Annotated in this window: 200 protein-coding genes and 1 tRNA gene (1 of these 201 only partly in view); 96 read left to right on the forward strand and 105 right to left on the reverse strand. The window is 67.7% G+C overall.

What is annotated here, in order from left to right; genetic code table 11:
• From SPHPHY_RS0111395 to SPHPHY_RS0111420, 5 genes are all read left to right on the forward strand, one after another.
• Positions 1–348, forward strand: partial view of a LytR/AlgR family response regulator transcription factor gene (locus tag SPHPHY_RS0111395; RefSeq protein WP_022686815.1) — the end only. 453 nt of this gene lie to the left of the window's left edge; only the last 348 of its 801 coding nucleotides appear in the window; its start codon lies off the left edge, out of view; it ends in the stop codon at positions 346–348.
• Positions 345–1,265, forward strand: a complete 921-nt coding sequence (locus SPHPHY_RS0111400; protein WP_022686816.1) for a rhodanese-related sulfurtransferase — start codon at positions 345–347, stop codon at positions 1,263–1,265. The genes SPHPHY_RS0111395 and SPHPHY_RS0111400 overlap by 4 nt, the downstream gene beginning before the upstream one ends.
• 233 nt (positions 1,266–1,498) lie before the next feature.
• Entirely contained in the window at positions 1,499–2,587 is a 1,089-nt protein-coding gene (locus SPHPHY_RS20015) for an AI-2E family transporter (protein WP_051148421.1), read from the forward strand.
• A 696-nt stretch (positions 2,588–3,283) separates the two neighbouring features.
• Positions 3,284–5,152, forward strand: coding sequence for a ribosomal protection-like ABC-F family protein (gene abc-f, locus SPHPHY_RS0111415; protein ID WP_022686819.1), 1,869 nt, complete (start codon positions 3,284–3,286; stop codon positions 5,150–5,152).
• On the forward strand, positions 5,149–6,213 hold the full coding sequence (locus tag SPHPHY_RS0111420) for an NAD(P)H-dependent flavin oxidoreductase (RefSeq protein WP_022686820.1): 1,065 nt from the start codon (positions 5,149–5,151) through the stop codon (positions 6,211–6,213). Before abc-f ends, SPHPHY_RS0111420 begins: the two co-directional genes overlap by 4 nt.
• Positions 6,214–6,276: 63 nt before the next feature.
• Here SPHPHY_RS0111420 and SPHPHY_RS0111425 read toward each other — a convergent pair whose 3' ends face one another.
• Positions 6,277–6,552: a DUF3297 family protein gene (locus SPHPHY_RS0111425; RefSeq protein WP_022686821.1), complete on the reverse strand. Its 276-nt coding sequence runs from the start codon at positions 6,550–6,552 to the stop codon at positions 6,277–6,279.
• Between the two features lie 77 nt (positions 6,553–6,629).
• Positions 6,630–6,998 (reverse strand): hypothetical protein, encoded by a 369-nt coding sequence (locus tag SPHPHY_RS0111430; RefSeq protein WP_231370409.1) that lies wholly within the window; start codon positions 6,996–6,998, stop codon positions 6,630–6,632.
• A gap of 158 nt (positions 6,999–7,156) precedes the next feature.
• Between SPHPHY_RS0111430 and SPHPHY_RS0111435 the strand changes: the two genes are divergently transcribed.
• Positions 7,157–7,555 carry an EVE domain-containing protein gene (locus tag SPHPHY_RS0111435; protein WP_022686823.1) on the forward strand — a complete coding sequence of 133 codons (399 nt, stop codon included), beginning with the start codon at positions 7,157–7,159 and terminating at the stop codon, positions 7,553–7,555.
• A gap of 52 nt (positions 7,556–7,607) precedes the next feature.
• Here the strand turns inward: SPHPHY_RS0111435 and SPHPHY_RS0111440 are convergent, their stop codons facing one another.
• Complete coding sequence (locus SPHPHY_RS0111440; protein ID WP_022686824.1) at positions 7,608–8,264, reverse strand: PEPxxWA-CTERM sorting domain-containing protein; 657 nt, start codon at positions 8,262–8,264, stop codon at positions 7,608–7,610.
• Positions 8,265–8,657: 393 nt separating this feature from the next.
• On the opposite strand from SPHPHY_RS0111440, the gene SPHPHY_RS0111445 reads away from it, so the two are divergent.
• Entirely contained in the window at positions 8,658–10,982 is a 2,325-nt protein-coding gene (locus SPHPHY_RS0111445; protein WP_022686825.1) for a TonB-dependent receptor, read from the forward strand.
• Positions 10,983–11,045: 63 nt separating this feature from the next.
• On the opposite strand, the gene SPHPHY_RS0111450 is transcribed toward SPHPHY_RS0111445, so the two are convergent.
• The 3 genes from SPHPHY_RS0111450 to typA all read right to left on the reverse strand — a co-directional run bounded on the left by SPHPHY_RS0111450 (position 11,046) and on the right by typA (position 14,983).
• Positions 11,046–11,741 (reverse strand): HAD family hydrolase, encoded by a 696-nt coding sequence (locus SPHPHY_RS0111450; protein ID WP_022686826.1) that lies wholly within the window; start codon positions 11,739–11,741, stop codon positions 11,046–11,048.
• A gap of 19 nt (positions 11,742–11,760) precedes the next feature.
• Positions 11,761–12,483, reverse strand: a complete 723-nt coding sequence (locus SPHPHY_RS0111455; protein WP_022686827.1) for a hypothetical protein — start codon at positions 12,481–12,483, stop codon at positions 11,761–11,763.
• Positions 12,484–13,159: 676 nt separating this feature from the next.
• Positions 13,160–14,983: a translational GTPase TypA gene (typA, locus tag SPHPHY_RS0111460; protein WP_022686828.1), complete on the reverse strand. Its 1,824-nt coding sequence runs from the start codon at positions 14,981–14,983 to the stop codon at positions 13,160–13,162.
• Between the two features lie 391 nt (positions 14,984–15,374).
• Here typA and SPHPHY_RS0111465 point away from each other — a divergent pair, with 391 nt between their 5' ends.
• The 3 genes from SPHPHY_RS0111465 (at position 15,375) to SPHPHY_RS0111475 (ending at position 17,503) form a co-directional block, all read left to right on the forward strand.
• A complete protein-coding gene (locus SPHPHY_RS0111465) occupies positions 15,375–16,580 on the forward strand; it encodes a toxic anion resistance protein (RefSeq protein WP_028056806.1) in 1,206 nt (401 codons plus the stop codon).
• Between the two features lie 2 nt (positions 16,581–16,582).
• A complete protein-coding gene (locus SPHPHY_RS0111470; protein ID WP_022686830.1) occupies positions 16,583–17,284 on the forward strand; it encodes a hypothetical protein in 702 nt (233 codons plus the stop codon).
• A gap of 143 nt (positions 17,285–17,427) precedes the next feature.
• Positions 17,428–17,503, forward strand: a tRNA-Val gene (locus SPHPHY_RS0111475).
• Positions 17,504–17,629: 126 nt separating this feature from the next.
• Here the strand turns inward: SPHPHY_RS0111475 and SPHPHY_RS20020 are convergent.
• From SPHPHY_RS20020 to SPHPHY_RS21420, 7 genes are all read right to left on the reverse strand, one after another.
• Complete coding sequence (locus tag SPHPHY_RS20020) at positions 17,630–18,556, reverse strand: winged helix DNA-binding protein (RefSeq protein ID WP_051148310.1); 927 nt, start codon at positions 18,554–18,556, stop codon at positions 17,630–17,632.
• Between the two features lie 3 nt (positions 18,557–18,559).
• Entirely contained in the window at positions 18,560–20,053 is a 1,494-nt protein-coding gene (locus SPHPHY_RS0111485; RefSeq protein WP_028056807.1) for an NAD(P)(+) transhydrogenase (Re/Si-specific) subunit beta, read from the reverse strand.
• A gap of 148 nt (positions 20,054–20,201) precedes the next feature.
• Positions 20,202–20,513, reverse strand: a complete 312-nt coding sequence (locus tag SPHPHY_RS0111490; protein WP_022686831.1) for an NAD(P) transhydrogenase subunit alpha — start codon at positions 20,511–20,513, stop codon at positions 20,202–20,204.
• Positions 20,514–20,530: 17 nt separating this feature from the next.
• Complete coding sequence (locus SPHPHY_RS0111495) at positions 20,531–20,899, reverse strand: PH domain-containing protein (RefSeq protein WP_022686832.1); 369 nt, start codon at positions 20,897–20,899, stop codon at positions 20,531–20,533.
• A 17-nt stretch (positions 20,900–20,916) separates the two neighbouring features.
• Positions 20,917–21,402 (reverse strand): hypothetical protein, encoded by a 486-nt coding sequence (locus SPHPHY_RS0111500; RefSeq protein WP_022686833.1) that lies wholly within the window; start codon positions 21,400–21,402, stop codon positions 20,917–20,919.
• Complete coding sequence (locus SPHPHY_RS0111505; RefSeq protein ID WP_022686834.1) at positions 21,399–22,520, reverse strand: NAD(P) transhydrogenase subunit alpha; 1,122 nt, start codon at positions 22,518–22,520, stop codon at positions 21,399–21,401. Before SPHPHY_RS0111505 ends, SPHPHY_RS0111500 begins: the two co-directional genes overlap by 4 nt.
• A 7-nt stretch (positions 22,521–22,527) precedes the next feature.
• Entirely contained in the window at positions 22,528–22,650 is a 123-nt protein-coding gene (locus SPHPHY_RS21420) for an aa3-type cytochrome c oxidase subunit IV (RefSeq protein ID WP_022686835.1), read from the reverse strand.
• A gap of 157 nt (positions 22,651–22,807) precedes the next feature.
• Between SPHPHY_RS21420 and SPHPHY_RS0111515 the strand changes: the two genes are divergently transcribed.
• Both SPHPHY_RS0111515 and SPHPHY_RS0111520 read left to right on the forward strand, forming a co-directional pair.
• Positions 22,808–24,217, forward strand: coding sequence for a sigma-54-dependent transcriptional regulator (locus SPHPHY_RS0111515; RefSeq protein ID WP_028056808.1), 1,410 nt, complete (start codon positions 22,808–22,810; stop codon positions 24,215–24,217).
• A 19-nt stretch (positions 24,218–24,236) separates the two neighbouring features.
• On the forward strand, positions 24,237–24,995 hold the full coding sequence (locus SPHPHY_RS0111520; protein WP_022686837.1) for an SDR family NAD(P)-dependent oxidoreductase: 759 nt from the start codon (positions 24,237–24,239) through the stop codon (positions 24,993–24,995).
• Positions 24,996–25,039: 44 nt separating this feature from the next.
• Here the strand turns inward: SPHPHY_RS0111520 and SPHPHY_RS0111525 are convergent, their stop codons facing one another.
• The 8 genes from SPHPHY_RS0111525 to SPHPHY_RS20980 all read right to left on the reverse strand — a co-directional run bounded on the left by SPHPHY_RS0111525 (position 25,040) and on the right by SPHPHY_RS20980 (position 31,952).
• On the reverse strand, positions 25,040–25,927 hold the full coding sequence (locus SPHPHY_RS0111525; RefSeq protein ID WP_022686838.1) for a bestrophin family protein: 888 nt from the start codon (positions 25,925–25,927) through the stop codon (positions 25,040–25,042).
• A gap of 51 nt (positions 25,928–25,978) precedes the next feature.
• Positions 25,979–27,031 (reverse strand): dihydropteroate synthase, encoded by a 1,053-nt coding sequence (folP, locus tag SPHPHY_RS0111530; RefSeq protein ID WP_022686839.1) that lies wholly within the window; start codon positions 27,029–27,031, stop codon positions 25,979–25,981.
• Between the two features lie 134 nt (positions 27,032–27,165).
• Complete coding sequence (locus SPHPHY_RS0111535) at positions 27,166–28,299, reverse strand: site-specific DNA-methyltransferase (protein WP_028056809.1); 1,134 nt, start codon at positions 28,297–28,299, stop codon at positions 27,166–27,168.
• A gap of 183 nt (positions 28,300–28,482) precedes the next feature.
• Positions 28,483–29,091 carry a ribonuclease HII gene (locus SPHPHY_RS0111540; RefSeq protein WP_022686841.1) on the reverse strand — a complete coding sequence of 203 codons (609 nt, stop codon included), beginning with the start codon at positions 29,089–29,091 and terminating at the stop codon, positions 28,483–28,485.
• Positions 29,079–30,257, reverse strand: coding sequence for a bifunctional hydroxymethylpyrimidine kinase/phosphomethylpyrimidine kinase (gene thiD, locus SPHPHY_RS0111545; RefSeq protein ID WP_022686842.1), 1,179 nt, complete (start codon positions 30,255–30,257; stop codon positions 29,079–29,081). The genes SPHPHY_RS0111540 and thiD overlap by 13 nt, the downstream gene beginning before the upstream one ends.
• Positions 30,254–30,478 carry a DUF1272 domain-containing protein gene (locus SPHPHY_RS0111550; RefSeq protein ID WP_022686843.1) on the reverse strand — a complete coding sequence of 75 codons (225 nt, stop codon included), beginning with the start codon at positions 30,476–30,478 and terminating at the stop codon, positions 30,254–30,256. Before SPHPHY_RS0111550 ends, thiD begins: the two co-directional genes overlap by 4 nt.
• Positions 30,479–30,586: 108 nt before the next feature.
• Positions 30,587–31,417 (reverse strand): ferredoxin--NADP reductase, encoded by an 831-nt coding sequence (locus tag SPHPHY_RS0111555; protein ID WP_022686844.1) that lies wholly within the window; start codon positions 31,415–31,417, stop codon positions 30,587–30,589.
• Between the two features lie 103 nt (positions 31,418–31,520).
• Positions 31,521–31,952 (reverse strand): hypothetical protein, encoded by a 432-nt coding sequence (locus tag SPHPHY_RS20980; protein WP_022686845.1) that lies wholly within the window; start codon positions 31,950–31,952, stop codon positions 31,521–31,523.
• Positions 31,953–32,060: 108 nt separating this feature from the next.
• Between SPHPHY_RS20980 and uvrB the strand changes: the two genes are divergently transcribed.
• Both uvrB and SPHPHY_RS0111570 read left to right on the forward strand, forming a co-directional pair.
• A complete protein-coding gene (gene uvrB, locus SPHPHY_RS0111565; RefSeq protein WP_022686846.1) occupies positions 32,061–34,244 on the forward strand; it encodes an excinuclease ABC subunit UvrB in 2,184 nt (727 codons plus the stop codon).
• A gap of 148 nt (positions 34,245–34,392) precedes the next feature.
• On the forward strand, positions 34,393–35,139 hold the full coding sequence (locus SPHPHY_RS0111570; RefSeq protein WP_028056810.1) for an energy transducer TonB: 747 nt from the start codon (positions 34,393–34,395) through the stop codon (positions 35,137–35,139).
• A 326-nt stretch (positions 35,140–35,465) separates the two neighbouring features.
• On the opposite strand, the gene SPHPHY_RS22665 is transcribed toward SPHPHY_RS0111570, so the two are convergent.
• Both SPHPHY_RS22665 and SPHPHY_RS0111580 read right to left on the reverse strand, forming a co-directional pair.
• Positions 35,466–35,597, reverse strand: coding sequence for a hypothetical protein (locus SPHPHY_RS22665; RefSeq protein ID WP_022686848.1), 132 nt, complete (start codon positions 35,595–35,597; stop codon positions 35,466–35,468).
• An 11-nt stretch (positions 35,598–35,608) separates the two neighbouring features.
• The gene (locus tag SPHPHY_RS0111580) at positions 35,609–35,977 is read right to left on the reverse strand and encodes a PRC-barrel domain-containing protein (RefSeq protein ID WP_022686849.1); all 369 of its coding nucleotides are present in this window, start codon (positions 35,975–35,977) and stop codon (positions 35,609–35,611) included.
• Positions 35,978–36,087: 110 nt separating this feature from the next.
• Here SPHPHY_RS0111580 and SPHPHY_RS0111585 point away from each other — a divergent pair, with 110 nt between their 5' ends.
• The 8 genes from SPHPHY_RS0111585 to SPHPHY_RS0111620 all read left to right on the forward strand — a co-directional run bounded on the left by SPHPHY_RS0111585 (position 36,088) and on the right by SPHPHY_RS0111620 (position 44,202).
• A complete protein-coding gene (locus SPHPHY_RS0111585) occupies positions 36,088–36,621 on the forward strand; it encodes a hypothetical protein (RefSeq protein WP_022686850.1) in 534 nt (177 codons plus the stop codon).
• A gap of 840 nt (positions 36,622–37,461) precedes the next feature.
• The gene (locus SPHPHY_RS0111590) at positions 37,462–39,615 is read left to right on the forward strand and encodes a TonB-dependent siderophore receptor (RefSeq protein ID WP_022686851.1); all 2,154 of its coding nucleotides are present in this window, start codon (positions 37,462–37,464) and stop codon (positions 39,613–39,615) included.
• Between the two features lie 56 nt (positions 39,616–39,671).
• A complete protein-coding gene (locus SPHPHY_RS0111595; RefSeq protein WP_028056812.1) occupies positions 39,672–40,661 on the forward strand; it encodes an SDR family oxidoreductase in 990 nt (329 codons plus the stop codon).
• A 176-nt stretch (positions 40,662–40,837) separates the two neighbouring features.
• Entirely contained in the window at positions 40,838–41,365 is a 528-nt protein-coding gene (locus tag SPHPHY_RS0111600) for an SRPBCC family protein (protein WP_022686853.1), read from the forward strand.
• Positions 41,362–42,540 carry a zinc-dependent alcohol dehydrogenase gene (locus SPHPHY_RS0111605; protein WP_022686854.1) on the forward strand — a complete coding sequence of 393 codons (1,179 nt, stop codon included), beginning with the start codon at positions 41,362–41,364 and terminating at the stop codon, positions 42,538–42,540. The genes SPHPHY_RS0111600 and SPHPHY_RS0111605 overlap by 4 nt, the downstream gene beginning before the upstream one ends.
• A gap of 153 nt (positions 42,541–42,693) precedes the next feature.
• Entirely contained in the window at positions 42,694–43,479 is a 786-nt protein-coding gene (locus SPHPHY_RS0111610; RefSeq protein ID WP_022686855.1) for an SDR family NAD(P)-dependent oxidoreductase, read from the forward strand.
• A 205-nt stretch (positions 43,480–43,684) separates the two neighbouring features.
• On the forward strand, positions 43,685–43,849 hold the full coding sequence (locus tag SPHPHY_RS22010; protein ID WP_156025092.1) for a hypothetical protein: 165 nt from the start codon (positions 43,685–43,687) through the stop codon (positions 43,847–43,849).
• Positions 43,850–43,962: 113 nt separating this feature from the next.
• Positions 43,963–44,202, forward strand: a complete 240-nt coding sequence (locus tag SPHPHY_RS0111620) for a hypothetical protein (RefSeq protein WP_022686857.1) — start codon at positions 43,963–43,965, stop codon at positions 44,200–44,202.
• Between the two features lie 119 nt (positions 44,203–44,321).
• Here the strand turns inward: SPHPHY_RS0111620 and mdoH are convergent, their stop codons facing one another.
• The 9 genes from mdoH to SPHPHY_RS0111665 form a co-directional block, all read right to left on the reverse strand.
• The gene (mdoH, locus tag SPHPHY_RS20030) at positions 44,322–46,124 is read right to left on the reverse strand and encodes a glucans biosynthesis glucosyltransferase MdoH (protein ID WP_022686858.1); all 1,803 of its coding nucleotides are present in this window, start codon (positions 46,122–46,124) and stop codon (positions 44,322–44,324) included.
• The gene (locus tag SPHPHY_RS0111630) at positions 46,121–47,611 is read right to left on the reverse strand and encodes a glucan biosynthesis protein (RefSeq protein WP_028056814.1); all 1,491 of its coding nucleotides are present in this window, start codon (positions 47,609–47,611) and stop codon (positions 46,121–46,123) included. The genes mdoH and SPHPHY_RS0111630 overlap by 4 nt, the downstream gene beginning before the upstream one ends.
• A 75-nt stretch (positions 47,612–47,686) precedes the next feature.
• On the reverse strand, positions 47,687–48,481 hold the full coding sequence (locus SPHPHY_RS0111635; protein WP_022686860.1) for a thymidylate synthase: 795 nt from the start codon (positions 48,479–48,481) through the stop codon (positions 47,687–47,689).
• A 268-nt stretch (positions 48,482–48,749) separates the two neighbouring features.
• Positions 48,750–49,475 carry a class I SAM-dependent methyltransferase gene (locus tag SPHPHY_RS0111640; RefSeq protein ID WP_028056815.1) on the reverse strand — a complete coding sequence of 242 codons (726 nt, stop codon included), beginning with the start codon at positions 49,473–49,475 and terminating at the stop codon, positions 48,750–48,752.
• Position 49,476: 1 nt separating this feature from the next.
• Entirely contained in the window at positions 49,477–50,604 is a 1,128-nt protein-coding gene (prfB, locus tag SPHPHY_RS0111645; RefSeq protein WP_022686862.1) for a peptide chain release factor 2, read from the reverse strand.
• 126 nt (positions 50,605–50,730) lie between these two features.
• Positions 50,731–53,223 carry a transglycosylase domain-containing protein gene (locus tag SPHPHY_RS0111650; protein ID WP_022686863.1) on the reverse strand — a complete coding sequence of 831 codons (2,493 nt, stop codon included), beginning with the start codon at positions 53,221–53,223 and terminating at the stop codon, positions 50,731–50,733.
• A 45-nt stretch (positions 53,224–53,268) separates the two neighbouring features.
• Entirely contained in the window at positions 53,269–53,589 is a 321-nt protein-coding gene (locus SPHPHY_RS0111655) for a DMT family transporter (RefSeq protein ID WP_022686864.1), read from the reverse strand.
• Between the two features lie 119 nt (positions 53,590–53,708).
• Positions 53,709–54,680 (reverse strand): N-acetylmuramoyl-L-alanine amidase, encoded by a 972-nt coding sequence (locus tag SPHPHY_RS20035; protein ID WP_081645298.1) that lies wholly within the window; start codon positions 54,678–54,680, stop codon positions 53,709–53,711.
• A 43-nt stretch (positions 54,681–54,723) separates the two neighbouring features.
• Positions 54,724–54,957, reverse strand: a complete 234-nt coding sequence (locus SPHPHY_RS0111665; RefSeq protein ID WP_156025093.1) for a hypothetical protein — start codon at positions 54,955–54,957, stop codon at positions 54,724–54,726.
• Positions 54,958–55,061: 104 nt separating this feature from the next.
• Here SPHPHY_RS0111665 and SPHPHY_RS0111670 point away from each other — a divergent pair, with 104 nt between their 5' ends.
• From SPHPHY_RS0111670 to SPHPHY_RS0111680, 3 genes are all read left to right on the forward strand, one after another.
• The gene (locus SPHPHY_RS0111670; protein ID WP_028056817.1) at positions 55,062–57,728 is read left to right on the forward strand and encodes an Rne/Rng family ribonuclease; all 2,667 of its coding nucleotides are present in this window, start codon (positions 55,062–55,064) and stop codon (positions 57,726–57,728) included.
• Between the two features lie 178 nt (positions 57,729–57,906).
• Positions 57,907–59,256 (forward strand): M48 family metalloprotease, encoded by a 1,350-nt coding sequence (locus SPHPHY_RS0111675; RefSeq protein ID WP_022686868.1) that lies wholly within the window; start codon positions 57,907–57,909, stop codon positions 59,254–59,256.
• Positions 59,253–59,963 carry a DsbA family protein gene (locus SPHPHY_RS0111680; protein WP_022686869.1) on the forward strand — a complete coding sequence of 237 codons (711 nt, stop codon included), beginning with the start codon at positions 59,253–59,255 and terminating at the stop codon, positions 59,961–59,963. Before SPHPHY_RS0111675 ends, SPHPHY_RS0111680 begins: the two co-directional genes overlap by 4 nt.
• 42 nt (positions 59,964–60,005) lie before the next feature.
• Here the strand turns inward: SPHPHY_RS0111680 and SPHPHY_RS22540 are convergent, their stop codons facing one another.
• Positions 60,006–60,779 (reverse strand): PEPxxWA-CTERM sorting domain-containing protein, encoded by a 774-nt coding sequence (locus tag SPHPHY_RS22540; protein ID WP_022686870.1) that lies wholly within the window; start codon positions 60,777–60,779, stop codon positions 60,006–60,008.
• 228 nt (positions 60,780–61,007) lie between these two features.
• On the opposite strand from SPHPHY_RS22540, the gene SPHPHY_RS0111690 reads away from it, so the two are divergent.
• On the forward strand, positions 61,008–61,937 hold the full coding sequence (locus SPHPHY_RS0111690) for an ABC transporter ATP-binding protein (protein ID WP_022686871.1): 930 nt from the start codon (positions 61,008–61,010) through the stop codon (positions 61,935–61,937).
• Complete coding sequence (locus SPHPHY_RS0111695; RefSeq protein ID WP_022686872.1) at positions 61,934–62,695, forward strand: ABC transporter permease; 762 nt, start codon at positions 61,934–61,936, stop codon at positions 62,693–62,695. The genes SPHPHY_RS0111690 and SPHPHY_RS0111695 overlap by 4 nt, the downstream gene beginning before the upstream one ends.
• A gap of 258 nt (positions 62,696–62,953) precedes the next feature.
• On the opposite strand, the gene SPHPHY_RS20040 is transcribed toward SPHPHY_RS0111695, so the two are convergent.
• From SPHPHY_RS20040 to SPHPHY_RS0111720, 5 genes are all read right to left on the reverse strand, one after another.
• Positions 62,954–63,691: a CPBP family intramembrane glutamic endopeptidase gene (locus SPHPHY_RS20040; RefSeq protein ID WP_022686873.1), complete on the reverse strand. Its 738-nt coding sequence runs from the start codon at positions 63,689–63,691 to the stop codon at positions 62,954–62,956.
• Positions 63,688–64,653: a class II fructose-bisphosphatase gene (gene glpX, locus SPHPHY_RS0111705; protein WP_022686874.1), complete on the reverse strand. Its 966-nt coding sequence runs from the start codon at positions 64,651–64,653 to the stop codon at positions 63,688–63,690. Before glpX ends, SPHPHY_RS20040 begins: the two co-directional genes overlap by 4 nt.
• Before the next feature lie 92 nt (positions 64,654–64,745).
• Positions 64,746–66,167: a carbohydrate porin gene (locus tag SPHPHY_RS0111710; RefSeq protein ID WP_028056819.1), complete on the reverse strand. Its 1,422-nt coding sequence runs from the start codon at positions 66,165–66,167 to the stop codon at positions 64,746–64,748.
• A gap of 202 nt (positions 66,168–66,369) precedes the next feature.
• Positions 66,370–67,197 (reverse strand): 2,3,4,5-tetrahydropyridine-2,6-dicarboxylate N-succinyltransferase, encoded by an 828-nt coding sequence (gene dapD, locus SPHPHY_RS0111715; RefSeq protein WP_022686876.1) that lies wholly within the window; start codon positions 67,195–67,197, stop codon positions 66,370–66,372.
• Positions 67,194–67,859 (reverse strand): pyrimidine 5'-nucleotidase, encoded by a 666-nt coding sequence (locus tag SPHPHY_RS0111720; protein WP_022686877.1) that lies wholly within the window; start codon positions 67,857–67,859, stop codon positions 67,194–67,196. The genes dapD and SPHPHY_RS0111720 overlap by 4 nt, the downstream gene beginning before the upstream one ends.
• A gap of 128 nt (positions 67,860–67,987) precedes the next feature.
• Here SPHPHY_RS0111720 and SPHPHY_RS0111725 point away from each other — a divergent pair, with 128 nt between their 5' ends.
• From SPHPHY_RS0111725 to SPHPHY_RS0111735, 3 genes are all read left to right on the forward strand, one after another.
• Positions 67,988–68,986, forward strand: coding sequence for an LLM class flavin-dependent oxidoreductase (locus tag SPHPHY_RS0111725; RefSeq protein WP_022686878.1), 999 nt, complete (start codon positions 67,988–67,990; stop codon positions 68,984–68,986).
• A gap of 199 nt (positions 68,987–69,185) precedes the next feature.
• Positions 69,186–69,662 carry a 5-(carboxyamino)imidazole ribonucleotide mutase gene (gene purE, locus SPHPHY_RS0111730; protein WP_022686879.1) on the forward strand — a complete coding sequence of 159 codons (477 nt, stop codon included), beginning with the start codon at positions 69,186–69,188 and terminating at the stop codon, positions 69,660–69,662.
• Positions 69,659–70,729: a 5-(carboxyamino)imidazole ribonucleotide synthase gene (locus SPHPHY_RS0111735; protein WP_022686880.1), complete on the forward strand. Its 1,071-nt coding sequence runs from the start codon at positions 69,659–69,661 to the stop codon at positions 70,727–70,729. The genes purE and SPHPHY_RS0111735 overlap by 4 nt, the downstream gene beginning before the upstream one ends.
• A 360-nt stretch (positions 70,730–71,089) precedes the next feature.
• Here the strand turns inward: SPHPHY_RS0111735 and SPHPHY_RS0111740 are convergent, their stop codons facing one another.
• From SPHPHY_RS0111740 to SPHPHY_RS0111755, 4 genes are all read right to left on the reverse strand, one after another.
• Positions 71,090–71,842: an SIMPL domain-containing protein gene (locus SPHPHY_RS0111740; RefSeq protein ID WP_022686881.1), complete on the reverse strand. Its 753-nt coding sequence runs from the start codon at positions 71,840–71,842 to the stop codon at positions 71,090–71,092.
• A 74-nt stretch (positions 71,843–71,916) separates the two neighbouring features.
• Positions 71,917–72,330 carry a Dabb family protein gene (locus SPHPHY_RS0111745; protein WP_231370410.1) on the reverse strand — a complete coding sequence of 138 codons (414 nt, stop codon included), beginning with the start codon at positions 72,328–72,330 and terminating at the stop codon, positions 71,917–71,919.
• Between the two features lie 125 nt (positions 72,331–72,455).
• Entirely contained in the window at positions 72,456–72,755 is a 300-nt protein-coding gene (locus SPHPHY_RS0111750) for a hypothetical protein (protein ID WP_022686883.1), read from the reverse strand.
• Between the two features lie 11 nt (positions 72,756–72,766).
• Positions 72,767–75,601 (reverse strand): M16 family metallopeptidase, encoded by a 2,835-nt coding sequence (locus tag SPHPHY_RS0111755; RefSeq protein ID WP_022686884.1) that lies wholly within the window; start codon positions 75,599–75,601, stop codon positions 72,767–72,769.
• A 144-nt stretch (positions 75,602–75,745) separates the two neighbouring features.
• Between SPHPHY_RS0111755 and SPHPHY_RS0111760 the strand changes: the two genes are divergently transcribed.
• The 7 genes from SPHPHY_RS0111760 to SPHPHY_RS0111790 all read left to right on the forward strand — a co-directional run bounded on the left by SPHPHY_RS0111760 (position 75,746) and on the right by SPHPHY_RS0111790 (position 85,268).
• A complete protein-coding gene (locus tag SPHPHY_RS0111760) occupies positions 75,746–76,207 on the forward strand; it encodes a MarR family winged helix-turn-helix transcriptional regulator (protein ID WP_022686885.1) in 462 nt (153 codons plus the stop codon).
• Positions 76,198–77,658, forward strand: coding sequence for an efflux transporter outer membrane subunit (locus SPHPHY_RS0111765; protein ID WP_081645300.1), 1,461 nt, complete (start codon positions 76,198–76,200; stop codon positions 77,656–77,658). The genes SPHPHY_RS0111760 and SPHPHY_RS0111765 overlap by 10 nt, the downstream gene beginning before the upstream one ends.
• The gene (locus SPHPHY_RS0111770; protein WP_028056824.1) at positions 77,655–78,833 is read left to right on the forward strand and encodes an efflux RND transporter periplasmic adaptor subunit; all 1,179 of its coding nucleotides are present in this window, start codon (positions 77,655–77,657) and stop codon (positions 78,831–78,833) included. The genes SPHPHY_RS0111765 and SPHPHY_RS0111770 overlap by 4 nt, the downstream gene beginning before the upstream one ends.
• 108 nt (positions 78,834–78,941) lie before the next feature.
• A complete protein-coding gene (locus tag SPHPHY_RS0111775; protein ID WP_028056825.1) occupies positions 78,942–80,486 on the forward strand; it encodes a DHA2 family efflux MFS transporter permease subunit in 1,545 nt (514 codons plus the stop codon).
• 73 nt (positions 80,487–80,559) lie between these two features.
• Positions 80,560–81,753: a kynureninase gene (kynU, locus tag SPHPHY_RS0111780; RefSeq protein WP_022686888.1), complete on the forward strand. Its 1,194-nt coding sequence runs from the start codon at positions 80,560–80,562 to the stop codon at positions 81,751–81,753.
• Entirely contained in the window at positions 81,753–82,562 is an 810-nt protein-coding gene (locus tag SPHPHY_RS0111785) for a tryptophan 2,3-dioxygenase (protein WP_022686889.1), read from the forward strand. The genes kynU and SPHPHY_RS0111785 overlap by 1 nt, the downstream gene beginning before the upstream one ends.
• A 66-nt stretch (positions 82,563–82,628) precedes the next feature.
• Complete coding sequence (locus SPHPHY_RS0111790; protein ID WP_022686890.1) at positions 82,629–85,268, forward strand: M1 family metallopeptidase; 2,640 nt, start codon at positions 82,629–82,631, stop codon at positions 85,266–85,268.
• A gap of 202 nt (positions 85,269–85,470) precedes the next feature.
• On the opposite strand, the gene SPHPHY_RS0111795 is transcribed toward SPHPHY_RS0111790, so the two are convergent.
• From SPHPHY_RS0111795 to SPHPHY_RS20985, 4 genes are all read right to left on the reverse strand, one after another.
• Complete coding sequence (locus SPHPHY_RS0111795; protein WP_022686891.1) at positions 85,471–86,892, reverse strand: sugar porter family MFS transporter; 1,422 nt, start codon at positions 86,890–86,892, stop codon at positions 85,471–85,473.
• A 78-nt stretch (positions 86,893–86,970) separates the two neighbouring features.
• Complete coding sequence (locus SPHPHY_RS0111800) at positions 86,971–87,720, reverse strand: SDR family NAD(P)-dependent oxidoreductase (protein WP_022686892.1); 750 nt, start codon at positions 87,718–87,720, stop codon at positions 86,971–86,973.
• The gene (locus SPHPHY_RS0111805; protein ID WP_028056827.1) at positions 87,717–88,850 is read right to left on the reverse strand and encodes a fumarylacetoacetate hydrolase family protein; all 1,134 of its coding nucleotides are present in this window, start codon (positions 88,848–88,850) and stop codon (positions 87,717–87,719) included. Before SPHPHY_RS0111805 ends, SPHPHY_RS0111800 begins: the two co-directional genes overlap by 4 nt.
• 161 nt (positions 88,851–89,011) lie before the next feature.
• Positions 89,012–91,069 carry a putative bifunctional diguanylate cyclase/phosphodiesterase gene (locus tag SPHPHY_RS20985; protein ID WP_051148313.1) on the reverse strand — a complete coding sequence of 686 codons (2,058 nt, stop codon included), beginning with the start codon at positions 91,067–91,069 and terminating at the stop codon, positions 89,012–89,014.
• Between the two features lie 288 nt (positions 91,070–91,357).
• On the opposite strand from SPHPHY_RS20985, the gene SPHPHY_RS0111815 reads away from it, so the two are divergent.
• Entirely contained in the window at positions 91,358–91,834 is a 477-nt protein-coding gene (locus tag SPHPHY_RS0111815) for a GAF domain-containing protein (protein ID WP_196802163.1), read from the forward strand.
• A gap of 85 nt (positions 91,835–91,919) precedes the next feature.
• Positions 91,920–92,291 carry a response regulator transcription factor gene (locus SPHPHY_RS0111820; protein ID WP_028056828.1) on the forward strand — a complete coding sequence of 124 codons (372 nt, stop codon included), beginning with the start codon at positions 91,920–91,922 and terminating at the stop codon, positions 92,289–92,291.
• Positions 92,292–92,304: 13 nt separating this feature from the next.
• On the opposite strand, the gene SPHPHY_RS20050 is transcribed toward SPHPHY_RS0111820, so the two are convergent.
• The gene (locus SPHPHY_RS20050) at positions 92,305–93,123 is read right to left on the reverse strand and encodes a D-alanyl-D-alanine carboxypeptidase family protein (protein ID WP_196802164.1); all 819 of its coding nucleotides are present in this window, start codon (positions 93,121–93,123) and stop codon (positions 92,305–92,307) included.
• Between the two features lie 96 nt (positions 93,124–93,219).
• Between SPHPHY_RS20050 and SPHPHY_RS0111830 the strand changes: the two genes are divergently transcribed.
• Positions 93,220–93,771 carry a DNA-3-methyladenine glycosylase gene (locus SPHPHY_RS0111830; RefSeq protein ID WP_022686895.1) on the forward strand — a complete coding sequence of 184 codons (552 nt, stop codon included), beginning with the start codon at positions 93,220–93,222 and terminating at the stop codon, positions 93,769–93,771.
• A gap of 42 nt (positions 93,772–93,813) precedes the next feature.
• Here the strand turns inward: SPHPHY_RS0111830 and SPHPHY_RS0111835 are convergent, their stop codons facing one another.
• The 5 genes from SPHPHY_RS0111835 to SPHPHY_RS0111855 form a co-directional block, all read right to left on the reverse strand.
• Positions 93,814–94,590 (reverse strand): 3-keto-disaccharide hydrolase, encoded by a 777-nt coding sequence (locus SPHPHY_RS0111835; protein ID WP_022686896.1) that lies wholly within the window; start codon positions 94,588–94,590, stop codon positions 93,814–93,816.
• Positions 94,587–95,960 carry a Gfo/Idh/MocA family protein gene (locus SPHPHY_RS0111840; RefSeq protein WP_022686897.1) on the reverse strand — a complete coding sequence of 458 codons (1,374 nt, stop codon included), beginning with the start codon at positions 95,958–95,960 and terminating at the stop codon, positions 94,587–94,589. The genes SPHPHY_RS0111835 and SPHPHY_RS0111840 overlap by 4 nt, the downstream gene beginning before the upstream one ends.
• A gap of 95 nt (positions 95,961–96,055) precedes the next feature.
• Positions 96,056–97,816 carry a DUF885 domain-containing protein gene (locus SPHPHY_RS0111845; RefSeq protein ID WP_022686898.1) on the reverse strand — a complete coding sequence of 587 codons (1,761 nt, stop codon included), beginning with the start codon at positions 97,814–97,816 and terminating at the stop codon, positions 96,056–96,058.
• A complete protein-coding gene (locus SPHPHY_RS0111850; protein WP_022686899.1) occupies positions 97,813–98,838 on the reverse strand; it encodes an Ldh family oxidoreductase in 1,026 nt (341 codons plus the stop codon). The genes SPHPHY_RS0111845 and SPHPHY_RS0111850 overlap by 4 nt, the downstream gene beginning before the upstream one ends.
• On the reverse strand, positions 98,835–101,201 hold the full coding sequence (locus tag SPHPHY_RS0111855; RefSeq protein ID WP_028056830.1) for a glycoside hydrolase family 127 protein: 2,367 nt from the start codon (positions 101,199–101,201) through the stop codon (positions 98,835–98,837). The genes SPHPHY_RS0111850 and SPHPHY_RS0111855 overlap by 4 nt, the downstream gene beginning before the upstream one ends.
• Before the next feature lie 82 nt (positions 101,202–101,283).
• Between SPHPHY_RS0111855 and SPHPHY_RS20055 the strand changes: the two genes are divergently transcribed.
• A complete protein-coding gene (locus SPHPHY_RS20055; RefSeq protein ID WP_196802165.1) occupies positions 101,284–103,953 on the forward strand; it encodes a DUF5695 domain-containing protein in 2,670 nt (889 codons plus the stop codon).
• Positions 103,954–104,114: 161 nt separating this feature from the next.
• Here the strand turns inward: SPHPHY_RS20055 and SPHPHY_RS0111865 are convergent, their stop codons facing one another.
• The 14 genes from SPHPHY_RS0111865 to fabD form a co-directional block, all read right to left on the reverse strand.
• Positions 104,115–106,364, reverse strand: coding sequence for a S9 family peptidase (locus tag SPHPHY_RS0111865; RefSeq protein ID WP_022686902.1), 2,250 nt, complete (start codon positions 106,362–106,364; stop codon positions 104,115–104,117).
• A complete protein-coding gene (locus SPHPHY_RS0111870) occupies positions 106,361–109,453 on the reverse strand; it encodes a glycoside hydrolase family 2 TIM barrel-domain containing protein (RefSeq protein ID WP_043130032.1) in 3,093 nt (1,030 codons plus the stop codon). The genes SPHPHY_RS0111865 and SPHPHY_RS0111870 overlap by 4 nt, the downstream gene beginning before the upstream one ends.
• A 56-nt stretch (positions 109,454–109,509) precedes the next feature.
• Positions 109,510–112,413 (reverse strand): TonB-dependent receptor domain-containing protein, encoded by a 2,904-nt coding sequence (locus tag SPHPHY_RS0111875; RefSeq protein ID WP_022686904.1) that lies wholly within the window; start codon positions 112,411–112,413, stop codon positions 109,510–109,512.
• Between the two features lie 198 nt (positions 112,414–112,611).
• On the reverse strand, positions 112,612–113,283 hold the full coding sequence (locus SPHPHY_RS0111880) for a GntR family transcriptional regulator (RefSeq protein ID WP_022686905.1): 672 nt from the start codon (positions 113,281–113,283) through the stop codon (positions 112,612–112,614).
• 76 nt (positions 113,284–113,359) lie between these two features.
• Positions 113,360–114,592: an NAD(P)/FAD-dependent oxidoreductase gene (locus tag SPHPHY_RS0111885; protein ID WP_022686906.1), complete on the reverse strand. Its 1,233-nt coding sequence runs from the start codon at positions 114,590–114,592 to the stop codon at positions 113,360–113,362.
• Positions 114,589–116,004, reverse strand: a complete 1,416-nt coding sequence (locus SPHPHY_RS0111890) for an amino acid permease (RefSeq protein ID WP_022686907.1) — start codon at positions 116,002–116,004, stop codon at positions 114,589–114,591. Before SPHPHY_RS0111890 ends, SPHPHY_RS0111885 begins: the two co-directional genes overlap by 4 nt.
• Before the next feature lie 110 nt (positions 116,005–116,114).
• Complete coding sequence (locus SPHPHY_RS0111895; RefSeq protein WP_028056832.1) at positions 116,115–117,110, reverse strand: 4-hydroxyproline epimerase; 996 nt, start codon at positions 117,108–117,110, stop codon at positions 116,115–116,117.
• Positions 117,110–118,045, reverse strand: coding sequence for a dihydrodipicolinate synthase family protein (locus SPHPHY_RS0111900; RefSeq protein ID WP_043131108.1), 936 nt, complete (start codon positions 118,043–118,045; stop codon positions 117,110–117,112). The genes SPHPHY_RS0111895 and SPHPHY_RS0111900 overlap by 1 nt, the downstream gene beginning before the upstream one ends.
• 74 nt (positions 118,046–118,119) lie before the next feature.
• Positions 118,120–119,088 (reverse strand): endolytic transglycosylase MltG, encoded by a 969-nt coding sequence (mltG, locus tag SPHPHY_RS0111905; RefSeq protein ID WP_022686910.1) that lies wholly within the window; start codon positions 119,086–119,088, stop codon positions 118,120–118,122.
• 10 nt (positions 119,089–119,098) lie between these two features.
• Positions 119,099–120,355, reverse strand: coding sequence for a beta-ketoacyl-ACP synthase II (gene fabF / locus SPHPHY_RS0111910; RefSeq protein WP_022686911.1), 1,257 nt, complete (start codon positions 120,353–120,355; stop codon positions 119,099–119,101).
• Between the two features lie 159 nt (positions 120,356–120,514).
• On the reverse strand, positions 120,515–120,751 hold the full coding sequence (locus SPHPHY_RS0111915) for an acyl carrier protein (protein ID WP_028056834.1): 237 nt from the start codon (positions 120,749–120,751) through the stop codon (positions 120,515–120,517).
• Between the two features lie 121 nt (positions 120,752–120,872).
• A complete protein-coding gene (locus SPHPHY_RS0111920; protein ID WP_022686912.1) occupies positions 120,873–121,091 on the reverse strand; it encodes a hypothetical protein in 219 nt (72 codons plus the stop codon).
• 14 nt (positions 121,092–121,105) lie between these two features.
• Positions 121,106–121,849: a 3-oxoacyl-[acyl-carrier-protein] reductase gene (fabG, locus tag SPHPHY_RS0111925; RefSeq protein ID WP_022686913.1), complete on the reverse strand. Its 744-nt coding sequence runs from the start codon at positions 121,847–121,849 to the stop codon at positions 121,106–121,108.
• A gap of 52 nt (positions 121,850–121,901) precedes the next feature.
• On the reverse strand, positions 121,902–122,861 hold the full coding sequence (gene fabD / locus SPHPHY_RS0111930) for an ACP S-malonyltransferase (RefSeq protein WP_022686914.1): 960 nt from the start codon (positions 122,859–122,861) through the stop codon (positions 121,902–121,904).
• 310 nt (positions 122,862–123,171) lie between these two features.
• Between fabD and rpsF the strand changes: the two genes are divergently transcribed.
• The 3 genes from rpsF to rplI are packed head-to-tail and all read left to right on the forward strand — an operon-like array spanning position 123,172 to position 124,448.
• The gene (gene rpsF, locus SPHPHY_RS0111935) at positions 123,172–123,618 is read left to right on the forward strand and encodes a 30S ribosomal protein S6 (protein WP_022686915.1); all 447 of its coding nucleotides are present in this window, start codon (positions 123,172–123,174) and stop codon (positions 123,616–123,618) included.
• A complete protein-coding gene (gene rpsR / locus SPHPHY_RS0111940) occupies positions 123,618–123,842 on the forward strand; it encodes a 30S ribosomal protein S18 (RefSeq protein ID WP_007403456.1) in 225 nt (74 codons plus the stop codon). The genes rpsF and rpsR overlap by 1 nt, the downstream gene beginning before the upstream one ends.
• Positions 123,843–123,854: 12 nt before the next feature.
• Entirely contained in the window at positions 123,855–124,448 is a 594-nt protein-coding gene (gene rplI / locus SPHPHY_RS0111945) for a 50S ribosomal protein L9 (protein ID WP_022686916.1), read from the forward strand.
• A gap of 126 nt (positions 124,449–124,574) precedes the next feature.
• On the opposite strand, the gene SPHPHY_RS22020 is transcribed toward rplI, so the two are convergent.
• Positions 124,575–124,817 carry a hypothetical protein gene (locus SPHPHY_RS22020; RefSeq protein ID WP_156025094.1) on the reverse strand — a complete coding sequence of 81 codons (243 nt, stop codon included), beginning with the start codon at positions 124,815–124,817 and terminating at the stop codon, positions 124,575–124,577.
• Positions 124,818–124,850: 33 nt separating this feature from the next.
• Between SPHPHY_RS22020 and SPHPHY_RS22025 the strand changes: the two genes are divergently transcribed.
• On the forward strand, positions 124,851–125,027 hold the full coding sequence (locus SPHPHY_RS22025; protein ID WP_022686917.1) for a hypothetical protein: 177 nt from the start codon (positions 124,851–124,853) through the stop codon (positions 125,025–125,027).
• 2 nt (positions 125,028–125,029) lie between these two features.
• Here SPHPHY_RS22025 and SPHPHY_RS0111960 read toward each other — a convergent pair whose 3' ends face one another.
• Positions 125,030–126,100, reverse strand: a complete 1,071-nt coding sequence (locus SPHPHY_RS0111960; protein ID WP_022686918.1) for an NAD(P)/FAD-dependent oxidoreductase — start codon at positions 126,098–126,100, stop codon at positions 125,030–125,032.
• Positions 126,097–127,041 (reverse strand): alpha/beta fold hydrolase, encoded by a 945-nt coding sequence (locus tag SPHPHY_RS0111965; protein WP_022686919.1) that lies wholly within the window; start codon positions 127,039–127,041, stop codon positions 126,097–126,099. The genes SPHPHY_RS0111960 and SPHPHY_RS0111965 overlap by 4 nt, the downstream gene beginning before the upstream one ends.
• 41 nt (positions 127,042–127,082) lie before the next feature.
• Here SPHPHY_RS0111965 and SPHPHY_RS0111970 point away from each other — a divergent pair, with 41 nt between their 5' ends.
• Genes SPHPHY_RS0111970 through SPHPHY_RS20990 form a run of 8 tightly spaced genes read left to right on the forward strand, consistent with a single transcriptional unit; the run spans position 127,083 to position 134,652 of the window.
• Positions 127,083–127,559, forward strand: coding sequence for an A24 family peptidase (locus tag SPHPHY_RS0111970; protein WP_028056836.1), 477 nt, complete (start codon positions 127,083–127,085; stop codon positions 127,557–127,559).
• Positions 127,560–127,607: 48 nt separating this feature from the next.
• On the forward strand, positions 127,608–128,615 hold the full coding sequence (cpaB, locus tag SPHPHY_RS0111975) for a Flp pilus assembly protein CpaB (RefSeq protein WP_022686921.1): 1,008 nt from the start codon (positions 127,608–127,610) through the stop codon (positions 128,613–128,615).
• Position 128,616: 1 nt separating this feature from the next.
• Positions 128,617–130,242 (forward strand): type II and III secretion system protein family protein, encoded by a 1,626-nt coding sequence (locus SPHPHY_RS0111980; RefSeq protein ID WP_022686922.1) that lies wholly within the window; start codon positions 128,617–128,619, stop codon positions 130,240–130,242.
• A gap of 11 nt (positions 130,243–130,253) precedes the next feature.
• A complete protein-coding gene (locus tag SPHPHY_RS0111985; protein ID WP_028056837.1) occupies positions 130,254–130,889 on the forward strand; it encodes a CpaD family pilus assembly lipoprotein in 636 nt (211 codons plus the stop codon).
• 1 nt (position 130,890) lies between these two features.
• The gene (locus tag SPHPHY_RS0111990; RefSeq protein WP_022686924.1) at positions 130,891–132,162 is read left to right on the forward strand and encodes an AAA family ATPase; all 1,272 of its coding nucleotides are present in this window, start codon (positions 130,891–130,893) and stop codon (positions 132,160–132,162) included.
• Between the two features lie 31 nt (positions 132,163–132,193).
• Complete coding sequence (locus SPHPHY_RS0111995) at positions 132,194–133,162, forward strand: type II secretion system F family protein (RefSeq protein ID WP_022686925.1); 969 nt, start codon at positions 132,194–132,196, stop codon at positions 133,160–133,162.
• Between the two features lies 1 nt (position 133,163).
• Positions 133,164–134,147 carry a type II secretion system F family protein gene (locus tag SPHPHY_RS0112000; RefSeq protein WP_022686926.1) on the forward strand — a complete coding sequence of 328 codons (984 nt, stop codon included), beginning with the start codon at positions 133,164–133,166 and terminating at the stop codon, positions 134,145–134,147.
• Positions 134,148–134,199: 52 nt separating this feature from the next.
• Positions 134,200–134,652 carry a hypothetical protein gene (locus tag SPHPHY_RS20990; RefSeq protein ID WP_022686927.1) on the forward strand — a complete coding sequence of 151 codons (453 nt, stop codon included), beginning with the start codon at positions 134,200–134,202 and terminating at the stop codon, positions 134,650–134,652.
• A 34-nt stretch (positions 134,653–134,686) separates the two neighbouring features.
• Here the strand turns inward: SPHPHY_RS20990 and SPHPHY_RS0112010 are convergent, their stop codons facing one another.
• The 4 genes from SPHPHY_RS0112010 to SPHPHY_RS0112025 form a co-directional block, all read right to left on the reverse strand.
• Positions 134,687–135,406, reverse strand: a complete 720-nt coding sequence (locus SPHPHY_RS0112010) for a PEPxxWA-CTERM sorting domain-containing protein (RefSeq protein ID WP_022686928.1) — start codon at positions 135,404–135,406, stop codon at positions 134,687–134,689.
• Entirely contained in the window at positions 135,403–138,072 is a 2,670-nt protein-coding gene (gene ppdK / locus SPHPHY_RS0112015; protein ID WP_022686929.1) for a pyruvate, phosphate dikinase, read from the reverse strand. The genes SPHPHY_RS0112010 and ppdK overlap by 4 nt, the downstream gene beginning before the upstream one ends.
• Positions 138,073–138,146: 74 nt before the next feature.
• A complete protein-coding gene (glyS, locus tag SPHPHY_RS0112020; protein ID WP_028056838.1) occupies positions 138,147–140,207 on the reverse strand; it encodes a glycine--tRNA ligase subunit beta in 2,061 nt (686 codons plus the stop codon).
• The gene (locus SPHPHY_RS0112025; RefSeq protein ID WP_028056839.1) at positions 140,204–141,043 is read right to left on the reverse strand and encodes a glycine--tRNA ligase subunit alpha; all 840 of its coding nucleotides are present in this window, start codon (positions 141,041–141,043) and stop codon (positions 140,204–140,206) included. The genes glyS and SPHPHY_RS0112025 overlap by 4 nt, the downstream gene beginning before the upstream one ends.
• A 137-nt stretch (positions 141,044–141,180) precedes the next feature.
• Between SPHPHY_RS0112025 and SPHPHY_RS0112030 the strand changes: the two genes are divergently transcribed.
• The 4 genes from SPHPHY_RS0112030 (at position 141,181) to SPHPHY_RS0112045 (ending at position 144,289) form a co-directional block, all read left to right on the forward strand.
• A complete protein-coding gene (locus tag SPHPHY_RS0112030) occupies positions 141,181–142,077 on the forward strand; it encodes a TraB/GumN family protein (RefSeq protein WP_043131115.1) in 897 nt (298 codons plus the stop codon).
• 165 nt (positions 142,078–142,242) lie between these two features.
• A complete protein-coding gene (locus SPHPHY_RS0112035; RefSeq protein ID WP_028056840.1) occupies positions 142,243–142,929 on the forward strand; it encodes a 50S ribosomal protein L25/general stress protein Ctc in 687 nt (228 codons plus the stop codon).
• Positions 142,930–143,024: 95 nt separating this feature from the next.
• Positions 143,025–143,591 (forward strand): aminoacyl-tRNA hydrolase, encoded by a 567-nt coding sequence (pth, locus tag SPHPHY_RS0112040; RefSeq protein ID WP_022686934.1) that lies wholly within the window; start codon positions 143,025–143,027, stop codon positions 143,589–143,591.
• A gap of 113 nt (positions 143,592–143,704) precedes the next feature.
• Entirely contained in the window at positions 143,705–144,289 is a 585-nt protein-coding gene (locus SPHPHY_RS0112045; protein ID WP_028056841.1) for a TIGR02466 family protein, read from the forward strand.
• Here the strand turns inward: SPHPHY_RS0112045 and SPHPHY_RS0112050 are convergent.
• Positions 144,273–145,133, reverse strand: coding sequence for an oxidoreductase (locus SPHPHY_RS0112050; protein ID WP_022686936.1), 861 nt, complete (start codon positions 145,131–145,133; stop codon positions 144,273–144,275). The two genes, SPHPHY_RS0112045 and SPHPHY_RS0112050, sit on opposite strands and share 17 nt — an antisense overlap.
• A 100-nt stretch (positions 145,134–145,233) precedes the next feature.
• Here SPHPHY_RS0112050 and SPHPHY_RS20065 point away from each other — a divergent pair, with 100 nt between their 5' ends.
• Positions 145,234–146,934, forward strand: coding sequence for a DEAD/DEAH box helicase (locus SPHPHY_RS20065; RefSeq protein ID WP_022686937.1), 1,701 nt, complete (start codon positions 145,234–145,236; stop codon positions 146,932–146,934).
• A gap of 929 nt (positions 146,935–147,863) precedes the next feature.
• On the opposite strand, the gene SPHPHY_RS0112065 is transcribed toward SPHPHY_RS20065, so the two are convergent.
• A complete protein-coding gene (locus SPHPHY_RS0112065; RefSeq protein WP_028056842.1) occupies positions 147,864–150,338 on the reverse strand; it encodes a PhoX family protein in 2,475 nt (824 codons plus the stop codon).
• A 407-nt stretch (positions 150,339–150,745) separates the two neighbouring features.
• Between SPHPHY_RS0112065 and rplJ the strand changes: the two genes are divergently transcribed.
• From rplJ to rpoC, 4 genes are all read left to right on the forward strand, one after another.
• On the forward strand, positions 150,746–151,261 hold the full coding sequence (gene rplJ, locus SPHPHY_RS0112070; protein ID WP_022686939.1) for a 50S ribosomal protein L10: 516 nt from the start codon (positions 150,746–150,748) through the stop codon (positions 151,259–151,261).
• A gap of 83 nt (positions 151,262–151,344) precedes the next feature.
• Positions 151,345–151,719, forward strand: coding sequence for a 50S ribosomal protein L7/L12 (rplL, locus tag SPHPHY_RS0112075; RefSeq protein WP_028056843.1), 375 nt, complete (start codon positions 151,345–151,347; stop codon positions 151,717–151,719).
• Positions 151,720–152,158: 439 nt separating this feature from the next.
• Positions 152,159–156,337, forward strand: a complete 4,179-nt coding sequence (gene rpoB, locus SPHPHY_RS0112080; RefSeq protein WP_022686941.1) for a DNA-directed RNA polymerase subunit beta — start codon at positions 152,159–152,161, stop codon at positions 156,335–156,337.
• Between the two features lie 131 nt (positions 156,338–156,468).
• Positions 156,469–160,767 carry a DNA-directed RNA polymerase subunit beta' gene (rpoC, locus tag SPHPHY_RS0112085; protein ID WP_022686942.1) on the forward strand — a complete coding sequence of 1,433 codons (4,299 nt, stop codon included), beginning with the start codon at positions 156,469–156,471 and terminating at the stop codon, positions 160,765–160,767.
• Positions 160,768–161,270: 503 nt separating this feature from the next.
• Here the strand turns inward: rpoC and SPHPHY_RS0112095 are convergent.
• Positions 161,271–161,666 (reverse strand): hypothetical protein, encoded by a 396-nt coding sequence (locus SPHPHY_RS0112095; RefSeq protein ID WP_028056844.1) that lies wholly within the window; start codon positions 161,664–161,666, stop codon positions 161,271–161,273.
• 177 nt (positions 161,667–161,843) lie between these two features.
• Between SPHPHY_RS0112095 and SPHPHY_RS0112100 the strand changes: the two genes are divergently transcribed.
• Positions 161,844–164,948, forward strand: a complete 3,105-nt coding sequence (locus SPHPHY_RS0112100) for a TRCF domain-containing protein (protein ID WP_043131121.1) — start codon at positions 161,844–161,846, stop codon at positions 164,946–164,948.
• A gap of 36 nt (positions 164,949–164,984) precedes the next feature.
• Here SPHPHY_RS0112100 and SPHPHY_RS0112105 read toward each other — a convergent pair whose 3' ends face one another.
• The 5 genes from SPHPHY_RS0112105 to SPHPHY_RS0112125 form a co-directional block, all read right to left on the reverse strand.
• Positions 164,985–166,286, reverse strand: coding sequence for an OmpP1/FadL family transporter (locus tag SPHPHY_RS0112105; protein WP_028056846.1), 1,302 nt, complete (start codon positions 166,284–166,286; stop codon positions 164,985–164,987).
• Between the two features lie 99 nt (positions 166,287–166,385).
• Complete coding sequence (locus SPHPHY_RS0112110) at positions 166,386–168,743, reverse strand: 3-hydroxyacyl-CoA dehydrogenase/enoyl-CoA hydratase family protein (protein ID WP_022686947.1); 2,358 nt, start codon at positions 168,741–168,743, stop codon at positions 166,386–166,388.
• Entirely contained in the window at positions 168,743–169,879 is a 1,137-nt protein-coding gene (locus SPHPHY_RS0112115) for a thiolase family protein (protein ID WP_022686948.1), read from the reverse strand. Before SPHPHY_RS0112115 ends, SPHPHY_RS0112110 begins: the two co-directional genes overlap by 1 nt.
• A gap of 134 nt (positions 169,880–170,013) precedes the next feature.
• Positions 170,014–170,745 carry a TorF family putative porin gene (locus SPHPHY_RS0112120; protein ID WP_022686949.1) on the reverse strand — a complete coding sequence of 244 codons (732 nt, stop codon included), beginning with the start codon at positions 170,743–170,745 and terminating at the stop codon, positions 170,014–170,016.
• Position 170,746: 1 nt separating this feature from the next.
• The gene (locus SPHPHY_RS0112125; RefSeq protein ID WP_022686950.1) at positions 170,747–171,181 is read right to left on the reverse strand and encodes a hypothetical protein; all 435 of its coding nucleotides are present in this window, start codon (positions 171,179–171,181) and stop codon (positions 170,747–170,749) included.
• Positions 171,182–171,376: 195 nt separating this feature from the next.
• Here SPHPHY_RS0112125 and SPHPHY_RS0112130 point away from each other — a divergent pair, with 195 nt between their 5' ends.
• From SPHPHY_RS0112130 to SPHPHY_RS0112140, 3 genes are read left to right on the forward strand one after another with little or no spacing between them, the layout of a single operon-like run.
• On the forward strand, positions 171,377–171,826 hold the full coding sequence (locus tag SPHPHY_RS0112130; protein WP_022686951.1) for a DUF2721 domain-containing protein: 450 nt from the start codon (positions 171,377–171,379) through the stop codon (positions 171,824–171,826).
• A gap of 37 nt (positions 171,827–171,863) precedes the next feature.
• Complete coding sequence (locus SPHPHY_RS0112135; protein ID WP_022686952.1) at positions 171,864–173,684, forward strand: copper resistance system multicopper oxidase; 1,821 nt, start codon at positions 171,864–171,866, stop codon at positions 173,682–173,684.
• Complete coding sequence (locus SPHPHY_RS0112140) at positions 173,681–174,811, forward strand: copper resistance protein B (protein WP_028056850.1); 1,131 nt, start codon at positions 173,681–173,683, stop codon at positions 174,809–174,811. Before SPHPHY_RS0112135 ends, SPHPHY_RS0112140 begins: the two co-directional genes overlap by 4 nt.
• Positions 174,812–174,827: 16 nt before the next feature.
• On the opposite strand, the gene SPHPHY_RS20995 is transcribed toward SPHPHY_RS0112140, so the two are convergent.
• A complete protein-coding gene (locus SPHPHY_RS20995; protein WP_022686955.1) occupies positions 174,828–175,025 on the reverse strand; it encodes a hypothetical protein in 198 nt (65 codons plus the stop codon).
• Between the two features lie 279 nt (positions 175,026–175,304).
• On the opposite strand from SPHPHY_RS20995, the gene moaB reads away from it, so the two are divergent.
• The gene (gene moaB / locus SPHPHY_RS0112150; RefSeq protein WP_028056851.1) at positions 175,305–175,832 is read left to right on the forward strand and encodes a molybdenum cofactor biosynthesis protein B; all 528 of its coding nucleotides are present in this window, start codon (positions 175,305–175,307) and stop codon (positions 175,830–175,832) included.
• Positions 175,833–176,291: 459 nt separating this feature from the next.
• On the opposite strand, the gene SPHPHY_RS0112155 is transcribed toward moaB, so the two are convergent.
• Positions 176,292–176,639 (reverse strand): GFA family protein, encoded by a 348-nt coding sequence (locus SPHPHY_RS0112155; RefSeq protein ID WP_022686957.1) that lies wholly within the window; start codon positions 176,637–176,639, stop codon positions 176,292–176,294.
• A 49-nt stretch (positions 176,640–176,688) separates the two neighbouring features.
• On the opposite strand from SPHPHY_RS0112155, the gene SPHPHY_RS0112160 reads away from it, so the two are divergent.
• Positions 176,689–177,771 (forward strand): PA0069 family radical SAM protein, encoded by a 1,083-nt coding sequence (locus tag SPHPHY_RS0112160; protein WP_022686958.1) that lies wholly within the window; start codon positions 176,689–176,691, stop codon positions 177,769–177,771.
• Between the two features lie 6 nt (positions 177,772–177,777).
• Here SPHPHY_RS0112160 and SPHPHY_RS0112165 read toward each other — a convergent pair whose 3' ends face one another.
• A complete protein-coding gene (locus SPHPHY_RS0112165; protein ID WP_231370411.1) occupies positions 177,778–178,209 on the reverse strand; it encodes a monooxygenase family protein in 432 nt (143 codons plus the stop codon).
• 86 nt (positions 178,210–178,295) lie between these two features.
• Between SPHPHY_RS0112165 and SPHPHY_RS20075 the strand changes: the two genes are divergently transcribed.
• Entirely contained in the window at positions 178,296–178,835 is a 540-nt protein-coding gene (locus tag SPHPHY_RS20075) for a TetR/AcrR family transcriptional regulator (RefSeq protein WP_022686960.1), read from the forward strand.
• Between the two features lie 9 nt (positions 178,836–178,844).
• Here SPHPHY_RS20075 and dnaE read toward each other — a convergent pair whose 3' ends face one another.
• Positions 178,845–182,345: a DNA polymerase III subunit alpha gene (gene dnaE / locus SPHPHY_RS0112175; protein ID WP_022686961.1), complete on the reverse strand. Its 3,501-nt coding sequence runs from the start codon at positions 182,343–182,345 to the stop codon at positions 178,845–178,847.
• Between the two features lie 105 nt (positions 182,346–182,450).
• Between dnaE and SPHPHY_RS20080 the strand changes: the two genes are divergently transcribed.
• A complete protein-coding gene (locus tag SPHPHY_RS20080) occupies positions 182,451–183,038 on the forward strand; it encodes an HdeD family acid-resistance protein (protein ID WP_022686962.1) in 588 nt (195 codons plus the stop codon).
• A 139-nt stretch (positions 183,039–183,177) separates the two neighbouring features.
• Here SPHPHY_RS20080 and SPHPHY_RS0112190 read toward each other — a convergent pair whose 3' ends face one another.
• The 5 genes from SPHPHY_RS0112190 to SPHPHY_RS20085 form a co-directional block, all read right to left on the reverse strand.
• Positions 183,178–183,657 (reverse strand): glutathione peroxidase, encoded by a 480-nt coding sequence (locus SPHPHY_RS0112190; RefSeq protein WP_022686964.1) that lies wholly within the window; start codon positions 183,655–183,657, stop codon positions 183,178–183,180.
• Positions 183,654–184,250, reverse strand: coding sequence for a GNAT family N-acetyltransferase (locus SPHPHY_RS0112195; RefSeq protein ID WP_022686965.1), 597 nt, complete (start codon positions 184,248–184,250; stop codon positions 183,654–183,656). Before SPHPHY_RS0112195 ends, SPHPHY_RS0112190 begins: the two co-directional genes overlap by 4 nt.
• Entirely contained in the window at positions 184,247–184,930 is a 684-nt protein-coding gene (locus tag SPHPHY_RS0112200) for an ABC transporter ATP-binding protein (RefSeq protein WP_022686966.1), read from the reverse strand. Before SPHPHY_RS0112200 ends, SPHPHY_RS0112195 begins: the two co-directional genes overlap by 4 nt.
• A complete protein-coding gene (locus SPHPHY_RS0112205) occupies positions 184,923–186,173 on the reverse strand; it encodes a lipoprotein-releasing ABC transporter permease subunit (RefSeq protein ID WP_022686967.1) in 1,251 nt (416 codons plus the stop codon). The genes SPHPHY_RS0112200 and SPHPHY_RS0112205 overlap by 8 nt, the downstream gene beginning before the upstream one ends.
• A 716-nt stretch (positions 186,174–186,889) precedes the next feature.
• Complete coding sequence (locus SPHPHY_RS20085) at positions 186,890–189,355, reverse strand: TonB-dependent receptor (protein ID WP_043130041.1); 2,466 nt, start codon at positions 189,353–189,355, stop codon at positions 186,890–186,892.
• A gap of 204 nt (positions 189,356–189,559) precedes the next feature.
• Here SPHPHY_RS20085 and SPHPHY_RS0112215 point away from each other — a divergent pair, with 204 nt between their 5' ends.
• Complete coding sequence (locus SPHPHY_RS0112215) at positions 189,560–190,027, forward strand: Hsp20 family protein (RefSeq protein WP_022686969.1); 468 nt, start codon at positions 189,560–189,562, stop codon at positions 190,025–190,027.
• Between the two features lie 81 nt (positions 190,028–190,108).
• Here SPHPHY_RS0112215 and SPHPHY_RS22545 read toward each other — a convergent pair whose 3' ends face one another.
• The 3 genes from SPHPHY_RS22545 to secG form a co-directional block, all read right to left on the reverse strand.
• Positions 190,109–191,098 (reverse strand): SGNH/GDSL hydrolase family protein, encoded by a 990-nt coding sequence (locus SPHPHY_RS22545; RefSeq protein WP_081645302.1) that lies wholly within the window; start codon positions 191,096–191,098, stop codon positions 190,109–190,111.
• A 79-nt stretch (positions 191,099–191,177) separates the two neighbouring features.
• The gene (locus SPHPHY_RS0112225) at positions 191,178–192,815 is read right to left on the reverse strand and encodes a CTP synthase (protein WP_022686971.1); all 1,638 of its coding nucleotides are present in this window, start codon (positions 192,813–192,815) and stop codon (positions 191,178–191,180) included.
• A gap of 85 nt (positions 192,816–192,900) precedes the next feature.
• Positions 192,901–193,287 carry a preprotein translocase subunit SecG gene (secG, locus tag SPHPHY_RS0112230; RefSeq protein WP_022686972.1) on the reverse strand — a complete coding sequence of 129 codons (387 nt, stop codon included), beginning with the start codon at positions 193,285–193,287 and terminating at the stop codon, positions 192,901–192,903.
• A 263-nt stretch (positions 193,288–193,550) separates the two neighbouring features.
• Between secG and SPHPHY_RS0112235 the strand changes: the two genes are divergently transcribed.
• From SPHPHY_RS0112235 to eda, 8 genes are all read left to right on the forward strand, one after another.
• Entirely contained in the window at positions 193,551–193,895 is a 345-nt protein-coding gene (locus tag SPHPHY_RS0112235) for a MarR family transcriptional regulator (RefSeq protein ID WP_028056853.1), read from the forward strand.
• Positions 193,896–193,923: 28 nt separating this feature from the next.
• Positions 193,924–194,202, forward strand: a complete 279-nt coding sequence (locus SPHPHY_RS20090) for an SH3 domain-containing protein (RefSeq protein WP_022686974.1) — start codon at positions 193,924–193,926, stop codon at positions 194,200–194,202.
• Entirely contained in the window at positions 194,199–195,128 is a 930-nt protein-coding gene (gene argC / locus SPHPHY_RS0112245) for an N-acetyl-gamma-glutamyl-phosphate reductase (RefSeq protein WP_022686975.1), read from the forward strand. The genes SPHPHY_RS20090 and argC overlap by 4 nt, the downstream gene beginning before the upstream one ends.
• A gap of 20 nt (positions 195,129–195,148) precedes the next feature.
• On the forward strand, positions 195,149–196,612 hold the full coding sequence (gene zwf, locus SPHPHY_RS0112250; RefSeq protein WP_022686976.1) for a glucose-6-phosphate dehydrogenase: 1,464 nt from the start codon (positions 195,149–195,151) through the stop codon (positions 196,610–196,612).
• Positions 196,613–196,774: 162 nt separating this feature from the next.
• Positions 196,775–197,482 (forward strand): 6-phosphogluconolactonase, encoded by a 708-nt coding sequence (pgl, locus tag SPHPHY_RS0112255; protein WP_022686977.1) that lies wholly within the window; start codon positions 196,775–196,777, stop codon positions 197,480–197,482.
• 155 nt (positions 197,483–197,637) lie between these two features.
• Complete coding sequence (gene edd, locus SPHPHY_RS0112260) at positions 197,638–199,467, forward strand: phosphogluconate dehydratase (RefSeq protein ID WP_022686978.1); 1,830 nt, start codon at positions 197,638–197,640, stop codon at positions 199,465–199,467.
• A 104-nt stretch (positions 199,468–199,571) separates the two neighbouring features.
• On the forward strand, positions 199,572–200,540 hold the full coding sequence (glk, locus tag SPHPHY_RS0112265; protein ID WP_022686979.1) for a glucokinase: 969 nt from the start codon (positions 199,572–199,574) through the stop codon (positions 200,538–200,540).
• Complete coding sequence (eda, locus tag SPHPHY_RS0112270) at positions 200,537–201,142, forward strand: bifunctional 4-hydroxy-2-oxoglutarate aldolase/2-dehydro-3-deoxy-phosphogluconate aldolase (RefSeq protein WP_022686980.1); 606 nt, start codon at positions 200,537–200,539, stop codon at positions 201,140–201,142. The genes glk and eda overlap by 4 nt, the downstream gene beginning before the upstream one ends.
• An 81-nt stretch (positions 201,143–201,223) precedes the next feature.
• On the opposite strand, the gene SPHPHY_RS21425 is transcribed toward eda, so the two are convergent.
• On the reverse strand, positions 201,224–201,367 hold the full coding sequence (locus SPHPHY_RS21425; RefSeq protein WP_081645428.1) for an entericidin A/B family lipoprotein: 144 nt from the start codon (positions 201,365–201,367) through the stop codon (positions 201,224–201,226).
• Positions 201,368–201,559: 192 nt separating this feature from the next.
• Between SPHPHY_RS21425 and SPHPHY_RS0112280 the strand changes: the two genes are divergently transcribed.
• Positions 201,560–202,903, forward strand: coding sequence for an amidohydrolase (locus SPHPHY_RS0112280; RefSeq protein WP_022686982.1), 1,344 nt, complete (start codon positions 201,560–201,562; stop codon positions 202,901–202,903).
• 146 nt (positions 202,904–203,049) lie between these two features.
• Here the strand turns inward: SPHPHY_RS0112280 and SPHPHY_RS20095 are convergent, their stop codons facing one another.
• Positions 203,050–203,475 (reverse strand): NIPSNAP family protein, encoded by a 426-nt coding sequence (locus SPHPHY_RS20095; protein WP_043131134.1) that lies wholly within the window; start codon positions 203,473–203,475, stop codon positions 203,050–203,052.
• Between the two features lie 605 nt (positions 203,476–204,080).
• Between SPHPHY_RS20095 and SPHPHY_RS0112290 the strand changes: the two genes are divergently transcribed.
• A complete protein-coding gene (locus tag SPHPHY_RS0112290; RefSeq protein WP_022686984.1) occupies positions 204,081–205,034 on the forward strand; it encodes a 2-hydroxyacid dehydrogenase in 954 nt (317 codons plus the stop codon).
• 42 nt (positions 205,035–205,076) lie between these two features.
• On the opposite strand, the gene SPHPHY_RS22030 is transcribed toward SPHPHY_RS0112290, so the two are convergent.
• Positions 205,077–205,697 carry a hypothetical protein gene (locus SPHPHY_RS22030; RefSeq protein ID WP_051148316.1) on the reverse strand — a complete coding sequence of 207 codons (621 nt, stop codon included), beginning with the start codon at positions 205,695–205,697 and terminating at the stop codon, positions 205,077–205,079.
• A gap of 141 nt (positions 205,698–205,838) precedes the next feature.
• Between SPHPHY_RS22030 and SPHPHY_RS0112300 the strand changes: the two genes are divergently transcribed.
• Positions 205,839–206,501, forward strand: coding sequence for a response regulator transcription factor (locus tag SPHPHY_RS0112300; RefSeq protein WP_022686986.1), 663 nt, complete (start codon positions 205,839–205,841; stop codon positions 206,499–206,501).
• A gap of 8 nt (positions 206,502–206,509) precedes the next feature.
• Positions 206,510–207,832, forward strand: coding sequence for a sensor histidine kinase (locus SPHPHY_RS0112305; protein ID WP_028056856.1), 1,323 nt, complete (start codon positions 206,510–206,512; stop codon positions 207,830–207,832).
• 56 nt (positions 207,833–207,888) lie between these two features.
• Here SPHPHY_RS0112305 and asd read toward each other — a convergent pair whose 3' ends face one another.
• Entirely contained in the window at positions 207,889–208,728 is an 840-nt protein-coding gene (gene asd, locus SPHPHY_RS0112310) for an archaetidylserine decarboxylase (RefSeq protein WP_156025095.1), read from the reverse strand.
• A 53-nt stretch (positions 208,729–208,781) separates the two neighbouring features.
• Here asd and SPHPHY_RS0112315 point away from each other — a divergent pair, with 53 nt between their 5' ends.
• Positions 208,782–210,440 carry an aminotransferase class III-fold pyridoxal phosphate-dependent enzyme gene (locus SPHPHY_RS0112315; protein ID WP_022686991.1) on the forward strand — a complete coding sequence of 553 codons (1,659 nt, stop codon included), beginning with the start codon at positions 208,782–208,784 and terminating at the stop codon, positions 210,438–210,440.
• 196 nt (positions 210,441–210,636) lie between these two features.
• On the opposite strand, the gene SPHPHY_RS0112320 is transcribed toward SPHPHY_RS0112315, so the two are convergent.
• Both SPHPHY_RS0112320 and SPHPHY_RS0112325 read right to left on the reverse strand, forming a co-directional pair.
• Positions 210,637–211,284, reverse strand: coding sequence for a hypothetical protein (locus tag SPHPHY_RS0112320; RefSeq protein WP_231370413.1), 648 nt, complete (start codon positions 211,282–211,284; stop codon positions 210,637–210,639).
• Complete coding sequence (locus SPHPHY_RS0112325) at positions 211,281–211,913, reverse strand: class I SAM-dependent methyltransferase (RefSeq protein ID WP_231370415.1); 633 nt, start codon at positions 211,911–211,913, stop codon at positions 211,281–211,283. The genes SPHPHY_RS0112320 and SPHPHY_RS0112325 overlap by 4 nt, the downstream gene beginning before the upstream one ends.
• A 261-nt stretch (positions 211,914–212,174) precedes the next feature.
• Between SPHPHY_RS0112325 and SPHPHY_RS0112330 the strand changes: the two genes are divergently transcribed.
• Positions 212,175–212,555, forward strand: a complete 381-nt coding sequence (locus tag SPHPHY_RS0112330) for a hypothetical protein (protein ID WP_028056859.1) — start codon at positions 212,175–212,177, stop codon at positions 212,553–212,555.
• Between the two features lie 130 nt (positions 212,556–212,685).
• On the opposite strand, the gene ald is transcribed toward SPHPHY_RS0112330, so the two are convergent.
• On the reverse strand, positions 212,686–213,774 hold the full coding sequence (gene ald / locus SPHPHY_RS0112335; RefSeq protein WP_022686995.1) for an alanine dehydrogenase: 1,089 nt from the start codon (positions 213,772–213,774) through the stop codon (positions 212,686–212,688).
• Positions 213,775–213,888: 114 nt separating this feature from the next.
• On the opposite strand from ald, the gene SPHPHY_RS0112340 reads away from it, so the two are divergent.
• On the forward strand, positions 213,889–214,371 hold the full coding sequence (locus SPHPHY_RS0112340; protein WP_022686996.1) for an Lrp/AsnC family transcriptional regulator: 483 nt from the start codon (positions 213,889–213,891) through the stop codon (positions 214,369–214,371).
• Between the two features lie 40 nt (positions 214,372–214,411).
• Here the strand turns inward: SPHPHY_RS0112340 and SPHPHY_RS0112345 are convergent, their stop codons facing one another.
• Positions 214,412–215,407 carry a Gfo/Idh/MocA family protein gene (locus SPHPHY_RS0112345; RefSeq protein WP_022686997.1) on the reverse strand — a complete coding sequence of 332 codons (996 nt, stop codon included), beginning with the start codon at positions 215,405–215,407 and terminating at the stop codon, positions 214,412–214,414.
• A 27-nt stretch (positions 215,408–215,434) separates the two neighbouring features.
• Positions 215,435–216,394: an MDR/zinc-dependent alcohol dehydrogenase-like family protein gene (locus tag SPHPHY_RS0112350; protein ID WP_022686998.1), complete on the reverse strand. Its 960-nt coding sequence runs from the start codon at positions 216,392–216,394 to the stop codon at positions 215,435–215,437.
• A gap of 35 nt (positions 216,395–216,429) precedes the next feature.
• On the opposite strand from SPHPHY_RS0112350, the gene SPHPHY_RS0112355 reads away from it, so the two are divergent.
• Positions 216,430–216,939: a DUF1003 domain-containing protein gene (locus SPHPHY_RS0112355; RefSeq protein ID WP_022686999.1), complete on the forward strand. Its 510-nt coding sequence runs from the start codon at positions 216,430–216,432 to the stop codon at positions 216,937–216,939.
• Here the strand turns inward: SPHPHY_RS0112355 and SPHPHY_RS0112360 are convergent.
• Positions 216,914–217,831 (reverse strand): glycosyl hydrolase, encoded by a 918-nt coding sequence (locus SPHPHY_RS0112360; protein WP_231370416.1) that lies wholly within the window; start codon positions 217,829–217,831, stop codon positions 216,914–216,916. The two genes, SPHPHY_RS0112355 and SPHPHY_RS0112360, sit on opposite strands and share 26 nt — an antisense overlap.
• A gap of 11 nt (positions 217,832–217,842) precedes the next feature.
• Positions 217,843–218,631 (reverse strand): TIGR04290 family methyltransferase, encoded by a 789-nt coding sequence (locus tag SPHPHY_RS0112365; protein ID WP_028056861.1) that lies wholly within the window; start codon positions 218,629–218,631, stop codon positions 217,843–217,845.
• 117 nt (positions 218,632–218,748) lie between these two features.
• Between SPHPHY_RS0112365 and SPHPHY_RS20105 the strand changes: the two genes are divergently transcribed.
• Both SPHPHY_RS20105 and SPHPHY_RS0112375 read left to right on the forward strand, forming a co-directional pair.
• Positions 218,749–219,660, forward strand: coding sequence for a glycosyltransferase family 9 protein (locus SPHPHY_RS20105; RefSeq protein WP_022687002.1), 912 nt, complete (start codon positions 218,749–218,751; stop codon positions 219,658–219,660).
• Entirely contained in the window at positions 219,617–220,015 is a 399-nt protein-coding gene (locus tag SPHPHY_RS0112375) for a DUF6165 family protein (protein WP_022687003.1), read from the forward strand. Before SPHPHY_RS20105 ends, SPHPHY_RS0112375 begins: the two co-directional genes overlap by 44 nt.
• A 32-nt stretch (positions 220,016–220,047) precedes the next feature.
• On the opposite strand, the gene SPHPHY_RS20110 is transcribed toward SPHPHY_RS0112375, so the two are convergent.
• Entirely contained in the window at positions 220,048–220,659 is a 612-nt protein-coding gene (locus SPHPHY_RS20110; protein WP_022687004.1) for a histidine phosphatase family protein, read from the reverse strand.
• Between the two features lie 164 nt (positions 220,660–220,823).
• Between SPHPHY_RS20110 and SPHPHY_RS0112385 the strand changes: the two genes are divergently transcribed.
• The 7 genes from SPHPHY_RS0112385 to SPHPHY_RS0112415 all read left to right on the forward strand — a co-directional run bounded on the left by SPHPHY_RS0112385 (position 220,824) and on the right by SPHPHY_RS0112415 (position 227,863).
• The gene (locus SPHPHY_RS0112385) at positions 220,824–221,936 is read left to right on the forward strand and encodes an NAD-dependent epimerase/dehydratase family protein (protein WP_022687005.1); all 1,113 of its coding nucleotides are present in this window, start codon (positions 220,824–220,826) and stop codon (positions 221,934–221,936) included.
• Complete coding sequence (locus SPHPHY_RS0112390) at positions 221,933–222,979, forward strand: SDR family NAD(P)-dependent oxidoreductase (protein WP_022687006.1); 1,047 nt, start codon at positions 221,933–221,935, stop codon at positions 222,977–222,979. Before SPHPHY_RS0112385 ends, SPHPHY_RS0112390 begins: the two co-directional genes overlap by 4 nt.
• A complete protein-coding gene (locus tag SPHPHY_RS0112395) occupies positions 222,976–224,061 on the forward strand; it encodes a glycosyltransferase family 4 protein (RefSeq protein ID WP_022687007.1) in 1,086 nt (361 codons plus the stop codon). The genes SPHPHY_RS0112390 and SPHPHY_RS0112395 overlap by 4 nt, the downstream gene beginning before the upstream one ends.
• Positions 224,058–225,167, forward strand: coding sequence for a CgeB family protein (locus SPHPHY_RS0112400; protein WP_022687008.1), 1,110 nt, complete (start codon positions 224,058–224,060; stop codon positions 225,165–225,167). The genes SPHPHY_RS0112395 and SPHPHY_RS0112400 overlap by 4 nt, the downstream gene beginning before the upstream one ends.
• Positions 225,164–226,252 (forward strand): CgeB family protein, encoded by a 1,089-nt coding sequence (locus SPHPHY_RS0112405; RefSeq protein WP_022687009.1) that lies wholly within the window; start codon positions 225,164–225,166, stop codon positions 226,250–226,252. Before SPHPHY_RS0112400 ends, SPHPHY_RS0112405 begins: the two co-directional genes overlap by 4 nt.
• On the forward strand, positions 226,252–227,346 hold the full coding sequence (locus tag SPHPHY_RS0112410) for a CgeB family protein (protein WP_022687010.1): 1,095 nt from the start codon (positions 226,252–226,254) through the stop codon (positions 227,344–227,346). The genes SPHPHY_RS0112405 and SPHPHY_RS0112410 overlap by 1 nt, the downstream gene beginning before the upstream one ends.
• A 232-nt stretch (positions 227,347–227,578) precedes the next feature.
• Complete coding sequence (locus SPHPHY_RS0112415; RefSeq protein WP_022687011.1) at positions 227,579–227,863, forward strand: CsbD family protein; 285 nt, start codon at positions 227,579–227,581, stop codon at positions 227,861–227,863.
• Positions 227,864–227,911 lie beyond the last annotated feature (48 nt).

Raw genomic sequence — 227,911 nt, forward strand, 5'->3', positions numbered from 1 at the left:
GACGCGGTGAACGCCAGTCGTTTCGAGAAGATGATCAACATCAAGGATCGTGGTCAGATCTTCCGGGTCGACGTCGACACGATCGAGCGGATCGACGCCGCCGGCGACTATATGTGCATCTACACCGGCGACAACACCCTGATCCTGCGTGAGACGATGAAGGACCTGGAGAAGCGGCTCGATCCGCGGCGATTCCAGCGCATTCACCGCTCGACGATCGTCAACCTCGACCTCGTGAAGGAAGTGAAACCGCATACCAACGGCGAATGCTTCCTGGTGCTGGGGTCGGGCGCAAACGTGAAAGTGAGCCGGAGCTATCGCGACGTGGTGGCGCGCTTCGTCCATTGATCCGCGTTTCGGCACTGTACCGGTTCGCGCGGTTCGAAGATCCGGATGCCTTTCGCGATCCGCTGCTCGCCTGCGCGCGCGCAGCGGGCGTGAAGGGGACGCTGCTGCTGGCAAGCGAAGGCATCAACGGAACGATCGCGGGTTCGCCGGCTGCGCTGGACGCGGTGATCGCGCACATCCGCGCGCTTCCGGGATGCGCGGCATTGTCGCTGAAGCACGGCTGGGCGGAGGCGATGCCGTTCCACCGGTTGAAGGTGAAGGTGAAGCGCGAGATCGTGACCATGGGGGTGACGGTCGATCCCCTGACGGACGCCGGGACCTATGTCCCGCCGCTCGAATGGAATACGCTGATCGCCGATCCCGAAACGCTGGTGATCGACACCCGCAATGATTACGAGGTGGCGGTCGGCACGTTCGCAGGCGCGGTCGATCCGAAGACCGCGGGCTTCGCGGACTTCCCGGCGTGGTTCCGCGACAATCGCGATACGTTGATGGCGGGCAAGCGGCGCGTGGCGATGTTCTGCACCGGCGGTATCCGCTGCGAGAAGTCGACCGCATTCCTCAAGGCCGAGGGCGTGGAGCAGGTTCATCACCTCGACGGCGGTATCCTGCGCTATCTGGAGGAAGTGCCCGCGGCGGAAAGCGCGTGGAAGGGCGAATGTTTTGTCTTCGATCAGCGCGTCGCGGTCGGTCACGGGCTGACCTTGGGGACGCACGTCCTGTGCTTCGCGTGCCGAATGCCGGTCAGCGCGGCGGACCGGGCATCGAACGACTATGTCGAGGGGGTGAGTTGCCCTGCCTGCATCCGTACGCGCTCCTCGACAGAGCGTGCGGGCTATGCCGAACGACATCGGCAAGAGCGGCTGGCCACAGCGCGCGGTGAGACGCATGTGGGGCGGGCGTTCGACGTCGAGTGACGATGATCCTCCTGGGATCCGATTGAACCGCCGCTTTCATTGCGCCGCACGTGATGTGGTGTCGTTATCGCCACGGATGGCAATGATAGCCGTATCCCTGATCATGTCCGGTGGATACGGCAGGGCAGATACCGCGCGCCGAGTACGGACCTAATGCACGTTGGTAGCGTTCCCCTTCCGCAACGACCCCGCACGTGGCGGCGTTGGGCGGGATCAACGCAGAGGCTTCGTTCATGACCATTCGCCGACAGCACGTCGAAAACGGCGGGCTGATCCTCTTCCTGATGCTCATCACGGTCGCGTTGCTGCTGGTGGTGTCGGGCTTCATCGGCGCGCTGTTGTGGGCGATGCTGGCAGCACTGCTGTTCCAGCCGATCTTCCAGCGGTTCGCACGACGCTGGCCGGGGCGGCGCAATATCGCAGCCGCGCTGACCCTGCTGGTCATCACCGTCGCGGTCGTGATCCCAGCGATGATCCTGGCGAGCGTGGTGGTCGATCAGGCCGCGGGCGTCTATCAGCAGATGCGCGGCGGGCAGATTGATTTCGCAACCTACTTCAAACAGATGCACGATGCGCTGCCGGGACGGTTACAACAATGGCTCGACAGTGCGGGGTTGAGCAGCCTTGAGCGGGCGCAGGCTCGCGTCACCGCAACGCTCAGCAACAGCGCGAGCACGCTCACGCGGCAGGCGCTTTCGATCGGGGCGAACGCGGCGGCGTTCCTGCTCGCGTTCGGCGTCGGGCTTTACGTCACCTTCTTCCTGTTACGTGACGGTGAGCAGATCGGAACGGCAGTGGTGCGCGCGTTGCCGCTGGAGCATTCGGTAGCGACGCGTCTGGCGGAGAAGTTCGTCGCGGTCGTGCGTGCGACGATCAAAGGGTCGGGCGTCGTGGCGCTTGTGCAGGGTGCATTGGGCGCGGTGACGTTCTGGATCGTCGGACTGCCCGCCGCACTGCTATGGGGTGTGTTGATGGCGGTCGCCGCGCTGCTGCCGGCCGTAGGACCGGCAATCATCTGGGGGCCAGTGGCGGCGTACCTGCTTGCGACGGGCGCCGTCTGGCAGGCGGCGGTGGTAATCGGGTCGGGCGTGTTCGTGATCGGACTCGCGGACAACGTACTGCGCCCAATGCTGGTCGGGCGCGACACGGGCCTGCCGGACTGGCTGGTGCTTGTGACGACACTGGGCGGGATCGACCTGTTGGGCTTGAGCGGGATCGTCGTCGGGCCCGTCGTGGGCGCACTGTTCCTGACCGGCTGGGCAATCCTCAGCGAGCAGCGCGACGAAAACCTGCTTCGATGCGACGGCGGACCTGAGGAATAGCGTGGGGCCAGCATGGTTCTCCCTGACCTAACGGGTCGAACGATCGACAACGCCGGCTAGCATAAGCGTGATGACAACAGGACCTCTCGCACTATCCCGATAGCGGCCGCGTTGATCGACGATGGTGCGGTCCACATGCTGCTGGTTAGGAAGGCTGGAACCGCATGGTTCATGCAGGCGGTCGGGAAGATCGAGCATTGAGAAAGCCCTGTCGCTGCACTGCACCGCGAATGGATCGAAGAGATCGGGCTAACGCTGCACGATGACGGGGCACGTCATTTCGGTTGCTATGTAGCGACGGTCACCAATGAGCCCAGGCAGATCGTCGAAGCCGCAATTTTCCAAGTGCGGACGTGGCATGCCCCCGCCGTACCAGCGGAGACCGCGGAGACCGTCTGTGTCGATCATCGTACCGCGGCAGCGCTGCCGTTGGCACCATTGACCCGCGAACACATTCTCCCGCTGTCGCTCACGCGTTGAAACGGTTTTCCCAGCCGCCAGATGCCGGAGTGCGGTCGTACGCTGCGCGACGGACGAGTTTGTGGTGTGCAACCGTGAGGGATTGACGCCAGTCGTCCGTTCAAGGTCGAGAGAGCAACGCGCCTTTCCAGGCTTTCGCGCCGCGTGGACGCGTGTGGAATGTATGGCCCCGCCCCTCCCTTCCCCCCTACCCCGCAATCCGCTACAGGCGCGCGCATGCTCTCTCTTAATGGCATCACCGTGCGGCTTGGCGGCCGCACGATCCTCGACCGCGCCACGGCTGCGCTGCCACCCGGTAGCCGCGTCGGGCTGATCGGGCGCAACGGCGCGGGCAAGTCGACGATGGTGCGCGTCATCGCCGGACTGCTGGAGCCGGACGAGGGCTCAGCAGACATGCCGCGCGGTGCACGGATCGGTTATATCGCCCAGGAAGCACCGGCCGGGGAGTCGACGCCGCTGGAGACGGTGCTGGCCGCCGATACCGAGCGTGCGGCGCTGCTGACCGAGGCCGAGGCGTTCGACGGCACCGGGTGCATGGACCGGCTGGGCGAGGTGCACGAGCGGCTGATCGCGATCGACGCCTATGCCGCGCCGTCGCGCGCGGCGCGGATTCTGGTTGGGCTCGGCTTCGATGAGGAAGCGCAATCGCGGCCGCTCGACAGTTTCTCGGGCGGGTGGAAGATGCGGGTGGCGCTGGCCGCGCTGCTGTTTTCGCAGCCCGACCTGCTGCTGCTCGACGAACCGAGCAACCACCTTGATCTCGAAGCAGTGATGTGGCTGGAGGACTTCCTGCAAAGCTACCGCGCGACGATCGTCGTGGTCAGCCACGAGCGCGACTTTCTGAACAATGTCGTCGACCATATCCTGCACCTGCAGGGCGGCAAGATCACGCTGTATCCAGGCGGCTATGACGCGTTCGAGCGGCAACGTGCGGAGCGCATGGCGCAGCTGGCGGCCGCGAAGGCCAACCAGGACACGCAGCGCGCCAAGTTGCAGGAATATATCGCCCGCAATTCGGCCCGCGCCTCGACCGCGAAACAGGCGCAGAGCCGCGCCAAGATGCTATCGAAGATGCAGCCGATCGCAGAGGCGGCGAACGACCCCACGCTGTCGTTCGACTTCCCGAACCCGACCGAATTGCGCCCGCCGCTGATCACGCTGGATCATGCCGCGGTCGGCTATGGCGGCACGCCGATCCTGTCACGCTTGAACCTGCGCATGGATCCGGACGATCGCATCGCGTTGCTGGGCCGCAACGGCAACGGCAAGACGACGTTTGCACGCTTGCTGGCCGCGCAATTGGCTCCGCTGGACGGCGAAATGAACGCCACCGCGAAGATGAAGGTCGGATATTTCACGCAATATCAAGTCGAGGAGCTGGAGGCTGACGACACGCCGCTGGCGCATATGACACGCGTGATGAAGGACGCTTCACCCGCCGCGGTTCGCGGGCAATTGGGGCGGTTCGGTTTCTCGGGTGACCGTGCGACGGCGCGGGTCGGCAGCATGTCCGGCGGCGAGCGCGCACGCCTTGCGTTGGCGCTGGTGACGCGCGAGGCACCGCATCTGCTGATCCTCGACGAGCCGACCAACCACCTTGACGTCGATGCGCGCGAGGCGCTGGTTCAGGCGCTGAACGCCTATACCGGCGCGGTGCTGCTGGTCAGCCACGACCGGCACATGCTTGAGCTGACTGCCGACCGGCTGGTGCTGGTAGATCACGGCACCGCCCGCGAATACGACGGCAGTCTCGACGATTATATCGCCATGATCCTGTCGGGCGACGGCAAGGGCGCGGAGAAGGCGAAAGGCGGCACCAAGCAGGAGCGCAAGGCCGCTGCCGGACGACGCGAGGCGGACAAGGCGCTGAAGAAGGAGGCCCGCGATGCCGAGGCGGAATTGGGCAAGCTGACAGCCGAGCGCGCGGCGGTGGATCGGGCGATGTTCGACCCGACGAGCGCGGACGCGACGCTTAAGGCGCTGACGATGACGGAGTTGATGAAGCGTCGCGCCGACCTGAACGAGCGGATTGAGGCCAGCGAGGCGCGCTGGATGGCGGCGAGCGAGGCGCTCGAGGCCGCGTGACGGAGTTCGCGGCACAGCTCGGGCTGTCGGTGCCGCTAATCCAGGCGCCGATGGCCGGCGTGTCGACCCCGGCGTTGGCAGCGACGGTGTGCGAGGCCGGGGCGTTGGGCTCGATCGCGCTAGGCGCCGGCGATGCCGCCGCCGGGCGTGCCATGATCGAGGCGGTGCGGGCGCAAACGGCGCGGCCGTTCAATGTCAACCTGTTCGTCCATGACGATCCGGTGCCCGATGCAGCACGCGAGGCGGGATGGTGCGATTGGCTGGCAGCAGAGTTCGCGCGGTTCAACGCGCCGCCGCCAGTCGAGCTACGGACGATCTACCGCAGCTTCGCGAACGATGCCGAAATGCTGGCGATGCTGGTCGAGGCACGACCGGCGGTGGTGAGCTTCCATTTTGGGCTGCCCCCTCCCGCCGCCATTGCTGCGCTGAAGGCGGCGGGGGTGCTATCGCTGGCAACTGCGACCAACCTCACCGAAGCACGCGCGATCGAACGCGCCGGCATCGATGCGATCGTTGCGCAAGGGATCGAGGCAGGCGGGCATCGCGGGACGTTCGATCCAGTGGCGATCGACGAGGAACTGGGAACGCTGGCCCTGACGCGGCTGCTGGTGCGGACAACCGACGTCCCGGTGGTGGCGGCGGGCGGGATCATGGATGGCGCCGGCATTGCGGCTGCGCTGACGCTTGGGGCGGCGGCGGCGCAATTGGGAACGGCGTTCATCGCATGCGAAGAGTCGGCGGCCGATGAAGGTTATCGCAGCGCGCTTGCTGCCGGCGGACGGACGCGCATGACGTCTCTGATCTCCGGTCGGCCTGCGCGTTGCCTGGTCAATCGCTTCACCGAACTGAGCGGTGCCCCAGCGTCACCGGGGTATCCGATCGCTTACGATGCAGGCAAGGCGCTACACGCCGCCGCCAAGGCGTACGGGGAGCATGGCTATGGCGCGCACTGGGCCGGACAAGGCACGCGACTGGCGCGTGCGATGTCTGCGGGCGAGCTGGTGACGGCGCTGCGGCAGGAATATGTCGCCGCCACAGCGCGGCCAGAGCGCTGCAACTGACCAACCGACCCGCGCGCCTGCACGTGCGGATCTCGCCATCCGGCAAGCGCCTTGAGGGGCCTTTTACCCGTCGGCTTCGTCCTGGTCGCCATCGCCTGCGGTGGCGTTCTCGAACCATGCCTCGACCGGGCCGGTCAGCTTGATCGTCAGCGGCCGGCCGTTGCGGTCGACCTTCTTGCCGAGCGCGACACGGATCCAGCCCTCGGACATGCTATATTCCTCGACATCACGGCGCTCGACGCCCTTGAAACGGATGCCGACGCCGCGCTGAAGGGCGGCCTGATCGAAGAACGGGCTCGACGGATCGATCGACAGATGGTCGGGAGGAGTATCGCTCATGCTGCGCCATTGCCGCAAAGCGGCGCGCCCGGCCACAAAAAAAGGCGCGGGAGCTCACTCCCGCGCCGTCCCGCACCTTACCAGCCGTAATAGCCGGGTGCGTCATAGCCGCGGTAGTAACCGCGCGGCTCGTAATAGGCGCGCGGCGGCGGCGGCGCGTAATAACGCTCGCGGTAGATCACCCGCGGCGGTGGCGCGTAATAGGAGCGGTCGTCGTAGTAACCACGATCGTAGCCGCGGTTGTAATAGCCGCGGTTGTAATAGCCGCGATCGTAATAACGGTCGCGGTTGCTGGACGCGATCGCCGCCCCCAGCCCAAGGCCGATCACGCCGCCGATCAGCGCGCCCGCTGCCGTGTCGCCGCCGCGATCGCGATAGCGCCGGTAACGCTGCGCCTCGGCCGGTGCGGCAGTGGCGAGGGCGGTGGCCACGAGGCCGGTCGCCAAGACGGTCTTCTTCCAAAACGCAGACATAGTCGGACCTCCTGTACTCGCTCGCCTGTTGGTCTCAACGCGCATTCATGCGAGCCTGTGCTGCGGCTATGCACACTCCGGCATGAACCGGTGCGGAATGCGTCATTCATCCGCGGTTTAGAGGAAGTTCCGTGGCACATTGGCTGCTGAAGACCGAACCGGGCCGCTATGGCTGGAACGACCTGCTGCGCGAGCGCGAGACCGAATGGACCGGGGTGCGCAATCGCGCCGCCGCGGCACACCTGAGCGCGATGGCGGTCGGCGACGTCGTGCTTGTCTATCACGGCGTCGCACAGAAGGCGGTAGTGGGGACGGCATACGTGGTGCGGACCGCGCAGCCCGAGGGCGTGGTGGCACCATGGGTGTCGGTCGCCATTCGCGCGGGTGATACGCTGCCGCGACCGGTGATGCTGGCGGCGATGAAGCAGAATACCGCGCTGGCCGGTATCGTGATGCTTCGACAATCGCGACTGTCGGTCAGCCCGGTGACCGACGCTGAATGGGCGGAGATGCTCGGGTCAGCCACCTGATGCAACAATGGGGGCCGGATCGCTCCGGCCCCCACATCTGGCTATTCCGCGATCAGATCGCCTGTGCGTAGCGCAGGTTCGGGCGGCGGCGCATCGCGTAGCCGACCACGCCGAAGCCGAGGATCATCATCGCCCAGGTCGCCGGCTCCGGCACCGCAGCCGTGAAGCGGACGTTGTCGAACTCGAGCGAGTTGACGGTGGAGGTGAAACGCAGCCCGGTCAGCTGCTCGTTGCCGGTCGCGTTGAAGGTGACGAGGCGGTTGGTCTGCGCCGACGTCTGGTTGCCGTTGGCGGCGGCGGGATCCGACAGCTCGCTACCGGTGTAGGTACGCAGCACGGAGCCGCCGTTGCCGAGCACCTCGATCTTGTTCCCGGCGTCGATCGAGCCGAGGTAGAGCGAGATGTTGCGGAACGCGTTGGCGACCGACGAGATCGTCGCGCTGCTGCTCGACAGCACGTACATGAACACGTTGTTGTCGGACGCGCCGAAGGGATTGGCACCCTGGTTCCAGACGTTGCCGGTCATCGTGGCGCCGCCGGTGACGCTGAAGCCGGGCGTGGCCGCCTTGTCGAAGGTGATCTGCGCACCCGCCGCGGAGCTGGCGAAGACCGCTGCCGAACCGTTCTGCGCGACGAAGGTGACCGCCGAGGCGGGAGCGGCGGCAACGAGGGCCGAAGCAACGGCGGCAGCAGCGAGAAGCTTCTTCATGGAATTGAACTCCGGTAGCGGGGTGGGTCGTGGTGTTGACGCATCCTTTCCACTGCGGCGGATCGCCTGCAACGGCGATAAGCTTGGCAAATCCGCCGCTAACCTTGTCGTGAGCGGCGAACGATTTTCCGGAAAGCGGCGAGATCGTTCACATTTCCTGGTTAATCTTGCGTGTACCATCACTGTCGCACGTACCGTTTCGGCACAGCGCCGTTGCAGAGGAACCGGTGTGGCACGTCGTGGAAATAGTTCGTAACCGTTCATGATGCCGACACAATCGCGCCCTAGCGGCGCGAAACCGGGAAGCAGCGACCATCGCGCCGGGGGACAAGCGCCGCACGAGTCGGCGCACCCTGCCGATCGCCCTTCCCCAATGTTCCATAAGGGGTTCCCATGCGTCGTTCGTCGAAATCGATCCTGCTCGCCGGCATTGCCGCCGGTGTCGCGCTGTCCGCCATTCCGGCGGTCGCACAGACCGCCACCGCACCGGCCGCCGCCCTCGGAACCGACGAGAGTGACGCCGGGCTGGGCGAGGTGGTGGTGACCGCCGAGCGTCGCAGCGAGAACTTGAAGCGCGTGCCGGTGTCCGTTGCCGTGGTGACGGGCGACGACCTGCGCACCTTCCAGGCCGGCGGCGAAGATGCGCTGGCCTTGGCGGGACGCGTGCCGGGTCTCTATGCCGAGACGACGACGGGGCGCATCTTTCCCCGCTTCTATATCCGCGGGCTCGGCAACATCGACTTCTACCTCGGTGCCTCGCAGCCGGTGTCGATCGTCCAGGACGATGTCGTACTCGAGCATGTCGTGCTGAAATCCAACCCGGTCTATGACGTCGCCAACGTCGAGGTTTTGCGCGGCCCGCAGGGCTCGCTTTTCGGGCGCAACACCACCGCGGGCATCATCAAGTTCGACACGATCCGCCCCGGGCAGGTGTGGTCGAGCCGCTTCAACGCCTCCTACGGCAGCTACAACACCGCGACGTTCGACGCTGGCGTCGGCGGGCCGATCGTGCAGGACAAGATCGCAGTTCGTCTGTCCGGGCTGGTGCAGCATCGCGACGACTGGATCGACAACACCTACACCGGTGCGAGCGCCGACGGCACGCGCGGCGGGCGTGACAAACTGGGCGGCTTCGATGAGCGCGACGCGCGGCTACAGGTGCTCCTGACGCCCACCGAGGCGCTGTCGATCAATGTCTCCGGCCACGTTCGCTCATATGAGGGCACGTCGACGGTGTTCCACCGCGGTGCGCTGATCAAGGGTCAGAACAACATCAACCTCGAGCCGCGCGACCGTATCGCGCTGGACGAGGGTGACAACAACCCGCAAGCGTACAAGACTTATGGCGGATCTGTGAATGCAGCGTGGGACTTCGGTGCGGCGACGCTGACCTCGATCACCGCCTACGAGACGACGTCGGGCTACAGCCGCGGCGACACCGATGGCGGCGCGGCCGCCGATTTCGGCAACGTCGGCTTTGGCGAGAGCATGGGACGTGTTCGCGACCTCGACCAGTGGACGCAGGAAGTGCGGCTGGCGAGCAACGGCGACGGCGCGTTCAAGTGGCAGCTCGGCGGCTTCTACTTCGACAGCCGCGACGTCACCGAATTCTATCAGCGCGGCTATTTCCTGTCGCCGGGGCAGACCGGGCGCAACCTGAACAACTGGGTACGGCTGCGCAACGTCAACACCAGCTGGGCGGTGTTCGGGCAGGCGAGCTATCGCCTTGCCGATCGCCTGACGCTGACCGGTGGCGTGCGTTATACCGAGGATGACAAAGAGACGCGCCTGGTGCGTGCGGGCCGCAATGCGGCGGGGACGGCCGACACCTTCCCCGCCGGCGCGGCGCGTCAGGTCAAGCTGAGCGGCAAGGAGCCGAGCTGGGACCTGTCGGCACTGTATGAGATCGATCCGACCGCCAGCGTCTACGCCCGCGTCGCGCGCGGTTTCCGTGGGCCGACGATCCAGGGGCGCTCGGCGGTGTTCAACACGCCGTTCAGTACTGCGATCTCGGAAACGATCATGTCGTACGAAGCGGGCGTGAAGACGCAGCCGACCAGCAAGTTGCGCCTGAACGCCACCGCCTTCGCCTACCGGGTCAACGACATCCAGCTGAACGGCAACGACGCAAATGGGAACGGCACGCTGTTCAACGCCGATCACGCCAATGCCTATGGCGTCGAGGCGGAGCTGGACTGGCGGCCGATCCGCAACATCACCTTCTCGCTGGGCGGCAGCGCGATCCACACCGAGATCAAGGATCCGCGGGTGTTTGCGCAGGTCTGCCAGCTCGGGCGATCGGTGACGTGCACCGTGCTGGACCCAACGGTGCCCGCGACGATCTTCGGCCAGCCGGCGACGCTGGCGCAGATCGACGGCAACCCCCTGCCCAACGCGCCGCGCTGGCAGGTCGATGCGGCGGTCCGTTACGACATCCCGCTGTCGGATCGCGGCAATTTCTTCGTGGCCAGCGACGTGAACATGCAGGGGTATACGAACCTCGTGCTCTACAAGACGCGCGAGTTCTTCGCGAACGACAACCTGGAACTCGGCCTGAAGGCCGGCTTCACCACCGCAGACGGCAAGTATGAGATCGCCGCCTTCGCGCGTAACATCACCAACGAGAAGAACCTGAAGGGCGTGATCGAGAATTACAACGCGGCGGTGTTCAACGAACCGCGGATCGTCGGCATCTCCCTGAGCGGCCGATTCGACTGATCCAAAGAGGGGGGCGGCTTTCGCGTCGCCTCCCGCTCGCCGCAGGCCAAGCGCGACCAACGATCAGCCGATCGTCGCTATCCAGTCCGGCAGTTCCGCCAGTCGCGCCAGCTGCAGGAAGCGCGGATGATCGACGGGTGCCGTCGCCGCCTCATGCGCCCACGCCAGCGGTTGCGGGATATAGGCGCCCCACGCGCCCGCCTCCAGCGCGGGCAGCACGTCGGAGCGCATCGAATCACCGGCCATCACCGCGCGCTCCGGCGTGCAGCCGTAACGGTCAAAGACGCGCACGAACGTGTCGGGGCGCTTGTCGCTGACGATCTCGATCCCGGTGAACAGCTGCCCCAGCCCGGAAGCGGCGAGCTTCACTTCCTGATGCAGCAGGTCGCCCTTGGTGACCAGCACCAGCCGTCCGATCCCCGCCAGCCGCTCCAGCGTGGCACCGATCCCGTCGAGCAGCTCGACCGGGTGCGCGAGCAGCTCGCGCCCGATCGCGAGGAGTCGCCGGACGCTATCGGCGGGCAGATCGTCGCCGGCCAGTTCCAGCGCGGTCTCGACCATCGACAGCGTGAAACTCTTTGCGCCATAACCGTAGTGGCGTAGGTTGCGAACCTCGATCGCCTGCATCCGCGCGCGCGCCGCGGCGTCGTCGGCATAGGGCGCCACCAAATCCGCAAACGCCTGCTCGGCGGCGGCGAAGAAGCGCATGTTGTGCCACAGCGTGTCGTCGGCATCGAGGCAGATGAGGTCGATCGGCATCGCGGCGGCTCTATCGCGATCAGAGTTCGCGTACCAGCCGCACGCCCAGCGCGGGTCGGACGCGGTGACGGCGTTCCTTTTCCGCACCGGCGGCGAGCTGCACGTTCACCTTGTCGGCGAGGCGCTGATGCCATTGCGGTGCGACGCGGACGAAGCGCTGCCGCCCGCCCGCGACGTTGACTTCCACTCCGGTGACGGTGCCAGCGCGCATGTCGTAGAAGGTCGCGTGATTGAGGAGCAGCGCGTTGCGCCCGGCACGTCGGCGCAGAGCGATATCGTCAACGCCCACCATGTTCATCATGCTCCAACGCGGCGAGAAGCGGTGCCCCGCCATATAGAGCAGCGAGTTGCTGTAACGGCCGGTATCGCGGTCGTAGATGCCGAGATACTGCACGCCGTGCGCGCTGCGCCCGTCCGCCGAAGCGCCGAAGGCGGCCTGTAGCCCGAGCTTGAGCGCCTCCAGCCGGCTGCCGTTGAACGGCAGCTCGAACTCGATCGCCTTGCCGTCAGCGAAAGCATATTCGACCTCCGGCGCCCATTCCGCCTCACGCGGACGGAACGGCGAGCTGGTGGTCGCCAGCGCATTGACCTCGGTTTCGCCTTTCTGCGCACCAAGCGGACGCATCATGTCGAAGATCATCGGCTCCGGGATCACGGGATAGGCCGTCTGCGCCGCCGCGCTGCTGGCGATTGTGGCGAGCAGGATCGGGGCGAACAGGCGTGGGGCGTCGGCGATGCGCATCGGGTGCTCCGCTGGAGGTGGAGCGGGCGCCGTAGCGGTTGCGGGCGCCCAAGGGTGTAGACGGGGCGTGATGTTGTATTGCTGTAACAATGACTTGTGCCGCGAATGTTGCGAATGTTGAGCCGCTGGCGCGTCGTGGCGCGGACGCTCGGCACCCGGTCGACAGGCCGGTGCCATGATCGCGAGTTTACGTCGTGGAGCTGCATGGGCGGTACGTAAGGCGAGATCCGCATTGTAGGACAGCCGGGGCGGCGGATAACGCGATCGAGCCCCGCCGCGCTGTACACCCGGCGTATGACACGGACGCTCGTCGTACGATCCGAAAATCCTCGTTTCATCGCCAAATGCCGCGCACGATCGCGCCGTGACGGTGATCGTGTCGGCGGCGATCGTGTCGGCGGCGATCGGGTAGCGCCGGGCGGGTAGCGCCGGGCGGGTAGCGCCGGGCGGGTAGCGCCGGGCGGGTAGCGCCGGGCGGGTAGCGATCGGGCGCCACCGCTCGCGCCTTGCGATCGGCAGAGGACCAGACGGGAACGGCCGCCCGGTTGGGCGGCCGTTTCGTTTCATCATGGCCCGCCGCGGGCCAAGTCCGCGTCGTCGGCCGGCGCTTCTCGCGCCGCCGGCCGGGCGCGGCTGGAGCTTGCGGGCAGCTTGCGCCGCCCGCCTGCGCCTCGCCTTATGCCGCCTGCTTCGAGCGGCTGGCGCGCTTGCGCTCGTTGGGGTCGAGGTGGCGCTTGCGCAGCCGGATCGACTTCGGCGTCACTTCGACCATCTCGTCGTCGTCGATATAGGCGATCGCCTGCTCCAGCGTCATCTTCTTCGGCGGGGTCAGCCGGACCTGATCGTCCTTGCCGCCCGAGGCGCGGAAGTTGGTGAGCTGCTTCGCCTTCATCGGGTTGACCTCAAGGTCATCCGTCTTGGCGTTCTCGCCGATGATCATGCCCTCGTACAGCGCCTCGCCGTGGCCGACGAACAGGATGCCGCGATCCTCGAGCGGGCCGAGCGCGTAGGATTGCGCCTCACCCGCGCCATTCGAGATCAGCACGCCGTTCTTGCGGCCCTCGATGGTGCCCTTGTGCGGACCGTACTTCTCGAACAGCCGGTTCATGATGCCGGTGCCGCGCGTGTCCGACAGGAACTCGCCGTGGTAGCCGATCATGCCGCGGCTGGGCGCGGAGAACGTGATGCGGGTCTTGCCGCCGGTCGACGGGCGCATGTCGGTCATCTCCGCCTTGCGCAGGTTCATCTTCTCGACGACCGTGCCGGAATGCTCCTCATCGACGTCGATGATGACGGTTTCGTACGGCTCGGTCTTCTTGCCGTTCTCATCCTCGGCGAACAGCACGCGCGGGCGGCTGATGCCCAGCTCGAAGCCTTCGCGGCGCATCGTCTCGATCAGCACGCCGAGCTGAAGCTCGCCGCGGCCTGCGACCTCGAAGCTGTCGCGGTCGGCGGCCTCGGTCACCTTGATCGCGACATTGGTCTCCGCTTCACGCAGCAGGCGATCGCGGATCATGCGGCTCGTCACCTTGCTGCCCTCACGCCCCGCCATCGGCGAGTCGTTGACGGCAAAACGCATCGACAGCGTCGGCGGATCGATCGGCTGCGCATGGATCGCCTGCGTCACGGTGGTGTCGCAGATCGTGTGCGCCACCGTCGCGACCGCAAGGCCGGCGAGCGAGATGATGTCGCCCGCGCGTGCTTCCTCGACGGGCACACGCTCCAGCCCACGGAAGCTCATCAGCTTCGACGCGCGTCCGGTCTCGATCACATTGCTGTCGTCATCCAGCGCATGGATCGGCTGGTTCACCTTCACTACGCCGGACTGGACGCGGCCGGTGAGAATACGGCCGAGGAAATTGTCACGGTCGAGCAGCGTCACCAGGAAGCTGAACGGCGCATCCTCGTCGAGGTTCGGCGGCGGGACGTGATCGACGATCTTCTGGAACATCGGGGTCAGCGTGCCCTCGCGGCGATCCATGTCCTCCGACGCATAACCGTTGCGACCCGAGGCGTAGAGCACGGGGAAGTCGAGCTGCTCGTCGCTGGCCTCCAGCGTGACGAACAGGTCGAACACCTCGTCCAGCACTTCCTGGATGCGCGCGTCCGAACGATCGACCTTGTTGACGACGACGATCGGGCGCAGGCCCAGCGCCAGCGCCTTGCCGGTCACGAACTTGGTCTGCGGCATCGCGCCTTCGGCCGCATCGACCAGCAGGATCACGCCGTCGACCATCGACAGGATGCGCTCCACCTCGCCACCGAAATCGGCGTGGCCCGGCGTATCGACGATGTTGATGCGCGTGCCTTCCCATTCGATCGACGTCGGCTTGGCGAGGATGGTGATCCCGCGCTCCTTTTCGAGATCATTCGAGTCCATCGCGCGCTCCTCGACGCGCTGGTTGTCGCGGAACGTGCCGGACTGACGGAACAATTGATCGACGAGGGTGGTCTTGCCATGATCGACGTGCGCGATGATGGCGATGTTGCGCAGGTTCATACGGGTTCCTGAGGGTGGCCCGCTGATACGCAGGCAGTTTCGCCGGGGCGCATAGCTGAAAGTTCCGGCGAGCGCCAGCCTTCGCCCGACGCGAACGGGCCAGCCACTCACAAGAGCGACCGGGCCGTCCTCGTCCCCGTCCTCGTCAACACGTTGGTGGCGCGTGATCAGCCGTGGCAGGCACAGCCGGCATGTCCGCACCCGTCGCCGCCGGCGTGATGCCCGACGCACGAATCGCTGCAGAAGCTGCGGCCCTCGGCCATGAAGCAGATCAAGAAAGCGGCAGGTCGCACCCCTTGTTCGTCAGCGCGCCGTGTTATATCAACAATACAGTTGAAAGTGCTGGCGCATCGCGGGACAATGCGGTGCGCAGGATAAGGATGACGTGACGATGGCGACCGCTCCGAACGACGCGACCGAGCCGACGCTGGTCCTGACCCCGCCCGATCCCGTGCCGCAGGTGCGCGCCGAAAAGGCTGCCGGGCTGGTGCCCGTCGACGACGGCAAGCGCAGCGAGCTGGAGCGGCGCGTCGACGCGTTCGTCGAGCAATTGATCGCCGAGGACGTCAACTCGCCCGAGTTCGGCAAGCGCGTCGATGCGATCACCGCCATGGGGCAGAAGGAAATCCGCGATGCGGCGGGCCAGTCCAACCGCTTCCTCGACCGCCCGGTACGCGCGATGGACCAGGAGGCCGGCGTCGGCAAGGATCTGGCCGAATTGCGCCGCGTCGTCGAGGATCTGGATCCGGGCAAGCGCGGCAAGCTGACCACACCGCAGAAGCTGTTCGGCGTGATCCCGTTCGGTAACAAGGTGCGCAATTATTTCGACGGCTACAAATCCGCGCAGACGCACATCGCCTCGATTCTGAAGAGCCTGGGCAGCGGCAAGGACGAGCTGCTGATGGACAATGCCGCGATCGATACCGAGCGCGCGAACCTGTGGACCGCGATGGGGCGGCTGGAACAGATGATCCATTTGTCGCGGACGATGGATTCGCGGCTGGAGGACAAGGCCAACGAGCTCGACCACAGCGACCCGGCCAAGGCGAAGGCGATCCGCGAGACGGCGCTGTTCTACGCCCGGCAGCGCACGCAGGACCTGCTGACGCAGATGGCGGTGACGGTGCAGGGCTATCTGGCGCTGGACCTGGTCAAGAAGAACAACGTCGAGTTGATCAAGGGCGTCGACCGCGCGAGCACCACCACGGTCGCCGCGCTGCGCACCGCCGTGACGGTGGCGCAGGCGCTGACCAACCAGAAACTGGTGCTGGAGCAGATCACGCAGCTGAACGCGACCACCGCCGGGCTGATCGATTCGACCGGCAACCTGTTGCGCCAGAACACCGCGCGCATCCACGAGCAGGCGGCGGCGTCGACCATCCCGCTGGAGACGCTGCAACGTGCGTTCCAGAACATCTACGACACGATGGACGCGATCGACACGTTCAAGCTGAAGGCGCTCGACACGATGAAGGTCACCGTCGACACGCTGGGCAACGAAGTGGAAAAGTCGCGCGGCTATATCGCGCGGGCGGAGGGCGCGACGCAGAACCGGGTCGCGGGCGGGGCCGAGCAGTTCAAGCTGGAGTCGCTCTGATCATGTCGAGCGACGTCGACGACGCGATCGCCGTCGCCCGGATCGCGCAGGAGCGGCGGCGCGGCGGCGATGTGCTCCCGCTGCAGCGCCGGTCGCGGCGCGGGCGCGGCGGGCGCAAGGCGCGCACGGTGGCGGTGGTCGCGGGGTCGGGGCTGATCCTCGCGGTCGCGATGCTGATGGGCCTGGGTGCGTTCGGGATGGTGGCGGTGGCGGCGCTGATCCTGGCGCTGACGATGCTGGTGCTGTTCGCGCCCGCGACTCCGGTGCCGACGCCGGAGCGGATCGCGAAATCGGAGCTGAAGGCGCTGCCGGCGCAGGCGGCGCGGTGGCTTGATGCGCGCCGACCGGAATTGCCCGCGCCCGCGCTCGGCGTGCTGAACCAGCTCGACACGCGGCTCTACACGCTGGGCGTGCAGATCGCGGCGCTCGATGACGACAGCCCGCTGGCCGGCGAGTTGCGGCGGCTGGTCGGCGAGCAGCTGCCGGCGTTCGTCGACGATTACGCCCGCGTTCCGCCGCCGATGCGGACGAAGGCGCGCAACGGGATGACCCCCGACCAGCAACTGGTCGAGGGGCTGGGCGTGATCGAGCGCGAGCTGGGCGAGATCAGTGCCCGGCTGGCGCAGGGCGATCTCGACGCGCTGGAGACGAAGCGACGGTATCTCGGCATCAAGTACGAGGACGAGGCGCCCCCGGTCGCCTGACCCTTCCGCCTGGCGCACCGCGTTGCCGTCGCGCGGCGCCACCGGGTGAACGAAGTCGACACGATCGCGTGCATCGCCCTCTTGATCGGACGGCGTGCGCGTGTAGAGGAACGGGACGTCGGTTTCGGGCACGTCCCGGCCGCGGGCGCTTAGCTCAGCTGGTAGAGCGGCTCGTTTACACCGAGTAGGTCGGCGGTTCGAACCCGTCAGCGCCCACCATCCTTCCCCTGTTCGGTCGACGTCCGGGCTACGAAGGACGGCAGATCCCATTTTCGCGATGGCCGATCATCCCGTCGCCACAGCTTCGCGCCGCGACGACGAGAGGCCGGCGACTGTCGATTCGGGCTAGACCAGCGGCAGTCGCGCCTCGACCAAGGCCGCGACGTAGCGGTGCATCGCGCCGGCGGCGTCGTCGGTCAGCCCGACGAAGGCGCGGCGGCGGTCGTCCGGGTCGGGCGCGCGATCGAGCAGGCGCGCGGCGGTGAGCTTGCCGATCCAGCGCAGCGCGGTGGTCGGCGCGACGGCCGCGGCGATGCACAGGCTGGACACGGAGACGCGCCCGCCTTCAAGCCGCGCGGCGAACAGGTCGAGCAGCATATCCCAGGCCGGGTCCTCGAACAGCCCCGATCCGAAAAAGCGATCACGCAGACGCCGCGCGCGCAGCACGTCGCGGACGGTGCCGGCGGTGACGTTCGCCTCCGGGGGCGGCGCCGCGAAGGTCATGCGGCGTTCCTCGGCACGCCCGCCGCCATCGCGCTCGCCAAGTTGGGCGAGCATCTCGGCGATGCGCGCGATCTCGGCATTGAGGCGCGCGAAACGTTCGCGGTCCTCGTCGCCGGCGCGCACCGCATCACCGCCGCGGGCAGAAGCGACCGCAAGCGCGCCGATCCACTCCGCCTGATCGGGCGCGCAGAGCAGTTGCACGCCATCGATCGTGTCACCAAGCGCGGCGACGACCAGGTCGATCTGCGCGACGCTCATCGCGACGATGCTGCGCCACGCCCGTGCCTGCGCCAGTGCGGCGACGCTGCCGACCACGGCGTGCGCCAGTTCGTCGTTGGCACCCTCCAGATCGAGCACGACGACCGGCGCGGGCGCGGGCGCGGGTAGCGCCGCGAACGCGTCGGCAGCTTCCTCCAGAGCGACATGCGTCGTCACCTGCCCGCCGATCAACGCGATCGCCTCCTGCGCGGCGGCGCCGCCGAGCGCATCGACCGTCGCCAGCACGAACGGCGTCGTGCGGGCGCCTGCGAACCCGAACATGCTCGCCATGGCTCAGTCGAGCGCCTTGACGATATCTTCCACCATCTTCTTGGCGTCGGCGAGGAGCATCATGGTATTGTCCCTATAGAAAACGTCGTTGTCGACGCCGGCATAGCCGACCCCGCCCATCGAGCGCTTCACGAACAGCACCGTTTTGGCCTTTTCGACGTCGAGCACGGGCATCCCGTAGATCGGCGACGTCTTGTCGGTTTTCGCCGCCGGATTGGTGACGTCGTTCGCGCCGATCACGAACGCGACGTCGGTCTGCGCGAACTCGGAATTGATGTCCTCGAGCTCGAACACCTCGTCGTAGGGAACGTTCGCCTCGGCCAGCAACACGTTCATATGCCCCGGCATCCGACCGGCGACCGGGTGGATGGCGTATTTCACGCGCACCCCCTCGGCCTTCAATTTGTCCGCCATCTCGCGCAACACGTGCTGCGCCTGCGCCACCGCCATGCCATAGCCGGGAACGATGATGACCTGCTCGGCCTGGCTCATCAGGAAGGCGGCATCCTCGGCCGAACCGCGCTTCCACGGTCGGTCCGTTTTGGTTGCACCTCCGCCGCCCGCCGACGCTTCCGCCCCGAAGCCGCCGGCAATCACGCTGAGGAAGCTGCGGTTCATCGCGCGGCACATGATGTAGCTGAGGATCGCGCCCGACGACCCGACCAGCGCGCCGGTGATGATCATGGCGCTGTTGTGGAGCGTGAAGCCCATCGCGGCGGCGGCCCACCCCGAATAGCTGTTGAGCATCGATACCACGACCGGCATGTCCGCGCCGCCGATCGGGACGATCAGCAGAAAGCCGATCGCGAACGACAGGATCGTGATCGTCCAGAACACCCACGGGCTCTGGTCGACCGTGAAATAGCCGACCAGCGCGACGATCGCGGCGAGCACCGCAAGGTTGATGACGTGCCGCGCTGGCAGCAGGATCGGCGTACCGCCCATGTTGCCGTTGAGCTTCAGGAAGGCGATGACGCTTCCCGAGAAAGTGATCGCGCCGATCGCGACGCCAAGCCCCATCTCGATGCGACTGACCGGGTTGATGAGCGCGAGCGCGCCATCGGGGGTGAGCACCGGCACCGCGATACCGAAGGCGACGGGATTGAGGAAGGCGGCGGCAGCGACCAGCACTGCGGCGAGCCCGACGAGGCTGTGGAAGGCGGCGACAAGCTGCGGCATCGCGGTCATCGCGATACGGCGCGCGGTGGTGATGCCGATCGCGGCGCCCAGCGCGATCGCGGCGACGATCTCGAACACCGCCAGCGTGTCGACGGTGGAAAGCAAGGCGGTGAAGTCAGCGCCCTCGACCAGCACTGTCGTCGTCGGCACGTGCGTGACCAGCGTGGTGACCACCGCAATCGCCATGCCGATCATGCCGAAGCGATTGCCGCGCTGGCTGGTGGTCGGGCTGGACAGGCCGCGCAGCGCGAGGATGAAGCACACGCCTGCGACGAGGTACGCGAAGGCGACCCATGGATTGACGGCGACGTGTTGCACTAGGCTCTGCTCCCCCGGGGTCGCCCCTGCGCCGGCAGGGGCCTGTCTTTGTTTCGTGCTTCGTTCGTTCGATACTTGGGCGACGCCGCTGTGTCCGGCCTCGTTCTTCGACTACGCCGACATGGGCCGCCGCCGGCGTACGGCAGCGTCAATGCTTCGCCGCCGGGCGTTCCTTCTTCTTGTACATCGCCAGCATCCGGTGCGTGACCGCGAAGCCGCCGAAGATGTTGATGCTGGCCAGCACCACCGCCAGCAATCCCAGCCACTTGCCGGCCAGGCTGCCCGCCATCCCGACACTTGGCGCCGCGCTGGCGATCAGCGCACCGACGATGATGACGCTGGAGATCGCGTTGGTCACCGCCATCAACGGCGTGTGCAGCGCGGGCGTAACCGACCAGACGACGTAATAGCCCACGAAACAGGCCATGACGAAGATCGACAGGATCGCGATGAAGTCCATGAAAGCCCCCTATTTCCTCAGCGCTGGCCCAGCACCAGCCCAGCCAGCAGACGATGGATCGCGGCCGGGTCGGCGTTGCGGCTGACCTTCAGCGTCAGCGGCCCCAGCGCGCTCGACACCCAGATACGCAACTCCGAGTCGACATCGAAGGTGCCCGCACTCTCGACCGCGAAGCGCGTGATCGAGCGGTAAGGCACGCTCTCGAACGATACCTTCGATCCGGTCAGCCCCTGCACATCGACCAGCACGAAGCGATAGTTGGTGAGAAAGGCGGTGTCCCGCAGCGAGCGAAAGGCGGCGAGCACTTCCTCGCCATCGATCAACGCATGGCCGAACCTCTCGCGGATCTCCGCGGGTTCGACCTCGTGGCTCGCAAACAATCCCATGCCCGCCCCCTCTCGGATCAGTCGCGCGGTGCCACGAGCGTACGATCGCGAATCGCGGCCATCTCCGCGAAGATACGGTCGCCCTCGGTGAAAAGCTCGGTACGATCGCGCATCTGCTCGTCGGCAACGCGGCGCGCCTCCGCACGCGCGACGCGGCGGCGCTGCGCGGCCGTCTTCACTGCGCCGGGCGGCGGCGGCGGCAACGGCGGGCGCGCGCAATCGTAGGTGGTCTTGCGATCGTGCTTCATACGGTCCGCCACCGCATCGGCATAGACGCCGGCGAGCTTCGTCCCCTGCAGCGAGCGGACGAACGCGGCATCGCGCTCGGCATTCTGCGTCCGATAGGCGTCGACCAGTTCGGGCATGCAATGCGGCACGACGAACATCTGGTAGCGGTCGACGAGATCGTAGAACGCCTTGCGGTCCGCCTTGGCGGGCGATTCCGCCGCCAGCGGCGCGGCGAACAGCAGCCCCAGCGCCGCGACCGCCGCCCGCCACGTCACGCCAGCAACCGCGGGTTGACGACCTGACCGCCGCGCGTCAGCCGGACCGCATCGCCGATCTCGTCGTCGAGCACCGGGCGCCCCTGTTCCTTGTCCCAGAAGGTCGAGAGGAAATTGTAGAGGTTGCGCGCGAACAGCGCCGAGGCGTCGGCCGGAAGCCGGCCGGCAACGTTGCGGTGGCCGACGATCTTGACGCCGTGCCGATCGACGATCTCGCCCGCGACCGCACCCTCGACGTTGCCGCCCTGCTCCACCGCGAGGTCGATCACGACGGAGCCGGGGCGCATCGACGCCAATTGCGCGTCGCTGACCAGCCGCGGTGCGGCGCGGCCGGGGATCAACGCGGTGGTGATGACGATATCCTGCCTGGCGATGTGCGCCGACACCAGTTCGGCCTGCGCCGCCTGATATTCGGGCGACATCTCGCCGGCATAGCCGCCCGCGCCCTCGCCCTCGATCCCGGCGACGTTCTCGACGAAGATCGGCTTGGCGCCGAGCGACTGGATCTGTTCCTTCGTGGCGGAGCGCACATCGGTGGCCGAGACCTGCGCGCCCAGCCGCCGAGCGGTGGCGATCGCCTGCAGCCCGGCGACTCCGACGCCCATCACGAACACGCGCGCGGCGCTGATCGTGCCTGCCGCGGTCATCATCATCGGGAAAGCGCGGCCATATTCGGCAGCGGCGTCGAGAACCGCCTTGTAGCCGGCCAGATTCGACTGCGACGACAGGATGTCCATCGACTGCGCGCGCGTGATGCGCGGCATGAACTCCATGGCCAGCGCCTCCAGCCCGGCGGCGGCATAGCCATCGACACGCGCGCGCTCACCGAACGGATTGAGCCCCGCAACCACCCATGCCCCCGGCGCGACCCCGGCGAGCGACGCCGGGTCCGGCCCCTGCACGCCCAGCACGATATCGGCACCGGCCAGCGTCGCGGCACGATCGCCGACGGTCGCGCCCGCGGCGGCGTAATCGGCATCCGCACAGGAGGCGGCGGCACCGGCTCCCGCCTCCACCGCCAGCGTCGCGCCCAGTGCGGCGAATTTCTTCACCGTTTCCGGCGTTGCCGCTACCCGGCGCTCTCCGGGAGCCTGCTCCCGCGCGACCGCGATCTTCACCGCGCGGCTACGAGATCAGCCAGATGACGAGAAAGGCGAGCAGGAAACATGCGACCGCGCCGTATTTGAGCATTCCGATCATGCTCGTATACGTGGACTCATGTGCCTTCAGATCGGCAGGTTCGGCCATGGTGATCCTCTATCCCGTTTATCGGTTCGACATGACCGTAGATAAGCCGCCCCGAACAGGCAATACGGCCGCACGCGTCGCGACGGTCGGATTTAAGTCGCCCTTTACTCCGGGGCGCTAGGCCAGCATCGGACGAAACATGGGGCCGGGCCTGAACATGACGCGCAACGGACAACGTCTGCTGATGCTGATCGACGCTGATGCGGCGCAACGCCGCACCGTCGCGACGATCGCGGCGCGTGGGGGATGGCGCACGATCACCGCCGATGACGTGGCCGCGGCCCTGACGACGCTGGCGACCGAGGACGGGATGCAGCTGGACGCGATCCTGCTGGATCACGGTGCCGAGGACGTCGAGCCCGCGCCGACGATCGCCGAGCTGCGCGCGTATCGCCCGCAACTGCCGATCCTGCTGCTGACCGCGCATGCCTCGGTCGCGAGCGCGGTGGCGGCGATGCGGTCGGGCGCGACCGATTATCTCAGCAAGCCGCTGGCGCCGGAACGGTTGCTCCACGCGCTGGAGGCCGCCGTCGGCGCGACGACCAGCGGCGAGCTGCGTCCGCTGACCGAAAAAATCCCGGCGATGCTGGTGTTCGACGAGATCGTCGGCACCGCGCCGGAATTCCGCGCGGCGATGGCGATCGCGGCCAAGGCGGCGCGTGCCCGGGTTGCGGTGCTGATCGAAGGCGAAAGCGGGGTCGGCAAGGAAGTGGTGGCGGAGGCGATCCACGCCGCCTCGCCGCGCGCCGACTTCGAGCGGGTGACGGTGAATTGCGCCGCGGTGGCGGGCAACACGATCGCCAGCGAGCTGTTCGGGCACGAACCCGGCGCGTTCGCGGGTGCGTTCGAGCGGCGGCAGGGACGATTCGTCGCGGCGCATGGCGGCACGCTGTTCCTCGATGAGGTCGATTGCCTGCCGCTGGACGCGCAGGCGATGCTGATGCGCACGCTGCACAGCGGCGAGGTGCTGCCGCTGGGCGCGCGCCATGCGCAAGCGGTGGACGTGCGCGTGATCGCGGCCACCAACAAGCGGCTGAGCGACGAGGTCGCCGCCGGACGCTTCCGCGAGGACCTGTATTTCCGGCTGAACGCGGTGACGGTGCCGATCCCGCCGCTGCGCGAACGCGCCAGCGACATCCCGGCGCTGGCGCGGCACCTGCTGGAGCGAATCGCCGGGCAACCCGGCCTGCGCCAGCTGAACATCACCGACGACGCGCTGACGCTGCTGATGCTCTACGAATGGCCGGGCAACGTCCGCCAGTTGCAGAACGCGCTGTTCCGCGCCGCGGTGCTCTGCGAGGGCGACACGCTGACGCGCGCCGACTTCCCGCAGATCGCCGCGCTCGGGAATCGCCCGGCGCCGCGCCCGCGGGACGGCGCGACGGGGGTCGCGCTGTTCGGGGCGGACGGGCATTTGCGCGCATTGGAGGAGATCGAGGCCGACATCATCCGGCTGGCGATCGCGCATTATCGTGGACGGATGACCGAGGTCGCGCGACGGCTGGGGATCGGGCGCTCGACGCTCTACCGCAAGCTGAGCGAGCTGGGCATCGACACCGCCGCCTGAGCCCGCCATCCTGCGCGGCATGACGACACCGCCGTTCGCACAGCGCGCCTTTCTGGTCACCGGGGCTGCGTCCGGCATCGGTCTCGCGGTCGCCCGCCTGCTTGCCGAGCGCGGCGCGGCGCGACTGGTGCTGGTCGATCGTGATGCGGCGGCGCTGGCGCGTGTCGACCTTGGCTGTACGCTCGATCTTCTACCGGGCGATGTCGCGGACGAGGCATTGTGGGACGAAGCCGCCGCGGTGCTGGCCGGGATCGACGGCGCGGTGATCAACGCCGGGGTCGCGGGTGCAGGCGCGATCGCCGCCTTGCCGCTGGCCGAGTGGCGGCGAATCCTGTCGGTCAACCTCGACGGCGCGTTCCTGACGATGCGGGCGGCGATGCGCGCCATGGCAGGCCGCGCCGGTACGATCGTGGCGGTGGCGTCCGCAGCCGGGATCAAGGCGGAGCCCGGGGTCGCCGCCTATGGCGCATCGAAGGCCGGACTGGTCCAGCTGGTGAAGGTGGCGGCCAGGGAGGGTGCTGCGCAGCGGCTGCGCGTCAACGCGATCGCGCCGGCCGGGGTCGAGACGCCGGTGTGGGATGCCGTACCGATGTTTGCGGACCGCGCCGCTGCGATCGGACGCGACGCGGCGTTCGCGGAACTGGCGGCGATGGCGACACCGCTGGGGCGCTATGCCAGGCCGGAGGAGATCGCGGCACAGGTGGCGTTCCTGCTGTCGGATGCCGCCGCGCTGATGACCGGCGCGGTACTGGTCAGTGACGGCGGATACACGCTCTAGCGCCTCGCCCCGCACCCGTCAGGCGCGCATCGACGAACCGCCGCTCACCACAATACGCCTGTTTTGTCCGCCACCAGCGGCTCGGGCGCCTCGTCGCCGATCGACTGAAGCAGGTCGATCTCGATCGTGCGGCACATCGCGTTCAGCGGCAGATCGTGGACGGTGTTGGCGAACGGATCGACCAGATCGTCGCCGATCGCCAGCACCGCCAGGAACATGAGCCCCGCCACCGTGGAGCCGAGCGGCGTCGCGAAACCCAGCGTCTCGACCAGCCCGATCGGCAGCAGGATGCAGAACAGGTGCGTAAAGATCGTTGGAAAAAATCGGTACTGGTTCGGCAGCGGCGTGTTCTTCAACCGCTCCATCCCGCCCTGCGCATTGGCGATGTCGATCAGCACGCTTTCCATCGACGTCTGCTGGATGGTGTCGATCCAGCCGTTGCGGCGACACAGGTCGATACGGCGACCGGTGCCATCGACGATGCCGTTGGCGGTGTTGGTGCGCGACAGCGCGAAATCGGCCTCGCCCTTCGACAGGAAGCGGAGCACGACGTCGTCGACCTTCTGCTTGCGCAACTGGCAGCGCAGCGCATTCACATAGGCGATCTGCCGCAGCACGATCGTCCGCTTCATGTCGTGCGCTTCGGGATCGGGCAGGAAGTTGCGCGCGGCGCGCGCCAGGTTCCGGCTGGCGTTGATCATCAGCCCCCACAGCGAGCGGCCCTCCCACCAGCGCTGATAGGCGGAGTTGCTGCGGAAACCGAGGAACAGCGCCAGCGCGGAGCCGAACAGCGTCAGCGGCAGTTCGGGCGCGTGGAACGGCAGCACGTAGTAAGTGACGGTAACGATCACATCCCAGACGAACAGGATCGTGAGCGGCTTCCAGACTTCGCGAACAACCTGGGTAAGGCGGGGTACGGCAGTGACGATCATGCCCGGCTAACGCACATCATGCGGATGGGTGCCCGTTTCATTTCATTGCCGTCACGACGTACCGGCCAGCGCGCGATCGCGCAATCCTCGCCACACGCGCAGCGCCTGCATGGTAGCGGCGACGTCGTGGACGCGCAGCGACTGCACCCCCGCCTGCGCCCCTGCGACGGCCAGCGCGATCGAGCCGCCGAGCCGTTCCGCAACCGGCGCCTCGTTGTCGAGCGCGCCGATCATCCGCTTGCGGCTGACCCCGAGCATGATCGGACATCCTAGACCGTGAAAGATCGGCAATCCGTTCAGCAGCGCGAGATTGTCGGACAGCGACTTGCCGAAGCCGATGCCGGGATCGACCATGATGCGCGCGCGGTCGACCCCGGCGGCGACCACCGCATCGATGCGCGCTTCCAGCCAGTCGAAAACCTCGGTGACGACATCGCGGTAGGCGGGGCGCCCGTGTCCGCCGGCCTTCGGATCGGGCGAGTGCATGAGCACGACCGGTGCGCCTGCGCGCGCGACGATCTCCATGGCGCGATCGTCCCACAGCAGCGCCGACACATCGTTGACGATGCCCGCGCCGGCGGCAAGCCCCGCCTCCATGACCGCGGCCTTGCGCGTGTCGACCGAGACGAGCGCGCCAGCACGGGCGAGGCGTTCGACGACCGGCGCCACCCGCCGCGCCTCGTCCTCTTCCCACACCAGCGTCGCGCCGGGACGGGTCGATTCGCCGCCGATGTCGATCACCGCCGCGCCGGCAGCGGCCATCGCCATCCCGGCGGCAGCCGCGCCAGCGGGATCGTCGACATGTGCACCGCCATCCGAGAAGCTGTCGGGCGTGACGTTGAGGATGCCGGCGACGTGCGGCTGGTCGAAGCGCAGCGTGCGCGCGCCGAGCACCCACGGCGCGCGCGGAGCGATGATGCGCGCGTGGAGCGTCGCGGCGCGCTCCCCCAGCCGCGCGATGTCGCTGAGGGGTACGATGCGGCGGTTGCCGGCCGCGATGACCTCATAGGCGGCGAACCATTGCAGCCCGCCCGCCAGCCGCACGACCTCGCCGTCAGGGTAGGCGAAAGGCGCGTCGATGAAATGCGTCGGACGGAGGTGCATTCTCTCTCCTCCTCTCCCTCTGCGGGAGGGGGTGGATCGCGTGCTCGCGAAACGGTGGTCGTTCGCTTGCGATCGACCCTATCACCAGGGCTTCAGCCACCCCAGCCCCTCCCTTGAAAGGGAACGGCCTGATGTCAGGGCTGCGTTGCCAGCAGGTAGGTCTGGCGCAGGGAGTCGATCGGTTGCAGGGCGCCGTTCGCCTCGTAATGCCAGAAGGTCCAGCCGTTGCACGCCGGTGCGCCCTGCACCGTCGAGCCGACCTTGTGGATCGATCCGTTCGCGCCGCACGGGCTCGCGACGGAGCCGTCGGCGCGCACCGTCGCCTGCCAGCGGCGCTTGGTGTCGACCAGCATCGTACCGGGCGCCAGATAGCCGTTTTCGACCAGCACCCCGAACGCCACCTTCGGCTGCGACTTGGGGCTCTGCATCGTCGCGAGCGCCGATTCGTCGAGCGGCAGCGCGGCGGCGATGCGCTCCTGCGCCGCCTCGATGTAATCGCCCTCGCGCTCGATGCCGATCCAGCGGCGACCGAGCCGCTTGGCGACCGCCCCGGTGGTGCCGGTGCCGAAGAACGGATCGAGCACCACGTCGCCCGGCTTCGTGCAGGCCAGCAGGATGCGGTAGATCAGCGCCTCCGGCTTCTGGGTCGGGTGCACCTTCACCCCGCCCTTCTTCAACCGCTCCGCACCGCCGCAGATCGGGAACTCCCAGTCCGAACGCATCTGGAGCTCGTCGTTCAGCGTCTTCATGCTGCGATAGTTGAAGGTGTATTTCGCCTTTTCGCCCTTGGACGCCCAGATCAGCGTCTCATGCGCGTTCGTGAAGCGCGTGCCGCGGAAGTTCGGCATCGGATTGGCCTTGCGCCAAACGATGTCGTTGAGGATCCAGTAACCCAGATCCTGCACCGCTGCGCCGACGCGGAAGATGTTGTGGTAGCTGCCGATCACCCAGATCGTGCCGTCGTCCTTCAGGATGCGGTGCGCCTCCGCCAGCCAGGCGCGGGTGAACGCGTCGTAGTGCGCGAACGTATCGAACTTGTCCCAGTCGTCGGTGACGGCGTCGACATGGCTTCCGTCGGGCCGGAACAGCTCGCCGCCGAGCTGGAGATTGTAGGGCGGGTCGGCGAAGATCATGTCGACCGACTTCGCGGGCAGCGCCCGCATCTGCGCGATGCAATCGCCGCGCAGGATCTGGTCGAGCGGCAGCACGATGGGCGTTTCCGTCGCCGTCGCACGGCGCCCGCGCGCGACCTTTTCCATGACCCCCATCAACACCAGCTCCCCGTTTACGAACCCCAAAAGGGCGGCAAACCGGGAGTCCGTCAAGCGCCCTGCGGCGAGGCGAGTCGTCGCACGACCCGTTGATGAAGCGGAACAAGATGAGTCCGTTTCCATATGTGGAGTCTCGCGGGACTCGACAGACTCAACGGGTGGTGGTGTGGCCGAAATGACTCAAAACGGCAAAACACATTGCGCGACCGGCGCGAAGCTGCGGCGGTGGAGCGGCGACGGGCCGTGTTCGCGCAAGGCGGCGAGATGCTGCGCGCTGCCATAGCCCTTGTTGGCGTGCCAGCCGTAGTGCGGATGCGATTCGGCAGCGGCAATCATGATCTGGTCGCGGGTATGCTTGGCGATGATCGAGGCGGCGGCGATCGAGCGACTGTGCGCGTCCCCCGAGACGATCGCGGTCGCGGCATAGCCCCATCGCGGCAGGCGATTGCCATCGACCAGCACATGGCCCGGCACGCAGCCCAGCATATCCACCAGGCGATCGACCGCGAGCGTCATCGCCTTCATCGTCGCCCAGTAGATGTTGAGCGTGTCAATCTCCGCCGGCTCGACGATGCCGATGCCATAAGCGGCGCAATCGACGAGCCGCGCATGAAGGCGCGCGCGCTCGACCGCCGGCAGCTTCTTCGAATCGTCGATCCCGCGCGGCACGCCCCTGGCGGGCAACACCAGCGCGCAGGCGACGACCGGGCCGGCGAGCGGCCCGCGCCCGGCCTCGTCCACCCCGGCGACCGGCGGCAGACAGGCGCGTTCGTGCTTCAGGCCGGGCATGGCAGTCGCCATGGTGGAAAGCGACGATGCTCTCCTGCGCTGTAGAGGCAGAGCGCGTTGCCCGCCGGATCAGCAAGCCGCGCTTCACGCCAGCCCCAACGCCGGGCGACCGGATCATCGACCGCGATACCCGCCGCGCGCGCTTTCGCCACCGCGCCGTCGAGATCAGCGACTTCCAGGTAGACGCGGACGCCCTCCGCTTCGTGCGCGGCCTCGATCGACAACGTCGCGCCGCCCTCGCTCTGGAACCGCGCATAGCGCCCGCCGCTGTCGACGATCGCCGTCAGCCCCAGCGCGCGATAGAATACGAGGCTGGCGGCGTGGTCGACGGCGGGTAGCGTCACCTGATTGGGCGTCGCATCGCCCGGCACATCGAGCCGCACCCGCGCGTGCCCCATCGGTCCATGCCCGTGCCCGAGGCCCGGTGCCTCGCGCAGTGCAATCCGCACGAACAGTCGCGCGCGGGCAATGGCGTCCGTCAGGACCATGCCGCGCGCGAGACCATCGGCGATCGCACTTGCCAGCGTACAGCCGGTGCCGTGGCTATGCCGGGTGTCGATCCGCGGGTCGGCCCATTCCGCGATCGTGCCGTCGGGGCCGATCAGGCGATCGACCACGATGTCGCCGGCGGCGTGGCCGCCCTTGACCAGCACCGGCGCGCCGATCGCCGCGGCATAATCGCGCGCGGCGGGTGCGACATCGGCGGCGGCGAGCGCGTCGCGCCCGGCGAGCGCCGCAAGTTCGGGGAGGTTCGGGGTCACCAGCGTGCTCATCCGCGCCAGTCGCGCGAACGCGGCAATCGTCGCGGCGTCGGCGAGGGTCGCACCGCTGGTCGCGACCATCACCGGATCGAGGACGATCGGCACGGCGTAAGCACCATTGGCGAGTTCGTCGGCGACCGCGGCGGCGATGGCCGCTCCGCCCAGCATCCCGATCTTGACCGCATCGACGCCGAGATCGGTGGCGACGCTCGCCATCTGCTGCCGGACGATCGCGGGGGACAGCGCGGCGATCCCCTGCACGCCAAGCGTGTTCTGCGCGGTGACGGCGGTGATCGCGGTCATCGCGTGGCCGCCGAGCATCGTGACGGTCTTGATATCGGCCTGGATCCCCGCCCCGCCGCCGGAATCGGAGCCGGCGACGATCAGCACGCGCGGCATCGTCATTCGCGGAAGCGCCGTTCGGTGGCCGCGGGGTGTTGTTTCAGCACCTTGCCGAGGCGTGCCGGGCGATCGAGCAACTCGCCGCCGCAATTCGGGCAGGTGTCGTCGAGCGTGTCGGCGCATTCGGCGCAGAAGGTGCATTCGAGCGAGCAGATGAAGGCCCCGGCCTCGTCGGCGGGCAGGTCCACGCCGCAGCGTTCGCAATCGGGTCGCATGTCGAGCATGGCGGGAGCTTTAGCGTGGGACTTCCGTCATAGCGAGCACTGCGGAGCAATCGAGCGCCATTCCTGACGCGCCGGATTGCTTCGCTGCGCGCTATGACGGCAGCGGGCTCAATCCACGAACGCGCGTTCGATCACGAACTGGCCGGGGTTGGCATTCGAACCCTCCGCAAATCCCTTGTGCTCGAGCATCGAGGCGATCTCGCGGATCATCGCCGTCGAACCGCACAGCATCACGCGGTCCGTTTCGGGATCGAAGTGCGGCTCGCCTTCCAGCCCCTGGAACAACCGCCCGTTCTCGATCAGCGCCGGGATGCGACCGGTGGTGTGGAAGTCCTCACGCGTGACCGCGGGGACGTAGTGGAAGCGCGTCGCGGCCTCGTCGGCGACGAGCGGGTCGTCGGCCAGGCGCGCGCCGAGCTCATCGTGGAACGCCAGATCGTCGACCCGGCGGACGCCGTGGACGATCACGACCTGCTCGAACCGCTCGTACACGTCCGGATCGCGCGCGACGCTGAGGAACGGCGCCAGCCCGGTGCCGGTCGATAACAGGAACAGTCGCTTGCCGCCGAGCAGTGCGTCGAGCACCAGCGTACCGGTCGGCTTCTTGCCGAGATAGAGCTGGTCACCCGCCTCCACCGCCTGCAAGCGCCCGGTCAGCGGACCGCCGGGCACCTTGATCGACAGGAATTCGAGCTCCTCGGCCCATGCCGGGCTGGCGATGGAATAGGCGCGCATCACCGGCTTGGCGGGTTTGTCGTCGGTCCCGCCCTCACCGGGCAGGCCGATCATCACGAACTCGCCCGAGCGGAAACGGAACGACGCCGGCCGCTCGACCGCGAAGCTGAACAGATGCTCGTTCCAGTGGCGCACCCATTTGACCGCGACGCTCAGGAAGGCGGTCGATTCAGGGATTAGCACTGGCGCACGCAGGTCGGTCATCGGCGATCCGGTCTGGAAATGAGGATTTTTTGCGAATGGTGCGCCCTATGGCGCGCGTCCGGTGGGGTCAACCATAGCTGGGCTTGGGGGCCGGCAAGCGCGCTCAGTCGCGTTGCGCAAGCGGCGCCTGCACGAAGCGCAGCGACACCCATTCGGCGGCCGACGCGAGTTGCGCGACGGCATCATGCGCGCCGCTGTCGGCCACCAACGTCGCCGCAATGCGCCGCACCGCCACCGCATCGCCGTCCAGCCCGGCGGCGAACATCGCCAGCAGCGTCGCCTCCGCCTCGGTGACGTTCGCGGCACCCGGCGTGCCGAAGCGCATCCAGCGCAGCGCATGCGCGTCGAGCAACGCCATCGCCTTCACGAAGTCGCCCAGTGCTGGCATCACGCCGCGCCACGCGAAGCCGGGCGCCAGTGCCGCACACGGACACCGCCCGGCGCGGGCCGCCGCAGTCCATTGCCGCATCGCACCGGTAAGGAAATGAAAATGCTCGTCGAGGTTCGGCGGCAGGCGGTCGACAAAGCGGTACATCGGAATACCTTGATTGCGAGTGCTTCGCAGTAGCGCAGTGAGAACGGATCGTCAACGCACGCTCTGCCTGCCCTTTCACCCGGCGACATCCGCGCCCATATTGTCGGCATGGCGATCCAGATCCGCACCAACTTGGCCGAACCCGAAACCGGCGAGAACTTCGTGCCCCATCGCCCCGCCCGCCCCGCCAAGGTCGAGGGCGGCCGCCGCTTCACGCTGGTCAGCGAGTATGAACCGTCCGGCGACCAGCCCACCGCGATCCGCGAGCTGGTCGATTCGGCGCTGGCGGGCGAGAAGGACCAGGTGCTGCTGGGTGTAACGGGATCGGGCAAGACCTTCACGATGGCGAAGGTGATCGAGGCGATGCAGCGCCCGGCGCTGATCTTGGCGCCGAACAAGATCCTCGCCGCGCAGCTTTACGGCGAGTTCAAATCGTTCTTTCCCGAAAATGCGGTCGAATATTTCGTCAGTTACTACGATTATTACCAGCCTGAAGCATACGTCCCCCGCAGCGACACCTATATCGAAAAGGAGTCGAGCATCAACGAGTCGATCGACCGGATGCGCCATTCCGCGACCCGATCGCTGCTGGAACGCGACGACGTGATCATCGTCGCCTCCGTTTCGTGCCTGTACGGCATCGGCTCGGTCGAAACCTATTCGGCGATGATCTTCGACTTGAAGAAGGGCCAGAGCGTGGATCAGCGCGAGATCGTCCGCAAGTTGGTCGCGCTGCAATACAAGCGCAACGACGCGGCTTTTCAGCGTGGCAACTTCCGCGTGAAGGGCGACAATCTCGAGATCTTTCCGTCGCACTATGAGGACAGCGCGTGGCGCGTGTCGTTCTTCGGCGACGAGATCGAGGAGATCGTCGAGTTCGATCCGCTGACCGGCAAGAAGTCGGCGAGCCTGAACTCGATCCGCATCTATGCCAACTCGCACTACGTCACCCCCGGCCCGACGATGAAGCAGGCCGCCGACGCGATCCGCCACGAACTGACCGAGCGGCTCAAGGAACTGGAGATCGAGGGCAAGCTGCTGGAGCGGCAGCGGCTGGAGCAGCGTACGAACTTCGACCTTGAGATGATCGCGGCGACCGGCAGCTGCAACGGGATCGAGAATTACAGCCGCTTCCTGACCGGCCGCCTGCCCGGCGAGCCGCCGCCGACGTTGTTCGAATATCTGCCCGAGAACGCGCTGCTGTTCGTCGACGAGAGCCATCAGACGATCGGGCAGATCAACGGCATGTCGCGCGGCGATCACCGTCGCAAGATCACGCTGGCCGAATATGGCTTCCGCCTTCCCTCGGCGATCGACAACCGCCCGCTGCGCTTCAACGAATGGGACGCGATGCGCCCGCAGACGGTGTGCGTGTCGGCGACGCCGGGCACATGGGAGATGGAGCAGGCGGGCGGCGTGTTCGCCGAGCAGGTGATCCGTCCGACCGGGCTGATCGACCCGCCAGTCGAGATCAAGCCGGTCGAGGAGCAGGTGCAGGATCTGATCGTCGAATGCGGCAAGACCACTGCGCTTGGCTATCGCACGCTCGTCACCACGCTGACCAAGCGGATGGCGGAGGACCTGACCGAGTACATGCACGAGGCGGGGATCAAGGTCCGCTACATGCACTCAGACGTCGAGACGCTGGAGCGTATCGAGCTGATCCGCGACCTGCGGCTTGGCGTGTACGACGTGCTGATCGGCATCAACCTGCTTCGCGAAGGGCTCGACATCCCCGAATGCGGGCTGGTGGCGATCCTCGACGCCGACAAGGAAGGCTTCCTGCGCTCCGAAACGTCGCTGATCCAGACGATCGGCCGCGCGGCACGCAACGTCGACGGGCGCGTGATCCTCTATGCCGACCGCATCACCGGCAGCATGGAGCGCGCGATGAACGAGACCGCGCGCCGCCGCGAAAAGCAGGAGGCGTACAACCGCGAGCACAACATCACCCCGACGACGATCCGCCGCAACATCGGCGACATCATCGCGCATGTCGCGTCGAAGGATCAGGTGACCGTCGAGATCGACGACGATCGGCCGCACATGGTGGGCCACAATCTGCGCGCCTACATCGAGGAGCTGGAGAAGAAGATGCGCAAGGCGGCGTCCGACCTCGAGTTCGAGGAAGCGGGCCGCCTGCGCGACGAGATCCGGCAGCTGGAGCAGGAAGAGCTCGGTCTGCCGGTCGAGCAGCACCGTGCGCCGGTGATGGGGCGCAGCAACGAAGGCAAGCCGGGAACGCGCAAGACACGCTTCGGGAAGGTGCAGCGGAAATTCGGCAAGCGGTAGCCGTCTGACGATTGAGCCCCGCCGCGACGTCCGATCCAGGACCGCCGCGTGCCGCTCCGTCGCCGGGCGCGTGCCGCTCCGTCGCCGGGCGCGTGCCGAAGTCGTTACGATCACTCCCGGTTCAGCCGCTCGCCCCTATATGGGCGGCATGTATGCGCAGCCCGCCCGCGACCGGATCGGCCCCGCCCTCGCCGCCGCGGCGGTGAGCGCGGCACTCGGCTGGGCGCTGTTCGTCGGGCTTGCCGGCGCGCCGCTTCGCGAACGGATCGCGGACGGGCTGGCGGTGTTCCGCATCGATCCGCCGCCACCGCCGACGGTCGAGATCGTGCCCAGGCGCATCGTCTCGTCGCGTCCGTCGGGCCGCGCCGCCCCGCCCAATATTCGCGCGCAGGCGACGCAGGTCACCGCACCCCGCCCGGTCGTTGTCGTGCGGCTGCCGCCACCGCCGATCACCGTGACGCTCAAGCCCTTCGCGGGCAACCAGTCGACGCAGGGTGCCGCCGATCGCGCCGGGCCGGGCACCGGCGCCGGCGGGATCGGCGACGGAACCGGTAGCGGTGGCTGGGGGGACGGCGACGGCGGTGGCGGTGCCGAGACTCCGCCGGTGTGGAAGCGCGGGCGGCTGAACGATGCCGACTATCCGCGCGACCTTGGCGACGCGGGCTTTCAGGGCATCGTGTCGGTCAAGTTCCTCGTGTGGAGCGACGGGCGTGTGCGCGACTGCCTGATCGAGAAAAGCAGCGGCAATGCCGGGCTGGACGCGACGACCTGCCGGCTGATCCAGCGGCGCTTCCGCTACGATCCGTCGCGCGACGCGGAAGGGCGCCCGGTACCGGCGTGGATCGTCGAAAACCACGAGTGGATCATCGTGCCGGAACCGGCGGCCGGGGGCTGATCGTCGCGCGGAGCGGGCTCGACCGCGACGGCTCGGATCGTGCGATAACCGGGTGATGGACGAAGCGCGAGCCCTGGCAGCATCATCTCACGACCCGCATCATCGATCCCTCTGCTCCGCTGCGGCGGCGTTACTGCTCTTCCCGCAACCGGATTCGGCTTGTCGACCGGGTGCCAGGCCCGGATCGACGTTCTCGGTCATTGCCGCCCCCGACCTTGATCCGGCGACCCGCTATCGACCGACACGGAGGCAATAGCGCCGGATCGATGCCGGGAGACTTGAACCGGATTATCCGGACGAACGTCAGTACCGCGCCGGCGCGAGCATCAGCGCTCGTCTTCAGGCTCTGCGTCGACGGTCTGCGGCGGCGGGCTGCTGTTACCCTCCTCCGGAGCGTCGGGATCGGTCAGCAATTCCTCGACGGCTTCCTGCACGTCGTTCTGCTTGCGCTCGGTCATCGTATCGCTCCTTACGCGACGTTGAGATTTTCGCCCTGCACCTGATAGTAACTGGCGACGCGATCGGCGTAGGCCTGGTCGAAGATCGGGGCATTGTTCGCCCAGCTCGGCCCGCCTTCCAGCAGCCGACGGTCGATCGTCACGACATAGCGGTCACGCACCGGATCGAATTGCAGGAGCGCGAACGGCAGCGGGTAGAAGCTCTTGCCCATGCCGAGGAACCCGCCGAGGCTGAGCACCGCATGAGTTGCCTTGCCCGTCGACTTGTGGACCATGAAGGCATGGACCGTGCCCAGATGATCGCCGTCGCGGGTGTCGACCTTCATGGTATCGCCCAGATTGGCCTGCACCAGGATCTGGGTCGGCGCGTCATCGGCCATGGTCGAATACTCCTATGTTAGAACGTTCGACGCGGTGAACCGTCGTCCGGGTGCGGCGGTTCCGGGGCGGACGGTTGAGCACACGCGGAGGATCGGTCATAGCGCCGGGTGTGACCCGTCTACGCTCCCTCCTCGCTGCCACCGGCCTCGCGCTCGCGATCGGCGCGTGCGTGCCGCGCGCGGTGCCGCCCGCCCCCGCGCCGGCGCCGGCGCCGCCTCCCCCCGCGCCGCCTCCGGTGCCTGCGCCGGTCGTCGCCGACTGGCAGGATCGACCGTGGACGTCAGGTGCGTGGCGTTATCGCCGCGAAGCGAACGGGAGCCGCGCGAGCTATGCGGTGGCCGGCGGCGCGTCACGTGCCGAACTGCGCTGCGACCGCACGCAACGCGCGTTGTTCCTTGTCGTCCCGGGTGGCGTCCCCGGCGCGTTCACGATCCGCACCAGTGCAATGACGCGCGCGGTGGCGACACAGGTAACGACCGGCGCCACGTCCGGGATTGCGGCGCGCTTCGCGGCTGACGACCGGCTGCTGGACGCGATGGCGTTCACGCGCGGGCGCTTCACGATCGAACAGCCCGGCGCGGCGCCGCTGGTGCTGCCACCGTGGGCCGAGGTCGGGCGCGTGATCGAGGATTGCCGCGGCTGACCTCGCGACCGGAATCTTTGTCGCATTTCGGGCATCCGCGGGCTTGCATCGCAGCCCGCCGCGTCGCACATTGTGGATGCGGCTTACGCAGTCGCAACTGTTATCAACCAGCGAAAGGAGGTGATCCGATGTCTCATGGTTCAGCAATGGGGTCGGTTCAGTTCGTTCGGGAGGCACGCTTCTAGGACCTGGATCGCCGCTACGGGAGGATGCATCCTCTCTTCAACGTAGCGAGTGATATGGTTTCTGGAGGCCCACATGGTCTCCCGGGCTGGAGCTCTCCGGCCGCTGACCATGTCAAGGGGTTGTCGGGCATCCGTTCGCGGGCGCCCGGCAACCTCTTCTCATATCTGGCGTAGATGATCGGTGCCGGGCTGGCGGGCGGCCCGCCTTCGGGTACGCGACCGATTTTTCCAGCGACCAGGGCTGATTCGCTTATTCACTGCCAGCCCGTTCGTAAGGACTGTCAGGCAATTTCGATTTGGCGAATTCTAGGGCTGCCCTCACGCGATCGTTGGGGATCATCGCCTATTGAACTTGCATCGTTGGCTTGCGCCCTTCCGGCGGCATGAGCGATGCGCCGCCTCATGACCCTACGGGTAAGCGACTTCTGCTCCGGCCTGCTCTGAGGATCAATCGGCGCCACTATGAGGCCGAGGGCACCGTCGACGCCGAGCGCGGTTTAGAAGCTCCGCAGGCGTAGCGCCCAAACCTGCATGTCGTCCCGCCTGATGGCACGCGCGCCCCCCGGATATGTTCGACACACGATCATCTATTGATACTCACTCGCAGCCGCGATAGGGCTCCCCTCATCAACCAAGGGGTTCTATGTCCAGCCGAATGTCCGCCAGCGTGTTTGCGCTCGCCACTGCCCTCACCGCAACGCCGGCGATCGCGCAGCAACGCGCCGAAACATCGTCGATCGACGATGTGATCGTCACCGGCCGGCAAGCGCCCGATCTCGCCTCGGCCGGCACCAAGTCCGCGCTGCCACTCGCCGAGACCGCCCAGTCGATCACGGTCGTCACCGCCGGTGACATTCAGGAGCTCGGGCTTCAGAACCTCAACCAGGCGCTGCGGTTCGTCGCCGGGGTCACGCCGGAAACGCGTGGCGCGAGCGCAGAGGTCTACGACCAGTTCAAGCTGCGCGGCTTCGACGCGCCGGTGTTCCTCGACGGACTGAAGCAGTTCGGTAGCACCACCGGCTATGCGATCCCGCAGGTCGACGTGTCGCGGCTCGACCGGTTCGAGGTACTGAAAGGCCCGGCCTCGACGCTCTATGGCCAGTCCGGTCCCGGCGGGCTGGTGGCGCAGACCAGCAAGCTGCCGGTCGACGTGCCGCTCTACGGCGGGGTCGCCGGCACGTACGGCGAATACGACCTCTACCGCCTTGATGCGGACATCGGCGGGCAGGCCGGCAGCGACGTGCTATGGCGCGTCTATGGCAGTGCGAACGGCGCCGACACCCAGCAGCGCTTCGCACGGCGCGAGCGGCAGACGGTGTCGGGCGCGGTGACGATCGGCAACGGATCGCGTACCACCTTCACCGTACTCGGCACCTATTCGCACGATCCCCATAATGGCGCATACGGGGTGTTCCCGGCGCTGGGCACGCTGGTCGACAATCCCAACGGGAAGCTGTCGACGCGCTTCGATGGCGGCGAGGACGGCAACCGGTATCAGCGCGAGCAGGCGGCGGGCACCTATATCTTCCGCCACGACTTCGGCGGGGGGTGGAGCTTTCGCGCGTCGGGCCGCTACCAGAACGTCACCGCGCAACTCGGCCTGGTCTATGTCCGCGGCGCACCGGTGGCGGGCAGCACGCGCCTCTACAATCGCGCCAGCTATGCGACCGACGAGGAGTTGAACAACTGGACCTATGACAATCAGCTTGCCGGGACGGTGCGGACCGGGCCGGTCACGCATCGGCTGCTGTTGGGGGTCGACCGGCAGGTGGCGCATTCCACGGAAGATGGGCAGTTCGGCGGCGGCACCCCGCTCGACGTGTACAACCCGGTCTATGGCACGATGACGGTACCGCGCACCCCGGCGCAAGTGCCCGGAGGGACTGGCGAATTCAGGCTCGACGCGCGGCTCCGCCAGCAGGGTGTCTATGTGCAGGACCAGCTAGAGTGGGATGCACTGCGCGTGACGCTGGCCGGACGCCAGGATTGGGCGCGCGGCCAGCAGAACGGCGGGACGCCCAAGCAAGACGAGAAGTTCACATGGCGCGCCGCCGCGCTCTACACGCTGCCGTTCGGGCTGGCACCGTACGTCAGCTATTCGACATCGTTCGAACAGCAGGCGGCGACGGTGCGTCGCGCCGACAACACGCTGGGCATCGCCGACCCGTCGCTGGGCAAGCAGATCGAGGCGGGCGCCAAGTTCAGCGTGCCGGGCACGCCGATCCTGCTGTCCGGCGCGTGGTTCAAGATCGACCAGACGAACGTCGTGACCTCCACCCCCGACTTCGCGATCTCGCGGCAGACCGGCGCGGTGCGCTCGACGGGGGTCGAGTTCGAGGGCAGTGCGCCGTTGGGCTATGGCTTCACCGCGCGCGCGGCGTTCAGCCGGCAGCGGGTGCGCACAATCAGCGACCCGCAGGACCCGTCGCGGGTCGGGCGCGGACTGGAGACGGTCGGGCGTGGCGGCGCGTCGCTGATCGTCGACTGGGCGCCGGAGCGCGGCACGTTCCACGGCCTGACGGTGGGCGGCGCGGTGCGGCACGTCGACGAGGTCTATGCCGGCGTCTACACCCCGCCCGAAAACCCGGCGGCGGCGGCGGCGCTCAACAGCCCGTCCTACACCGTCTACGACGCCTGGGCGCGGCTGGATCTGGAGCGCGTGAACCCGGCGTTGCGCGGGCTGACCGCATCGGTGAACGCGTCGAACCTGTTCGATCGCAGCTACATCACCTCGTGCTTCGCCAATTACGCATGGTGTTGGTACGGCAATCGCCGGATCGTGCAGGGGACGATCGGCTACCACTTCTGATCGCAACCTCTTCCGCCGCAGCCCGTTCGCGCTGATAACCTTTGGAGATCAGCAAGATGGACGATCAGGGTACGACACGCCGCACCGTGCTGGGCGGTGCAGCGGCGGTGGGGCTGACGATCGGCGCCCAGGGCGCGGCGGCACAGGACGGCGCACCCGCCGCCGCCACGCTGCGCGATCCGCGCACGGCCTATACGAAGACGCCGTTCCCAGAGCAGCGCCAGCCCTGGCCGGCGCTGCAAGGCAAGATGACGCCGCGCCCCGACAGCGGCGAGACGAGCTATCGCGGTTCCGGAAGGCTCGCGGGGCGCAAGGCGCTGGTGACCGGCGGCGACAGCGGGATCGGGCGCGCCGCGGCGATCGCCTTTGCGCGTGAAGGCGCCGACGTGGCGATCAATTACTATCCCACCGAAGAGCCCGACGCGCGCGAGGTGAAGGCGCTGATCGAGCAGGCCGGGCGAAAGGCAGTGCTGCTACCGGCCGATATCCGCACCGAAAAGGCGTGCACGAGCCTGGTCGCCGACGCCGTGCGGCAATTGGGCGGGCTGGACCTGCTGGTCAACAACGCCGCCTACCAGCAGAGCAAGGCCGACATCTCCGAGATCAGCGACGAGCAGATGGTGCGGACGTTCGAAACGAACATCTTCGCGATGTTCCGCATCTGCAAGGCGGCGATCCCGTCGATGCCGGCCGGCTCGGTCATCATCAACACCGGCTCGGTCAACAGCTACGACCCCGGCGAGGAATTGCTGGATTATGCCAGCACCAAGGGCGCGATCCTGATCTTCACCAAGGGGCTGGCGAAGCAGCTCGCGAAGAAGGGTATTCGCGTCAACATGGTCGCGCCGGGGCCGATCTGGACGCCGTTGCAGGTCGCGGGCGGGCAATTGCCGGGCAAGATGGGCGAGTTCGGGCAGGACACGCCGCTGGGCCGGGCGGGACAACCCGCAGAGCTGGCCCCGCTGTACGTCGCGCTTGCCGAAGCCGGCACCAGCTTCTCCACCGGCACCGCCGTCGGCGCGCATGGCGGCAAGGGGAGCCCGTAACGGCCTCCTGCCTTCTTTGCGGCGACGGCCAGGCCTCCGGCCCGGCCGTCGCCGCATGGGATCGAGGGCAGCTGTCAACCGGGCGCCAACATGATTGACCCAGATCAACGTACTGATTTTTCGAGGAACGGGTGACGCGGACTGGCCATTGACGGCGCGACAGCAAAGGAGCCGACATGGCCGATGACGCCCCGCTCGCCGCCGCCAAGCAAGACAAGCCAACGGCGCTTACCGCACGCGCAGTGACGATCAACCTGCCCGTCGACGAAGTCTATGCGCGCTTCCGCGACTTCGCGGCCTGGCCGGCCTTCATGGAGAATGTCGTTCGTATCGAGGTGCATGACGAACGTCGTTCGCACTGGGTCGTCAAGGCGCCGATGGGCGGGACGGTCGAGTGGGATGCTCGGATCACGCAGGAAGTGCCCGGCGCGCTGCTCGCCTGGGAAAGCGAAGATGGTGCCGAGGTGCCAAACCGGGGTCGCGTTGAATTCCGCGATGCCGGAACGCGCGGAACGGTGGTGGTTGCGACGATCGACTACGACCCGCCCGGCGGAGTGATCGGCAAGGTAATCGCCAAGATGTTCCAGCGCGAACCCGCGATTCAGGCGCGGCGTGACCTGCGTCGCTTCAAGCAGCTGCTGGAGACCGGCGAAGTCGCCACACCAGCGATGAACGCCAAGCAATTCGAGGAGATGGGGCTGTGAAAGCGATCGCCTGGCACGGCAAGCACGATGTCCGCGTCGATACCGTTGACGACCCCGGCATCGTCAACCCGCGTGACTGCATCATCAAGGTGACGTCGACTGCGATCTGCGGCTCGGACCTGCACCTTTACGACGGCTATATCCCCACGATGAAGTCCGGCGACATTCTCGGCCATGAGTTCATGGGCGAAGTGGTGGAAGTCGGCGCGAAGTCGACGCTGAAGAAAGGCCAGCGCGTGGTCGTGCCGTTCACGATCTCGTGCGGCAGCTGCTATCACTGCACCAAGCAGCAATTCTCCGCCTGCGACAACGGCCTGCCCGCCGACAACCAGGATATCGCACAGGAACTCTACGGTCAGCCGATGGCGGGGCTGTTCGGGTATAGCCACATGACCGGCGGCTATGCCGGCGGTCAGGCGGAATATGTCCGCGTGCCGTTCAGCGACGTCGGCCCGATCGTGATCCCCGATGGCGTCGAGGACGACAAGGTGCTGTTCCTGTCCGACATTCTGCCGACCGGCTGGATGGCGGCCGAGAATGCCGACATCGAGCCGGGTGACACCGTGGCGGTCTGGGGCTGCGGCCCGGTCGGGCTGTTCGCGATCCAGTCGGCGTTCCTGATGGGCGCCGAGCGCGTGATCGCAATCGATCATTTTCCGAACCGCCTCAAGCTGGCGGCGCGCTTCGGCGCCGAGACGATCAACTTCGAGGAAACCGCGGTCTACGAGGCGCTGATGGTGATGACCGGCGGGATCGGCCCGGATGCGGTGATCGACAGTGTCGGGCTGGAGGCGCACGGCTTCTTCGTCGACAACGTGCTGGACCAGATCAAGGTGTCGACCTTCACCGGCACCGACCGCGCGCATGCCAACCGGCAGGCGATCATCGCATGCCGCAAGGGCGGGCGCGTATCGATGCCCGCGGTTTATGGCGGGTTCGTCGACAAATGGCCGCTGGGCGCCTTCATGGAAAAGGGTCTGACGCTCAAGACCGGGCAGACCCACGTCCAGCGCTACCTGCCGGCGCTGCTGACCGCGATCCTAGAGGAGAAGATCGACACCACCTTCCTGATCTCGCACCGGATGCCGCTCGAAAAGGGGCCGGAGGGATACAAGATGTTCCACGACCAGCAGAACGATGTGACCAAGGTCGTGCTGAAGCCGGGAATGGTGTGACGAGCGGTTTTCGCGGCCTTTCAAAGTTGAGCAGCGGCCGAGCAGCGCCGCGGCAGCGGCTCGAACATCACTGAAGGCCGCAGCCCGACAGTGCATTTCAACGTCGGTACACACCTTCTCACCACGACCGAATTTAGGACGAGAGGAATCCACATGGCAGACAAATTTGCGATCATCACCGGCGCGTCGACCGGGATCGGCTTCGAGCTGGCCACACTCGCCGCGAAGGATGGTTACGACATCCTCGTCGTCGCCGACGAACCGTTGATCGACGCAGCCGCAGCCGACTTCAAGCAGTTTGGCACGCAGGTGCAGTCGGTGGAGGCCGATCTGTCGACGATCGACGGGGTCGACCGGCTGCTCGCCGCGGCGCAAGGCCGTCCGATCGATCTGCTCTGCGCCAATGCCGGCAAGGGGCTCGGACGTGGCTTCCTCGATCAGGATGTCGCGGATTGGCGACGTGTGGTGGACACCAACATAACGGGGACCGTCTACCTTCTACAGAAGGTGCTGCGTCAGATGACCGAGCGACACCAGGGCAAGGTCCTCGTCACCGGCTCGATCGCCGGCTTCCTGCCGGGCAGCTTCCAGGCGGTGTACAACGGGACGAAGGCGTTTGTGGATTCATTTACTGACGCGTTGCGTGACGAGTTGAAGGATCATGAGGGCATCACGCTGACGACGCTGATGCCGGGGCCGGTCGAAACCGAATTCTTCGATCGCGCCGACATGATGGACACCGACGTCGGCACGTCGGATCGCAAGTCCGATCCCGCGAAGGTGGCGCAGGACGGCTGGGATGCGCTGATGTCGGGCAAGCATTCGATCGTCTCGGGGTGGAAGAACAAGCTGCAGGCCGCGGCTGCGCACGTCCTGCCCGCAGAGGTGACCGCGCACATGCACCGCAACATGGCCGAGCCGGGAACCGCCAAGGACTAGGGCCTTACGGCACGTCGTTGCGAGCGTGGCGGAGCTATCCAGAGCGTCGTGGCTCCGGAACAGACTTGCATTGCTACGCTCGCCCCGGTGCCGCCGCCGCCCGCGCCAGCGTCTCCACCATCTCAGCACCCAGCGGACAGGTCTTCCCACGGCGCCCAGCACCGATCGGGCCGGAACGGTCGCGGCGGGATGATTATGTTGGGCCATGTCAAAGGCGTACAATGGCGTGCGAGCCGCACGAATATCGCATGCGTACGGCACCAGAGTAGTGGGGCAGCGCATCGACCACCACCGTGAGGATTACTTTGCGGGCAGCGTCACGCTGACGGCCGGGGTGCCGCACGATTTGCTGACCCAGTTTGCTGCGTGATCTCGGCCTATCTTGATCCTGCTCAAGGTGCCGTTCGCCGCATTGTAACATTAGTGTCGTTGCATGAGCCGGCGCGACATGAGAGTAGCGTTCGGCTCGAGGGAGATCTAATTATGAAGAAGTTTCTGATGGCGGCTGCAGTCGCTTCGCTCGCCACCGTTCCGGCGGTTGCGGCTCCGGTGAACTCGGCTGCCAGCCTCTCGGTCGCGAAGTCGGCCCGTGCGTCGGCGCCGACCGCCAAGAAGAACGAGCTGGTCGGTGGCGGTCTGATCGTCGCTGCCGTCGCCGCTGCTGCGGTGATCGCCGGCATCATCATCATCGCCGACGACGGTGACGATTCCGACAGCAACTGAGCTGTTCGAGGTAGTGGAAGGGGGCGGCGCATCGCGCCGCCCCCTTTTTCATGTCCGTTTCAGTTCGGATACTGACCTCGTGAGCGTCGCACCGCGTCGATCAAACCTGGCGTTTCCGCTCAACCTGCTACGGTGAGCGGCACCGCGCGCGGCTCCTCGCCCTCGGCATCGGTGACGAACACCGCGGCGCGCGCGGCGCGGCGACCCCAGCGCTCGCTGGCGGTGAGTTGGACGATCAGTGGCGACAACAGCAACCCGGCCGTCACCGGCGACAGCCACAAGGCCGCGGTCGGCATCAATGGGGACAACGCGAGCAGCACCGCGCCCGCCACCATATGCCATCGATAGCGCGGAAGGATCGCACGCATCGCCAAACTGTCGCCGCGGCGGTTCTGCGGGTGCCACTCCGCCTTGCGTTGACGCGCGATGCCCAGCAGGTCGATCGTTTGCGTTAGCGCGATCGCAGGCGCCGCGAGCGTCGACAGCGGCACGTCGAGCAGCACGGAGCGCAGGATGGCCCCGGTGCCGCCCAGCGCGCGCCGCCGCCGCGCATCGGATAGCGCGTGGACGACACCGAGCAGCTTCGGCCCGAACAGCAAGGCGAGCGTCGTGCCCAGCACCACGCCCGACGGATCGCCCGACATCAGTCCGGCCTCGCCACGCACCGCCTGCACCACGCTGACGGTGATCAGCAGCAACCACAGCGGCGACGCCAGATAGCCGGCGGCGCCCAGCAGCAACTGCAACCGATTGATCCAGTGGAAGCCGGAGGCGTGCAGCAGCCCGAGATGCTGGAGGTTGCCCTGCGCCCAGCGCCGGTCCCGCACCGCGGCATCGATCAACGTCGGTGGATATTCCTCGAACGTCTCTTCGGTCATCACCATGTGGACACGCCAGCCGCGCCGGCGCAGCAGCGCCGCCTCGACCACGTCATGGCTCATGATCGTACCCCCGAACGGCGGCGCGCCAGGCAGCACCGGCAATCCACAGCTCTCGGCGAAGGCGTGCACACGGATCAGCGCGTTATGTCCCCAAAACGTCGCCTCCGCGCCTGACCACCAGACGAGTCCCGCGGTGGCGGCAGGACCGTAGATACGGCTGGCGAACTGCATCCAGTGCTGGAACAGCGTCGACGCGCCGATCACCTGCGGGACGGTCTGGAGCAACGCGACGCCGGGACGACGATCCATGATCTGCGTCATCCCGACGATCGTCTCGCCACCCATCAGGCTGTCGGCGTCGAGCATCAGCATGTAATCGTACGCGGCGCCGTACGCGCGCAGCCACTCCGCGATGTTACCCGGTTTGCGCCCGACGTTCTCGACGCGACGACGATAATAGACCGCGCAGTCGCTACGTGCGGCAAGCGCCTGCCATGCCGCGACCTCGGCGGCTTCGTTGTCGGCCGATGAGTCGCTGAGGATGAAGAAATCGAACGACGGACAGGTGCCCGTACGCGCCAGCGCCTCCGCCATATGCGACAGCCGCCCGCAGACCTCGTCGATATCCTCGTTGTGGACCGGCATCAGGATCGCGGTGCGACCCTTCAGCGGTTCCGACCAGCGCGGCACCGGTGTGAAACCGGGGTGCAGCCCGGTCGCCAGCACGAGAAAGCCGACGACCGCATTGATGAATCCGAACGCCAGCAACGCGAACAGCGGGAAGAAAACCGTCAGCAACAGCATGTCGCTGACCGCCAGGCCGTCGGTCAGCACCGACTCCTTGAGTGCTGTCGATGCGGCAAGCGCCAGCACCAGCGTCAGCAGCACGAGGATCGCGCGCCGCGCGAACGTGTCGGCGGGCGACCCGATGCCGCCGTCGAACGGATCCGCCGCGCGTGCCGGCGGCGGCGGACCGTCGAAACGCTGCTCGGGCATGTCGATCGGCGCGGATGCCGGCAGGCGGGGATGAATGTCCGTCACGGTCGCTGGAGCGGCATCAGCAGCGTCTCGCTGAGCGCCGCAGCACCGCGTTTCAGGTAGAGGCGAACGTCGGCCGGGCCATTCCCTTCCGGCGCGATGTCGGCGGTGACACGCCAGCGATTCTTCTGCCCGACCACTGGGTAGGCCGCGCTTTCAAGCAATTTGCCGCGCGTCACCCCGATGTCGGCGCTGACGCCGCTCTGCCGCGTCAGCCCGGCGAGCCCGTCACCCACGAAATCGGCGACCAGCTTCACCGCGCCGGCGATCGCCTCACCACCCGGGCGGCCGGCACTGCCGGTCCAGGTGTCAACGACATGCGCGGCGCGATCGACGCTGGGATCGGTCGAGCCCCACGTCAGCCGATAGTCGAACGCCAGTCGCTGCCCGGCGGCGACCGGGGCGCCTGGGGTCCAGAAGCAAACGACATTGTCGGTCGTCTCGCCCGCGGTGGGGAAAGCATAGAGGATCACGCGCCCTGCCCCCCATTTGCCCCTGGGCTCGATCCACAGGTTCGGACGGCGATCGTAGAAGGCGCCATCATCCTGATAATGGTCGAAGTCGCGGTCGCGCTGGAGCAGCCCGAACCCGCGAAGGTCGTCGGCAGCGAAGCTGTCGGTGGTCGGCTGCATCGGATTGCGCAACGGGCGCCAGACATGCTCCCCGCCCGCGGTCCACATCGCCAGCCCGTCTGAATCGTGGATCTCGGGTCGCCAGTCCTTGGCGGTCGGATGGCGGCGGTCGTCGTACCAGAACATGCTGGTGGCCGGCGCAATGCCGAGCCGCGCCACCGGTCGGCGAAGGAACAGCACCGACGACACGTCCTGCACCACCGCACCGGGATGCCGCGACACGAAGCGGAACGCGCCGGTCAGGCTCTCGCCGTCGAGTAGCGCGTAGATCGTGTACCCACCTTCACCGAGCGCCTCGATCCAGAATTCGGTGAACGTCGGAAATTGTTCTTTTTCGAGGCCGGTATCGACCGCGATGCCGCGCGCCGACAGGCCGTACTGGTCCTGCGAACCCGCCGAGCGGAAGTAGGAAGCGCCCATATAGGCGAGCCAGTCGCTGTCCCGACCCGGCTCCATGACGCGGAACCCGGCGAAACCCGGGGCGGGCGTGACGCCGCGCTTCGTCTCGAACAAGGCCGGCGAATAATCGACGCGGGTGGCGCTTCCGTTCGCGACGACGTTGATCGTCACCGGAACCGGCGCGTACTTTCCGAGCGGAAACGGGCGGATGCCGCCGGCCAGCGTCTTTTCGGCCCGGTAGCGGATCCCGCCAACCGCATCATAGTCCAGCGCGGCGGCCGCCGCTGACGGCTGCGGTGCGCGATAAGGCTGGCGGGCGAGCGCCTGCGCGCGTTGCTGAAGCACGTCCCAGGAGAAAGGCGTCGCCTCACCCCCACGCCGCTGCGCCTGCGCCAGCGCCGGCCACAGCGCAGTCGCGCCCGCTGCCAGCATTGCATCTCTTCGGCTGATGTTCGTCATGGCTGCGAAACGACCTACGCAGCCCATTGTTGCAATGCAAAACGCCAGCGGCAGGACGCCGCTTACCCAGGATGGTCAGATCGAGACCGCGGCCTTGATATGCGGCTGCGCCTCGTAGCCGTGCAGCACGAAGTCCTCCGGTTCGTACGCGTCGATCACTGACGGACGCCGCGCGATCTCCAGCCGGGGCGGTGCCCCCGGTGTGCGCGCCAACTGCGTCTCGGCCTGTTCGAGATGGTTGAGGTACAGGTGGCAATCACCACCGGTCCAGATGAAGTCGCCGACCTCCAGGTCGCATTGCTGCGCCAGCATGTGCGTCAGCAGCGCGTAGCTGGCGATATTGAATGGCACGCCAAGGAAGATGTCGGCGGAACGCTGGTAGAGTTGCAGCGACAGCTTGCCGTTCGCGACATAAGTCTGGAACAGGCAATGGCACGGCGACAGTGCCATGGCGTGCAACTCGCCCGGGTTCCACGCGGTGACGATCTGGCGCCGCGACGCGGGATTGGCGCGGATCTGGTCCACGAGCCCGGCGATCTGGTCGATATGCCGCCCGTCCGCCGCCACCCAGTCGCGCCACTGCTTGCCGTAGACGGGGCCCAGCTCGCCGTCGGCATCGGCCCATTCGTCCCAGATGCTGACCTTGCGATCCTGCAGCCAGCGGACATTGGTCTCACCGCGCAGGAACCACAGCAACTCGACGATGATCGAACGCAAGTGCAGCTTCTTGGTGGTGAGTACCGGGAAGCCCTGCGCAAGGTCGAAGCGCATCTGGTGCCCGAACACGCTAAGCGTGCCCGTGCCGGTCCGGTCGTCCTGCCGCACGCCCGAATCGAGCACGTGGCGCATGAGGTCGAGATATTGCTGCACGGGCGCGGTCGTAGAAGCTGGCGACGACGACGTCGAGTGGAGCGTGGCCCCCGGGAACGATGCGTTTGTCGGGCGCAAGCCGAACTCGTTCCGTGGAAGGTCATTCCGCCGATGGATCGCTCCGGCATCCGGCGAACCCTTCCGGCGCCTCCCGAGCGGTCCACCTGCCACGCTCAGCCTTCAAGGCAGCGAGCGCAGACGTGGCGCGATACGTCGGTGTGAGGTCCGACTGCTATTCCGCAACCAATACGTCCATCGTCGGACGCAATCACTTCATCCGGCAGGCGCGAATCTCCGCAGGGTCCGGTCGGCGCCCCGCTGCACGGAACGTCGCGAGATAGCCGCCGGCGGAGCGCAGCTCGCGGAAACCGACCTGCGCATAGCCGACCGCCGCGAACTCGCAGCGGAGTAGCACCGGCGGGGTGCCGTGGTTCTGCGTCGCGCGGTCGGCGTCGACCACCACCACCAGCCCGCCGCGTCGCAACGACGGGCGCATCCGCCACAGGAACTCATACGGCTGCGCAATCTCGTGGTACATGTGCACCATGAAGATGCGGTCGAAACTGTTGGCGGGCAGCCGCGGGTCGGCGGGGAGCCCCAGGCGCACGCTGACATTGTCGAGCCGTTCGCGCGCCACGCGGTCGGCGAGCGCCTCGTGCACCGCCGGCACCACATCCTCGGCCAGCACGCGCCCTTCCTCGCCGACGCGCGCCGCCAGCCGGATCGTGTAATAGCCCTCGCCGGCACCGAGATCGGCCACGGTCATCCCGTTGCGAATGTCGGCGAACTCCATCACCCGCCCAGCCTCGCCCAGGCGGTCGCGCGCCTCCTCGGTCGACCAGCGCGGCGAGACGATGCCCGCCACCGGGCGATCGGCGGCAGGGAATGGTCCGGGTTCCTTGACCTTCTTCTTGATAAGTGGTTGCGACCCGTCGCACCCCGCCACCAGCAGGGCCGCCAGCGCCAGCAGCGCTACGGGCACGCGTGCCCTCATCTCAGTCGACGTCTTCCACGACCACTGCCTCACCGGTGACGCGCTGCGACAGTGCCGACGCCATGAAATCGTCGAGGTCGCCGTCCAGCACGTCGCCCGGCGAGGTGCTGGTCGTGCCGGTGCGCAAGTCCTTCACCAGCTGGTAGGGCTGGAGCACGTAGCTGCGGATCTGGTGCCCCCAGCCGATGTCGGTCTTGCTGGCGTTCTCGGCGTTGGCGATCGCCTCACGCTCCTGCAACTCGCGCTCGTAGAGGCGGGCGCGAAGCTGGTTATATGCCTCCGCCTTGTTCTTGTGCTGGCTGCGCTGGTTCTGGCACTGCACCACGATGCCGGTCGGCAAGTGCGTGATGCGGACCGCGGAATCGGTGGTGTTGATGTGCTGTCCGCCGGCGCCCGACGCGCGATACGTGTCGATGCGCAGTTCGCTCTCGTTGATCTCGACCTCGATATTGTCGTCGATGACCGGATAGACCCACACGCTGGAGAAGCTGGTGTGGCGGCGCGCGGCGGAGTCGTACGGGCTGATCCGCACCAACCGGTGCACGCCCGATTCGACCTTGGCATAGCCATAGGCGTTCTCGCCCTTGATCAGCAGCGTCGCGCTCTTGATCCCGGCCTGCTCGCCGGCGTGATAATCGACCAGCTCGACCTTCATGCCGCGCCGCTCGGCCCACCGCGTGTACATGCGCTGGAGCATCCCGGCCCAATCCTGGCTCTCGGTCCCGCCTGCGCCCGCGTTGATCTCGATATAGCTGTCGTTGGCGTCGGCCTCGCCGGCCAGCAACGCCTTGACCTTGTCGGCCTGCGCGCGATCGGCGAGCGTCTTGAGCGCCGCGACGCCCTCGTCCGCCATCTCGGCATCGCCCTCGGCATCCGCCATGTCGATCAACTCGGCGGTGTCCGCCAGCTCCCGCTCGATGTCGCGGGTCGCGGTGACCGCCTCGTCCAGCCGGCGACGCTCGCGCATGACCGCCTGCGCTTCCTTCGGATTGTTCCACAGCGCCTGGTCCTCGACGCGCGCGTTGAGCTCGTCCAGGCGACGCAGCGCGCGGTCCCAGTCGAGGAAGCGGCGCAGCAGCGCGAGCGCCTCGTTGATGCTGTCGACATGGGCCTGCGCTTCGGCGCGCATAGAATTACTCCAAGGTCACGTCATTCCAGCGGATATCGCTGGAATCTCGTGCGGCACTAGCGTCGCTTCGTAACCGGGAGATCCCGGCCTGCGCAGGGATGACGAAAGAAAGTTCGAACCGACGACTTAGTAGATGCCCCCCTGCCTCTGCAAGAAGTCGCTGTCGCTGGCGGTCGCGCGGGTGTCGCTGGTGGTCGCGCGTGCCGTGGGGGCGGCGGACGGCGCGGTGCGGCGGGCGCGACGCACCTCGCTCTGCGGCTTGAACGCTTCCCATATCACCGCCGGCTTGGGATCGCTGTCGGTCGGGAAGGTCCCGAACACCGGACGTCCGCTCGCACGGTCGACCCGCACCATCCGGATGCCCGGCGGCGCGCGGAACGGCAGCGCGGGCAGCCCGGCATAGGCCTGCTGCGCCCATTGCTTGAACACCGGCACCGCCACCGTCCCGCCCTGCGCATAGCCACCGAGGCTGCGCGGGCTGTCGAAGCCCATGTAGAGCCCGGCGATCATCTGCGGCGTGCCGCCGATGAACCACACGTCGGTGGGGCCGTTGTTCGTGCCGGTCTTGCCGAACATCGGGCGGTTGAGGTCGCGGAGCGCCGTGGCGGTGCCGCGCTGGATCACGCCTTCGGTGATGTGCACCATCTGGTAAGCACTCATCGCGTCGAGCACCTGCCGCCCGCCCGTCGCGGGGCGCGGCATCGCGCGGCCGTTCCATTCGGGCATGTTGCAGCCGTCGCACGCGCGCCAGTTCTCGGGCCAGATCACCTTGCCGTGCCGGTCCTGCACGACGTCGATCAACGACGGATCGTGCCAGCGGCCCCAATTGGCAAGTACGCCGTATGCGTTGACCATCTTCGTCACCGTCGTCTCGCCCGCGCCCAGCGCGTAGGAGAGATACGGCGAGTAATCGCCGACGCCCATCGCCTTGATGAGCCGCACGACGCGCCCCATGCCGGTCTGCGCGGCGGTGCGCACCGTCATCAGATTGCGCGACTGTTCGATGCCCCAGCGCATCGTGTGCGGCCCGGCGCCGCGCGAATTGCCGAAGTTGCGGAAGCATTTCTGCCCCAGCCGGGCGCCCTGGTCGACGCAGAACGGCCCGTCGACGATGATCGATGCCGGCGTCATGCCGTTTTCCAACGCGGCGGAATAGACGATCGGCTTGATCGTCGAACCGGGCTGCCGGAACGCCTGCGTCGCGCGGTTGAACGACTGAACGCTCGACTCGAACCCGCCCTGCATCGCGAGGATGCGGCCTGTCGCAGGCTCCTGCACCACGAAGCCGCCGGAGATACGCGGAACCGAGCGCAAGGCGAAGCCGCCACCCGCGGGCGCTACCGCGATGATGTCGCCCGCCACGATCGCGTTAAAGGCCGCGCCGCCCTGATTGCGCACCGGCATCTGCGCCGCGGCGCGCGCCATCGTGCCGGTCGAACCGTCCGCGAAGCCCAGCTGCCAGCCGTCCCCATCCCGCGAGATCGCGATCGCCGGGCGCCAGTCCGCGTAATCGAGCGTGATGTTGCTGCCGACCATCGCGCCGGCCCAATTGTCGCCGTTGATGTCGACATGCTTCAGCGGCCCGGACCAGCCGCGCCCGGCGTCGTAGCGCAGCAGCCCGCTCCGCAGCGCCGCCGCGGCATATTGCTGGATCCGCTTGTCCAGCGACGTGCGCACCCACAGCCCGCCGTCGTACACGCTGTGCGGACCGTCCGCCGCGCGTTCGCCGAAGCGGTCGATCAACTCGCGGCGCACGTCCTCGACGAAATACCCGCCGACGCGCTCGAACTTGGGCGTGCGCCGCGTGATCGCGCCGATCGGCTCCGCGGCGGCGGCGCGCGCCTGCGCAGCCGTCACGAAGCCGTTCTTCACCATCTCGCCCAGCACGTAGTTGCGGCGATCGAGCGCGCGCTCGGTGTCGCGGAACGGATCGTAGTTGGACGGACCCTTGGGCAGGATCGCGAGATAGGCGAGCTGCCCCAGCGAAAGCTCGTCGAGCTCCTTGTCGAAATAGGCGTGGCTCGCCGCCTCGACGCCATACGCGTTGCGACCGAGGAAAATCTGGTTGAGGTACAGCTCGATGATCTGCTGCTTGGTCAGCGTCTCCTCGATCTTGTACGCCAGCAACGCCTCACGGATCTTGCGCGTGGGCGAATATTCATTGCCGATCAGCAGGTTCTTGGCGACCTGCTGCGTGATGGTCGAGCCGCCACGCGCGCGCTGCCCGGTGCCGAACTTGCGCGCATAATCGATCACCGCACCCGCCAGCCCGGGGAAGTCGACGCCGTGATGCTCGAAGAAGGTCTTGTCCTCGGCGGCCAGGAAGGCCTTCACCATCAACGGCGGATATTCGTTGTACGCCAGCTCGACGCGGCGTTCGCGCGCATAGGAGTAGATCGGCGCACCGTCGTTGCCGCGCACGTTGGTGGGCAACGGTGGCTCATACGCCTTCAATTTGTCGACCGACGGCAGGTCGCGCGCAAACACCAGCCAGAAGACGCCGAGCGCAACCGCCAGCATCCCCACCAGGTAGACGCCCCAGCGCACCCACCAGCGCCGCCAGAGCATGCGGGGCGAGGTGCGCCGATCGGGCACGGCAGCGGTCGGATCGGAAGCCATTTCAGCTCCGGCGTGTACGGTCTTGCCCGCCAAACGGCAATCCGCTCACGTGGTCGCGAAGAACTTGGTGCCGACGACCCCTACGATGATGAGCGCGATGAACCCCATCTGCACCGTGTTCAGCTTCTCGCCGAACAGGATCACGCCGAAGATCGTGACCCCGACCGCGCCCAGCCCGGTCCACACCGCATAGGCCGTGCCCGCAGGCAGCCCGCGCATCGCCATCGCGAGCAGCCCCATGTTGACGAAGCTGAGCGCGATCGGGATCGCGGAAGCGCCCCACGACCCTTGCGTCGCTGCCCATTTCAGGCTGAGCGCCCAGACGATTTCGGTGACCACGGCGACGCCGAGGATGAGCCACGCCATTGCGAGGATCTCCTTGATTGCGGGCTCGGAAGCGAAAGCGCGGCAGCCGGAAACCCGTAAGAGGCGCGCGCGACGGGCCGGTTACGGGGTGCGACAGGCGAAGTCCAGTCCCGGCGGTGCTAGCGCTCCGCCATCCGCCGGGCGAAGAACACGTCGACGGCACGCCGCACACTCTCGGCGATCTTTTCGCGACCTTCGTCGCTGTCCAGAAACGCCGCATCCGCCGCGGTCGAGATGTAGCCGGTCTCGAACAGGATCGACGGCATGTCCGGCGCCTTGAGCACCATCAGCGAGGCGGTGCGATGGAAGTTGCTCTTGGTCGGAATCAGCGGTCGCGCCTCACGGCCCAGCAGCCGCGCGAAGCCGGCCGAGGCGTTCATCGTCTCGCGCTGCGTAAGGTCGATCAGGATCGAGGAGACGTCGGGATCGCGGTCCAAGGTCACGCCCGCGATCACGTCGGCGCGGTTCTCGCGCGCCGCCAGCCGCGCCGCCTCGCGATCCGACGCGACGTCCGACAGGGTATAAGCGGTCGCGCCGGTCGGGGTGCCGGTGCCGACGCTGTCGCAATGGACCGAGATGAACAGGTCTGCCTTCAGCCGGCGCGCGATCCCGAACCGCTCGCGCAGGATGATGAAGCGGTCGTCGTCCCGGGTCAGCGCCACGCGCACGCGTCCGCTGTCGAGCAACGCGTCGCGGATCGCGCGTGCGATCTTGAGCGTCACGTCCTTCTCGCGCAGCCCGGCGCCGGGATTCACCGCGCCCGGATCGCCACCGCCGTGCCCGGCGTCGATCACCACCAGTGGCCGGCCGGCGGCACCCTGCACCCGCGGCAGCCGCACGCCGCGCGCCAGTGGCGGCACCGGAACGGTCACCTTCCGCGGCGGTTCGCGACGCGATTTCCACGGCAGGAAGTCGAGCTGCGGCAATGGGTCACCACGCGCCGACGCCGCCGCCAGCAGCACGGCGCCAGCGGTCGCGATCGCCGTCCATCCCATCGTCGGCCTGTGTGCCGCCATCACCCTTTCCCGTCCGTCGCCGCTGCGATCCTGCGGCTGCATATCTCGCCCGCGTTCCCTTATGGTTAACGTCATTGCGCTATAAAAACGAGCCTGTTGAAGCGCGCCCGTCGCGATGCTACGTGTCGCGATGACCGGAATGTTGCGCGAAGGTCGCGCGACACAGCTCCGGTGCCACCGCCCGCCCGGCGATACGCCGGCCCCGGGTCATCAGGTTGACGCTCGCAATGCCGTATCCCGCCCGATCGCTGTTCCGCCCGGCCCGTGCCGGCGGCGGCACGATCGCGCCCGGCACGTCCCGCTCGATGGAGCGGGCGGCATTGTGCGCCACAGCACGAACCACGTTCATCATCCGCGCCGCGGGCCCCATCGGGCGGCCGGCAGCGCCTTATCGTCGCGCCCATTCCCCTTCTCCGGGCGAATGCGGCGCGTGGAGAGTTTTCAATGACCACGCGTATGCTGATCGACGCACGCCACCGGGAAGAAACCCGCGTAGCGGTCGTCAAGGGTAACCGGATCGAGGAATTCGATTTCGAGAGTGCCGAGCGCAAGCAGCTCAAGGGTAACATCTATCTCGCCAAGGTGACGCGCGTCGAGCCGTCGCTGCAGGCGGCGTTCGTCGATTACGGCGGCAATCGCCACGGCTTCCTGGCGTTCAGCGAGATCCACCCCGATTACTACCAGATCCCCAAGGAGGATCGCGACGCGCTGCTCCGCGAGGAAGCCGAGCACGCCGCCGAGGAAGCCGCGCTGCGCGCCGAGCAGGATGCGCTGGACGACGGCGACTATGACGACGACGCCGACGACCACGGTGATCACGACGAAGCCGAGCATGACACGGATCATGAGGGCGCGGACGGCGAAGCCCCGGCACCGCGCCGCGGGCGCGCCGGCACCAACGACGACCAGGTAGAGGCACTGCGTCAGCGCCGCATGAACCTGCGCCGCCGCTACAAGATCCAGGACGTCATCCACCGCCGGCAGGTGCTGCTGGTGCAGATCGTCAAGGAGGAGCGCGGCAACAAGGGCGCGGCACTCACCACCTATCTGTCGCTGGCCGGCCGTTACTGCGTGCTGATGCCCAACACCTCGCACGGCGGCGGGATCAGTCGCAAGATTTCCAACGCGGGCGACCGCAAGCGGCTGAAGACGATCATGGCCGACCTGGCGCTGCCGGCGTCGATGGGCTGCATCGTCCGCACCGCTGGGCTGCAGCGCACCAAGGCCGAGATCAAGCGCGACTTCGACTATCTTGCGCGGCTGTGGGATGAGATTCGCGAGAAGACGCTGACCTCCAGCGCACCCGCGCTGGTCTACGGCGACAGCGACCTGATGAAGCGCGCGATCCGCGACATCTACAACAAGGACATCGACGAGGTCATCGTCGAGGGTGACGACGGTTATCGCCAGGCGCGCGAATTCATGCGGCTGCTGATGCCCAGCCACGCCAAGAAGGTGAAGCATTACAGCGACCCCGTCCCGCTCTACCAGCGCGCCGGCGTCGAGGATCAGCTCGCTGCGATGTACCATCCGGTCGTGCAGCTGAAGTCGGGCGGCTATCTGGTCATCAACCCGACCGAGGCCCTGGTGTCGATCGACATCAACTCCGGCCGGTCGACCCGCGAACACAATATCGAACAGACCGCCACCGCCACCAACCTGGAAGCGGCGCAGGAAATCGCGCGCCAGCTGCGGCTGCGCGACATGGCCGGGCTGGTCGTCATCGACTTCATCGACATGGACAACGGATCGAACGTCCGGAAGGTCGAGAAGGCGATGAAGGAGGCGCTGAAGAACGATCGCGCCCGCATCCAGGTCGGCCGCATTTCCAGTTTCGGGCTGATGGAGATGAGCCGCCAGCGGCTGCGCACCGGCGTGCTGGAGGCATCCACCCGCCCCTGCCCGCATTGCGAAGGCACCGGCTTCGTGCGCACCGCGTCGTCGTCGGGGCTGTCCGCGCTGCGGCTGCTCGAGGATGAGGCGGCACGTGGCCGCGGCTCGGTGCTGACGCTACGGTGCAGCCAGGAAGCGGCGTTCTACGTCCTGAACCGCAAGCGTGCCGACATCGCCGAGATCGAGGATCGTTACGGCGTGCAGGTCGAGATCATCCCCGATGGCGAGGAGGAAGGCGCACGCATGTCGGTGGAGGCCAGCGGCCCGCCGCCGGCGCATCCGCCGAAGTTCGACCGCCCAATCGTCGAGGAGGTCGAGGACGATCTGGTCGAGGACGAGATTGACGAAGAGGAAGAACTCGAGGAGGAGGACACCGTCGAGCAGATCGCCGCGCCCGAGGGGGAAGGTGGTCGCAACGGTCGTCGCCGTCGTCGTCGTCGCGGTCGTCGTGGTCGCGACCGGGTCGAGGGTGAGGAGCGCACCGAGGCCGACGAGGCCAGCGCGGACGCCGAAGAGGACGAGGACGAGGACGAGGTCGAAGTCACCGCGGAGCCGGCCGATGTCGACGCCAGCGAGGACGCCGAGCGCGAGAACGGTCGTCGACGTCGCCGCGGCCGTCGCGGTCGTCGTCGCGAAGGCGATCGCACCGCCGAGCCGGCAGCCGAGGGCGACATCGAGGTCGTTGAGGAAGAGACCGTCGCGCCCGAGCCGATCGTTTCCGAGCCCGAGCCCGAAGTAGAGGAAGAGCCGCCGGTCGCTGCCGAAGTAGCTGCTGCCCCCAAGACCCGCCGCCGTCCGCGCGCGCGTGTCGCAGCCGAGCCGGCACCGGCACGAACCCGTGCACCGAAGGCTACCCCGGCTCCGACCCCCGCCCCGGCACCCGCCGCGGTCGAGGAACCCGCTGCCGAGGAGGCTCCCGCCAAGCCGAAGCGCACGCGTCGCAAGAAGGTCGCGGAGCCGGTGATCGAGGCCGGCGATGCCGGGCCGGTCAGCGATGGCCTGCCGGCACCCGAGCCGGTCGTCGAGGCGGAAGCACCGGCCAAGCCGAAGCGTACGCGCCGCAAGAAGGTCACCGAGGACGCGGCGCCGTCACCGGCCACGGCCGACGAGCCCGACGCCCCCACTGACGAGCCAACCGCCAAGGAACCGGCGCCGGACGCGGCGGGTGGCGATGCCGATGCTGGCGCCCAGCCGCGTCGCGGTTGGTGGCAGCGTACCTTCGGAGCGTGAGGCGATATCGGTCGGGCTTTCAGCGGCGGTTCAGCGGAACCGCCGCACAAGCCCGGCCGATGCACCCTGCCCCGTTACTTCTACGAGTGCCGTCGCGTGCGGCGCGGCGCGATCCAGTCTCCGGCAGGCGGCGCCACGGATCGCCGCCCGCCGCTCGCGATGATGTGAGAGGTACGGCATGAAGCGCCTGATCGCAGCCGTCACCATTACGATGCTGGTGCTCGCGCAGCCCGCGCAGGCGCAATCGCTGTTGCGCGATGCCGAGACCGAAGCGCTGCTCCACGACATGTCCGCGCCGCTGGTCACCGCCGCAGGGCTGCGCCCGACCGACGTTTCGTTCGCGCTGGTCAACGACGATTCGATCAACGCCTTCGTGGCAGGCGGGCAGACCGTCTACGTGCACACCGGGCTGATCCAGGCCGCCGACAGCGCCAACCAGGTACAAGGCGTGATCGCGCACGAACTGGGGCACATAGCGGACGGCCATGTGATCACCAGTTCGCAGGGGCAGAAGCCCGCGATGGGGATTTATCTGCTCTCGATGGTGCTCGGGCTCGCCGCGATGGCGGCGGGTGGTGGGGAAGCGGGCGCGGGTATCCTCGCCGCGGGGCAGCAGGCGGCGATGGGCAAGTTCCTCGCCTTCAACCGCGTGCAGGAAGCCACCGCCGATGCTTCCGCCGTTCGCTACCTCGACACCGCCGGGATCACCGGCAAGGGGATGCTGGAGTTCTTCAAGAAGCTCCAGCAGCAGGAATATCGCTTCGGCACGAAGAACATCGACCCGTTCATGCAGTCGCACCCGATGTCGGGCACGCGCGTCCAGACGTTGACCGTCGACGTGCAGGCGTCGAAATCGTGGAGCAAGCCCGCCGACGCGCAGTTGCAGGAACGCTTCCGCCGCGTGAAGGCCAAGCTGGACGGCTATCTGATGCCGCCCCCGCAAGCGCTCCAGAAATATCCCGACAGCGACCAGTCGCTCTACGCGCATTACGCGCGCGCCTATGCCTATCACCGCGCCGGCTATCCCGACAAGGCGGACGCCGAGGCGGAGGCGCTCGTCGCCAAAGCGCCGGCCGACCCGTACTTCCAGGAGATCATGGGACAGATCCTGCTGGAGGCGGGCAAGCCGCGGCTGGCGCTCGCCCCCTTGAAGCGCGCCACCGAGGGTTCGCGCTCGAACCCGCTGATCGCCACCACCTATGGCCACGCATTAATCGCGACCGAGGATGTCGCTAATTACGACGAGGCCAAGCGCGTGCTGCGCACCGCCGTGGCGCGCGATGACGAGAACCCATTCGCGTGGTTCCAGCTCGGCACCGTCTACGAACTGACCGGCGACGAGGCTCGGGCTGCGCTTGCCAGTGCGGAGCGCGCAAGCATGATGGGCGACGACCGCACCGCCGTCGACCGCGCGCGCTATGCGATGGCAGGCATTCCGAAGAACACGCCCGACTGGATCCGCGCGCAGGACATCGCGATGACCGCCCAGAACGCGGTCGACAAGAACGGAAAGAAGAAACGACGTTGAACCGTTTGATGGTGTTGGGGCTGGTTGCGATCGGCCTGTTGTTCGGCGCGGGTGGAATGTGGCTCGCCGATCGCGCGGCCCCGCCGCCCGCGATGGACGAGGCGCACATCGGCCGCGTCGTGCGCGAATATGTCCTTGCGCATCCCGAGTTGATCCCGGAAGCGATCGAGAAGCTGCAACAGCGCGACGCCACCCGCGCTGTCGCCGCCAACCGTGGCAAGATCGTGGAACCCTATGCCAGCGCATGGATCGGCAACCCGAACGCCGACGTCACGCTCGTCGAATATTACGATTACAACTGCGGTTTTTGCCGCGCCAGTCTGCCGACGATCGAGAAGCTGGTGGCCGCCGACCGCAACCTGCGGGTCGTCTTCAAGGAGCTGCCGGTACTGGCGGAGAGCAGCCGGGTTGCCGCGCGCGCCTCGCTCGCCGCGGCGGCGCAGGGCAAGTTCAAGGCCTTCCACGACGCGCTCTACGCCGCCGGTCAGGTCAGCGATGCGACGATCGCGCAGGCGGCAAAGGCAAGCCAGGTAGACCTGACGAAGATTCCGGCCGATGCCGATGCGACGCTGCGCGAGAATCTCGAGGTCGCCGCCAAGCTGGGTGTTGCCGGGACCCCGGCATGGGTGGTCGGTGACCAGTTGCTCAGCGGCGCACTGCCGTTCGATCGCCTGCAGGAAGCGATCGCGAAGGCGCGCGCGTCCTGATCGGGCGGACCGGCACGAACAATTCGCGCCGGCCCGGATGTATCAACCGAACGCCGCCGTGTGCGGCTTCCGCCGCCGGCACGCAGCGCCGACCATGCCGAACCCGAGCAGCATCATTGCCCAGGTCGCCGGCTCCGGCACCGCCGGGGTGGCCGCAAGATCGAAGTTATACGTGGTGCTGCCGGCCTTCGTGGTCAGCGTCACATTGTCGGCGAAGGTGTGATAGGCGAGCGACGTCCCGCTGCCGACCCCTACCGACACACCCAGCACGCGTGCGCCGCTGAGTTGCGAAGCCCAGCTTGCGATCGTCTGCCCCTGGTTCTCGTTGCCGCCGGTGATGTAGAATTTGTCGTTGGCGCTGCTGGTGTACCAGGTGTCGCGGGCGGTGTTGCCATAGGTGCCGTTATAGACGCCCTCCCAGATCAACTCCTTGCGGACCGATCCATCCAGGATCAGCAGTCGCAGCGCCGGCGTGTAGTCGACGTTGTACGGGTTCACCGAATCCGCCGCGATCCGCCAGTCGAACGTCAGCGCGCTGACATCCGACAGCGCACCGAGATTGGTCCGGCCGATCGTGAACTGGATGCCGAGCTGCGAGCGCGTGCGGTCGCCGCGCATCTCCAGCGACCCGTTGCCGCTGCGACCGACGGTGCCACTGACCACGGCGGTGCCGCCGTTGCTGTTCTCGCCCGGATAGGTTCCCCATGTCGTCGACCCGGGCAGACCCGCGACCGAGTTCACGATGACGGTCGCTGCCGATGCCGGCGTCGCCAGCATGACGAATGCCGCTCCTGCGAGCAGATGAAGCCGCTTCATATTTCCTCCCCCTAGCCCGAATCTTTCTTGATCCGGATCAGCTGGTTAGAGGCGTGAACGCCACGTTAACCAACGACATTCGCCACGGACCTGCCCCAAATTGGTACGTGCCGGCAACATAGGATGGCGTAATCGTTTACGCGGCACATCCGATGGCCCATCGTGCGCGCGACCGGAACGAAAGCGACGTGGCGGCGTAACGACCTCACATCGAACAAAGGGGGGCGAATGCCCGAACCTATCCTGACCGTCACTGGCGTATCCAAGACCTACCGCAACGGCCCGACCGCACTCGGCACGGTCGACCTCACCGTCAACCGCGGCGAGATTTTCGCACTGCTCGGGCCGAACGGCGCGGGCAAGACGACGTTGATCAGCATCATCTGCGGCATCGTCACGCCTTCATCGGGCAGCGTCACCGTCGCCGGCCATGACGTGGCCCGTGACTATAAAGCTGCGCGACGGGCGATCGGGCTGGTGCCGCAGGAACTGGCGACCGACCAGTTCGAGAGCGTGCTGGCGACCGTCACCTTCTCTCGCCGGTTGTTCGGGCGCTCGGGGCATTCGGACTATATCGAGCAGGTGCTGCGCGATCTGTCGCTGTGGGAAAAGCGCCATGCGAAGATCAAGGATCTGTCGGGCGGGATGAAGCGCCGGGTGCTGATCGCCAAGGCGCTGGCGCACGAACCCGACATCCTGTTCCTCGACGAGCCGACCGCAGGGGTCGACGTCGCCTTGCGCCGCGACATGTGGAAGCTGGTCCATCGCCTGCGTGAAAACGGCGCGACGATCATCCTGACCACCCATTATATCGAAGAAGCCGAGGAGATGGCCGACCGCGTCGGCGTGATCGCGGGCGGCAAGTTGCTGCTGGTCGAGGAAAAGAACGCGTTGATGGCCAAGCTGGGCAAACGCCAGATGGATCTGACGTTGGTCGCGCCGATGACGACGGTGCCGTCCGCGCTGGCGGACTGGCCGCTGACGCTGGAGGACGAAGGCCACAAATTGCGCTACATCTTCGACGCCAAGGCCGAGGACACCGGCATCCCGCGGCTGCTGGAACGGCTGGCGCAGGAGAACATCGCCTTCCGGGATCTGGAAACGCGCAAGTCGAGCCTAGAGGACATCTTCGTCGATCTGGTGGGGGAAGCGGCGTGAACCTGCACGGGATATGGGCGATATATCGCTTCGAAATGGCGCGGTTCGGGCGGACGATCTGGACCAGCCTCGCCACGCCGGTCATCACCACCACGTTGTATTTCATCGTCTTCGGTGCGGCAATCGGATCGCAGATGCGCGGCGTGGAAGGCGTGAGCTACGGTGCGTTCATCGTACCGGGGCTGATGCTGCTGACGATCTTCTCCGAAAGCATCTTCAACGCCAGCCTGGGCATCTACATGCCCAAGTTCACCGGCACGATCTACGAATTGCTGTCCGCGCCCTTGTCACCGGTCGAGACGGTGATCGGCTATGTCGGAGCCGCCGCGACCAAATCGATGGTGATCGCGATGGTGATCCTCGCCACCGCCCATCTGTTCGTCGACCTGCACATCGCGCACCCGTTGCTGATGCTGCTCTACCTGTTGCTGGTCACCGTCAGCTTCGCGCTGTTCGGATTCTGCCTCGGCATCTGGGCGAACGGCTTCGAGCAATTGCAGGTGATCCCGTTGCTGGTGGTCACGCCGCTGACCTTCCTCGGTGGCGCGTTCTACTCGCTCGACGTGCTGCCCGAGCCATGGCGGACGGTGACGCTGTTCAACCCGGTCGCCTACCTTATCAACGGTTTCCGCTGGACGTTCTTCGGCCAGAGCGACGTGTCGTTCGCGCTGTGCGTCACGGTGACGCTGGGCTTTGCGGCATTGTGCCTGACGGCTGTGGTGACGATCTTCCGAACCGGGTGGCGGCTGAAGAGCTGAGCGCTGCCATTGGCGCCGCCAACGTCGCTCCCATGCCGTCAGCGCGGGCTTGATGCTTGCCCTACACCGCCGGCATCAACCGTGCTCGACCGGGCACACGCTCACTATTGACGGCTGCAAGAGTGGGTCCAAAGCCGCAGGGATGCGCCTAATTCCGCGCCGGCATGCTTCGCTACGGCCGCGCTGTCGGTCGGCTGGGGAAACCGCAACCCGGCGTGATTGCGGGAGCGGCCCGCCCGCCCATCGCTGTCCGAACGTCTAGGAATATCCGCGGGCCATCAGGCGCAGCCGTCGCGCAAATGCGGGCCGAATGACCAGCCCGTTCAGGTCGATCGCGGCATGGACGAGCATTGCCGCCCAAAGCCGCCCGGACAGCAGATAGACCAACGTCAGCAGCAAGCCGGCGAGCATGGTGCCGGCAACCCCGCGCCACCCCTGGTAGCGGTGCGCATAGCCGAACAGCACCGCTGCCGCCGCAAACCCGAGCAGCGCCGATCCGCCGAGCGACACCACCAGCAGCGGCAGCAGCAGCCGGAAGAACAACTCCTCCGTCACCCCCGCTGTAGTCGCGAGCAGCACGCCCCAGCCAAGCTCCGCGCGCCGCGAAGGCGTCACTGCGCGCAGGTCACCAGGCGAAACGCCGCGTCCGCGCCGTTCCAGCGCCGCCGCGATGACCATTCCCGCCAGCGCCCCCCACGCCAGCGACTGCCATGCTGGCTGGCCAATCCAGGCGATTGCCAGCGCGCGCGCCGGCAGCAGTTCGGCGGGCACGTGCACGAGCGCCTGCAGCCGCCCGAGCGACGCCAGCAGCACCACCGCTACCAGCCCGAAATGCACGATCGCGCGTAGCGTCAATCGCGCGAAGTGGCGATGCCGCACCGCGCCGGGGGCGACGGCCGGCGGACGCGGCCACCAGCCGATCCGCCGCCCGTGCAACAGCAGCGCGAGGCTCGCCAGCGCGATCGCCAGCGCCGCACCTGCGCCGGCCGCCGTCACTGGTCGAGGCGGTGCTCGCCCTTCACCCAGCGCACGGTGCCCGACGAGGCGCGCATCACCACGCTCTCGGTCGTCATCTTGGTCGCGTGGCGCTTCACGCCCGCCAGCAACGAACCATCGGTCACGCCGGTCGCCGCGAAGATACAATCGCCCTTGGCCAAGTCCTTCAGATCGTATTGGCGATCGAGGTCCGTGATCCCCCATTTGCGCGCCCGCGCACGCTCGTCATCGTTGCGGAACAGCAACCGGCCCTTGAACTGCCCGCCGACGCAACGCAGCGCCGCGCACGCCAGCACACCTTCCGGTGCACCGCCCGATCCCATGTAGACGTCGATCGTTGTGTCCGGGTCGCTGGTGGCGATCACGCCTGCGACATCGCCGTCCCCGATCAGCACCACGCCGCACCCGATGCCGCGCAGTTCGGCGATCAGCGCCTCATGCCGCGGACGATCGAGCACGCAGGCGATGATATCCTTCGGCGCAACACCCTTTGCCGCCGCGATCGCCGCGACGTTTTCGGTCGGGGTGCGATCGAGATCGATGACGCCGGCCGGCAATCCGGGGCCGACCGCCAGCTTTTCCATGTAGACGTCGGGCGCGTTCAGCAGCCCGCCCGCCTCCGCGATCGCCAGCACAGCCAGGCTGTTCGGCCCGGACTTGGCGCAGATCGTGGTGCCCTCCAGCGGATCGAGCGCGATGTCGATCGCCGGGCCGTTGCCGGTGCCGACCTTCTCGCCGATGAACAGCATCGGCGCCTCGTCGCGCTCGCCTTCGCCGATCACGACCGTGCCGTCCATGTCGAGTTCGTTGAGCGCGGCGCGCATCGCCTCCACCGCGGCGGCATCCGCCGCCTTCTCGTCACCGCGCCCGGTCAGCGTCGAGGCAGCGATCGCCGCCGCCTCGGTCACGCGCACCATCTCGAGGACGAGAACGCGGTCGAGTACCTTGCTGGCGGTCGGCATGAAGGTGTCCTTTTTCTTTTCCGGTCCTCCGGATAGGCGCGCCGTGTGACGGTGTCGAGGCAATTTGTTTTACATGTTCTACAACATGGTCGTCAAAGCGTAAGCGCGGCCTTGACCCCCATCACGCCGACGTCGCGGGCTTCGCGGACACCGCCGGGCTGGTGCACCCATTGCAGGTTCGGGCGAAGTTCAAGCCACTCGATCGGATGCAGGCTATAATAGACCTCGGCCGCATATTCGGCGTCGCGTACCGGCGTCCCCGGCACCAGTTCGTCGGCACGGGCCACGCGCCCATTGACGTTGGTGCGCGCCACTGCGACACCCAGCACGTCACCGGGCAGAGCGGGCACGACCCCCTTGTAGAAGATGCCGAGCGCAATCTGATTGTCGATGACGCTGGTTTTGCGATCGAGCTGCGTGACGTTCAGGAACATGCCCAGCCCGGTCAGCGACTTGCCGTCCTTCGATGTGCCCGTAAGCTGCTGCTGCATCGAGAAATAGACGCCATAGCGACTCGAATGACGCAAAGGCTTGGTGCCGGTGACGACGATCGCGCGGCGATTGCGGTCCAGCAGCACGTCGTCGCCCGCCGCGGTGCCGATCCACCCGCCGACCTTGTACGAACCCACCTTCCCGTCGTCGCCGCCGCGGCTCGCACCCGCCTCGACCGGGATCAGCACGCCGGTCGCGCCGCGGAAACGGGCGACGAAGAAGTCGTTGTCGAGATTGCGCGGATTGATCTCGTAGACCGCACCCTGAACGTAGCGATCCTCGTCAAGCGCGACGCGCACCCGCGCGCCCCATTGGCTGATCGGCCAGCTATGCCAATAATCTCCGGCCAGGTATCCCGGCGGGCCACCGCAGAAACTCAGGTTCATGAAGTGACAGGAAAATACCGCAAAGTCCTCACCGGGACTGGTGCGCCCCAGCTTCACTTCGGTGCGCTCGCCGATCTTCTGTTCCCACCACAAATGCGTCAGCCGGACGGTCTGCCCCCTCCCGTAGACTTCCTGCGCCTGTAGCAGCAGGCCCAGCCCGGCGTCGGCAGTCAGGTTATAGCCGCGCCGCCATGTCACCGTCCCCCTCACCGCCCCGCCGGTGATCCCGGCCAGCTTCTCCATGTCGAGCAGCGCACCTACGTCGAACTGCCCGGTCTCGCGAAACAGCTTCCGCTCGCCGCCCGCGAAATTATAGCCGCTCTCGGACGCGTAGCGCGCAGACAGCCCGATCCCCCGCCTGCCCAGCCGCGTGCGGATCTCGTGCCAGTCGCCGATCAGCCCGGGCGGGGGCGAACTTTGCGTGTCGCCGATCAACGACGATGGCGACGTGTCGCGCGGCCTTCGCGCGGCGGGCGTGCGCGGTGGGCGCTGCGTGTCCCCGGAGCGGCCTGTGGCGCTGTCGCCCGGCTTGGCCACGGCGGGATCGGCGGGCGGCGACGCGCCGATATCCACCTGCTGCGCCTGTGCCGAACCCGCGATGAGCAGAGCCGCCGCGAAAAACCCCCTGCTTATCAACGCCCGCAGCCTTTTCCATTCTCATAACGGAGGCACAACGAAAAAGAAGGTGAAAAGTTCTCACAAGCTGACGCAAGTCGCAAAACCAGCGACCCGCATCATCGCAGATGCAAACTGTCATGCAAGAAAGTTTCGGGAGCGCGCGATGCTTCATCGCGCCGCACCCGAAGAACCCCTATGAGCAAGGCAATGAAAGTATTAGTTAATCGCGCAACAAGTCGTTGATACTGGTCTTGCTGCGGGTCTGTGCATCGACCCGCTTTACTATCACCGCGCAATATAGCGCCGGCTTGCCCTCGCCGCCGCCGATCGATCCGGGCACGACCACCGCATAGGGAGGCACCTCGCCACGGAACGTCTCACCGGTTTCGCGATCGATGATCTTGGTCGACGCGCCGAGATAGACGCCCATTGACAGCACCGCGCCCTCACCGACGCGGACGCCCTCCGCCACTTCGGCGCGCGCGCCGATGAATGCGCCGTCGCCGATGATGACCGGATCTGCCTGCAGCGGCTCCAGCACGCCGCCGATCCCCGCCCCGCCCGAAAGGTGGACGTTCTTGCCGATCTGCGCACAACTGCCCACCGTCGCCCAGGTGTCGACCATCGTGCCTTCGCCGACATGCGCGCCGATGTTGACGAAGCTGGGCATCAGGATCGCGCCCTTGCCGACGAACGCGCCGCGCCGCACCACGCTGCCCGGCACCGCACGGAAGCCGGCCGCGCGGAACTCCGCCTCGCTCCAGCCGGAGAACTTGCTCGGCACCTTGTCGAACCAGTGTCCCGCACCCGGACCGTTGTCGATCAGCACATTGTCGTTCAGGCGGAAGCTGAGCAGCACCGCTTTCTTCAGCCACTGGTTGACCCGCCAGCCGCCCGCGCCGTCCGGTTCCGCGACGCGCGCCTCGCCCGCATCCAGCAGCGCCAGCGCACGATCCACCGCGACGCGCACCGCGCCCCCAGTGGTCAGGCCCAGTTCGGCGCGATTTTCCCAGGCGGCATCGATCGTGGCGGAAAGCTCGGCGGTCATTGGTCCTCCAACAGTGACTGGACCCACGCGGTGACGTCCGTCACGCGGTGGTCGACATAGGATCGGTCGGCGTCGTGATCTTGCTCGGACCCGTTGTCCACCCACACGGTGGTCATCCCGATCGCCTTCGCTGGTTTCAAGTTGCGCGCCATGTCCTCGACGAACAGCGCGCGCGTCGGATCGATCGCGAACGCGGCGCACAGCCCGGCATAGGCGGCGACGGCCGGCTTCGGCACCAGATCCATCGCGACGATGTCGTGCACCGCCTCGAAACTCTGCCCCAGCCCGAGCCGCTCCAGCACCTTGAGCGCATAGGGCCGGTCACCGTTGGTGAAGACCAGCTTGCGGCCCGGCAACTGCGCCAACGCGGCGGCGAGCGGCGCATTCTCCTCCAGCGCGTCCATCTCGATATCGTGGACATAGGCGAGGAAGGCATGCGGATCGACGTCATGCTCGGCCATCAAGCCGGCCAGTGTCGTGCCGTGGCCGAGGAAATACTCCTTCTGGATACGCCGCGCCTCGACGGGGTCGACGCCAAGGAAGTCCGCGATGAACGCGGTCATCCGCCGGTCGATGTGCGCGAACAGGTCGGCACGCGCCGGGTACAGCGTGTTGTCGAGGTCGAAGATCCACGTGTCGACGTGCGCGAAGGCGGGGTGCATGGGCGCGCGCTGTAGTGGCTTTGCCGCGCGGCGTCACCCCGCCGCTACGGGCGGTGCAAACCACCGCTATCCCGTGCGAAAGCTACAATCGGCTGGCGAACTCCCGCTGGCCTCCCCACCTTCCTGTTATGACCCGCTATTCCCTTCTCGACCTCGTCCCCGTCACCGAAGGCGGCTCCGTCGCCCAATCGCTTGCCAACGCTGCCGATCTCGCCGTCCACGCCGAGGGGCTCGGCTTCAATCGCTACTGGGTGGCCGAGCATCACGGGATGACCGGCATCGCCTCCGCAGCGACGGCGGTGGTGATCGCGCATGTCGGGCAGGCGACGAAGACGATCCGCATCGGCGCCGGTGGGATCATGCTTCCCAATTCCGCGCCGTTGCAGATCGCCGAGCAGTTCGGCACGCTGGATGCGTTGTTCCCCGGCCGTATCGATCTGGGGCTTGGCCGCGCGCCTGGTTCGGATCAGCGGGTCGCGCACGCGTTGCGCCGCAACCTGAACAGCGACGCCAACGAATTCCCGCGCGACGTGGTCGAACTGCAAAGCTACTTCGCCGACGATGGCCGCACCGGCATCGTGGCCACCCCGGGTGCGGGCGCCAAGCCACAGATGTGGATCCTGGGTTCGAGCCTGTTCGGCGCGCAACTCGCCGCGATGCTGGGGCTGCCCTACGCCTTCGCGTCGCATTTCGCCCCCGATTCGCTCGACCAGGCGCTCGCAATCTACCGCCGCGATTTCCGCGCATCCGAGACGCTCGCGAAGCCCTACGCCATGGCCGGCTTCAACGTCTTTGCCGCCGACACGCGTGACGAGGCGGAACTGCTCGCCAGTTCGCAGCAGCAGCAGTTCGTCGCGCTGCGCACCGGCAATCCCGGGCGCATGAAGCCGCCGGTCCCCGGTTATCGCCAGTCGCTCCCGCCGCAGCATGCCGCGATCCTCGACCATGCGCTGTCGGCGAGCGCGATCGGCACCCGCGATGAAGTCGCGCGCGGCATTGCGGCGTTCGTGGAGCGCACCGGCGTCGATGAGGTGATGCTGACCAGCGCCGTCTACGATCACCAGGCCCGCCGCCATTCGATCGCGCTGGCGGCCGAGGCGATGCACGGCATGAAGCTGGCTGCCTGACGGGATTGCACCGCGCGCAGGCATTCCCAGCCCGCGCCTGCCGCGTGCCGCTGGCGAGAGGACGGCTCCTTTCGTTGCGGATGATCGCCGAGTGTCGGTCAGGCCCGATCCGGGGAACGTTACGTCGACGGGCGCCTGCCCGCGCAGACGCGGCGACGAAGGGCTGGACGCGACCGACTCGCGACGCTAACCGCACGCGATGGCGGATATCGGCATCATCATGGGCTCCACTTCCGACTGGGAGACGATGCGGCACGCGAGCGAGACGCTCGACGCGCTCGGTGTCGCGCATGAGACCAAGGTGGTGTCCGCGCACCGCACCCCGCAGCGGCTCTATGATTACGCGACCGGTGCCGCCGACCGCGGGCTGAAGGTGATCATCGCCGGTGCCGGCGGCGCCGCGCACCTCCCCGGCATGGCGGCGTCGATGACGCACCTCCCGGTGCTCGGCGTGCCGGTCGAGTCAAAGGCGCTGAAGGGCATGGATAGCCTGCTGTCGATCGTGCAGATGCCCGGCGGCATCCCCGTCGGCACGCTGGCGATCGGCAAGGCCGGTGCGATCAACGCCGCGTTGCTCGCCGCGTCGATCCTCGCACTATCGGATGCGGCGCTGTCGCAACGCCTTCAGGCGTGGCGCGCCAGGCAGACCGACGCGGTCGCGATCGACCCGGCATGAGCGAGATCGTCCCGCCCGGCAGCACGATCGGCATCCTCGGTGGCGGTCAGCTCGGCCGCATGATCGCCAGCGCCGCCGCCGACCTCGGCTATCGCACCCATGTCCTCGCTCCCGATCGCGAAAGCGTCGCGGCGCAGACCGCTTCGTCGCTGACGCGCGCCGATTACCACAACAAGGTGGTGCTCGCCGACTTCGCCGCGCAATGCGACGTCGTCACCTACGAGTTCGAGAACATCGCCGCCGGCCCGGTCAGGTGGCTGGCGGAGCGCGTGCCCGTCTACCCCGCGCCGCTCAGCCTCGAAGTCGCGCAGGATCGCGTCCGCGAGAAGACGTTCGTGGAGGAGGTCGGCGGTCGCCCGGCGCGCTGGCAGGCGGTGAACACGCGTGAGGAGCTCGACGACGCGCTCGCCGCGATCGGCTGCCCCGCGGTGCTCAAGACGACGCGCTTCGGCTATGACGGCAAGGGGCAGATGCGCCTCGCCTCCGCCGCCGATGCCGACACGGCCTGGGAGGCGATCGGCGGCCCCGCGATCCTCGAGGCGTTCGTCACCTTCACGCATGAATTCTCGATCGTGCTGGTGCGCGGGCGCGACGGCACGATCACCAGCTACCCGCCGCCGTGGAACGAGCATCGCGACGCGATCCTGCATCGCTCGACGCTTCCGGCTCCCGCGCCGATCGCGGCGCAATGGACCGAGGCGGCCGCGCTCACCGGGCGGATCGCCGACGCGCTCGGCCATGTCGGCGTGCTGACCTGCGAGTTCTTCGCCGGCGCCGACGGCCCGGTCTTCAACGAAATGGCGCCGCGCGTCCACAATTCCGGGCATTGGACGATCGAGGGTGCGGCGACTTCGCAATTCGCCAATCACGTCCGCGCGATCTGCGGCTTGCCGCTCGGCGACACCGCGCTGGTCGCGCGCGGCGTGGAGATGGAGAATCTCATCGGCAGCGACTGGGAACGCTGGCCCGATTACGTCGCCGCTCGCGACACCTACCTCCACCTCTACGGAAAGCGCGAGACGCGCCCGGGCCGAAAGATGGGGCACGTCACCCGGCTGGCGCGCTAGGCTGAATCGAATTGCAGCGCCTCACGGGTGCCGCACTGCTCGCCAATGAAGATCATACGACTGTTCGGGCGACCCGCGCTCCCGCGATCGGGCCAATGCGTTCCCGCCACCGGTCACTGCGAGCATGCCGAACCACTCCGGCGTTCCGCCCGACGCCGTGGATTGCGTCGCCATGCTCGTAACGACGGCGCGTGCGGCGAAGGCCGCTGAATGTCGCTCGCTCGTAGGACGGCATAGCGTCGAGGCGATCCGCCATCGAACATCCAGCGTCGTGACGCGGCCCCGGCGTAATTCGCTCCGCTCGCAACGACGAACTTGCATCAACCCGTCGCATCTCGCTCTTCGGCCTGCGATGCTGCGTTATGGCGCGATCGCGTACCGGACGAACACCTGCGCACGCGTCTCGATCGGCCGCGGCTTTGCATCCAGCTCGATCGGTGGCGGTGGGGGCGGCGGCGGTGGAGCGGGCGGGGCGTCACCGAATTGCACCCGCTCGCCCCCGCCGAAGCCGGGCTGGTCGCGTACTTCCATCAGCGGCCCCAGTGCCACGCCGGCGTTACGCGCCAGCGTCGTCGCGCGCTGGCGTGCATCCTCCATCGCCGCCAGGCCGGCGCGCGCCTGTGCTGCGTCCGGGTTCGACAGGACGAATCCTTCGAGCCGTGCATCGCTCGCCCCCAGTCGCGCGGCGAGGCCGATCGCGGTCGCGGCCCTGGCGACGTTGCGTGCCCGGACGTTGGTCTGCATCGTGGCGATATAGCCGACGATCGTGCAGTCGCCGGTGCTGACCCGCGGCTGGCTGTTATAGCCCTGTCCGTCGGCGCATGTGCCGCTCCGCGCCCCGATGACCGTGACGTTACCGGTCGTAAGCTCGCTTTCGCGTCCCAGCAGTGCGGCGAGCCCGCCGGCCACCGCCTTCTGCCGGGCGGCCAGCTGGCGCGTCGCCGAGTCCGGATCGGCACCTTCGCCGCGCAGGTAGACGACCATCATGGCGACGTCCGGCGGCGTCTGCACCACGCCGCTTCCGGTCACCTGAATGGTTCGCCCTGCCGGCTCTTGCGCCAGCGCCGGCATGGCCGCCAGCAGCGCCGCCGCCGCCGCGATCAATCCGCGCATGTCATTCCCCCACTCGTCACGATTGCTACCGTGGCGGAAAACGATGACGCGACCGTGTCACGCGACGTCGCCGCTCACACGCGCAACGTGTCGTACACCACCACCTTGCGCCACAGCTTTTCGCAATCGGCGACAAACTGCCGGTGGATCGGATGGTCCTGATACGCCTTCTGGTCGGCAACGGTGTCGAAGAACATCAGCTCCGACACCTGATAGCTGCCGTCCACGACGTCGCGCGCCTCGGTGTCGGCGGGCACCCCGACGTGCAGCGCGCGCACGACCGGGATTGCCGCCAGCGTGCGCAGCCCGGCGACCAGCCGGTCGCGATCGGCGGTCGACGCCGGATCATGCAGCCAGAAGAACACGTGGTGCAGCACCGGCGCCGGCACCACTGCGGCGGCGGCGTGCGCCTCGCCCGGTGCGCCCGCCGCGATCCCCGCTCCGCCGACTGCCATCATCGCCATCATCTCCCTGCGTCCCGTTTCCACACCGTCTCTCCCTGTGTCGGCGCCGGATTTGCCTTGCTGCGTCGTGACTTACCAGCGCGAAATACACGAACGGCGCGGCAGGATCGCTCCTGCCACGCCGCTGGTCGCATCCGGGTGCGTTCGCGTCAGGCGGTGCGCGTGCCGTTCAGCGGGAAGCTGCCGAACGCGCCTGCGCCGACGCTGCCGGTCACCGCGTCACCATCCACCGTGGCGGTGATATCGAGCGTCATCGGCATCGGCACGGTCATCTGCTGCTTCCACGCCAAGGTGTTGCCATCGACCGTCCCGTTGACGTCCGACGCGCCCATCGCGCCCGATGCCTGTCCCGTGAACGTGTCACCCGACTGCGTGACCGTCAGCGTCATCTTCTGGTCGCCCAGCGGCGACTTCACCGTGCAATCGTATGTTCCGTCCACTCCGGCCATCGTGATACTCCTTACTTGGCCACGGGCGCCGGAGGCGTTCCGGCCACCGCGGCAGCAGCCATGACCTCGACTGGCAACCCCAGCGTGTCAAGCTGCGGCTTAACCTTCGCCGCCTCGCCGACGACGACCCACACGAACTTCGCCGGATCGATCGCCGCCTTGGTCGCCGCGGTGACCTCGGGCAGCGTCAGCGCGCGATATTTCTGCGTGATCGTCGCGTAATAATCGTCGGGGCGTCCATAGAGGTCGTTGGTCTGCATCGCGGAGAGCACGTTGTCCGATGTCTCGAAGTCGCCGGACAGCGAGCGGGTGCCGGCGTTGATCGCGCGCGTGAACTCGTCCTGCGTCATCGGCTTGCCCGCCAGATACTGCGAGACGTCGCTGCGCAGCGCCGCGAGCGCGGGGCCGGTCTGGTCGGCCTGCACCGGCGCATACATCACGTACGGTGCCGCCATCGCGTTGCGGCTGAAGGCGCCGCGCACGCCGTAGGACCAGTGCTTGTCCTCGCGCAGGTCCATGTTGAGCCGACCCAGGAAACTGCCGCCCAGCGCGTCGTTGCCGACCTCGACCGGCAGCAGGTCGTCGGTGCCCTTCAGCCCGGTCTGCACGCCCGCCGCGATCATCGACTGCGGGCTGTTCGGGCGATCGATCACCACGATGCGTGGCGACACCGACTTCACCGCCGGCGGAAAGGTCTTCGTGCCCGGCGTACCGGTCGGCTTCCAGTTCCCGAAGCGCGCCTCCATCACCTGCTGGATTTCAGCAAGCGGGCGATCGGACACGACGAAGATCTTCGCCTTGTCGGGACGCAGCCACGCCTGCTGGAACGCGATAAGGTCGGCACGGGTCAGCGAGGCGACCGCCGTCGCATCGCCGGACCCCTGCGCCTTGGCATAAGGCGAACCGGGCGACACCAGCTTGGGCAGCACGCGCTGCACCAGCCCCTGCGGGCTGGTCAGTTCCTGCGCGATCCCGGTCAGCTGCTGCGTCTTGACGCGGCCCAACTCGCTTTCGGGGAAGGACGGCGCACGCGCGATGTCCGCCCACAGGTCAGCACCCGCCGCGAGGTTGGCGCTCGGCACGCGCAGCGACAGTGTCGTGCGGTCCGCGCTGCTCCCGCTGCCGATCGTCGCGCCCAGCCGCTCGCGCGCCTCCGCGATGCGGATCGAATCCAGCTTGGCCGTGCCCTCGTCCATCATGCTGAGCGTCAGCTGCTGCGTGCCCAGCTTGTCGGCGACGTCCGCCGCCACGCCGGCATCGAAGCTCAGCACCGCCTGCGTGATCGGCACGACGGCGCGGTTGGCGTAGACCAGCTCGATCCCGTTCGACAGCTTCGCGCGCTCCACCTTCGGGAACGACAGATTGGCGATTTCGCCGACCGCCGGGATCGCGCCGCGCGTGCCCTTGGCGGGCGGCTCGGGTGCCTCGACGACCTTGGCGGGCGGCACCGCCTTCGATTCGGCGTAGGCATCGCGATCGCCGTTGATGATCTCGATCTGATACGCCGGCCGCGCCAGCCATTTGCCGACCGCTGCCTTCACGGTCGCCGGTGTCTGCGCCGCGAGCGCTGCCAGCTGCTTCTTGTAGAAGCCGGGATCGTTCGAATAGAGCGCCCCCTCGGCCAGCGCCGTCGCCTTGCCGCCGAACCCGCCGACCGCTTCCAGCCCGTCGATGCGGTTCGACACCGTGCTGGTGACGTAGCGGTTGACCTCGTCTGCGGTCGGCCCGTTCTTCATGAAGTCGGCGACCAGCGCGTCCAGCCGCTTCGACACCGTTGCGGCGTCGACGCCCGGGCGGACGATCGCGATGACCTGGAACGTGCCGACCTGCGCGAACGATTCATATTCGGCCGAACTCTGCACGGCCAGCTTCTCGCCCTTGACCAGCGCATTGTCGAACCGCGAGCTGGCGAGCCCGCCCAGCACACCGGCGGCGACTTCCAGTGCCGGCGCGTCCTTGTCGTTCAGCCCCGGCACCGCCCATTCCTTCATGATCAGCGTCGCCGCGACGCGATCCTTCATCACCTCTCGCGCCGCGCCGGGAAGCGCGTTCGGCACCGGCGCGGGCGGCGCGATGCTCTTCGGCCCGGCCTGGATCGTGCCGAAATACTTTTCCACCAGCGGCTTGGCGGTCGCGACGTCGACGTCACCGGCCAGCACCAGCACCGCGTTGTTCGGGCCGTAATGGCCTTTGAACCATTCCTTCACGTCGGCGAGGCTGGCGGCGTCCAGGTCCGCCATCGATCCGATCGTGGTGTGCCCATAGGGATGCGTCGCCGGGAACAGCCCCTCGGTCGCCTTGTAGCGGAGCAGGCCGTACGGCTGGTTGTCGCCCTGCCGCTTCTCGTTCTGGACGACCCCGCGCTGCTCATCCAGGACGCCCTGCGTGATCGCGCCGGTCAGATAGCCCATGCGATCCGATTCGAGGAACAGCGCACGCGCCAGCGCCGCCGTCGGCACCGTCTCGAAATAATTGGTGCGGTCGAAATAGGTCGTGCCGTTGAAATCGGTGGCGCCGACCTGCTGCAGCGGCTCGAAGAAGTCGCCCGGCGCGTTCTCGCTACCGTTGAACATCAGGTGTTCGAACAGATGCGCGAAGCCGGTCTTGCCCTGCGGCTCGTGCTTGGAACCGACGTCGTACCAAACGCTTACCGCGACGATCGGCGCCTTCCGGTCGGTGTGGACGATAACGCGCAGGCCATTCTTCAGCGTGAACTGCTGGTAGGGAATGTCGACCGCCTTCACCAGTTGCGAAACCGGCGCTGCGGCGGGCGCGGTCTGCGCCTGCACGGGAGTCGTCAAAGCCGCCAGCGCCGTGCCGGCTGCCAGGAATGCGCGATAGGCCAAAGGTAAGCTCCCCGGGGAACAAGGTGTCTGCTGAAACCATAGCGCACCGGCTCGCCTTCGCAAGCGGCGCGGCATGAGCGCACCCCGGCAATGTTGCGAAACAAAATCGTTGACTGCCTCGGCAATGGTTGCCATGGCAACGGTATGAGCTTCTACCATCGTGATACCTACACGCCCGAACGTTCGGTGGGCTACCTGATAAAGGTCTGCAATCAACTCGGCGTCACGGTGCTCGATCGCGCCTTTGCGGCCGAAGGGCTGAACACCTCGCAATGGTCCGCGCTGATGGCGATCGAACATGGCGCGGAGCCGACCTGCGCGTCGCTGGCCCGCGACATGGCGCATGACAAGGGCGCGATGACACGGATGATGGACACGCTGGAGGCGCGCGGCTGGGTCGAACGGACGCGCAGCTTCGACGATCGCCGTGTCGTCCATCTGTCGCTGACCGACGCGGGACGCGCGGTGACGGTGCGCTGCCGCGACCTGGTGGTCGATTACTGGAATCGCTGCCTCGCCGACTGGCCCGATGCGGAGGTCGAGCAATTCCTCGCGCAGTTACAGAAATTGCGCCGCACGCTTGAGGAAATCGCGACATGCGCCTGACCCCGCCCGTCCCCGCCCCGCCCCTTCCCGGCACGTGCTCCTTCGCACGATGCCGCGCCGGGCTGGCCGCGGCGATCGCGCTGCTGTTCGCGGGCTGCGCGGTCCCGGCTTCGCACCCGGCCGTCAGTGCCGCGACGCCGACCACGCTCGCGCTCGCCGGACCGTCGGTGCAACTCGCCCCCGATTGGTGGCGCGCGATCGGCGATCCGCAGCTCGACCGGCTGGTCGCCGACGCGCTTGCCGGCAACCCCTCGCTCGATATCGCCGCCGCCCGCGTGCGACAGGCGCAGGCGGTGCTGGAGCGGCAGGATGCCGAGCGCGGCCCGGCCGCCGACCTCGACGCGCAGGTGCAGGGCTCACGCCTGTCGGGCCGCTACACGATCCCCCCGCCCTTTGCGGGCACGGTTCGTGCGCTCGGCACGGCGCAGGCCGGGCTGTCCTGGAACCTCGACCTGTTCGGGCGCCAGAAGGCCGCGATCGAGGGCGCCGCGGCGCAGGCGCGCGCCGCCGGCTACGATGCCGCCGCGGCGCGGCTGATGCTCGCCGGGTCGGTCGTGCAGAGCTATGTCGAGGTCGCGCGTGCCGAGCGCCGCGCCGCGATCGCCGCGCGCACCATTTCGGCACGCGAAGGCTCGCTGTCGCTGGTGCAGACCCGCGAGCGCAATCGGCTCGCCAGCCGCATCGACACCGCCGCCGCCGGCACCTTGCTGGCGCAGGCGCGGCTCGCACTCGTGCAGGCGCAGGCGGCGCGCGTGCTCGCCACCAACGCGCTTGCCGCACTCGCCGGGCGCGGGTCCGACTATGCCGCCGCGATCGGCACCACGCATCTCGCCCCGGACGCCGCGCTACCGGTGCCCGCCGCGATCCCCGCCGACCTGCTCGCCCGTCGCGCCGACATCGCCGCCGCACAGGCACGCATCGTCGCCGCCGGCGCTGAACGGCAGGTCGCGCGCCGCGCCTTCTATCCCAACATCAATCTCTCTGCGCTCGCCGGGCTCCAGGCGATCGGCTTCGGCAACTTCGTCGACCTCGATTCCGGAACGGCCGGCGGCGGTGCCGCAATCCACCTGCCGTTGTTCGACAACGGGCGCCGTCGTGCCGATCTTGCCGGCGCCACTGCCGCGCTCGACGTCGCGACCGCCCAATATAACGACGCGGTCGTCACCGCCGCACGACAGGTGGCGGACGCGATCGCGCAGGTCCGCACCGCAGACGCCACGCAGGCGCGCCAGCGCGAGGTGACCGCCGGCTTCGCCGAGACCAATCGCCTCAACACCGTCCGCGTCGCCAGCGGGCTCAACAGCCGGCTCGACCTGGTCGATAACGACGTGCGGCTGCTCGACGCGCAGCTTGCCGACGCCAACCTCTCGATCGACGCGCTCGCCGCGCGCGCCCAACTCGCCACCGCGCTGGGTGGCGGCTTCGATCCCGTTCAGGACGCCATACGATGACCGACACGCCCGCCAGCACTCCTGCGCCCGAAGCCGCCGCACCCGCGCCAAGCGCAAAGCCCGCCACGCGCCGGCGTGCGTTCACGATCCTGGGCGTCATCGTCCTGGTCGCCGTGATCGTCTGGGCGGTGTTCCATTTCTTCTTCAGCCCGCCCGAGCAGGAGACCGACGACGCCTATGTCGCCGGCGATGTCGTCGCGATCACCGCGCGCGATCCCGGCACGGTCACCGCGCTGCACGCCGACAACACGCAGGGGGTCACCGCCGGGCAACCGCTGATCGACCTCGACCCGACCACCGCCGACGTCAACGTCGCCGCCGCCAGCGCGGAGCTGGCGCGCGCGGTCCGTTCGACGCGCGCCGATTTCACGCGCGTCGGCCAGTCCGATGCCGGGATCGTCCAGGCGCAGGCCGAGCTGAATCGCGCGCAGGCCGATTATGCGCGCCGTCGCAGCGCCGCCGCACAGGGCGCGGTCTCGGGCGAGGAGCTCGACCACGCTGCCGACGCAGTGAAGGTCGCCTCGGCCAATCTGCGGCTCGCGCGCGAACAGCGGCGGCAGGCGCAGGCGACCGTGCAGGGCACTGAGGTCGACACAAACCCGGCGGTGCTCGCCGCCATCGCCTCCTATCGCCGCGCCGCGATCACCCGCGCGCACATGCACGTCCTCGCTCCGATCGCCGGCGTCGTCGCGCAGCGCACCGTGCAGGTCGGGCAGCAGGTCGCCGCCGGCACCCCGTTGATGGCGATCGTCCCGCTCGATCGACTGTGGGTCGACGCCAACTTCCGCGAGACGCAGCTCAAGGACGTTCGTCTCGGCCAGCCGGTGGTGCTGACGTCCGACATGTACGGCGACGACATCACCTACCACGGTCGCGTCGTCGGATTGTCTGCGGGCAGCGGCAACGCCTTCGCGCTGCTTCCGCCGCAGAACGCCAGCGGCAACTGGATCAAGATCGTGCAGCGCGTACCTGTGCGCATCGCGCTCGATGCGCGCGAGCTGCGCGCCAATCCGCTGCGCGTCGGCCTGTCGGTGAAGGCGACGATCGACACCGCCGACACCGGCGGTCCGCGCCTCGCGCAGACTGCGGCCGCCCCGTATCGCGGCGACACCACCACCGGTTCCGATCCGAAGGTGGAGGCCACGATCCGCCGCATCGTGGCGGCCAACCGGTGAGAGCCATGATGTCGGAAATGGGTCCGGCTGCCTTGGCCCACCGGTCATCGCTTCGCTCCGCTCGCAACGATGGCGCTGTTCGTCATCGCCCTTCGTCGGCACATCGGCATGGCTGACGTCCCGCCCTCCGGCCCTGCACCGATGACCGGCGTGCGGCTCGGCGTCACCGCGTTCGCGCTGGCGCTGGGCACGTTCATGATGGTGCTCGATTCCACGATCGCCAACGTCTCGTTGCCGACGATCGCGGGCAACCTCGGCGTCTCCAGCGACAATTCGACCTGGGTCGTCACCGCCTTCGCCGTCGCCAACGGCGTGGCGGTGCCGCTGACCGGCTGGCTGATGCGCCGCTTCGGCGTGGTGCGGGTGTTCTGCATCTCCGTCGCGCTGTTCACGCTCGCGTCGTTCCTGTGCGGCATCGCATGGGACCTGCCGTCGCTGATCATCTTCCGGGTCATGCAGGGCGCGGTGTCGGGGCCGATGATGCCGGGCAGCCAGGCGCTGCTGATCTCGATCTTCCCCTCCCACAAGCGCTCCACCGCGCTCGGTATCTGGTCGATGACCACGCTGGTCGCGCCGATCATGGGACCGATCCTCGGCGGCTACATCTCCGACAATTACCATTGGTCGTGGATCTTCCTCATCAACGTGCCCTTCGGCGTGCTGACCGCGTTCGTATGCTGGACGCGGCTGAAGGACCGCGAGACGCCGACCGCACGCCTGCCGATCGACACCGTCGGGCTCGGGCTGCTGGTGCTGTGGGTCGGCTCGTTGCAGGTGATGCTCGATCTCGGCAAGAACGCCGACTGGTTCAACGATCCGTTGATCGTCATCCTCACGCTCACCGCAATCGTCGGCTTCATCGCCTGGGTGATCTGGGAACTGACCGACGCCAACCCGACGGTCGACCTCACGCTGTTCGCGCGCCGCAACTTCTGGATCGGGAACCTCGCGTTTGCCCTCGGCTATGCGGTGTTCTTCGCCAACATCCTGATCCTGCCGCTGTGGCTGCAGACGCAGATGGGCTATACCGCCACCTGGGCCGGGCTGGTCGCCGCCCCCAGCGGGCTGGTCGCGGTGATCCTGACCCCGCTGGTCGCGCGCCTTTCCGGCAAGATCGATGCGCGCATCCTGGCAACGGTGGCCTTCGCGGGTTTCGCAATCAGTTACTGGATGCGCTCCGGCTTCACCACGCAGGCGACGTTCGTGGATCTCATGCTGCCGTTGCTGGTGCAGGGTGTGTCGATGGGCACGTTCTTCCTGGCGATGCTGACGATCTCGCTCGATCGCATCCCGCCCGAAAAGCTGCCGTCCGCGACCGGCATCTCCAATTTCGGGCGGATCGTCGCGGGCGGTTTCGCCGCGTCGTTGATCTCGACCGGCTGGGACCGACGCGAGGCGCTGCACCAGTCGCGCCTGTCGGAGGCGATCGGCAGCGGCATGGGCTGGCAGATGGCCGCGCAGCAGCTGGAGAAGCTCGGCATGACGACGCAGCAGGCCGCCGCCGCCGTGACGCGGCAGATGGTCGGCCAGGCCTATCTGCTCGCCTCGACCGACCTGTTCCGGCTGTCGGCGTGGCTCGCCGCGGTGCTGATCATCCCGATCTGGCTGTGCCGCCGTCCGACTCCGCAGCATGGGCCGGTCGCTGCCGATTGACGGCGGCAACCGGCGTCATGCGTGGTCAAGGAAACGCTTTCGTATCGCCGGAAACGATCCTAGTCTCGCGCCCATGACCGATTTCGCCGCGACCCGCGCCCTGTTTCACCTTCCGCCGGGCGTGATCTATCTCGACGGCAATTCGCTCGGGCCGCTGCCGATCGCAGCGGAGGCGCGCGCGGCGCAGGTGCTGCGTGCGGAATGGGGTGACCGGCTGATCCGCGCGTGGAACGACGCCGACTGGGCGACGCTGCCGGCACGCGTCGGCGACCGGATCGCGCGGCTGATCGGCGCGCCCGCCGGCACCGTCACCACCGGCGACACCTTGTCGATCAAGGTCTTCCAGGCGCTCGCCGCCGCGCTCGCGCTGCGTCCCGAACGCCGGGTCGTGCTGTCCGACAGCGGCAATTTTCCCACCGACCTCTATATCGCCGACGCGCTGACCCGCGCGCTCGGCCGCGGGCTGGAGGTGAAAGTGGTCGCACCCGAGGCGGTCGCCGACGCGATCGACGACAGCGTCGCGGTGGTGATGCTGACACAGGTCGATTACCGCACCGGCCGCCTCCACGACATGGCCGCGCTCACCGCCCGCGCGCACGCTGCCGGCGCGGTGGCGATATGGGACCTGGCGCATTCGGCCGGCGCGCTGCCGATCGACGTCACCGCGGCGAAGGCCGACTTCGCGGTCGGCTGCACCTACAAATACCTGAACGGCGGCCCGGGCGCGCCCGCCTTCATCCACGTCGCCGCGGCGCACGCCGATGTCGCCGAACCGATCCTCGCCGGCTGGTTCGGCCATGACGCGCCCTTCGCGTTCGAGCGCGACTACCGCCCCGCGCCCGGCGTCGAGCGGATGCGGGTCGGCACGCCGCCGATCGTCGCACTGTCGATCCTCGACGCCGCGCTCGACGCCTGGGACGACGTCGACATGGCCGACCTGCGCGACGCATCGATCCGCCTTTCGGAACGCTTCATCCGCGAGGTCGAGGCGCATTGCCCGCAGGTAGCGCTCGCCTCGCCGCGCGATCCGCACGCGCGCGGCAGCCAGGTCAGCGTCACTCACCCGAATGCCTATGCCGTGATGCAGGCGCTGATCGCGCGCGGCGTGATCGGCGACGTCCGCGCGCCCGACGTGCTGCGCTTCGGCTTCACCCCGCTCTACCTGGACGAGGACGAGGTGGTGGCCGCCGTCGCGATCCTTGCCGACATTCTCGCCACCGACGCCTGGGACCGTCCCGAATTCCAGGCCCGCGCCAAGGTGACCTGATGGAACATCACGATGCAGAGCTGAACTTCGCGGAGCGGATGGGCTATGCTGACTATCTAGCGCTCGACCGGGTGCTGGACGCGCAGCACCCGCTGAGCGACGCGCACGACGAACTCCTGTTCATCATCCAGCACCAGACCAGCGAATTGTGGATGAAGCTGGCCGTCCACGAACTGGAAAGCGCGCGCGACGCGATCCTCTCGGGTGCGCTGCCGCAGGCGTTCAAGCTGCTGGCGCGCGTCTCCCGCATCCTCGAACAGCTGAACGGCGCGTGGGACGTGCTGCGCACGATGACACCGTCCGACTACACCACCTTCCGCGACGCGCTCGGCCAGTCGTCGGGCTTCCAGTCGTGGCAATATCGCGCCATCGAATATCTCTGCGGCAACCGCACCGCCGCAACGCTCGGACCGCACCGCCACCGCCCGGTGACGCTCGCCCGGCTGGAGGCGATCCTTGCCGCACCCAGCATCTACGACGCGGCGCTCGTCCGGCTCCACGCCGCCGGGCTGCTCGGCGATCCGGCGCGCGACTGGCGCGACGCGCATGTCGCCGACGAGGCGGTCACCGCCGCCTGGGCGACGATCTACCGCGATCCGCCCACCTATTGGCCGCTCTACGAACTCGCCGAGAAGCTGGTCGACCTCGAGGATTATTTCCGCCGCTGGCGCTTCAACCACGTCACGACGGTGGAGCGCGTGATCGGCATGAAGCGGGGGACCGGCGGCACCGCCGGCACCTCCTACCTCCGCCGGATGCTGGAGGTCGAGCTGTTCCCCGAACTATGGGCGGTGCGCACCCGATTGTAGTCACGCGGGCGCTACCCGCGGATCGTAGCCACTGATACGGTCGCGCCGATGAAAAGGATCGCCCCGATGAAGACCGTGCTGCTCGCCTCCGCCGCGCTGCTGTTCGTGCCCCCCGCGCTTGCGGAAGCGCCCCGCGCGGCGCCCGCGCCATCCGACGTCCCGCTCGGCCGGCTTTCCGATGCAGCGCGGCCTACCGCTTATCGCATCGACCTTACCGTCGATCCGGCGCAGCCGCGCTTCACCGGCCATGTCGAGATCGATGCGCAGGTCGCCGCCGCCACCGGCTCGCTCTACCTGCACGGTAACGGCCTCACCGTCACCCGCGCCGCCGCCAGGGCCGGCACCCGCACCATCGCCGCCCGTTACACGCAGGTCGATGCCAGCGGCGTCGTTCGCCTCGACTTCGACGGCACGCTCCCCGCCGGTCGCGTCACGCTGACCTTCGACTATGACGCGCCGTTCATGAACGGCAGCGAAGGCCTGTATCGCACGAAGGTCGGGGCCGAATGGTACGCCTGGACGCAATTCGAACCGATCGATGCGCGCCGCATGTTCCCGTCGTTCGACGAACCCGGCTTCAAGACGCCGTTCACGCTCTCGATCACCGCCCCCGCCGGTGACCGCGTCTTCGCCAACACGCCCGAAACCGCGCACGGCACGGCGGGCGGCGGGCTGACCGTCCACAAGTTCGCGCCCTCGCGGCCGCTGCCAACGTACCTCGTCGCGATTGCGGTCGGTGCGTTCGACGTCGTGCCCGGCAACGCACCCGCGAATACGGTCCGCAAGGATGCGCTCCCCTATCGCGCCATCGCGACCAAGGGGCAGGCATCGCGCCTGCAACTCGCCGCGTCCGAGGGCCCGAAGATCCTCGCGTTGCACGAACAATATTTCGGCATGCCCTATCCTTACGAAAAGCTCGACCAGATCGCCTCGCCGGAGATGGGCGGCGCGATGGAGAATGCCGGGCTGGTCACCTACAACGACACGCTGCTGCTGCTCGCTCCCGATGCGCCCGCCAGCCAGCGCCGCGACTTCGGGATGGTCGTCGCGCACGAACTGGCGCACCAATGGTTCGGCGATCTCGTCACGCCGACGTGGTGGACCGATATCTGGCTGAACGAGAGCTTCGCCGAATGGGCCGGCAATCGCGTCGGCGAGTTGTGGCAGCCGGGGCTTGGCACCGAAGTCGCGCAGCTTGCCGAGGCGCTTGGCGCCATGGACACCGACAGCCAATCGGTCGGCCGGCCGATCCGGCAGGAGATCACCCGCAACGATCAGATCGCCAGCGCTTTCGACTCGATCACCTACCAGAAGGGTGGTCAGGTGCTGACGATGGTCGAACAATATCTCGGCCCCGACCGGTTCCGGGCCGGCGTGCGTTACCATCTCAACCGCTTCCGCTATGCCAATGCCAACGCCGACGACTTCTTCGCGTCGATGGCGAAAGGCTCGGGCGACGCCGGCATCGTGCCGGTGTTCCGCAGCTTCGTCGAGCAGACCGGCGTGCCGGTCGTTTCGATCCGCCAGGACGGCGCTGGCTGGCGGGTCGCGCAGGCGCGCTACCGTCCGATCGGCGTCGCCGCCGTCGCGCCGCAGACGTGGAACGTACCGGTCTGCGCACGGCAGGGTGACGTGCGGAGCTGCACGCTGCTGACCACAGCCAACGGCACGCTCGCGCTCAAGGGCAGCGGCCTCGCGATCCCGAACGCCGGCGGCGCGGGCTATTGGCGCTACAGCCTCGACGATGCGGGATGGCGGGCGCTGCTCGCCGGCGCTGCGGCGCTGCCTGCGCGTGAGGCGATGGCCGCGGCGGACAGCCTGTGGGCCGACTTCACCGCCGGCAACGCCAGCTTCGCGCGCGTCGTCGCGGGCGCGCGCGTCCTCGCCGACCATCGCGAACGCTCGGCGACGTTGCTGCTGCCCAGCGCGATCGGCGGGGTGGACCGGCTCGGGCTGTCGCCTGCCGCCGAAGCCGGGTTGCGCCGGCTCGCCGCCGACCTTTCGCTGCCGCGACTGCGCTCGCTCGGCGCGCTCGACCTGACCGCCGGCGGCTACGCAAAGGAGGAAAACGGCCAGCGCCAGCTGCGGCAATCGCTCGTCTCCTACGCTGCGTTCGTGGCCAAGGATGCCGCGATCCGGGGTCAGCTCGCCGACGCCGCCACCGCCGCGCTGGGCGATGCGCGCGCGCTCGACACCAGCTATCGCGCGCTGGCGTTGATCGTCGCGGTGCAGGACCGCGGCGTGCCGTTCATGGATCGCCTGCGCACCGCGCTCGTCGCCAGCAGCGATCCGTTGTTCCGCCAGCATGCGCTCCGCGCACTCGGCAGCGCAGACACCGCCCCCGGGGTCGCGCGCGCACTGGCGCTGGGTGACGACGATGCGCTGCAATCGAGCGAGCGCATCGCGATCATGCGTACGCTGCCGCAGTCGCCGGTCGGGCGCGACGCGCTCTTCGCACGGATGAGCAGCAATTTCGACGGCGTCGTCAATGCGATCCCCGCGTTCAGCCGCCCGCGCCTGCCGTTGCTGTTCGCCAGCTATTGCAGTGCCGACAAGGCTGCCGCGGTGGACGCACTGTTCCGTCCGAAGCTGGCGGTACTCGGCGGCGGCGAACTCGAACTCGGCCAGACGCTCGATGCGATCCGGCAGTGCGTCGCGCTGAAAACCGCCAAGGGCGCGGAAATCGAGGCTGTTCTCACGAAGTAAGCGCTGCGGCCGGATGACGGCAGGTCTAACCGGCCGCCCGTCGTTGCGAGCGAAGCGAAGCAATCCAGCATCAGAGCACGACGCCCTGGACTGCTTCGTTTCGCTCGCAGTGCCTGCGTCCTGCGAAAAAGGGCGGCCGCACCGCGCGACCGCCCCTTCATGATGGCAGCTTAGGCGGCGGGGCTCGCCCCGCCGCCGCACGTCAGCCCTGCATGTCTTCCAGTTCGCGCCCGCGCGTCTCGTGCACCATCTTGCGCACGAAGAAGAACGAGATCGCCGCGAACACCGCATAGCCGGTATAGGTCACCGCCAGCCCCGGCGACACCGCCAGCGCCGGGAAGGTGACCGAGATCGCGGCATTGGCGATCCACTGCGCGAAGCCCGCGACCGCCAGACCCGACCCGCGGATCTGGTTCGGGAACATTTCGCCCAGCATCACCCACATCACCGGGCCCCAGCTGGCATTGAAGAAGATCACGTAGAGGTTGGCCGCGACCAGCGCGATCAGGCCGTTGTTGCCCGGCAGGCTGACCGCGCCCGCCGCATCGGTCACCGCTGTCGAGAACGCCCACGCCACCGTCGCCAGCGTCACCGCCATGCCCGCCGACCCGACGAGCAGCAGCGGCTTGCGGCCGATGCGATCGACGGTGAAGATCGTGAACAGGCACGCGCCGATCGACAGTGCGCCCGACAAGATGTTGGTCTGCAACGCCTGATCCTCGGTGAAGCCCACCGCTTCCCACAGCGTCGCGCCGTAATAGAAGACGACGTTGATGCCCACCAGCTGCTGGAACACCGCCAGCCCGATGCCGGCCCACACGATCGGACGGATCTTGCCGGTGGTGCGGTCCTTCAGGTCCGACATCCGCGGGCGATGCTGGTCGCCCGACAGGCTGCGGCGGATCTCGCCGACCTTGCGGTCTGCCTCGGCGGTGCCGAACAGCCGGGTCAGCACCTTGTGCGCCTCTTCCTCGCGCTTCTGCGCGACCAGGAAGCGCGGGCTCTCCGGGATCACCAGCAGCGCGACGAGGTAGATTGCGGCCGGGATCGCCTGCAGCCAGAACATCCAACGCCACGCTTGGAACCCGAACCAGAACGTCGCGGTCGAGCCGCCGGCGTAACGCGCCAGCGCGAAGTTCGCGACGAACGCGCCGGTCAGCCCGGTGATGATCATCACCTGCTGCACGCTCGACAGTCGCCCACGGATCGCCGCAGGCGTTACCTCGGAGATATAGACGGGCGAGATCACGCTCGCCGCGCCGACGCCGAGCCCGCCGATGATGCGCGCGAAGATGAAGATGATCGAGGAGCTTGCCGCACCCGCCAGCAAGGCGCTGCCCAGGAACAGGAACGCCGCCAGCATCATCACGCCGCGACGCCCGATCCGGTCGGCCAGCCGCCCGGCCATGAACGCGCCGATCGACGAGCCGACCAGGATCGCGCCGACATTCACGCCGATCCCCAGCTTGCCGAGGTCGAATGCGGCTTCCAGGCCCTTCTGCGTGCCGTTGATGACGCCGGAATCATATCCGAACATGAATCCGCCGATCGTCGCCACGGCCACGATCGCGGCGATGAAGCCGATGTTCACCTGTGCTGCCGCCCCGGGATCACCCGGTTCCATCACTCTCGTCGCCATCCCGTCCCGCTCCTATTTTCTTGTTTGTTTGTCGTCCGTGTTCAGGCGGTTGTCACCGCCGCGTCAGCGCCACCCGGCGTCGACGAAATATTCGTGTCCCGTGCACATCCGCGCGTCGTCGGAAGCCAGGAACAGTGCCAGCGCCGCGACGTCGGCGGGCTGGATGCGCCCGCTCAGGCACTGCGCCGCCACGATCTCCGCCTCGCCCTCGGGGGTGTACCATTTCTCCTGGCGTGGGGTCTGGACGTTGCCGGGCACGATCGTGGTGACGCGGATGTTGTCGCGGCCCAGATCGCGCGCCATGCTGCGCGTCATCCCCTCGATCGCGGCCTTCGCGGTCTGGTAGAGCACCAGATCGGGCAGCCCGAGGTGCCAGCTGATCGATCCGAAATTGACGATCGCGCCGCCGCCCGCCGCTTTCAGGTGCGGCACCGCAGCCTGCGCGGCGAAGAACAGGTGCCGCAGGTTGACCGCCATCCGCTCGTCCCAATATTCCGGCGTCACTTCGGCGATCGTGTGCCGGTCGTCGTTCGCGGCGTTGTTGACGAGCACGTCGAGCCCGCCCAGTTCCTCGGCCAGGGCCGCGATCGTCCCCGGCAGTGCAGCGACGTCGGTCAGGTCGCAGCGGCGGAAGGTCACCCGCTCACCCAGCTGCGCTGCCAGCGCCTGTCCAGCTTCCTCGGCGACGTCGACGAACGCGACATGCGCCCCCTGTCGTGCAAACGCCTCGACCAGCCCGGCGCCGATCCCGCTTGCACCGCCGGTGATCAGGACGCGCTTCTTCGCCAATGACGGGTACGTCGCATCGCTCACTTGGCGGTCTCCAGCAGCCCGCGTTGAGCAAGGTTGCGGAACAGCGCACCGATGCCGTCGGTCCACGGCGCGGCGTCCTTCGACGTCACCACCCGGTTCACCAAGCGTCCCAGTCGCGCACTTTCGATCGAAACCGTGTCACCAACCTTGTGCGTGAAGCCCCGCCCGGGATCGTCGCGGTCCTGGACCGGCGCGAACAGCGTACCCAGGAACAGCACGAACCCATCGGGATATTGATGCTCGGAGAGCGTCTGCGCGACCAGATCGAGCGGATCGCGGCTGATCTCGGCCATGTTGCTGACCCCGTCCAGCTCGTAACCGTCTTCGCCGCGGATGTTCAGCCGCACCTCGGCATGACGCACGTCGTCGATGCCGAAGCTGTCGTCGAACAGCCGCACCAGCGGCCCCAGCGAGCAGGACGCGTTGTTATCCTTCGCCTTCCCAAGCAGCAGCGCCGAGCGCCCTTCGAAATCGCGCAGGTTGACATCGTTGCCCAGCGTCGCGCCGATCGCCTCGCCGCGGCTGTTCACCAGCAATGCGACTTCCGGCTCCGGATTGTTCCAGCTCGAGTCCGAACGGATGCCGATCTCGGCATCCGCGCCCACCGTCGCCAGCACCGGCGCCTTGGTGAAGACTTCGGCGTCGGGACCGATCGCGACTTCCAGATATTGCGACCAAAGTCCGTCCTCGATCAGCGCGTGCTTCAGCGCCGCCGCTTCGGGCGTACCCGGCACCACCGAGCGGATCGAACCGCCCATGCGCGCTTCCAGCCGACCGCGGATCTCCGCGGCGGCCGACCAGTCGCCGCGCGCACGTTCCTCGATCACGCGCTCGATCGCCGACACCGCGAAGGTGACGCCGCACGCCTTGACGCATTGCAGATCGACGGGGCTCAGCAATTCCAACCCGGCCTCGTCCAGCGCGCCCAGCGAACGCCCGCCCGCCCCCGACAGGTCGCCGCCTTCGACCAGCATCGACACCGTCGGCGCGACTGCCGACATGTCGAATGCCTCGCCCGCGATCACCAGCAAAGGGATCGGCCCCGCCGCCGTCGCCGCCCGCCCGACGAACCGCCCCGATCGCCAGTCCTGCGGCAGGCCCGATGCGATTGCATCGCTCAGCTGCATCATCTTCCGCTCCACCCCAATTTTTCGACTTGATAGCGCTACCAACACGGCCGCGGTACGTCTGTCAAGCTGGTGTCGCCGTTACTACGCGCCATCCCGGTGCGCCAGTCATGCCAGCAGGCCACGGTCCGCATTTTCAAGGCGTTGGTTTGCCGCTGCGATAGCTAGCGGCGGGCGGCCCACTCCGGTGCAACCTGAAGCATCAGGGGCATCGCCGCCGGGTCGGCGCAATGGATCGCATCGCTGTTCGGCCGTCCGATCAGGAAGCCCTGCACCTGCGGAATGCCCCAGTCGCGCAGCAGCGCCAGTTGCGCGATCGTCTCGACCCCCTCGGCGACGATCGGGATGTTCAGGCTCGCACCCAGCGCGGCGATGCTGCGCACGATCGAACTCGACGGCGCATGGTTCAGCATCGTCGCCACGAAGCTGCGATCCACCTTCAACTTGTCGAAGCGGAAATCGCGCAGGTTGCCGAGCGAGGAATAGCCGGTGCCGAAATCGTCCATCACGATCCGCGCGCCCTGATGCTGCAACGTCCGCAACACCGTCAGCACGGGTTGGCGACGGTGATCGAGCAGCGTCGCGCTTTCAGTCACCTCGAACTCGAGCCGCGTCGGGGAAACGCCGTGCCGTCGCGCCAGCGCCAGCAATTCGTGGCCGAGCGCCGGCTGGCGGAACTGGATCGCCGACAGGTTCAGCGCCAGCGTGATATGATCGGGCCAGCGGCTCGCCGCCGCCATCGCCTGGTCCGCGACCCACAATCCGATCGCGTCGATCCGGCCACTCGCCTCCGCCAGCGGCACGAAGCGATCGGGCGGGATCTCGCCCAGTTCAGGGTGCGCCCAGCGCAGCAGCGCTTCCTGCCCGATCACCTGCAGCGTCTCGGCATCCGCGATCGGCTGGTAGGCCAGATACAGCTCACCGCGCTCGGCCGCGCCCTCCAGGTCGCGCGACAACCGCCAGCGCAGCCGCACCTCTTCCTTGAACTGGTCGTCGAAGAAGCGTGCGGTCTGCCGCCCTTCGGCCTTGGCGCGGTACATCGCCATGTCGGCGAGATTGTAGAGTTCCTCGCCCGCCTGCTCGACGCCCGACAGCGCAACGCCGATGCTCATCTGCGTCGGCACGGTATCGCCGGCGGTCGCCTCGCAGGCGCGCAGGATGCGTTGCGCCAGCGCTTCCGCGGCGGCGGGTTGCTCGCCCGCGACCTGGATGATCGCGAATTCGTCGCCGCCCAGGCGCGCGACCATGTCGCTGGCGCGCGCGCACGCGCTCAGCAGGCGCGCGGCGCCGCGCAACGCCTCGTCACCGCCGACATGGCCGAAGCGATCGTTGATCGACTTGAAATCGTCCAGGTCGATCGCGAACACCGCGACGCGTTCCGGGGAGCGCCGCGTCCGCGCCAGTTCGCGCGCCAGCCGCTCCTCGAAGAGCAGACGGTTGGGCAATCCCGTCAACACGTCGTGGTGCGCCAGGAATTCGACCCGCCGCTCGGCCCGCCGGCGCTCCTCGACGGCGGTGCGATAATCGCCGATCCCGCGGGCCAGATCGCCGAGTTCGTCCGGTCGCGCCGCCCCCGGCACGCTCGCCCATGCATCCTCGCCGCGGCTCAGCTGACGGACGCGTTCGGCGATGGCGACGATCGGCGCGATCACGCGCCGCCGCAGCCATACCATGCACGCCAGCACCGCGACCAATACCGCGACAGCGGTGGCAAGAACCTTTTCCAGATGCTTGGAGAACTGTTGCGAATTGCTTTTCAGCGTCGCGTCGATCTGCCGGATCAGCGCACCGCGCAGCATCGAGCGCGACGTCTCCAATTGCCGGAGCGCAGCCAGGAACGCCGGCATCTGCGCACGCACCGCGCCCGGTGCCTGCCGGGCGTCATGAAGCAACCGCCAGCTCAGCATCGCGAATCGCGCTTCGGCCGCCCGGCGCTGCGCCATCAATATCCGCAGTTCGTCGGAGGGTGGCATGGCGGCCATTGCGTGCGCATTGCCGCGATGGAAGCCGGTCAACGCCGCGCCCACCTCGGACCATTCCGCGGATGGCACGGCTCGCCGCTGCTCGGCCAGGCGCGTCACTTCGCCCACGCCCAGCCGCAGTCGCCGCTGGAGCTGGTCCTGCCGGTCCTCGCTCTGCAACAAAGTGGTCAGCTGCCCGATCGTGGCGTTCTGCGCATAGATCGCATGCGCCAGCACCATCCCGCCGACGAGCAACGCCATCCCCAATGCCAGAACGGCACCGAAGGCAGCGGCAACTCGCGTCGAAATGGATGTCGGCAGCACACAACCTCCGTGGGCAGCCAGCCTAGGACATAAAGCCTTACCGCTTTATGAGCGATCGCCGCCCCGGCGCAAGAAGATGCATATAAAACAGCGTCAACGTTGCGACATGTTGCTGTACGTAACATTAACGACGTTTGCGGGCGTGCCCAGCTTGACTCGGCCGTCTCCCGCTTTGAAAAGGTAGGCCTATCAAGGGGCTACAACTCGATGTTCATCGAAGATTCGATGATGACGGCCGATGAACCCGCGCGGCAGGTTGCGCTGGACCGGCTGGATCTTCCGTCGAAGCGTTGGGATGATCGACTTCAGCAGGTGGCCGAGCGGGCTGCGGACGTCGCACGCACGCCGATCGGCGCGATCTCGATCATCGATCGGGCGCGGCAGTGGCTGATCGCAAAGCGCGGGCCGCTCGAAGACGAGATGCCGCGCGCGGTGGCGTTCTGCGCGCTGGCGATCCATCGTCCCGGTGAGGCGATGGTGGTGCCCGATGCGTCGAAGGATGTTCGTTTCGCGGACAATCCACTGGTCGCCAAATCGCCGCCGATCCGCTTTTACGTCGGCATCCCGTTGGTCGACCGTGCTGGCTACCCGCTCGGCGCACTGTGCGTGATCGATCACAAACCGCGCGAAGATCTGCCGGATCTCTATGATCTGGCCGCGCTGGCGCGCGAGGCGGAACGGATCTTCACGCAGCCGGGTTGAGCCGCCTCCCGGCACCGACGATCGCTTTCCGACTTGCGGCGACGAACGCAGCGGGGCAGGCAGATCGTCGACGGCGGGAGGACAGGTGGCGGACCGGAAGTGCATCATGCTGGTGGAAGATACCGCCAGCCATCGCAAGCTTTACGCATCGTGGTTGAAGATCGGCGGTTACGACCCGCATGTGCTGGGTGACGAACGCGTCGCGCAACGGATGGCGGAGGAATTGCGTCCGGCCGCGATCATCGTCGACATTCGCCTGCCCAACATCAGCGGCCTCGACGTGATCGAGGGACTGAAAGCGGATGAACGCACCCGCGCGATCCCGGTGATGGCGTTGACCGTACTGGACAGCGCGACCGACAAGGATGCATGTCTGGCGGCCGGCGCCGACGTTTTCGTGACGAAGCCCGATCATATCGCGACCTTCCTCGATCGCATCGCCGCACTGCTGGTCTGACGGGCGGCGATGTTCAGCGCCGCGGACGCCGCAGCCGCGGTTCGCTGAACCCCACTTCCATCAGGTTGGCGACCAGCAGGTCGCGCTCGCTACCGGACGGGGCACCCATCACCACCACGATCACCCGCCGCGCACCGCGTTTGGCCGAGGCGGCCAGATTGAAGCCGGCCTCGACGGTATAGCCGGTCTTCAGCCCGTCCATCCCCGCCACCTTGCCCAGCAGCTTGTTGTGATTTTCCCGCCGCCGACCTTCCCAGGTGATCGCGCGCGTCCCGAACAGCCGATAATGCTTCGCCTCGGCGCGGATCAGGTGGCGGGCCAGCACGGCCATGTCGCGCGCCGTCGTGCGGCCGGCGCTCGGCGCCAGACCGGTGGCGTTCCCGAAGGTGGTGGACGTCATCCCGATGCCCCTGGCACGCGCGTTCATCTGCGTAACGAACGCACGCTCGCTACCCGCGAGATGATCGCCCAGTGCGACCGCGACATCGTTGGCGGAGATGACCGCGACCGCGCGCAACGCGGCGTCCAGCCGGAGCGACCGCCCGCGCCGCAACCCCAGCCGCGACGGTTGCTGCCGCTCGCCCGCCGGGGTCATGCGGATCATCGTTCCCGGTTTCAGCGTGCCGTTATCCATCGCCTCGAAGGCGATCAGCAGCGTCATCATCTTGGCGAGCGACGCCGGTGCGCGCGCGCGATCGGCATTGTCCTCGTCCAGCACCTGCCCGGTCGTCGCGTCCAGCACGATCTCGGACACCGGCCCGCGCGGCGCGGCGGCAGCGGGAACGGAAACGGCAGCAAACAAAAGCAACCACATCGTGGCGATACGCGACACATATGACATGCCGTACGACTAGCTTGTCCGCCCGGCCGCGACAACGCCGTCCGCCCGCGGTTCACACCGGGCCGGCGCGTTGCCATATCGGACACCATGGACCGATCCTTCTTCGCGCGTGACGTCGTCGCGGTAGCGCGAGCGCTGCTCGGAGCGACGTTGCTGGTAGACGAGGTCGGCGGCACCATCGTCGAGACCGAAGCGTATGACGCCACCGATCCCGCCTCGCACAGCTTCGCCGGTCCCGGCGTGCGCAACGCCGCGATGTTCGGTCCGGCAGGCGTCGCCTACGTCTATCGCATCTACGGTTTGCACCACTGCCTGAACCTGACGTGCGGCGAAGGTGCGGCGGTGCTGATCCGCGCGCTGGCACCGACCGATGGTATAGCGACGATGCGTGAACGCCGCGCCACGACGCAGCCCGACGCGTCGCTGTGTGCGGGGCCGGGGCGGCTGTGCCGCGCGCTCGCGGTGGACTTGTCGCTGGACGGCGCCTCGCTCCAACGGCCGCCGTTCGCGCTTGCCGGGCGCACGGCCGAACCGGTGATCGTCGCGACGCCGCGGATCGGGATTTCGCGAGCCGCGGAGGTGCCGTGGCGGTTCGTCGTGGCCGGCTCGCCATCGCTCAGCCGACCGCTGCGCACGTGATCGACGACGGCCGGGCAGCGTGGCGCCGCCCGGCCGCGCCTCTCAGTCCTTCAACTCGCGGATCCAGATGTTGCGATAGCTGATCGGTGCGCTGGGATCGCCGTGGTCCTGCAACTTGATCGGCGCCTTGCCGTGCGCGATATATTTCGGCTGACCGATATACGCCGTCTGGCCGCGCAGCTGCGTGTGGTTCTGCATCAACACACCGTTGACATGGGCGGTCACGAACGCCGGCCGTGTCACCGTGCCGTCAGCGCCGAACTGCGGCGCGCTCCACGTCACGTCGACCGTCTGCCACTCGCCGGGCTTGCGGGCCGGATTGGCGAGCGGCGGGGTCTGCTTGTAGACCGCGCCCAGCTGCCCGTTGACGTAGGTGGGGTTGTTGTAGCTGTCCATGATCTGCAGCTCATAGCCGTCGTCCCCCTTGCCGGTGGACGCCAGGAACAGCCCGCTGTTGCCGCGCGCCTGACCCTCTCCGGTGATGCCGACCGGGATCCTGTATTCCAGGTGAAGCTGATAGCTGCCGAACGCCTGCTTCGTCTGGATATTGCCGGTGCCCTTCTTCACCGTGACGACGCCATCGGCGACCGTCCAGCCCGCCGCGCCGCCGGTATTGACCGCCGACCATTTGTCGAGCCCCTTGCCGTCGAACAGCACGACCGCGTCGGCCGGCGCCGCCCAGCCCGCGAACGCACCCGGCGTTACCACCGGCACCGCAGGCGACCATTGTTCGGTCGCCTTCGGATCGCCCTGCGGCGCTTGCGCGACGCCGGCCGATGATGCCAGCAACAGCCCGGTGCCCAGCATGATACCCTTCATAGCTCCCATCCCTTTCGATACTCCCGATCCAGAAAGCGGTTCGCATCCGCGACGTTCGTAACGCGTCCCGACGCGCCGTCATAGTCGATCGCCTCCCCCGCGCGCAGCGCCACGACGCCCAGCAGCATCGTCTCGGTCAGCGGCACCGCCGTCGCGAACGGGCTGGAGATCGCCTCCTCGCCGCGGATCGCCCGAACCCAGTTCATCTCGTGCCCGTTCATGCCGTCGCGAATGCGCGGCAGCGAGGTCGGGATCGCCGCCGCACGTTCGGCCACGCCGTCGCCGATCAGCACCGGTTTCTCGCCATAGGTCTCGTGCATCAACATGCCGCGATCGCCGATGTAGAGCACGCCGCCGCCCGGATCCATCCGCGCGCCCGCGGGCAGCCCGGGCGGCGTCGGCGGCATCAACCCGCCGTCGTACCAGGTCATGCGGATCGGCCCGCCCTTCGCGTTGCCGAAGTCGAAATAGCTGATCGTTCCCAGCGGGTAGCTGCCGTTCGCGGGTTCCTTGGGATTGCCCCACACGCTGTGCCGCGTCTCGACCCGTGTCGGCAGGCCCGGCTCCAGCGCCCAGACCGGGAAGTCGACCAGATGCGCGCCCATGTCGCCCAGCGCGCCGGTGCCGAACGGCGCCCAGCCGCGCCAGTTGAAGTGCGCGTACATCGGGTTGTAGCCCCAATCGACGGCTGCCGGCCCACGCCAGGCGTCCCAGTCGAGCGAAGCGGGTGCCGCGACCGCCGCGGGGCGCGCGACGCCCTGCGGCCAGATCGGGCGGTTGGTCCACACCTGCACCTCGCGCACGCGCCCGATCGCGCCGCCGCGCACGATCTCCACCGCGCGCCGTCCGTCGTCGCCGGAGTGCCCCTGGTTACCCATCTGCGTGACCAGCTTCGGATCGGCCTTCGCCAGCGCGGCGAGCACGCGGCCCTCGCGCACGGTGTAGGTCAGCGGCTTCTGGACGTAGACGTGCAGGCCGCGCTGCATCGCCATCTTCGCCGCGACTGCGTGATGATGGTCCGGCGTGGCGATCACCACCGCGTCCAGATCCTTGCGGGCGTCGAACATGCGTCGATAGTCGGCGTATTTGTCGGCCTTGTCGTACGCCGCCTTCAGTGCCGCGCGCTTCGGGTCGGCGACCGACTCTGCGACATGCGCCATGTCGACATCGGCCATGGCGACGATGTTCTGCGATACCAGCTTGCTCATGTTCGCCGCGCCCATGCCGCCTGCGCCGATCACGGCCAGGTTCACGCGGTCGCTGGGCGAGCGGCGGCGTCCACGCGGTGCGGCGGCAGCTGCGGGCACGATGCCCAGCCCCGCCGTCATCGCCGCCGCGCCGCCCAGCCATGTCCGGCGGTCGATCGTCATTCGTGCCTCTCCCGATCCTCTTTCCTGACCGGGAGGATGGGCGGATTGCCAAACGAACTCAAGCAATTGCTAAAAGAATTTGGCTTATTGGCCGCTCACGGCAGTGGGTACGGCCCCTTGCCCTTGTCCGCGATGAAGCGATCGGTGCGCTGGTCGATCATCGGCAACGGCACCGAACCCAGCGCCAGCATCGCGTCGTGAAAGGCGCGGATATCGAACTTCTCGCCCAGCGCCTTCTGCGCCTTCGCCTTGGCGTCGAGGAACGCCAGCTCGCCCATGTAATAGCTCAGCGCCTGTCCCGGCCAGGCGATATAGCGGTCGACCTCGGTGGTGATCTCGTGGTTGGACAGCGCGGTATTGTCGCGCAGGAACGCCTGCGCCTGCTCGCGCGTCCAGCCCTTGGAGTGCACGCCGGTGTCGACCACCAGCCGCGCTGCGCGCCACATCTGGTAGCTCAGCATCCCGAACGTCTCATAGGGGGTCTCGTACATCCCCATGTCCTCGCCCAGCGCCTCGCAATACAGCGCCCACCCCTCGCCGAACGCCGAGATGTATTCATCACGGCGATAGGCGGGCAGATCGGTCAATTCCATCGCGAACGGCATCTGGAATGCATGCCCCGGCGCGCTTTCGTGCAGGGTCAGCGCCGGCAACGAATAGAGCCCGCGCGACGGCAGGTCGTAGGTGTTGACCAGATAGACGCCCGGCCCGCCGCGGCCGCTGGTATAGAAGGGCGCGACATCGGGCGCGACCGGCTTGATCGCAAAGCGCATCCGCGGCAGTCGCCCGAAATAGGTCGACGCCTTGCCGTCGAAGGTCTTGGCGATCCACGCCGCGCGGTTGAGCAGGTCCTGCGGCGTCTTGGCGTAGAATTGCGGATCGGTACGCAGGTAATTGAGGAACGACGGCAGGTCGCGCTGCCACTTCACCTGCGTCATCACCGCTTGCATCCGCGCCCGGATCTTCGCCACCTCCGCCAGGCCGATCGCGTGGATCTGCTCCGGCGTCAGATCGCGCGTCACGAACTCGCGGATCTTCGACTGATAATAGGCGCGCCCGTCCGGCAGATCGTAAGCGGCGAGCTTCACCTGTGCGTTCGGGATATAGTCGTCGCGTAGGAATGCCAGCAGCTTCTGGTGCGCCGGCAGCACCGATGCCGCGATCACGCGCTTCGCCTCGGCGCGCAACGCCGCCTGCTTGGCGGCGGGGATCGTCGCCGGCAGCGTCTTGAACGGTGCGTAGAAGGGCGACGCCTCCCCCGCCCCCGCCTTCACGATTTCGGCGACGCCGGCGTCGCGCCCCTGCAAGGTGACGCGCGGCGGCGTGAACCCGCGCTTCAATCCGGCGCGCATGTTGACGATCTGCTGGTCGTAGAAGCGCGGCAGGCTGTCCAGCTGCGACAGATACCGGCGTAGCGCCGCCTCGTCGCGATAGTCGTCGCGCGCCATCCCGGCGACGTTCATCCAGAAACTGGTATCGGCGTTCAGCGGCTTCTCGTAGTCGCGGAACTGCTGCTCAGCGAGCAACGCCGCGATTTGCCCGCGGTAGACGGCGTAATCGTCGCGCGCCGCTGGCGACAGTTTCGCGGGATCGATGCGATCGAGTGCTGCCATCGTCTCGGTCCAGCGCTTCGTCATCGCCGCCTGCGCTGCGGGGCCGACGTCCGGCAGCGTCGCATTCTGGCTGGCCGGCGCATCCTCGTCGGGGCCGTTCAGCGTCTTGCGCCACGCATATTCGCTTTCGGACAGCTTCCGGAATGCCGCGTCGCGGGCCGGAACCGCCGCCGTCGCGGCCGGCGCGGCGGGGGTAGTGGCGGCACCCGCCATCAACAGCGTCAGTGCAAGCGCGATCGTCATGCCTTCTCCTTCGTCACCTCGTCGATGTCGCGCAGCAAGGCACGCGACACCAGCACCCCGTCGCGAGCGCTGACCGGGCGCAGCGCATGACGCCGCGATCCCGAAACACGCGCGCCCTGCCGCTCGATCGCCGCGAACACGCCCTCGGCACGCGCCAGCTGCTCCGCCGCCGCCGCGCCGAGGAACCCGGCCGGATCGAGCGCGATGATCAACTCGCCGCCCAACGGCGAGCCTTTGCGTCCGGCATCCCACGCGATCGATTCGGCGCTCGTCAGATCGCCGATCAGCGGACCGGCGAGCAACTCGACCATCAGCGCCAGTGCCGATCCCTTGTGCCCGCCGAACGTGCGCATCGCACCGGCCAGCACCGCGGCCGCATCGGTCGTGTCGCTGCCGTCGGGCGCATGCCCCCAATCGTCCGGCACCGGTGTACCGGCGCGGCGATGCAGCTCGATCTCGCCGCGCGCCACCGCGCTGGTCGCGAAGTCGAAGACGAACGGCGCGGCCCCGTCGCGCGGCCAGCCGAACGCGATCGGATTGGTCCCGAACACCGGCTTCGTCCCACCTGCCGGGGCGACCCATGCGTGATTGGGCGTCACCGCCAGCGCGACCAGGCCGTGCTCGACCAGCGCCTCGATCTCCGGCCACAGCGCCGCGAAATGCACGACGTTGTTGATCGCCAGCGCAGCAATGCCGTTGGCGCGTGCCGCCGCGACCAGCGCATCGCGCCCGGTCTCGAAAGCCAGCTGCGCGAAGCCGCCGTTGCCGTCGACGCGCACCACGCCCGCCGCACGTCGCTCCAGCACCGGCACCGCATCGGGAACGACCACGCCCGTCGCCACCGAATGCGCCGCCACCAGCAACCGGTACAAGCCATGCGCACCGCATCCGTCGCGTTCGCCTGCAACGATCGTCTCGGCCACCGCGTCCACGTGCGCCGGTGCCAGCCCGACCCGCGCCAGCGTGGTGCGCGCATAATCGCGCACCTCGGCCAGCGTCATGCGGACCTGCGCGTCGGTCATGCGACCGTCGCTGGCTTCGCGGTGAACATCCGTACCCCGAACACCGGTCCGGCGCTGTTCCCGTCATGCGGCACGAAACGGACCTTCACGCGCGTCTTCCCCTTCGTCAGCGCTTGCGGCACCGGATAGTCGACGTCGAAGAACGCCCCCGGCTTGTCGGCCACCAGCGTCTGCGTCGCAACGCGTTGATTGTCGATCAGGATGTCGAAGCTGCGCTTGCGCTCGTCACCCCAATAGGTCGCCTGAAGAATCAATAGCCCGGGCTTCACCGCCATCGCGAACTCGAAAAAGCCGCCAGTGCGCGCGTCGCGCCCGTTGCGGCCGCGATAGACGAGCGGATAGGAAATCTCGGAGGTCAGCGCGTGGTCACGCTCCGGCTGCATCTCGCCCAGGTGCATCACGTCGACCGAGCGCGCCGCCAGATCCTTCTGCCGCGCCTGCTCGGCCAGGAACGCCGCTTCCTGCACCTTCCACTGCGCGTCCGTGAAGCGCTTGAAATACACCGCGCTGCGCCGGTCGTACTGGCGATAGAAGGGCACGAAGGTCAGGTCGGCGGGGCGGATCAGCCCGGTCGTCGCATATTGCGCCTCTTCCGCCGCCACCGGCGAGAAAGTGGCGAGCAGGTCGTCCCCGACCATTGCCGGATCGGGCTTGTCCCATTCGCCGTCGGCACGCCCGAGATCGGCGGCGAGCACCAATGGTCCGCGCAGCACCGCTATCGTCTGCGCGTCGCCCGGCGCTGACTCGAGGCGCAGGTCGAGCGGCAGGCGGATCGTCACCGTGTCGCCCGCTTTCCAGCGCCGCGTCACGATCGCATAGCCGCCCGCCGAAGCGGCATCGGCGGGCTTGCCGTTGACCAGCACCTCGCGCCCCTTCGCCCAGCCCGGCACGCGCAGCGCGACCGGGAACGTGCCGGTCTTTCCGAGCGTCGCGAAGGTGAGCGTCGCCTCGCCCGCGAATGGATAGGCCGTCTCCAGCCCCAATGTCGCGCTCCGTTCCTTCCACGTCGCGTCGGCGGGGATGTAGAGGTTGACGATCAACGCGTCGTCACCGGTCCAGAAGATGCTCTCGCCGTGCTTGGCATGGCTCTCCATGCCGGTGCCGACGCAGCACCAGAATTCCTCGCCGTCGCGCGCCGAGAAATCGCGCTTCGTGCCGGTCATCAATGGGGTCATGTAGGTGAAGCCGCCGTTGACCGGTTCCTGCTGCGCCATGACGTGGTTCAGGTGCGCGCGCTCGTAGAAGTCGAACAACGCGCCGTCCGGCTGCCAGCCGTACAGGTGCCGCGTCAGCTTCAGCATGTTGTACGTGTTGCAATGCTCGCACGTCTGCTCGGTGATGTGCTGCGCGATCGTGTCGGGCGCGCTGAAATATTCGCGGTCGGCGTTGCCGCCGATGACGTAGCTATGATGCCGCGTCACCTGTTCCCAGAAAAAGCGCGCAGCAGTCGCCTGCTCGGGCTTGCCGGTGATCTCGTGCAGGCGGGCCAGCCCGATCAGCTTGGGCACCTGCGTGTTGGCGTGAAAGTTCGCGAGTTGATCCTGCCGCTGCGTCAGCGGATCGAGGTTGCGCTTGTCATAGATCCGCTCCGCCAGCCGCAGCCAGCGCGCATCGCCGGTGCGCGCGTGCAATTCCGCGAAACTCTCGTTCAGCCCGCCGTATTCGCAGGCCAGCATCTTCTGCACCTGCTCGTCGTTCAGCGCGGCGAACACCTTGTCGATATAGCCGCCCAGCCCGGTGGCGATCGCCATCGCCTGTTCGCTCGGCCCGATATGGTCGATGACGTCGAACAGCCCGGTGTAGAGCTTGTGCCAATTGTAATAGGGCACCCAGCAGCCGTTGAGGTCGAACCCTGCCGAACGAATGTCGCCGCGCATGATCTCGGGGAAGATCTCCTTCCCGTCCACGACCGTGCCGTCCTTGCGCTTGCGCGTGAAGCCCGCGACGTAGCCGTCGCCGTTCGCCGCCTGGCATTTCGCCAGCTCGCCGATGATATAGGCCGCGCGCGTCGCGCATTCGGCGCAGCCGGTCTGCGCGTGCGTCAGTGCCAGCGCCGAAAGATAGTGGCCCAGCGTATGCCCCGCGATCGTGTCGCTCTCCCATCCGCCGTAGACCGGCGCCTTGGGCGTGATCCCGGCGAACTTGTGGAAGTTATGGAGCAGCCGGTCGGGCGACAGCCGCATCAGGTAGGCACGGTTGACCTCCACCGCGCGCGAGAAATCCGATGGGCGCAGCCGCACGGCCGACAGCGGGAAGGGCCGCGCTTTCGCTGGCAAGCCCGCGCCGGACTGCGCAGCCGCTGGCAGCGCCAGCATCGGCACCGTCGCCGAGGACATCAGGAACGCACGACGACCGAGCAGCATTTCCATCTCCCAAGAATATTGTATACGATAGTCCCATGGAGATCGGAGTCAACCGATCACGAACCAGCAAAAGGGTGGCACGATGCGGCGCACGTCATTGTATTTCGCAGGGTTGGCAATGGGCAGCGGCGCCTTGCTCCACGCCGCGGCACCCCAAACACCGCGCCATGTGGTCGGCGAACTGGCGCTCACGCTCGATCCGGCGAGCCAGACCATGCTCCACCTTTCGCCCGTCGCCGAGCCGGCGTTCGACTTCGCGCCGGGCGATCGCGCCGCCGAACGCCGCGGCGACGGGTACGTGCAGGTCGGCGACCTTCACCTGCGGCTGCGCACCCCCGATGCGGCATGGCGCGACTTCGCCTCTTCGCGTCGCCGCGTGCCGGTCCGCGCGCTTCCCGCCGGAGGCGACGTCCTGGCGCGCGCCGACATGACCGCGACGATGGGCGCAGGCTTCCCGCTCACGGTCGAGCGCACGTGGCTGCGCGAACGCGGCGCGCCGGTCCTCCGCTTCACGCTCGCGAACCGCGGCACGACCCCGGTCGAGGTCGGCGCGCTCGGGATGCCGATGGTGTTCGACAACATCATCACCGACCGCACGCTGGAGCAGGCCCATGCCAGGGCGAGCTTCGTCGACCCTTACGTCGGCAACGATGCCGGCTACGTTCAGGTGACGCGCCTCAACGGCAAGGGGCCGGCATTGCTGGTGCTCCCCGACGGACGCACCCCGCTGGAGCAGTATCGCATCCTGCACGATGCGAAGCGCGCGCCGGCCGGCGACATCTTCACCGATCGCACGCCGCGTCAGCAGACGTTCGAGGGCTTCTACGACTGGATGGTGGCCAGCGCCGCGATGCAGGACAAGGGGCAGCCATGGAACCCCGCGACCGCCTTCACGCTCGCGCCCGGCGAGAAGCGGACGATCGGCGTGCGACTGGTCGCGGCGCCCTCGATCCGCGGCATCGAGCAGACGTTGCAGGCGGAACGCCGGCCACTCGCGGTCGGCTTGCCCGGCTACGTCGTTCCCACCGACAGCCCCGCCGACCTTTTCGTCCGCGCCGATCAGGCCATCGGCAACGTCAGCGTCACGCCTGCGAACGCCCTCACGCTGACACCCACCACCGCGCCGAAGGGCTGGAAGCGGTGGCGCGTCGCAGGCACCGGCTGGGGCCGCGCCCGCGTCGCGATCACCTATGCCGACGGCAGCGTGCAGAGCGTCCATTACTTTGTCACCAAGCCGCTGGCGGAGGTCTCCGCGGACCTCGGACGCTTCGCAACCACACGGCAGTGGTTCGATGACAAGCGCGATCCGTTCCACCGCGGGCCGTCGATCCTGGGCTACGACCGCGACACCGATCGGATCGTGACGCAGGAACAGCGCGTGTGGATCGCGGGGCTCAGCGACGAGGGCGGTGCCGGCGCATGGGTCGCGGCCGCGATGAAGCAGCTCGACCACCCGGTCCCGGCCGAAGTCGCCAAGCTGGAGCGGATGGTGGACGAAACCGTGCTCGGCACATTGCAGGTCGAGGCCGGCGGCGTGAAGAAGAGCCTGTTCTACTACGACCCGAAAGCCCTTCCCGGCTATTACGACAAGGGCACGAACTGGTCGACGTGGGCGTCGTGGGACCGCAAGCAGGCCGACGATCTCGGCCGCTCCTACAATTATCCGCACGTCGCGATCGGGCATTGGGTGCTCTACCGGCTCGCTCGCCACCACCCCGGCATGGTCACCCGCCACGACGCGGCATTCTACCTTGACCGCGCCTACCGCACCACGGTCGCGATGGTCCGTGACGCGCCGCATTACGCGCAATTCGGGCAGATGGAAGGCGAGGTCTTCCTGGAGATCCTCGCCGACCTGAAGCGCGAGGGGATGACGACGCAGGCGGCCGAGGTCGAACGGCTGATGAAGGTGCGGGCCGATCACTGGCGCACGCTCGCCTTCCCGTTCGGCAGCGAGATGGCGTGGGATTCGACCGGGCAGCCCGAAGTCTACGCGTGGATGCGGCACTTCGGCTATGCGAAGGAAGCCGCGGTCACGCGCGACGTCATCCTCGGCTACGATCCCACCGTGCCGCACTGGGGCTACAACGGCAACGCCCGCCGCTATTGGGACTTCCTGTATGGCGGCAAGGTGCAGCGCATCGAGCGCCAGATCCACCATTACGGATCGGCGTTGAACGCAGTGCCGCTGTTCGACGCCTACCGCCGCGACCCCGCCGATCTCCACCTGCTGCGGGTCGCGTACGGCGGCTTCATGGGCGGGATCACCAACATCGACCGCGACGGCTTCGCTTCCGCCGCCTTCCATTCCGAACCCGACCTGATGCGGTGGGACGCGTATAGCGGCGACTATGGCATGGGCTATTTCGGCCATGCCTATGCCGCGGCGAGCTATCTCGTGAAGGATGCGACGTTCGGCTGGCTCGGCTTCGGCGGCACCGTCAGCGAGGATGGTGACGCGGTCGAGATCGTCCCGCACGACGGCGCGCGCACCCGCTTGTTCGTCGCACCCGCGGGGCAGTGGATCACGCTGGCGGTGGGCACGATCGCCAAGGCACGCTGGCTGCCCTCGGCGCGGCGCATCGAACTGACGCTCGACCCGGCGACTGCGACGACACAGGCGGCCCACCTGATGGTCGAGGCGCCGGCGGGCGGCGCTGCCTATGCGATCGACAAGGGCAAGGCGGAGCGTGGCCTCACGACGATCGCGTTGTCGCCGGCCACAACGACAGTGACCCTGACACCGCGCTGATCGTCGTCGCGAGCGCAGCGAAGCAATCCGGGCCGGACCATGACGCCCCGGAGCGCTTCGCTACGCTCGCAATACCTGCTGGATAGACCCGACATTTGCGGGTCTTCGGCAACGATGCCGATGAAAGCCGATCGGTTTCCGCCGCCTCCCGGGATCGTACCCTAACGCGCCCCGCCCAGCGTCCGCAGGAAAAAGTCATATTCCCGCCGCTGCCCATAAGCGAGCGGCCATGTCGACCGGCCGGTCGTATGCTCGCCGTTCGGCACCATCAGCATCTCGAAATCCTTGCCTGCGCGTAGCAGCGCGTCGACCACCTGCATCGTCGAGGCTGGATCGACGTTCGAATCCTGCTCTCCGGTCACCAGCAGCAGCTTGCCCTGCAACTGGCCGGCATGGACCACGCCCGATGCGTCGAGGTAGCTCTGGTTCACCGGCCAGCCGAGCCATTGTTCGTTCCAGTCGATCTTGTCCATGCGGTTGTCGAAACATCCCGCGAACGCCACCCCGGCCTTGTAGAAGTCGGGATGGAACAGCAGCGCGTTCAGCGTACTTTGCCCGCCCGCCGACCCGCCGTAGATGCCGACCCGCGACAGATCGACCGCGGCGTCCTTCGCCGCCAGCGCCTTCATCCACGCGATGCGATCGGGAAAGCCGCTGTCGGCCAGGTTCTTCCACGCGACATCGTGGAACGCCTTCGATCGGTTCGCCGTCCCCATCCCGTCGATCATCACGACGATGAAGCCCAAGTCGGCGATCTGCTGCATCCCCATCGCCTTGTCGCCGCCGGAGAAGGCGCCGAACGGCCAATAACCCTTCGGCACGAAGCTGTCGTGCGGCCCGGCATAGATGTTCTCGACCACCGCGTAACGCTTCGCCGGATCATAGTCGCGCGGGCGCACCACCAACCCGTAGATGTCGGTCGCGCCGTCACGCCCCTTGGCCACGAACGGCTCGGGCGGCCGATAACCCGCGGCGGTCAGCGCCCGCACATCGCCGCGCTCCAGCGTCGCGATCACCGCGCCGCTCGTCGCATCGCGCAGGTCGGCGACCTCGGGCACGTCGGTGCGCGAATGCACGTCGACGAACGACCGGCCATCGGGCGAGAAGCGCGCCTCGTGCGTCTCGTCGCCGCTTGTCAGGCGGGTCAGGTTGCGTCCGTCGAAATCGACCCGAAACCAGTGCTTGTGATACGGGTCCTCGCCCGGCGTGACCCCGCCTGCCGAGAACCAGATGCGACGCTGGTCGTCGTCGACGCGTGCGATGTCGCGCACCACCCACTTGCCGCGCGTGATCTGCCGCTTCACGCGTCCGGTCGCGGCATCGACCAGATACAAATGTCGCCAGCCGTCGCGCTCCGACGCCCAGATCAGCTCGTGTCCCTCACCCTTCACGTCGTGCGCGAAGCGGCGATCGTTGAAGACGAACGTCGCGGCATCCTCGCTCACCGCCGCATGCGCCGCGCCGGTCGCGGCATCGACCGCCACCACCTTGGCGTGCTGGAAGCCGCGGCGCAGATAACCAAACGCGAAGCTGCGCCCGTCCTTGCGCCACGCGATATCGCCGAGCTGCCACGGGTTCGGGAACAAGGCGTCGTCCACCTCGGTCCGCCGCCCGGTCGCGGCGTCGAACAGCACCGGTCGCTCCTGGTCGATCGCGTCACCGGGCTTGGGATAGAGCTGCTCGGCCAGCACCGGCTGCACCTGCCCGGGTGGGGACGACACCACGCGCGTCACGATGCGGCGATAGCCCGGCCGAACCCGGTACAGCGCGACGTGGCGGCTGTCGGGCGACCAGGCGATCGTCTCCGGATCGTAGAAGTCGCCCGCGCTGCCGTCCTGGCTCCGCCACGCCTCTGCGCCGCCGCCGGCGCGCCGCACGACGAGATTGTCGTCGATCACCAGCGCCTCCCACGCACCGTCCGGCGAGCGCTGCGGCGTGTTGAGCGCCGGCACCTTCAGGTCGCGCACGACCCCGAAGCCGCGCGGGCGCTTGTGCGGTTCGTCGGCTCTGGCGCACGCAAAGTCGGCCAGCGTGCAGCGCCACGCCTCATATCCGATCGCGAAACCGATCGCGCGGCGTCCGTCCTCGAACGCGAACTCCTCGAACGGCAGGCCCAGCGGATCGACCGTCCGTCCCAGCGCCTTGCCCAATCCACGCGCCAACGCCGCAGCATCGAACGCCGCAGTCTTCTCGCGCGTCGCAGCGTCCACGTCGACGAACGCGAACCCGCCCGCCACGGTCTTTCGATAATGGAAGCGCCGACCGTCCGCGTCCCACGTCGCCGGGAAGGCGATGTCGCGCGTCAGCCACTGCCATTCGTCGCGCAGCGCGATCGACCGCGTGATCCGCGGGTCGGTCTCCGCCAGTGCCGGTGCGGCGAGCAGCGCGAGTGCCAGCAACGCCCGCCTCATCGCGCCGCACCCAGCGTGAACGTCCAGTCGATCGGCTTCAGCGGCACGCGGTATTTCATGTGCGGTCGTCCATCCAGGCTCCACCCCGTATCGCCGCCGACCCCGCTCTGCGCGGCGTCGATCAGCAACGTGCCGTCACCGTGCGGGCGGATGTCGCTGCTGTGTGCCTGCGACGCCGGCTTCTCCATCAGGTCGGCATAGGGGAACGGCAGCGCGTTGACCGCCAGCGGCCGGTCGCCCGCGACGCGCACCCCCACGCCGTCGCTGCGCATCACGTCGATCCAGCGCACGTCCTGCTTGGTCCCCGATTCCTGTGGCCGCGCATAGCCGTGATATTGGTCGGCCAGCATCCCCCGCCATTCGCCGATCAGCGCCGCGCTCTTGCGATCGGCATAGCTTTCCCACGGTCCACGACCGTACCAGTGGATGCGGTCGAGCACCGCGGGCATTCGGAACTGCACGCCGACGCGCGGCGGATCGGGCAGATCGTCGCGGAGCGGCACGAAGCGCACCGCCGCGCGCGCCTGCCCGGCTTCGTCCATGGTCCAGCGCGTGACGACCTTCACCGATCCTACGCCCATATCGTGCGTCACGACGATCGCGGCGCCGTCGACCGCCAGCGCGTCGAGCCGGCGGTTGCTGCTGAACTGCTCCCACATCTTGTGCGACTTGGTCGTGCCGGTGCCGACGTCATTGTCGGTCGGCGCCCGCCAGAAATCGGGGGCGCCGCCGGTCAGCAATGTCGCCCCGCCCCGCGCGTAGCGCCGCACCAGTCCGGTCACCTTGTCGATCTCCAGCACCGAATCACGCGCCGTCATCCGCCACACGTCGCCCGCATCGATGGGCGCGACACTGCCAGCAGCTGCCGCCGGCGTGCGCGGCGGGGTAAGCGCGAACTGCTCCCACGCGACGACATGTCCCGCCGCGACCAGCGGGATCGCGCCCTTCGTCGCGCGCGCGCGCAGCACCAGCATCAGCTCCGCTCCTGCGTCACGCGTCGCCGGCAGCGCGAGGGCGAGCGGCGCGCGTGCGCCCGGCGCAACCTGCGGCACCGTGACCGCGCCGCGCGCCACCTCGCGTCCGTCCTCCAGCACCGCATAATCGAGCGTGAAGCGCGACAGGTCGATATGATCGTGCCGGTTCACCACGACATAGCCGCCGCCGCTGCGCTCGAACGCGATCGGCGCATAGACCTTGGCCAGCTCATGATATTCCGGATCGGGCGTCCGGTCTGATCGGATCACCCCGTCGCCGACCGGACTGTCGTCGCCATCCGGCACGAAGTCGCGACCCTGCGCCCAATATTCGCGTCCCTGCGCATCCTTGCGGATGATCGTCTGATCCACCCAGTCCCATATGAACCCGCCCTGCAACTTCTTGTGCGCGTGGATGACGTCCCAGTAATCCTGAAAATTGCCCAGGCTGTTGCCCATTGCGTGCGCATATTCGCACAGGATCAGCGGCTGGGTGAATTCTGGTCGTTCGGCATAATCGACCAGTTTCTCGACGTCGTCGTACATCGGCGCGAAGATATCGACATAGGCGTTGGTCGGATGCCGCCAGCCGCTCATGCTATAGCCGAGGAAATTGACCAGTCGCGTGTCGTCGCGTGCCTTCACCCATTTCGCCGCGGCCTCGAAACTGCTGCCGACGCCGGTCTCGTTGCCCAGCGACCAGAAGATGATGGACGGATGATTCTTGTCGCGCTCGACCATTCGTTCGACACGGTCGAGGTGCGCGGCCTGCCACTCGGGCTTGTAACCAAGCAGCGTATGTCCCGGATCGCCGTTCTGTTGCGCCTTCGCCAGATAGCCGTGGCTCTCGATATTGGCCTCGTCCATCACGTAGAGTCCCATCTCATCGGCAAGATCGTACAGCCGCGGATCGTTGGGATAATGCGACGCGCGCACCGCGTTGATATTGGCCGCCTTCATCAACTCAAGATCGCGGCGCAGCGTCGCTTCCGACACGACGTGGAAGGTGCGCGGATCGTGCTCGTGCCGGTTGACCCCGCGGATCATGATCCGGCGCCCGTTCACCCGCACCTCGCCCGCGGCGATCTCGACCGTGCGGAAGCCGATCCGTCGCGCCGTCGCCTCCACCACGCGTCCCCGCGCATCGAGCAGCTCGACCAGAAGGGTGTAGAGTTCCGGTGTCTCCGCACTCCACGCGCGCACCGCCGGCAGCGTTCCCTCCAGCCGCACGTTGCGTTGCGCATCCGGCACCCCCTCGCGCGTCAGCAGCACACGCCCGCGATCGCGCACGCTCGCGCGCACCCGTGTCGCGGCGTCCTCGCCCGCCACCGCGACGGTCAGCCCCAGCGTGCCGTCGCGATAGCCGTTCGCCAGCCCGGCGCGAACGTCGACGTCGCGCAGGTGCGTGGCCGGCGCGGCGTAGAGCGTCACGCTCCGCTCGATTCCGTTGACCCGCCAGAAATCCTGGTCTTCCAGATAGCTGCCGTCGGCGTAGCGATACAGCTCGATCGCCACCGTATTGCGCCCCGCGTGGATCGCCGCGGTCACGTCGAATTCCGCGGGCAGCTTGGAATCCTCAGAATAGCCGATGCGCTGCCCGTTGACCCACAGGTAATAGGCCGCCCCCGCCGCGCCGACCGTCAGCAACAGCCGTCGTCCCGCGAAATGCGCCGGCACCACCACGTCGCGGCGATACGATCCGACCTCGTTCAGCTTGTGGTCGATCCACGGCTGGTTCATCGGAAACGGATAGCCGGCGCCGACGAACACCGGCGTCCCCTGCCCCTCCGCCTGCAGCATGCCCGGCACCGCGATCGTGACCCAGCCGCTGATGTCGTAATCGGGTCGCTCGAAACCGATCGGCCGCGCTTCCGGATCGGGCGAGTGATGGAACTGCCACTGCCCGTCCAGTGACAGGTGATAGCGCGATCGCGCCGGATCGGCATGCAACGCCGCGCGCGTCGTCTCGAAGCCGTCGAAGGTCGCGTGCATCGGCTCGGCACCGATACGGATCACCTCGGGCCGCTCCCATTCCGCGGGGCCCGGCGTCTGCGCCGTCGCATGCGCGATCGCCAGTGTGGACACCAGCACGCCCAGTGCAACGCGACCTGTCATTCTCTCGTCTCCCGTGGCGGCGGCCGGCACCGGCGCCGGCCGCCGTCGGTGCGTCCTCAGAACTCGGCGGAAAGGCCGACGAAGAAGCTCCGCCCCGCGACGTCATAGATGCCGGGGTAGGTATTGCCATTGCCGAACGACGACAGCACGCCCTGGGCGATCGCCGGCGGATCGCGGTCGAGGAGATTGTTGACGCCGACCCGCAGCGTCAGCTGCTTCATCACCGCCGCCGTCGCCGCAAGGTCGAAGTAATTGGCGACCGGCAGGCGCGAGTTGATGATGTAGGTGTCACCGGTCAGCGACGGATCGGACGTGTTGTACGACAGCTTCGTCGCGCCGATGTAACGCCAGTTGAGCGAGATCGCGCCCTTGTCGTCACTTGACGTCCAGGTGAAGCGCGCCTGATGCCGCCATTCCGGCGACGGTTGCCCGCAGGTCCCGCCGAAGAGGCCCTTGCAGTCATACGACGCCTGCCCCGGCAGCGGCTGCGTGGTCAGGTCGTTCAGCCACGTGCCGAGCATGTCGACGCTGAAGCGACCCACGCCGGTCGGCACCGAATAGCTGGCGCCGATATCCAGGCCGCTGGTGCCGAGCTGGCCGGTGTTCAGGTTCGTCGCGGTCACGTAACCCAGCGTGGTGGCGTCCGCGCCGAACAGCACGCCGTTGCGCGGGTTGCGCTGGAACAGCGAGCAGAAGAACGGATCGCCGGTCGCGAGGCACTGGCTGATCGTCAGCGGCACCGGGATCGTGCCGATGTAATCCTTCACCTTGATGTTGAAGTAGTCGACCGACAGCGTCAGCCGCGGCACGAACGTCGGGGTCAGCACCACGCCCGCGGTGTACGTGTCGGCCTCCTCGGGCTTCAGCGCCGGATTGCCGCCGAAATAGCCGTTGCATGTCTCGCTCGGGCATTCGAGGATCTTGCCGTATTGCTCCGCCTTTACACCGGTCAGCGCGCATTGTGCCAAAGTCGCGGTCGGCGCAACGCCGGCACATGGATCCTTCGCGGTGATGTTGCCGGGCGCGCGGGGATCGAACAACTCGCGGATATTGGGCGCGCGAACCGCGCGATTGTAGCCGCCGCGCAATCGCAGGTCGCGCGACGGAGCCCATGCCACTTCGCCCTTGTACGTCGATACGCCCTTGTCGTTGGTGCTGTACTTGGAATACCGATAGCCGCCGGTCAGCGAAAGTTCTTCGAAGAATGGCCGGTTCTCGACCAGCGGCACGCGCACTTCCGTAAACACTTCAGTGACGTTGAACTCGCCGTTCACCTCCTGAATACCCTTCGCCTGCGACAGCGCATCGGCACGGTAGTCGTAGCTCTCGCGGCGATGCTCGACGCCGACGACCGCGCCGATCCCGGTATCGGCCCATGGCAGTTGCACGCCGAACGCGCCGCCGTCGAAATTGATAGTCCCGGACAGCACGGTCTCCTTGCTGGTGCTGCTGGTGCTGGCCGGAGCATAAATATAGTTCAGCGCCTCGGCGGACGGCCCGCCGAACTGGAAGACGTTGAGCGGCACGCACTTCGGGTCGGTCCCATCGATCACCGACTGGCAGGTCGCCACGCCGTTCACGTTGACGACTTTCAGCGCCTTGTTGGCCTTCGCCGGATCGATATCGTTGCGATAGGTCTCGTTGAACAACACCGTCGAGAACAGCGCGTTGACATCGTAGCGGATACCCGGCGCGATCTGCCCGCGCACCCCGCCGGTCACCCGGTAATCGGTGTGCCGCAAGTCGTCGCGGCGCGGCTGAGCCGGGGCGGCGACCGGGCGGTAGCCGATGTAGGTGTCCTGCGTAGCGCTGCTGCCATAAGCGCTGCCGCACAACAGCTCGCCCTGTTGCGCGCTCATCAGCGGATTGTTGCAGTTGATCGAATAGTTATAGCCCTGGAACAAGGCGGACGGCGCGACCTGTGAATTGGTCTGGTCGTCCATGAACATGAAACTACCGTAAAGCTCGACGGCAGGGTTCACCTTGTAATGCGCCATGGCGCCCGCAGTGTACCGCGTGTCGTCACGCTGGAAATAGTTGAGCGGCGACGTATTGTAGCGGAAGCTGGGATCGTACGGCACCCATGTCTTCTGGCCGTCGCGGGTGTTGTTGTAGCCGGTCGGCGACACACCGTCGCGAAGCGGGCTGAAGAAGCCGAATTCGTTGTTCGACGAACCGCCGCAGATCAGGTCGGTGCGCCCGTCGTTCGGATCGAGCGCGCAGGCCGACACATCGCGATTGTACTGCAGGATCGGCTTGACCTCGCGATACCCGAAGTACGCCGTGACGTTGCCACGATCGTCCGCGAAATTGGCCCCCATGGCGATGTTCGCGTCGAAGCGCTGCCCGTCGACCGGCGTGTTCAGGGCCGGGCTGTAGCCAGCGCCCGTCACGCGCGAGCGATACTTGGCATTGTTGTTGTGGTGCGCGGAGAAGCCGTATTGCACGTCGGTCTTGATACCGTTCAGGTCGTCACGCAGCACGAAGTTGATGACGCCCGATACGGCATCGGAGCCGTAGACCGCCGATGCGCCACCCGTCACCACGTCGGCGCGCTTGATCATGAACGCCGGCACGAAGTTCAGGTCGGTCGCCTGCACCGGCAGGAGTCGCTGCCCGTTGAGCAGCACCAGGTTGCGGTTGCTGCCCAGGTTGCGCAGGTTCACCTGCGAAGTACCGTCCGAACCGTTCGACACGTTTTCGTTCGCGTCCGCCGTCACCTGCGGCAGGCGGTTCAGCACGCTTTCGATGTTCGTCGCACCCTGCAGGCGGATCTCGTTCGCGCCCACCGTGGTGATCGGGCTGTTGCTCATCACGCCGGGCTGCGACAGGCGCGTGCCGGTGACGGTGATCGCCTCGCCCTCCTCCGCGGGCGCCGCGGTGGCCGGACTATCGGTCGTGACCTGCGCGACCGCTGGCAGCGCGCTCCCCAGCGCCAGTGCGGTGACTGCCGCCGACATCAACAATCTGCTCGTGCGTACCATCGTCTACACCCCTCATTTTTATGAGAAGATGATACACACCCGTTCGCGTACATCAAATATATTATACGATACTATCGTATTTTTATTACAGGCTCGACGAAAGCAGCTTTCCCGCCAGTCGATTTGCCCCCCATGAAAGTTCGATTATGGCGTCGCGAACGCCGTCGGCGCAGCTCAGGAAAGCGCGCGCGCATCCTCCAACGTCACGAACTCGCGCCGCAGGTCCAGTACGGTCTGCTCGATGTGCGCATACATCCGCTCGGTTACCAGCGACAGGTCGCGCGCCAGCCAGCTATCCAGCAATTGCGCATGTTCGTCGTTGGCGCGCTGGTCGCGCCCGCGCGGCTCGAGGTGCTTGCGGACATAACGCTCGCCCAGCACGTGCAGCCGCTCCAGCATCGTCGTCGTGATCGGCTGGCGTGACGGGCGGAGCAGCGCAAGGTGGAACGCGCGATTGAACGCCCCCACTCCGACGCCGTGCGCGTTGGTCACTTCGTCTAGCTGCGCCAGCGTCTGCATCGCCACCGTGCGCTCCTCGTCGGTCGCGCGCTCCGCGGCCAGCGCCGCCACCTGCGGCTCCAGCTTCAGACGCAATGCATAGACCTCCTCGGCCTCCGCGATCGACAATTCGCGCACGAAATAGCCGCGATTGGCGCGCGACCGCACCAGTCCTTCCTGCTCCAGCCGGGTCAGCGCCTCGCGCAGCGGGATCTTGCTGACGCCCAGTTCGGCCGCGAGCGCATCCTGCCGGATCGCCCGATCGACATCGACCTGCCCGGCCAGTATCCGGTCGCGGACCAGATCGACGAGCTGTTCGGAAAGATTGCGGACGATGATACCGGTCATGTGATGTGCCCTGCCCGGCCGTGACTTACCGGAGCCGAACACTTAAACCGCTCGCGCTCGCACACGCAACTGCGCCTCACCCGAACCGCACCAGATCGAACGGCGCAAGATCGAACCCCGGCGCCTGCCCATGCAGGAGCGCCGCCAGTGCCTCGCCGCTCGTCGCCGACAGCGTAAGGCCGAGGTGCTGGTGCCCGAACGCATATGCGACCGCGCCACGCCGTCCGATCGCAGGCAGGTAATCCGGCAAGGTCGGCCGTGCTCCGATCCACGGGGCGACCGGCCCCCGCAAGGAAAGCCCCAGCGCCGCGACATGCGCACGCAACCGGGTCCACTTGCGCGGGTCGGGCGGCGTGTCCACGGCGGCGAACTCCACGATGCTCGCCGCGCGCAGCCGTCCCGTAAACCGCGTGACGATCATCGCGCGATCCTCGAACACCACCGGTGGCATGTCGGCGGGCCAGTCGCCCGGATCGCCTTCGATATGGTAACCGCGCTCCGCGATCAGCGGCGCGCGCAGTCCCAGCGGCGCGACCAATGCCGCCGACGCCGCGCCCGCCGCGACCACCGCGACCTCGGCGTCGAGCGTCGCGCCATCGTCAAGCGTCACGCGTGCGCGTTCGTCACGATCCGCGATCGCACGCACACGCCCGTGCACCATCACGCCGCCCGCCGCGACGAACCGCGCGACCAGCAGCTCGCCCAGCGCCCCCGTGTCGGCGATCTGTCCGCTGCCCTCGAACCGGATCGCCCCGGCGATCGGCACCCGCGTCAGCGCCTGCAAGCGCGCGACCTCCGTCGTGCTCGCATCGCGTACCGTCGCGGTGCCGGTGTCCGCGATATGCCACGCCGCACGACCGCGAGTAGCGCTCTCGGGCGTTTCCCACACGACGAAATGCCCATCGATGCGCAGCAACTCCGGCGCGCCGGCCTCGTCCAGCACGCGTCGCCACGCCGGGATCGCGGTCGCCAGCGCCGCGGTCAGCGCCGTCTTCCCGCGCGCGAACCGCGCCGGCAGGCTGGCGCGCAGCATTCGCAGGCTGAACGGCAGCCATGTCGCGAAGGCGCGCGGCGGCAACGCCAGCGCCCCGCCGCGCGAGAACAGCCGCCTCGGCACGCTCCGCACCGTCGCCAGCGACGCGAGCGGCTCGACCTGCTCGACCGCAAGGTGCCCGGCGTTCCCCCACGACGCCCCGCGCCACGGCGCATCGGGTGCGACGATCGTCACCTGCGTCCCGCGCCGTTGCAGCGCGATCGCGACGTTCAGCCCGACCACGCCGTTGCCGACGACGATCGCGGTCTTCGTCATGCGGTCGCCCGCGCCAGGCTGCGCGCGCGACCATAGGCGAGGTAGAACGCCACCCCCAGCACGTTCCACAGCGCGAACCGGATCAGCGTGTGCGTCGGCAAGCTGATCAGCAGGTAGACGCAGCCGAGGATCGCCAGCGTTCCCACCACGAACGGTGCCGGGCAACGGAACACGCGCGGCATCTCCGGCGCGCGTCGCCGCAGCACCATCATGCACGCCGCCACCGCGATGAACGCCAGCAGCGTGCCGGCATTGGCCAGTTCGGCGATCTCGTCGAGCCGGAAGAACCCGGCCACCGCCGCCACGAACACGCCCGTCACCATCGTCACCAGCGTCGGCGAACCGGTGCGCGCCGACACGCGACTCAGGCTGCGCGGCAGCAGCCCGTCGCGCGACATCACGAAGAAGATCCGGCTCTGCCCGTACATCATCACCAGGATCACCGACGGTAGCGCGATCAGCGCCGCCAGCCCGATCGCCCATGCCGCGAACGGATGCTGGAGCGTCCGCAGCACGTAGGCCAGCGGCTCCGCGGAATGGCCGAGGTCGACGTAGCTGACCGCCCCGATCGCGGCGACCGCCACGCCCATGTAGATCGCGGTGCACGCCGCCATCGATCCGATGATGCCGATCGTCAGGTCGCGACCGGGATTGCGGGCCTCCTCCGCAGAGGTCGCCACCGCATCGAAACCGTAGAAGGCGAAGAACACGATCGCCGCCGCGGCCATCACCCCGCGCGTCGCGCCGCCCTCGACATGACTGCCGAAGCCGTACGGCATGAACGGCTCGAAGTTATGGCCCGAGAACGCCGGCATCGCGAAGAAGACGAACACCGCCAGCGCGACCATCTTGATCGCGACAAGCACGATGTTGAACGTCGCACTCTCCTTGGTGCCCGCGACCAGCATCGCGGCGATCCCCAGCGCGACCAGCACCGCCGGAAGGTTCACGATCCCGCCACCATGCGGCCCCGACAGCAGCATTTCGGGCAGATTCACGCCCACGCTCTGCAACCAGCCGACCAGATACGCGGACCAGCCGACCGCCACGGTCGAGCAGGCCAGCGAATATTCGAGGATCAGGCTCCACCCGACCACCCACGCGACGCTCTCGCCAATGACCGAATAAGTATAGGTATAGGCGCTGCCCGCGGTCGGGATCAGCGTCGCCATCTCGGCATAGGCGAGCGCCGCACACGCGCACACCGCACCGGCGATCGCGAACGACAGGATCACCGCCGGCCCGGCGCGATCCGCGCCCACGCCCGTCAACGTGTAGATACCGGTGCCGACGATCGCGCCAATGCCCAGCGCAATCAGGTGCGGCCAGCTCAGCGTCTTGCGCAGCTTGCGCTCCGGGTCCGCGTCGCCTGCGTCGAGCGACTTCAGCGGCCCCCAAATTCCTCGTGCCACGCGCCCCTCCTTCTTCTGTTATCTCTCCGCCAGTGCGAGTGGAGCGAAGCAATCGAACGTCCAGCGCGTGACGCTCCGGGTTGCTTCGCCACGCTCGCCATGACGATGCATCACACCACCGTGAACCCGCTCCAGAACGGGTCCTCGCGATCGATCCAGATCGTGTTGAAGCCGGTCGCGATCGCCGAGCCTTCGATCGACGGCACGATCGCCGGCTGCTCGCCGATCATCGTCTCCGCCTCGACACGCCCGATGAAGCGGCTACCGATGTAGCTTTCGTGGACGAAGCGGTCGCCGACCCTCAGCCGCCCGGTCGCCGCCAGATGCGCGAGCCGCGCCGACGTTCCGGTTCCGCACGGGCTGCGATCGATCGCGCGCTCGCCATAGAATACGGCGTTGCGCCCGTCGGCGCCCTCGCCCTTCGGCTTGTCAGCCCACAGCACATGGCTGACCCCGCGGATCGTCGGCTCCGCCGGATGCACGGGTTCGTAGATGTCACGCACCATCGCGCGGATCGTGCGGCTCAGCTCCACGATCCGCGCCGCGCCAAGCTCGTCCAGCCCGGCGTATGCGCCCTGCGGTTCGATGATCGCGTAGTAATTGCCGCCATAGGCGACGTCGATCGAGAGCGGTCCGAACCCCGGAACGTCGATCCGCAACCCGCGCGTTGCGACATACGCGGGCACGTTGCGGATCTTCACCGATCGCACGCGGTCTCCGTCGGCGAGGTAATCGATCTCGATCACGCCGGCCGGCACCTCGACGCGCAGCCGGCCCGGCGTCCGTGGGGTGATCAGGCCGTTCTCCAGCCCGAACGTGATCATCCCGATCGTGCCATGCCCGCACATCGGCAGGCACCCCGACGTCTCGATGAACAGGATCGCGGCATCCGCGTCACCGCACGGCGGATACAGAAACCCGCCCGACATCATGTCGTGCCCGCGCGGCTCGAAGCACAGCCCGGTGCGGATCCAGTCGAACCGCGCCAGGAAGTCCTGCCGCCGCTCCGCCATGCTGGCGCCGCGCAGCAGCGGGGCGCCCCCGGCCACCAGGCGGACCGGATTGCCCGCCGTATGGCCATCGATGCAGAAGAACGTGTGGCGCATCAGGCGGCGAGTGCCGCCTTCAGCACAGGACGCGTCGCGGCGCACTTTTCGACCATCGCGATCACCTCGGCGCGGCGTGCGCCTTCAAGCGGCAGGCGCGGCAGACGCACCCGCTCCGAACCACGGCCCATGATCTCCTCGGCCAGCTTGATCGACTGCACCAGATCGTGCTCGGCATCGAGATGCAGCAGCGGCATGAACCACCGATAGATGCGCCGCGCCTCTTCCCAGTCGCCACGATAAACCGCCGCGATCAGCGCCACCGACTCCTGCGGGAACGCGCTGGTCAGCCCCGACACCCAGCCGCTGGCGCCCAGCAACATGCCCTCCAGCGCGACGTCGTCGAGCCCGGCCATCACGACGTAGCGGTCGCCAAAGCGATTGATCACGTCGGTGAAGCGACGCGGATCGGGCGCGCTCTCCTTGACCGCGACGATGTTCCTGACCGGCTCCAGCAGCTCGAGCGTCGCGAAATCCACGGAAACGCGGTACGCAGGCGGGTTGTTGTACAGCATGATCGGCAGGCCGGTCGCTTCCGCCACCGTACGGAAATGCGTCGCCAGTTCGTTCGGCGTCGGCACATAGACCATCGCGGGCAGCAGCATCAGCGCGTCCACGCCGATCTCCTCGACCTCCTGCGCGAACGCGGCCGCACGTCCGGTCGTGAATTCGGAAACGCCGCACACCAGCGGCACGCGTCCACCGACCGCTTCGACGCCCGCGCGCAGCACCGCATGCTTCTCGGCGACATCCAGCGAGTTGTTCTCGCCGCAGGTGCCGAGCAGGATCAGTCCGTCGACCCCGTCCTCCACCAGAGCGACCAGACCGCGCTGCGTCGCATCGATATCCACCGACCCGTCAGCCGCGAACTGCGTCGTTGCCGCGGGGTAGACGCCCGTCCACATGCTCGAACCAGAAACCACATCGTCCTCCATGACCATGAGTTTCGTATACGATATAAAATGGTGCCTGCAAAGCACTTTCGCGGGAAAATACTGCGAACCGTGCGCTACATCTCCCCGCGTGCGCGGCGGATCGCGTACCATTTCTTCACGTTAGCGTTATGCTCTGCCAACGTGTCGGCGAAGACGTGCCCGCCCGTCCCGTCGGCGACGAAATACAGCGCCTTCGACGCCGCCGGATCGAGCACCGCATCGATCGACAATTTCCCGGGATTGGCGATCGGCTCGATCGGCAGCCCGGCCTCGGCGTAGGTGTTATAGCCGTTCTTCGCGCGCAGTTCCGATTGGCGGATGCGCCGCCCCAGTGGTCGCCCCTTCGTGATCGGGTAAATGACGGTCGGATCGGCTTGCAGCGGCATACCCAGCCGCAGCCGGTTGCCATAGACCGCCGCCACCGTCCGCCGCTCGGCCGGCTTGCCGGTTTCCTTCTCGACGATCGAGGCCAGGATGATCGCCTGCGCGGGCGTCTTGACCACCGCGCCGGGCTTGCGCGCGTTCCACGCGGTAGCGAGATAGTCCTTCATCGCCGTCTGCATCCGCGCGAGCACTGCGCCGCGCGCTTCGTCGCGCTCGAACGCATAGCCGCCCGGCAACACCGATCCTTCGGCCGGCACCTTCACGTCGCCGCGCAGCGCCTGCGCCTTGATCAGCACGTCGCGGACCATCACCGACGGCAGCCCTTCCGGAATCACCACCAGCCGCTGCACCGCCTTGCCGCCCTGCAGGATCTCCAGCACCTGCGCCGCGCTGGCGTGGTCGGGAAAGGCATATTCGCCGGCCTTGATCGGCGCGCCCGACCCGAACACGCGCGCCTGCCAGCGGAAGCGGCCGGCGGAGCCGATCACGCCCGCCTTCTCCAGCGTCCGCGCCGCGGCGGCGAGGCTCGCCCCCTCCGCGATCTCGACATTGGCGGCGCGCGGCAACGGCCCGGCGCCCTTCCAGCCGTAGCCGAGCCAGAATCCCGCTGCGAGCAGCAGCAGCCCGGCAAGTATCGCGAAACAGCCGAGCCTGCGCATCGTACGTATCCTAGATCGACTTCATCACCAGCGAGGCATTGGTCCCGCCAAAGCCGAAGCTGTTGTTCAGCACCGCACGCACTTCGCGCTTGCGCGCGACATGCGGCACCAGGTCGACGCCCTCGGCGCCCTCGGAAGGATTGTCGAGGTTCAGCGTCGGCGGCACGATCTGGTCGCGCATCGCCAGGATGCAGAAGATGCTTTCCACCGCCCCCGCGCCGCCGAGCAGGTGCCCGATCGCCGACTTGGTCGAACTCATCGACAATCCGCCGATCGCGTCGCCGAACAGCCGCTTGACCGCACCCAGCTCGATCATGTCCGCCATCGTCGAGGTGCCATGCGCGTTGATGTAGTCGATGTCGGACATCGCCAGACCGGACTTGCGCATCGCCATCTCCATCGCGCGATACGCCCCCGACCCCTCCGGCTCGGGCGCCGTCACGTGGAAGGCGTCGCCCGACAGGCCGTAGCCGACGACTTCGCAATAGATCTTCGCGCCGCGCGCCTTGGCCCGCTCATATTCCTCGAGCACGACCACGCCGGCGCCTTCGCCCATCACGAAGCCGTCGCGGTCCCGGTCATAGGGCCGGCTCGCCTGTTCCGGCCGGTCGTTGAAGCTGGTGTTGAGCGCGCGCGCCGCCGCGAACCCCGCTATTCCGATCGGACACACCGTGCTTTCCGATCCGCCAGCCAGCATCACGTCGGCATCGTCCAGCGCGATCATCCGCGCGGCGTCGCCGATCGAATGCGCGCCCGTCGAACAGGCGGTGACCACCGCGTGGTTCGGCCCCATCAAACCGTATTTGATCGATACCTGACCCGAGATCAGGTTGATGAGCCGACCGTGGACGAAATGCGGGCTGACGCGCTTCGGTCCCTTTTCGGCGAGGACGAGCGATTCGCTCTCTATCCCCGGCAGCCCGCCGATGCCCGAGCCGATCGAGCAACCCGCGCGGAAGCGCTCCGCCTCGCTCATTTCGGTGAGGCCGGCATCCTCGAGTGCCTGTCCGGCGGCATCGATGCCGTACACGATGAACGGATCGACCTGCCGCTGCACCTTGTGATCGACCCGCTTGTCGGGGTCGAAGCCGTAAGGATGATCGGCCGGCTTCACCTCGCAGGCGATGGTGCATTTCTGGTCCGACGCATCGAAACGCGTGATCGGGCCTGCACCCGATTTGCCGGCGATCAGGTTCGCCCAGGCTGTTTCCACATCCGCCCCCAGCGGGGTGACCAGGCCAAGTCCGGTGATGACGACGCGACGCATAGGCTTCCCTTCTTGCCGGTACCGCGCCTCTCCTTCGCGCGGACGGCCGTAAAACGAAACGGCTCCCCACCCTTAGCCAAGGACGGGAAGCCGCTCAAATCGTTCGACTGCCAGGCATCGGCGCGGGCGCTTCGCACCCCGCCGGCCCGGCACAGGGGCTCAGCCCTTGTGCTCGTCGATATAGGTGATCGCGTCCTTGACGGTCGAGATCTTCTCGGCGGCGTCGTCCGGGATCTCGACCCCGAATTCTTCCTCGAAGGCCATCACCAGCTCAACGATGTCGAGGCTGTCCGCGCCCAGATCGTCGATGAAGCTGGCGTCCTCGGTCACCTTGTCGGCCTCGACGCCGAGATGCTCGACGACGATCTTCTTCACGCGGTCGGCGGTCTCGCTCATAACTTTCCCTCTTTCGATTTGGGGGGTAGATTTAGAATTCATGAACGCAGGTAGAGCCGGTCGGCCCGCCTGACAAGTCCGTGTGTGCGGCAAGCCGGCCGACAGGCGCGGCGACGGTCTTTTACACGCGCAGGCCGTACCGCAGCCGTGGGCATGAGCGGCCCGCACCCCACGCGTCGGCCGGCGGCAACAGCAACGGCACGCAGGTCCGCCGCATCGCTACCAGCAGCCCGATCCCCGGACGACCTTGATCCAGCGCCGCATCGTGCATCTCCCCGCCGCGTCCGATCATCACACGTCCGGCGCTCGCCGCAAAGCGCCAGGCATCCTTGATCGCCACCGCGGGTCAGCCGGTCAGACCATCGCCATCCCGCCGTTGACGTGGATGGTCTGCCCGGTGACGTACCCCGCCTCCTTCGACGCCAGATAGACGACCGCGGCGGCGATGTCCTCGCCCGTCCCCAGGTCGCCCGCCGGGATGCGTGCGGTCAGCGCGGCCTTCTGCGCGTCGGGCAACCCGTCCGTCATCGCCGAGCGGATGAAGCCCGGCGCGACGCAATTGACGGTGATGTTCCGGCTGGCCAGCTCCTGCGCCAGCGCCTTGGACATACCGACGAGGCCGGCCTTCGACGCGGCGTAGTTCGCCTGCCCCGGATTGCCGGTCTGCCCCACCACCGAGGTGATCGAGATCACGCGCCCGAACCGCTGCTTCATCATCGGCTTGGCCGCGGCGCGGATCAGCCGGAACGCCGCCTCCAGGTTGACGCGGATCACCTGATCCCATTCGTCGTCCTTCATCCGCATCGCCAGATTGTCGCGCGTGACGCCGGCATTGTTGACGAGGATGTCGATTCGCCCGCCCAGCGCCTGCACGGCCTGCGGCACCAGCGCATCCACCGCCGCGGCATCCGACAGGTCGCACGGCAAGGCGACATGCCCCTCGCCGCCCAACTCGCCCAGGAACGCCTCCAGCTTGGCGACATTCGACCCCGACACCGCCAGCCGCGCACCACGCGCCGCCAGCCCCTTCGCGATCGCCGACCCGATTCCTCCGGAAGCGCCGGTGACCAGCGCGGTCATGCCTGTAAGGTCGAACATTGATTACTCCGTTGATTGATCTTCGCGAAGGCGCACGTCGAGCGCGGGAACGTCACATCTTCTTCAGCAGGGCCTCGACATCGTCCATCGAAACCACGCTGACCGTCTCGACGTCCGGCGCGATGCGCTTGACCATCGGCGAAAGCACCTTGCCGCCGAACTCGACGAACTCGGTCACGCCGGCCTCCACCATCGCCAGCACCGATTCGCGCCATCGCACCCGCCCGGTCACCTGCTCGACCAGCAGCCGCCGGATCGCGCCCGGATCGGCCACCGCCGCGGCATCGACGTTCGCGAACACCGGCACCAGCGGCGCGCGCAGGTCGGCCTCGGCCAGTGCGCCCTCCATTACGCGCGCAGCATCCTCCATCAATGCGCAGTGGAACGGCGCCGATACCGGCAGCAGCACCGCGCGCTTGGCGCCCATATCCTTGGCCAGTGCGACTGCGCGTTCCACCGCAAGGCGATGGCCGGAAATGACGACCTGCGACGGATCGTTGTCGTTGGCGACCGTGCAGACCAACGTCTCGCCGCTCTCGTTCAGGATCGTATCGACCGCTGCACCCGCAATCGCCTGCGCCTTCTCGACATCGGCGCCCAGCAGCGCCGCCATCGCACCCTCACCGACCGGCACCGCCGCCTGCATCGCACGTCCGCGCGTTTTCAGCAGCCGCGCGGTGGTGCCGAGATCGAGCGCCTCCGCGCCGCACAGCGCGCTGTATTCGCCCAGTGAGTGCCCCGCGACATAATCGGCCTTGTCGGACAGTCGCACGCCGCCTTCGCGCGTCAGCACGCGCAACGTCGCGATCGCATTGGCCATGATCGCTGGCTGCGCATTCTCGGTCAGCGTCAGTTCGTCCTGCGGCCCCTCGGCCATCAACCGACGCAGGTTCTGCCCCAGCGCCTCGTCGACTTCGCCGAATACCTCCCGCGCCACCGCAGACGCATCGGCCAGCGCCGCCCCCATGCCGACCGCCTGGCTGCCCTGACCCGGAAAGATGAACGCGCGCATATGGTCCTCCGTTTAAGGCCGCGCTGCTAGGCCCGCCGCCCGCCGCGGGTCAACCGCGCTGGCGATTCGGCGGTGGCTGTGGCATAGGAGAACACTGGCCCGCAGGCGTTTAATCCAACGCGGGATCGTCTCAACATTCGCAACATTCGCGTCCCAACATTCGGTTGCGCGAACGGCGATTATGGGCCATAGCGCAGGGGCTTCGGGCGGAAGGGGTTCACCCTTGCCGCCCTTTGCCGTTGGAACGACAGCCGGAGGGGCGTTACGCATGGGGCGTACGTCAGCGATCGGCCAACATGAAGGTACATGCATGGCTCTGTATGAGCATGTGTTCCTTGCGCGCCAGGATCTGGCACAGGCGCAGGTGGACACGCTGGCGGAAAACGCCACGAAGATCGTCGAGGAACGCGGCGGCAAGGTCGTCAAGACCGAGACCTGGGGCCTGCGTTCGCTGGCTTACCGCATCGCGAAGAACCGCAAGGCGCATTACGTGATGCTCGAGATCGACGCGCCGGGCGACACCGTCGCCGAGCTGGAGCGTCAGACCAGCATCAACGAGGACGTGATCCGCTACATGACTGTCCGTGTGGACGAGCATGAAGCCGGCCCGACCGTGATGATGCGCAAGCAGGAGCGTGATCGCGAGCGTCGTGGCGACCGTGAGGGTGGCCGTGGCGAGCGCGGCGATCGTGGTGACCGCGGCGGCGACCGTGGTGATCGTGGCCCCCGTCGTGACCGTGAAGAGGAGGCCGCATAATGGCGCGTCCGTTTTTCCGCCGCCGCAAGTCGTGCCCGTTCAGCGCCAAGGATGCGCCCCGGATCGACTATAAGGACGTCCGGCTGCTGCAGGGCTTCGTGTCCGAGCGTGGCAAGATCGTCCCGTCGCGCATCACCTCGGTGAGCGCGAAGAAGCAGCGCGAGCTGGCGCAGGCGATCAAGCGCGCGCGTCACCTGGGCCTGCTGCCCTACGTCGTGAAGTAAGGAGAAGAGCAGATGGATATCATCCTGCTTGAGCGCGTCGAGAAGCTCGGCGGCATCGGCGACGTGGTGAAGGTAAAGGACGGCTTTGCCCGTAACTACCTGCTCCCGAACAAGAAGGCGCTGCGCGCCAACGAAGCCAACCGCAAGGTGTTCGAGGCCAACCGCGCCCGCATCGAGTCCGACAACGCCTCGCGTCGCACCGACGCCGAGAAGGAAGCCGGCTCGTTCAAGGACGCGCAGATCACGCTGATCCGTCAGTCGTCGAACACCGGCCAGCTCTACGGCTCGGTCGCGGTGCGTGATCTGATCGAAGCACTGCAGGCCGACGGTCACAAGGTGACCAAGAGCCAGGTGGTGCTGGATCGTCCGATCAAGTCGATCGGCCTGTACGACGTTCGCGTGCAGTTGCACCCGGAAGTCGTCGTGACCGTCAAGGTCAACGTCGCACGCTCGCCGGAAGAGGCCGAGATGCAGACGCAGGGCGTCGACGTCATGGCACAGGTCTTCGAGGAAGGTCGCGATCAGGGCGGTTTCACCGAGGATTACGATCCCAACGCGGAGCCCGGCGCCACCGCCGAGACGCAGCAGGACGAAGCGCAGGGCTAGGGCCCTGACGCGCCGTGCCAAGCACGCGTGCCGAATGAAGAAAGGCCCGCCCGGAGAAATCCGGGCGGGCCTTTCGGTGTTAACGCGGCCGAAGGGGGAGACGGCAGCGTCCTCGGGGAGCGTGGTTCAGTTGACGGCGACGATCGCGCTGACCACCGCGGCGAGCGGCATCAGGGCGAGCGCGAGGGGCATGAAATGCTTGAGCATGGCGACCTTCGATGCCGTTACTGACGATGGGGACACAATCGTCGCGAACCTCAAAGGTTGCGCCCCGGCAAGCGATTCCGTCGTGCCGTCTTCGGCTCGACGTGCGACGAACCGCGGCGATCCGACCGGAACATGGCCGCGATCAGACAGTTGTCCGGTCAATGCCGCATCATAATGGAAGCGGTGATCGTATAGATGCGGGATAGTGTCGTGGAGAAGGAGCGGGAGCGCCAGGAGCGGTTGGCGGCAACGGGCAGAGCATTGCGAAGCTGCGTGCGGGTCCCCACCGACACCTATATCACCGGCGACATCCCCACCCTGCTGACACGCCTGGGGCAGATGCCCGCAATCCCCGAACGCAAGCCGCGCTGAGATCAGACAAAGCGGCGCGGCGAGTAGAGCCGGGCGTCAATCCCTTCCGGTAGCGCCTCGCCCAGCAGCAATGCGGCACCGACCGCTGCTGCCGCCGGCGCGGTCTGGATGCCGAAACCGCCCTGTCCCGCAAACCAGAAAAAGCCAGGCGCGGCCATTCCGTAGACGGGCAGACGATCCGGCGCGAACGAACGTAGTCCCGCCCAACGCCGCTCGACCCGCACCACGCGCCAGTCGACCGCCTGCTCCAGCCGGTCGATCGCGATCGCCACGTCCATCTCCTCCGCGGCGACGTCGTGCGCGGCAACGGGGTGCTCGTCGTGCGGACTCAACCACAGTCGCCCGCCTGCCTCCGGCTTGAAATAGAAACCGCCGCTGATGTCGATCACGAACGGCAGGTCGGCGGGCGTGGCCGGGTCGGTCAGCAACTGCACCATCGTGCGGCGATACGGCGTGATGCCGATCGGGGCCACGCCACTGCGAACTGCTACCTCATCCGCCCAGGCGCCCGCCGCGTCGACGATCACGCGCGCCGCAAACGAACGCCCGTCCTCGCACCTGATCCGCCATATTCCGCCGGCCCGCTCCGCGTCCGCGAGTCGCGCCGCGTTTTCAAAGACCGTCCCGCCGTGCCGTGCTTGCGCCAGATAGTCGCCGTGCAGCCGCGCGACATCGATATACGAGCACGTCGGCTCGCTGACCCCCAGCGTCCACGCCGCGCGCAGACCGGGGATCAGAGGCTGCGGATCCACCCTCGTCAGCGTGACCGGCGTAGCGGCGAACTCGTCGACCAATGCCGTGATCGCCGCCTGTTCCGTCGCGCGTCCGATATGCACCGCGCCGAGCGGATCGAGATAGCCGCCTTCGTGCAGCGCCCGACCCGACGCGGTGGTGAGCGGCTGGATCGCCGGGCCTCCGTACGTCTCCGACCAGAACGCCGCCGATCGCCCCGTGGCATGATAGCCGGGGCGATCCTCGCCTTCCAGCAACAGCACCCGCGCCCGGTCCCCCACTGCGGCGGCCAGACTGGCGCCGGCGATGCCGGCCCCGATGATCGCGACGTCGAAGATCACGGCGCGTGCTGCGCCAGGAAGGCGTCGATCGCCGCCATCGCCTGCCCGCGAATCGGATCGGCCTCGCGAAGCAATTCATGCGCTGCGCCTTTGCCGAACCGCACCAGCGTGGCCGAAGGCAGACGCGCGGCGACTTGCGCAGCGGCGCGCGGATCGACCAGCCGATCGTGCTCGGCCACCAGCATCAGGACCGGCGTCGTCAGCGACGACAACTTCGGATCGCCACGCAGCCGGGCGGTTGCCGCGAACGCCTCGTCCAGCCACGCCCAGCTCGGCGGCCCGAGCCGCAGCTCGGGCCGCGTGGCCATCCACCACTCCTCGTCGGCATAGCGGGCGCTATCGGCCGTCAATAACTGCTGCCGGGCGAGGCCGCCGGGCCGCTCATGACTTTTCCATGCCGGCCGGGCGGGATCGCCGGTCCGCCGCATGGCGGCCGCGACTCGGCCGCCGATCCACGCCCCGACCGGAGAGCGTAGCCCGAGCATCGGCGCCACCAGCACGACGGCGTCGGCGGTGATGACGCCGTCGATAAGCGCACGCAGCGCTAGATATCCGCCCATCGAGTGACCGACGAGCACGTGCGGGCCGGTGCATGCGGCGGTCCGATCGCGCCAGACGCCGCCGAGATCGTCGATCCACGGCGCAAAATTGTCGGAATGCCCGACATGACGGTTGGCGCACAGGCGTCCCGACCCGCCCTGCCCACGCCAGTCGAAGGTGCTCACTGCCCAACCGCGCGTGTGCCAGTCATCGAGCGCCTCCAGATACTTCTCGAAGACATCGCCGCGGCCACCAAGGAACATCAGTGACCCGCGCCCGGTGCCGTCGCGCACGAATCGACGCAACGGCCATCCGTCCGCCGCTGCGTCGAACATGATGCGCGCATCGGCAGGCACGGTGCGGCGCACCATCACGGGATCGATCATCGGCATCGCGCGCATGGTTACGGTTTCTCAAACCAATTCGTCTAGCGCCATGCACCATGGACAGGGGATTTCTCGTTTGGTTGCTGCCCGGCCTGATGGGCGCGCTGCTGCTATCGGCGGGCGTTCAGGATGTACGCACGCGCGAGATCGCCAATTGGAAAAACGCGGCGATCGCAGTGCTGGCACCGATGTGGTGGCTGGCGATCGGGCTCGATCCGTGGCCCGGCATGGCGACACAGCTGGCGGTCGCGACACTCGTCTTCGCGCTCTTCGTCGGTGCGTTCGCGATGGGACAGATGGGTGGCGGGGATGTCAAGCTGATCGGGGCGCTATCGCTGTGGCTCGCCCCGCTCCACCTGCTCGACATGCTGCTGGCGATGGCCGTGATCGGCGGCGCGCTGACGCTGGCGATGCTGATCGAGCACCGGCTGCGGCGCAGCGATGCCGCGATCGAGGTGCCGTACGGCGTCGCGATCGCCATCGCCGGTCTTCTCGCGCTTCGCGAACCGCTCCTTAACCAGTTTACCCAATAATAGCAGCCGTTACGGACGCCGGTTGCGTCCCCGAGGACAAGGTCACTCATGGACAGTCGCAAGCTCATCATGCTGGTCGGGGCGCTCATGGTCGCGGCAATAACCGCCTTTGCCGCGCGGTCGATGCTGGCTGGGTCGCCCGCCCCGGAGGCGCAAGCCGCGACGGTGGTTGCGGTCGACGGGCCGGAGGTGCTGGTCGCCACGCGCGCTTTGCCGGTCGGCACTATCCTCGACGCCAGCGCGCTGAAGTTCCAGCCGTGGCCGAAGGAACTCGTCGAAAACGCATATTATCTGCGCCAGGGCACGGACATGTCGAAGCTGATCGGCACGGTCGTGCGTCTGCCGGTCACCGCCGGTCAGCCGCTGACGCAGGGCCAGGTGGTGAAGCCCGGCGATCGCGGCTTCCTGGCGGCGGCACTCGGGGCGGGCATGCGCGCCGTCACGGTGCCGGTGTCTGCGCAGACCAGCGTCGCCGGCTTCGTCTTTCCGGGCGACCACATCGACCTGATCCTGACTCAATCGGTGGAGGGGGACGGCCCGCCGCTGCGAGCGAGCGAAACCGTAATGCGCAACCTGCGCGTGCTCGCCACCGACCAACGTACCAGCGATCAGAAGGACGAGCAGGGCAACACCGTCGTCCAGACCTTCTCGACGATCACGGTCGAGGCGACCCCGAAGATCGCCGAGCAGATCGCGGTGGCGCAGACGATCGGCACGCTGTCATTGTCGCTGCGCTCGATTGCCGACAACGCCTCGGAACTCGATCGTGCAATCGCCTCGGGTGCGGTCAGTGTCGGCGACGCCAAGGACTCGAATGCCGAGGAAGCGATGCTCGATCGGCTCGCCAACACGCCGCAGACCGGCAACACCACCTATGCGGTCGGCGCCGACGTGTCGCGGTTCCAGCGCCGCACCGTCCCGCCGCGCGTGCCGCAAGGTGGCGGGATGTCCCCGGCCCCTGTTGTTGCCGGCGTCGGGCAGGTCCCCGTCGGACCGAAGGTTCGCGTCACGCGCGGCAATGCCGTCACCGAAGTCTCCGTCGCAGGAAAGAACTGAGATGCGCCCCCACCTCTCCCTTCGGCATGGCTCAGCGCTCGTCGCCGCGCTGCTGGCCGCGCTGCCTTCGGTCGCGGCAGACGCCGCCCCGCGCGCCGCCGGTCGCGGCAAGGCCATCGCCTCGCGTCCTGCCACCCGCATCGGGCTGCCGCCGGTCGGCGTCACAAAGCCAAGCATCGAAAAGTGGCTGTCGATCGGCGAAGGCGAACTGATCACGCTTCCGGCCGCGGTGGACGAGGTCTGGACCTCGAACGCCGACACCGCCGACGTGTACGTTGCAAATCCACGCCAAATCCATCTGTTCGGCAAGGCGAACGGCGAAGCGACGATCTTCGCCACCAATCGTGGCGGCGCGGTGATCTACGCCGCGACCGTCCGCGTGGCGCAGAATTCTACGCAGATCGACCGGATGCTCCAGGCTGCCCTGCCGGGTACCGACTTCCACGTGACCATGGTCGGACAGATCGCCGTCCTGAATGGCGATGCCGCTGCCCCGGCCGATGCCGAACAGGCGATGCGACTGGTGAGCAGCTTGCTGAACCCCGGCGTCGATACATCCGTAGACAATGCGGTGTTGAAGATCGCGGTCATTAACCGCATCCGCGTAGCGACGCCTTTGCAGGTGAACCTGCAGGTCAAGTTCGCCGAGGTGAGCCGGACGTTCCTGAAAAGCATCGGGAACAACATTACGACGCGCAGTCTCGGCGCTTCGAACCCTTCGCTGGGGATCGGCTTTGGACGACCGGGAACGATCACGACCGTTCCCGGTGTGCCGGGGACGAACATCGTGGATGCCAACAACGCGCGCCCGGGCGACACCTTGTTCACCTTGCCCGGCGTGGTGAACGGCGGTGGCACGTTCAGCCTTTTCGGGCGCATGCTCGGCGCCGACTTCATCAACGCGCTCGATCTGGGCGAGACACTGGGTCAGGTCACGACGCTCGCCAGCCCGAACCTGACGGCGTTGTCGGGGGAGACCGGCACCTTCCTGGCGGGCGGTGAGATCCCCATCCCGATCGCACAGGCGCTCGGCACCAACTCGATCGAATACAAGCAGTTCGGCGTCAGCCTCGCCTATACGCCGACCGTGCTGTCGGACGGTCGCATTTCGTTGCGCGTCAAGCCTGAGGTGTCGCAGCTCGATTACGGTAACGCCGTGTCGGTCGGCAGCGCCCGCGTACCTGCGCTCACCACCCGACGTGCGGAGACGACCGTCGAGCTCGGCTCGGGCCAGAGCTTCATGATCGCCGGGCTGATGCAAAACACGCACAACAACAGCTACACCAAGACGCCCGGCGTCGGCGACCTGCCGATCCTCGGCGCGCTGTTCCGCTCCAATGGCTTTCAGCGCAACGAGACCGAATTGGTGATCGTCATCACACCCTACCTGGTGCGTCCGACCAACGCGGCCGACATCAAGTTGCCGACCGACGGCTACAAGGCCCCGACCGATCTGGAGCGCGTGTTCCTCGGCAAACTGGACAGCGGTGACCGCGCGGCGGAGCGGCCCAAGCCGCAGATGGCCGCGCCGCCCTCGGCGCCTGCGCCGCTCGCCACACCCGCCCCCGTCGATCGTCGCGGCACGAGCCGCGCGACTCCGCCGGCACCCGGCTTCTCGACGAATTGAGGATGCTCGAAATGACCACGCGTCCGCTTCTTCTCGCCACCCTCGCGCTCTGCGTGCCGCTCGCCGGCTGCGCTGGCGACTATCGGGGCGTCGAAACCATCCACCAGCCCGTCGTCACGCAGACGGATTACGCGCTCGATCTGCTCGCCGGTCCTGACGGGCTGGCGCAAGGCGAGGCGCAGCGGCTGCGCGGCTGGCTCGACGTGCTCGGCGCAGCGCCCGGCGCGACGATCGCGATCGACGACCCCGGGGCCATACCTGCCGTCCGGAACGACATCGCGGCGGTGGCGGGCGGGCACGGCTTGCGCTTCGCTGCGACGACGCCGGCACCCGGTGCAGCGCTCACGCCCGGCACGGTGCGGGTCGTCGTGACGCGCAGCGCCGCGTCGGTGCCGAGCTGCCAGGTACCTGGTGCCCGCAGCGGGATCGTCAACTTCGACGCGCATGCCGGCAGCACCTTCGGCTGCGCGATCAACGGCAATCTCGCTGCAATGGTCGCCGATCCGACCGACCTCATCCAGGGCAAGTCCGACGACGGCAGCGGCACCGCCATGACGGCCGCCAAGGCAGTGGGCATGTGGCGCAAGGCAGCCCCGACCGGCGCCGGCGGCACGGTCCTCAAAAGCGAATCGACGGGAGGCCGCTGACATGAACGCCCCATGGAAAGTCGCCGGCACCGCGGCCCGCGCGCCCTTCTTCGCCTTCTGCTGCGACGATGCGTCGGCCGAAACCCTGCGCACCGTCGTCGACGATCTCGGCTGGCCGCAGGAGAACGTCTATAAGGGCGGGTTGCGGCAGGGCGTGCAGACGCTGGCGGTCAGCTCGAGCCCCCAGGTGCTGTTCGTCGACCTCAGCGAGACCAGCGATCCGCTCGGCGAGATCAACAGCCTTGCCGAGGTGTGCGAGCCGGGCACGATCGTGATCGCCGCCGGGCAGATCAACGACGTGCGCCTCTATCGCGACCTGCTGGCGAGCGGCATTCACGACTATTTGTTGAAGCCGCTGGCGGTGGATGCGGTGCGCGACGCCTTTGCCGCCGCGCAGACGATGCTCAACGCGCCGCGCTTCACCGAAGCCGCTACCGAACAGCCGCACGCTGCACTGGCGGTGATCGGTTGCCGCGGAGGCGCCGGCGCCTCCACGATCGCGACATCGCTGGCATGGCAGATGAGCGAAGTAGGCAAACGCTCCACCGCGCTACTCGACCTCGACGTACACTTCGGCACCAACGCGCTGGCGCTCGACCTGGAGCCGGGACGCGGCCTCGTGGACGCGATCGACAATCCGAGCCGCATCGACGGACTCTTCCTCGAACGCGCGCTGGTACGAGCCTCCGACAAACTTTCGGTGCTGTCTGCGGAAGCACCGATCAGCAACCCGATCGTCACCGACGGCGCAGCCTATTACCAGCTCCAGGAAGAGTTGCGTGGCGCGTTCGAGATGAGCATCATGGACCTGCCGCGTGCGATGCTGATCCAGCATCCGCACCTCATGACCGAAGTGCAGGCGGTTGTGCTCGTCACCGAACTGACGCTCGCCGCTGCGCGCGACACGATCCGGCTGCTGTCGTGGTTGCGCACCAATGCCCCGCAGGCGCAGGTGTGCGTGCTCGCGAACCGCGTCCATTTGGGGGCGCAACAAGAAGTGCTCCGCAAGGATTTCGAGGGCTCGATCGAACGCAAGATCGACGTCGCGATCCCCTACGACCACAAGCTGGCGACCCAGGCCGCCAAGCTCGGCAAGCCGCTGGCCGCGGCAGGCAAGGGCTCGAAGACCATCGCCCCCCTCGCCGATCTTGCCAACCGACTGCTTGCCGCCACCGGCGAAGACGCGGTGCCGCTGAATGGCGCCGCCGCGCGCGGCGGCTCGCTATTGGCGCGCTTCACCGAGTTCATGGCCAAGAAGCCGGCCCAGAAGTGATCTCCGCGTCCCCTCGCCCTTCGGAGCCGCCATGTCGCCGGTGATCCTCCTGTTCCTGGCCGCGGCGATGACGCTGGGGCTGCTCGTCATCGCCTTCGCGGGCCCATCCACGCAGAAGACGACCGCGCGCCGGCTGGCGGGATTGCGTGATCGGCACACGGTGGTGCAGGGCAATACGATGGAGGCGCAACTGCGCCGTATCACCGGCCGGCGCGCCACCAGGGCCGATCTGGCGGTGATGCGCATCCTGCCGAACGAAGCCGAGCTGAAGAAGCGGCTGGCGATGACCGGCAAGACCTGGACGGTCGGCCAGTACGGCATCGGCGCCGTGACGATCGCCATCGTCATATTCCTGTTGCTGGCGTTCAAGGGGCTGCCGCTGCTGCTCGCGCTCCTCATCGGCATGGTGATCGGCGCACTCGTTCCGCATCTGGTGGTCGGCTATCTCATCAAGCGCCGGATCGGCTCCTTCATCGCGAAGTTTCCCGACGCCATCGAGTTGCTGGTACGAGGGCTCCGCTCGGGCCTGCCGATTTCGGAGACGATGCAGGTCGTCGGCGCAGAGGTGCCCGGCCCGGTTGGCGAGGAGTTCCGCGCTGTCTCCGACAAGATGCGGATCGGCCGGACCATGGACGTCGCGCTTCAGGAAACCGCAGACCGGCTGACGACGCCGGAATTCCAGTTCTTCGTCATCACGATCGCGATCCAGCGCGAAACCGGCGGCAACCTCGCGGAGACACTTCAGAATCTTGCCACCGTGCTGCGGCAGCGTGGGCAGATGAAACTGAAGATCAAGGCGATGTCGTCCGAATCCAAGGCGTCGGCTTATATCATCGGCGCGCTGCCGTTCATCGTCTTCGCGCTGATCTATTCGATCAACCCGCCGTATATGCTGACGTTCTTTACCGATTTCCGGCTGATGGTCGTCGCTGGCGGCGGTTTTGTCTGGATGGCGATCGGCGCCTTCATCATGTCCCGTATGGTGAGCTTCGAGATCTGACATGCCCACGATCCTAGGCTTTGACACGCTCACGCTTGCCATCATCCTGCCGCTGCTTGCCGCGGTGGTGATAATCGGCTTGCAACTCACCCGCGGTTTGCGCGACCCCATGACCCGGCGGGTGCGCGCGCTCAACGATCGGCGCGAGCAGTTGAAGGCCGGCATCACCGCCTCGACCGCCAAGCGCCGGACCAAGCTGGTCCATCAGAACAACACCGCCGACCGCGTGCGCAGCCTGCTGTCGTCGTTGCGCGTCCTGCAGGACGAGCAATTGAAGGTTGCCCAGCGCAAGCTGTTACAGGCCGGTATCCGAAACAAGGAATGGGCGGTCGCGGTCATTTTCGGCCGGCTGGTGCTGCCGATCGTGTTCGGCGGGTTGATGGTGATCTGGGTCTATCTGCTCGATGCGTTTCCGGAGTGGGGCGCGCTCAAGCGCTACGGGCTGGTCGCAAGCACATTCGTGCTGGCCTACAAGGCGCCCGATATCTTTCTGAAGAACAAGATCACGAAGCGCAGCGCGGCGATCCGCAAGGGGCTGCCCGACGCGCTCGACCTGCTCGTGATCTGCGCCGAGGCCGGCCTGACCGTCGACGCCGCCTTCCACCGGGTGTCGCGCGAACTGGGGAAGGCGTATCAGGAACTCGGTGAGGAATTCGCGTTGACCGCGATCGAGCTAGGCTTCCTTACGGACCGCCGTCACGCGTTCGAGAATCTGGCAACGCGCGTCGATCTCGATGCGGTGCGCGGTGTCGTGACCACGATGATCCAGACCGAGAAATACGGCACCCCGCTCGCCAGCGCGCTGCGCGTCCTGTCGGCGGAGTTTCGTAACGAGCGGATGATGCGGGCCGAGGAGAAAGCTGCGCGGCTGCCGGCGATCATGACGGTGCCGTTGATCCTGTTCATTCTGCCGGTGCTGTTCGTCGTGATCCTCGGGCCTGCCGCCTGTTCGCTCAACGACTCGTTCATCAACGCCAAGCCGTAGGAACAGCAGGGGGACTCCGTCGTTTACCTCGCGAAACGAACGGAGGATCGTCATGCTGTTCACCACGACGACGCAATATATCGCACTGGCGGTCGCGCTGGTGGCCGGCTGGCTATTCGGACTCGCCAGCCATCCGGGCGGGCGCAAGTGGAAGACGCGCTACGCCGCGGAGCGCGATGCGCACGCCACCACCAACAAGCGCGTGAGCGAGCTGGAACGCGAGCATGACGTCGCGACCAGGCGCGCGACGGAGCTGGAGCGCGAGCACGGCACCGCTGGCACACGTGTCACCGAGCTGGAGCACGAACGTGACGTCGCCGCGCAGCGCGCGAACGAGCTGGAGCGGCACGTCGAGGAACTGCGTCGCGAGAACGAACGCCTTGCGGCCGCGCACCCGGTAGTCGACGATCGCCGCATCCACGACGATCGCCCACTGGCTGGTGACCGCTTTGTCGAGGACGATCGTCTCGCCCCCGGCCATCCGCGCGACCGCGGATTCATCTGACGCATTAGCGTGGGCAAGCTCGGCTTGCCCACGCTCAAGCGAGGCGCCTCACGCGTCGGCGCTGGACGGCGCCAATCGTGACGAATCCGAGCAGCAGCGTCATCCATGTTGCGGGCTCCGGAACCGCACGCATCGCGAAACTATACTGGCTGGAGAGGCCGCTACGCATACCCGCCGCCGCCACTAGCGGGAACGTGTCCTCGATGCGCAGTTCGTAGCTGCCGGGCGCGAGCAGCGCCTGTGTTTCTCCGCTAGAACCGTCACCCAGCGAGTCGAGCCGCAGAAGCGTGTCCGATGCGCCGCGCACCGCAAGCGACAGCGCCTGTCCGGGGGCACTTCCCCCGGCGGCGCTCCCGAACGTGGAGACGCCCCAGTTCACGTCGAAAGCGGTCAGCGAATCGACAGTGAAGAAGTAGCGGTAATTCGCGGTGGCCGACTGGATCGCGTCGCTGTCGCCGGGCGTCAGCGAACGACGGAACGTCACGCGCCCGCGCTCCGCACTGTTCAGCACCGCCAGCACCGAGGAGGTGGCGCGAATACCGGACACTCCGCCGCCGGGCGCGACGATCTGCGCCGAGGCGTTGATCGTACCCGCGCGTGTACCCGCATCGCTCCCGTCGGAGGCAAGCGGCTCCATGTTGACGGTCGCGCGCAATTGCGTGTCGACGATCTGCGTTCCGATGATGACCGCCGCCGATGCCGACGTGGTGGTGACAGCAAGCGCGGCCAACACCGCTGCGATTAGGATTTTCATGAACGTGCCTTCAATGCTGCCTGCGCCGCCGCCAGCCGCGCGATCGGCACACGGTATGGCGAGGCGGAGACATAATCGAGCCCGACCTGCTCGCAGAACGCGATCGATGCGGGATCGCCGCCATGTTCGCCGCAGATGCCGAGCTTGATGTCCGGCCGCGTGGCACGCCCGCGCTGTGCCGCGATTTCGACCAGCTCGCCGACGCCCTCGACATCGAGGCTGACGAAGGGATCGCGCGCGTAGATGCCCTTTTCGACATAGGCGCCCAGAAAGCGGCTGGCGTCGTCACGGCTGACGCCGAGCGTCGTCTGCGTCAAATCGTTGGTACCGAACGAAAAGAACTCACCCGCCTCGGCGATCTCGCCCGCGCGCAGCGCCGCGCGAGGCAGTTCGATCATCGTGCCGACGAGATAGTCGATCGTTCGCCCACGCTCGGCGAACACCGCCTGCGCCGCGGTGTCGACCACCACCTTCATCAACTCCAGCTCGCGCTTGGTCGCGACCAGCGGGATCATCACCTCGGGGATCGGCGCCTCGCCCGACTTCTCGGCGACGTCGAGCGCCGCCTCGAAGATCGCGCGCGCCTGCATCTCGTAGATCTCGGGGTAGGTCACGCCCAGACGGCAGCCGCGATGGCCGAGCATCGGGTTGAATTCGTGCAGTTCCGCTGCGCGACGCTTGAGCTGGTCGATCGCGATCCCCGTGGCGGCAGCGACCTCGGCGAACTCATTTTCCTGGTGCGGAAGGAATTCGTGGAGCGGCGGATCGAGCAATCGCACCGTCACCGGCAATCCCGCCATCACCTCGAAGATCGAGGTGAAATCGGCGCGTTGTTCGGGCAGCAGCTTCTCCAGCGCGGCGCGGCGTCCCGCCTCGTCCTCCGCGAGGATCATCTGGCGCACCGCGGTGATGCGCGCGGCGTCGAAAAACATATGTTCGGTGCGGCATAGTCCCACACCTTCGGCACCAAAATCACGCGCGGTGCGGCAATCGAGCGGCGTTTCGGCATTCGCGCGCACCTTCAGGCGGCGGACCTTGTCCGCCCACACCATCAGCGTGCCGAAGTCGCCGGCGAGCTCCGGCTGGATCGTCGCGACTTCGCCGATCATCACCTCGCCGGTCGCGCCGTCGATCGTGAGCCGGTCGCCCTCGCGCACCTCGCGTCCGGCGCAGCGCAGCACCTTGTCCTTCGCGGAGATCGACAGCGACCCCGCCCCCGACACGCACGGGCGCCCCATGCCGCGCGCGACGACCGCGGCATGGCTGGTCATCCCGCCACGCGCGGTCAGGATGCCCTTCGCCGCGTGCATCCCGTGAATGTCCTCCGGGCTGGTCTCGGTGCGCACCAGGATCACCGCCTTGCCGTCCGCCGCCATCCGCTCGGCGGTGTCGGCGTCGAACACGACGAAGCCGCTCGCCGCACCCGGCGAGGCGGGCAGCCCCTTGGTCAGCACATCGCGCGCCGCCTCGGGATCGAGCGTGGGGTGGAGCAACTGGTCGAGCGCCTGCGGCTCGACGCGCGCGATCGCTTCCTCCTCGGTGATCAGCCCCTCGCTCGCCATCTCGACCGCGATCTTCAGCGCAGCCTTGGCGGTGCGCTTGCCCGAGCGGGTCTGGAGCATCCACAACTTGCCGCGCTCGACGGTGAACTCGATGTCCTGCATGTCGCGGTAATGCGTCTCGAGCTTGTCGAAGACCGCCGCCAGCTCGGTATAGACCTCGGGCAGCGCCTCTTCCATCGACAGCGGCTTGGCGCCGGCTTCCTCGCGCGCCGCGCGGGTGAGATATTGCGGGGTGCGGATGCCGGCGACGACGTCCTCGCCCTGCGCATTGATCAGGAACTCGCCGTAATAAGCGCGGTCGCCCTTGGCGGGATCGCGGGTGAACGCGACGCCCGTGGCGCTGGTGTCGCCCATGTTGCCGAACACCATCGCCTGCACGTTGACCGCCGTACCCCAGTCACCGGAGATGTGGTTCAGACGGCGGTAGACCTTCGCGCGTTCCGACTGCCACGACCCGAACACCGCGCCGACCGCGCCCCACAATTGATCGTGGACATCCTGCGGGAACGGCTTTCCCCATTCCTTCGCGACGATCGCCTTGTATTCGGCAACCAGTTCACGCCAGTCCGCCGCGGACAATTCGGTGTCGAGCGTGAAGCCGCGGTCTTCCTTCGCGATCTCCAGCGCCTCCTCGAACGCGCCGTGATCGAGTTCGAGCACGACATCCGAGTACATCTGGATGAAACGGCGATAGCTGTCCCACGCGAAGCGCTCGTCACCACTGGCGGCCGCCAGCCCCGCGACGGTGGCGTCGTTGAGCCCGAGGTTCAGCACCGTGTCCATCATGCCGGGCATCGACACGCGCGCACCGGAGCGGACCGAGACCAGCAGAGGATCGGCGGGTTCGCCGAAGCGCTTGCCCGTCACCTGCTCGATATGCGCGATCCCCCCGGCGACTTCGGCCCTGAGCGAGTCGGGAAAGCTTTCGCCCTCCTCGTAATAACGCGCGCACATCGCGGTGGAGATCGTGAAGCCGGGCGGCACCGGCAGGTCGATCGACGCCATCTCGGCCAGGTTCGCGCCCTTGCCCCCCAACAAGTTCTTGTCGCCCTTTCCCCCATCGGAGACGCCGCCACCGAAGCGATAGACGTAACGCTGGGCCATGGTTCCAAGTCCTTGATTTCGCGTCGCCGCGCGCCGCGAATGTTGTGAAAGTTGAGACGCTGGCGCGTTTTCCGTCAGCCGTCGATTCTCGAGAAATCGGCCACCTTGTGCACTGCGGCACGAACGCGCGCCAGCAGGTTTAGACGTGCGGTGCGCCGAACCGGATCGACGTCATTTACGGTAACGCTATCAAAGAACACATCGATCGGTGCGCGCAACGTGGCGAGCGCGGCCATCGCACCCTCGAAATCCTCGCGCGCGACCGCATCGGCGGCGGCCGGTTCGGCGGCATCGAGCGCGGCGACGAGCGCAGCTTCGCCGGTTTCGGGCGTGTAGGACAGCGGTTCGTATGCGGCGGGCACGACCTCGCCCGCGACGCCTTCCTTCTTCAGGATGTTGGCGGCGCGCTTGTAGCCGGCGAGCAGGTTCGTGCCGTCGTCCGTGCCGACGAACGACTGGAGCGCACGGACGCGGGCGAGCAGGCGGACCAGATCGTCCTCGCCGCCGAGTGCGAACACTGCGTCGATCAGGTCGTGACGGACGCCGGCCTCGCGTTGCTGGACCTTGAGGCGGTCAATAATGAAATCAAGAATCTCGGTCGAGCCGCTGTCGTCAGACTTACCAAGCGCCACGATTGCTGCGGGGTGAAATGGCAGACGCAGGTCGTTTTTATTGATCAGAGCCGAGATGCCAAGCGCCGCCCGCCGAAGAGCGAACGGGTCCTTCGAGCCGCTCGGCTTTAGCCCGATACCGAAGAACTGCGCGACGCTGTCCAATTTGTCCGCCAGCGACACCGCCACCGTCACCGGATCGGTCGGCACGTCGTCACCCTGCCCGACCGGCTTGTAGTGATCGCGCACCGCGTTCGCGACCGTTTCGTCCTCGCCCTGCGCGGCGGCATAGTAACCGCCGATAAGTCCCTGCAATTCCGGGAACTCGCCGACCATGCCGGTGACCAGATCGGCCTTGGCGAGGCGGGCGGCACGCTCCGCCTGATCGGCCTGCGCCGGCGTGCCGACGATCCCTTCCTCGACCAGCCAGCGCGCCAGCTTCGCGACGCGCTCGACCTTGTCGGCGACGGTGCCGAGCTTCTCGTGGAAGACGATCCGGTCGAGCTTCTTGGCCTGCTCCTCCAGCGGCACCTTCAGGTCGGTGTCGTAGAAAAAGCGCGCGTCGCTCAAGCGTGCGGCGAGCACCTTCCGATTGCCCTCGACGATCTTCGCGCCGCCATCGTGCGCGACGATGTTAGCGGTACACACGAAAGCGTTGGCGAGCTGCCCCGTCCCATCGCGGCACACGAAATATTTCTGGTTCACGCGCGCGGTGAGCTGGATCACCTCGGGCGGGACCGAGAGATATCCGGCATCGAAGCGACCGAGCAGCGGCACCGGCCATTCGGTCAGCCCGGCATTCTCGGCGACCAGGCCTTCGTCCTCGACCAGCACCAGTCCGGCCCCGGCGGCCAGCGCGGCGGCGCGATCGCGGATGAGCGCGGCGCGCTCGTCCTGGTCGACGATGACGTGGCAGGCACGCAGCTTCTCTTCGTAGTCCGCCGCCGAGCCGATCGTGATCGTGCCGGGGTGATGGAAGCGATGCCCGAGCGTCGCGGCACCGCTTTCGACGCCCGCGATCGTGACCGGCACGACCAGTTCACCGAACAGCGCGACGATGCCGTGCAGCGGGCGAACCCAGCGCAGGCTCTCGGTGGACGACGATGCCGCGCCCCAGCGCATCGACTTCGGCCACGGGAAGGCACGGATGACGGCCGGGATCGCCTCGGCCAGCACCTCGGCAGTGGCGCGGCCGGGCCGTTCGGTGACGGCGTAGAACACGCCGTCACGCTCGGTCAGTTGCGCGGCGGTGAGCCCGGTCTTGCGGAGGAAGCCCTCCAGCGCCTGCGGCGGCGCGGAGGCGCGCGGGCCCTTCACTTCCTCGGCGACCGCCTCGGTGGCGTGCGGCAGGTCGCGCAGGATCAGCGTCAGGCGGCGCGGCGTGGCATAGGTGACGGCCGAAGCGGCGGTCAGCCCCGCCTTCGCCAGTTCGGCCGCGAACAGCCGCGCCAGATCCTCGCGCGCCCTGGCCTGCATCCGCGCCGGGATTTCCTCGGAGCGCAGTTCGAGAAGGAAATCGGTCACGCGGCCCACCCGTTCTTTTCCATATATGCCGCACAGGCGGCCTTCGCGAGATCGCGGACTCGGCCGATGTACGCCTGCCGCTCGGCAACGGAGATCACGCCGCGCGCCTGCAACAGGTTGAAGGTGTGGCTGGCCTTGATCGCCTGTTCATAGGCGGGGATCGGCAGCTTCGCGGCGAGGCTGCGCTCGCATTCGGCGGCCGCCTTCCGGAACAGGTCGAACAGCGCGTCGGTGTCGGCGACCTCGAAGTTCCAGGTCGACATCTGCCGCTCGTTTTCGAGGAACACGTCGCCGTAGGATACGCCCGCGTCGTTGAAGGCGAGATCGTAGACGTTGTCGACGTTCTGGATGTACATCGCCAGCCGTTCCAGCCCGTAGGTCAGCTCGCCCGCGACCGGCTTCATGTCGAAACCGCCCATCTGCTGGAAATAGGTGAATTGCGTCACCTCCATCCCGTCGCACCACACTTCCCAGCCGAGCCCCCACGCCCCCAGCGTCGGGCTCTCCCAATCGTCCTCGACGAAGCGGATGTCGTGCAGCCCGGTATCGACGCCGATCGCCGCGAGGCTGCCGAGGTACAATTCCTGCAGATCAGGCGGGCTGGGCTTCAGGATCACCTGATATTGGTAATAATGCTGTAGCCGGTTGGGGTTCTCGCCGTAGCGGCCGTCGGTGGGACGGCGGCACGGCTGGACATAGGCGGCGTTCCACGTGTCCGGCCCCAGCGCGCGCAGCGTGGTGGCCGGGTGGAACGTGCCCGCCCCCATTTCCATGTCATAGGGCTGAAGGATCGCACAGCTGCGCTCCGACCAATATTGGTGGAGCCGCAGGATCATCGCCTGGAAGCTGAGCGGGCGGGGAGCGCTGGTGTCGGTCACGGTCGCGGTCTGTGGCGCATGGGCGGCGCGGAATCAACAAAGCCGTGGCGCGCGCCCCCTTCCCTTCGACCGCGCGGCCGGTCATGAGCGGCGCCATGAAGAACGCCGCCACCGCGCTTGCGCTGCTCCTCGTCCTGCCGCTGCCCGCCTGCGCGCAGCAGGCACCCGCACCCGCCGCGGCGCACGATGCCGACCCCGCGCTGTGGGTGGTGAAGGACAGCGACACGACCATCTACCTGTTCGGCACGGTCCATGTCCTGAAGCCGGGATTGTCATGGTTCGACGAGGCCGTGAAGACCGCGTTCGACGGCTCGCAGACGCTGGTGCTGGAGATGGTCGAGCCCGACGCCGCCACGCAGCAGAAGGTGGTCGCCGGCGCCGCCTTCAACCCGGCCGGAACGCCGCTGACGCAGCAACTGCCGCCCAATTATCGCGGCGCTTTCGCCAGGGCGATGGGCGACGGCGGGGTGCCAGCCGCCGCCTACGACCGGATGCGGCCGTGGTTCGCGGCGGTCACGCTGTCGCTGCTGCCGATCCGCCAGCTCGGCTACGATCCCGCCAACGGGCCGGAGAAAGTGTTGTCGGACGCGGCGAAAAAGGCCGGCAAGCCGGTGATCGGGCTGGAGACGTTCGAGGGCCAGCTGGGCGTGTTCGGCGCCCTGTCGCAGGATGCGCAGATGCAGCTGCTGGAAAGCACGCTCGACGAACTGCCGAAGGTGGACGCGACGTTCGGGACGCTGGTGGACGCCTGGGCGACGGGCAATCCCGACGGTGTCGCCAAGGAAATGAACGATTCGCTCAAGGACTCGCCGGAAGTCGCCAAGGCGCTGCTGACCGATCGCAACAAGCGCTGGGCGGCGTGGATCGCGGAGCGGATGAAGCAGCCCGGGACGGTGTTCATCGCGGTGGGCGCCGGGCATCTCGCCGGCGCGGGCAGCGTGCAGGACCAGCTGGGCCCGTACAAGCTGAAGGCGGTGCGGGTTAGATACTGAGCGACGTCGCGCCGACGCGGGCGTGGTCGGCGCGCGGCTGACCGGCCCTGGCTCGGCGCGCACCTTGCATTTCGGCGCCCGCTCGGCTAGGCGCGCCGGCTTCCGGTCATGGTCATCCCTGGAGGCGTGATCGGGAGCTATATCACCGTATTCGGAGCATTCGAAATGAGCGACACCATCACGCTCGCAGCCGAGACGCGTGACCGGGTTGGCAAGGGAGCCTCCCGTGCACTGCGTCGCGACGGCCGCGTCCCCGCCGTGATCTACGGCCAGAACAAGGAACCGTCCTCGATCCACCTCGAGGAGAAGGCGCTCGTCAAGGCGCTGATGACCGGTCACTTCATGAACTCGGTCATCATGGTCGGCGGGCAGCGTACGCTGGCCAAGGACGTCGCGTTCCATCCGGTCAGCGATCGCCCGACGCACGTCGACTTCCTGCGCATCGGCGAGCATGAGTCGGTGACGATCGCGGTGCCGGTCGTGTTCGTGGACGAGGACGACGCCCCCGGCATCAAGCGCGGCAACGGCGTGCTGAACATCACGATGCACGACATCGAACTGGTCGTCGACGCCGCCGACATCCCCAGCGAGATCACCATCTCGCTCAAGGGCATGGAAATCGGCGACTCGATCCACATCGCCGACGTGAAGCTGCCCAAGGGCGCGACGCCGGCACTGGAAGGCGACTTCGCGATCGCCACGATCGTGCCGCCGACGGTGCCGACCGCCGCCGACGACCAGCTCGACGCCGAAGTGGCCGAGGCGCAGTCGGCCGAGGCTGAGGCTGCTGCCGCCGAGCCGAACGACGACGACAACGACGACGACAAGGTGTCGGTCCAGAAGAAGGACTGATGCCGGCTCCATCGCCCGACGGGCGATGGGTCGTCTCCGGGGGGCAGGGCAGCGGCGACGCTCCCCTGCCCCTTCGCATGTAAAGGAATGGCGCGATGCAGCTGTGGGTCGGTCTCGGCAATCCGGGCGCGCAATATGCGATGCACCGCCACAACGTCGGCTTCATGGCGATCGACGCGATCGCCGCGGTCCATGGCTTCGCGCCGCCGTCGAAGAAATTCCAGGGCTGGTTGCAGGAAGGGCGCGTCGGCGGCACGAAGGTGCTGTTGCTGAAGCCGGCGACGTTCATGAACGACAGCGGGCGTTCGGTCGGCGAGGCGCTGCGCTTCTACAAGCTGGGCATCGAGGCGCTGACCGTGTTCCACGACGAACTCGATCTGGCACCGATGAAGATCAAGGTGAAGCAGGGCGGCGGCACCGCCGGGCATAACGGGCTGCGCTCGATCGACCAGCATCTCGGGCCGGACTTCCGCCGCGTGCGGATCGGGATCGGGCATCCCGGGCACAAGGACCGCGTGACCGGGCACGTGCTCGGCAATTACGCCAAGGTGGAGATCGATCCGCTCAGCGACCTGCTCGGCGCACTGGCGGCCGAGGCGGCGTGGCTGGCGAACGGCGACGACGTCCGCTTCATGAACGACGTGGCGCTGCGGCTGGCGTAGCTACAGCGCACGTTCCTGGTGGCTGCGCGCGCGCAACCCCTTGCCAGCACATCGCGCACCTTCCAGGGCGATCGCCATATGCCCTGCCCTCGCAGCGGCGACGGATGACCACGATGCCGACGCGCCAGCTTTTCCCGACCCTGTTCTACGAGGCCGCCCTCGACGATGCCGCCTTGCTCGCGGAGCTCGAGGGATCATGCCGTGCACTGGCCGAGGATGACGGCGCGGGGCGGCGCTGGTCGAAGGCGCACGGCTATCGCGGGTACACCAGTTACGCCTCGCTCAACGACCTGCCGATGCGCGACCCGGTGTTCGCGGACCTGAAGAAGCTGCTGGACCGGCACGTCGCGGCGTTCGCGAAGGACGCGGGCTTCGATCTCGGCGGGCGCAAGCTGAAGCTCGACAGCCTGTGGGTCAATTTGATGAAGCCGGGCGGGACACATTCCGGCCACCTGCACCCGCACAGCGTCGTCTCCGGCACCTTCTACGTCGCGGTGCCCGAGGGATCGGGCGCGCTGAAGCTGGAGGATCCGCGCCTGCCGATGATGATGGCCGCGCCGCCGCGCGACGGCACGTTCGTCTATGCCGAGCCGCGCGCGGGGTCGCTGTTCCTGTGGGAAAGCTGGCTTCGGCACGAAGTGATGACCAGCGCCGCGAAGGCCGAGCGGATCAGCATCAGCTTCAACTACCGCTGGTAGCGTCGGGATAGTCGGCGCCGAGCGCGGCATCACGCAAGCCCTCGATTTCGGCGATGCGCGCGTGCAAGCGCCCGGTGACCGCGTCGTGGCCCCATTTGCCGAGCACGAGATGCCGCGGCGGCTGATCGCGTTCGACCGCGGCGATCATCGCCTCGCCGGCGCGCACGGGGTCGCCAGGCTGATTGCCCGAATAGTCCTTCGTCGATGCCATCCGCGCCGCGGCGGTTTCCGCATAATCGGCGATCCGGCTCTCCGTCTGGCGCAGCGAGCGCCCCGCCCAGTCGGTGCGGAACGGCCCCGGCTCGACACAGGTGACCGATAGCCCCAGCGGTGCGACCTCTGCGGCAAGCGCGTCGGAGAACCCCTCCACCGCGTGCTTCGACGCCGCGTAATAGCCTGACGATGGGAAGCCGACGAGCCCGGCGACCGAGGTGATGTTGACGATCGCCCCTTGCCGGCGTGCGCGCATCCCCGGCAGCACCGCGCGGGTCATCGCGAACAGCCCGAAGACGTTGGCATCGAATTGCGCGCGAATTTCGCCGTCGTCACCTTCCTCGATGCTCGACTGATAGCCATAGCCGGCGTTGTTCACGAGCACGTCGATGCGCCCGAACTTCTGCTCGGCGGCAACGACCGATGCAGCGACAGCCCCGGCGTCGGTGACGTCGAGCGCCAGCGCCAGCACGCGATCCTGCTGCCCTTCCGCCAGATCGGCGACGCGCGCCGCATCGCGCGCGGTCGCCACCACGCGCCAGCCGCGCGCCAGCACCAGCCTTGCCAGTTCGCGCCCGAAACCGGTCGAGCAACCGGTGATGAACCACACCGGATCAGCGGGGAGAGCCATGAGATTTGTCCCAGGATGACAGCAAGTTGCCCGAACGCGTCGTCATCGGGGTGCGTTCCCGCTGGCAATTGTGAGCCGAAAGGTCCATGTGGCATGCTTCATGGACTTTCCAAATCTCCCCCCCGCGCTCGCCAGCGCGCTCTCCGCGCGTGGATATACCGCGCTCACCCCCGTTCAGGCCGAGGTGACGGCCGAGGCCGCGCACGGTCGCGACCTCCTCGTGTCCGCACAGACCGGCTCCGGCAAGACCGTCGCCTTCGGTCTGGCGATGGCCGAGCAGTTGATGAGCGAGGACGGCAACCTGCCGCCCCCCGCCGCGCCGCTCGCGATCGTCATCGCGCCGACGCGCGAACTGGCGTTGCAGGTCGCCAAGGAGCTGATGTGGCTCTACGCCGATGCGCGGATCGCCACCTGCGTCGGCGGCATGGACGCCAGTCGCGAGCGTCGCACGCTCAACCAGGGCGCGCATATCGTCGTCGGCACTCCCGGCCGCTTGCGCGACCATGCCGAGCGTGGCGCACTGAAGCTGGCGCAGATTCGCGTCGCCGTGCTCGACGAAGCCGACGAGATGCTCGACATGGGCTTCCGCGACGACCTGGAGGCGCTGCTGGACCAGACGCCGGGCGAGCGCCGCACGCTGTTGTTCTCCGCGACGCTGCCGCGCCCGATCGTGGCGCTGGCGAAGGCCTATCAGCGTGATGCGCTGCGTATCTCCACCGTCAGCGAGCAGCGCGGGCACGGCGACATCACCTATCGCGCAGTTACGGTTTCGCCATCCGAGATCGAGCACGCGGTCATCAACCTGCTGCGTTACTACGAAGCGGAAACCGCGATGCTGTTCTGCGCGACGCGCGACAACGTGCGGCACCTGCACGCCGGACTGGTCGAGCGCGGCTTCGCAGCCGTGGCGCTGTCGGGTGAGCATTCGCAGAACGAGCGCAACCATGCCCTGCAAGCGCTTCGTGACCGCCGTGCGCGCGTCTGCGTCGCGACCGACGTTGCGGCACGCGGCATCGATTTGCCGACGCTCAGCCTCGTCGTCCACGTCGAGATGCCGCGCGATGCGGAGGTGTTGCAGCACCGTTCCGGCCGGACGGGCCGCGCGGGCAAGAAGGGCACCGCGGTGCTGATCGTGCCATATCCGCGTCGCCGTCGGGTCGAGATGATGCTGCGCGGCGCGCGTATCGCCACCGAATGGGGCGACGTGCCGAGCGCGGAGGCGATCCGCGCCAAGGATCGCGAGCGGTTGCTGGAGCGATTGCTCGCGCCCGTCGAGGTCGAGGACGAGGACAAGGCGCTGGCCGCCGAGTTGCTGGCGCAACGCACCCCGGAGGAGATTGCCGGCGCGTTCGTCGCCGCGCAGCGTGCCGCGCTGCCGGCGCCCGAGGAACTCGGTGATCGCAGCGAGATGAGCGAGCGCCAGCAGAAGGGCCATCGCGACGGCTTCGACGACGTGGTGTGGTTCCACATGAACGTCGGTCGCCGCCAGAACGCCGATCCGCGCTGGGTGCTGCCGCTGCTATGCCGTCGCGGTCACGTGACCAAGGCCGAGATCGGCGCGATCCGCATCGGGCCGTCGGAAACGCAGTTCCAGGTGCCCAGCGCGCTTGCCGGGCGCTTCGCAGCCGCGGTGAAGGCCAGCGCGAACGCCGATGGCGAGGACGAGAGCGGCATCCGCATCGAGCCGATGCCGAGCGGCTCGGTGCCGATCCGCAACGCCGGCGGCCCGCCGCAGCGTCGTCATGGCGGCGGCGGTGCCGGTGCCGGTGCGCCGCGCGGGGGTCCGCGCCCGCGGCGGTGACGGTGGTGGCGGGCACGTATGCGCCCGCCGCCCCATCTGCCCGGTGACCGTGGCCACGCATGTGGGCGAGCTGGCGTAACGGGCGACATAGATCGAAGCGTGCGGCGATTGGCCCTTTGGCCGATCGCCATTCAGGCGATACCCGCAAGCGCGTCGTTGCGAGCGTAGCGAAGCGCGCCGCGGCGTCGCGCGGCATGCTGGGTTGCTTCGCTACACTCGCCATGGCGGGTGTGGGGAGCAGATCTGCCCGATTGCGGCAGGGCGGTTCGCCCGACCAGATGAACAATCGTGATTGGCGAACAGTCCGACATCCGCGAAGCGCTGAATGGCGATCCCGTCTCTGGTCCCGACGTCCAAACAGGCTGCGATTCGCGTCATCCGTTCGCGAGCCGACCGGCCCTTCCTTCATCGGGGGCGGCAAGAAGCGTGGCTTCGATCATATCCGGGCGGACGGCCGGTAAGGGTCGGCTCATTGTGGCCCGTCGTGTCAGAGCGCTGGCAATGAACACCGCATTGGCCAAACGTCCGTGTCGGGCGGGAAGTGAAGCAAACCAAGGCTGGATCAGCACGCGCTGGATTACTTCGCCGCGCTCGCGCTGACGGGCGGCGGACCGTTCGTGAGCACCGCGAGCGGTTTTCGACCACGTTGCACCACCGTCATCGCCCTTTGCGCGCCTGCTACGCGGCGAGCGCGATTTCGGCCCGCCGCGGCGTTGCTCACCGGTTACCATTGCCGAAGCATCGCGCCCTCCTCGCGTCTTGCGACGGAGCGAAATCCCCGCCGTGCCGATGGCGCAACAGGACCGGAAACCGCTCCAACCGACGAAAAAACGGCGACCGTAGCCCCGCTACGGTCGCCGTCCGCGCATCCTGCCGTCGGCGTCGCCCCGCCGCCCACGGCCGGGCGGAGCGATGCCGGCGGGATCGCGTCAGAGCCCGACGACGCCGCCGTCGTTCTTGGTGATGACGATCGTCGCCGAGCGCGGGCGCACGCCCGGTGCCGCCGCAGCTTGCGACGCCGGCCAGTTCGACGTGATGTCCGACGGCCCGCCGCCTTCGCCGGGATGCTGGATGTTGACGAACACCGAGCGACCGTCCGGCGTCGAACTGATGCCGGTGATCTCGCACCCGACCGGGCCGACCAGGAAGCGCTTCAGCTTCGCGGCCGGTGCCGCGCCGATCCGCGTCGTGACGGTGCGGCTCGCGCCGCCTCCGGTGCTGGTCACCTGCCGGGTGCCGCCGTCGGCGACGCGCCCGGGCATGCCGACCAGCATCTGGTTGTTGGTCACGTCGGTGAACGCGCCATCATCGGTCTGCAGCCACAACAGCGGCGCCACCTGCCCGCTGGCGTTGGTCGGCAGGCCGAACCACAGCCCGTCCGGCGAGGAGAAGTCGTTGGTGGCGTCCAGCCCCGACAGGTTGATGTTGGTCGGATCGAGGTCAGAGCCTGCACCAAAGGCGTAGATGTCCCAGGTGAAGGTGGTCGCCTCGGTCGTGTCGGCGGCCTCGCGCAGGCGGATAACATGGCCGTTGCGGTTGCTGACCGAGGTCGAGGGCGGATCGATGTAGGCACGCGGGTTGCTCGCATCGACGCGCGCCGCGCTGCGCGACGAATTGTTGGTGAGCGTGCAGTACATCTCGCCGTTGACGGGGTTCACCGCGGTCCATTCGGGCCGGTCCATCGGCGTGGCGCCCAGCACGTCGGCCGCCAGCCGGGTGTTGATGAGCACGTCGGCCTGATCGGCGAAGGGATAGATGGTGCTGTCGGCGGTCAGCCCGTTCTGCCCGAAGACCAGCGGCAGCCAGGTGCCGGTGCCGTCGTCGGCGAACTTCGCGACATACAGCGTGCCGGCGTCGAGATACTTGTCGCCGGTCGCCAGCCGGTCGGCAGCGGTCGCGTCAGCAACCGCCCAGGCGGTGTTCGACACGAACTTGTAGATGTATTCGTTCTGCGCGTCGTCGCCCATGTAGAAGGCCGGCTTCACCCCGGCGATCGTCCGGCCCGGCCAGCAACCCTCGTGGTTCATGCGCCCCAGCGCGGTGCGCTTGCGCGGCGTCGATTGGGGATTGAACGGATCGATCTCGACCACCCAGCCGAACGTGAACGGCTCGTTCCGGAAGTCCTGCGTGCCGTCGGCGGCGGCATCGGCGAGGACGCTGGCGTTCCAGCGCGAGAAGGTCGTGCTCGACGCATCCGCCGGGGTCACGGTGGTCCAGCGATAATTGCCGGTCCGGCCCTGCCCGATGCCGTAGCGGCGCAGCGACGCATTCTGCTTCGCCGCATTCGCCGCGGTACGCGCCGCCTCGTCACCGGCCGCGCGGGTGAAATAGCCGGCCCAATTCTCTTCGCAGGTCAGATAGGTCTGCCATGGCATCTGGCCGTTGGCGCAATTGTTGATCGTGCCGTTGCTGCGCGTGCCGTCGTTCGACACGCGCGTGCGCAGCGCGGCGTTGCCGCGCACCGGCCCGTTGAACTGCATCGGCGTGTTCGGGGTGATGCGCCGGTTCAGCGTGCTGGCCGGCACGTAGCTCCACGCACCCGCGGTGCTCGCGCGGGTGACCTCGACGACCGAGACGCCGTGCGCCTCGATCTCCTTGATCGCCTCGGCTTCCGGGCGAATGCCGGGCGGGGTCAGCCCGGTGGGGCCGTTGGCGTGCAGGTAGCTTTCGGTGATGTTCTCGTGGTTCATCACCAGCACGCCGCGCGTGTTGCTGTTCGCGTCGGGCATCGCACCGGTCGCCGCGAGCCCGAAATAGCTCATGCCGTCGTGATGGTCGCCGGCGCGCTGCGCGAAGTTCGTGTCGGTGCCGTTGTTGGCATAAGCGGCCACGCCCGAGGCGAGCGGATCGCCCATCCGGTAGAGAACGGTGACCGTATAGTCCGCGGGCACGGTGACGAGGTCGTTCTTGTTCTTCGCCACGGCGGTGAAGGCCAGCACGGCGGGCAGGACGTTGACGGTGGTGCGCGCACTGTTGGCGCCGTTGCCGTTGCTGGCGCTGAATTCGAACACCAGCGCCGTCGACTGCGCGACGTTGGGCGCCACGAAGGTGATGGAATTACCGCTGGTGACCACCGCGACCGTGGGGCCGCTGACCTGCTTGAAGCTGGTGGTGGTGGCGTTGCTGCTCGCGGTGGCGCTGAGCGTCACGACGCGCCCGCCCTGCGTCTGCACGGTCGTGCCGTCGGACACGGTGATGGGGTCCTCGCCGTCATCGTCGCCGCCGCATCCGCTCAGGAGTGCGCCGCCGAACACCGCAGTCGTCATCGCGCTCATGCCGCCCATCAGCGAGCGACGCGAATAACGGCGGTCGATCAATTCGTTGAGATGCGTCGTGGTCGACGGGTTGGTGTCGATATCGCCATCGTCATAGGCGCCGACTTCCACAAGGCTCATTTCGGTCATCTGCATTCCCCGCGTTCGTATGGCAGCCCATTTGGCGGCGCCCCGCGGCAGCGCGGTTGCAGTTCGGTGACGCGAAAATGAAATCGCCAAGGCACTATTGTGACAGCGCTCGCCGACTTGACCGGAACGCAAAAACCGCTAAGGGCTCGCGTGCGTGTCGCCTTCGCTCATGGGCAAGGTGGCACACCGTCCGAGACAGCGGGTGATCCTCACGGATCTTAATTCCCCGCCGAGGCGGGGACAGGACCGTATTCTCGCCGCGCGCGCACGCATGCCGTGTGGCCGGATCCCGGTCATTCCCCATCGCTGGACTGTACCGTCGTCCGCGCGAAGCTCGCGCGGCCGTATGGTTCGTACCCGGAAGGACCCGTGCACCTCGCACGGACCTTCCCAATGTGGAGAATGGCATGGATCGTAGTCAAAAGACTTCGGCCGTCGCCGAGCTCAACCGCAACTTCTCCGAGGTCGCCGTGGTGGTCGTCACCCGGAACCTGGGGATGACGGTGGCGCAGTCGACCGACTTGCGCAACCGGATGCGGGATGCCGGCGCGACCTACAAGGTCTCGAAGAACAAGCTTGCCAGGATCGCACTCGACGGCACCGATTACGGCTCGATCAGCGACATGCTGACCGGTCCGGTCGGCCTGGCGACCTCGACCGACCCGGTCGCGGCTGCCAAGGTCGCCGCCGAATTCGCCAAGACGACCGACAAGTTCGAGATCGTCGGCGGTGCGATGGGCGCGACCCCGCTCGACGTGGCGGGCGTGCAGGCACTGGCCACGCTGCCGTCGCTGGACGAGCTGCGTGCGAAGATCGTCGGCCTCATCGTGGCACCTGCCACGAAGCTGGCGACCATCACCCAGGCCCCGGCCGCGCAGATCGCGCGCGTGCTGGCAGCTTATTCGGAGAAGGAAGCGGCCTGATTTCGGGCGGCATCCTGATGAATCGTTGAACCCAGTTATTGAACTTGGGGGGCACCTGTCCCCGCTTGATAGGAAGTATGATCATGGCAGACCTGAACGCGCTCGTTGAGAGCCTGAGCGAGCTGACCGTCCTCGAGGCCGCCGAGCTCTCGAAGCTGCTCGAAGAGAAGTGGGGCGTTTCGGCCGCAGCAGCGGTTGCAGCGCCGGCCGCCGGCGGCGGCGCAGCGGCCCCGGCCGCCGAAGAGAAGACCGAGTTCGACGTGATCCTGACCGGCGACGGTGGCAAGAAGATCAACGTCATCAAGGAAGTCCGCGCGATCACCGGCCTGGGCCTGACCGAGGCGAAGGCGCTCGTCGAAGGCGCGCCGAAGCCGGTCAAGGAAGGCGTGAACAAGGACGAGGCCGAGAAGGTCAAGAAGCAGCTGGAAGAAGCCGGCGCGACCGTCGAGCTGAAGTAAGCCGCAGCGCGGGGGGTGGGCCAGAGCGCCCGCCCCCCGCGCCCGGCCGGCCGACGAACGGCCCAAGCCCGTTCGTTCGACGTCGTGGAGGTCTCTCCATGACGGCCGTCAGCAGAAAAGGGGCGGCACCCGCAGGGGTGTCGCCCCTTTTTCGTGCACGCGCTCTGGCTTGCCATACACGCGGCCCTGGGCTGCTGCGCCATATGCGCAACCACGCCGGCGCTCGCAGTGACGACGGCCGGTTTGACACACCCGTCCCCGGCTCCTATATCCGGCCCATCACCACAGCTTCCGGGAAACGGCGCGCCTTGCGCAGCGGGTCGATCGGATTGGGAAGTTGCGGTTCCGGACGCTGAAAGCCGACGCATCTGATTGCGATCGGCTTTTGTGCGTTCGATCCTGCGCCTGCATTTTGACGGCTTACGAGGCACAAGCTTTTATGGCGACCAATCCGATCGACGCGGGCTCCGCGCGGACCGAAATGGCGGGGACGCGCAAGCGGCGCATCCGCAAGGTGTTCGGCAACATCCACGAAGTGGTGCAGATGCCGAACCTCATCGAGGTCCAGCGCGAGAGCTACGAGCAGTTCCTGCGCTCCGACCCGTCGATCGGCTATGTCTCCGGCCTCGAGAAGACGCTGCGCAGCGTGTTCCCGATCCGTGACTTCGCCGGCACCGCGGAACTGGACTTCGTCAACTACGAGCTGGAGCCGCCGAAGTTCGACGTCGAGGAATGCCGCCAGCGCGGCATCACCTATGCGGCGCCGATGCGCGTTACGCTGCGCCTTATCGTGTTCGAGGTGGATCCCGATACGGAAACCCGCTCGGTGCTCGATATCAAGGAGCAGGACGTCTACATGGGCGACATGCCCCTGATGACGGAGAACGGGACGTTCTTCATCAACGGGACCGAGCGCGTCATCGTGTCGCAGATGCACCGTTCGCCGGGCGTTCTGTTCGACCATGACCGTGGCAAGACCCACGCGTCGGGCAAGTACCTCTTCGCCGCGCGCGTGATCCCGTACCGCGGCTCGTGGCTCGACTTCGAGTTCGACGCCAAGGACATCGTCAACGTCCGTATCGACCGGAAGCGCAAGCTGCCGGTGACGGCGCTGCTGTACGCGCTGGGCATGACCGGCGAGGAGATCCTCAACCAGTTCTACAACCGCGTCACTTATGTGCGCGGTCAGGGCGGCTGGCAGATCCCGTTCGCGCCGGAGAACTGGCGCGGCGTGAAGCCGACGTTCGACATCGTCGACGCCAAGTCCGGCGAGATCGTGTTCGCGGCGGGCACCAAGATCACGCCGCGCGCCGCCAACAAGGCCGGCAAGGACGGCCTCGAGACGCTGCTGATCCCGACCGAGGAGATCTACGGCCGTTATAGCGCCTACGACCTCATCAACACCGGGACCGGCGAGATCTACGTCGAGGCCGGCGACGAAGTGGGTCCGGAGAGCCTCGAGAAGCTCGACAAGGCCGGCATCGACCGCATCGAGCTGCTCGACATCGACCATGTCGCGACCGGTCCGTGGATCCGCAACACGCTGAAGGCCGACAAGGCCGAAGAGCGCGAGCAGGCATTGTCGGACATCTACCGCGTCATGCGCCCGGGCGAGCCGCCGACGCTGGAGACCGCCGAGTCGCTGTTCGCAGGGCTGTTCTTCGATCCGGACCGCTACGACCTGTCGGCGGTCGGCCGCGTGAAGCTGAACATGCGCCTCGACCTCGACGCCGAGGACACGGTGACGACGCTGCGCAGCGAGGACATCCTCGCCGTGATCAAGACGCTGGTCGGCCTGAAGGACGGCAAGGGCGAGATCGACGACATCGACAACCTCGGCAACCGCCGCGTGCGTTCTGTCGGCGAGCTGCTGGAGAACCAGTATCGCGTCGGGCTGCTGCGCATGGAGCGTGCGGTGAAGGAGCGCATGTCGTCGGTGGATGTATCGACGGTCATGCCGAACGACCTCATCAACGCCAAGCCGGCGGTCGCCGCGGTGCGTGAATTCTTCGGCTCGTCGCAGCTGTCGCAATTCATGGACCAGACCAACCCGCTGTCGGAAGTGACGCACAAGCGTCGTGTATCGGCGCTCGGACCGGGCGGCCTGACGCGTGAGCGTGCGGGCTTCGAAGTCCGCGACGTTCACCCGACGCACTATGGCCGCATCTGCCCGATCGAGACGCCGGAAGGCCCGAACATCGGCCTCATCAACTCGCTGTCGACCTTCGCGCGCGTCAACAAATACGGCTTCATCGAGACGCCGTACCGCAAGATCGTCGACGGGAAGGTGACCAACGAGGTCGTCTACCTCTCGGCGATGGAAGAGCAGAAGCACACCGTTGCGCAGGCGTCGGCCGAGCTGGCCGAGGACGGCTCGTTCGCCGAGGAGCTGGTCTCCGCGCGGCAGGCGGGCGAATTCCTGATGGCGCTGCCGGAGACGGTGACGCTGATGGACGTCAGCCCGAAGCAGCTCGTCTCGGTCGCGGCCTCGCTGATCCCGTTCCTGGAGAACGATGACGCGAACCGCGCGCTGATGGGCTCGAACATGCAGCGCCAGGCGGTGCCGCTGGTCAAGGCCGAGGCACCGTTCGTCGGTACCGGCATGGAAGAGACCGTCGCGCGCGATTCGGGCGCGGCGATCGCGGCCAAGCGCGCCGGCATCGTCGACCAGGTGGACGCCGCCCGCATCGTGGTGCGCGCGACCGGTGAGATCGACTCCGCCAAGTCGGGCGTCGATATCTACACGCTGATGAAGTTCCAGCGCTCGAACCAGTCGACCTGCATCAACCAGCGTCCGCTGGTGAAGGTGGGCGACGTGGTGAACGCCGGCGACGTGATCGCCGACGGCCCGTCGACCGAGTTCGGCGAGCTGGCGCTGGGCCGCAACGCGCTCGTCGCGTTCATGCCCTGGAACGGCTACAACTACGAGGATTCGATCCTCATCTCCGAGCGGATCGTGAAGGACGACGTGTTCACGTCGATCCACATCGACGAGTTCGAGGTGATGGCTCGCGATACGAAGCTGGGGCCGGAGGACATCACGCGCGACATCCCGAACGTCGGCGAGGAAGCACTGCGCAACCTCGACGAGGCGGGCATCGTGTACGTCGGTGCCGAGGTCGAGCCGGGCGACATCCTGGTCGGCAAGATCACGCCGAAGGGCGAAAGCCCGATGACGCCGGAGGAGAAGCTGCTCCGCGCCATCTTCGGCGAAAAGGCCTCCGACGTCCGCGATACCTCGCTGCGTCTGCCGCCGGGCGTTGCCGGCACGATCGTCGACGTCCGCGTCTTCAATCGTCACGGCATCGACAAGGACGAGCGCGCGATGGCGATCGAGCGCGAGGAGATCGAGCGGCTCAAGAAGGACTCGGATGACGAGCGCTCGATCCTGAACCGTGCGACGTGGAGCCGGCTCCGTGAAATGCTGCTGGACCAGGTCGCGACCGGCGCGCCGAAGGGCGTGAAGAAGGGCATCACCATCGACATGGAAGTGCTCGACAGCGTCGAGCGTCATGAATGGTGGAAGTTCGCGGTGCAGGACGACGCCGTGCAGGCGAACCTGGAAGCGGTGAAGGGCCAGTACGACGAGGCTGCAAAGCGGATCCGCGACAAGTTCGAGGATCGCCGCGAGAAGCTGGAGCGTGGCGACGAGCTGCCGCCGGGCGTGCTGAAGATGGTCAAGGTGTTCGTCGCGGTAAAGCGTAAGCTGCAGCCGGGCGACAAGATGGCCGGCCGTCACGGCAACAAGGGCGTCATCAGCCGCATCCTTCCGGCGGAGGACATGCCGTTCCTCGCCGACGGGACGCCGGTCGACCTCGTGCTCAACCCGCTGGGCGTGCCGAGCCGCATGAACGTCGGGCAGATCTTCGAGACGCACCTCGGCTGGGCGGCGCGTGGGCTTGGTCAGCAGATCAAGCATGCGCTGGAAGACTGGCGCGAGGCCAACCCCGATGCCAAGCCGGGCGACATGCCCGACGCGGTCAAGGATCGGCTGCGTACCGTCTATGGCGAGCATTATCTCGACGACATCGACTCGCGCGATGCCGGTGAGATCATCGAGCTGGCGCAGAACCTGACGCCCGGCGTTCCGATGGGCACGCCCGTGTTCGACGGCGCGGTCGAGAAGGACGTGTTCGACATGCTGGAGCTGGCGGGTCTCGACACGTCGGGCCAGTCGGACCTGTTCGACGGACGTACCGGCGACAAGTTCGACCGCCAGGTGACGGTGGGCATCATCTACATGCTGAAGCTGCACCACCTGGTCGACGACAAGATCCACGCCCGGTCGATCGGACCGTACAGCCTCGTCACCCAGCAGCCGCTGGGCGGCAAGGCACAGTTCGGCGGACAGCGTTTCGGCGAGATGGAGGTCTGGGCGCTGCAAGCGTACGGTGCCGCCTATACCTTGCAGGAGATGCTGACGGTGAAGTCGGACGACGTCGTCGGACGCACCAAGGTCTACGAGGCGATCGTCAAGGGCGACGACACGTTCGAGGCCGGCATTCCGGAGAGCTTCAACGTGCTCGTGAAGGAAATGCGCTCGCTGGGCCTCAACGTCGATCTCAAGTCGATGGAAGAAGCCAAGGACGAGGACGGCGTCGCGATCGCGGCCGAATAAGCCCTTCTACCCTCCCCTCCCTTCGCGGGAGGGGATTGAGGGTGGGTAGCCACACGCGGATCGCGCGTCGGCTACCCGCCCACCCCGGCCCTTCCCTTCGCGGGGAAGGGAGATGAGGCAGGGAAAAAGTTATGAACGAACTGACCAATTTCGCCAATCCGCTCGCGAAGCCGGAAACCTTCGATCAGATCCAGATCGGGATCGCGTCGCCGGACAAGATCCGCAGCTGGTCCTTCGGCGAGATCAAGAAGCCCGAAACCATCAACTATCGCACGTTCAAGCCCGAGCGTGATGGCCTGTTCTGCGCGCGCATCTTCGGTCCGATCAAGGATTACGAGTGCCTGTGCGGCAAGTACAAGCGCATGAAGTACAAGGGCATCGTCTGCGAGAAGTGCGGTGTCGAGGTCACGGTGTCGAAGGTCCGCCGTGAGCGGATGGGCCATATCGAGCTCGCCGCGCCCGTCGCGCACATCTGGTTCCTGAAGTCGCTGCCGAGCCGCATCGGCCTGCTCCTCGACATGCAGCTGAAGCAGCTTGAGCGCGTGCTGTACTTCGAAGCGTACATCGTGATCGAGCCGGGCCTGACCCCGCTCGAGAAGTACCAGCTGCTCACCGAGGACGAGCTGCTGTCGGCGCAGGACGAATATGGCGAGGACGCCTTCTCGGCCGGGATCGGCGCCGAAGCGGTCCGCATCATGCTCGAGAGCCTCGATCTCGAGGGCGAGAAGGTGCAGCTGCTCGAGGAGCTGGCGACGACCAAGTCGGAGCTGAAGCCCAAGAAGATCATCAAGCGCCTGAAGGTCGTCGAGAGCTTCCTGGAATCGGGCAACCGGCCGGAGTGGATGATCCTCGAGGTCGTGCCGGTCATCCCGCCGGAGCTGCGCCCGCTGGTGCCGCTGGACGGTGGCCGCTTCGCGACGTCGGATCTCAACGACCTGTACCGCCGCGTCATCAACCGCAACAACCGCCTGAAGCGGTTGATGGAACTGCGTGCGCCGGACATCATCGTCCGCAACGAGAAGCGCATGTTGCAGGAAGCGGTCGACGCATTGTTCGACAACGGTCGCCGCGGGCGCACGATCACCGGCGCCAACAAGCGTCCGCTCAAGTCGCTGTCCGACATGCTGAAGGGCAAGCAGGGCCGCTTCCGCCAGAATCTGCTCGGGAAGCGCGTCGATTATTCGGGCCGCTCGGTCATCGTGACCGGGCCGGAGCTGAAGCTGCACCAGTGCGGCCTGCCCAAGAAGATGGCGCTCGAGCTGTTCAAGCCGTTCATCTACGCGCGCCTCGACGCCAAGGGCCTCAGCATGACGCTGAAGCAGGCGAAGAAGTGGGTTGAGAAGGAGCGCAAGGAAGTCTGGGACATCCTGGACGAGGTGATCCGCGAGCATCCGGTGCTGCTGAACCGCGCGCCGACGCTCCACCGTCTCGGCATCCAGGCGTTCGAGCCGGTGCTGATCGAGGGCAAGGCGATCCAGCTGCACCCGCTGGTCTGCTCGGCGTTCAACGCCGACTTCGACGGTGACCAGATGGCCGTGCACGTCCCGCTGAGCCTCGAGGCACAGCTGGAAGCGCGCGTCCTGATGATGTCGACCAACAACATCCTGAGCCCCGCGAACGGCAAGCCGATCATCGTGCCGTCGCAGGACATGGTGCTGGGTCTCTACTATCTCTCGATGGAGAAGCAGAACGAGCCGGGCCAGGGCATGTTGCTGGGCGACATGGCCGAGGTCCACCAGGCGTTGTTCGCGGGTGCCGTGACGCTGCACACCAAGATCGTCAGCCGCGTTCCGCAGACCGACGAGGCAGGCAAGCAGTATCTCAAGCGTTATGAGACCACTCCGGGTCGCATGCTGCTGGGCGAGTGCCTGCCGAAGAGCCACAAGGTGCCGTTCGACACCGTCAACCGCCTGCTGACCAAGAAGGACGTCGGCGACGTGATCGACGAGGTCTATCGTCACACGGGCCAGAAGGAGACCGTGCTGTTCGCCGACGCGATCATGTCGCTCGGCTTCCGCCACGCGTTCCGGGCCGGCATCTCGTTCGGCAAGGACGACATGCTCGTCGCGCCTGACAAGGACAAGCTGGTCGACGAGACCCGCGAGCAGGTGAAGGACTATGAGCAGCAGTATCAGGACGGCCTGATCACGCAGCAGGAGAAGTACAACAAGGTCATCGACGCCTGGAGCCGGTGCGGCGACCAGGTCGCGAACTCGATGATGAACGAGATCAAGGCGGTCCGCCTGTTCGAGGACGGCGAGCAAGCCGGACGCGAGAAGCCGATCAACTCGATCTACATGATGGCGCACTCCGGTGCGCGTGGCTCGCAGGCGCAGATCAAGCAGCTGGCGGGGATGCGCGGGCTGATGGCCAAGCCGTCGGGCGAGATCATCGAAACGCCGATCATCTCGAACTTCAAGGAAGGCCTGACCGTCCTCGAGTACTTCAACTCCACCCACGGCGCCCGCAAGGGCCTTGCGGACACGGCGTTGAAGACCGCGAACTCGGGTTATCTGACGCGCCGGCTGGTCGACGTGTCGCAGGATTGCACGATCGTGGAGCTCGATTGCGGCACCGAACGCGCGCTGGAGATGAAGGCCATCGTGCAGGGCGGCTCGACGATCGCCTCGCTGGGCGAGCGTATCCTGGGCCGTACCACCGCCGAGGACGTGGTGGACGCCAAGAGCGGCAAGGTCGTCATCCCGACCGGCACGCTGCTGGACGAGCCGATGGTCGCGCAGATCGAGGCGCTGGGCGTGCAGGCGATGAAGATTCGCTCGCCGCTGGTCTGCGAGAGCAAGGTCGGCGTGTGCGGCAAGTGCTACGGGCGTGATCTCGCCCGCGGTACGCCGGTCAACATCGGCGAAGCGGTGGGCGTCATCGCGGCGCAGTCGATCGGCGAGCCGGGCACGCAGTTGACGATGCGGACCTTCCACATCGGCGGCGCGGCGCAGCTGAACGAGCAGTCGAACCTCGAATCGCCGGTCGACGGCACGGTCGAGTTCCGCGACCTGCGCCTGATCGAGGACCAGCGTGGTCGTCGCGTGGTGCTCAGCCGCTCGGGCGAGATCGCGATCGTCGACATGGACGGCCGCGAACTGGCGGTGCACAAGATTCCGTACGGCGCGTACGTCATGTTCGATGATGGCCACATCATCAGCAAGGGCGACCGGATGGCGGAATGGGATCCGTTCACCATGCCGGTGATCACGGAAACCGGCGGCATCGTGAAGTTCCAGGACCTGATCGAGGGCAAGACGCTCACCGAGCAGGTCGACGAAGCGACCGGTATCGCACAGCGCGTGGTGATCGAATATCGCGTGTCGACCAAGTCGAAGGAGGATCTGCGTCCGCGCATGACCCTGCTCGACGAGGGATCGGGCGAGTCCGCCCGCTACCTGCTGGCGCCGGGTGCGGTGCTTTCGGTCGAGGACAACGGGACGGTGCATGCCGGCGACGTGCTCGCCCGTGTCGCACGCGAATCCGCCAAGACCCGCGACATCACCGGCGGTCTGCCGCGCGTCGCCGAGCTGTTCGAGGCGCGCAAGCCGAAGGAAAATGCGATCATCGCCAAGGTCTCGGGCCGTGTGGTGTTCGGCAAGGACTATAAGGCGAAGCGCAAGATCGGCATCCAGCCGGAGGATGGCGGCGAGGTCGTCGAGTATCTGGTGCCCAAGTCGAAGGTGATCGACGTTCAGGAAGGCGACTACGTCAAGCGTGGCGACAACCTGATCGGCGGCTCGCCGGACCCGCACGACATTCTGGAAGTGCTCGGCATCGAGCCGCTGGCCGAATATCTGGTCAGCGAAATCCAGGAAGTCTATCGCTTGCAGGGCGTGAAGATCAACGACAAGCACATCGAGACGATCGTTCGTCAGATGCTGCAGAAGGTTGAGATCATCGAGTCCGGCGACACCACGTTGCTGGTGGGCGAGCAGGTCGATCGCGAGGAAATGGACGCGATCAACGAGAAGCTGGCGGATGGCGAAGCGCGCGCGGCGGGCAAGCCGATCCTGCTCGGCATCACCAAGGCGTCGCTGCAAACCCGCAGCTTCATCTCGGCGGCGTCGTTCCAGGAGACCACCCGCGTCCTCACCGAGGCGGCGGTCCAGGGCAAGCAGGACACGCTTATGGGCCTAAAGGAGAACGTGATCGTCGGGCGCCTGATCCCGGCGGGCACGGGTGCGGGCATGAACCGCCTGCGCGTGGCGGCATCGTCGCGCGACGTGGCGCTGCGTGCTCAGCAGCGCAAGTTGCAGGACGCGATGGTGGCGGCGGGCTCCGCCGGCACGGCGTCGCAGACCCGCGCTGCCGAGGAAGCACGCAGCGTGCGTGAGGACGTCGGCACCGGCAGCGATCCGCTGGCGGCAGTCGTCCCCTCGGGCACCGGCACCGACGCCGATGCGGGCGAGTATCTGAACAAGGAGTGATCCCTGCTTCGGGGCTTACGCCTGACATGATCGAGCCGCCGTCCGGGATGCCGGGCGGCGGCTTTTTCGTAAGAGCGAGCACTGCGGCTGAAGCATCTCCCTTGCGCGGCGGAGCATGCCGTCGCGCAACGCCGCCGGTTCGATGCGGGAACCCGCGACCTGCCGACACGATGCAACGGCAGACCGGTAGCGGAGGCGGGCTTGCGGTAGAGGCGCGCCATTCCGGGTCTCGGCCGGTCTTGCGCGACCGCGCCGCCTACCGGTGCGGCACCACCCGTTGCGGCGGATGCACGCGTGATGGCGCACGTTGCAATTGCTGCATCACGCTTCTTTCATCACATGAGCGGCATACGCTGCACCACAGCAACCAGTAACCCAGCGGGGCCGCCATGCTTTATCTCGTCTATATGATCGTCTCGTACCGCAACAGCATCCGCGCGCGTGCCGAAGCCGCCAACGACACCGATTATCGTCAGGCCGCCTGAAGATAACCCGGCCCGGCGTTATTTGGCGCCGGCCCGGACATAGGGCGTGAACTCGCCCAGGATCAGTGTCGCCTTTGGTATTCGCGACATGCGGCTGAGCGGACGCACCTGATCGTTGCGACACAATTGCGATCCGAACGGCTCGGTGATCAAAATGTCGTCGTCGTCCAGCGCCTCGGCACGTGCGCGCAACCTGTTGACGTAGAGGCGACTGCCGCTTCGCCAGACGATCGCGCGACCGGAGACGATGATCGGTGAATTGTCGTTCGGGGAAACCGAGATGCAACGCACCGGCGGGGCGGCGACGCGGCCCTTGAGCAGCGCGGCAAGCTCCGCATCGGGATCGGATCGCGCGGCAAGCGCGGGGGTGACGAGGGTGGCGACCAGCGCCGCGGCGGCGAGAACACGTTTCATGATCAAATAGATATACCCGTGTTCCTGAACCCGCACTGATCCGGGTTGATCTGCGGCAAGCGGTTCGTTTCGGAACGGCGTCGCGCGTCGGTCCGTTCGAACCGGCATGAAAGCTGCCAGTTGACCGCCGCCGCTCCTGCCCCCACGCCTGCCGCGTCGGTCGCCGAATATGCCGCAATGCTCGCCGAGCAACTGCCCGCGGGCGACCTGATCGCCGCCGTCGCCGACGATGCCCGCGCCGCCGCCGTCGCGCAGGCACTGCAGGCGGCGATGCCGGCCGCTACCATTCTGTTCTGCCCCGGCAGCGACGCACTCCCCGGCGAGGACGCGCCGCCCTCACCCGCCAATGTCGGCCAGCGCGTCTCCGCGTTGCGCCACGCGCGCCGCCTGGTCGCGCAGGAAACCCGCGGGCCTGTGGCGCTGATCACGACCGGCGAGGCACTGGCGCGTGCCTGCCCCGCCCCCGCGGACTTCGACGTCGCCCCACCGGTGGTGAAGATCGACGCAACGCTCGACCTGACCGAGCTTTTCGAGCGATTGGCCGAACTCGGCTATGTCAGCGACGAGCGGGTCGACGAACCCGGCGAAGTCGCCCTGCGTGGGCAGGTGCTCGATGTCTTCCCCGCCGATGCCGCGCTGCCGCTACGCGTCGAGGTCGCGGATGGGCGTATCGTGACGCTGCGCTCCTACGATCCCACCGATCAGCGCTCGATCGACGATGTCGGCGAGCGTGAACTCGGCCGTGTCGCCGAGCCGCCGCTGGGGGCCAACGCCACCACGCTGCTCGATCATCTGCCCGCGGCCCGGATCGTCATCGACGATGCCGCCGACGAACGCCGTCGCCGTTTCCTCGCGCTGGTCGCGGACGCATCGCGGCGGACGCCGAAACGTGCGGCGCGCGACATCGTCGACGACAAGGCGTGGCAGGCCGCGCTGGCCGCGCGCGCACAGGCAACGCTGACGCGTGCGGGCGAGGCGCCGCCGCGCTTCGCCGAGCGCAAGGCGCCGCTGCGCGCCTTCGCCACACTGGCCCGCAGCGCACGTGCCGAGGGCGACCGGGTGGTGCTGCTCGGCACCGCACGCGATCTGCGTTTCATGCGACCGCGCATCGCGAAGGCGTTGAAGGAAGAGCCCGTCGCCGTCGCTTCATGGGCGGATGTCGCCGCTTCCGGGCGCGGCGCGTTGCTGTCGCTGGAACTGGCCGCCGATCGTGGCTTCCGGCGCGACGGCGTGCTCGCGGTCGCCGCCGCCGATCTGCTCGGCAGCCGGGCCGAGCGCGAACAGCATGGCAGCATCGCCGCGGACGCGACGCTGTTCGACATGGGCGAGATCCGCGTCGGCGACGTGGTGGTGCACGAGGATCACGGCATCGGCGTCGTCGCCGGGCTGGAGCGATTGCCCGAGGACGGCGGCGACGCGATCAAGCTCGCCTATGCGCAGGACGGCGTGCGGTTGGTTCCGGTCGGCGAGGCGGACCGCATCTGGCGCTACGGCGCGGAGGCGGATGCGGTGACGCTCGACCGCCTCGACGGATCGAGCTGGCAGAAGCGCCGCGGCGAGATCGACGCGGCCATCGCGCAGAGCGCGCGCGACCTGACCGAACTGGCCGCGGCACGCGCCAAGCGCGACGCGCCGACGCTCGACCCCGACCCGGCCGCTTATGAGCGGTTTGCCGGCGGCTTCGCCTTCACCGAAACCCCCGACCAGGCGAAGGCGATCGCGGCGGTGCGCGCCGACCTCGCCGCCGGTCGCGCGATGGACCGGCTGGTGATCGGCGACGTAGGCTACGGCAAGACCGAGGTCGCGCTGCGCGCCGCCGCCATCGCCGCGCTGGCGGGCAAGCAGGTCGCGATCGCCGCACCGACCACGGTGCTCGCGCGCCAGCACCTCGAGACCTTCACCGCGCGCTTCGAGGGCAGCGGGATCGCCGTCGCCGGCCTGTCACGGCTGTCGAGCGCGGCCGAGAAGAAGCGCGTCCGGGCGGCGCTGGCCGACGGCTCGGTGCAGATCGTCGTCGGCACCGGCGCGGTCGCCGGCAAGGGCGTGGTCTACAAGGACCTCGCGCTCGTCGTGGTCGACGAGGAACAGCGCTTCGGCGCGGCCGACAAGGAGAAGTTGCGCGGCCTGTCCGCCGGGCACGTTCTGACGCTGTCCGCGACGCCGATCCCGCGCACGCTGCAGTCCGCGCTGGTCGGCCTGCAACAGCTGTCGATCATCGCCACCCCGCCCGCGCGTCGCCAGCCGATCCGCACCGCGGTCGGTGCGTTCGCGCCGGAGACGCTGCGCGCCGCACTGCTGCGCGAAAAGAGCCGCGGCGGACAGAGCTTCGTGGTGGTGCCGCGGATCGCCGACATGGCGCCACTGGCCGAACAACTCGGCAAACTGGTGCCCGAACTCGAGGTGCTGGAGGCGCACGGCAAGCTGCCCGCCGACGCGATCGACGCCGCCATGGTGCGATTCGGAAGCGGCGATGGTGACGTGCTGCTCGCCACCAACATCATCGAGGCGGGGCTGGACGTGCCGCGCGCCAACACGATGGTGATCGCACATGCCGATCGCTTCGGCCTGTCGCAGCTTCACCAGTTGCGCGGGCGCGTCGGGCGCGGCAGCCGGCGTGGCCAGGTGCTGCTGTTCACCGACCCCGCGCACGAGATCGCGCCGCGCACGCTCAAGCGGCTGCGCACGCTGGAGGCGTTCGACCGGCTTGGCGCCGGGTTCGCGATCAGCGCGCGCGACCTCGACATGCGCGGCGCCGGCGATCTGCTCGGCGAGACGCAGGCCGGGCACATGAAGCTGATCGGCATCGACCTTTACCAGCAATTGCTGGAGGGCGCGTTGCGGCGCGCGCGCGGCGAGGACGTGGAGCGGTGGACGCCCGAACTGCATCTCGGCGTCGAGGGGCGGTTGCCGGAGACGTGGATCCCGGACGAGGAACTGCGCGTCACGATCTACGCGCGGCTGGCGCGGATTACCGAGGCGGCCGCGCTCGACGCGCTGGAAGACGAACTCGCCGACCGTTTCGGCGCGATGCCCGACGACGCGCGGACGCTGCTCGCCACCGCGCGGTTACGTGTCGATGCGCGTGCCGCGGGGATCGCCAAGGTCAGCGCCGGCCCTGCCGCCCTCGCGCTGGAGCCGCATAACGGCACCGTGATCGATGCCGCTGCGTTCGGGCTGGAGCAGAAGGAGCGCCGTTTCCTGCTCCGCGAGCGGATCGACGACCCGTTCGTGCGGCTGGAGCGCGCCGGTGAACTGGTGCAGCAGATCGCCGCCGCAGAATGAGCGGCCGCCCCGGCCCACGCCGGGGCAGCGACGCATTCAGAAGCGCACGCGCCCACCCAGCGACAGCACCACGGCATGCGCATTCTCGAGCGTGCCGTTGAGCGCGACCGGGGTCTGCGCGGCGGTGCCCGCGTAGGCGGCGGTCAGCCGGTCGATCGACGCGTCGGCGAAATCGACGTAGTTCGCCGCCGCATCGAGCGCGAGGTGCGGGGTCACGTCGAACGATGCGCCCAGGCCGTAATTCCAGCGATTCGCGTCCGGTACGCGCGCATCGCGCTCACCGTCGCGGGTCGGGGTCAGCGTCCGCTGTACGCCGCCGCGCACCGTCAGCCGTGGCGACACCGCATAATCGACGCCGGTCGCATAGCTCCAGATGTTGCGGTAGTTCTCCGGCAGCGCGGTGTTGAGCGGCGCGCCGAGCCGGATCGCGTCGAACTGGTCCCAGGTAGAACGGATCGTCTGCGCGTTCAGCGTCAGCGCGTCGGTGAGGCGGAAGCGGCCACCGATCATGATCTGCGCCGGGGTGTAGAAGGTCGCCTCCACACCCGACACCGTCGTGTTGCGCGCCGCGAGCGGCCCGAGCAGACCGCTGACGGTCAGGTCGCCCTTCAGCGTGTGCTTGATCGCCGATTTGTAGCTGACGCCGACGGTCGCCCAGTCGTTGTGCATCTGGACGCCCGCGGTCCAGCCCACGTCCCAGCCGCCCCCTTCCAGCTTCTGGCTGCCGTCGGGCAGCGCCGCGGCGAGGTTGGGAAGCGCGTTGCTGAGGCTCGCATCGACGTGCTGGACATTCGCGGCGCCACCGATGCGCAGCCAGTCGGTCACCGCGACACCGACCGACGGCTGGATGTCGAAGGTGCGCAGATAGGTGCGGTCGGCGCTGTAGCGCGCCCAGCTGTCGGCGCTGTAATCGGTGGTGAAGCTGTATGGCGAGGTCACCGCCAGCCCGACGGCGAGCCGGTCGCCGAGCGGCACCGCGATGGCGCCCGACGGCAAGACGCCCTTGTTGATCGGGTCGCGCGACGTCGACGAGCCGCCGACCGGCGCGAACGTGCCGCCGGGACGGCGGATCACGGTACCGTTGTCGACCACGTCGCCCTTCGGCAGGATCAGTGAGACGTTGGCGCTCGCCTCCGCCTTCTCGATCCCGGCGATCGCGGCCGGGTTCCACCACAGCGACGCGGCGCCGGTGTCCGCCGTTTCGCCGGAAAAGGCGCGGCCGGCAGCGCGGGTCGATTGTTCCTGGAGATAGAACGCCTGCGCGTGCGCACTGCCGGCGACGACGAGACCCGTCATGCTGGCGGCGACCGACAAGGCAGCACGGTTGCGGGGAGACATATGCGATCCTCTTTTATGTTTCTTATCATGTCCTTGCGTCCGCAGCGGCTGAACGCAGGATGAATCGCCCCCACCTTGCCGGGTGGGGGCGATCGCCGCTCAATTGCGCAGCGGCTTGCCGGTCATCAACATGCTCTCGACGCGCGCATGGGTGCGCTCGTCATGCGCGCTTTCGATGAAAGCGGCGCGCTCCAGATCGAGCAGCTGCTGTTCGGTGACGGTGTCGACCACGTCGGCGTCGCCACCGGTCAGCACATGGGCGAGCCGCCCCGCGACGACCTCGTCATAGGCGGTCGCGACGCCCTTGCGCCGGAAATCGGCGACCGCACCTGCCAGCCCGACACGCCCGCTCTCGCCGGGGAGCCGGAAGGTAGGCGGTTCGGGCGGCGTGTAGCCGTCGACCAACGCCAGCGCCCTGGCCTTGGCATCCGCAAGCAAGCGGTCGCGGTTCATGGTGATGCCGTCGGTCGGACGCAGGAACGCCAGCTCTTTCGCGTGCGCCGCCGAACGCGACACCTGCGCGGTGGAGATCAGCTCGAACGCCTTCGCCACGGCGGGCATCGGCCCCTTCGGCATCATCGGCGACCGGGCGAGCCGGTCGAGCAACTCGCCGTGACCACCCCAGCCCGGCACCAGCCCGACCCCGGCCTCGACCAGCCCGATATAGCTTTCGGCGTGCGCCTGCACCGCGTCGGAATGGAACAGCACCTCGCACCCGCCGCCCAGCGCCATGCCGGACGGTGCGCTCACGACCGGGAACGGCGCATATTTCAGCGCCTTGAACGCCTGCTGCCCGGCGACGATCAGTTTCTCGATCTCGCCCCACGCGCCGGCCTTGACCGCGAACAACGCGAGGCCGAGGTTGGCGCCGGCCGAGAAGTTGCTGCCCTCGTTATAGATCACCAGCGCCTTGTACCGGTCCTGGACCAGCGGGATCGCCTGCTGGATCAGGCGCGCAACCTCGCCGTCCAGCGCGTTCATCTTGGCGGTGAATTCCAGGCACAGCACGCCGTCGCCGACGTCCCATAGCGCCGCCGAGGCACTGGTCGCGACCGGCTGCGACCGCCGCTTGACGTCCTCCAGCAGCAGCACGCCCTCGCCGCGCGGCACGTCGTGATAGGCACCGTCGTGCCCGAGATATTGTCGCACCCCGCCCTCGACCCGGTAGAATGGACGCGCGCCGGCCGTGTCGAGGATCGCCGGCACGGTGCGGCCTTCGGCGCGCAGCCGCTCGGCCAGCTTGCCCGGCCCGAGGCGATCGATCAGTTCGAACGGCCCGAACTTCCAGTTGTAGCCAAGCTTCATCGCGTCATCGATCGCGACGATGTCGTCGGCGGCCTCGCCGACCAGCATCGCCGCATAGCTCAGGACGTTGCCCAGAATCGTCCAGGCATATTCGCCGACCTTGCCCGGCGTGGTGACCAGCGCCGCCAGATCCTTCTCCGCCGCGGCGGGCAACGCGTCCGGCTTCGATTCAGGACGATACTCGCCCGTGCGAAGATCGATCGCCAGCTTGGCGCGCTGGCCGTCCGCACTTTTCTCGAGCCGGTAGAAGCCGCCCTTGCCCTTGCGGCCGGTGAAGCCCTCCGCGATCATGCGATCGACCAGCGTCAGCGGGCGCACGGTGGCGAAATACGGATCGCCCTGCGGCAGCGTGTCCGACAGGCTCTTCGCGAGCAGCGGCATCAGGTCGACCCCGACCAGATCGATCAGCGCGAAGATACCGGTCTTCGGCACGCCCATCGGACGCCCGCCGATCTGGTCGGCCTCCTCGACGGTCAGCCCCTGGTCCAGCGCCGCGTTGACCGCGATCGCCAGCCAATAGGTGCCGATGCGGTTCGCGATGAAGCCCGGCGTGTCTTTCGCGCGGACGATGCGCTTGCCCATGAAGCGGTCGACGAACGCCTCGACACCTTCGGCGACGTTTGCATCAGTGTCCGCGCCGCGCACGATCTCGACCAGCCGCATGTAGCGCGGCGGATTGAAGAAGTGCGTGATGAGGAAATCGCGGCGGAACTGCGCGCTGCGCCCCTCGACCAGTTTCTCGAGCGGGATCGTCGACGTGTTCGACGACACGGCGCTGCCGGGCCGCTTCAGCGCTTCGAGACGCGCATAGAGCGACTGCTTGATGTCGAGCCGCTCGACGATCGCCTCGACGATCCAGTCGCATTCGGCGACGCGATCGAGATGATCGTCGATGTTGCCGGTCTCCACCAGCTTGGCCGCCGCCTTCGACATGAACGCCGCCGGCTCGGTCTTGAGCATCTTTGCGACCGCGCCCTTGGCAACCGCATCGCGATCCGCGCCGTCCCTCGGGGGTATGTCCAGCAGCAGCACCGGCACGCCGGCGTTGGCGATCTGCGCAGCGATGCCCGCGCCCATCACCCCGGCGCCGATGACGCAGACCTTCTTGATCGACCCGGGCTTTGCGCCCTCCGGCTTGACAGCGCCGCTCATCACACGCGCTCCAGCACGGTAGCGATGCCCTGCCCGCCGCCGATGCACTGCGTCGCCAGCGCATAGCGACCGCCCTCGCGGGCCAGCAGCGCGGCAGCCTTGCCGACGATCCGCGCACCGGTCGCGCCCAGCGGATGGCCGATCGCGATCGCGCCGCCGTCGATGTTGATCGTCTCGTCCTTCAGGCCGAGATCGCGGATGCACGCGATCGCCTGGCTGGCGAACGCCTCGTTGATCTCCACCACGTCGAGGTCGCTCGCGGCGATGCCGGCGCGCTCCAGCGCCTTGCGCGACGCGCCGATCGGGCCAAGCCCCATCGTCTCCGGCTCGCAACCCGAGATACCGATCGCCTTGATCCGCGCGAGGATCGTCAACCCGTGCGTCTTCGCGAACGCCTCGGACGTCACCAGCACCGCGCTGGCGCCATCGGTCAGCGGCGACGATGTGCCGGCGGTCACCGATCCGTCCTGCGAGAAGGCCGGCTTCAACCCGCCCAGCGCCTCGACCGTCGTATCCGGGCGCAGCGTACCGTCCTGCGTCACCTCGCCGGCCCTGGTGGCGATCGCGACGATCTCGTCCCCCAGCCGCCCGTCGGCGCGGGCTGCGGCGGCCTTTTGCTGGCTCTTCACCGCGAAGGCGTCCTGCTCGGCGCGGGTGATCTGGTACTTTTGCGCGACGTTCTCGGCGGTCTGGCCCATTCCCATGTACGCGCCGGCGTTCTTCGCGGCGAGTTGCGGGTTGGGCATCGGGTTGTAGCCGCCCATCGGGATCCGGCTCATCGATTCGAGCCCGGCGCAGATATACGCCTCGCCCGCGCCGACCGCGATCTGCCCCATCGCAATGTGGATCGCGCTCATCGACGATCCGCAGAAACGATTGACGGTCATCCCGCCCACCGACAGCGGCAGGTCGGCAAGCAGCCCGATCATCCGCGCGACGTTCAGGCCCTGCTCGCCCTCCGGGAACGCGCAGCCGAGCACGATGTCCTCGATCAAGGCTGCGTCGACCCCGGTCTTTTCGATCAGGCCGCGGATCGTCTGCGCCGCGAGATCGTCCGGGCGCACCCGCGCCAGTTCGCCCTTGCCGGCAAGATGGAAGGGCGAGCGGGCATAGCCTGCAATCACGACGTCGGTCATCGAAAGCCTCTTGGTTGAATTGGCTCCCGTTTACGTCAACGTCAGCGCTCGCTCAAGGGGGTATGGAGGACGCGTTGCAGGCGCACGCGCTTGCCTCGTCGTTCCCGCAGCGGCAGGAACGACGAAGGCGACGGTCAAATCCCCAGCGAAATCCGCGCCGCCAGCCGATCCCCGGCATGCTCGCGCACCGCGAACGGCGACACGTCGCGCACGTTCGCGATATCGGTGCCGGTATATTCCAGTCCGACGGTCAGCGGCCCGGTGACATGCTCCACGCCTACCGCCCAGTCGTGATAGGTGCCGCCCGGGCGCAGCCGCGCAGCGCGCAGCGGATCGTCGACGCTTCCGGAGGAACGCCCGGCATGTCCGGTGACCGTCCACGGCGTCGCCGGAATGCCGACGCGTCCGCGCGCCGCCAAATAGAGATTGTCGCCGCCGATCGCGTCCTGCGACGGCGCATAGCGCGCTTCGACGCCGGCCTGTGCCGGCCCGAGCGAATAGCTCGCGCTCGCGCCGACTTCGCCGTAATCCAGCTTGCCGCGCGCGCCCGCGAACAGATGCGCGGTCGCGAACCCGTCGAGCCGGAAGCCGCCCAGATCCGTCGAATAGCCGATCGTCGGCTCGGCCACGCCGTCCGCGCCGCCGTGGCGCGGGTCGCCGCGCGTCGCGACCACGCGTGCGCCGATGTCGAACCCGCCCGGCAGGTCGATCCGCGCATAGGCGGAAGGTGCGGCCTTGCCTTCACTCCAGCTGATCCCGCGACGACGCTCGTCGGTGGCAAGCTCGACGCCCGCCTGGACCTGCGCCATGGCGGGAAGCGCCGCCACGCCCGAGAGCGCGGCGGCGATCACGATAGCGATCCGCATATCAGGTGCGCGCCCGGTCGTGCGCCGCGTCGAGTTCGGCGACCAGCGCGTCCTGGTCGCGCTCGGCAACGGCGAGCAGGTGGTCGCGCACCTTGCCGCTCTTCGCCGCGACGTCCTGCGCGATCGCATCACGCTGCGTATCGCACCAGCCGGGCCGGCTGCCGGTCAGCGGCGCCGCAGCGCTGATCGTGCGCGTCATGACGTGGCCGGCGGCATGGCGTGCCTCACGATGGACGTCGACCGCGGCGGTCCAGGCGCAGCGGAGCGCGCTGGGCCGGCCCGGCGCGCCGACCGCGCCGACCTGCTTGTGCGACACGTCGACCGCGCTGCGGTAGGTCACGTCGACGCTTTGGCCGCGATGGTCGATCTGCACGCGGTGTGCCTCTGCGGCGATGGGGGTGCCGAGCAGCAGCCCGGCGACGATCGAGACGATCATGGCGTTTCTCCTTGCGGTGTCCCGGACCATGTTGTCCGGTGACCCTTCCGAGATACGTACGCTTTCCGTCGCTTCAACGATCCGGTCGCCGGCGTAACAATTTGTCACCAGCCGTCTGGCCCGCGGCAACGCGCGCGCTGCGTGGTCGCACGCCGGTGGTTGTCGTGCGTGGTCGCACGGGGCACAACGCCTGCCATGCCCTATTCGCCCGCCCTACCGACCATTGCCGAGGCGATCCAGGCATCGCTCGGCCCCGTCTTCGTGCTGACCGGCATCGGGGCGCTCCTCAACGTACTCACCGGCCGGCTCGCGCGCGTCGTGGACCGGGTGCGTGCGCTGGAGGAACGCCATCCGCAAACCGAGGCGCCGGAACGCGCGCGGCTGATCTGGGAATTGCGGCGGCTTGCCAAGCGGATGAGCGTCATCAATCTCGCGCTGTTCCTGGCCGTCGCCAGCGCGGTGGCGACGTGCATCGTCGTCGCGCTGCTCTTCGTCGGCGCGCTGACCCGCAGCCATATCGGCCATTACGTCGCGTTCAGCTTCATCCTTGCGATGTCGCTGCTGATCGCGTCGTTCGTGGCCTTCCTGGTCGAGGTGCGGCTGTCGAGCAGTGCGATCCGGGTGCGCGACGAATTGTTGCAGTGACCCGCGACAGCGCCGCTGCGACGATTATATGAGATGTATGACGAGGATCAGTGACACGGCGGCTTCCCCGCGCCGCCGCGATATCCTGCGCGCCGGCGGCGTGCTTGCGGCGGGGGCATGCCTGCCGGCGTGGGCGCAGTCGGGCACTCCGGGGATTGCGCCGCTGCCGACGGTATCGGGCGAGGACATCCGCCTGCGCATCGCGCACCGGATGCTCACGATCGACGGCCGCGCCAGCCACGCGGTCGGCGTCAACGGCACCGTGCCCGCGCCGCTGATCCGGCTGCGCGAGGGGCAGAACGTCCGCCTTCACGTTGAGAACGCGCTGGACGAGCAAAGCTCGATCCATTGGCATGGGCTGCTGGTGCCGTTCCACATGGACGGGGTGCCCGGCGTCAGCTTCCCCGGCATCGCACCGCGCAGCACCTTCACCTACGAATTCCCGGTCCGCCAGTCCGGCACCTATTGGTACCACAGCCATTCGGGGTTGCAGGAGCAGCTGGGGCTGTACGGTCCGATCGTCATCGATCCAGCAGGCACCGACCCGATCGTCTCCGCACGCGAGCATGTGATCGTGCTGTCGGACCACAGCCCGCTCCACCCGCACGTGATCTTCCGCAAGCTCAAGCAACAAGGCGGCTATTTCAACTTCCAGAAGCAGACGCTGGCCGGGCTGCTCGCCGGTCGCGACCAACGCGAGGCGGAGCGGCTGGCATGGGGCGGGATGCGGATGGACCCCGCCGACGTCGCCGATGTCACCGCATCGACCTACGCCTATCTGGTCAACGGCCATGGCCCGCGCGACAATTGGACCGGGCTGTTCGTGCCGGGCGAGCGCGTGCGGCTGCGCATCGTCAACGCATCCGCGATGACGACCTTCAACCTGCGCATCCCCGGCCTCGCGATGACGGTGGTCCAGGCGGACGGCCTGCCGGTGCGCGCCGTGACGGTCGACGAGATCCAGGTTGCGGTCGCCGAGACCTATGACGTCATCGTGGAGCCGCGCGACGACCGTGCCTATGCGCTGGTCGGCGAGAGTGTCGACCGTTCGGGAATGGCGCTGGCGACGCTCGCCCCGCGCGCCGGGATGCGCGCCGCGGCCCCACCGCTCCGCCCGCGCCCGCTCGCTACCATGAAGGACATGGGAATGGGCGGCATGGCGGCGACGGCGACGGCGACGACAGGTGGCCACGACATGCCCGGGCACAAGATGGCCGGGCAGGACGGGGGCGGGCAGGACGCGGCCGGGCAGGACGGGGGCGCAGAGGACGCCGCCGGTCAGGACATGGGCACGATGAGCCATTCGATGCGCGACTTCGCCAACGCGCCGGAGCTGAAGCGCACCCCGACGATCCAGACGATCGCCCCGATGCCGGTCGACCGCACCGGCGAGCCCGGACAGGGATTGCTCGATGTCGGGCACCGCGTGCTCACCTATCGCGACTTGGTCGCCACCGCCCGCAATCCGGACACCCGCGCGCCCGATCGCAGCCTGCGCATCCACCTGACCGGCAACATGGAGCGCTATATGTGGGCGTTCGACGGCGAGAAGCTGAACGAGGTGACCGCGCCGTTCGCGTTCCTGGCGGGCGAGCGCGTGCGCGTGACACTGGTCAACGATACGATGATGGGCCATCCGATCCACCTGCACGGCCATTTCTTCGAGCTGGTCACCGGCCACGGCGATTTTGCGCCACGCAAGCACACGGTGCAGGTCCAGCCCGGCGGCACCGTCACCTTCGACGTCACCACCGACGCGGTCGGCGACTGGGCGTTCCACTGCCACATGCTCTACCACATGCACGCCGGAATGATGCAGGTCGTCACCGTCCGCCCGCGTGACGCGGTGCCGGCATGAGCGCCGCACTCGCGATCGCGCTGGCCGTGCAAATGCAGGGGATGGACCACCCGGGGCACATGCCCGGCATGACGATGCCGGCGGCCAAGCCCGCCGCAACGGCGCAGGCGCGGCCGAAGCCGGCCACGCGCGCGACCGCCCGACCCAAACCGTCTGCCAGTGCAAAGCGCCGGCCGAAGCGGGCGGTACCTTCGCCGGCCGTTGCCGCCTGTTCTCCCGAACATGCCGCGATGGGCCATTGCGAAGCGCCCATGCCGCCGGCCAGCGCCGACGCCTGCCCGCCCGAACACGCCGCAATGGGCCATTGCACGCCGCCGGTCGCGCCGCCGCCCGCTGCTGCCTGCTCGCCCGAGCATGCCGCAATGGGGCATTGCAAACCCGCGCCTGCCGGCACCGCGCTGCCCGCCGGCGACGGCCCCGCGCCGGCCGCGCCGTCACCGACCTATGCCGACCGCATCTGGGGTGCAGCGGCGATGGCGCCGGCGCGTGCACAACTACGCCGCGAACACGGCGGCGCTACCTTCTCGCAAGTCATGCTGAACATCGCCGAATGGCAGCCGCGCCGCGGCGCGGACGGCTATCGCTGGGATGGCGAGGCGTGGTTCGGTGGCGACATCGACCGGCTTGTCGTCAAGAGCGAGGGTGACGGCCGGTTCGGCGCACGCGCCAGCGGCGAGGTACAGGCGCTCTACAGTCGCGCGGTCGGCCCCTATTTCAACCTGCAAGGCGGCGTCCGGCAGGAGATCGGCACCGACCGCCGCTACGCCGTCGCCGGGATCGAAGGGCTGGCTCCCTATTGGTTCGATGTCGAGGCGACCGCCTTCCTCTCCGATCGAGGCGACGTGCTCGCGCGGGTCGAGGGCTATTACGACCAACGCATCACGCAGCGCCTGATCGTGCAGCCGCGCGCCGAACTCAACCTCTCGGCGCAGGACGTGCCGCGCGATCGTATCGGCGCCGGGCTCGTCGATGCCGAGCTGGGCGTGCGGCTGCGCTACGAGCTCCGCCGCGAATTCGCGCCCTATATCGGCGTGTCGTGGGAGCGCGCGTTCGGCGAGACGCGGCGACTGCGCGCACGCGACGATGGCGGTGTGGCGCTTGCGGTCGGTCTTCGCGGCTGGTTCTGACGCGGGGTCGCCGCGCTCAATCGCGATGGATCGCGCGCTCGATCGCACCCGGCGCGACGCTGCGCAGCACGATCGCTGTCGCCAGTCCGGCAGTGGTGGCGACCAACAGTCCGCCGATCACCGCCACCAGCACGCTTTGCCAGCGCCGGTCGATCAGCACCGCCATGACCAGCGCGAGCACGAGAATGGCGAATACGGCGATGTAGAGGATCATCCCGTCTTATCCCCGGCATCGCGCGACGGCGCCAGTGGGCTTGGCGCGAAAATCCTTACCTTTATCACGGCTTGTGCCGCAGGGTGGCCGAGTGTGCGAGCTGCGCTGGCGCAGGATGGTGTCGCGACGGAGCGATCTTGCCGCTGCGAGCGCTAGCATGAGGTCTCCGTGCCTGCCCGCATGCACGTGATTCACGCACGGTCGCGCGGCGCAATCCATCGCCGCGACCGCCTGATCCGGACGCTGGACGCTCCCGCGCGACGCGATTATCGCAGCACGATGCCGATCGACGAAACCCGCACCTTCCTCCCCGTCCGCATCGCGGTGCTCACCGTGTCCGACACGCGCGGCCTGGCCGAGGACCGCTCCGGCGACACGCTGGTCGCGCGGCTATCGGACGCCGGGCACGTCCTCGCCGAACGCGTGATCCTGCGCGACGACGTCGATGCGATCATCGCGCAGCTCCACCGCTGGATCGACGATGACACGGTCGATTGCATCGTCACTACGGGCGGCACCGGCGTAACCGGGCGCGACGTCACCCCCGAAGCGGTCGAGCGGGTCGCCGACAAGATGATCCCCGGCTTCGGCGAGCTGTTTCGCTGGCTCAGCTTCCAGACGATCGGCACCTCGACGGTCCAGAGCCGCGCCTGCGCCTGCGTCGCGCGCGGCACCTACATCTTCGCGCTGCCCGGCTCGACCGGCGCGGTGAAGGACGCGTGGGACGGCATCCTCGCCAGCCAGCTCGACAGCCGCCACCGCCCCTGCAACTTCGTCGAACTCATGCCGCGGTTGCTGGAGCGGTGATGCAAGCCGGAAAGTACCGCTAAGCGCACGCATCAACCCCGAGGTCGGGTCGGTCGCCCTCTTACCGCTGCGGTGCCGATCTTCTCATCACGCCGGAAGCGACACGCCGGAGGCACGTCAAGCTCATCGGGAACGAACTCGTCGGGCGTCGTGACAGCACACCTCGCGATTGGGACGCCCGAACGCGCTCCGCATCCAAATGCTGCGATCACTGTTGCCTTGCCTTGAGCCGGACGCCGGCTTGCTCAGCCGTCGGCAAGTCGCGCGGCCTCGCAGACCGACGCACCGATGATTGCCGACGCGGCAGGGCCTGACCGGGATCGACATTCAGCGTTTCCGGGTGCCGGACTGCTCGCGAAAGAAAATCGTCGATCTGTTCGGGTGAACCGCGCTGCCACGATCAGGCAGACGTGCCCCTCCATCCGTCGGTGCGGACCGTCTGGCTGAATGTCGGCGCCGCTAGAAGCTCGCGCCGTCGACCTTCCGGATGGTAAGCGCGTCGAGATCGATCGAGGGCACGCAGCGCAAGTTGATTGCCGCGGTCGCTTGCCCCGCCGGATCGATGCCCATGCTGAACGGCTGGCAGCCACAGATCGTGCAGAATCGATGGCGCAGCGCGTGGCGGTTGAACGTATAGTCGCGCAGCGCAGCCTCGCCGCTGATCGTCACCGTTTCGGCGGGGACGAAGGCGAGCAGGAACCCCTTGCGCCGGCAATGCGAGCAGTTGCAGCTCATCGCCTCCGTCGGCGTCTCGCCTGCCACCTCGAACGTCACCGCGCCGCAATGGCACCCGCCCTCATAGCCCATCGTCGCCCCATGTTCTTGCTTCGTTCCGAACGTAGTCGTACAAGGCGCCATGGCCGATGGCAAGATTCGCGCCGTGCGCGGCGCAACACTGAACGCAGCGAGCTCGCGCTTCAATCTGCCTCAGGCGGAAGCGGACGGCGACTGGCGGGACGCATGCGCACTGGTCGACGGGGCGCCGCCCCCGCTTCGTACCACCGTCACGGTCGAGCACCCGCGCACGATCATCTCGCGCAACACATCGCCCGACGTACCGTTCGATCGCTCGATCAACGCCTATCGCGGATGCGAGCACGGCTGCATCTATTGTTTCGCACGCCCCAGCCACGCTTACCACGACCTGTCGCCGGGCCTCGATTTCGAGACGAAGCTGTTCGCCAAACCCGACGCCGCCGCCTTGCTGCGCGTCGAACTCGCCAGGCCGGGTTACGCCTGTGCGCCAATGGCGATCGGGACCAACACCGATCCCTACCAGCCGATCGAGCGCGAGTGGCGGGTGACGCGCTCCGTGATCGAGGTGCTGGCCGAATGCCGCCACCCGCTCGTCATCACCACGAAGTCCGACCGCGTGGTGCGCGATATCGACCTGCTCGCGCCGATGGCCGCGCAGGGGCTGGTGGCGGTCGCGATCTCGATCACCTCGCTCGACCCGCGCATCGCGATGACGCTGGAGCCGCGCGCGACCGCGCCCGAGCGGCGGCTGGCGGCGGTGCGCCGTCTCACCGATGCGGGCATCCCCACCTACGTCAACATGGCACCGATCATTCCGGCGATCACCGATGCCGAAGTCGAGACGATCGTCGCACGTGCCGCCGCGGCCGGCGCGCTGGGGGTGTCGTACATCCCTGTACGGCTGCCATGGGAGGTCGCGCCGCTGTTCCGCGCGTGGCTGGACGAACATTACCCGGATCGCGCCGGCAAGGTGATGGCAATCATCCAGTCGCTGCGTGGCGGCAAGGACAATGATCCGCGCTTCGGAATGCGGATGAAGGGCCAGGGGCCGTGGGCCGAGCTGCTGCGCACCCGCTTCCGCATCGCTCGAGCGAAGGCGGGGTTCCCGGACCGCCGCCGCACGCTCGACCTGCGTTGCGACCTGTTCCGCCGCCCGCCCGGCGCGCAGGGCGAGTTGTTCTGACGCCGCTTAGCGGCCCAATCGTCCTCGGCCCGACAGCAGCCGTCCTTGCGCGGGCAGCGGTGGCGCGAACGCCCCCAGCCCCGGCGCCTGCGGCATGTCGACGTAGATCGCCTCCATCCCGCCACGCGCCGCATAGGCTTCGTGCCAGAAGCCGTTGCCGTGGCGATCGGCGAGGAACTCCTTCCACCAGCCGGCATGCGGCATCGCACGCGTGAACGCTTCCAGGCTGTCGAGATCGCGCCAATATTGGCGGATGCCGACGTGATTCCAGCCGTGCAGGCAGCGCTCCGCGGCCAGCAGACCGTCAGGCGGCGTACGCGCCAGTTCCGACAGCCCGCGCCCGATCCCCAGAAACGACGGCAATCCGCGCAGGCTGCCGACCCGGAAGCCCAGCAGCACCACGATCAGGTCGGGCCACGCGGCCAGATCGACGGTCATCCGTTTCGCGTCGCTCGCTTGCATCGTCGCCACTCCACTGCTTACATTGTACACATAACTGGACAGGTATACGGTGTAAACAGGTAATGGGTTCCCCCGCTCACTTGCGCGACACCTTGCTCGATCACGCGATTGCGATGCTGGAAGGCGGCGAGGCCGAGCCCGGCATTCGGGCGCTGGCGCGTGCCGCCGGCGTGTCGGCGATGGCGCCGTACCGCCATTTCGCCGACAAGGCCGCGTTGCTGGCGGCGGTGGCCGAACGCGGCTTCGCGATGCTCCACGCCGCGCTGGCGCAGGCCGATGCGCATGGCAGCGACGCCGAGCGGCTGGTCGCGCAGGGCCAGGCCTATGTCGCATTCGCGCTGGCGCACCCGGCGCTGTTCCGGTCGATGTTCGTGTGCGGCGCGCCCGCGCCCGAGCAGCCGGACGCGCCCGCCTTCGCGATCCTGACGCAGCGCGTCGCGGCGCTGGCGCCCGCGGCGGTGCCGGAAGCGACGCTGGGCTGCTGGGCGATCGTCCACGGGCTGGCGACGCTGGCGCTGGACGGCGGCGTGACGTTTACGCCCGATCAGGTGCGCGCCGTGCTGACGCTGCATGTCGCGGGGATCGCCGGCGCCGCGCGCTGACGGCGGCGCTCAGCCGACCGAGCGCAGCCGCGTCTCCTCGATCTCGAACTCGACCTTCGTCACCCCCGGCAGCGCCTCGATATGCTCGGCCAGCTCGGCGTCGAGCGCGAAGTCGCGATCGAGGATAACCGTCGCCAGCTCGCCATTCGCGATCGGCACCTTCAGCGTCACCTTGCCGCGCGCACCGCGCAACGGCGCGATCAACGCCGCCAGCGCCTGCACCGCGCCGGCATCCGCGACATGCACCTCCAGCGCGAAGCGCGTCGACGTCGCCAGCGTCTCGAACGGCTTGATCGACTTAACCGTCACGCGCGGCGTCTCCTCGCCCGGGCGGCGATCCAGCTCGACCGTCGCCAGCCCGCAGCCACCGTTGCGCGCCGCCTCCTCCAGGTCGGCGGCCGGGCCGTCGTCGAAGCAGGTCGCGACGAACTGACCCGTGGCGTCCGACAGCGTCGCCATCATGTAGCGCTTGCCGCGCGCCGACGTGCGCCAACGCGCATCCTCGACCAGCACCGCCATCGTCGCCATCACCCGCGCGCCATCGGCGATCTGCAGCTCGCCCAGCGTCACATAGGTTCGCGCGCCGTGCGTCCTGGCGAGATGCCGATATCGATCGACCGGATGCGCCGAGAAATAGAAGCCGAACGCCTCCTTCTCCTGTTCCATCCGCTCCGCCAGCGCCCAGCGTGCCGACGCAGGCAGCTTGATCGCGTCACCGGCGCCGGCATCGTCGCCGAACAGACCGCCCTGCCCGCTCGTCCGTCCTTCATGCGTGCGGGCGGCGATCGCCAGCACCGTCTCGGCGACCGCATGGACCCCGGCGCGGTTACCGTCGATGCAATCGAACGCGCCCGCCGCCGACAGCGTCTCCAGTTGCCGCTTGTTGAGCAATCGCGGATCGACGCGCGCCGCCAGATCGTCGAGGCTGCGGAACGGCCCCCTGCCGGCACGCTCCTCGCACAATTTCTCCATCGCGCCCTCGCCGACGGATTTCAGCGCCGCCAGTGCGTAGCGGACCATCGGCCGGCCGTCCTCGCCAGGCTCGACGTCGAATTCCGCGACGCTGCCGTTGATGCACGGCGGCAGCATCCCGATGCCCAGCCGCCGCGCATCGTCGACGAAGATCGCCAGCTTGTCGGTCTGGTGCAGGTCGTAACACATCGACGCGGCGAAGAACTCCGCCGGGTGATGCGCCTTCAGCCACGCGGTCTGGTACGCCAGCAAGGCATAGGCGGCGGCGTGGCTCTTGTTGAAGCCATAGCCGGCGAACTTGTCGATCAAGTCGAACAGCTGGTTGGCATAAGGCGCGGGGATCTGGTTGTGTGCGGCACAGCCCTCGACGAACGTCGAACGCTGCGCGTCCATCTCCGCCTTCACCTTCTTGCCCATCGCGCGACGCAACAGGTCGGCGCCGCCCAGCGAATAGCCGGCCAGCACCTGCGCGGCCTGCATCACCTGTTCCTGATAGACGAAGATCCCGTACGTCTCGCTCAGGATCGGCTCCAGCAGCGGGTGCGGATAGCTGATCTCCTCCGTTCCCTGCTTGCGCCGGCCGAACGACGGGATGTTGTCCATCGGCCCGGGCCGATAGAGCGAAACGAGCGCGACGATGTCGCCGAAATTGCTCGGGCGGACCGCGGACAGCGTGCGCCGCATCCCCTCCGATTCCAGCTGGAACACGCCGACCGTATCACCGCGCTGGAGCAGCTTGTAGACGCCCTCGTCGTCCCATTCGAGCGCGTCGAGATCGACGGCGATGTCGCGCTTCTTCAGCAGCTCGATCGCCTTCTTCAGCACCGACAGCGTCTTGAGCCCGAGGAAGTCGAACTTCACCAGCCCGGCGCCCTCGACATATTTCATGTCGAACTGCGTGACCGGCATGTCGGAACGCGGATCGCGATACAGCGGCACCAATTGCGCCAGTGGGCGGTCGCCGATCACCACGCCCGCTGCGTGCGTCGAGGAGTGGCGCGGCAATCCCTCCAGCTTCGTCGCCAGATCCCACAGGTGCCGGACCTGATTGTCGTTCGAATATTCCTTGGCCAGTTCCGGCACGCCGTTCAGCGCGCGCTTCAGGTCCCACGGATCGGTCGGGTGGTTCGGCACCAGCTTGGCGAGCCGGTCGACCTGCCCATAGCTCATCTGCAGCACGCGCCCCGTATCCTTCAGCACCGCGCGCGCCTTCAGCTTTCCGAAGGTGATGATCTGCGCGACCTGATCGCGACCGTATTTCTCCTGCACGTAGCGGATCACCTCGCCGCGCCGCGTTTCGCAGAAGTCGATGTCGAAATCGGGCATCGACACGCGTTCCGGATTCAGGAAGCGCTCGAAGAGCAGCCCCAGCTTGATCGGGTCGAGATCGGTGATCGTCAGCGCCCAGGCGACGACCGAGCCCGCGCCCGAACCACGCCCCGGTCCCACCGGAATGTCGTGGTCCTTGGCCCATTTGATGAAGTCGGCAACGATCAGGAAATAGCCGGGGAACCCCATCTGGATGATGACGTGGACCTCGAAGGCCAGCCGCTCGCGGTACACCGTCCGCCACTCGGGGTCGTCGGCAGGTTGCGCGCCGAGCTGTTCGATCCGGTCGAGCCGTGCCTCAAGCCCGGCGACGGCGTCGCGACGCAGCATCGCCGCCTCACCCTCGCGGTCGCCGGCCAGGCTGGGCAGGATCGGCTTGCGCTTCGGCGCGGCGACTGCGCAGCGCTGCGCAACCACCAGCGTATTCGCCAACGCCTCGGGCAGGTCGGCGAACAGCGCCGCCATCTCCGCCGCGGGCTTCATCCACGCATGGCCGCAGCTGCGCGGACGGTCTTCGCTCTCGACGTAGCTCGATGACGCGATGCACAGCATCGCATCATGCGCATCGCCGAAATCGGCTTCCTCGAAACAGCTCGGATTGGTCGCGACCAGCGGCCAGCCGCGCTCATAGGCAAGGTCGAGCAGCTGTGGCTCGGCCTTGTCCTCGATCACGTCGTCGCGGCGGCACAATTCGATGTAGAGCCGGTCGGGGAACAGCGCGTGGAGCCGGTCGGCATAAGCTGCCGCACGCGCGGGCTGGTCCTCCGCGAACAGCCGCGCCACCCCGCCCTCGCCACCGGCGGTGAGTGCGATCAGCCCCGCCGCATAGCGCTCCAGCACGTCGAACCCGACATGCGGCGCCAGTTCGAGCGGCCGGTCGAGATGCGCGCGGCTGACCAGTTCGCACAGATTGTCGTAGCCGGTCGAATTCTGGGCATAAAGCGCGATCCAGTCGATCGCCGCCGCCACGCCCTCGGGCATGTCGGGCCGCGCGATGCCCAGCATCGTGCCGATCACCGGCTGCACGCCCGCGCCCATCGCCGCATCGGAAAAAGCCATTGCGGCGTACAGCCCGTTACGGTCGGTCAACGCCGCGGCCGGGAAGCCGAGCTTCGCTGCACGCTTGGCGATCGCCTTCGGCTCGATCGCGCCATCGAGCATGGTGTAACTGGAAAAGATGCGGAGCGGCACGAACCCGGAATGCTGCATCCCCCCGACGTAGGCGCACCGACCCGATTCGACCATCCCCGACGCGCCCGCCGGAACTGCGGCCACGCCGGTCCGTTCGCCTCACCCAAACCTGGAGTGATCGCTATGGCGCAATTCGGCAACAATCCGGCCGGCGGCTTCCGGCCGGCCGGCGCATCGACCGGCGCGGGCTGGGGCTGGATCATGGCCTATGGCATCGTCTCGGTGCTGGTGGGCATCGCCGCCTTCATCTGGCCGTTCGCCGCCACCTATGCCGCGACGATGGTGATCGGGATTCTGCTGTTCGTCTCCGGCGTGTTCTCGATCGCGGCCGGGCTGTTCGGGCAAGGTCATGAAGGCCGGCTCTACGCCGTGATCTTCGGCGTCCTTACCGTGATCGTCGGCGCGATCATGGTGTTCGAACCGGTCACCGGCGCGCTTTCGCTGACGCTCATCATGGCGGTGTGGCTGGCGGTGCGCGGCGTGCTGGAAGTCGTGCTGGGCCTGCGCATGCGCCGACGCCGCGGGCTGATGATCGTGCTGGGCGTGCTCAACATCCTGCTCGCGATCTTCATCATGGTGACGGTGCCCTGGTCGGCGCTGACGCTGCCGGGCTTCATCCTCGGGGTCAGCTTCCTCGTCGGCGGCATCACCGCGATCACTGCCGCCAGCGACCACCGCAAGGGCGCCGACGCGTTCGCGATGCCGGCCTGATGCGTCACGCACGACGGGGTGCGCGTCACCCCGTCGTGACGAGCCGGTGGGTCAGCGCCATCGCGACCAGCAGCAGCGCGAGCACCGCGAGGATCAGCGCGAACATGCAACCGAGCACCACGCGGTCACCGAACATCGCCTACAGCAACGCCTCGATATCGGCTGCGATATCCTCGGGCTTCGTCGTCGGTGCATAGCGGTGCACGACCCGCCCGGTGCGGTCGATCAGGAACTTGGTGAAGTTCCACTTGACCGCCCTGGTCCCCAGCAGTCCCGGCGCCTCGGCCTTCAGCCGCTCGAACAATGGATCGGCATTCGCGCCGTTGACGTCGATCTTCGCGAACACCGGGAACGTGACGTCGTAAGTGAGCGAGCAGAAATTCGCGATCTCCGCCGCATCGCCCGGTTCCTGTGCGCCGAACTGGTTGCACGGAAAGCCCAGCACCGCAAAGCCACGCTCGGCGAAGCGCCGATGCAGCGCCTCCAGCCCTTCGTACTGCGGCGTGAAACCGCATTTGGACGCGGTGTTGACGATCAGCAGCGCCTGCCCGCGCCAGCGCTCCAGGGACGCCGTGCTGCCATCGGCCGCGGTGACGGCCATGTCGGTGATCGCCGTCATCGCGGACGCTCCAGCAGATAATCGAGGTTGCGCCGCACCTGCGGCCATTCATGCGCAAGGATCGAATAGACGACGCTGTCGCGCACCTCGCCGTCCTCGGTGACCATGTGCCCGCGCAGCACGCCATCCATGCGCGCGCCCAGCCGCTCGATGGCGCGGCGCGACGCGCGGTTGTGCCAGCTGGTGCGGAACTGCACGCACTGGCAACCGAGCACGCCGAACGCATGATCCAGCAGCAACCTTTTCGCCTCGGTGTTCAGCCCGGTGCGCTGCACGCGCCGCGCATAGAGCGTGCCACCGATCTCGACGCGGCGATGCCCCTCGTTCATCCGCATGAAGCGCGTCGCGCCCGAAACGCGGCCGTCGGCGTCCAGCACGGTGAACGGCACGGCGCGCCCCGCCGCCTGCTGCGCTTCGATCCCGTCGAACCAGTGGTCGATCGTCGCCGCATCGGGGACGACCGCTGCGAACACATGGTCCAGCCCGTCGCCGAACGCCGCCAGCAACGCGGCGCGATCCGCACGATCCAGCGGGCGCAGCGTGACGTGGTGCCCGACCAGTGTCGGCGCCGCACGCCAGGCCGACGCGCTCACCGCGCGACCTCAAGCTGACCCTCGTGGAGTCGCACCACGCGGTCCATGCGTGCCGCCAGCCGCTCGTTATGCGTCGCGACCAATGCCGCAGAGCCCTCGCCGCGCACCAGCCGCAGGAATTCGGCGAGCACGCGGTCGGCGGTCGCCTCGTCGAGGTTGCCGGTCGGTTCGTCGGCCAGCACCAGCGCCGGGCGATTGGCCAGCGCGCGCGCCACCGCGACGCGCTGCTGCTCGCCGCCCGACAGCTTCGACGGACGATGCGTCAGCCGGTGCCCGACGCCGAGCGCGCTCAGCAGCACCGTCGCGCGCTCCTCCGCCGCGGCCCGCTCCGCGCCCAGGATCAACTGCGGCAGCACGACATTCTCCATCGCGTTGAAGTCGGGCAGCAGGTGGTGGAATTGATAGACGAACCCCAGCCGGTCGCGGCGCAGCGCGGTCCGCCCCGCCGCGTCCAGCTTCGCGGCCTCGGTGCCCGCGATCCGGATCGATCCCGAAAACCCGCCTTCCAGCAAGCCGACCGCCTGCAACAGCGTCGACTTGCCCGATCCCGATGGTCCGAGCAGCGCGACGATCTCGCCGGGCTGCACGGTCAGGTCGACGCCGCGCAGGACGTGGATCGTCGTCTCGGCCTGCGTGAAGCTGCGCGCGAGGCCGGTGGTCTGGAGGACCGCGTCACTCATAGCGCAATACCTCGACCGGGTCGGTGTTCGCCGCCTTCAATGCCGGATAGACCGTGGCGAGGAACGTCATCAGCAACGTGATGACGACGATCGCGGTGACCTCGACCGGATCGACCTTCGACGGCAGGGTGGTCAGGTAGCGGATCGACGGGTCCCAAAGATTCTGCCCGGTCAGCAGCTGGACGAAATTGACCACGGACTGGCGGAAGAACAGGAACACCGCGCCCAGCGCGAGCCCCGCGAACGTCCCCAGCACGCCGATCGCGGTACCGACGGTCATGAAAATACGCAGCATCGCGCCCCGGCTGGCCCCCATCGTGCGCAAAATCGCGATATCGCGCGTCTTGGAGCGTACCAGCATGATCAGCGAGCTCGCGATGTTGAACGCCGCGACCAGGATGATGATGCACAGCACCACGAACATCGCGACCCGCTCCACCGCCAGCGCATCGAACAGCTCGGAATTGAGGCGCCGCCAATCACTTACCACGCCGTACGCCTGCACCTGCCGGGAGAGCGGCGCCAGGATCTCGCCCACCTTGTCGGCGTTCACCGTCTGCAGCTCGATCATGCCGACCGTGTCGCCCGTCAGAAGCAGCGTCTGCGCATCCTGCAACGGCATGATGACATAGGCTTTATCGTAGTCGTAGACGCCGACTTCGAAGACCGCGCCGACCATGTAGTTGACGCTGCGCGGCACCGTCCCGAACGGGGTCGACCGGCCCAGCGGGCTGATGATCGTGATCTCCGACCCAACCGTCGCACCCAGTTGCTCGGCAAGCCGCGCACCGATCGCCACGATCCCGCTATTGGCCTTCAGCGACGCCAGGCTGCCGGCGACCACCTTGCTGCGGATCGTCGGATTGCTGCGAATGTCCTCGGTCCGCATCCCACGCAGCAGGATGCCCTCCGCCCGGCCGTTATAGGTCGCGAACAACGGCTGCTCGATCATCGGCACCGCGCTGGTCACTCCCGGCGTCGCCCTGGCAAGCGTGACGACCCGCTGCCAGTTATCGAGCCGGTTGTTGTAGCCCTGCACCACGGCGTGTCCGTTCAGCCCGACGATCTTGTCGAACAGCTCGGCGCGAAAACCGTTCATCACGCTCATGACGATCACCAGCGCGGCGACGCCCAGCATCACCGCGCCCAGCGAGAAACCCGCCACCAGCACGATGAACCGCTCGCCCTTGCCCGGCAGCAGATACCGCCGCGCGATCATGCTTTCATAGCGGGACAGCAACATGGCCGTCGCAGTAGGGAGCCGCACGGCCATGCGCAATGGGCGCTGTTGCGGATTCGTCACATAGTCGCCGCAATCGGTTTTGCTCCCGTTCATTTGAATCGACAGCGCGCACGCGCCACCGCATACCTCCGGGCACTGGCACACAGGCAAAGGCCGTGGTTCGGGGAACGCCATCAAGCCCCGCTTTTCCGTAGGGAAAAAGCGTGCGGGCAGAGGGCAGGATTGGGGGCTGACGAGCGATCGTCACGCAGGCGCCCGGGTCGTGAAAACGGCCCGGGCGTTTGCCGTTTGGGCGCAATCCCGTGGCGGAAAAACATCGCACGGCGCGCGACGACCGACCATCCTGCGAACGACGAACGCTCCGGCTGGGCGTCATGACGAAGGCTTCGCATCGGCGCTGCGGATCGCCCCGGGACATCATGCGAGGACCAGCTACCTGTCGCTGTCGGCCGGCCAAGGTGCCGGAGCCGCCGTCATCCGAACCGCAGCGTCAGGCGGTCCCCAAACCCGTTCCTGGCGCCGATCGACGTTCAGCGGGTTTCCCTGCAAGCGCCGTCATTACGAGCCAAGCGAAGCACGCCAGGCTTCGCTTGGCTCGCGATGACGGGTGGACGAAGCTTATCCGCCGATCATGCGAGGGCCGCTCACCCGAACAAATGGATAATCTTCGTTCGCGATCAGTCCGGCACCCGTGAGGCGCTGAAGGTCGACGCCGCCTAGAACCCGAACCCAACCGTCATCCCGTAGGTGCGCGGATCGCCGACGTTCCCGGCGATCAACCCGGTGTTACCCGGGGTCGTCGCCAGCACCTCGTAATATTCGGTATCGAACAGGTTCCGCACCCAGCCGAACACGTTCACCCCGCCATCGGTCCGGAAACCCAGCCGCGCGTTCACCAGCGTGTAGCCGGCGACATCGGTGTAAATCGAGCGCGACGCATTGGACGAGAACTTCGTCCGCGAATTCGCGTCCACCCCCGCATAGGCCTCGCCCGACTGGCCGAACACCGCCGCGGGCAGATTGTATTCGCCGCCATAGGAGAAGGCGAACTTGGATATCCCCGGCAACCATTGTCCGGAGATATCGCACGCCACCGGACTGTTCGTTCCCGGCTGGCCGGGTGCACCGATCGTCGCTCCGCTGCCGCCGCCCGACAATTCCGGCGGGCACGGCGCGTTCTTGAAGTCGACGTATTCGTGGTCGGTGAAGGCGCCATTGGTATAGAAGGTCACCCGGTCGCTCGGCCGCACGGAAAAGTCGGCCTCCACGCCCCGCACCCGCACCTTGCCGGCATTGGCCAGATAGCCGCGCAGCGTCGACGTCGAGCTGTTGTTTACCACCGCCTGATAATCACGGATCTCGGTCCAGAACCCGGTGACGTTCAACGTCACCTTGCGATCCCAGAATTGCGTCTTTGCGCCCAGCTCGAAATGGTCGACCTTCTCGGGTTTCACCTGCGCCAGTTGCGTTTGCACCACACCGTTCACCACCGGCACGCCGTTCAGGTTCAGCCCGCCCGATTTGAAGCTGTGCGCGTATGTGGCGTACAACAGCACATCGCGCGACGGCTTGTACGACGCGGTGACATCGTAGGAGACGTTCCACTGCTGGAACTTCTGGTCGCGGAATTCTTGCGGCTGGATCGCGTCGCGCTGCGCCGCCTGTCGTGCGTTGCCGCCGGTTGCGGGGACCAGATTGCCCTGCCCGTCGCGCACCACGCTGATGTAGCTGCCGACCTTGTCATCATAGTTGAGCCGCACGCCCGGCGACAGCGTGACATCGTCCCCAACCTTCCAGTTGAGCTTGCCGAACAACGCGCCCGAAAAGTTCTTCAGGCTGATGTCGTTGTTCGCGGTCAGCCCGTCGAGCACAGACGGATCGCGCGACAGCGCGCTGGACGGGTTGATGAGCCATCGGCTCGCCGCCGGACCCTGCCGCTGCGTGCCGGTGGTGTTGATCGTCTGGTAGAATCCGAAGGCGCCCAGCACGTAATCGAACCCGTGCCCCTCCCCGGCATAGCGGAATTCCTGCGTATATTGGTCCTGCCGGCTCGGGTTTTGCGACAGAGTGGTGATCGGCAGTCCGGTGAAGTCGCGATCGTTGGCAGGCAGCCAGTCCCAGAAACGCCATGCGGTGATCGACGTCAGCGTCCCCTCGCCCAGCCGGTACTCGCCACGCAGCGACAGCCCGCCCAGTTCGTTGCGCGCGCTCAGTTGCGCGTCGAGGTCGGTCACCCGATCAAACGGGTTACGGCTGGGCGGCGCATAGCCCTGCGCCGCCGCCAGTGCGTCGAACTGCCGGTTAAGCGGGCGTTGCGTGTTACCCAAGCGGACGAAGATCTGCGCGCAGCACGCCGGGTTCTGGCGCGAATAATCGCCCGACAAGGTAACGTTCAGGTCGTCGGTCGCCTTCCACAGGATCGCGGTGCGGATGCCGAGATTGTCCTGCGCATTGACATATTGACCGGTCGCGACATTCTCGATCGTGCCGCGGCGGCTGGTGGTCGACAGCCCCAGCCGGATCGCCACATTGTCGGTCAGCGGGCCGGACACGGACGCCTTGCCCTGCTTGAACTCAAGATTGCCTACCGAAACTTCGGCGCGGCCCTGCGGGGTAAAGCTGGGTGCCTTGCTGGTGATGTTGATTGCGCCCGCCACGGTGTTCTTGCCGTAAAGCGTGCCTTGTGGTCCGCGCAGTGTCTCGATCTGCTGGACGTCCAGGAAGTCGAGTGTCGCCGCCGCGACACGGCTGAGATACACCTGGTCGATATAGATGCCGACGCCCTGCTCGATCCCGTCATTGGTGAGCCCGAGCGGCGCGCCCAGCCCGCGGATGTTGATCGACGAATTGCGCGGGTTGGTGGAATAGAATTGCAGCGTCGGCTGGAGTTGCTGAAGCCGCTGGACGTTGAAGCTGCCGGTGGCGTCCAGCTCCTTCACGCCGACGACCGAGATCGGGATCGGCACGTTCTGAGCCGATTCGGCCCGCCGCCGTGCGGTGACCACCACGTCCGACGCAGCCGAGCTGCGCTGCACCTGCTCCTCGGTGCGCGCGGGGTCGCCCGGCGTCGTCGCCGGCGTGGCGCGCTCGCCCACCACCACCGGTGTGGGCGACTGCTGCTGGGTGGCGGCGACCGGGACGCCGGACTGCGCGGCCAGCAACATGGCTAGAGTGACGGACATGCGAATTCCCCCTTGTGGACGTCTCGTCGCCGGTGTGCCCGCCTTTGCATACCCCATCAACAAAGTAGGAGTTTTGTACCCCCTTGAAACGCTTCGCATCGGCCCCAAATTCCGAAGCGTGCGGTGCTGGTCACCGGGCCGCACGGAACAGACGCCGCGGAGACCCGGGCGTCGCTTTCAAATAGCTCATCGGAGGATTTGACGATGCGTTTCGATTTGACCCCTTACCGCCGCTCCACGATCGGTTTCGACCGGCTCTTCGACCTGATCGAAGCCAATGCACGGAGCAGTGCGGAGAATTACCCGCCGTTCAACCTGGAGCGCGTCGCCGACGACCGCTACCGTATCACGCTGGCCGTCGCCGGATTCAGCCGCGAGGAGATCGAGATCACCGCGCAGCAGAATCTGTTGCTGGTGACCGGCAAGAAGGACGACAAGGCGGAGAATAATCAGTTCCTCCACCTCGGCATCGCTAACCGCAGCTTCGAGCGGCGGTTCGAGTTGGCCGACTTCGTGTTCGTGGAGGACGCACGATTGAACGATGGCCTGCTGGTGATCGATCTGGTTCGCGAGGTGCCCGAGGCGATGAAGCCGAAGAGCATTTCGATCCGGACCGGCGCACCGCTCGCCGCCGTCGAGAACAAGGTGGCCGACGAAGCACAGGCCGCCTGACCGGGATCGGCGTCTCTTTGCTCCCTTTCGAGGCGCCGGTGGGGGCGTCCGGGCCGCAAGGCTCGGGCGCCTTTCCCTTTTCTACGCCGGCACGCGCCGCCGTCGATCGCGGCGCAACGCCGCGCCGACACTGGCGAACCCCAGCAGCAACATCGCCCATGTCGCCGGTTCCGGCACCGCCGCCAGCCCGAAGCCGAACGTGCTGTTGATGTCGTTGTACAGCGCGCGATGCACGGCGGCTGTCGGATGCGTGCCGTCGAACGAGAAATAACCGGTGCACGCCGGGAAGGCCGCTGCTCCCTGGCAGGTCGTCTCCGGCCTCTTTTCGACCGGCAGGATCAGCGTGTCCGGCAGGTCATAGGCCGCGGGGTTGGCCTGCAGGCGACCGAAGAAGTCGAGATAGCTGTACCGCATCAACCTGGTGTCCGGGGTGAGTTGTAGCTTCGCCAGTTCGCTTGACAGATATCCCTCCGCCTTGATTGAATAGGCGAGCGGCGCACCGGGGATGGCGACCGGAAACCCGGTCAGCAGGATGTTGCGGGCGCCGAGCTTGCCGAGCGCCGCGACGGCGGCGGCGTAATTCGCAGCCGCGGTCCGGAGGTAGGCGTCGGGATCGGTCACGCCGGACGCCGGCCCCTCCACGGCCGCGAACACGTCGTTGCCGCCGAAGTTAAGGACGTACAATCCCCTCGGGTCGGCTGTCTTTCCGCCAGCCAGCGCCAGTTTGTACAGCCCGACCTGTTCCAGTGCGTCCGGCACAAACGTCGTGGCGGTCGCGCGCGCGCCTCCGAAGGCGAAGTTGCTGCCGTTGTTCAGCGACGCCACGGTCGGCGTTCCGAACATGGCGATGCTCAGCAAGTCGGTATAGTCATAGCCGTTGGTGAAGCGCCCATCGACATAACCCTTGGCCGGGTCGGCCCCGAAACCCAGCTTGCGGACGTTTCCGGCGTCGACCAGGCTATCACCGAACACCGTCAGCGATGAGAACGGCGGCACCGTCGTTTGCGCCGCCGCCGGCACCGCGACCATCATCGCCACCGCACACAGCAATCCTGCCGATCGTCCCATCATGCCATCCTCCCGTTATTATTTGTAAACGGAAGGTTAACGGGGTGCCCCAGGATGCGCAACGGCGGCCGGAGCGGATGGATCAGACCAGTCGGCTTTGCTTGACGGCCGCAGCGATGAAGCTGGCGAACAGCGGATGCGGGTCGAACGGCTTGCTTTTCAGCTCCGGGTGGAACTGCACGCCGACGAACCACGGATGGTCGGGCCGCTCGACGATCTCGGGCAGCGTGCCGTCGGGCGACATGCCCGAGAACACCAAACCGCCTTTCTCCAGCGCTTCCCGGTACGAAGTGTTCACCTCGTAGCGATGACGATGGCGCTCCTCGATCGTGTCGCTGCCGTAGATCGATGCGACCACGCTGTTGCCGGTCAGCGCCGCCGGGTACGCACCCAGCCGCATCGTACCGCCCAGGTCGCCGTTCTCGGCGCGCTTCTCCAGGCCGCGCTCGCCCATCCATTCGGTGATCAGCCCGACGACCGGCTCCGTGGTCGGTCCGAACTCCGTGGACGAAGCCTGTGCGATCCCGGCGAGATCACGCGCGCCCTCGACACACGCCATCTGCATTCCGAAGCAGATCCCGAAATACGGCACGTTATGCTCGCGCGCAAAGCGGACCGAGGCGATCTTGCCCTCCGCCCCGCGTGACCCGAACGCGCCGGGGACGAGGATCGCGTCGCACGGCTCCAGATGCGCCGCGATCTCGCTGTCATCGTCGCCCTCGAACAATTCGGCGTCGATCCAGCGGATGTTGACCTTTACGCGATTCGCGATCCCGCCGTGCACCAGCGCCTCGTTAAGCGACTTGTACGCGTCCTGCAGGCCGACATACTTGCCGACGACGCCGACCGTTACTTCGCCTTCGGGCTGCATCAGCCGCTCGACGATCTCTGCCCAGCGGCTCAGGTCGGGCGGCGACGACGGGGTGATCCCGAACGCGCGCAGCACTTCCGAATCGAGCCCCTCGCCGTGATATTGCAACGGCACCGCGTAGATGCTTTTCGCGTCGAGTGCCGGAATCACCGCGCTCTCCGGCACGTTGCAGAACAGCGCGATCTTGGCGCGTTCCGATTCAGGTAGCGGCTGTTCGCAACGGCACACCAGCACGTCGGGCTGCACGCCCAGCGCCGCCAGCTCACGCACCGAATGCTGCGTCGGCTTGGTCTTCAGCTCGCCGGCTGCCGCGATATACGGCACCAGCGTGACGTGGATGCTGATCGCATTGCCGCGCCCGACCTCGTTCTTCAGCTGGCGGATCGCCTCGATGAACGGCAGCGACTCGATATCGCCGACCGTCCCGCCGATTTCGCACAGCACGAAGTCGAGGTCGTCGGTCTCCGCCTTGGCGAACGCCTTGATCGCATCGGTGACGTGCGGGATCACCTGCACGGTCGCGCCCAGATAGTCGCCGCGCCGCTCGCGCTCGATGATCGTCTTGTAGATCCGGCCGCTGGTCACATTGTCGGACTGCCGCGCCGACACACCGGTGAAGCGCTCGTAATGACCGAGATCGAGGTCGGTCTCCGCGCCGTCGTCGGTGACGTAGACCTCGCCGTGCTGATACGGGCTCATCGTGCCCGGATCGACGTTCAGGTAGGGATCGAACTTGCGGATCCGCACGCGATAACCGCGCGCCTGCAGCAACGCCGCGAGGCTCGCTGCCATGAGACCCTTGCCGAGCGAGGAGACCACGCCGCCGGTGATGAAAATGTACCGCGCCATGGGACGCAACCCCTAACCTTCAAATACGCAACAGGGCAAGCGCGCGGTTGCCCGCACGCGACGAACCGACAATGATATCGGCGGATCAGCGTGCCAGCGGCACGCCATTGTCGGCCGGAGCCGGTGCCGGAGCGGCGGCGTTCTGCGCCGCGGCGGCCAACGGATCGGCCTGCGTGGCGGCCGTCGGCGGTGCCTGGGTCTGCGCGGCGGGCGCACGCCGCTGCAATGACGTGTCGACCGATACCGCGCCGCGGTGCGCCGCGATGAATGCCAGCGTGATGCTCATCAGGATGAACAATGCCGCCAGCACCGATGTGGCGCGGGTCAGGAAATCCGCCGCGCCGCGCGCCGACATCAACCCCGACGGGCTGCCCGAAGAGGTCAGGCCGCCGCCTTCCGACCGCTGCATCAGGATCACGGTGACGAGGGCCGCCGCGATGATGGCCTGGAGGACGATCAGGAAGGTGAACATGGGCTGGGTACGATTCCGACGTGAAGAAATCGGGCGGCGGCGCGAACGCGCGCCGCCCGGATCGCTGCGCACATAGGGGAGCGCCGCCGAAGGATCAACCGCGCCCGCACGGGCACCGCGACGGGTTGCCGTGCAAATTCGTAACAGTCCTGAAACCAGCCGCGAAAGCGGGCGTTAGTCAATCGATATCCGGGATCATCCGGCCTTCCATCAAACGGGACGAGGACATGGCGACATTGGCTCAACCCGAACTGAGTTCGTGGATGAATGCGCTGGTGGATTACGTGCGGTCGGGCGAACCCGATCTCACCAATCGCCAGATGGCGCTGCTGCTGGTCGTGTACCTGCGACCGGGGCCGCATACGGTGCGCGGGCTGGCGCGCATATTGAACGTGTCGAAGCCGGTGGTGACGCGCGCCTTGAACAGACTGGGGGCGCTGGGCTATCTGCGCCGCCAGCGCGACGACAGCGACAAACGCAACATCTTCGTCGCCCGCACGACCGAGGGGGCAGATTTTCTTGAAGAGTTCGGGCAGTTCATCGGCGAAGGGGACGCCGCCCCTGCCGCCGCTCGACCGGTCGGCGGCGCCGACACGGCCCGGGCGTAGCGGATTTGCGCTCACCGGCCGGTCGCGCGTGCTCGATCCGCGCACCAATGCCGTGCGCCCCGACATCGCCGACGTCAGGTTGGCCGACAGCGTCTTTGCGCCACACTACGCCGCGCCTCTGCGTCGGACCGTCCGGCACGCAGCGACGCTGCGCGAGGCGCGCGATCCCGGCAGCACGGTGCTCGCCACGCTGGCGCCGGGTGCGGCGTTCGACCTGCTCGACATGACCGGAGGGGTCGCCTGGGGTATCGCGGTCGAGGCGGGCCGCGTCGGCTATCTCGATGGCGCGGCGGTGCAGCCCCAATGACCGTGCGCGTCTTCATCGACGGCGCGGTCGGGACCACGGGGCTCGAAATCCGCGAGCGGCTCGACTCGCGGCGCGACGTGAAGCTGGTCACGCTCGACGAAAGCCGTCGCAAGGACGACGCGGCGCGCGCGGAGGCGATCAACGCCGCCGACGTCGTCATCCTGTGCCTGCCCGACGATGCGGCACGCGATGCGGTGGCGATGATCGCCAACGACCATACCCGCGTCATCGATGCCTCGACCGCACATCGCACTGCCGAGGGCTGGACCTACGGCTTCGCCGAGCTCGACCCGGACCAGGCCGAAAAGATCGCCACAGCACGCTTCGTCAGCAATCCCGGCTGCTATCCAACGGGCTTTCTCGCGCTCGTCCGCCCGCTGGTGCGTGCCGGGCTGCTCGGCGCCGATGCGCTGCTCAGCGTGAATGCCATCTCCGGCTATTCCGGTGGCGGCAAGTCGATGATCGCGGAGTTCGAGGGCGGCGAGACGATCACCGCCTTCCGCCCCTATGCGCTTGCACTTGCGCACAAACATGCGCCGGAGATGCGGCGTCATGCCGGGCTGGAGCACGCCCCGATCTTTCAGCCCGCGGTCGCGCGCGCCTATCGCGGCATGGTCGTGCAGGTGCCGATACACCTCGCGCAACTCGCCCGACCCGCTACGCTGACCGACGTCGCGGAGGTACTGGCCAGCGCCTACGACGGCGGGCGCGTGGTCCGCTTTGCGCATGAGGCAGCGACGGTGGTGCGGATCGAGGATGATGCGAACACCGATCGCATGACCCTGCGCGTCACCGGCAACGCCGCGACCGGCCAGGCGTTGCTGATCGCGACGCTCGACAATCTCGGCAAGGGTGCCGCGGGCGCCGCCGTGCAGAATTTGAACATCATGGCCGGGCTCGATCCCGTTGCCGGCCTGACCCTGTAATCAATCCAAGGAGACGCGAGTTGGAGCGCAACCCGGTCGGCAAGCTGCTGTTGTTCGGTGCGACGGGCGACCTCGCCAAGCGGATGCTGCTGCCTTCGCTTTACGGCCTCCACGCCGACGGGCTGCTGCCGGAGGGGCTGACCATCACCGGATCGGCGCGCGGCGACCTCACCGACGACGGCTTCCGCGAGGCCACGCACAAGGCGCTCGACGAGTTCCTGCCCGCGGACCGCAAGGATGAAAGCGCGCTGTCGTCTTTCCTCGAGCGGCTGTTCTTCCAGCCGGTGGACCTGTCTGACGGGTCCACCTTCCAGGCGCTCGCCGACAAGATCGGCGACATCTCCGGCGGGCTCGCCATCTATCTCTCGACCGCGCCGTCGTTGTTCGAGCCGGCGGTCAAGGGGCTGGAGAGCGTCGGGCTCGCCGGAGAGACCGTACGGATCGGGCTGGAGAAGCCGCTCGGCTACGACCTGGAATCCAGCCGCGAGATCAACGACACTGTCGCCTCGGTCTTCCCCGAGGAGCGCATCTTCCGCATCGACCATTACCTCGGCAAGGAGACGGTGCAGAACATCCTGACGCTGCGCTTCGGCAATTCGATGTTCGAGCCGATCTGGAACGCGCAGGGGATCGACAACGTCCAGATCACGATCGCCGAGACGGTCGGACTGGAAGACCGCGCCGGGTATTACGAAGGTGCCGGCGCGTTGCGCGACATGGTCGCGAACCACATGCTGCAGCTGGTGGCGCTGATCGCCATGGAGCCGCCGGCGCTGTATGACGGCACCGCGATCCGCGACGAAAAGGCCAAGGTCTTCCGCTCGATGCGCAAAATCGCGCCCGAGGAGGTGCAGCAGAACACCGTCACGGGCCAATATGAGGAAGGCGCGGTCGGCGGAAAGGTAGTGAAGGGCTATGACGAGGAGCTCGGCTACGACAGCGATGTCGAGACGTTCGTCGCGATCAAGGCGCATATCGACAATTGGCGCTGGCAAGGCGTGCCCTTCTACCTGCGCACCGGCAAGCGCATGGCCAAGCGCCGCAGCGAGATCGCGATACAGTTCAAGCCGGTGCCGCATTCGATGTTCTCGGGGCGCGGCGGGATGTTGCAGCCGAACAAGCTCATCATCCGCCTCCAGCCGGAGGAATACGTCCAGCTGTTGGTGATGACCAAGGAGCCGGGCCTGGACCGCGACGGCGTCCGCCTGCGCGAGGTGCCGCTGAACCTCAGTCTGGACGCCGAATTCGCCGGCAAGCGCCGCCGCATCGCCTATGAGCGGCTGCTGCTCGACCTGGTCGAGGGCGATCAGACGCTGTTCGTGCGTCGTGACGAAGTCGAGGCGCAATGGCGCTGGATCGACGCGATCCGCGCCGGCTGGGCCGCGAACCAGACCAAGCCGAAACATTACGCCGCCGGCACCTGGGGCCCGGCCGGCGCCATCGCCCTGACCGAGCGCGGCAACGTGACGTGGCAGGATGACTAGGGCAGGATGACCAGGGCAGGATGACTGGCGCACGGCGATCACGGCAGGACGGCTGATCCAGCCACTGTCGCTGCTGCGCAGGCAGCGGGCGAATGTCCGTCGCCGCCCGGCGGAACGACCGAAACAGAGATAGTCCCTGCCTTCGCGGGGGTGACGAGGTAGATGATGACCGAGATCGAATGGTGGGAATATGATGACGCCGCCGAGCTGGCGGATGCGGTCGCGGGCGACATCCAGTTCGTGATCGAAAGCGCGATCGATGCGCGCGGCTCCGCGGTGATCGCGCTGGCCGGCGGCAACACCCCGCTGCCGGCCTATGAGAAACTGGCCAAGGCGAAGCTCGATTGGAAGCGCGTGACGATCGTGCCTGGCGACGAGCGGATCGTGCCGCTTGGCGACACGCTGTCGAACGTCACGGCGCTCGGCAAGATCTTCCTGCCGAAGGGCGCGCGCGTGATACCGATCGTGCCCAAGGCCACCGAGGACTACAAGGCCGCGGGCCGCTCCGCCGACGCGCTGATGCAGGACCTGCACTGGCCGCTCGACCTGTGCCTGCTTGGCGTGGGCGGCGACGGGCATACCGCGTCGATCTTCCCCGGCCCCGACTATGACGAGGCGTTGAACGGTCCCAAGGAGCGTCGCGCGCTGGGCGTCATGCCCGATCCGCTCCCGCCCGAGGCACCGGTCGCGCGCGTCACGCTCAGCCGCCAGGCGATCGCCACCGCGCGCGCGCTGATGATCGCGGTCACGGGCGACGCCAAGCGCAAGGTGATCGAGGATGCGATCAAGCAGGGCGCCGGCTCGCCCTATCCGATCGGGCGCGTGCTCGCCGACGTGGAACTGCCCGTCGACATTCACTGGGCGGCATAAACGCCCTATCAGGTTTGCCGCAGCGTCACCCTGGAACCTTCGAGCGGCTCAGGAGAGCCTTGTTCCGGGAGCGGCGCTGTCGCAAGGGGTTACGCTACGGCTCCTTCGGGAGCGTGGATGCCGGGACCGGCCCGGCATGACGAGGACGCATCATCATGAACCCCGCCGTCGCCGCGGTCACCGATCGCATCATCGAACGTAGCCGCCCGACGCGGCAGGCGTATCTTTCGCTGATCGAGCGGGAGCGCCAGGGGTGGACCGGGCGCCCGCGGCTCGGCTGCGCCAATCTCGCGCACGCTTATGCCGGCACGCCCGAAGACCGCGAGGCGATGAAGACGCAGACCCAGGCGATGAACATCGGGCTGGTCACCGCCTACAACGACATGCTGTCGGCGCATGCGGTCTATTATCGTTATCCCGAGCAGATGAAGGTTTGGGCGCGCGAGGCGGGCGCGACGGCGCAGGTCGCCGGGGGCGTGCCCGCGATGTGCGACGGTGTGACGCAGGGCTATGCCGGCATGGAGCTGTCGCTGTTCAGCCGCGACACGATCGCGCTCTCGACCGCGATCGCGCTCAGCCACGGCACCTTCGAGGGCGCGGCGCTGCTCGGCATTTGCGACAAGATCGTGCCCGGGCTGCTGATGGGTGCGCTGCGCTTCGGGCATTTGCCGATGATCCTGATCCCCGGCGGGCCGATGCCCTCCGGGCTACCCAACAAGGCGAAGGCGGCGGTGCGCGAGCGCTTCGCGACCGGCGAGGTCGGCCGCGAAGAACTGCTGGAGGCGGAAATCGCCGCCTACCACACGCAGGGCACCTGCACCTTCTACGGCACGGCCAACACCAACCAGATGATGATGGAGGTGATGGGCCTCCACATGCCGGGCGCCGCCTTCGTCAATCCGGGTACGAAGCTGCGTCAGGAACTGACGCGCGCCGCGGTCCACCGCCTCGCCAGGATCGGCGTCCACGGCGACGATTATCGCCCGCTCGGCGCGTGCGTCGACGAGAAGGCGATCGTCAACGCGGCGGTCGGCCTGCTGGCGACGGGTGGTTCGACCAATCACCTGCTCCACGTTCCCGCCATCGCGCGCGCAGCCGGTATCGCGATCGACTGGGAGGATTTCGACCGGCTGTCCGCCGCGGTGCCGACGCTGGCGCGCGTCTACCCCAACGGCTCGGCGGACGTGAACGGCTTCGAGGCGGCGGGCGGGATGCCGTACGTCATCAAGGAACTGCTGTCGGGCGGCTATCTCCACCGTGATATCATGACCGTCGCGGGCGACGACCTGTCGGCCTACGCCGCGGCGGCAACGCTCGACGGCGACACGCTCACCTGGACTCCGGCCGGCGAGTCGCGCGACGAGACCATCCTGCGCCCGGTCACCCAGCCCTTCTCGCCCGACGGTGGAATGCGCATTCTACAGGGCAATATCGGCCGCGCCTGCATCAAGGTGTCGGCGGTCGAGCGCGATCGCTGGATCGTCGAGGCGCCCGCGCGTGTCTTCGCCGACCAGCTCGACGTGATCGAAGCGTTCAAGAACGGTGAGCTGGAGCAGGACGTCGTTGTCGTCGTCCGCTTCCAGGGGCCACGCGCCAACGGGATGCCTGAACTCCATAAGCTCACCCCGCCACTGGGCGTGCTACAGAACCGCGGCTTCAGGGTCGCGCTGGTCACCGATGGCCGTATGTCGGGTGCCAGTGGCAAGGTGCCGTGCGCGATCCACTGCTCGCCCGAGGCGTTGCCGGGCCTGAACGGGGCCGGCGGCGCGATCGGCCTGATTCGCGATGGCGACCTGATCCGCGTCGATGCCGAAGCCGGCACGCTGGACGCGCTGGTCGACGCGGCCGAGTGGGCCACGCGCGTGCAGGCTGCGGCACCGCCGCCCGCCACCGGCATGGGTCGCGAGCTGTTCGGCCTGTTTCGCGGCCTCGCCGACGAAGCCGAGAAAGGCGCCAGCGCGATCCTTGCCGGCGCGGGTTTGTAACGCGCATCGCCGCGGCGAAAGCCTGGTCGGGCGCAGCGGGCGCACGCCCGGTGGATAAACGCCCCCGCGTCCGCTGGGGTGAAAAAGGATGGGAGAGGAGCGAAATGCAGGTCGTAGCGGTCGATATCGGGGGGACCCACGCGCGTTTCGCCATCGCCGAGGTGGAGGGCGGCCGCGTCCGCGCGCTTGGCGAACCCACCACGCTGAAAACCGCTGAGCACGCCAGCCTCCAGACCGCCTATGAGGCGTTCCGCAAGCGGATGGGTGGCGAGCTCCCCAATGCCGCCGCGATCGGCGTCGCCTCTCCAATCACCGGCGACGTGATCCGCATGACCAACAACCCGTGGGTCATCCGACCGTCGTTGATCCCGGAGCGGCTCGGCGCGGAAACCTGGACGATCATCAACGATTTCGGCGCGATCGGCCATGCCGTCGCACAGCTGCCCGATGCTGATTTCGAGCATCTCTGCGGCCCGGACATTCCCTTGCCGGCGCAGGGGGTCACCACCGTCTGCGGCCCCGGCACCGGACTGGGTGTGGCGCAGGTCTACAAGCAGGACGGCCGCTACAACGTGCTGCCGACCGAGGGCGGGCACATGGACTATGCCCCGCTCGACGGCATCGAGGATGCGCTGCTCAAGCGGCTGCGCAAGACCTATACCCGCGTTTCCGCCGAGCGGATCGTCGCCGGCCCCGGCATTGTCGCGATCTACGAAACGCTCGCCGAGCTCGAGGGTCGTGCCTACATCCACAAGGACGACAAGGCGATCTGGACGGAGGCGCTGGAGGGCACCGATTCGATCGCGCTTGCCGCACTCGACCGCTTCTGCCTTGCGCTCGGCGCGGTGGCGGGCGACCTGGCGCTGGCGCATGGCGCGAAGGGCGTCGTGATCGCAGGCGGGCTGGGGCTGCGGATCAAGGACAAGCTGCTGCGTTCGGGCTTCGACCAGCGCTTCGTCTCCAAGGGCCGCTTCCAGTCGCTGATGTCCGGCTTGCCGGTAAAGCTCATCACCCATCCCCAGCCCGGCCTGTTCGGCGCCGCGGCCGCTTTCGCGCAGGAACATCAATCATGAGCACCATCGAAACCGTCATGCGCACCAGCCCGGTAATTCCGGTGCTGGTCATCCACGACGCGGCGCAGGCACGCCCGCTGGCCGAGGCGCTTGTCGCCGGCGGGCTGAAGGTCCTGGAGGTGACGCTGCGCACCCCGGCCGCGCTCGAAGCCATCCGGGAGATGAAGCAGGTGCCCGGCGCGATCGTCGGCGCCGGCACCGTCGTCACCGCCGCACAGGTCGCGCAAGTGAAGGATGCCGGGGCCGAGTTCATCGTCTCCCCCGGCCTGTCTGCGAAGACCGGCGAGGCGATCATGGACGCGGGCATCCCGTGGCTCCCCGGTGTTGCCACCGCGGGCGACATCATGCGCGGGCTGGACATGGGACTGGAGCACTTCAAGTTCTTCCCCGCCGAGACCAGCGGCGGGGCGAAGGCGCTGAAGGCACTCGCAGCCCCGTTCTACCAGTGCAAGTTCTGCCCGACGGGCGGGATCACCGTGGCAAGCGCGCCGGACTGGCTCGCGATCCCGTCGGTGCTGTGCGTCGGCGGCAGCTGGGTGACAGAGGGCACGCTGCCCGAGATCGAGGCGCACGCCCGCGCCGCAGCCGCGTTGCCGCGCTGAACGCGAGACCGCCCGCCACGCACGCACCTGCGTGGCGGGCGGTGGCCAGCGGGGCAGGCCGAAGCCCGCCCACCCTTTAGCTCATTTCTTGTGGTTCTCGCCCGAGGCGTCCGACACGGCACCTCCGGCCGATTGCAAGTCGCGGCCCGCGCCGCTTACGGTGTTGCACGCGGACAGCACCAGCATGGCACTGGCGGCCGCGGCCAAAGCGATCTTGCGGTTCATGGTCGTCTCCTTCATCGAATTTCGTTGCCGTGCGACAGATACGTCGGGCAGCCCCACCGGTCCGGGCCAAGGCACCGCGCCGACATCGTCAGTACAACCTGTGATAGGCCGCTACGTTCCCGCCAAGGCGAACGCGCACGCCCCCTTCCCGACCGCGGCATCGCCCGCTACGCTCCAGAAAAAGGGGTATTCATGCGCTTTCTGCTCGCCGCCGCCGCCCTCGCCTCCGTCGCGCATCCCGCGCTCGCCGAACCCGATTACGCCGCTGCGATCCGCGCCGACTATGACAAGTCACTCGCCGCGATGTGGGACGACTTTCACCGCCATCCCGAGCTGTCGTTCAAGGAAACGCGCACCGCCGCGAAGATGGCCGCCGCCTTCCGCGCGATCCCCGGAGTACAAGTGACCGAGAAGATCGGCGGCACGGGCGTGGTGGGCGTGCTGAAGAACGGCGCCGGTCCGGTCGTGCTGGTCCGCGCCGACATGGACGGCCTGCCCGTCGAGGAAAAATCCGGTCTGGCCAACGCCAGCACCGATCGGCAGGTCGGCATCGACGGCGTGGAGGCCCCGGTGATGCACGCATGCGGGCACGACACGCACATCGTCGGGCTCCTCGCCACCGCCCGCCGGCTCGCCGCGATGAAGGATCGCTGGGTCGGCACGATCGTCTTCATCGTCCAGCCCGCCGAGGAGCGCGTCGGCGGCGCGGCGGCGATGCTCAAGGACGGGCTCTACACGCGCTTTCCGAAACCGGATTACGCGCTTGCCTATCACTCCAATTCGGAGGGGCTGGCCGGCACCGTCTCCGCCTCGGAGGACATCCAGTACAGTTCCTCCGACAGCGTCGATATCGTCGTCCCCGGCATCGGCGCGCACGGCGCCAGCCCGCAGGCCGGCAAGGACCCGGTCTACATGGCCAGTCAGTTGGTCATCGCGCTGCAAGGGCTGGTCAGCCGCGAGCGCCAGCCGTTGCGCCCGGCGGTCATCACCGTCGGCAGCTTCCATGCCGGATTGAAGCACAACATCATCTCCGATCAGGCCAAGTTGCAGGTGACGGTGCGCGCCAACGACGAGGCGACACGCGCGCAGCTGCTCGCCGGAATCCGCCGCGTCGCGCACGGTATCGGCGAGCTGAACGGCATGCCTGCCGACAAGATGCCCGTCGTGACGGTGATCGAGGGCACGCCGACCACGATCAACGACGGCGACCTTGCGCGCCGCCTTAACCGGGTGATGGCGACCACGCTCGGCGCCGACAAGGTGATCCCGTTCCAGCAAAAGGGCATGGGCGCCGAGGATTTTGCCGCGTACGTCGAGCCGAAATACGGCGTGAAGGGCTATTATTTCGCGGTCGGCGGCACACAGCAGGCCGCGTTCGACGCCGCTGCAAAAGGCGGTGCACCGATCCCGTCGCACCATTCGCCGCTGTTCAAGGTCGATCCGCAGGCGGTCGTCACCACCGGCGCCACCGCGATGACCGCCGCCGTGCTCGACCTGCTGAAGCCCGGCGCGACGCCGGCTGCGAGCGGGTCATGATCTCACCGGCATCGCGAGCGCGGTGAGCCAATTCCGTGAGATGACGTGGGGGCGACGTCCTTGCGGGCGTAGCGAAGCGATTCAGGGCGTCGTCGTCGGACCCTGAATTGCTTCGCTGCACGCGCAAGGACGGATGGATGAATACGCTACTTGCCCAGGATCGGCGGCGAGTAATCGGCGCCGGTCATGAACACGCTGTCCACTTTCGTCACCAGCTTGCCGGCCGCTTCCGACTCCGCGACCACCTTCTGCCACGCCGGGTCTTTCCCGAACGCCGCCCAGTCCGCGTCACGCGCCTCGCGGCTGGGATAGGCGAGCACGTAGATCAGCCGCCCCTCCGGCGCCGTCGCCGTGGCGATCTCGTTCCAATAGGCAACGTTCGTCATGCCGTGCTTCGCGAACAGCACCATCGTATGCTCGCGAAACCGGGCGTTCAGCGCCGCCGCCTTGCCCGGCGCGGGATAATAGGTCCTGAGTTCGTAAACGGCGGTCTTCGGATCGAGCTTCGCCGGCTCCGCCTGCGCCGCTCCGCCCGCCAGCAACGCAACCGCCGCGATTATCCCCAGCCGCATCATTCTCTCCCTTTATCTCTCGCGCACTATCATCGCCAAGTTCCTGACGAAGCAAGCCCAATCGCGCTTTGCCGCCCTCTCGCGCAGGGAATGACAACGGATCATCGGCCAGTCGTTCCTCTCGGCCGACCCGCTCGCCGCGCCCTGTTGGTTCGGGTCGCGCGATCCAGCACCACACCGCCCAGCTATGTCGGATCGACAGTCCCGCCAAACTCTCCTCAGCAAAGATATGTCGAGGCCCGACCGCACCCCGCAGGCTCCAAGCCAGGGTCGATCGACATCGAGACGGTTTGCCCGGCACGCGCCGTCATCGGGAGCAGATCGGCCCTATAGTGCGCGCGCGGTTCGCTGGAACAGATGGATCATCTCCTCTGGCGAGCACACCCGCGAAGCGCTGCATGTCGATCCCGCCTGAGTCGTTCTCATCCATCGTCGCTCGCGCCTCAATCGCATCCCCACGCCGCGTAGTCCGGAACGCATCGATGTCGATCGCTGGACTCCCGAACGCCGAAGTTTCGACTTTGAAACCGACGCGACGATCAGGCTAGACGAAGCGGAGGTCGACCCGGCTCGGTCGTCACATCAACCCGCTCGAAGGTTCGCGCATGAACGACATTCCCATCCTGATGGCCGCGCCGATGCCGGCCACAGTAATCGACGCACTCGACCGCCACTTCACGCTGCACCGCCTTTGGGAGCAGCCGGACGCCGATGCGTTCCTCGCCCGTCACGGTGCCGCGATCCGCGGCATCGCCGCGAACGCGCTCGCCGGCCGCATCGACGCCGGCTTGTTCGATCGTCTGCCCGCGCTGGAGATCGTCGCCAACTTCGGCGTCGGCTATGACAACATCGACGCGCGCGCCGCTGCGGAACGCGGGGTGATGGTCACCAATACGCCGGGCGTGCTCGATGCCGAGGTCGCCGACCTGACGCTCGGCCTGCTGCTCGCCACGATCCGCCGGCTTCCGCAGGCCGACCGCTACGTTCGCGACGGCCGCTGGCCGGACGCACCTTTCCCGCTGTCGCCGACGCTACGTGGCCGCACCGTGGGCATCATCGGGCTCGGCGCGATCGGCAAGCAGATCGCACGTCGGCTGGAGGCGTTCGACGTCGCGATCGCCTACCACGGCCGTACGCGCCAGCGCGACGTCGACTATGCCTATTACGACACCCCGGTCGCGCTGGCTGGAGCATGTGACGTGCTGATCGCGATCGTTCCGGGCAGCGCCAGCACGCAGCATCTGGTCGGCGCCGCCGTCCTCGACGCGCTCGGCCGCGACGGCATCTTCGTAAACGTCGCGCGCGGCAGCGTGGTCGACGAACCCGCGCTGATCGCCGCTCTGCAATCCGGCACGATCCTGGCCGCCGGGCTGGACGTCTATGCCGACGAGCCCAACGTACCCGAAGCATTGCGCGCGCTCGACAACGTCGTCCTGCTGCCGCACCTCGGCTCCGCGTCCGAACACACGCGGGCCGCGATGGGGCAACTGGTGGTCGACAATCTTACCAGCTGGTTCTCCCAACGTCGCGTAGTGACGCCGGTGCCCGAAACAGCCTGACGAAAATAGGGGAGCCGCCCGACCGGCTGCCCCCCTCCCTCGTTAGCGGCGCGGGTCCGCAGCCGGCGGCGGGGGCACTTGCCCGTTGCCATTCGGCGCGGGCGGCGCTCCTGCGCCGCCGGACGGCGGAGGCGGCGCGCCCGCGCCCGGCGGCAGCGGGGCTCCGGCGCCAGGCGGGGGCGGCGGTGCCTCGGCACCCGGCGGCGGCGGCGGCGCACCTGCACCCCGCGGCGGCGGAGGCGGAGGCGGTGCTCCCGCACCGCGCGGCGGCGGTGGCGCGCCGACCTCACGTACGCCACCGGCCTGATCGACCACAAAACGGGCGCGCAACTGCCCGTCGTCGAAGCGCCCCTGCACCACTACCGGCGCGCCCCGCGTGAGCGTGCCCGCGCCGCGCCCGGCGTCGACCAGCGTCCGCCCGCTGGCATCCTCCACCAGAAACCGGCTGCCGTAGACTCCCGCGACACGCCCGCGCACCGTCACGATGCCGTCGCTGGCGGGCAGCTTGCTGATCGCGGTCGGCACCGTGGGCGCCATCACAACGGTGGGTCGCGTCAGCTGCACCGCGCCCGCACCACCTGCGGCACCCACCGCCAGCAACATCGCACCGCCCAATGCGACGCGCTGCGCGCGCGTCACCTGCGGGATCATCGAACTCATCATCACTCATTCCTCTCGGGTTGACGGGCTGTTTTTACCCCGCCCCCCCACCACCCGCGCTGAACCGGATCGTTCAGTTTCGGTTTAGGCTGCGGACGTAGGGCGATCCCGCCCCCACCTCCCCTCGCGCGCGAAGGAAGCTCGATGCGTATCCTGCTGGTCGAGGACGACCGCGATCTCGGCCCCGGCATCGCCCGCGTGCTGCGCGAGGCGAATTTCGCGGTCGATCTCGCCACCAACGGCGTCGACGCCGCGCACATGGGCGAAGTCGAGGCGTTCGACGCCGCGGTGCTCGACCTTGGCCTGCCCGGCCTCGACGGCATCGGCGTGCTCAAGGCGTGGCGCGCCGCCGGGCGCGACCTGCCGGTCCTGATCCTCACCGCGCGCGACGGCTGGTCGGACAAGGTCGCCGGGTTCAAGGCCGGCGCCGACGACTTCCTCGTCAAGCCGTTTCGGGTCGAGGAACTGGTGATGCGGCTGCGCGCGCTGGTCCGCCGCGCCGCCGGCCACGGCCAGGCGCGGCTCGCCTGTGGTCCGCTCGGTTTCGACACGCAGACCGGCGTCTTCGAACTCGACGGCCTGCCGCTCCGCCTCACCGCGTTCGAGTGGCGCGTGCTGTCGCAGCTGATGCTGCGCCGCAACGCGGTGGTCGAACGCCTCGACTTGCTGGAGCGCGTCTACGAAGGCGATGCCGATGTCGATTCGAACAGCCTCGAGGTTATCGTCGGCCGGTTGCGCAAGAAGATCGGCGCGACGCTGATCGAGACGGTGCGCGGTCGCGGCTACCGGCTGGTGTGCCCGTTATGAGGCGGCTCGTGCCGCGATCGCTATATGCGCGCATGCTGTTGATCTCGGCCGCAGCTACCGTGCTTGCACTGGCGCTCGCCGGTGCGGTGATGGCCGGGTTGCTCGGCCGTTTCGTTCTCGAGGGGCTCGATCGCCGCCTCGATGCGCAACTGCTGGTGCTCGCCTCGGTCATCGACCGCGACGGCCACGTCGATCAGGGCCTTCTGGCAGCGCGCGCCGTCGCGTTCGGCGACGGCCCCGAGTGGCAATGGCGGATCGTCGGACCAGATGGTGCGATCGGCGCGGTTGAGCTCGCCGCCCCGCGCGCACCCACGCCGCCACCCGCGCCCCCCGCCCCCCCGCCAGCCCCCGGCGGCGCCGGCCACGCCCCGCGTCCGCTCGACGGCCAAGCGCCGGACGGCGGCGCGATGCACGCACGCGAAGTGCGGATCGCGACACGCCGCGGCCCGGTGACGCTCACTGCCGCCGCCCCGCGCGCCGTGCTGACCCGCCCGATCGAAGGCGCGCTTGCCCCGCTGCTGCTCGCGCTCGCCGCGATCGCAGCGTTACTCACCGCCGCGTTGCTGATCCAGCTGCGGATCGGCCTGCGCCCCGTGCGCGCGCTCCGGGAACAGGTCGCCGCGATCCGCAGCGGCGCACGCGCGCGCGTCGACGAGGAGCAGCCCGCCGAGCTCCAGCCGCTCGCCGCCGAACTCAATGCACTCGCCGCCGACAGCGAGGCCGCGCTTGCCGCCGCACGCGGCGCAGCTGCCAACCTGGCGCACGCACTCAAGACCCCTGTCGCCGCGCTCGCGGTCGACCTGCGCGACCAGCCCCGCCACGCCGCCGCCGTCGCGCGAATCGACCACACGATCCGTCACCACCTCGCCCGCGCGCGCGCCACCGCGATCAATCGCCGTGTCGCCACGCCGCTCGCCCCCGCGCTCGCCGACATCGTTGCCGTGGTGCAGCGGCTTCACGCCGGCACGCCGCTGGCCGTGCAGTGCGACATCGCCGACGTGGCGGTCGCCGTTGATGCGCAGGACGTCGACGAACTGCTCGGCAACCTGCTCGATAACGCCGCCCGCCACGCCACATCACGGATCGCGATCACCGCCCGTCGCGACGGGCGCCACGTCCGCCTCACCATCGCCGACGACGGCCCCGGCATCCCCGCGACACACCGCGCGCAGGTGCTTCACGCCGGCACCCGCCTGGATGAGCGCGGCGACGGACACGGCTTCGGTCTGTCGATCGTCGCCGAGCTGACCGCGCTCTACGGCGGTACGCTCACGCTCGGCGAGCACCCGCCGCACGGCCTGCTGGTCACGCTGACCCTGCCCGCCGCCTGACGCGAACCGCCGTCGGGCATCATCGTGAACGGAGCGACCCCGGCGACGACGCAGGCTCACCAACGGGCGATCGCCTCGCCCGCGCGGATCGGCTGCCCGTCGCGCAGCGCCTCACACAGCCGCGCTGCCGCGGGCAGGAACAGCACGATCGTCGAGCCATGCTCGAACCACCCCAGCTCCGTACCCTTCGCGACCGTAACATCACAGGCGCGCCGCCCCGGCCCGCGCTCGCGCAACGTCCGTTCGGTGTCGAGGAAAGTCAGCCGGATGCTCGCCACCAGGATCGCTGCAACCGGCACCAGCAACATCTCGCGGCCCTCGGCGCCGCGCGCCTCGATCACCGCGCGCTCGTTGCGGCAGAACAAGCGCTCGACGCGCTTCAACGCGATCGGATTGACGTTCCAGCAATCCCCCGACTGATAGGTCACGCCCTCCACCGTAAGGTCGGCCGGCGCGTGGAAACGGTGATACATCCCCGCCGTCAGCCGCAGCGTCACGAACCAGCCGTTCGCAAACCGTGTCGCGACACCGGTGTCGGGCACCAGTTCTTCGAGCCGATACGGGAAGCCCTTCACCTGATAGAGCAGTCCATCCTCGACCCGCCCATGCGCGCCGACGATCGCGTCGCACGGGCTCGCCACCACGCCGACACCGGGCGCGAACGCGCGCGCGCCGTCGCGCAGCCGCCGGACGAACCCTGCGCGCAGGCTTGCGAAGCGCGTCGTCTCCGCATCCGAAAGGTCGACGTCGCAGAAGAACCGCCACGCCGCCAGCGCCGGCTTCGCGACCAGGGGATGCTCGATCGCCGCAACCTTTCCTACCATCGTCGTCGCCCAGCGCCGCGGCAGGCGATTGGTCAGCAGGAAGTTCAGGTCCTCCTGCATCAGCATTCGCATCAGTCCGTTCCGCATTGTCACACCTGCGTCATCGCGGCGCGCGTAGTGGCGCCATGGAGAAAAAGACCCTCGCCGCCATCGCCGGGCTCGTCGCCGGCACCCTGTTCGCCGCGACGAAGGGCCGGGAGCGGGTTGCGCTCTCGCGCGCCAAGCACCCCGGCCCCGGCGGACACGTCCGCATGGCCAAACGGGTCGCCGCGCAAATTCCCTATTACGCGCATGTCGAGGAGCACTTCTTCCACGCCGACGATTGCGATGCTGCCACCGCCGCCCGCCGCCGCGCGGGGTTCGAGCGACTGGCCGCCCTTTATGCCCGGCGCTTCCCGAAAACGCTGGCGCTCACCGCCGAGACGCGCACCGGCCTGTCCGACCTGCAATTCACCGGCCGCTACCGCGTGCCCTTCCCGTTCGCCGCCATGGTGCGCGAGCACCTGCCGGTCGGCGCGTTCATGGCGCGCGCCGATGGTGCATGGCTGACCGACCTCGACGGCAATCGCTTCATCGACCTGACCGGCAGCTACGGCGTCAACCTGTTCGGCAACGACTTCTACAAGGCGACGATGCGCGAGGCGCTCGACATCGCCGAGCCGCTCGGTGGCGTACTCGGCAGCTACCATCCGGTCGTCGCAGACAACGTTCGCCGCCTGCGCGATCTTTCCGGGCTGGACGAGGTATCGTTCCACATGTCGGGCACCGAGGCGGTGATGCAGGCGGTGCGCCTCGCGCGTTACCACACCGGCAAGCGTCGGCTGGTGCGGTTCGCTGGCGCCTACCACGGCTGGTGGGGTGACGTTCAGCCCGGTATCGGTAATCCCGTCCCCGCCGACCACACGCTGACGCTTGCCGATCAGTCCGAACAGACGCTGGCCGTGCTCGCCACGCGCAAGGACATTGCCTGCGTGCTGGTCAACCCTTTGCAAGCGCTCCATCCCAACGGCGGCGCGCCGTCCGACAGTCAACTGGTCGACAGCGCGCGCAGCGCCGGCGCCGACCTGCCCACCTATGTCGCATGGCTCTCCCGCCTCGCCGAAACGTGCCGCAGCAACGGCATCGTGCTGATCTTCGACGAGGTGTTCATGGGCTTTCGTCTTGCGCCAGGCAGCGTCGCACGCCGTTGGGGCATGACGCCCGACATGATCGTCTGGGGCAAGACGCTGGGCGGCGGGCTGCCGATCGGCGTGCTCACCGGCCGTGCCGCACTGATGAAGCGCTGGCGCGACGATCGCCCGGTCGACATCTGCTTCGCGCGTGGCACTTTCAACGCGCACCCTTATGTGATGGCCGGGACGGATGCCTTCCTGCGCCGCCTCGATACGCCGGAAGTCGCCGCGATGTACGACGGCATGACGGCGCGTTGGGATGCGCGTGCCGCCCGCCTCAACGCGGCACTCGCCGCGGCAAGCGTGCCGGTGACGGTCGCGCATCTCGAAACGGTCTGGACGCTTCTCTACATCCACCCGTCGCGCTATAACTGGATGCTGCAATATTACCTCCGCGCCGAGGGGCTGGCGCTGTCCTGGGTCGGCACCGGGCGGCTGATCTTCAGCCTCGATATCGATGAGACGCTGTTCGACGACATCCTCACCCGCATCGTGGCGGCGGGTCGCCGGATGATGGCGGACGGCTGGTGGGACGGTCCCGCTGCGACCAACAAGCAACTGAAGCGACAGGCGCTCAAGGAATCGCTCGCGGCGCGGCTGCGCGGCGGCTGACGGCGCCGCCCGCTACGCCTCGTCCGCACCGTCACTCCGGCACGGCCGAGGCGCCAAAGTCCGGATCGCTGCAGCCGGAGCGCGTCGTTGTCGCGGCGTCAGGCCGATCCTCGACCGCCCCCGCGCGGCCGGCCCTCGCCTCTGCGGGAATGCCGACCGAAGCGGTTCGACCGAAAGCGGAGCTGTGCCCTGCGCTTCACGCCGCGGCGTGGCTATCGTCGCTCCGCCCGTGCTTCAGCAATCGCGCCGGCGCGCTGCGATACAGGCGGAAGTCGCTGAACGGATCGGTGACGATCTTCGTCGCCCACACGATTCCCGTCTCCAGATCGCGCTCGATCCACAATTGCGCGACGCGAAACAGGAGCGCCGACACACCGAAGAACAACCAGCCGAAGCCGACATGCCGCAGGAAGCCCATCGCCCCTTCCGGTCGATCGAGCAGCCCGAACAAGGTCGGCGACACCACCAGCACCACCGGGATCGCCAGCCACAGCCCCATCAGCACGTACTTGCGCATCAGGTTGTAGCCGACCTTAACCTCTTCCTTATACGCGTGGCTCACGCCATTCTCTTCGTCATAGTCGCGCGGTTCGAAGAAGAAATGCCCGGCTTGCCGGCTGGTCATCGCAACACCCCACGCCAGCAAGCTGGCCAGCGCAGCATCGACGAACAGCAGCGCATAAGCAGTGATGAACGTGCATGCGCTGACGAAGTGCAGGCTTTGGTTGATCAGGTCGTGGTGATAGAAGCGGTGATCGTCCCAGCGCTGCTCCTTCAACTGTGCACGAAAACCCGGATTGCCTTGCTCGTCGACGAAACGGAGCTTGCGAAGCTGCGGCATCATGCCTTCTCCTTGGCGATACGGACCAGCGAGAAGTGGCCCAGCGGGGGGATCGAGCGGCATTCGGCCAGCCGCACGTCGGTGCGTGTCGCGATCCAGTCGGTATACAGCGCGAACGGAAAATCGGTGCGGAAGCCAAGCCGCTTGGTGACCGGCATCAACGCCTTCTCGATACCACCGCGCAGGCCCTGCTCGGCGCCGACGCGGGTCGTGATCACGATCTCACCGCCCGGGCGGCACACGCGCGCGAACTCGTCCAGCGCGCGGCAGGGGTTCGCGACCGCGCTGACGACATATTGCGCGACGACGACGTCGAACGACTCATCGGCGAAATCCAGCGCCTCCGCATCGCCGACGCGGATCGCATCGACATTGGGCAGGTTCAGTCGCCGCGCCCGCGCCCGTGCCTTGTCGAGCATGTCCTCGGAAATATCCACGCCGGTCACCCGGCTGGTCGGGGCGTAGCCGGGCAGCGAAATGCCCGTGCCCACGCCCACCTCCAGGATGCGTCCGCCGATCTGGTCGGCGGCGCGGATCGCCGCCGCGCGCCCCTGCCGGAACACCGGGCCGAACACCAGATCGTAGACCGGTGCCCAACGGTCATATGCCTGCGCCACGCCGGCCGTCGTCATCGTCGCTGTCATTCCCGCCGCACACCTTTGCCAAAGGGCCGCTCCAGCCCGGGACGGCGAACCTTGTGCGACGGGCAGGTGTCAGGGTGACGACGATTGGGTGACGGCTGCCGTCACGCAAACGCCACGGCATTGACACATGCGCGACGGTCGTTTCGGCCGCGGTGCTGTTTAATCGCACACTTGATCTGCGTCAGGGACACAAGCTTGTTCGCGCCTCGTTCGCGGCACGGGACTTTTCCCTGACAAAGGAAGATGTTGATGGCCGTCAAGTTTGCCGGAACGATGAACGCGATCAACCGCGGTCTCGATGCCACCAAGCCCGCCAAGGGCGCCGACATGATCGAAGATTGGGAAGCCGCCCTCGCCGAAACCGACGTTCCCGGCGCGAAGGGGATTCTTCGCGATCTCGGCTCGCTCCGCAAGCAGCTGGAAAAGGATGCGCCCGATGCGGACCGCGTTCACGCCCTGCTGCACCGGCTCGGCGCGGCGACGACAAAGATCGCCGACAAGGCCGACAAGTCGCAGGACAAGCTGAAGGCGCTTGGCGAGGCGCTGACCGAAGCCGGCGAGGAAGACACGGACGAAGAGGAAGACACCGCCGCCGCGGCCGCTCCGCAACGCGCCCGCAAGAAGAAGTAAGCCCGACGATCGACGCGAGCGCAGCGAAGCGGGCTTCGAACGAACCCGGCGCTCGCGCCCGACCGTCATTCCTGATCCGGGTTCCGCCAACTGCCCCTCGCAGATAGCGGAACCCCGATCGACCCGAAGGTCAGCCGGCGATACCCAGCGCTTCGGCGACGACCGTGTTGACGATCCGCCCGCCGCGCACGTTCACGCCCTCCATCAAACCGGCGTCCGCTTCCGCCGCCGCATAGCCGCGGTCGGCCAGCGCCAGCCCGTAAGGCAGGGTGGCATTGTTCAGCGCGTGGCTGCTGGTCAGCGGCACCGCACCCGGCATGTTGGCGACGCAATAATGGATCACGCCGTCCACCTCATAGGTCGGCTCGGCGTGGGTCGTCGCATGGCTGGTCTCGAAACACCCGCCCTGGTCGATTGCCACGTCGACCAGCACCGCACGCGGCTTCATCAGCTTCAGCATCGGGCGCGTCACCAGCTTCGGCGCCGAAGCACCGGGGATCAGCACCGCGCCGATCACCGCATCGGCCTCCGAAATCTCGTGCTCGATCGATTCCAGCGTCGACACGCGTGTGCGCACCCGGCCCTGGAACAGCTCGTCCAGTTCGCGCAGCCGCGGGATCGAGCGGTCGATGATCGTCACTTCCGCGCCCAGCCCGACCGCCATGCGCGCCGCATGCGTGCCGACCACGCCGCCACCCAGCACCACGATCCGCGCCGGCTGCACGCCGGGCACGCCACCGATCAGCACGCCACGACCGCCATTGACCGCCTTCAGCGCGGTACCGGCCGCCTCGATCGACAGTCGCCCGGCCACTTCGCTCATCGGCGCCAGCAGCGGCAGATGCCCGCGCGCATCGGTCACCGTCTCATAGGCGACGGCCGTCACGCCGGATGCCTGCAAACCCTTCGCCTGCTCGGGATCGGGTGCGAGGTGCAGGTAGGTGAACAGGATCTGGTCCTCGCGCAGCTGCACCCATTCGCCCGGCTGCGGCTCCTTCACCTTCACCACCATCTGCGCGGTGGCGAACACTTCCTCGGCGCTGTCGACGATCCCGGCACCCGCGGCGCGATATGCATCGTCGTCGGCGGCGATGCCGGCGCCCGCGCCGCTCTGTACGATCACCTCATGGCCATGTGCGACATATTCGCGCACCGCACCGGGGGTCAGGCCGACACGATATTCGTGGTTCTTGATTTCCTTGGGCACGCCGATGCGCATCGTTCAGGCTCCTCTATCCTTGCCCGACAGCATAGCGCAGCCATCGCGGCGGAACCGGGCGAAGTTCGCGATCCGCGCGTGACTTCACGCAGCAATCCGGCATGATCCGCGCGGATGACGCAGAAACCCTACGCACCCGATCGAATCGACCGTCGCCTGATCGCGCTGCTGCTCGACAATGCGCGGGCCACCGCCTTCACGCTCGCCGAGGCGATCGGCCGCTCCGCCACCGCGGTGGCGCGGCGGCAACGCGCGCTGGAGGAAGCGGGAGTCATCACCGGCTATGCCGCGCGGCTCGACCTCGCAAAGCTGGGTTGCGAGACGATCGTCCACATCAAGGTGACGCTGGAGAGCCAGCGGATCGACGTGCTCGATGCCTTCGAAACGGCGATCGCCGCCAGCCCGTCGGTGGTGCGCTGCGAATTGATGTCGGGCAGCTACGACTATCTCGTCACCGTCCGCGCCCGCGACCTGTCCGATTTCGCGCGTATCCACCGCGACGAACTCTCGCGCCTGCCCGGCGTCACGCAGATGGAAAGCGGCTTCGTCCTGCGCGAGGTCGTCGCCCCGCGTCTCCCGCTGGCGTTGCTGGACTGACCGCTCTCCCGTTTCTCGCCCGTGCGGCAACCGCGCGCCGCTACTTCCGCCCCGCCGCATAGATTGCGTCCAGCACCCGCGCCGTGGCGACATGCTCGCCAGCACCGGCATCGAACCGTGCGCCACCCGCCAACCGCGTCGCCCAGTCGACCGCGGCACGCCCGCCCCAATCGTCGGGCGGCACCGCCAGCGTCTCACGCGCCGTCCCGCGGAAATGCTCCGCGGTAAAATCGTAGAACGATCCCGCGACGTTGCGCAGCGCAGCGCCGCCCTCGGTGCCGTAAAAGGCTGCCTCGATCACCGCGTCCTGCCCGGCGTGCAACCGCCACGAACACGCCAACCGCACCGTCACGCCATTGTCGAGCCGCACGCTGGCCGCCGCATAATCCTCGACCGCCTCGGCCCCGACCGGTCCCCCGGCGGCGTAGAGCGCTGCGTCCACCCCGGCGACCTCCGCACCGGGATTGAGCCACAGGGCAAGGTCCGCCAGATGGATGCCGAGATCCATGACGCACCCGCCGCCCGATTGTGCACGGTCGTAGAACCACGGCTTGTCCGGCCCGTACGCATTGTGGAACGTCAGATCGATCGCGAACACCCGCCCCAGCGCTCCGCCCTGCACCAGCGGCGCGATCGCGCGCATTCCGGCGGTGTGGCGATACGACAGGTCCACCCCCAGCAGCCGGTCGGCCCGCCGCGCCGCCTCGACCACCGCTGCGGTCTCCGCCGCATCGCGGCCCAACGGCTTCTGGCAGAACACCGCCACCCCCGCTTCCAGCGCCGCGATCGACTGCGCGGCGTGCAGCGCGCTCGGCGTCGCGATCACCACGCCGTCGAGCCCGAGCGCCAGCATCTCCGCCAGCGACGCGCACGCGACAGCCTCGGGCGCGACGCCGGTCGCCTCCGCCACCATCTCCGGCGAGGGATCGCCGACCGCCACCGCGTCGACGGCGCCGCTCGCCACCATCGCCGCCATCCGATGCCGTCCGATCCACCCCGTGCCGAGGAAGCCGACGCGCGGTTTGCGCTCAGTCATGCGTCACATTCTCCACTCGCGGCCCGATCACTCGAACGTCACCACGGCCTTCACGAACCCGGCGGGCTTGTCGCGGGTGGCGGCTACCGCCTCATTCAGCTCCGCCAACGCGAAGCGATGCGTCAGCAGTGCGGCGAGGTCGACGCGCCCGCCGGCCACCGCCGCCACCGCTTCGTTCAACCCCCGCAGGTTCACGCGCGGATCGCGTTCGTGCGCGTTGATCACGTCGATACCCTTCCAGTTCCAGTCCTGCATGTTCACCTGCCGCGGACCGTCCTGATGATATCCCGCCACCACCAGCCGGCCGCCGAACCCGACGATCGCGGAGGCGAGGTCCAGCGGCCACTGCTTGCCCACCGCCTCGATCACCCGCTCGCACAGCGCTCCATCCGTCAGCGCCTTCACCTTCTCGATGATCGCCCAGTGATCGTCCATCGGCACCGTCTCGGCCGCGCCGTTCGCGCGCGCCAGCGCCAGCGATTCCTCCCGCCGTGAAATCGCGATCACCCGCGCACCCGCGTCACTCGCCAGCTTCGTCAGCACCGCACCCAGGAAGCCGATGCCGACGATCGCCACCGTTTGCCCCGGCAGCACGTCGGCGCGGCGGAAGATGTTCATCGCACATGCCAGCGGCTCGCCTGGAAACGCCTGTCCGTCCAGCGCGGCGGGCAAGCGCACCAGCTGGTCGACCGTCGCCACGTCATATGGCGCAAATCCGCGTTCCGACATCATCGTCACCCGTTCGCCGGCCGCGACGTCGCTCACGCCCTCGCCCAGCGCGTCGACCACGCCCCAGCCCTCATGCCCCATCCCGCCGGGCGCGCCGGGATAGGTCGACCACGGCTGCCCCTCCCATGGCTCGATGTTCGACGCACATACGCCGCATCCCTCCAGCCGCACCCGCACCTCACCCGGTCCGGGTTGCGGCACGGGGGCATCCTGCATCTCGAAACGTCCCGGCCCCACCAGCACCGCCGCGCGCATCATGCTTCCATTTTCCTGGTCCAAGCGTTTGACTTTCCATGAATGATTCTACCGACCTCAACGGCGCGCTGGCCGCCAACATCGATCGGCTGACCGATCGGCAACGCCGCGTGGAGGCCGAAGCGCCCTGGTCGGAACGGCTGGCCGGCCGCATCACCGCCTTCACCGGGTCGATGCTGTTCGTCCTGCTGCATCTGTGCTTCTTCGGCGGCTGGATCGTCTGGAACCTGTGGCTCGCGCCGAAGTTCGATCCGACGTTCGTGGTGCTGGCGATGATCGCGTCGGTGGAGGCGATCTTCCTCTCCACCTTCGTCCTCATCAGCCAGAATCGCATGGCGGCGCAGGCGCAGGCCCGTGCCGATCTCGACCTGCACATCAACCTGCTGGCCGAACACGAACTCTCCCGCCTGACCACCCTGGTCCGCCGTATCGCCGAGCGGCTCGACGTCGAGCCGCCCGCCGACCTGGCCGAAATCGAGCAGGACGTCCGTGCCGAGGATGTGCTGGACACCCTCGATCAGGTCACGCCGCGACAATCTGCGGGGTGACCGCCTTCGGCGCGGCGGTGGCCGGCGCGTAACGGTCGATCATCCACGCACAGAAATCCGCGAACGCCTGCGGGTCGCGCGCCGCGCTGCTGTGATGCGGCTGGATGCCGAGATGCTCGGGCGTGAAGCAAAACGTCACCGTGGTGTCGAACTCGGCCAGCGCTTCCATCTGCCGGTCGAACCAGTCGATCGCGTCGGGACGGAAGCTGTCGGCCCAGCTCAGCCCGGTGCGCAACTTCTTCGTCCCCAGCCGGCGCATCCACTTGACCGCATCGTCCAGCCGCGGGTCCTGATAATGGAACCACTGCATCAGCCCCATCTCCGACGCGACCTTGGCATAACTGTCGAGCGACGGCTTGGGCGTGCCGTCGGCGCGGATCAGCCCCATGTAGAAATGCCGGTAATAGCTCGATCCCTCCGCCTCGCGGTGGCGGGTGGTCGCGCCCCATTCCTGCGGCAGGTCGAACAGCGAATACCAGTAGATGCGCGGCACGCGACCGATCAGCAGCTCGGCGGTCTTCTCGACGCCGAACACCTGCACCTCCTCGGCCCCGAACGATCCGACGCCCACCTCGGTCACCCACACCGGCTTGTCCGTCACCGCCTCGATCTCGGCGATCTTGGCGGGCCAGTCGTGGATGCTCCACAGGTTCCAGTCCAGCGGGAAGCCGTGCACCGCGATCACGTCGACCGCGTCGAGGCAGCCGTGCCCCTCCAGCCTTTTCACCCACAGCGGATCGATCGGCGACATGCCGCCCAGCACGCGCGTGACGTTCGGGTTGACCGCCGCGATCGACGCGCCAGCGCGCGACACCATGTCGGCGAACAGCGACCAGTCGGGGTCGACCTCCGGATCCCAATGCGACTTGTTGTTGGGCTCGTTCCAGATCATCGCCGCTTCGATCACGCGCGCATTCCCCCCGTGGATGGATAGACCGCCGCTGGCCCGTGCTCTGCGAAGGGCACGTCGGCGATACGACAAAGATAGACGTCGTCCTGCGGATGCGCGGTCACCGTGAAGCCCGCGGCGCGCAGCATCGCCTCGGAACACGCGCGGTTCGGCGCCCACCAGTTGGTCCAGTCGCCCGAGAACTTCCGTTCGATGAAATGCATCTTGGGATATTCCGGCGCATTGAAATAGGCGGGCGGGGTCCACGTGCCGGGCACGTAGAACGGATGGTCCTCCGGCACCTCGGCATCTTCGGTCGATCCCTGCTGCATCGTCTGGAACAGCATCATGTCGCCCGCGACATGCTCCCGGATCAGGTCCAGCGCCAGCAGCGGGTGTCGCAGATGGTAGAGCACCCCCATGAAGATCACGAGGTCGAAACGCTCGCCAAGCTGCGCCACGTCGTAGACCGACAATTTGCGAAATTCGACGCTGTCTCCGAACCCGAGCGCCTCGCTCGCCAACCGCGCCTGCGCCAGATACCGTTCGTCCCAGTCGATCCCGACCACCCGCGCCGCGCCGCGCCGCTTCATCTCGACCGAGTAGAAGCCGGCGTTGCACCCGATGTCCAGGACCGTCTTGCCGGTCAGGTCGTCCGGCAGGCACCCGCCGAACTCGGCGAACTTGTTCGCGGGATAGTCGAGCAGGAAATGGTCTGGCGCCGTCTCGACCCCGCCCGGCAGGCGGATGTTATGAAACCACGGCGCGAGCCGTTCGACGCGCGCGCGCAACTCTTCCGCCATCATGCCCCCATGCTCATCGCAGCATCAACGATGCTTCGCCTGGCACGTTCCACGGCTATGATCTCGCTCAATATATTACCGGGAACCGCAGGCCGGGGGGCCGGCGTTTGCGCCGCGATGAGCATTGCCGACTGGACAGACGCGATGCGCGCCGCGCGCTACGATACGGCGTGGTCGATCGAGCAGGAGACGCTGGCCGCGCGTGATCCTGCAACGCGCGACGATCCCGCCCGCCCCTATCACGAACGCTGGGTGTGGGACGGCCGGACGTTCGACGACCGCGACGTACTCGTCCGCTGCTACCATGGCCTCGGCGACACGCTGCAATTCGCACGCTACCTTCCTGCGCTCGCCGCCCGCGCGCGCTCGGTCGTGCTGGAGGCGCCCGCTCGCCTCCATGCCCTGCTTCACATCCCCGGCGTGGCGCTCGCCGCTTTCGATCCCGCGCATCCGCTGCCGCCGTCGCAGGTCGATATCGAGATCACCGAGCTCGCTTTCGCGCTGCGCATCGCGCCCGGTGATGTCGCCTCTTCCTATCTTTCCGTCGCGCCCGCTCCGCTCCGCGACGACACCATCGGCCTGTGCTGGCAGGCCGGTGACTGGGACACGAAGCGCTGGGTGCCGGAGGCGTTGCTGCTCCCGCTCGCTAGTGCCCACCACTGCCTCTCGCTGGTCAGCGCCCCCACCACGCTCCCGGTCCTCAACCCGGAGGGCTGCCCGTTCGACCTTCCCGCCACCGCCGCGCTGGTCGCCGGCTGCGCACTGGTCGTCACGGTCGACACGATGATCGCGCACCTTGCGGGCGCATTGGGCCGCCCGACGTGGCTGCTGCTCAAGACCGAACCCGACTGGCGCTGGAATCCCGCACGGCGTGACAGCGACTGGTATCCCGACATCCGCCTTTATCCCCAGTCGACTCCCGGCGACTGGGCCGCCCCGCTCGCCGCCGTGGCGCGCGACCTTGCCACGTTCGAAGGAGACCTCAATGGCCAGCCTGCCCAGTCCCTCGGTGCCCGTCTCCTGGGGTGAGTTGCTCGACAAGATCACGATCCTGGAGATCAAGCAGCATCGCATCGCCCGCGCCGAGGCGCGCGCCAACGTCAGCCGCGAGCATTCGCTGCTGGCGCGCATCGGGGCGGGCGTGCTCGGCCGCGCGCCTGTCGCCGCGCTGTTCGGACGCCTGAAATCGGTCAACGAAGACCTGTGGGAGATCGAGGACGCGATCCGCCGGCAGGAAGCCGCGCGCACCTTCGGCGGCGAGTTCGTCCGTCTCGCCCGCGCGGTCTACGTCAAGAACGACGAACGCGCCGCGCTGAAGCGCGAGATCAACCTTGCGCTGGAATCCGACCTGATCGAGGAGAAGAGCTACGCCGACATCGCCTGACGCATGAACCGTCACCGCCGACGGCAACTCGGTTATCCCCGTCGGAGGCCGTCACCCCGGTCCAGCAGAGGCCGCTCGTTCAGCGACACCAACACCGCCCCCTTCCCTTCGAGCCGCAACGTCGTCACGGAGCCCGGATCGCACCCCAGCGAGAAGATGCGCGCCAGCGGTAGTCCAAGATAATGCGCCACCACCCCGCGGATCACGTCGCAATGCGACACGCACACCGTTACCCCGTCCCCCGCAGCGCTCACGAACCCCACCGCACGCGCCACCGCCTCGGCCATCGTCTCGCCGCCGGGGCAACGCGCCTCGCCGCGCGCCTCGTTCCACCGCCGCCAATCGGGATCGTCCGCCAGCGCCTCGAACGACACGCCGGTGAAGCGCCCAAAGTCCACCTCGTCCAGCGCCGCGATCGTCTCCACGGCGATGCGGTGCGTCGCCGCCACCGCGGCTGCCGTCTGCTGCGTCCGGGTTCGGGGGCTCGCACACAGGCGCGTCACGGCCTGTCCCGCAAGATGCCGCGCCAGCGCCGCCGCTTCCGCATGACCCTGCGCATCGAGCGCGATCGCCGATCGCCCACTCAGTACGTGGCCGACTTCGCCATGGTGCCCGTGCCGGGCAAGCAGGACATAGCGACTCATCGCGACTGACCTAGATCAATTGCTCGGAACATGTCGACAATATTACGTTCGGACAACAATTTAGGGAACAAGGGTAAGTAGAAGATGTTGTTCCTCCCGTAATCAACCAGCAATGCACGCGCGTGTCATTGATCGAAATCAATCACGCTGCGGGAGGGACCAGCTTGGAAACCATTCTCATCACCGGCGGGGCCGGATTCATCGGCCGGTTCGTCGCCGATGAACTGCTGTCGCGTGGCAACAAGGTCCGCGTTCTCGACAGCCTGATCGAGCAGGTGCACGGCGATTGCGAGCGCCCGCCGCTCCTCAACGACGAAGTCGAGCTGATCCGTGGCGACGTGCGCAACGGCGACGTCGTCTCCAAGGCGCTCGACGGCGTCGACAGCGTGATCCACCTCGCGGCAGAGGTTGGCGTCGGCCAGTCGATGTACGAGGTCGAGCGCTATACCTCCACCAACGACGTCGGCACCGCCGTCCTCTTCGAGAAGCTGATCGACAAGCCGGTGCGCCGCGTCGTCACCGCGTCGTCGATGTCGATCTACGGCGAGGGGCTGTACCGCGACGCCGACGGGAACATGGTGCAGGATGCCGAGCGCAAGGGCCTGCGCGACGGCCTGAGCAACTGGGAGCCGGTCGACGCGCAGGGCCGCCCGCTCACCCCGGTCGCCACCCCGGAGTGGAAGCAGCCGAACCTCGCCTCGATCTACGCGCTCAACAAATATGTGCAGGAGCGCACCACCCACATCATGGCCGCCCCATACGGGATCGAGGGGGTCTGCCTGCGGCTGTTCAACGTCTATGGCCCCGGTCAGGCGCTTTCCAACCCCTACACCGGCGTGCTCGCGATCTTCGCGTCGCGGCTGCTCAACGGGCAGCAGCCGATGATCTTCGAGGATGGCGAGCAGCGCCGCGACTTCGTCCACGTCACCGACGTCGCGCGCGCCTTCGCCGATGCGCTGGTCCTGCCGCAGGCCGTCGGCGGCACCTTCAACATCGGTTCGGGGCATGACCGCTCGGTGCGCGAGATCGCGACCGAACTGGCCGTCGCGATGGGCAAGAACGATCTCCAGCCGGAGATCGTCGGCAAGGCGCGGATCGGCGACATCCGCCACTGCTTCTGCGACACCACGCTCGCGCAGGACCGGCTCGATTTCCGCGCCACGCAGGATTTCACCGCGGGGCTTGCCGAACTCGCCGAATGGGTCGCGCAGCAGACCGCCGAGGACAAGGTGGCCACGATGCGCGCCGAGCTCGAGCGGCGCGGACTGGTCGCATGACGGGAGCGGTGCTGGTCACCGGCGGCGCCGGCTTCATCGGGTCCAACCTGGCCGATCGGCTGGCGGGCGAAGGGCATGATGTCGTGGTCTACGACGCGCTCGCCCGCGCCGGCGTGGAGCGGAACCTCGAATGGCTCCGCCGCCGGCACGGCGCCCGGATCCGCTTCGTCCACGCCGACATCCGCGATGCCGCACGGCTCGCCGACGAAGTCGCGCAGGCCAGGGCAGTGTTCCACTTCGCGGCACAGGTCGCGGTGACGACCAGCCTCGATGATCCCGCCGACGATTTCACCACCAACATCACCGCCACGTTCCAGCTGCTGGAGGCGCTGCGCACGCGCGCACCGCAGGTGCCGCTGATCTTCGCCTCCACCAACAAGGTGTATGGCGATCTCGGCGACCTGGACTTCGCGCTGGAGGATGAAGCCTATCGCCCTGTCGACGCGCACGTCCGCGCGCATGGCATCGGCGAGGCGCGCCCGCTCGACTTCCACACGCCGTACGGCGTGTCGAAGGGCGCCGCCGACCAATATGTCCTCGATTACGCGCGCAGCTTCGGGCTCAAGACCTGCGTCTTCCGCATGAGCTGCATCTATGGCCAGCGGCAGATGGGCACCGAGGATCAGGGCTGGGTCGCGCATTTCCTGATCCGCGCGCTGAACGGTGAGCCGATCACGCTCTACGGCGACGGCCATCAGGTTCGCGACGTGCTCGACGTCAAGGACGCGGTGAACGCCTATGTCGCCGCGTGGCAGCGCATCGACGACGTCGCCGGCCGCGCCTTCAACCTTGGCGGCGGCCCGGCCAATGCCGTCAGCCTGCGGCAATTACTCGCGCATATTGCGACGCTCACCGGCCGCGTGGTCGATGTCCGCTATTCCGGCTGGCGCGCCGGCGATCAGCGCTATTTCGTCGCCGACGCGCGGGCTGCGCAGTCCGCACTGGCGCTCCCCGAGCGCCGTGACTGGCGTGAGGGCGTGGGAGCGCTCGCCGACTGGCTGGAACGCGAGCGCGCCGCACCGGCGATCGAGGCGGCTGCGTGACACGACGGCTGGTGATGACCGCCGACGCGATCGGCGGCGTCTGGCAATATGCCATCGGCCTTGCCTCCGATCTCGTCCGCGCCGGCTGGTCGGTCGATCTCGCCACGCTCGGCCCGCCTCCGTCCGCGGCGCATCATGCGCAGGCCGAGGCGGCCGGCGTCACGTTGATCGACACCGCACTCCCGCTCGACTGGCTTGCGACCGATGCCGCCGCAGTGGTCGCGGCTGCCGACGCGGTCGCCCGGATCGCACGCGCCCGCCGCGCCGATCTCGTCCAGCTCAACCAGCCCGCGCTCGCCATCGCGGAGTTCGCGATGCCTGTCGTCGCGGTTGTCCACAGCTGCGTCGCCAGCTGGTGGGATGCGGTCGAGACCGGCCCGTTGCCCCCCGGCCTCGCCTGGCAGCGTGACCTCACCGCGCGCGGCCTCGCCCGCGCCGACGCGATCGTCTGCCCGTCCCGCGCCTTCGCTGCCACCGTCCAGCGCCTTTACGCATTGCCGGCCGCGCCGCACGCGATCCACAACGGCCGCGCGTTACCCGCGGCGATCGGCCCGCTCGGCGACCGCGCCTTTACCGCCGGCCGCTTGTGGGATCGCGCGAAGAACGTCGCCACGCTCGACCGCGCCGCCGCGCTGATGACGCTCCCGTTCGATGCCGCCGGTGCCGCGCACGGCCCGCATCACGAACGTGTCGAGCTCGCGCACCTCAACCTGCTCGGCCATCTGAACGACGATGCCGTCGCCGAACGTCTCGCCACGCGCCCGATCTTCGCGTCGGCGGCGCGCTACGAACCGTTCGGTCTCGCCGTGCTCGAAGCCGCGCTGACCGGCTGCGCTTTGGTGCTCGCCGACATTCCCACTTTCCGCGAGTTATGGGACGGTGCCGCCACGTTCGTCGCCCCGGACGATGCCGCCGCTTTCGCTCATGCGATAACCGACCTCGCCGCCGATCCAGATCGCCGCATGGCCAGCGGGGCGCGCGCCCGCACCCGCGCACTCGACTATGCGCCAGCGCACGTCACGCGCGCCATGCTCGCCGTCTTCGAAAGCGCGCTCGGCAGTGGCGCACGGGTCGCCGCATGAGGTTCGTGTATTTCACCCACAGCCTCGCCTCGTGCTGGAACCACGGCAACGCGCACTTCCTGCGCGGCGTGCTGTCCGAACTGATCGGGCGCGGCCACGACGTGCGGGTCTACGAGCCCGCGAACGCGTGGAGCCTGCAGAACCTCCTGTCCGACAATGGCGAGGCAGGATTGGACGCCTACAGGACGGCCTACCCCGAGCTGTCCTCGCGAACATTTGGCCCCGGTGCCGACCTGACCGAACTGGTCGACGGCGCCGACGTCGTGATCGTCCACGAATGGAACGCGCACGATCTGGTCGCCGACCTTGGCAAGCTCCGCCGGCAAGGCGCGCCCTACACGTTGTTTTTCCACGATACCCACCATCGCGCCGTCAGCGCGCCCGAAGAGATGCGCGCCTACGACCTTGACGGCTATGACGGCGTGCTCGCGTTCGGCGAGACGCTTTCGCGCGTCTACCGCGACTGGGGCTGGGGCGATCGCGTGTGGACCTGGCACGAAGCCGCCGACACCCGCCGCTTTTTCCCGGTGGAGGGCGACCGCGAAGGGCTGGTCTGGATCGGCAACTGGGGCGACGGCGAACGCACCGCCGAAATCGAGGATTATCTCCTCGCCCCTGCCCGCGACGCCAGCCTGTCACTCGATATCTATGGCGTCCGTTATCCCGATGAAGCCAAAGCGATGCTCGCCGGTTACGGCGCACGCTATCACGGCTGGGCACCCAACGCGGCGGCGCCGGCGATCTTTGCGAACGCACTCGCCACCGTCCACGTCCCGCGCCGATATTACACGACGATCCTGCCCGGCATTCCCACGATCCGCGTGTTCGAGGCGCTTGCCTGCGGGCTCCCCCTCGCTTCCGCGCCATGGGACGATGCCGAGCATCTCTTCCGTCCCGGCACAGACTTCCTCTTCGCACGGTCGCCTACGGAAATGACCAGCGTCCTCAACGACCTGCGCCACGACCCGTCCTTGCGGGCCTCGCTCGCCGCTGCCGGCCTGGAAACCATTCGCGCGCGCCACACCTGTGCGCACCGCGTCGACGAGCTGCTGGCGATCCTCGCCACGCTCGACACCCACTCGCATCCACGGAGCATGCCAGCGTGAAGATCGCCTTCTACGGATCCAGCCTGCTGTCATCGTACTGGAATGGTGCTGCGACCTATTACCGCGGTATCCTGCGCGCGCTCGGCGAGCGCGGCTATGACATCACCTTCTACGAACCCGACGCCTTCGAACGGCAGCAGCATCGCGACATCGATCCGCCCGCTTATGCCAAGGTCGTCGTCTATCCCGCGACGCACGACGCCTTGAACGATGTGCTGGCGGAGGCGGCGAAGGCCGATATCGTCGTAAAGGCGAACGGCGTCGGTGTCTTCGATCGCGAGTTGCTCGATGGCATCATCGCGCATGCGCGCCCTGACGCGCTGAAGATCTTCTGGGATGTCGACGCCGCCGCCACGCTCGACGAAATGCGCGCCGATCCCGATCATCCCGTGCGCGCCGCACTCCCGCATCTCGACATGGTGCTCACCTATGGCGGCGGCGATCCCGTCGTCGATGCGTATCGCGCGTTCGGCGCCGCGGAATGCGTGCCGGTCTACAATGCCCTGGACCCGCAGACCCACCACCCCGTGCCGGCCGACGATCGCTTCGCCTGCGACCTTGCCTTCCTCGGCAATCGCCTTCCCGACCGCGAGGCGCGCGTCGAGGAGTTCTTCCTCCGCCCGGCCGCGCTGCTACCCGGACAACGCTTTTTGATCGGGGGCAACGGCTGGGACTCCAAGGCGATGCCGGAGAATGTGCGCCACCGTGGCCATGTCTTCACTGCCGAGCACAACGCCTTCAACTGCACGCCCCGCGCCGTCCTCAACGTCGCGCGCGATTCGATGGCGCACATCGGCTTCTCCCCCGCCACCCGCGTGTTCGAGGCGGCCGGCGCCGCCGCCTGCCTCATCACCGACGCATGGGAAGGGATCGAGCTGTTCCTCACCCCCGACCATGAAGTGTTGGTCGCGCGCGATGGGCAGGATGTCGCCGACCATCTCGCCGCCCTCACCAGCGACCGTGCGCAGGCGATCGGCAAGGCCGCGCTGAAGCGCGTGCTCGCCGAGCACACCTACGATCTGCGCGGCGCGCAGGTCGACACGCTCTTCAAGGCGCACGCCGCCCGTCAGCGCGAGGCGGCGTGATGAAGCTCGTCGTCCTCGGTCTCTCGCTCAGCTCCAGCTGGGGCAATGGCCACGCCACCACGTTCCGTGCGCTGCTTCGCGCCTTTGCCGCACGCGGCCACGACGTGCTGTTCCTCGAACGTGACATGCCCTGGTACGCCGCACACCGCGACGAGCCGGATCCCGATTATTGCCGTCTCGCGCTCTACGACAGCCTCGCCGCACTCGCGGAGTGGCGGACCGAGATCGAGCAGGCCGATGCGGTGATGGTCGGCTCCTACGTCCCGGACGGCGTCGATGTCGCGCGGACCGTGCAGGCGTGGGCGCGCGGCACCACCGCCTTCTACGACATCGACACCCCCGTCACGCTCGCGAAGCTGGCGCGCGGCGCGTGCGACTATGTCTCGCCCGAGGTGATCCCCGGCTATGACGTCTATTGCTCGTTCACCGGCGGGCCGACGTTGCGGTTGATCGAGGAGCGGTATGCCGCCCCCGCCGCGCGTGCACTCTATTGCTCGGTCGATGCTGATCGCTACCGCCCGACCGGCGCGGCGAAGCGCTGGGACCTCTCGTATCTCGGCACCTACAGCGACGATCGCCAGCCGACCCTCGAACGCCTGTTGATCGAGCCGGCACGTCGCCGTCCCGACAAGCGCTTCGTCGTCGCCGGCCCGCAATACCCCGCCACGATCGACTGGCCTGCCAATGTCGAGCGGATCGAGCACCTCGGCCCGGCCGACCACGCCGACTTCTACTCGGCTAGCCGCGCCACGCTCAACGTCACCCGCGCCGACATGATCGCGGCAGGCTGGTCGCCCTCGGTGCGCCTTTTCGAGGCGACGGCGTGCGGTACGCCGATCGTGTCGGATCGCTGGCCCGGCATCGACGAACTGCTCGTGCCCGACCGCGAAATCCTGCTTGCCGACACCGCCGACGATGTCGCGGCGGCGCTCGCCCGCCCCGATCTCGATGCGATCGGGGCTGCCGGACGCGTGCGCGTGCTCGCCGAGCACACGTCGCACCATCGCGCCGCCGAACTCGAAGCTCACCTCAACGAAGCCGCATCCGCGCGGAGCGTCGACGCCAGAACGCCTCTCGCAACGTCACCAGTGTGACGCGAAAGGGCGCGTTACCGGTCCAGAGCGCGCCCGATCACGCCCCGTATCGCCACGCCGGCGTGAGCCGAGGCCGCGCTTCTCCTGATCCATACGCCAAGCCACGACGCCAAGCCCGCAAAGCCGAACCGGCCACCCGCCGGGGAACGAAGCGCCACGCGCCCGGTTGTGCACCGCGAACGCGCGTCGGGGCTGGCCTGCCGCGCAGCCTGACCCGCAAAGGAGACTTGCGATGAACACCGACACGCTGACGGGCTCGACCACCGATCTGGGCGGGAAGCTGAAGGACGGCCTGGGCAAGGCGCTCAGCGACGATTCGCTGCGTGCAGAGGGCAAGGCCGACCAGGCGCAAGGGACCGCGCAGAAGACCTATGGCGAGGCGAAGGATGCCGTCGAGAGCAGCATCCGTCCGGTCATCGATTATGCGCGCCAGTTCATGCGCGAGCGTCCGTTCGCCGCGGCCGCGGTCGGCGGCGTGCTCGGCATCGCGATCCTGAACACCCTGCGCGGCAAGTAAGCCTGACGCATACGGGCGGGCGTACCATCCGGTACGCCCGCCTTATTC

Source organism: Sphingomonas phyllosphaerae 5.2 (assembly GCF_000419605.1).
GTDB lineage: Bacteria > Pseudomonadota > Alphaproteobacteria > Sphingomonadales > Sphingomonadaceae > Sphingomonas > Sphingomonas phyllosphaerae_B.

Excerpts from the sequence above, each read along its gene's own strand:
- SPHPHY_RS20015 (WP_051148421.1), top strand. The coding sequence starts at position 1,499 with ATGACCATTCGCCGACAGCACGTCGAAAACGGCGGGCTGATCCTCTTC.
- abc-f (WP_022686819.1), top strand. The coding sequence starts at position 3,284 with ATGCTCTCTCTTAATGGCATCACCGTGCGGCTTGGCGGCCGCACGATC.
- SPHPHY_RS0111425 (WP_022686821.1), bottom strand. The coding sequence starts at position 6,552 with ATGAGCGATACTCCTCCCGACCATCTGTCGATCGATCCGTCGAGCCCG.
- SPHPHY_RS0111440 (WP_022686824.1), bottom strand. The coding sequence starts at position 8,264 with ATGAAGAAGCTTCTCGCTGCTGCCGCCGTTGCTTCGGCCCTCGTTGCC.
- SPHPHY_RS0111445 (WP_022686825.1), top strand. The coding sequence starts at position 8,658 with ATGCGTCGTTCGTCGAAATCGATCCTGCTCGCCGGCATTGCCGCCGGT.
- SPHPHY_RS0111450 (WP_022686826.1), bottom strand. The coding sequence starts at position 11,741 with ATGCCGATCGACCTCATCTGCCTCGATGCCGACGACACGCTGTGGCAC.
- SPHPHY_RS0111455 (WP_022686827.1), bottom strand. The coding sequence starts at position 12,483 with ATGCGCATCGCCGACGCCCCACGCCTGTTCGCCCCGATCCTGCTCGCC.
- typA (WP_022686828.1), bottom strand. The coding sequence starts at position 14,983 with ATGAACCTGCGCAACATCGCCATCATCGCGCACGTCGATCATGGCAAG.
- SPHPHY_RS0111465 (WP_028056806.1), top strand. The coding sequence starts at position 15,375 with ATGGCGACCGCTCCGAACGACGCGACCGAGCCGACGCTGGTCCTGACC.
- SPHPHY_RS0111470 (WP_022686830.1), top strand. The coding sequence starts at position 16,583 with ATGTCGAGCGACGTCGACGACGCGATCGCCGTCGCCCGGATCGCGCAG.
- SPHPHY_RS20020 (WP_051148310.1), bottom strand. The coding sequence starts at position 18,556 with ATGGCGAGCATGTTCGGGTTCGCAGGCGCCCGCACGACGCCGTTCGTG.
- SPHPHY_RS0111490 (WP_022686831.1), bottom strand. The coding sequence starts at position 20,513 with ATGGACTTCATCGCGATCCTGTCGATCTTCGTCATGGCCTGTTTCGTG.
- SPHPHY_RS0111495 (WP_022686832.1), bottom strand. The coding sequence starts at position 20,899 with ATGGGATTGTTTGCGAGCCACGAGGTCGAACCCGCGGAGATCCGCGAG.
- SPHPHY_RS21420 (WP_022686835.1), bottom strand. The coding sequence starts at position 22,650 with ATGGCCGAACCTGCCGATCTGAAGGCACATGAGTCCACGTATACGAGC.
- SPHPHY_RS0111515 (WP_028056808.1), top strand. The coding sequence starts at position 22,808 with ATGACGCGCAACGGACAACGTCTGCTGATGCTGATCGACGCTGATGCG.
- SPHPHY_RS0111520 (WP_022686837.1), top strand. The coding sequence starts at position 24,237 with ATGACGACACCGCCGTTCGCACAGCGCGCCTTTCTGGTCACCGGGGCT.
- SPHPHY_RS0111525 (WP_022686838.1), bottom strand. The coding sequence starts at position 25,927 with ATGATCGTCACTGCCGTACCCCGCCTTACCCAGGTTGTTCGCGAAGTC.
- folP (WP_022686839.1), bottom strand. The coding sequence starts at position 27,031 with ATGCACCTCCGTCCGACGCATTTCATCGACGCGCCTTTCGCCTACCCT.
- SPHPHY_RS0111535 (WP_028056809.1), bottom strand. The coding sequence starts at position 28,299 with ATGGGGGTCATGGAAAAGGTCGCGCGCGGGCGCCGTGCGACGGCGACG.
- SPHPHY_RS0111540 (WP_022686841.1), bottom strand. The coding sequence starts at position 29,091 with ATGCCCGGCCTGAAGCACGAACGCGCCTGTCTGCCGCCGGTCGCCGGG.
- thiD (WP_022686842.1), bottom strand. The coding sequence starts at position 30,257 with ATGACGATGCCGCGCGTGCTGATCGTCGCCGGCTCCGATTCCGGCGGC.
- SPHPHY_RS0111550 (WP_022686843.1), bottom strand. The coding sequence starts at position 30,478 with ATGCTCGACATGCGACCCGATTGCGAACGCTGCGGCGTGGACCTGCCC.
- SPHPHY_RS0111555 (WP_022686844.1), bottom strand. The coding sequence starts at position 31,417 with ATGACCGACCTGCGTGCGCCAGTGCTAATCCCTGAATCGACCGCCTTC.
- SPHPHY_RS20980 (WP_022686845.1), bottom strand. The coding sequence starts at position 31,952 with ATGTACCGCTTTGTCGACCGCCTGCCGCCGAACCTCGACGAGCATTTT.
- uvrB (WP_022686846.1), top strand. The coding sequence starts at position 32,061 with ATGGCGATCCAGATCCGCACCAACTTGGCCGAACCCGAAACCGGCGAG.
- SPHPHY_RS0111570 (WP_028056810.1), top strand. The coding sequence starts at position 34,393 with ATGTATGCGCAGCCCGCCCGCGACCGGATCGGCCCCGCCCTCGCCGCC.
- SPHPHY_RS22665 (WP_022686848.1), bottom strand. The coding sequence starts at position 35,597 with ATGACCGAGCGCAAGCAGAACGACGTGCAGGAAGCCGTCGAGGAATTG.
- SPHPHY_RS0111580 (WP_022686849.1), bottom strand. The coding sequence starts at position 35,977 with ATGGCCGATGACGCGCCGACCCAGATCCTGGTGCAGGCCAATCTGGGC.
- SPHPHY_RS0111590 (WP_022686851.1), top strand. The coding sequence starts at position 37,462 with ATGTCCGCCAGCGTGTTTGCGCTCGCCACTGCCCTCACCGCAACGCCG.
- SPHPHY_RS0111595 (WP_028056812.1), top strand. The coding sequence starts at position 39,672 with ATGGACGATCAGGGTACGACACGCCGCACCGTGCTGGGCGGTGCAGCG.
- SPHPHY_RS0111600 (WP_022686853.1), top strand. The coding sequence starts at position 40,838 with ATGGCCGATGACGCCCCGCTCGCCGCCGCCAAGCAAGACAAGCCAACG.
- SPHPHY_RS0111610 (WP_022686855.1), top strand. The coding sequence starts at position 42,694 with ATGGCAGACAAATTTGCGATCATCACCGGCGCGTCGACCGGGATCGGC.
- SPHPHY_RS22010 (WP_156025092.1), top strand. The coding sequence starts at position 43,685 with ATGTCAAAGGCGTACAATGGCGTGCGAGCCGCACGAATATCGCATGCG.
- SPHPHY_RS0111620 (WP_022686857.1), top strand. The coding sequence starts at position 43,963 with ATGAAGAAGTTTCTGATGGCGGCTGCAGTCGCTTCGCTCGCCACCGTT.
- SPHPHY_RS0111630 (WP_028056814.1), bottom strand. The coding sequence starts at position 47,611 with ATGACGAACATCAGCCGAAGAGATGCAATGCTGGCAGCGGGCGCGACT.
- SPHPHY_RS0111640 (WP_028056815.1), bottom strand. The coding sequence starts at position 49,475 with ATGAGGGCACGCGTGCCCGTAGCGCTGCTGGCGCTGGCGGCCCTGCTG.
- prfB (WP_022686862.1), bottom strand. The coding sequence starts at position 50,604 with ATGCGCGCCGAAGCGCAGGCCCATGTCGACAGCATCAACGAGGCGCTC.
- SPHPHY_RS0111650 (WP_022686863.1), bottom strand. The coding sequence starts at position 53,223 with ATGGCTTCCGATCCGACCGCTGCCGTGCCCGATCGGCGCACCTCGCCC.
- SPHPHY_RS0111655 (WP_022686864.1), bottom strand. The coding sequence starts at position 53,589 with ATGGCGTGGCTCATCCTCGGCGTCGCCGTGGTCACCGAAATCGTCTGG.
- SPHPHY_RS20035 (WP_081645298.1), bottom strand. The coding sequence starts at position 54,680 with ATGACGTTAACCATAAGGGAACGCGGGCGAGATATGCAGCCGCAGGAT.
- SPHPHY_RS0111665 (WP_156025093.1), bottom strand. The coding sequence starts at position 54,957 with ATGATGAACGTGGTTCGTGCTGTGGCGCACAATGCCGCCCGCTCCATC.
- SPHPHY_RS0111670 (WP_028056817.1), top strand. The coding sequence starts at position 55,062 with ATGCTGATCGACGCACGCCACCGGGAAGAAACCCGCGTAGCGGTCGTC.
- SPHPHY_RS0111675 (WP_022686868.1), top strand. The coding sequence starts at position 57,907 with ATGAAGCGCCTGATCGCAGCCGTCACCATTACGATGCTGGTGCTCGCG.
- SPHPHY_RS22540 (WP_022686870.1), bottom strand. The coding sequence starts at position 60,779 with ATGAAGCGGCTTCATCTGCTCGCAGGAGCGGCATTCGTCATGCTGGCG.
- SPHPHY_RS0111690 (WP_022686871.1), top strand. The coding sequence starts at position 61,008 with ATGCCCGAACCTATCCTGACCGTCACTGGCGTATCCAAGACCTACCGC.
- glpX (WP_022686874.1), bottom strand. The coding sequence starts at position 64,653 with ATGCCGACCGCCAGCAAGGTACTCGACCGCGTTCTCGTCCTCGAGATG.
- dapD (WP_022686876.1), bottom strand. The coding sequence starts at position 67,197 with ATGACCGCCGAGCTTTCCGCCACGATCGATGCCGCCTGGGAAAATCGC.
- SPHPHY_RS0111720 (WP_022686877.1), bottom strand. The coding sequence starts at position 67,859 with ATGCACCCCGCCTTCGCGCACGTCGACACGTGGATCTTCGACCTCGAC.
- SPHPHY_RS0111725 (WP_022686878.1), top strand. The coding sequence starts at position 67,988 with ATGACCCGCTATTCCCTTCTCGACCTCGTCCCCGTCACCGAAGGCGGC.
- purE (WP_022686879.1), top strand. The coding sequence starts at position 69,186 with ATGGCGGATATCGGCATCATCATGGGCTCCACTTCCGACTGGGAGACG.
- SPHPHY_RS0111735 (WP_022686880.1), top strand. The coding sequence starts at position 69,659 with ATGAGCGAGATCGTCCCGCCCGGCAGCACGATCGGCATCCTCGGTGGC.
- SPHPHY_RS0111740 (WP_022686881.1), bottom strand. The coding sequence starts at position 71,842 with ATGCGCGGATTGATCGCGGCGGCGGCGGCGCTGCTGGCGGCCATGCCG.
- SPHPHY_RS0111750 (WP_022686883.1), bottom strand. The coding sequence starts at position 72,755 with ATGGCCGGAGTGGACGGAACATACGATTGCACGGTGAAGTCGCCGCTG.
- SPHPHY_RS0111760 (WP_022686885.1), top strand. The coding sequence starts at position 75,746 with ATGAGCTTCTACCATCGTGATACCTACACGCCCGAACGTTCGGTGGGC.
- SPHPHY_RS0111765 (WP_081645300.1), top strand. The coding sequence starts at position 76,198 with ATGCGCCTGACCCCGCCCGTCCCCGCCCCGCCCCTTCCCGGCACGTGC.
- SPHPHY_RS0111770 (WP_028056824.1), top strand. The coding sequence starts at position 77,655 with ATGACCGACACGCCCGCCAGCACTCCTGCGCCCGAAGCCGCCGCACCC.
- SPHPHY_RS0111775 (WP_028056825.1), top strand. The coding sequence starts at position 78,942 with ATGGCTGACGTCCCGCCCTCCGGCCCTGCACCGATGACCGGCGTGCGG.
- kynU (WP_022686888.1), top strand. The coding sequence starts at position 80,560 with ATGACCGATTTCGCCGCGACCCGCGCCCTGTTTCACCTTCCGCCGGGC.
- SPHPHY_RS0111785 (WP_022686889.1), top strand. The coding sequence starts at position 81,753 with ATGGAACATCACGATGCAGAGCTGAACTTCGCGGAGCGGATGGGCTAT.
- SPHPHY_RS0111790 (WP_022686890.1), top strand. The coding sequence starts at position 82,629 with ATGAAGACCGTGCTGCTCGCCTCCGCCGCGCTGCTGTTCGTGCCCCCC.
- SPHPHY_RS0111795 (WP_022686891.1), bottom strand. The coding sequence starts at position 86,892 with ATGGAACCGGGTGATCCCGGGGCGGCAGCACAGGTGAACATCGGCTTC.
- SPHPHY_RS0111805 (WP_028056827.1), bottom strand. The coding sequence starts at position 88,850 with ATGATGCAGCTGAGCGATGCAATCGCATCGGGCCTGCCGCAGGACTGG.
- SPHPHY_RS20985 (WP_051148313.1), bottom strand. The coding sequence starts at position 91,069 with ATGGCGTTGCTCGTCGGCGGGATGGTGCTGGCGCATGCGATCTATGCG.
- SPHPHY_RS0111815 (WP_196802163.1), top strand. The coding sequence starts at position 91,358 with ATGATGACGGCCGATGAACCCGCGCGGCAGGTTGCGCTGGACCGGCTG.
- SPHPHY_RS0111830 (WP_022686895.1), top strand. The coding sequence starts at position 93,220 with ATGGACCGATCCTTCTTCGCGCGTGACGTCGTCGCGGTAGCGCGAGCG.
- SPHPHY_RS0111835 (WP_022686896.1), bottom strand. The coding sequence starts at position 94,590 with ATGAAGGGTATCATGCTGGGCACCGGGCTGTTGCTGGCATCATCGGCC.
- SPHPHY_RS0111840 (WP_022686897.1), bottom strand. The coding sequence starts at position 95,960 with ATGACGATCGACCGCCGGACATGGCTGGGCGGCGCGGCGGCGATGACG.
- SPHPHY_RS0111845 (WP_022686898.1), bottom strand. The coding sequence starts at position 97,816 with ATGACGATCGCGCTTGCACTGACGCTGTTGATGGCGGGTGCCGCCACT.
- SPHPHY_RS0111850 (WP_022686899.1), bottom strand. The coding sequence starts at position 98,838 with ATGACCGACGCGCAGGTCCGCATGACGCTGGCCGAGGTGCGCGATTAT.
- SPHPHY_RS0111855 (WP_028056830.1), bottom strand. The coding sequence starts at position 101,201 with ATGCTGCTCGGTCGTCGTGCGTTCCTGATGTCCTCGGCGACGGTGCCG.
- SPHPHY_RS20055 (WP_196802165.1), top strand. The coding sequence starts at position 101,284 with ATGCGGCGCACGTCATTGTATTTCGCAGGGTTGGCAATGGGCAGCGGC.
- SPHPHY_RS0111865 (WP_022686902.1), bottom strand. The coding sequence starts at position 106,364 with ATGAGGCGGGCGTTGCTGGCACTCGCGCTGCTCGCCGCACCGGCACTG.
- SPHPHY_RS0111870 (WP_043130032.1), bottom strand. The coding sequence starts at position 109,453 with ATGACAGGTCGCGTTGCACTGGGCGTGCTGGTGTCCACACTGGCGATC.
- SPHPHY_RS0111875 (WP_022686904.1), bottom strand. The coding sequence starts at position 112,413 with ATGTCGGCGGCAGTCACCGCACTGGCGCTGGGGAGCGCGCTGCCAGCG.
- SPHPHY_RS0111880 (WP_022686905.1), bottom strand. The coding sequence starts at position 113,283 with ATGACCGGTATCATCGTCCGCAATCTTTCCGAACAGCTCGTCGATCTG.
- SPHPHY_RS0111885 (WP_022686906.1), bottom strand. The coding sequence starts at position 114,592 with ATGACGAAGACCGCGATCGTCGTCGGCAACGGCGTGGTCGGGCTGAAC.
- SPHPHY_RS0111895 (WP_028056832.1), bottom strand. The coding sequence starts at position 117,110 with ATGCGCCACACGTTCTTCTGCATCGATGGCCATACGGCGGGCAATCCG.
- SPHPHY_RS0111900 (WP_043131108.1), bottom strand. The coding sequence starts at position 118,045 with ATGGAGGACGATGTGGTTTCTGGTTCGAGCATGTGGACGGGCGTCTAC.
- mltG (WP_022686910.1), bottom strand. The coding sequence starts at position 119,088 with ATGCGCAGGCTCGGCTGTTTCGCGATACTTGCCGGGCTGCTGCTGCTC.
- fabF (WP_022686911.1), bottom strand. The coding sequence starts at position 120,355 with ATGCGTCGCGTCGTCATCACCGGACTTGGCCTGGTCACCCCGCTGGGG.
- SPHPHY_RS0111915 (WP_028056834.1), bottom strand. The coding sequence starts at position 120,751 with ATGAGCGAGACCGCCGACCGCGTGAAGAAGATCGTCGTCGAGCATCTC.
- fabG (WP_022686913.1), bottom strand. The coding sequence starts at position 121,849 with ATGTTCGACCTTACAGGCATGACCGCGCTGGTCACCGGCGCTTCCGGA.
- fabD (WP_022686914.1), bottom strand. The coding sequence starts at position 122,861 with ATGCGCGCGTTCATCTTTCCGGGTCAGGGCAGCCAGGCGGTCGGCATG.
- rpsF (WP_022686915.1), top strand. The coding sequence starts at position 123,172 with ATGGCTCTGTATGAGCATGTGTTCCTTGCGCGCCAGGATCTGGCACAG.
- rpsR (WP_007403456.1), top strand. The coding sequence starts at position 123,618 with ATGGCGCGTCCGTTTTTCCGCCGCCGCAAGTCGTGCCCGTTCAGCGCC.
- rplI (WP_022686916.1), top strand. The coding sequence starts at position 123,855 with ATGGATATCATCCTGCTTGAGCGCGTCGAGAAGCTCGGCGGCATCGGC.
- SPHPHY_RS22025 (WP_022686917.1), top strand. The coding sequence starts at position 124,851 with ATGCGGGATAGTGTCGTGGAGAAGGAGCGGGAGCGCCAGGAGCGGTTG.
- SPHPHY_RS0111965 (WP_022686919.1), bottom strand. The coding sequence starts at position 127,041 with ATGCGCGCGATGCCGATGATCGATCCCGTGATGGTGCGCCGCACCGTG.
- SPHPHY_RS0111970 (WP_028056836.1), top strand. The coding sequence starts at position 127,083 with ATGGACAGGGGATTTCTCGTTTGGTTGCTGCCCGGCCTGATGGGCGCG.
- cpaB (WP_022686921.1), top strand. The coding sequence starts at position 127,608 with ATGGACAGTCGCAAGCTCATCATGCTGGTCGGGGCGCTCATGGTCGCG.
- SPHPHY_RS0111980 (WP_022686922.1), top strand. The coding sequence starts at position 128,617 with ATGCGCCCCCACCTCTCCCTTCGGCATGGCTCAGCGCTCGTCGCCGCG.
- SPHPHY_RS0111985 (WP_028056837.1), top strand. The coding sequence starts at position 130,254 with ATGACCACGCGTCCGCTTCTTCTCGCCACCCTCGCGCTCTGCGTGCCG.
- SPHPHY_RS0111990 (WP_022686924.1), top strand. The coding sequence starts at position 130,891 with ATGAACGCCCCATGGAAAGTCGCCGGCACCGCGGCCCGCGCGCCCTTC.
- SPHPHY_RS0111995 (WP_022686925.1), top strand. The coding sequence starts at position 132,194 with ATGTCGCCGGTGATCCTCCTGTTCCTGGCCGCGGCGATGACGCTGGGG.
- SPHPHY_RS0112000 (WP_022686926.1), top strand. The coding sequence starts at position 133,164 with ATGCCCACGATCCTAGGCTTTGACACGCTCACGCTTGCCATCATCCTG.
- SPHPHY_RS20990 (WP_022686927.1), top strand. The coding sequence starts at position 134,200 with ATGCTGTTCACCACGACGACGCAATATATCGCACTGGCGGTCGCGCTG.
- SPHPHY_RS0112010 (WP_022686928.1), bottom strand. The coding sequence starts at position 135,406 with ATGAAAATCCTAATCGCAGCGGTGTTGGCCGCGCTTGCTGTCACCACC.
- ppdK (WP_022686929.1), bottom strand. The coding sequence starts at position 138,072 with ATGGCCCAGCGTTACGTCTATCGCTTCGGTGGCGGCGTCTCCGATGGG.
- SPHPHY_RS0112025 (WP_028056839.1), bottom strand. The coding sequence starts at position 141,043 with ATGATCCTGCGGCTCCACCAATATTGGTCGGAGCGCAGCTGTGCGATC.
- SPHPHY_RS0112030 (WP_043131115.1), top strand. The coding sequence starts at position 141,181 with ATGAAGAACGCCGCCACCGCGCTTGCGCTGCTCCTCGTCCTGCCGCTG.
- SPHPHY_RS0112035 (WP_028056840.1), top strand. The coding sequence starts at position 142,243 with ATGAGCGACACCATCACGCTCGCAGCCGAGACGCGTGACCGGGTTGGC.
- pth (WP_022686934.1), top strand. The coding sequence starts at position 143,025 with ATGCAGCTGTGGGTCGGTCTCGGCAATCCGGGCGCGCAATATGCGATG.
- SPHPHY_RS0112045 (WP_028056841.1), top strand. The coding sequence starts at position 143,705 with ATGCCGACGCGCCAGCTTTTCCCGACCCTGTTCTACGAGGCCGCCCTC.
- SPHPHY_RS0112050 (WP_022686936.1), bottom strand. The coding sequence starts at position 145,133 with ATGGCTCTCCCCGCTGATCCGGTGTGGTTCATCACCGGTTGCTCGACC.
- SPHPHY_RS20065 (WP_022686937.1), top strand. The coding sequence starts at position 145,234 with ATGGACTTTCCAAATCTCCCCCCCGCGCTCGCCAGCGCGCTCTCCGCG.
- SPHPHY_RS0112065 (WP_028056842.1), bottom strand. The coding sequence starts at position 150,338 with ATGACCGAAATGAGCCTTGTGGAAGTCGGCGCCTATGACGATGGCGAT.
- rplJ (WP_022686939.1), top strand. The coding sequence starts at position 150,746 with ATGGATCGTAGTCAAAAGACTTCGGCCGTCGCCGAGCTCAACCGCAAC.
- rplL (WP_028056843.1), top strand. The coding sequence starts at position 151,345 with ATGGCAGACCTGAACGCGCTCGTTGAGAGCCTGAGCGAGCTGACCGTC.
- rpoB (WP_022686941.1), top strand. The coding sequence starts at position 152,159 with ATGGCGACCAATCCGATCGACGCGGGCTCCGCGCGGACCGAAATGGCG.
- rpoC (WP_022686942.1), top strand. The coding sequence starts at position 156,469 with ATGAACGAACTGACCAATTTCGCCAATCCGCTCGCGAAGCCGGAAACC.
- SPHPHY_RS0112095 (WP_028056844.1), bottom strand. The coding sequence starts at position 161,666 with ATGAAACGTGTTCTCGCCGCCGCGGCGCTGGTCGCCACCCTCGTCACC.
- SPHPHY_RS0112100 (WP_043131121.1), top strand. The coding sequence starts at position 161,844 with ATGCTCGCCGAGCAACTGCCCGCGGGCGACCTGATCGCCGCCGTCGCC.
- SPHPHY_RS0112105 (WP_028056846.1), bottom strand. The coding sequence starts at position 166,286 with ATGTCTCCCCGCAACCGTGCTGCCTTGTCGGTCGCCGCCAGCATGACG.
- SPHPHY_RS0112110 (WP_022686947.1), bottom strand. The coding sequence starts at position 168,743 with ATGAGCGGCGCTGTCAAGCCGGAGGGCGCAAAGCCCGGGTCGATCAAG.
- SPHPHY_RS0112115 (WP_022686948.1), bottom strand. The coding sequence starts at position 169,879 with ATGACCGACGTCGTGATTGCAGGCTATGCCCGCTCGCCCTTCCATCTT.
- SPHPHY_RS0112120 (WP_022686949.1), bottom strand. The coding sequence starts at position 170,745 with ATGCGGATCGCTATCGTGATCGCCGCCGCGCTCTCGGGCGTGGCGGCG.
- SPHPHY_RS0112125 (WP_022686950.1), bottom strand. The coding sequence starts at position 171,181 with ATGATCGTCTCGATCGTCGCCGGGCTGCTGCTCGGCACCCCCATCGCC.
- SPHPHY_RS0112130 (WP_022686951.1), top strand. The coding sequence starts at position 171,377 with ATGCCCTATTCGCCCGCCCTACCGACCATTGCCGAGGCGATCCAGGCA.
- SPHPHY_RS0112135 (WP_022686952.1), top strand. The coding sequence starts at position 171,864 with ATGACGAGGATCAGTGACACGGCGGCTTCCCCGCGCCGCCGCGATATC.
- SPHPHY_RS0112140 (WP_028056850.1), top strand. The coding sequence starts at position 173,681 with ATGAGCGCCGCACTCGCGATCGCGCTGGCCGTGCAAATGCAGGGGATG.
- SPHPHY_RS20995 (WP_022686955.1), bottom strand. The coding sequence starts at position 175,025 with ATGATCCTCTACATCGCCGTATTCGCCATTCTCGTGCTCGCGCTGGTC.
- moaB (WP_028056851.1), top strand. The coding sequence starts at position 175,305 with ATGCCGATCGACGAAACCCGCACCTTCCTCCCCGTCCGCATCGCGGTG.
- SPHPHY_RS0112155 (WP_022686957.1), bottom strand. The coding sequence starts at position 176,639 with ATGGGCTATGAGGGCGGGTGCCATTGCGGCGCGGTGACGTTCGAGGTG.
- SPHPHY_RS0112160 (WP_022686958.1), top strand. The coding sequence starts at position 176,689 with ATGGCCGATGGCAAGATTCGCGCCGTGCGCGGCGCAACACTGAACGCA.
- SPHPHY_RS0112165 (WP_231370411.1), bottom strand. The coding sequence starts at position 178,209 with ATGACCGTCGATCTGGCCGCGTGGCCCGACCTGATCGTGGTGCTGCTG.
- SPHPHY_RS20075 (WP_022686960.1), top strand. The coding sequence starts at position 178,296 with ATGGGTTCCCCCGCTCACTTGCGCGACACCTTGCTCGATCACGCGATT.
- dnaE (WP_022686961.1), bottom strand. The coding sequence starts at position 182,345 with ATGCAGCATTCCGGGTTCGTGCCGCTCCGCATCTTTTCCAGTTACACC.
- SPHPHY_RS20080 (WP_022686962.1), top strand. The coding sequence starts at position 182,451 with ATGGCGCAATTCGGCAACAATCCGGCCGGCGGCTTCCGGCCGGCCGGC.
- SPHPHY_RS0112190 (WP_022686964.1), bottom strand. The coding sequence starts at position 183,657 with ATGACGGCGATCACCGACATGGCCGTCACCGCGGCCGATGGCAGCACG.
- SPHPHY_RS0112200 (WP_022686966.1), bottom strand. The coding sequence starts at position 184,930 with ATGAGTGACGCGGTCCTCCAGACCACCGGCCTCGCGCGCAGCTTCACG.
- SPHPHY_RS0112205 (WP_022686967.1), bottom strand. The coding sequence starts at position 186,173 with ATGTTGCTGTCCCGCTATGAAAGCATGATCGCGCGGCGGTATCTGCTG.
- SPHPHY_RS20085 (WP_043130041.1), bottom strand. The coding sequence starts at position 189,355 with ATGTCCGTCACTCTAGCCATGTTGCTGGCCGCGCAGTCCGGCGTCCCG.
- SPHPHY_RS0112215 (WP_022686969.1), top strand. The coding sequence starts at position 189,560 with ATGCGTTTCGATTTGACCCCTTACCGCCGCTCCACGATCGGTTTCGAC.
- SPHPHY_RS22545 (WP_081645302.1), bottom strand. The coding sequence starts at position 191,098 with ATGATGGGACGATCGGCAGGATTGCTGTGTGCGGTGGCGATGATGGTC.
- SPHPHY_RS0112225 (WP_022686971.1), bottom strand. The coding sequence starts at position 192,815 with ATGGCGCGGTACATTTTCATCACCGGCGGCGTGGTCTCCTCGCTCGGC.
- secG (WP_022686972.1), bottom strand. The coding sequence starts at position 193,287 with ATGTTCACCTTCCTGATCGTCCTCCAGGCCATCATCGCGGCGGCCCTC.
- SPHPHY_RS0112235 (WP_028056853.1), top strand. The coding sequence starts at position 193,551 with ATGAATGCGCTGGTGGATTACGTGCGGTCGGGCGAACCCGATCTCACC.
- argC (WP_022686975.1), top strand. The coding sequence starts at position 194,199 with ATGACCGTGCGCGTCTTCATCGACGGCGCGGTCGGGACCACGGGGCTC.
- pgl (WP_022686977.1), top strand. The coding sequence starts at position 196,775 with ATGATGACCGAGATCGAATGGTGGGAATATGATGACGCCGCCGAGCTG.
- edd (WP_022686978.1), top strand. The coding sequence starts at position 197,638 with ATGAACCCCGCCGTCGCCGCGGTCACCGATCGCATCATCGAACGTAGC.
- glk (WP_022686979.1), top strand. The coding sequence starts at position 199,572 with ATGCAGGTCGTAGCGGTCGATATCGGGGGGACCCACGCGCGTTTCGCC.
- eda (WP_022686980.1), top strand. The coding sequence starts at position 200,537 with ATGAGCACCATCGAAACCGTCATGCGCACCAGCCCGGTAATTCCGGTG.
- SPHPHY_RS21425 (WP_081645428.1), bottom strand. The coding sequence starts at position 201,367 with ATGAACCGCAAGATCGCTTTGGCCGCGGCCGCCAGTGCCATGCTGGTG.
- SPHPHY_RS0112280 (WP_022686982.1), top strand. The coding sequence starts at position 201,560 with ATGCGCTTTCTGCTCGCCGCCGCCGCCCTCGCCTCCGTCGCGCATCCC.
- SPHPHY_RS20095 (WP_043131134.1), bottom strand. The coding sequence starts at position 203,475 with ATGCGGCTGGGGATAATCGCGGCGGTTGCGTTGCTGGCGGGCGGAGCG.
- SPHPHY_RS0112290 (WP_022686984.1), top strand. The coding sequence starts at position 204,081 with ATGAACGACATTCCCATCCTGATGGCCGCGCCGATGCCGGCCACAGTA.
- SPHPHY_RS22030 (WP_051148316.1), bottom strand. The coding sequence starts at position 205,697 with ATGATGAGTTCGATGATCCCGCAGGTGACGCGCGCGCAGCGCGTCGCA.
- SPHPHY_RS0112300 (WP_022686986.1), top strand. The coding sequence starts at position 205,839 with ATGCGTATCCTGCTGGTCGAGGACGACCGCGATCTCGGCCCCGGCATC.
- asd (WP_156025095.1), bottom strand. The coding sequence starts at position 208,728 with ATGCGAATGCTGATGCAGGAGGACCTGAACTTCCTGCTGACCAATCGC.
- SPHPHY_RS0112315 (WP_022686991.1), top strand. The coding sequence starts at position 208,782 with ATGGAGAAAAAGACCCTCGCCGCCATCGCCGGGCTCGTCGCCGGCACC.
- SPHPHY_RS0112320 (WP_231370413.1), bottom strand. The coding sequence starts at position 211,284 with ATGATGCCGCAGCTTCGCAAGCTCCGTTTCGTCGACGAGCAAGGCAAT.
- SPHPHY_RS0112325 (WP_231370415.1), bottom strand. The coding sequence starts at position 211,913 with ATGACGACGGCCGGCGTGGCGCAGGCATATGACCGTTGGGCACCGGTC.
- SPHPHY_RS0112330 (WP_028056859.1), top strand. The coding sequence starts at position 212,175 with ATGGCCGTCAAGTTTGCCGGAACGATGAACGCGATCAACCGCGGTCTC.
- ald (WP_022686995.1), bottom strand. The coding sequence starts at position 213,774 with ATGCGCATCGGCGTGCCCAAGGAAATCAAGAACCACGAATATCGTGTC.
- SPHPHY_RS0112340 (WP_022686996.1), top strand. The coding sequence starts at position 213,889 with ATGACGCAGAAACCCTACGCACCCGATCGAATCGACCGTCGCCTGATC.
- SPHPHY_RS0112345 (WP_022686997.1), bottom strand. The coding sequence starts at position 215,407 with ATGACTGAGCGCAAACCGCGCGTCGGCTTCCTCGGCACGGGGTGGATC.
- SPHPHY_RS0112350 (WP_022686998.1), bottom strand. The coding sequence starts at position 216,394 with ATGATGCGCGCGGCGGTGCTGGTGGGGCCGGGACGTTTCGAGATGCAG.
- SPHPHY_RS0112355 (WP_022686999.1), top strand. The coding sequence starts at position 216,430 with ATGAATGATTCTACCGACCTCAACGGCGCGCTGGCCGCCAACATCGAT.
- SPHPHY_RS0112360 (WP_231370416.1), bottom strand. The coding sequence starts at position 217,831 with ATGATCTGGAACGAGCCCAACAACAAGTCGCATTGGGATCCGGAGGTC.
- SPHPHY_RS0112365 (WP_028056861.1), bottom strand. The coding sequence starts at position 218,631 with ATGGCGGAAGAGTTGCGCGCGCGCGTCGAACGGCTCGCGCCGTGGTTT.
- SPHPHY_RS20105 (WP_022687002.1), top strand. The coding sequence starts at position 218,749 with ATGAGCATTGCCGACTGGACAGACGCGATGCGCGCCGCGCGCTACGAT.
- SPHPHY_RS0112375 (WP_022687003.1), top strand. The coding sequence starts at position 219,617 with ATGGCCAGCCTGCCCAGTCCCTCGGTGCCCGTCTCCTGGGGTGAGTTG.
- SPHPHY_RS20110 (WP_022687004.1), bottom strand. The coding sequence starts at position 220,659 with ATGAGTCGCTATGTCCTGCTTGCCCGGCACGGGCACCATGGCGAAGTC.
- SPHPHY_RS0112390 (WP_022687006.1), top strand. The coding sequence starts at position 221,933 with ATGACGGGAGCGGTGCTGGTCACCGGCGGCGCCGGCTTCATCGGGTCC.
- SPHPHY_RS0112400 (WP_022687008.1), top strand. The coding sequence starts at position 224,058 with ATGAGGTTCGTGTATTTCACCCACAGCCTCGCCTCGTGCTGGAACCAC.
- SPHPHY_RS0112410 (WP_022687010.1), top strand. The coding sequence starts at position 226,252 with ATGAAGCTCGTCGTCCTCGGTCTCTCGCTCAGCTCCAGCTGGGGCAAT.
- SPHPHY_RS0112415 (WP_022687011.1), top strand. The coding sequence starts at position 227,579 with ATGAACACCGACACGCTGACGGGCTCGACCACCGATCTGGGCGGGAAG.